This window comes from Rhodococcus koreensis, assembly GCF_017068375.1.
GTDB lineage: Bacteria > Actinomycetota > Actinomycetes > Mycobacteriales > Mycobacteriaceae > Rhodococcus_F > Rhodococcus_F koreensis.
Genome location: NZ_CP070609.1, coordinates 563,888 through 794,573, shown reverse-complemented (window position 1 = coordinate 794,573; position 230,686 = coordinate 563,888). Strand labels below are relative to the sequence as shown.

The following is a 230,686-nucleotide window of genomic DNA, read 5'->3' as shown; positions in this document are numbered from 1 at the left end:
GTCATGGGCCTGGTCGGTGCCCTCGCCGCGGAGCCGTGGACTGTCGTTGCGGCCCGCCTCGGCCAGGGCGTCGGGGCGGGAGTGGTCAGTTCCCAGGTCCTCGGCATCATCTCCGACCGCTACTCCGGGCCTCGTCGAGTCAAGGCACTCGCGGCATACGGAACGGCCGGGGGGCTCGCCGGTTTCATCGGTCCGATCGTCGGTGGTGTGCTCCTCGGGGTCGGGGGTCCCGATTGGGGGTGGCGGCTGTTGCTTGTGCTGAACGTGCCGTTCGCGGTCGTCACCGTTGCGCTCGGCGCGCTGTTCCTGCGTCGTGACAGCCGCTCCCGGTCGGGGGCGACAGTCGATGTCGTCGGTCTCGGGCTGATCGCGGCTGCGACGACGCTTCTGCTGTTGCCGATGGTGTCGCACTTCGGGGCGACGCGAGCGGTGCTGTCGGTGTCGGGTTCGATCCTGGCTCTGGGGTGTTTCCGCTGGTGGGAACGGCGCTACGCGAGTCGCGGCGGCACGCCGGTGCTGTTGCCTGCATTGATGCGGGCACGTGGCTACACACTGGGTACGGCGGTCGCGTTGTTCTGGTTCGGCGCCCTCCTGGCGATGAACGCCGTGATGAGCCTCTATCTGATCGAGGGACTCGGCATCGCACCGCTGCACGCGGCCCTGGTGATGTCGGGAAGTTCGGTGATGATGGCGGTGACCTCGGCAGTCGGCTGGCGGGTGGTCGCCCGGTTCGGTCGCGCCGCGGTGGTGGGTGCCATCGTCGCGGAACTGTTCGTGGTCGCCGGATACGTGCTCGCGGTCACTGTGCTGCCGCGGACGTCGGTGCTCGCGGTGGTCGCCGCGCTGGCGGTTCTGTCCGGGGTCGCGAGCGGATTCGTCGACGCCCCCAACCGTGCGATGACGCTCGAGCATGCGCCGGCCGGTGTGAGCGGCGTGGCCGTGGGATTCCTGCAGCTGTCGCAGCGGTTGTCGGCGACCGTCAGCCTCGCCGCGGTGCCCGGCCTGTATCTCGGAGTCCTGTCCGCGGACGCCGGGAACTACGGCCGTGCGATGGCGGCGGGGCTTGCAGTGTGCGCCGGAATGCTGTTGTTGTCGTTGGCATGTGCCGTCCGGGACGGCCGCAGGAGACGAGAATGACGGTTCCGTGGCCCGGCCGTCGGCGCTGCAGCATCGGCCGCTTCGGATCGGTGCGAGACAAACTCTTGTAGGTCGGCGGGGCGGCTTGGAGACTGAGGACAGCTTCTGCGTGATTCAGCCCGCCGCACAACGACAATGGAGCACAGAATCGTGTCAGCACAATCCGCACGCCGGCAGATCCGGCTCGGCCTCCTCACCAACCCGCCCGGTAACGGTGCCCGCGGGCAGATCCGTCCCGGTGACGTTCGGCATCCCGGCCGCGTCCTCGACCATTACATCCATCTCGCCCGGACTGCGGAAGCCGCGAAGTTCGACGTCCTGTTCGCTGCCGACGGACTGACCTCCGACACCGAGCTCGGCACGAAACCGGAACCGCTGACACTCTTCTCGGCGGTCGCTGCCGTGACGGACCACATCGGGCTGGTCCCGACGGTGTCGACGACGTTCACCGCGCCGTTCAACCTTGCGCGACAGTTGCAGTCGCTGGACCACCTCTCCGGTGGCCGCGTGGGGTGGAACGCGGTGACGTCGGCTGCGGGGGAGCGCAACTTCGGCGACGCACCGCTGCCCCAACACGAGGCACGGTACCGGCAAGGACTCGAACATGTGTCCGTTGTCCAGGCGCTGTGGAACTCGTGGGTCGACGACCAGTCTGCTGTCCCGATCGACCACCGCGGCGAGTTCTACACCGTCGAAGGGCCCCTTCCGCTGCCGCCGTCCGCACAGCACCAACCGGTGCTGTTCCAGGCCGGATCGTCCGACGACGGCAAGGCGTTCGCTGCCGCGTTCGCGGAGGGCGTCTACACCGCGCAGCAAACACTGCGCGGAGCGCAGCACTTCTCTCGCGACCTGAAGGCCCGGACCGCGGCAGCGGGCCGCGACCCGGCGAACATCCTCGTCCTACCCGGGATCAGTACAACGATCGGCGGCACCGAGGACGAGGCCACGCGGATCGACGACGACCTGTTCGAGCAGCACTACAGTGATGCCTCCCGCACCGCGCTCGAGGGTCAACTGGCCGGCGTCGACCTGTCCGGCCTCGCGCTCGACGACACGATTCCGCCGTCGTGGCTGCCACCGGTCGCATCGGTACAAGGCAGGCAGAGTCGGTACGGTGTGTTCCGCGAACTGGCGGTGGACGAACGCTGGACGGTTCGGCAGTTGATCACACTGCAGCAACGGTCCGCAGGTCACGGTCGCGCTGTCGGCTCACCCGAACAGGTCGCGAACAGGCTCGAGCAGTGGTTCGTCGAGGGCGGTGCCGACGGGTTCATCGTCATGCCCGGGCAGGGTCCGGGCGGTGTCGAGGCGTTCACCGAGCATGTCGTCCCGATCCTGCAGAAGCGCGGACTGTTCCGCACCGAATACGAATCCGCCACGCTTCGAGGGAATCTCGGCCTCCCCGCGATTCCGGACCGCGTCCTCGCTGCGTGATCCGTCGTACACTCCCGCCCACGAAGGAAGTTCGAACATGACGAGCCTCACATCCTCTCCTCCGTCCTCGTTGTCCCGCTTGATCACTCGCCCGCTCGAAGCGGGTGGGTTCGGACCGCCGCCGGACTCGCTGCAACCCGACGCGATCCGCCTGGTGGGAGGGGTCCCCGCCGACGAGGCGCTCCCGGTGAACGAACTGGCGGCCGCGTTCGCCGTCGCCCTCGCGACACCCCCGACCGGAGCTCGGGCGCTGCAATACTCGGTCGCTCCAGGCATCGCCAGCCTCCGCGAGGGGATCGCGGGGCGGGAGAGCGACGAGTCCGGTCTCGTCGATCCGGACCGGGTGGTCGTCACCAACGGTGCCCTGCACGGACTGAGCCTGGTCTTTGCCGCACTACTCGACCCCGGCGACCTGGTGGCCGTCGAGAGCCCTACTTTTCCCGTTGCGCTGCGGGTGCTCGACCACTACGGTGCCCAGGTCCTGCCGGTACTCAACACCGGCGGCCGACTGGATCTCGACGTCTTCGAGGGCCATCTGCAGGCGGGGCGGATCCCGAAGCTGTTCTACGTGATCCCCGACTTCCACAATCCGACCGGCACGACCCTCGCAGCCGAGGACCGGCTGCGGCTGGTCGCCCTCGCCGAGCGCTACGGATTCGTCGTCCTCTCCGACAATCCCTACCGCGAACTCCGTTTCCGGGGCACGGCCGTCCCGGACTTCCCGCTCGACAGCGACCGTGTGGTGCGAATCAATACCTTCTCCAAGACCCTCGGACCAGGGCTCCGACTGGGATGGGCTGTCGCCCCGTCCTGGCTCCAGGCCGGACTGTTGCGGTTACGCGCGAACCTCGATCAGCATCCATCGTTGGTGACCCAGTCCGCCGTGGCGCATCTGCTCGGTCGGCCAGGACTGTTCGACGGCATCGTCGCGAACGCCCGCACCCTCTACCGGGAGCGAGCGGATCTGCTGGCCGACGTTCTCACCACCGAGGCGGGTGACCTGGTGTCGATTCCGCAGGCCGAGGGCGGAATCTTCGCTTGGGCGACGGTGACCGACCCCGGCATCGATCTCGCGGAGGTCCGTGCCGCCGCGAACGCGCTGGGCGTCGACTTCTCCTCGGGCCGCTACTTCGATCCCGCCGCGAGCGGACTGTACGCACGGAGCCTGCGCTTGGGCTTCACGAACCAGAGTGAAGACAACCTCCGGCTCGGGGCGCAGCGCATCGCCAAGGCCGTCCGTGAGATCCACTCCGCGCCGCTCGCCTGATCCACATCTCTCACGTCGAAAGGAACCGCGATGACCACTGCCGGACGTCGGGCCCTGATCCTGAACGCGGGAATCAACAGCACCGGCTACAGCGCGAAGTCGTGCCCGCCGGAGCGAGGGCGGACACCGCCTGGTGCGGGCGGGCGCCCGGCTCGATCACTATCCCCAGCGGACCCTGCGCGAGCGATTCGATCTGCCGTTGGGGGGAGTACACCCCAGCTCACGTGAAGGGGGTTCTCCTATCCGAACACCTTCTCGAAGCAGTTCGAGAAGGGCAAGGCCTCATACGGGGAGAAGATCGGAATCCTCGAGTAGCCACTCTTCTCGTACAGCCTGACCGCGTCGGGCTGCCGGTCACCGGTCTGGAGAATCAAGCGGGGTCGCCTCGCCTCTCGTGCCGCATCCTCGACCGCGCTCAGCAGCGCGGTCGACACACCGGTACCACGGTGCTCTTTGACGACGAACATCCGCTTCACTTCGAGGTCGTCGCCGTTCCAGCGCAGGGCCGCGTGGCCGACAGCACGTGGCTCCGCAGCCTCGATGTCGCTGACGTACACCAGGATAGTGACGTGCACCGATTCCGGATCCACGGCATTGGTGGTAGCACGAACAGCATCCGACACTCGGTCGGAATATCGAGGACCGACTTCTGCCGCCATAGCCGCCCGCAACGTCACCGCGTCGGGATCGGACCACTGGGCTGTGCGGACGACGAACTCGGTGCGCGTGGCGCTTTCGGTCATGACAGTATCTCCATACACGTAGATTCGACGAACCACAGTGCCATGGTGCCGACGCGTCGGTCGATGGTTGAAATCAGTGCAACCTCAATGCCATCCGACGATTGAAACTCTTCCATTTGGAGCGCGATTGGGCTAATGGCCCGATGTCGCATCGTTGCGCCGACGGTTCTCCAACGCGGATGGCGTGTCCCGTCAGGTGAATTTCAATCACCGAGAGCGTAAAGCTTCGCACGGTCCCCGTCGTGAGCTATAGGAACCGTTGAGCATGTTGTGACGGTGCGCTTTTCGGTCTCACGTGCCGTGATACATTCGTGTCGACGGTCATGAGTACCAGCATCGAGCCCTGGCTTGCTGGTCGGCAACCCTCCCGCGCGGCGGGGTGCTCCAGGTGACGACCCGGCGGAATCGACAACTGATTCCGCAAGCGCGCAAGGAGTCCGTGGACCCTGGGTCTCCGGTGCGCGTCCGCACTCCTTCGAAAGGACTTTCGTCGTGGTTCGAGCGCCCCAACCGCTACACCTGGCAGTCGAGATAGATGGCGCGGGAGGTCATCCCGCCGCGTGGCGTGTGTGGGGGCGCCCGCCTGCGGATGTGCTCTCTCCCCGGGTCCTCAGGTCGGTCGTGGACACCGTAGAGGCCGCCGGTTTCGCGCTGGTCACCATCGACGACCGAGTGGTGCCGGGGGAGGGCGCGTACCCGGTGGGACGGTTGGATGCTGGGACGCGTGCGTCGTTCGTGGCGACGACGACGGCCAGTTACGGGGTGGCGCCGACGGTGCAAGCCCTCACCACCGAACCGTTCCATCTCGCGACGCAGCTGGCCAGCCTCGATCACGGCAGTCGGGGTCGCGCGGCATGGGTGGTCGGCTCGGACAACTCCGCGGACGTCAATGGTGCAGTCGGATTCGAGCCACGTGCCCCCGAGGCCGTACAGCGCGAGGTCCGAGACGTCATCGAGCTCGCCCGGCAGCTGTGGGATTCGTGGGAGGACGATGCCGTGATCCGCGATGCCGCGACGGGTCGCTACCTCGATCCCGACAAGGTGCATCACGTCGGGTTCGAGGGCGAGTTCTTCAGCGTCGTCGGACCGCTCATCACACCCCGCTCACCGCAGGGTCAGATAGTCGTCGTGGGAGCTGCGGAACTGGGGGTGACGGATCTACTCGACGTTGTGCTGCTGTCCGGTCGGGATGTGACCGAAATCGGGACGTCGGCGACAGGACAGCAGGCCGTGACCCTCGCCGATGTCGAGGTGATTCTCGATACGAAGACCGAGTCCGCGCAGTCCCGCCTTGCCCGCCTCGATGGGTATTCGCCGTGGCCGGACCGAGGACGCCTTCGATTCGCGGGTTCGGCACGGGACTTCGTCGACCTGGTGCGGTCCCTGGCGGACAAGGTGGACGGTGTCCGGATCCATCCCGCCGTCGTCACCACCGATCTCGCCGTTCTGGTTGACGAGGTCCTTCCCGTATTGCAGGAGTTGTCACTGCACCGGATTCCGAAACCGGGCTCGACGTTGCGGGAGACGCTCGGATTACCTCGGCCGCTCAGCCGCTTCACATCGACCACCAACTAGCCACGACCAGGCAGGAGTTTGCCATGTCCACTCCGGACACCGGAGCGCCGTATGATGCCGACGCGCAGGTCCACCTCGGTGTTTTCTACCCGGGAATCGGCCCGCAGACGGTGTGGGAAGATGCCAAGGCCCCCGATCAGGTATCCCCGGAAACCTTCCTGCGGGTTGCTCAAACCCTGGAACGGGGCTTGTTCGATGCGTTCTTCCTCGGCGACGGCCAGCGTGTGCGGGAGAACCGCGGTGCGGCACTGGCCACCGACATTGCAGGCCGTCCCGACGCCATCACTCAACTGTCGGCGCTTGCTGGGGTGACCAGCCGGATCGGACTCGTCGCCACGCAGAACACCACGTACAGTCTGCCGGTCGACCTTGTGCGGCGGCTGGGAAGCTTGGATGTCCTGTCCGACGGAAGGGCGGGATGGAACATCGTCACCACCGACAACGCGTGGACCGGCGAGAACTTTCGGCGTGGTGGATGGCTGCCGCACGAACACCGCTACGAGCGGGCCACCGAACTCGTCGAGTTGGCCAAGGAATATTGGGCCGCGTGGTCGCTCGCTGATGTCGCCACGGACGCCCGCCAGGACAGTTGGCTGCCCGCCGACCGATCTGCGGTCATCGCGCGGCACAGTGACCTTCTGCAGGCCACTGCGATCTCCACCGTTCCGTCGAGCAAACAGGGGCGGCCGGTGTTGTTCCAGGCCGGCGATTCCGTCGGCGGCCGTGAGCTGGCGGCCCGTCATGCCGACGTCGTGTTCTCGGCGAACAACGAGTTCGACGCGGCCGTTGCCTACGCACGCGACCTCCGGGCGCGACTGTCCGCCCACGGCCGGTCCACGGATTCGCTCCGAATCCTTCCCGGTGTCACCGTGATCATCGGAGACACGCCCGAGGACGCCGACGAGAAGGCTCGGTGGCTCCGCGAGAACGCCTACAACCCGCACCGGGCTATTGCATTTCTCGAACACTATTGGGGGCAGGATCTTTCGGCATACGATCCCGACGGCCCGTTGCCGGACATCGACCCGGTCGACGGAGAACTCGATCCGTCGCGCGGGACGTTGGCGATCGCGGACCGCACCGGCAAGCTCGATCAGATCACCCAGTGGCGTGCACTGGCCGCAGAGAAGGGGCTGTCCATCCGGCAGCTTGTCCTCGAAGTGGCCCCGAACTCGCGGTACCTGGCCGGGACCGCCGGCCAGATCGCGGATCGCTGGGCGTACTGGGTGCGACATCGCGTCGTGGACGGATTCAACGTCAACCCGTACCACCTGCAGGATTCGATCGACGACCTGGTCGACAGACTCGTACCGGAATTGCAGGAACGCGGGGTTTATCGAACCGAGTACACGACCGAGACTCTGCGCGACCACCTGCGCTTGCCTTCCGTGTAAGGCGGTATCGAGGGTGGCCCGAGCGTGTCAGGGCGAGCGATGGGCAATTCACCGCTGGACCCCGCGGCCACCCGTCGTCCGGGTTCGGATGCCCATGGCGGGCATTCCTCGTTACCGGGGTGGAACCCCCGACCAGCGGCCTGTTCTAGTGCGGCTGCGCCGCCTGTGCGTGGGTGTGAAATCCCTGGATACCAAACTCAGCCACGGATGCGGAGCGCCTCGGTGCCCGGCACGGAGTCGACGAGCCGGCGTGTGTAGTCGTCCGCGGGGTCGTCGAGAATCTGTGCCGTCGGACCGGATTCGACGACGGTCCCGTGACGCATCACCGTCACCGTGTCCGCGATCAGCCGCACGACTCCGAGGTCGTGCGTGATGAACAGATAGGTCAGCGAGTACGCGGCCTGCAGGTCCACGAGCAGTTGCAGGATCTCCGCCTGTACCGACACGTCGAGCGCGGACACCGCCTCGTCCAAAATGACGATCTCGGGGTTCAGGGACAGGGCGCGAGCGATCGCGACGCGCTGCGCCTGCCCGCCGGAGAGCTCCCCGGCCCGGCGGGAGGCGTACTTGCGGTCCAGTCGCACGCCGTCGAGCAGTTCCTCGGCGATCGCGTGCCGCTGCCTGCGGTCGATGTCCTTGCGGTGCACGCGCAGCGGCGCGGTGATCAGGTCGGCGGCCGAGAGCCGGGGATTCAGCGAGGAATACGGGTTCTGGTACACGAACTGCAGGCGCTTGCTCAGCTGCTGGCGGCTCCAGGTTTCGCTCTGCCCGAGGAGGGTGACCTCGCCCTCGTCGGGAGTGCGCAGGCCCGCGACGATCCGGGCGATCGTGGACTTGCCGGCACCGGACTCGCCGACGAGTGAGTGCGTGGTTCCGGTCGCGACGCGGAACGAGACGTCGTCGGCCGCGACCACCGGTTCAGTGCTGCTGTGCGCGGCGTGGAACGTCTTCGACACACCCTTCACCTCGATCGCGTACTTGGCGGAGGTGCGTTCAGCGGACGAGTGCGGAGTGAGCGTGCCGACCCGAATCGGTCGCGGCTCCAGGGTTCCGACGTGCAGACCGGGAGCGGCGTCGAGGAGCCGCCGCGTGTACGCATCTCTCGCGTGGTGCAGGAGGGTGTCGCTGCGGCCCTCCTCGACGACGACGCCGCTGCGCATCACCACAACGCGGTCGGCGCGTTCGAGCGCGACCCCGAGGTCGTGGGTGACGAGCAGGATGCCGATGCCCAGTTCGGTGCGGAGCCGGTCGAGGTGGTCGAGGATCTGCTTCTGCACCGTCACGTCCAGCGCGCTGGTCGGTTCGTCGGCGATGAGGAGCTCCGGCTCGCCGGACAGGGCGATCGCGATGAGCACCCGTTGCTTCATGCCGCCGGACAGTTCGTGCGGGTACTTCGCGTAGATGCGGGACGGATCCGGAAGGCCCGCCAGTTCCAGGAACTTCAGTGTCTGTGACTTCAGGTTGTGCCGCTGCGCCGAGGTCGTGAACGGAAGGAGGTGGCTCTTTCCGAGTCGGTTGCGCAGCGCGTCCTCCAGTTGCTTGCCGATCGGTTTGACAGGGTTGAGCGAAACGCCGGGATCCTGCGGGACGAAGCCGACATAGCTGCCCCGCAAGCGGGCAAACTTGTTCTGGCTCCACCCGGCGACGTCTTTGTCGCCGAGCAGGATTCGACCGCTCACCCGGCTGGTGCGTGGCAACAGGCCGATCGATGACCGGATGAGGGTGGACTTGCCGGAACCGGATTCGCCGACGATGGCGACCAGTTCACCGGCCTGCACGTCGAGGCTGATCCCGGAGACTGCCTTGGTCGCGCTCCGGCCGCGGCCGGAGTACCAGATCTCGACGTTCTCGAAAGACAACAGTGTCATCGGATGCCTCCGTCGCGTTGCAGTTCACGGCTGATGCGGTTGCTCGACAAGACCACCGCGAGGATGACGAAACCGGGGAGCAGAGCGATCCAGGGAGCGACTGCGAGGAGGTCACGGCCCTCGGAGACCAGCAGGCCCCATTCCGGTTCCGGTGGCGGAGCACCGAACCCGAGGAAGCCGAGCGCCGCAATCGCCAGGATCGAGGCACCGAACTGCAGCGGAACGAGGGAGACGACCGAACTGAGCGAGTTCGGCAGCACGTGGTGGGTGAGGATGGTGAGTCGCGGAGTGCCGATGCTCGCGGCGGCCTCGATGTAGTCGGCCTGGACGACACGCAGCACCTCGGCGCGCATCACCCGGGCGAAGTTGGCGACTGCGGAGACGCCGACGGCGATCGCCACGTTGATGGTGCCGTATCCGAGGGCGGAGACCACGACCATGGTGAGTAGCAGGCCGGGAACCGAGAGGAGGACGTCGACGACACGCATGATGACCAGTTCGACCGCGCCGCCCACGAATCCGGCGATCGCGCCGAGGGCGGTGCCGATGACGAAGGCGATGGCGACGGCGAGGAGTGTCGCACTGAGCGTGATCACCGCGCCGTGCACGGTCCGTGAGTAGATGTCACGGCCCAGACGGTCGGTGCCGAAAAGGTGTTCGGCGCTGGGGCCGACCAGGATCGCGGTGGAGTCCGGGAGGTACGGGTCCTTCGAGGTGAACAGTCCGGGCACAAAGCACCAGGCGACGGCCAGGGTGACGACCAGCACCGCCAGAACGAGACCCGGGCGGGACACGAGCGAGGGAAGCGCCCCGAACCGTCGGCGTGGCGGTGCGTCCGGTGAGTCGACCGGTGGCGGGAGGAGGAGGGGTGGTGTCGCGTCGAGTTCCGGGACGGCGGCCGGGACCGGGTCGGCCACCGGTGGCTCGGCCACGAGCGTGCGGTCGCTGTCGATCGTCATACGGACATTCCTTCGCGGGCGGCTTTGAGTCGAGGGTCGATCAGGGGATAGGCGACGTCGACGATGAAGTTGACAGTGACGAACGCGAGGGCGACGAACATGACGACGCCCTGGACGACGGGAACGTCTTGCGCGCGGACCGCCTGCTCGGTGAGTCGTCCGATCCCGTTGCGGGAGAAAATCGTCTCGGTGATGACGGCACCGGCGAGCAGTTCGCCGACGATGATGCCGCCCTGGGTGAGGGCGGGCAGGCTGGCGTTGCGCAGGACGTCGCCGTTGATCACCGTCGCCTTGCGCAGGCCCTTGCTGAACGACGTCAGCACATAGGGCGAGCTGTATTCGGTGGTGAAATTGCGCAACAGCAGTTGGGCGATGGGGCCGGCGACGGGGATCGCCAGCGCGAAGGCGGGGAGCACGAGCCCGTGCAGGCCGTCGCGGCTGATCGGAGGGAACCAGCCGAGCTGGAACGAGAAGACCCGGATGATGATGAGGCCCAGCAGGAAGCTCGGGAACGACACCAGCAGCGGCGGCAACCCGGCGATGAAGTTCCGCAGCCACGGGGACTCGATGTAGGTGGCGACCCAGGCGACCGCCAGCGCGATGAGCGCCGCGATTACCAGCGCGGCCACGGCCAGCACGACGGTCTTCGGGAGGGCCTCGGCGATCGCCGTCACCACCGGTTTGCCGTTCTGGACGGAAGACCCGAAGTCGAGATGCAGTGCGGCCCAGAGTCGGGCGAGGTACTGGACGAATACGGGGCGGTCGAAGCCGTACTGCTGCTCGATCTGCGCGTAGGCCTCGGGCGAGATGTCGTTGCGCTCTTCGGGGTTGAAGAGCAGTTCGACCGGGCTGGCGGGCAGCGTGTACAGCAGGATGAAGGAGGCGGTGAACGCGCCCCACACCACCACCAGGCTTCGTCCCAGTTTCAGGAGGACGTAGCGTGCCATGGAAATCCTTTGCGAGTGTGTGTCTACACGGCGTCCCGGGCCGGTCCGTAGGGGACCGACCCGGGACGGGTTGATCAGCTCTGGTCGATCCAGGTGCGGAGGAAGTGCAGCCGGCTGGTGGCGTCGAGGTCGATATCGTGGACGCCCTTCGACGCGGCCACCTGTGACGGCTCGAACACCGGGTCGTACAGAACGTACTCGTCGAGGACGAGTTCCTGCGCCTGTTCGGTCAGTGCGGCCCGCTGCGTCGGGTCCAGCGTGGACTCGAGTGCTTCGAGCGTGTCGGCGATCTTCTGCCGGTCGGGGAAGTCCGCGGGGATGCGAGCGGAGTTGCCCCGGTCAGGGTTGAAGTTGACGTTCAGGATCGCGGGATCGTTGCGGCTACGGTTGGTGTTGATCAGGTGGTATTCCTTGTTGACCTGGTCGGTCGGGATGTTGCTTGCGTCGAACTGGAAGTCGAGGTCGACGCCGATCTCCTTGAGCGACGCCTGGATCGATTCGTACGTGTATCGGCTGTTCGGGACCAGATAGTGCCCGGTCGCCTTGAGCGTCAGCTTCTTTCCGTCCTTCTCCCGGATGCCGTCGGCCCCGACCTTCCAGCCGGCCTCGTCGAGCAGCCGCTTGGACTCCTCGAGGTCGAACTTCAACACGTCGTCGGTGTAGTCGGTCGATCCTTGGACGTGTGCGGCGAGTACGGACTTCGCCTGCCCCTCGGACGGAGCGAGAACGGTGTCCTTGAACCCGGCGCGGTTGGTGGCCCGCACGATCGCGCGGCGGACGTTGATGTCGTTGGTGGGCTCGAGGCTGGTGTTGATGTTCCAGCCGAGATTGAGTCCGGCGATCGTCCGCGAGGTGATATCGAAGCCCTGCGCCTCGAGGACCGTCTCGTCGGTGGGGAGGATGTCGAACGCAGCCTGTACCTCTCCGGACTGCAGTGCGCCCGTGCGCACGCTCGCTTCGGGGATCGTCACGAACTCGACCTTGTCGAGGTAGGCCGGACCCTCGTGGTTGAGGCCGGGAGCGCCCCAGTTGTAGTCGGCGCGCTTGGTGAGCACCGTGCGCTCCTTGGGCGCGTACTCGGTCACGACGAAGGGGCCGGTGCCGACGATGTTCGTCGGGTCGAGCCGCTGCTCGGCGTTCGACGAGAGGGTCTTCTGGCCGATGATGCCGGGCTGGTTGTTGCCGGAGTACGAGATGAACTGGAGGAAGCTGGCCGACGGGGACTTGAAGACGATCTTGACGACGTTGTCGCTGACGACCTCGCTGCCCTGGTAGGACTTCAGGTGGGTGGCGCCGTTGGGCTTGATGCCGAGCGCCGGATCTCCGAAGACGTACTGGTCGAAGTTCTTCTTCACGATGTCGGCGTTGAACGGGGTGCCGTCGCTGAAGGTGACGCCCTCACGCAGCGTGAACGTGAATTCGGTGTTGGTGTCGTTGACCTCCCAGGCGGTGGCCAGCCAGGGACCGATCTCGCCGGTCTCCGGATCCTGCCAGGTCAGTTTGTCGAAGACACTGTTGCCGTAGTTGCTGGCCGCGAAGGACGTGTTCAGGTGTGGGTCGAGCGACTCGGGGGAGCTGAGAAGCGCGATCCGCAGGGTGCCGCCGCTCTGCGGATCGCCGCTTCCGGTGCCGCCCGCAGCGTCGACGGTGCTGCTGCATCCGGTCAGAGCGAGGACACCGGTCAGTGCGAGAACGCCGAACACGCCTCGGAATCGTCGGCGGCGCTCGCGCACCGGCCGTGGGGCGTGAACTGTTGTTTCCATGGGCAGGAATATATGGTCAAAGTGACTGGCGGGCACGATATTAAAGCGCAGTGAATCTAACGGCAATCGCGTGCGGCGACTCCTCTGCGTGCCGTGCCACGCCACAGGTTCTCAGTGGTGTGCCGCTGCCGCGATGTGTGCGAGCTGGGCTGCCCGCGAGTGTTCGTTCTGGCTCTGGATCTGAAGGAACTGCGCGGAACGGGCGTGCAGCGCAGCGGTATCGGTGTCGAGAATCCCCGATCCCGCCCGTGAGACGGTCAGTGCCCGGGCGATCTCGTGTAGCGAACGGAGTACCTCGACCTTCAGCGTGAGCCGGTCCTCGAAATACTGCGGGCCTTTCGGATCCGATGCCGCCCGATCGGTCAGGGAGTAGGCCAGTGCCCGATAGCGGGCGAACTGCGGTGCCCATGCCTGCGCTACTGCGACGGCCGCATCAGTGCCGGAGGCGTCCAATTCGTCGAGGATCGCGCGCGCCACCCCGAACACCTGCGGCCTGACGTCGCTGACGATGTTCTGATCACGGTGATTCCATTCGGATCTCGGGGTGCGTTTGACGATGTTCGACTCGGCGACGAAGGCTCCCTCGAAAGTGACTCGCCACGTGCGGCTTCCGTTGGCGGCGACGAGACCCAGCGGCTCGGCGCGCAACCGCTCGTCGTCGGCCGGGATCAGCGCGAGCAGCTGGGTCTCGGTCGTGGGGTCGATCGCGGCGACGGACAGCAGGGTGTTGAGCCCCCAGCCGCTCACCCAGGACACCGTGCCGGTGATCGTCCATCCGCCGTCGACCGGGGTGGCGCGGACATATCGGGTGGGGTAGTGCCGGGCGTCGCTGACCGCGGTCCCGGTGAGGATCTCCCCGCGTAGCACCCGCTCACCGAGTTCGCCGATCGGCTCGCCACTGTCGGCCAGATCGGTGAAGTGGACGATCAACCCCGTGTGCTGTGCCCAGGCGAGCCACGTGTTGAAGTCGCCGTAGGCGAGGTGCTCGTGGACCCGGCGTTCGGCGGCCTTGTCCAACTCGGCGCCACCGAACCGGGCCGGGGCCAGATGGTTGAGCAGCCCGAGGCGCCGCAGTTCCTCGACGGTGTCGGCGGTGAGGCCCTCGCGGTCGGTCTGCAGAGCCCGGGGTGCGAGCGTGTTATACGCGAAGTCCCGAACCTGCGCCACCAGTGGGAGCTCGTCGGCGGCGTCGACCCGGTCGGCGCTGCTCGCGTCGATAGACACGTCCAGGGTGGAGGTCATCGGGCGATGCCCGACTCGAAATCGTGGAGCAGCAACGCGATCTCGAATCCGCGGCGCTGGAGCCAGTGTGAGACGACCGCGGCGCGGGCACCGGTGAGGTCGTCGATCAAGACCACGCGCGCGCCGCGCACGGCGATGGTGCGGTAGGAGACCCCGAGCAGCTGTCCCCCCTCGGACGTGATCGATCCGGGTACGTGCCCCTGCTCGAACTCCTCCGGCGTGCGCACGTCGAGAAGGTACGTGGTGCGGTCCGGGTCGGCCGCCCACGCCTGCGCGGTCTCGACGTCGATGCGGGGGAACGTGTCGTTGGCGGTGATGGTCTCCACACGCTGTGCGGCTGCCTCCCGCGCGGCGTTGTCGACCGGTGCATAGACGGCGGTCGCGCCGGTTTCCAGCTCGAGGTTCTCCTCCTTCCACGCCCGGGTGCCGTCGTGCAGGTAGGAAACCTTGTTCGGGACACCGGAGTCGATGAGCGTCTGGGCGCCGATGATCGCGCGTGGCAGGCCCGCGCAGGAGACAACGACGTGGGTATCGGGGGAGGGCACGACGTTCGCGAACCGCAGCAGCAACTCCGCGCCGGGCACGCCGACCGCGCCGGGGACGTGGCCGGCGGTGAACTCGGGCAGGGTGCGGGTATCGATGACGACGACGTCGGCGCCCTGGTCCTCGAGGGTCTTGAGTTCGGCGGCGGACACCGAGGGGGTGTCGCGTTCGTCGCGGATTCCCAGAGAGAAGTCCTTGCCGGGGACGTCGAAGGTCGGCAGGTCCTCGGTGCCGTTCCGGGTCCACTCGGGGATGCCGCCGGCGAGGACGTGCACCTCGCTGCGCCCGGCCTCGGCGAGGCGCTCGGCGAGGCGCTGCGCCACGCCGTCACCGCCGTCGACGAGGACGGTCCGTACGACCGCGCGGGGCACGTACCGGTCGATCTCGGCCTCGAGGCGGTCTGCGGGAATGTTGGTGGCGAACAGCGGCGACGCGTAGCCGACCTCGTCACTCGGTCGGATGTCGAGGACGGCGAGTTCCGCATCGTCGGCCAGCCACAGCCGGAGGGTGTCGACGTCGATGGTCTTCTCGACGGTGGAGGCCTTGTCGATCGATGAAGTGCTCACGGAGTGTTGCCCACCTTCGCTGGTTAGCGGTTGGAATGATTCGCGGCGCGGCGGCCGATGGCCACACCGTAGCCCGGGTATCGGGCGCCGACGGTCATGAGAGCGATGCCCGAACCGTGCGCCCGCCCGTGACCCGCACCGATGCGCCGAGTTCGGAAATGAAATCACGCTGGTTCCAGTGTTGTCATCGGCTGGACGCGTAACGCGAAGGACCGGCGAGAAACACACTGTCCCATCAGTGTTCGGTATTTCAACCACTGCGATCGTATTCGTTGACGGGACCGGCGGTGAGTCGGTCAGATGGGAGGGACGCTGTGCCCCACGCTCGCCGACCCTGCGGCGAACCACCGGCGGCCCCCGGGGCGGCGCCCACTCGCGCCCAGCTGAAAGTGCTGCGGCGGAGTCGCATTGATGCTGCACCTATCAACATCCATCGAACGGAGGATTCGACATGAGCACCGGAACCGACACGCCGGCACGGCGACCACAGCGGAGGTTGACGCTCGCGGCGTCCATCGTCGGTGCCGGTGCGTCCAGGAAGGCGTGGAACTGGCCCGGCACCACGTGGAATCGTTTCGCGGACTGGGAGCACTATCGGCGGTCCGCCGAGATCGCGCGATCGGGAACCCTCGACGCCGTGTTCGTCTCGGATCATCCGGCGCTGCAACGCACCGCCGACAACGGGCCGAGCCACCTGTTCGACCCGATCGTGCTGTTCTCGGCTATCGCGGGTGCGATCCCGGACATCGGCTTCGTGCTGACGGCGTCGACGAGCTACAACTCGCCGTACAACCTCGCCCGCCGACTCGCCAGTCTCGACTCCATCGCGGGTGGACGGGTGATCTTCAACGCCGTCGCCAACTTCAACCCCGACATCGCCGCGAACTTCTCGGCGGACGAACTGCTCGACCGGGAGGACCGCTACCGCAAGGCCGACGAGTTCCTCCGGGTCGTCAAGGAACTGTGGCTGTCCTGGGACACCCCGGAGGGACCGGAGCCCACGGGTCCGCTGTGGGACGAGACGACGGCGCGAACGATCGACCATCACGGCGAGTTCTTCGACGTGCGTGGCCCCCTCAACGTCCCGGTCGGTCCGCAGGGACACCCGGTGATCTCGCAGGCAGGCGCCTCCGCGCAGGGTATCGACTTCGCAGGCAAGCACGCCGAGATCGTGTACGCGGCGCTGCTGGGGAAGCAGGCGGCACTCGACTACGCGGCCACACTCGACGCTGCCGCCCGCAGGCACGGCAGACCCGCCGACAGCATCCGGCTCTTTCCCGGCGTCAACGTGTACCTCGGCGACACCCGAGAGGAAGCGCTGCGTCGGCACGAGGTTTTCAGCGGCGCCGGCAGCGAGGACGATCTGATCGCCCGCTTCCTCGAGCAGCAACGCGTACTGAACCCGGCGTTTCCCCGGTCCGTCGACGTCGACCGACCGCTGAAGGCAGAATGGTTCGAGCCGCAAGAGGACCAGACCCGCCCTGTCGGCTTCAGCAGGGCGGTCCAGGATCTGGTGCGCACCGAGGAACCCACCACCCGGCAGATCATCCGACTGGTCGGTGGCGCAGGGGGCCATCGACTCGTCATCGGGACCCCCAAGGAGGTCGCCGACGCGCTGATCGACTGGTGGGCGGCCGGGGCCGTCTCCGGCTACAACGCCCACTTCCCCCTGCTGCACGACGATCTGGAGCGCTTCGTGCAGCAGGTGGCCCCGATCCTCCAGGCCGAGAGCGTGTTCCCGACCGAGTACGACTCGCCGACCATCCGTGGCCGCTTCGGCCTTCCCGACCCGCGCACCGCCCATTCCACCCAGGAGAACCGATGACCACCGATCTTGCCGTCGAACCCGTGAGTGCGAGTGCCCGCCCCACCGACGAGGAACTGCTCGCCAAATACCGCCCGGTGTTCGCGCGGATCGCCGAGGGGGCGCTCGAGCGGGAAACGAGTGGCCGCCTCGCCCTCGAGGAGGCCGGGTGGCTCCGTGAGGTGGGGTTCCCCGCGGTGCGGGTGCCGCGGGAGTTCGGCGGCGACGGTGCCAGCCTGCGACAGCTCTACCTGCTCGTCATCGAGCTCGCGGCCGCGGAATCGAATCTGCCGCACGCCCTTCGGGTGCACTCGCGGTTCGTGGAGGACCGCTGGCGCGAGCGTCACACCCCGCGTGGGCAGGAGTGGCTGCGCCGCATCGGTGACGGCATCGTGTTCGGCACCGCGGTCAGCGAACGGGATGGCACGTTCCAGAAGCCCGCGACGACGCTGCGCGAGGTGGACGGCCGCCTGGTGGTGAACGGCACCAAGTACTACAGCACCGGCGCCCTCTACGGGGACTACCTCACCGTCGCGGTGCTCGATGAGGCAGGCGACCGGCACACCGCCGTCGTCAAGGCCGACGCCCCGGGCGTCGAGCGCATCGACGACTGGGCCGGGTTCGGGCAGCGGGCCAGCGCCAGCGGCACCACCGTCTTCACCGACGCCGAGGTGGAGGGACTCGGTTTCCTGTTCCCGCCACCGGGCGGCACCGCCGGGCACCTCGCGCACTTCCAGCGGACGCACCTGGCGACGATCGCCGGCATCGTCCGCCGGGCGACGGACGAGATCGCCGACTTCGTACGCCGCAGGCACCGCACCTACCCGCAGGCGAAAGCACCTGTTGCCGCAAAGGATCCGCTGATCCAGCAAGTCGTGGGCCGTGCCGACGCCGCCGCCTACGCGATCCGCGCCACCGTCCTCGATGCCGCCGCGTCACTCGATGCCGCCGCCGAAGCCCGGTACGCGCTGACCATCACCCCGGAAGCGGAACGCACCCCGAAGGGGGAGGAGGAGGCCGTGGCGCTGGAATTGAAGGCGGAGCTGGACGCGTACCGGGCGCAGTCCATCGTGCTCGAGCTCGGGTTGAAGACGACGACGGAGATCTTCGAGGTGGGCGGTGCGTCCGCGCTGGACTGCAAGTATCAGTTCGACCGGCACTGGCGCAACGTGCGAACCCTCGCCTCTCACAACCCCCTGATCTACCGCGAGCAGCAGCTCGGCGACTATGTCCTCAACGGCACCCCGCCGGCATTCCTGTCGCCCGAGGGTGCGTCGGTGATCGGCACGCCGCCCGCGAGCTGATCTCGGGTTTCGGACCACCACGACGGTGCGGGTTGGGTTGGGCGCACTATGGCAGTGCGGGTTCGGGACTGCCCCGACCCAGCCTGCGTTGACACCCTGCGTCCCCAGGCTGAACAGGAATCCGAGGCTTGCCGCAACGGCGATGACGAACTCGCTCGTGTCGATCGATCCGATTACTTTCCGTGGTTCCAGGCGGCCGCTGGCGAGAATCGCCGGGGTGCCGACGGGACCCCAGCCGCCGCCTCCGGTCGCGTCCACGAATCCCGCGACGAGTCCGAGTGGGGCGAGGAAACGTTTGCGGAGCGGTTTCCCGAGTCGGTCGTGGGGGATGCCCTGGAACGTGAATCGGATGAGGATGTACAACCCCAAGGCGAGCAGGATCAATGCCATCACCGGTGCCGCTGCTTCGGTCGACAGATTCGACAATACCGTCGCGCCGATGAATGCGCCGATCGCTCCGGGAAGGGCGGTCCTTCGTACCACCTTCCAGTCGACGTTGCCGAATCGCCAGTGGGACAGACCTGAGATCAGTGTGGTTCCGATTTCGGCGAGGTGAACGGTGGCCGAGGCGGTCGCCGGATTGATGCCGATGGCGAGTAGCAGGGTGGTCGTGGTGACGCCATAGGCCATTCCGATGAGCCGAGTTGGAATTTGCCTGATCGAATTACTTGTAGTTCTTCGATTTGAGGGATCTGGCACGAAAGTGCCAGTGATTCTGCAGGATCCGCGGAGAGCGTGTGTCGCTCGGGGGTTCCACCCGGCCCCGGAATGATTGCGAAAGTGTCTGTGCCGAACAGCCATACACTCTCCTACGCCTGCGTGGCTGCGGAGATCCGGTCGTGCGGCACCGGCAGGCCGAGGTTGTCGCGTAACGTTGTTCCCGTGTACTCGGTGCGCAGCACGCCCCGGTCCTGTAGCAGCGGCGCCACGTGATCGACGAACTCGTCGAGGCCGGAAGGCACGAGGTGGGAGCCGATGATGAATCCGTCGGAGCCGTCGTTCTGCACGAACGCATCGATCTTCTCTGCGACCTGTGCGGCGGTGCCGACGATCGGGCCACGTTCGAACTGGTCGATGACGGTCTCCCGCAAGGTGAGCTTGTTCTCCTCGGACACCGCTCGCAGTCTTGCGACGGTCTCGAACCGGTCCTGGTACGTGAATGCGCGGCCCTGGATGATCGGTGGCGCGTCGGGATCCGGTTCGATGCCCGGGACGGGTCCGTCGGGGTCGAACGCGGAGAGATCGCGGTTCCAGATCTGCTCGAGCAGGATCAGCGCGGTCTGGCCGGTGACCTGCTGGTTGCGGACCTCATGGTACTTCTCCCACGCCTCGGCCTCGGTGTCGCCGAGGACGAAGCTTGCCGAGGGGAGGATCTTGATGTCGTCGGCGTTCCGCCCGAACGAGACCGCACGGGCTTTGATGTCGCGGTAGAACTCAGCGGCCTCGGGCAGCTTCCCGTAGGGCGAGAAGATCGCGTCGGCGTTGCCTGCCGCAAAATCGCGCCCCTGCGGCGACACGCCGGCCTGCAGCAGGACCGGTCGGCCCTGGGGGCTGCGCGGCACTGTGAACCGGCCGCGGATGTCGAATTGACTGCCGTGATAGTCGAAGGTTCCGGCGCCCGGACGGCGCAGGAAGCGGCCGTCTTCCTTGTCGGCCACGACGTCGTCACCGCGCCACGAATCCCACAGCTGCCGCACCACTTCGAGGGTCTCCTCGGCGCGCTCGTAGCGCTGCGAGTGGTCCAGGAACCCACCGCGTCGGAAGTTCTGACCCGTGAATGCGTCGAACGACGTCACCACGTTCCACGCCGCTCGACCACCCGACAGCTGGTCGAGCGACGCGAATTGCCGCGCGAGTTCATACGGCTCGTTGAACGTGGCGTTGATGGTTCCTGCCAGTCCGAGGTGATCGGTGACGGCGGCGAGGGACGCGAGCACTGTGAACGTGTCGGGGCGGCCGATGATGTCCTGGTCGAAGATCTGCCCGGCGCGCTCGCGCAGGGCGAGACCCTCGGCGAGGAAGAAGAAGTCGAACTTGCCGCGCTCGGCGGTCCGTGCGGTGTGTTCGAACGAATCGAACTCGATCTGGCTGCCCGCCCGGGGATCCCACCATGCGGTGTGGTGGTTGACGCCGCCGAGGTAAGCGCCGAGGATGGCCTGCTTCTTGGGTGTGCTCATCGGAACATGTCCTTGTCTGAAGGGTCGCGGGGTCTCAGGCGGCCGGGGTTCCCGTGGCGTACCGGTTGGGAACGTCGGTGGGTAGGCCGAGTAACCCGCGCAGGGAGGTGTCCGGATACGCGGTGCGGAACAGGCCGCGTTGCTGCAGGATCGGCACCAGCCGGGACGACACGGCGTCCAGATCGTCGACCGCGACACCCGGCCGCAACCGGAAGCCGTCGAATCCCAGCTGCTGCCATGCCGCGAGCCGGTCCGCGAGCTCGTCCGCGGAGCCGGTGAACACGGCGGCGTCCGAGGCGAACTCGATCCCGGCGAGACCGTCCAGGCGATGCAGCCGGGCTGCCCCGGATTCGCGGTCGTTGTCGAGGAACACCACCAGGTCGGCATAGACCCGGAGCGGCTCACCGGTGCGCCCGACCCGTTCGGACGCCGCGGCGACATCGGCGAGAACTGACTGCGCGTGGACGTCGTCGGCCGGGGTGACGAACACGAGGTCGGCACCGCGTGCCGCCAGTTCGTACGGCAGTGCCTGGTGGGCGAGTGCGGTGACCACCGGCTGCCCCTGCGGCGGTCGCGGTGTGATGGAGGGGCCGCGGACGCTGAAGTAGCGACCCTCGAAGTCGATGTAGTGCAGCTTGTCACGGTCGATGAACCGGCGGGTTTCGACGTCGCGGATCTCTGCGCCGTCCTCCCAGCTGTCCCACAGCCGGCGGACGACCTCGACGAAGTCGCCGGCCTCGTCGAACAGGTCGACCAACACCTGCGGCAGCGTGCCCTCCGCGATGGCCGCCCAGTCCTGCTCGGTGAGTTCCGGGACGGTGCGGCGGCCGAAGTGCGCGGCCTCATCGGCGTGCCCGGACACCGTGACCTGCCATCCCGCGCGACCGCGGGAGGTGTAGTCCAGGGTCGCGATGCCTTTCGACACGTGGAACGGCTCGGTGTGCGTCGTGGTGATCGTCGGGATCAGGCCGAGGTGCCGCGTGAGCGGGGCGATCCTCGCCGCGACGAGGTGCGCGTCGATGCGCGCCCGGACCCGGTCCACGGAGTCGGCCGCGTCGGGTGGGTGGCGATTCACCGGTGCCGCCAGACTGTCCTCGATGGTGACGAAGTCCAGCAGGCCGCGCTGCGCGACGGCAGCGAGGTCGGTCCAATAGGCGCCGGTGAACAACGCGTCCGGGTGCGAGTTCGGCTCGCGCCACGCGGCGGGATGCCAGCCCGCACCGTCGAGGGCGGCGGCGAGATGCAACGGGGTATTCGAGGTCATCGACGAAGTCTCCAGTCTCGGGAAGAGCAGTGACGGTGAAACGGCTCGGTCGCACCACGAACCAAGGGGTCTCTCGGTCGCTCCGGATGGTCGCGTGCGAGCCTACGGTTCGTCGTCTGTTCGAGCGCCCCTTTACTTCAGCTCGATCGAAACCTCGGCAGCCGAAGGTGCAGTTGCGCTGCATGTTTCCGATCGGGACGAATTAATGTCCGATCGCATCGAACTGTCCCACGTCAGGCCCTGTTTCTCGTCGTGGAGGACGGAGGCGGTGACCGAGCGACGGTGACAACCGGGGCTATTCTCTCGATGTCCGGATGCCGGCCACCGTCACTCGTCGCGTGCCAGGCATCCCTCTGGGACCGAAGTAGGGAAGGGGCGACATGACAGCGGCGAACACGGCCGTTAGTGCGGCCGAATCCGTGACCGCCGCAGACCGCCACCCATTTGTCGCTCGGGTGCGGGAGTACGCCGAACGAGTACTGCGCCCCGAAGCCCTGTCGACCGACCGTGACGGAGTCACCGGAGAAGTTATCGCCGAACTCGCTGCGCTGGGGCTCCTGAACCATCAAGCGCCGCGGGAATACGGTGGCCTCGACATCGACCGCAACACCGATCGCCGCCTGCACGAGATCATCGCCGGCGCGTGCTTCAACACGTGGCTCGTCTGGGCTCAGCACGCGCCGATGGCCGAGCGAATCGTGGAATCCAGGAAACCGGGCGAACCGGTGTCGGAGCTCGCCGAGCGAATTCTGCGTGGCGAACTCGTGCTCGGTGCCGGAGTCAGCGACGTCCGGAGGTTTCCCGACCATTACATCGCGGCGGAAAGGGCGAGCGGCGGCTGGATCTTCACCGGCGCCATCTCCTGGGTCAGCGGGTGGGGGCTCAACAACGCCCTGACTGTCGCCGCGGTGGAAAGGCAGACGGAGACCGTGGTCACCGCGCTCGTGCCGGTGAGCGACCGCACGCACAGCGTCGGCCCGCTCCGACTCGGCGCCGTCGCCGGCAGCAAGACCGCGCGGGTCGAGCTCGACGACGTGTTCGTACCCGACGAGCACGTGCTCTCCGCCCAATCGCTGGAGACCACGCGGTTCAATGACATCGGCACGGCGAGCGACGCACGCGGTCACCACTTCGGGCTTGCAGAAACAGTCCTCCGAGAGTTGGAGCAGTCCGGACACCCGCTCGCCCAGGACGTGGCGGCGACGTGGCGGCCACGCATCGCGCGGATTCGGAGCACCGCGTACGAGCTGTCCGATGAGGCCATTGCCGCGGGAGGCGGTCCGCATCGGATCGGCGAACGCCTCGCGACCAAGGTCGCCAGCGGCGAGGCGTTGTCCACGATCACCCGAGCTCTGCTCATAGCGCGGGCCGGTCGGGGACTGAGTGGCGACGACACGGCGCAGCTCCATGCACGGTCGGCGCTCTTCGTCCTGGTCCAAGGACAAACCACCGACGTTCGCCGAGCCCAGCTCGCCGAACTCGCCCGCTGATCACCACCACCGAACAGGAATCACCATCCCATGAGTCTCGAATTCCTCTGGTATATCCCGAATCAGGTGACGCCGGGACACCGCGGCGAGCCCGTCACGGTCGACCACAACAGCCTCGACACCCTCACGGCCCAGGCGGAGGCCCTGGAGGAACACGGCTGGAAGGGCGCATTGATCGGCACCGGTTGGGGTCGCCCGGACACCCTCACCGTCGCCACGGCCCTCGCTGCCCGGACGTCGACGTTCGAGCCACTCGTCGCGGTTCGGCCCGGGTATTGGACCCCGGCTCACTTCGCCTCCGCTGCAGCGAGTCTCGACCACCTGTCCGGTGGCCGGGTCCGGGTCAACATCGTGTCCGGGAAGGACAACCTGGGAGCGTACGGCGAACGCGAGAGCGACCAGGCCGCCCGCTACACCCGCACCAAGGAGTTCCTGCAGCTCGTCCGGAAGCTGTGGACGGAGGAGAACGTCACCTACCATGGCGAGCACTTCCAGGTCACCGACTCCACGGTGCTGCCCCGGATCGCGCCGCGCGGAGACCGGCTCCACCCGAAGCTCTACTTCGGTGGGGCCTCCGACGCCGCTGAGCGGGTAGCGGCCGCCGAAGCCGATGTCCAACTCTTCTGGGGCGAACCCCTCGAAGGGGTGCGGGAACGGATCGAGCGCCTGCGGGCGCTGAGTGAGGAACTCGGCCGAGAGCACGCACCGCTCGAGTTCGGTCTGCGGATCACCACCCTCGTCCGGGACACGACCGAGCAGGCCTGGGCCGAAGCGGAAGCGAAGGTAGCGGAGATGGCGAAGAACCAGGGTGCACCGGCCCAGAACCCGCACCGCCAGACCGCCGTGGGACAGCAGCGACTCCTCGACCTCGCTACTCGCGGCGAGGTGCTCGACGACAATCTGTACACCGCACCCGGCAAGTTCGGTGGCGGCGGCGCAGGCACCACCTGGCTGGTCGGTTCCCCGGAGGACGTCGCGAAGTCGTTGCGCAAGTATCAGGACCTCGGCATCACCCATTTCGTGCTGTCGGACACCCCGTATCTGCGGGAGATCGAACGTCAGGGCACTCAGCTGCTGCCGCTACTGGGGGAGTGAGCGCGGAAGCGCTAGCCAGAGGGGGGAACGAGCCTGGCGTTCACTGTCGCCCGCCCGAGCCGATGCCGCGGTTGTCGCAGCATCGGCCCGGGCGGGCTTTTCAGTTGTCGTCTGCCGAAATCTGCTCGGTCAGAGCTCGAGCCCCGTGCCGTGCACGCCGTGTTCCTCTATGAGCGCCAGTTCGTCGTCGGTGAGCGCCGGGAAGTTCAGGGCGGCGATGTTGTGGTCGAGTTGCTCGGTCGAACTCGCCCCGATCAGCGCCGACGTGACCTCCGGCCTGCGCAGTACCCACTGCAACGCGAGCTGGGCGAGTGACTGCCCGCGGGCCTCGGCGATCTTGTTGAGTTCGGCGGTGCGCTGCCGGTACGTCTCGTCGATCACATCCGGCGTCAGGAATGAACTGTTCTGCGCCCGTGCGTGTTCGGGAATCGTCTCCAGGTACTTGTCGGTCAGGAGGCCCTGCGCCAGCGGCGAGTACACGATGAGCCCGAATCCGTCCTGGTGGGCGGTGTCCAGCAGGCCGTTCTGTTCGGGGCGCCGGTCGTAGATCGAGTAACGCGCCTGGTGGATGAGCAGCGGGACACCGGCCTGGCGGAGCAGTTCGGCGGCCTCGTGGGTGCGATCGGGGAGGTAGTTGGAGATGCCGACGTAGAGCGCCTTGCCCTGCTCCACCGCGCTGACCAGTGCACCGACCGATTCTTCCAGCGGCGTGCTGAGGTCGGGGCTGTGGTGGTAGAAGATGTCGACGTAGTCGGTGCCGAGGTCGCGCAGACTGTGGTCGAGCGAGGTGAGGATCGACTTGCGCGAGCCGCCCTTGAGATAGGGGCTCGGACCGATCGGATTGCCTGCCTTGGTCGACAGGATGAGTTCGTCCCGGTAGGGCGCGAGGTCCTTCGCGAGAACCCTGCCGAAGTTCTGCTGGGCCGCGCGGTGCGGTGGGCCGTAGCGGTCGGCGTTGTCGAAGTGGGTGATCCCCAGGTCGAATGCGTGGAGGATGATCTCCCGCTGGGTCGCAAAGGCGTAGTCGCTACCGAACTTCTGCCACAGGCCGAACGAGAAGGCAGGCAGATCGAGGCCGGAGTTTCCGGAGCGACGGTAGGGGACCTTCTCGTAGCGGTCCTCGGCGGCGGCGTAGGTGAGGTCGAAGGGGCTGGCGGTCATCGGTGTCGACTCTTCCGTTCTGATCGGTTGTTGTTGTGGGTCGGTGGTCAGAAAAGGCCGGTGGTGGGTGGTTCCTCGCCGGTCAGGTGGTAAGCCCCCGCGATCGCCTGCTTCCACTGCCGCGGGTTGTGATTGGCGGCCGTGCGCGCGTTGCGCCAGTGCCGGTCGAATCCGAGGTCTCGATTGGTGATGGAGCCACCGCCCACGTCGAAGAGCAGTTCCGCAGCCTCGAGCGCGGACTCGATTGCGATCGCGCTCGCGTGCGCGACGTGAACCGCGGCAGCAGCACCGGCGGTGCGTGCGGCGGGCCCGGTGAGTCCCCGGACATCTTCCAGTGTCTCGGCTGCCAACAGCACGACGGCCCGCGCCGCCTGGGCGCGGCCTGCGATCTGCCCGATTGTCTGCCGCACATAGGGATCCTCGACGCTGGTGTCCGCGGAGCTGTGCTTGATCGGCCGGGCCTTCTCCCGCACGTACCCGACCGCGTCGTCGAGGGCTCGCGCGGCCACCCCGGCCTGTATCGCCGCGAGATAGAACTGCGCGAAACTGCCGGTCCACGGGTTGTCCGGCTGGGCCCGATCGGGGAAGGTCACTTCGTCGTCGGACACGCGCACGTTCGTCAGACGGGTCGTACCACTGGCCGTGAGCCGCTGGCCGACGGCGTCGAAGTCGTCGAGCCGCTCGACCCCCGGGCGGTCGACGGGAACCGTGAAGCGAACCACCGTGCCGTCCTCGGCCAGAGCTTGTGACGAGAACCAGGATGCGTACAGCCCACCGGTCGAGTAGTACTTCTCGCCGTCGACCACCCAGCCACCACCCTCACGCCTGGCCGTGGCGTTCACCTGTCCGCTTGCGCCTCCGGTTCGCTCATTGCTCGTTCCGGCGAACAGATCCCGGTTGCGCAGCCGCGTCAGAATCACGTCGCGGTGCGGCAGATCGGGCCGACTCGATATCTGCTCGGCGACGAGGAAACTGCTGCGCAATGCCTGCGCCACACTGGAGTCGGCGCGCGCCACTTCGATGACGACGTCGGCCACATCACGCAGCGAACCACCAGCACCACCGTCCTCCCGGGCGACGCCGACCAGCACGATCCCCGCGTCGGCGAGTGCACGGACCTCGCCGAAAGCGTAGTCGCGCGCCTTCTCCCGCGCCCCGGCGGTATCGCCCAGACGGCGCAGGACGGGGCGGACTGCAGCGCGGATACCCGCCACGGTGAGTCCGGAGACCGATGTCGCTTCGATCGACTCGTGTTCCGGGTACACAGCGGTCATGACAACGCCTCCACGGTGTCGCGCAGGCCGAGGGATGCCCGCAGCGTCGGTCCTGTCGAGGCGGACAGCAGCGGCACGAGCGTGCGTACCGCGGCCAGGACGCCGTCGACCCCTCCGGTGGGTACCAGCTCCACAGCGTCCAACTTGTCGCGGTCGATCCAAGCGGCGAGCTCGTCGGCCAGTGTGCGTGCACTGGCGCCGGCGGACAGCGTCACACCGACGCGCCCGATGAGAGCGACGTCCTCGCGCTTTCGGCCGGCCTGCTCGAGGCCGGCAGTCAGAGCGAGGTCTGCGCCCGCCGACTGCCCCCGATCGACGACCACGGCGTCGGCGGACCGTGCCACTGCCGCCCAGCCGAGCACGTCCAGGTCGGCGGCGACGACGACCGGGCGTCCCTCCAGGGACGATGGGCCGTCCAGTGGCCCCGCGACTCGGTAGAAGCGGCCTTCGTGGTCGATCGCCCGGATCAATGCGTCGTCGACGACCAGTGCGCGTTCCTGGTCCCCGATCAGCGCGTCCCGGGGGAAGGATTCCCACAGGCGCGTGAGGATCTGGGCGTATTCGGACCAGCGCTCCACTGGAGCGGCGGCGACCGGGTCCGGCACGGTGGCCGCACTCACCTCGTCGCCTGCGCCGGGGCGCAGGACCACACCGACCCGGCCGGCGGTGGCGCGGTCGAACGACAGGACGCGCCGAGCCACGTTGTACGGCGCGTTGTGGGTCGTCGGCACCTCCACGAGGTAGCCGATGTCGCCGAACCGGCCGGCGAGATACGCACCGGCCACGCTCGGGTCGATCGCTCGACGGCCACCGGCAGTGTCCAACAGGCGCAGCGCGGCGACGCCGGCCTCCCGCGCCGCCTCGGTGACCGTGACCGCCGCGGCCGGCGAGACGGGGTCGAAGCGGTCGGGCTCGGCACCAGCGCGTGCGTCGCCGACGGCGAGGTCGATCAGGATCGGGGTACTCATGTGTTGCCTCTTCTGGTTTCTGAGACTGTTCAGGGAGCGGCTTGGAGAGGTCCGCGGTCCCACACCCCGGCCGGTAGGTCGGGGACGTCGAGACCGAGGTGGTCACGCAGGGTCGTTCCGTCGTACTCCGTGCGGAAGAGGCCGCGCCGCTGCAGCTCGGGGATGAGGTGGTCGGCGAAATCGTCGAAGCCGGAGGGCAATACGTCGGGCATCACGTTGAACCCGTCTGCGGCGCCGTAGTGGAACCATCGCTCGATGTCGTCGGCGACCTGCTCGGGGGTGCCGACCACGATTCGGTGCCCACCACCCCCCGACAGCTTCTTCAGTAGCTGTCGCAGGGTCGGGTTTTCCCGGTCGATGATGTCCTTCACGACCCGGTAAAAGGTCTGTGACCCGCCGGCCTCGTCCGGTTCGGCGAGCAGCTCCGCAGGAATCGGTTCGTCGTCGGCAAGCCCGTCCAGCGAGAAGCCGAGTTGTCCCGCGAGCCGGCCGCGCGCGTAGGCGTCGGGGAGCAGGTCGTCCAGCAGCTCGCGCCGCTCGATCGCCTCGGCCTCGGTACTGCCGAGAACAGTCGACAGTCCAGGCAGGATCACGATCTCGTTCGGGTTCCTGCCGAAACGCCGGGCACCGTCGCGTAACTCTGTGCGGAAAGCCTTCGCCTTCCGAATGTCCTGTTCGGCGGAGAAGACGACCTCGCCGACGCGCGATGCCAGCTGCTTGCCGTCGCTGGAGCCTCCCGCCTGGACGACGACCGGGCGACCCTGGGGTGAGGGGAATTCGGTTCTGGCGGCCCATGCGGCGACGACCTGTTCCACGAATTCTGCTGCCCGCCGGTAGCGGAGGCCGTGGTCCGGCTCACCGGTGCGTCCGAAGTTGCGCGCGGCGATCGGCCCCGCCGTCGTGACGACGTTCCAGCCGAACCGGCCACCACTGAGGTGATCGAGGTCGCCGAGTCGTCGGGCGAGCTCGACAGGATCGTTGTAGGACGATGACAGCGTCGCAATCAGCCCGATCCGCTCGGTCTGTGCAGCAACCCGCGCCAGTACCGTGGTCGGCTCGAGGTTGTTGCCTGTCCGGTGCGTGATACTCGGGTCGAGCGAAGGTCCGTCAGCAAGAAATACTGCGTCGAGCTTGGCGGCCTCCGCCTTCTTCGCGATCGAGGTGTAGTGGTCGATCGTGTAACTGGCCAGGCCGTCCGTCGCTGGGAATCGCCACGATCCACCGAACACCCCGGCGTTGAGGATATTGACGTTGATGTGAAGCCGGCCGCTCACTCGGTGGTCCTTTCATCGATGACGGGTGTGGATCGATCGGATCACTGTCGTCGAATGGCCATGGAATGGGAATGGTTCGAATCGTGCAGATTCACTGGAAAGAGTCTTAAGCCCGCACCGCGCCGGTCGCATGGTCCTCGATTCCGCGGTCGACCAGAAGTGGCTGTGGAACGACGTGCTGTGGCAGCGGAACGTCTACCAGCGGTGGTCGGACCGGACTTGTGGCACTCGCCTACGCTTCGTGTCCACTGACACCAGTACAGACCTGAACTGAAGGGAAGCTCACAGCGGCGAGGTCGCGAACGAAAAGGGGCCGCGGGCCGCCCCCGGTGCAAGGCCCTGCGCGCGACGATTCTGTTCGTACACCGATCGTCGAGTCGTCGGAAAGCGGGGTCGATTCCCCCAGGTAAAGGGCCTAGGATTGGGACCTGTCGGGCGGCTGTCCGGCGCTTACGCTCGGGCAGGAGTGGCCGATGACGAATGCAAAACCGCAGCCGATGGCATTGGGTGATGATGCCGCGCGCACTCTGGCGAATGCGACCAAGTCCATTCCGCAGATGGAGTCGATCACCCCACGGTGGTTGGTGCACTGCCTGAGCTGGATCCCGGTGGAAGCCGGTATCTACCGGTTGAACCGGGTGGTGCATCCGGAGTCGGTCGATATCAAGTGTGACAACTTCGACGAGTCCCCGCTGCCGGAGACGTTCGTCGATTACGAGAAGGAACCGCGGGAGTATCGGCTCAAGGCCGTGCACACCATTTTGGACGTGCACACCAGGGTGTCCGACCTCTACTCGAGCCCGCACGACCAGATCGCGCAGCAGCTGCGGCTCACCATCGAGGCGATCAAAGAGCACCAAGAGGGCGAGCTGATCAACAGCCCGGACTACGGGTTGATCGCGAATACGGCGAAGAAGCAGAAACTCTCCACGGTCGGTGGGCCCCCGACGCCGGACGATCTGGACAACATGATCGCCAGGGCGTGGAAGGAGCCGGCCTTCTTCCTGACCCATCCCGAGGGGATTGCAGCGTTCGGCCGGGAATGCACGCGCCGCGGTGTACCGCCGCCGACCGTGAGCATGTTCGGTTCCCAATTCGTGACATGGCGGGGCATCCCGATCATCCCTTCGGACAAGGTCAAGGTCGAGGGCGGGAAGACGAAGTTCCTGCTGATCCGAACCGGCGAGTCCCGCCAGGGCGTGGTCGGTCTGTACCAGCCGGGCCTGGCCGGCGAGCAGGGGATGGGCCTGTCGGTGAAATTCATGGGAATCGACCGCAGCGCAATCGCGTCATATCTCGTCTCGCTGTACTGCTCGCTCGCGATCCTGACCGACGACGCTATCGCCTTGCTCGAGGACGCGGAGGTGGACAAGTTCCATGACTACGCCCCCTCATACCGGAAGTGAGCCGGACGACCAGCCAGGTTTCGGCGGATGGGAACTGCCCGACGAAGCGACGTTGAACAGGCTGGCCGGCGAATATTTCTCGCGCCTACCGGGGTCGGGTGCCGCCGCGTCACCGGCAGCTGCCGCGACAGACGGCGCGAGTCAGCCGGGCCAGGTGCCGGGCGCGTCGCTGGATACGGTCACCGTTCCCCAGGGCTTCGAGAGCCAGGTCCCCGTCGCGCCGGCGTCACCGACCGGCCCGCCGGGCGGATCATCCGCGAATAGCGCCGCAACGTCGTATGGCGCCACCCCAGCCGAGATCGCGGCGCCGTGGATAGACGAGGGTGTCTCACCGTCCGAACTGACCACCGAACTCCCAGGTGTGTCCACGGACGCCCCTGCATCGTCGTCGTTCTACTTCCTCGACCCACCGAACGGTTATCGGCCCGGGTCGGGCGGTGTCGACACGAGTCGCGGGTACACGATCCCCGTCTCGGCACAAGAGATTCCCGCGGTGTCCGATCGGGCGCGCGCGTCGATGTCCGCCCCATCGTCCTCCGACGTGGGAGCACCGAGCTTCTACTTTCTCGACCGAGGCACGGCAGGGGCCGACACTGCGCCGCAGATCGGACGGGCCGGGCCGCACGGACCCGCCGTGGCGGATGCGCATCCCGGATTCGACGTCAACGCGGTTCGACGTGATTTCCCGATCCTGGGCGAACGAGTAAATGGATATCCGTTGGTGTGGTTCGACAACGCCGCCACGACGCAGAAACCGCAGGTGGTGATCGACCGGATCAGCTATTTCTACGAACACGAGAATTCGAATATTCATCGCGCCGCACACGAATTGGCTGCGCGTTCGACCGATGCCTACGAGCAGGCACGGCAGACGGTGGCACGGTTCATCGGTGCCTCGTCGGCGGAGGAGATCGTCTTCGTCCGCGGCGCCACCGAGGCGATCAACCTGGTGGCGCAGACGTGGGGACGTAAGAACATTCGCGAGGGCGACGAGATCGTGATCGCGCATCTCGAGCATCACGCGAATATCGTCCCGTGGCAGATGCTGGCGTCGGAGACGGGCGCGGTGATCCGGGTGATCCCGGTGGACGACTCGGGGCAGTTGATGATGGGGGAGTACACCAGGCTGCTGTCGGACCGTACGAAGCTCGTGGCCGTGGCCCAGGTGTCGAATGCGCTGGGCACGATCACCCCGGTGCGCCAGATCACGGAAGAAGCGCACCGTGCGGGTGCGATCGTCTTGGTCGACGGCGCGCAGTCGGTGCCGCACACCAGGGTCGACATGCAGTCGTTGGACCCGGATTTCTTCGTCTTTTCCGGGCACAAGATCTTCGGCCCCACGGGGATCGGCGCGTTGTACGGCAAGTCCGACGTACTGGCGGATACCCCGCCGTGGCACGGCGGGGGGAACATGATCACCGACGTGACCCTCGAGCGGTCCACCTATCAGCTGCCACCAGGGAGGTTCGAGGCCGGTACCGGAAGTATCGCCGACGGAGTGGGGTTGGGTGCTGCCATCGAGTACGTGGAGCGGATCGGGATCGAGAACGTCAACCGTTACGAGCATGTCCTGCTCGAATACGCCACCGCAGAACTGAAGAACGTTCCGGGGTTGCGGCTGATCGGTACCGCGGCGGAAAAGGCGAGCGTGATCTCGTTCGTGCTCGCCGGGTACGAGCCGCTCGAGGTGGGTAAGGCGCTCAACTCGAAGGGCATCGCGGTGCGCGCGGGACATCACTGCGCGCAACCGATCATGCGGAGATTCGGTGTCGAGGGCACGGTGCGGCCGTCGTTGTCGTTCTACAACACCTGCGAGGAGGTGGACCGGATGGTCGCCGTCCTCCACCAACTGGCCGCCGATGCCGGTCGCCGCTCCTGACGGGCAACCCGGCCCCAGGTTCGCTGCCTGGATCACGACTTCGGTGCTTGTCGCGGTGCTGGTCGCGACCGCGTTTTCGACCGTGGTTGCCGGTGTCATCCTGCGCCATGCAGACTCGCGTTAGTCGGTCCAGGTCTGCGGTTGACCCAGATGTGGATACCGCAACTCGCCGAGTCAGCGAACGTACTGCTCGAATTGGGCCGTACGGACGATCGGGGCGAGGCCACGAACCTGGAGGTACTGGGCGCGATCTCGTTGAGAACGGCGCGCCAGTGCGAGTCGGGCAGCGGAGTGGACACCGCGGTCTCGAGCTCCCCGGCCCCGCGCTCCTCGTCTACCGCGCCGAGCCACACGATGTCGGGCAAACCCCAGCCCATCCCCGCACCGCCGATAAGTTCGCCCGCCGCCAACTGCCTTGGTGTGGTCGTGGCTTGATAGTCGGGGCGGAGCAGCCCGCACCGGCGGCCGGCCGAGCCTTCGGCTACACAGTCTCAGGGCACGCCCGCAGGGATGAGGGCGACATTCAGATGCAGTGAATCATGAGCTGATCAACTTATTGCACTGGGAAAGGATGATTCACAATTCCCATCTACAAGATTATTGCTCCATCGTTAATAAATTCTTCATATTCCGTCACCTCTTGCCCGGTCAAGCAAGTCCATATCCATTGAACCACTTAGTTTTACGCGGTCTCATGCTGCTTCGGGTCATGGGAGCTTGGCTCATGGTGAATCTATCCGTAGGAAAAGCCTGTGCCCGAGCTTTATCTTCTAAATCGAATTATTCCTCGGGAGTGACCGGCCAACCGGGAACCGACGACCACATCCACCGCGAGAGAGAGGAAATGCCGTGAGTGGCAGAACCACGCACCGGGAGGCGCGAGCATGAGCGTCTTCGGCAACATGCGCCTGACGAAGAAGTTGTCCACCTGGTCGGCGCTGTTGGTTGCAGCGCCGCTGGTGCTGGCCGGGTGCGGCAGTGGTAGCGATGACGACGGGGCGGTGACGTTCCGCTTCGCCAACTCGCCCACCGCCCTGTCGCTGGTCAGGATCGCTGACGAATTGGGGTATTGGGACAACGCCGGGGTCCGTCCGGAGTACGTCGGGCCTGCCACGGCTGTGCCCGCGGTGCAGTTGCTCGATCAGGGCGCGATCGACATCGCGACGGGCATGTTCAACAACGACATCGACGGGAAGGTGAAGGGCTTCAAGTTCACGGCCATCGCCTCGAGCATGCTCGACCTGCCCGACATGCCTCACATGGCCTACTTCACCAAGGCGGGCTCGGACATCACCAAGGAGAACCTGAAGGCCATCGAGGGCAAGACGATTGGTCTTTCCGGGTCCAACAGTTGCACAGACCTGGTGATCAAGCGATACCTGCAGAACAACGGTGTGGATCTGAACAAGGTCAACTTCCTCGAGCTCAAGAACGAGCTCATTGCACCAGCGATCGAAAGAGGCGAGGTCGACCTCGGGGTCTTCCACCCGCCGCTGGTCGGTGTGCTGCAGAGCCAGCCGGACAAGTTCACCCAGGCCTTCACGTCTTTCGAAGACTGGGGCCCGCTGGGTGGCCAGGCACCGTATGTCGCGAGCAACGCGTGGCTGCAGAAGTACCCGGACGCGGCGCGTGCGTTCGTGGGCGTGATCGCGAAGACGGCCAACTGGGCCAACGCCCACCCGAAGGAGTCCGCGGAGATCGCCGGCAAGACCACGGGATATCCGGTGGAGCAGACCACCAACTGGCACTACGCACCCAACGCTCTGCTCGACAAGGCGAGCCTGCAGCTGTGGTGGGATCTCGTGGAAGAGGTGGGTGAGCCGCTGCCGGGCTCGGAGAATCTGAAGCCCGAAGATGTTGCGACCAACGCCTTCAACCCCTACGCGAAGTCCGCAGACCTTCTGGAATCCCAGGAAGACAACACTGAGATCGTGACCGACGAGCAGAACGACGGGATCTTCAAGACGCACCTTGTCGACATCGAGGGCCTCGAAAAGTGATCCGGCGCCATCCGCACCCGACAGGAAGTCACACGACATGACTCAACAAGTGCTAGCTGAACGATTCGAGCAGGACGCGGGGCCGATCGCGCCCCCTGCCCAAGGTACGGACTGGAAGATAGAGGCGAAGCGCGTCGCCAAGATCTATCCGAAACCGGGATCGACGTCGACCAAGGACGCCACCGCAGTCCTCGACGGATTCGACCTGCAGATCAAGAGCGGCGAGTTTCTCTCCCTCCTCGGGCCGAGTGGTTGCGGTAAGTCGACGTTTCTGAACATTCTCGCGGGCTTGGAGACTCACAACGGCGGAGCTGTTCTCGTCGACGGTAAACGAGTCGAAGGCGTCAACAAGAACGTCGGCGTCGTCTTCCAGGGTTACGCTCTGTTCCCCTGGCTGACGGCGCAGAAGAACGTCGAGGTCGGCCTCAAGATCCGCGGCGTCCCCAAGGCGGAACGCAGGGCGAGGGCAGCGAAGGTGCTGAAGACGGTGGGCCTGGAAGCCGCCGCCAACCGGCTTCCTCACCAGCTCTCCGGTGGTATGCGTCAGCGGGTCGCGATCGCGCGCGTTCTCGCTTACGAACCCGACATCCTGGTGTTCGACGAGCCGTTCGCCGCCCTGGATGCGCAGACGCGTGAGTTCCTGCAGGGCGAGTTGCTGCGTATCTGGGAATCCGGTGACACGAAGAAGACGATCCTCTTCGTCACCCACTCGATCGACGAGGCCATCTTCCTGTCGGATCGGATCGCGGTCATGACCCGGGCACCCGGCAAGGTGAAGACGTTGTTCGACGTCGAGCTTCCGCGGCCCCGGGACAGCGACTCCCGCAACTCGGAGGAGTTCGCGCACATCCGGTCGCGCGTCGCACGCGTCCTCGGGGAGGAGGTGCACATTGGCAACGACGATCACTGAGCCGGCACGCGGCGAGGAACACCTGCTGGACGAGGATCTCACTCCGCCCAAGGCGCCCAACCCGTGGCTCGTGAAATACGACCGATTGATCTACGGAATCATCGGGCTGTCAGCCTTTTTGGTGCTCTGGTGGTGGATCGTTGATTCCGAGTACGTCAGTGCACTATATCTGTCGAAGCCACAGGATGTGGCCACGGCGTTCGTCGACGGACTTACGGACGGCACGTTGCGCTCCGAGATCTGGCCGAGTGTCGAGCGTGCGTTGACCGGATTCGCCATTGCGCTCGTGGCGGGCATCACCCTCGGCATCGTCGTCGGATCGTTCCCGATCTTCCAGAAGCTCGCTGAACCACTCCTGCTGTTCTTCCGGAATCTTTCGCTGCTCGCGCTTTTGCCGGTCTTCGTCGTGTTCCTCGGAATCGGCGAGGAGTCCAAGGTGGCCATTGTCGTGTGGGCCTGCTTCTGGCCGATCTTCATCAACGCGGTCGGAGCGGTCGGGGGTGTGGAGCGCATCCTGCTGAATGCGGCCCGGACACTCGGAGCCGGGCGGGTGTACATTTTCAGCCGCGTGGTTCTTCCGGCGGCGATCCCGGCGATCTTCCCGGGGATCCGTCTGGCTGCTGCGAACGCGTTCACGGCTCTCGTCGCCGCCGAGCTCGTCGGTGGTGCGCAGGGTTTGGGTATCTATATCAACAACGCCGCGTTGCGTTATCAGACCCCGCAAATGTATGCCGGCATCCTGACCCTCGGTCTCATCGGAATCCTCGTCAACGGCGTGCTCACCGGTGCCGAATGGCGACTGACCGCATGGCAGCGAGGACTGACGAACAAGTGACGAACACGCGAGTCCGTACCGACGTCCGCAACGGTCGGTAGATCGTCGTCAGCTTTCCGTGCACCCAGGAACCCGGCGCCCGAGTTCCTGGGTGCCGGTCGTTCCGTGTCGAAAACCTCTGAGAGTGGAGTGAGTGGTCAGATGCAACGCGCAAGTCACCACAGCCGTGTCAACGCAACTGTGGTTCTCAACCGGCGCAGCGTCCTCGCGACCGTCGCCTTCACGCTCGCGGCCGTTACAGGGTTGGTTGGTTGCGGGTCGGACACACAGGTCGATTACGAGACCGCCGGGGGTTCCGGGGACTCGCTCGTCGTCTACGTCGGCGCCGGTGACGACCGCGAGATCTTGGAGTACGCGGTCGAGAATCTCCTGCCGGCCTCGGCGAAAATCGAACTCGTCGACGCGTCGGAAGATTCCAACGGGAAGGTGGCCGCCGGGGACGGCGACCTTTCCTTCTATCAGCACATCCCCGCGTTCGAAGCCGATCTCGGCACGCATTCGTACGACAATCTGAGCATTGTGTCGAAGGTGAATGTCGTTCCATACGGCCTGTACTCGTCGAAATGGAAGGACGTGAAAGACACCGAGAGCTGGGTGAACGTGGGCCTGGTGGCGGACGAGGTGACCGGGCAGAGTCTTCCCCATGGCTCGCAGGTCGTGCTCCCCGCGACTTCGACCGGTTTCGCGCGTGGACTCTATCTGCTGCAGAGCGCGGGGCTGGTGAAGCTGGATCGCCCGTTCGGGGGTACCTCGGCGGTGGATCTCACGATTACCCAGGCGAACGTGCTGGACTCGCTCCGGCACCTGACACTCCTGGGACTCGGCTACGACGACTACCTCCAGTCGCTGTACGAAAATTACGACGCAGTGGTCCTCAATCCGGATGACGCGGCATCCATCGGTCTGACGCCGGCGGAAGACGCGCTCGCGATCGAACCGGGCCCGGGGAATCCCTATGCGCATGTGCTCGTCGCGCCGTCGAGGTTGGCGGGTGACCAGCGAGTGCTCGAACTGGCACGTGCGCTGGAAAGCCCAGAACTGGCCCAGTTCCTGGAAGCGAAATTCCGGGGCGCGAACATTCCGGTGGCCGCGGCGGAGAGCGAGTGACGCACGGTCGGGGGCCGGTCGACAGTGCCGGATTCTCTAGAGGGCCTCGTAATCGAAGGACGCCAGCTTGGGTCCGTGGGTGCCCTCGAACCGAACCGTGACCTTCCACTCCCCGGCGGTCGGCACGATCACCCCGTCACTGATCCAGGTGAGTCCGTCGCCGTCGGGTCCGGTTCTGGTGAGTTCGACCGGCATCCGTGCGACATTGGCGACGGCCGAGGAGAGTTCGACGTCCACGTCGGGCAGCGCTGCGCCCGCGGCGAACCCAGCATCCGGGGTCCGGAACCGGACGGTCAATGTTTGGGGGCCGCGGCGGACGGAGTCGATCTCGACGTCCAGGATCTCCGACGCACCGAAGTTCAGCTCGGTGTGCACACTCGTGGTGTAGCTGTACTTGGCGGGTGTGAGAGACGACAGCAACGACGTCGCAGCGAGGACCGCGACCGCGAGAGCGGCCTCGACGATCACGGTGCGCGAGCGCCGCGGGTTCTCACCGCGGTCACCGGCCGGGTCGGTCGTTCCGTGGCGGTACCGACGGTATGTCAGGTAGCCGGCGACCACGACGAGCCCGACCAGTACGACCTTGACGGTCAGCGCCAGTCCGTACGAGGTGCGAAACAGCGCCTCGATGGGACGGACCTGCAGGATCGCGAGGGTCAGACCTGTGGCGGACACGAGCACCACATGGCCTGCGGCCACCCGATGCCATCGTTCGAGCTGCGCGGCACCGTCGACTACCAGAGCCAGGATGCACACTCCGCCGAGCCACACAGCGGCGGCGTATACGTGCGCAGCGGTGCCGATGAACGCCAGCGGCCATCTTTCGGTGGACCCCCCGTGACCGCCGAGCGTGATCGCGACAACCGCCGACGCGGCCTGGAGGTACCCGAGTACGTCGGCGGTCCGGTTAGTCCCGGGCGGATACGCGAAGCAGGCGAGGTTCAGCACCACCGCCACGACGATCGCGACACCCAGCTGAGCACCCAGGACGGTTGCGACAGCCGACGCCGACGCGTCGACCAGCCCGCCCGACTGCCCCGCAACCTGCACGATGAATCGACCGAGCAGCCCGACGGTCAATATCGCCGTTCCCACCCGGTAGACCGTGCGAAAACGGCGGTCGCCCAGGGCGGTGGGCCAGACCCAGCGGCCGGCGATCATGAGGCCCGAGGACAGGACGACACCGAGGTACACCGCCGACTTGCTCGGGTAGCGGAGGTACTGCTCGGCTCCGGTTGTTGTCACACCGGCGTCGAGGGCGTGTCCGAACTGGGTGACCGAGCCCACCGTGAATCTGCTCGACAGCGACACCACGTGGGTGTCTGCGGAGATCACCCGTGCCGTAGCGAGATACGCCCCGTCGGGAATCTTTCCGTCGACCACGAACACGATCCGGCGGCCACCTTCCTCGACCCGGTCGGTCGCGACCGAGTGGCGGGCACCGGTGCTGTCGATCAGCTGCGCCGACCCCTCGACCAGCGTGACCGGCTCACTCAACTCGAAGGCCAGTACCTCCGGCGACACGTCGACGTGCGATCCGTCGCCCGGAGTGGTCGAGACGATGGTGGCGTGGGCCGACGCGGGTGGCGCCAACCATGCTGCCGTCGCAAAGAGCGTGAGTAGCCAGGAGAACGCAACAGCTCGCGTCATCGTGACCGCGAATCGGCGGTTGTCGTTCTGCACGAGCACCGGCGGGCTAGGTTCGGACATGACCCCGACGCACGAGAGCGATCACCGCGATTGTCGCCCCCAGCGAGAGCACCAGGGCGACCACAGCGATCGTGCGCCACAGCCACGCTGTCGAATCGCTGTCGGACGCGGCCACATGGGACGAACCGTCGGCCGGTGCCGAATCTGGTGTGCCGCTGTGCCCGTCGCCGTGCGCGCCACCGGAGGCGAGCGTGACGACGGGAGCCGGGTGTTCGGGTTCGATGCCTGCGTTGACGGCAACCTCGTTCCAGGACACCACCGATCCGTCGCTGTAGATCTGCTCAGTGGGTAGCGGAACCGAGTCGACGTCCTCGGGCCACGGCCCCGCCGACAGGGTGAACACCCCGAATTCCGCTGCCTTCAATCCGTTCGCGGGATCCGTCGCCTGCCATCTGACTCGTGACACCCGTTCCCCGTCGCCCGACTGCTCACGTTCGACCGTCGCCGTCCATCCCGGAATCGGCAGCGTCCGAGCCGAGGTCAAGTCGACGCCCTCGGGGACCGTGAGGGACAGACCGATTGTCGACGCGTCGTCCGACTCGGTGGGAACGATGAGGCGCACCAGGCCGTATCCGCCCTTCGACAGCTGCTCCGCGCTGTCGACGTGGACATGCGCCGCGGCAGGTGCGGCGAAGCCGAGCAGTGCCACGCCTCCGAGCGCCGTCACGGCTGCGACGCGGCGCGCAATCGCACTCCACCGGCGACCGACGTTGACATTTTCATTGTTCGACATACTGAATCGACTCCATTGACCGCGCGAGTTGGTTGCATATGACTGGTGTGTTTCGGGTGGGGACTGCCGGCGAGACGCCGGACCGTCCGCGCGAACAGACACCGGAAACCGCTGAATACCAACGATGCTAATGCTCCTCGCAGATGCGGCGGAGGGTTCGGATCGGCGTGATGGTTACTCGGGTTCGTGCCCACGGCAGGGACTGCGGAGGGCGGATTCGGCGACTGGTCGGCGCGTGCGATAGCTCTGAATCCGTTGGGAGCGAAGAAGTGTCGCGCCTACATCTCGACTGCACACCCGGAGTCGAACACGAGAGTCGAATCCGGGCGGCGGCCCGGAGCGCCTGTGTGGGACAACTCAGCGCGGGGCAGGGTGTGCCATGCTGAGAACGAAGTCTGACGAAGTCACGGGGGTGACATGACTGTTCACATTTTGGTGCGGTCCTCAGGGAAGCGTGGATGGATGCTGCGGTGTGATCTGTGTGAGCACCGCTTCGACGCCGCCGTCGCCGGTCGTCGGGAGGCGGTCGCCTTCGCACGCACCAACGGGTGGATCGTCGGTGAGGCGACGTGGTGCCCGATGTGCGCGGCCACCCACACGATCCGCCGGACCGCCTGAACCTCAGTCCCGTCGCCCTTTGCCCCGAACGCAGTGGACGGTGTCGCCCGATGCCGCTGCCGAAAGTCCCCACAGAAGGAGTTCACATGACGCAGGCCGCAACTCGACTCGCTGTGATCCCGCAGTCCGGATACACCGGCGCCGAGGTTCGCGGCGTCGATCTGACCCGCGAGCTGACCGGCGACGAAATCCAGGCGATCCGCGACGCACTGCTGAAGTGGAAGGTCGTGTTCTTCCGAGAACAGTTCCTCGACCACGACCAGCACCTACGTTTCGCGTCGTACTTCGGGAAGCCGACTCCGGCACACCCACTCGTCGACTCGATTCCCGACCCGAACCATCCGACGATCTATCCGATCTTCCGCGATCGCTTCACATCGCGGGTCGCGTCCAGCGGTGGTTACGACAAGGTGCGATGGCACGCGGACGTCACCGCTGCGGTCAACCCACCCTTCGCGTCGATTCTGCGCGCGGAGGTGCTGCCCCCGTACGGCGGCGACACCCAGTGGTCCAACGGCGTCGCCGCGTATGACGGTCTGTCGGCGCCGATCCAGCGACTCGCCGACGAACTGCGTGCGGTGCACCGATTCGCGCCCGACGCCGGTTCGACGCCCACCGAGGACTACCTCCGCCGTGTCGAGCGGCGCCCGCTGGTCAGCGAACACCCGGTGGTGCGGGTGCACCCCGAGACGGGGGAGAAGGCCCTCTACGTCAACCCGGGCTTCACTCAGCAGATCGCCGGTGTGTCGGCCCACGAGAGTCGTCGCCTTCTCGGCCTGTTCTACGAAGAGCTGGCTCGCCCCGAGTACACGGTGCGGTTCAAGTGGGAGCCGGGGTCGATCGCGTTCTGGGACAACCGTTCGTCGGTCCATCTCGCGCCGAACGACCTCGTCACCGACGACGACCGTCGACTGTTCCGCATCACCCTCGAAGGTGACGTGCCCGCCGGACCGGACGGCCGCAAGTCCGAGGCACTCGAGGGTGACCCCTTCGAGGCACAGTAATTCGGCCGCGGAATCACGCCTCGAGGTGTTCGGCTCGAGCTGTTTTCAACTGTTTCGAAAACGGTTGATTTCTGCGTCGATCGGTGTCGCCGCAGTTGGCGGACACGCCGATCCCCTTTCCTGCGGATCGGTCTGCGATCGGCGAGACTGGGTACTCGGTCGTCGTCGGTATCCGGGCGGTATCGTCGCCGTCCGGCACGGGCGGAGTACTGGAGTCGATGTGCCCCCGAAACACGGTGGCCGCAAGGGGGAATCTCGTGAACATGTGGAACTACCTGCAGGGAAGGGGAGAGTTCCTCGGGTTCCTGACGTATCAGCACGCATCGCTCGCGTTCCAAACTGTGCTGGTCGGCACCATCGTCGCCGTGCTCATCGCCATCGCGGTGCACCGCCTGCCGCTCTTCTCGGCCTTGACACTCACCACCAGCAGGGTCGCGTTGACGATCCCGTCCCTCGCATTGCTCGCCCTGCTGATCGTGCCGTTCGGGCTGGGAGTCGTGCCGTCGTTCATCATGCTGGCGTTCTTCGCGGCAATGCCTGTCATCGGCAACGCGATCGTCGGCCTGCGCTCGGTTCCCGATTCGGTCATCGAATCCGCACGCGGGATCGGGCTCTCCCGTCGACGCATCCTGTTCTCGGTGTCGTTGCCCATGGCCTGGCCGGTCATCCTCACCGGGATTCGGGTGTCGACTCAGATGGTCGTCGGTGTCGCCGCGATCGTCGCGTACGTCCTCGGGCCGGGACTCGGCTCGCTGATCTTCAACGGCCTGTCCCGATTGGGAGGGACGAACTCCGTGGAGATGGCACTGACCGGAACCGTGCTCATCGTCGTCATCGCCCTGGTGTTCGACGGCCTGCTCGTCCTCCTCGGGCGGCTCACCATCGCGAAGGGATTGTCATGACCGACGAGAAGACCGGGAGCGCCGCCGATACGGTGGCCGGCGAGCGCACGGTCACCGGTGCCTCCATTCGGCTCGACGGAGTGGTGAAGCAGTATCGTGGCCAGACGAAGCCGGCCGTGCAGAAACTCGATCTCGATATCGAGGCCGGTCACATCGTCGCATTCGTCGGTCCGTCCGGGTGCGGCAAGACGACCACACTGAAAATGATCAATCGCCTCATCGAACCGACCGAGGGACGCATCTTCATCGGCGACCGCGACGTCACCGGCGAGGATCCGGACAAGCTCAGGCAGTCGATCGGCTATGTCATCCAGTCGGGTGGCCTGTTCCCACACTGGTCCGTGGCCAAGAACATCGGCGCCATTCCGCGGGTGCTGGGGTGGAATGCGCAACGCATCGCCGAACGCACCGAGTATCTGCTCGATCTCGTCGGACTCGATGCCGCCACCTTCGAGGACCGGCTCCCCAAGGACATGTCGGGCGGGCAGCAGCAGCGGGTCGGGGTGGCACGTGCACTCGCCGCGGACCCGCCGGTTCTCCTGATGGACGAGCCGTTCGGGGCGGTCGATCCTATCACTCGAGTTCGCTTGCAGGACAAACTGATCGCAATCCAGCACGAACTCGGGAAGACGATCGTGATCGTGACACACGATTTCGAGGAGGCCACGAAACTCGGAGACAAGGTCCTGATCCTCTCCGAGGGCGGCCACATCGAGCAGTACGCGACGCCCGAGGAGATTCTGGCGAAGCCGGCCACCCCCTTCGTCGAGGAGTTCGTCGGGTCGGGTGCGACGCTTGCCCACCTGACTCTGTCGCGGGTGAAGGATGTCGAGCACGATCCGGTGGTGACCGCGAGAATCGGCGAGCCGTCTGACGAGGTCATCGGTCGTGCTCGAGCACAGGGCGTGACGTGGATCGTCGTCGTCGACGGCGACGGCCGGGCCCAAGCGTGGCCGTCGCTCGACGAAGTGGCCACCAAGGATCGGGTGTCCGACTACGTCGACCCGCGTCTCCCGGTGGTGGCGCCGTCGTCCACGCTCAACGATGCGCTCGACTCCATGCTGGCCGCGAGCCAGGGCGGCGTCCTCGTCACCGACAGCAGAGGTGCGGTGACCGGGGCACTCACCATCGCGACGGTGATGGCGGTCATCCGCGGACAGCTGTCCGACGCGCGGGCCGGCGACGGGCACGTCACGTACACCGCGCACACCGAGGGCACGACCCCGTGAACCGGCTTCGTCGCTTGCCGATGGATGTGTGGTTCGAACCCCTTCTCATCGTCGTCTTCGGTACCGGGTACATCCTGTGGTATCGGTCCACCACGCTGACGCCGACCGAGGAGGCGTCACTGGGCTGGAGCAACCTCCGGACGACGATCCTCGACCACATCACGTTGACCCTGACCGCCACGGTCATCGTCGTCCTGATCGCCATTCCCCTGGGAATCGTGCTCACCCGCGAGAAGGCCAGACCGGTCAAGCCGGTAGTGGTCAATTTCGCGAACGTCGGCCAAGCGGCGCCCGCCGTGGGTCTGATCGTTCTGCTCACCATGTGGCTGGGCACCGGATTCCGCACCGCAGTGGTCGGGCTCGTGGTCTACGCGATCCTGCCCATCCTGCAGAACACGATCGTCGGTATCGACCAGGTCGATCGACGAACCATCGAGGCCGCGCGAGGCATCGGCTTCTCGGGTCTGCGCACGCTGGTGCAGGTGGAGTTGCCGCTCGCCGTTCCCGTGATCCTGAACGGCGTCCGGACCGCACTCGTGATCCTCGTCGGCACGGCAACCCTCAGCACATTCATCGGCGCCACAAGCCTGGGCACGCTCATCACGACGGGAGTCACACTGTTCCTGCCGAAACTGCTCATCTCCGGGGCCATCCTGGTCGGACTACTGGCGTTGATCATCGATTGGCTCGGACGGTTGGTCGAGCTCGTCGCAACCCCGCGAGGAGTGGCATGAACCGGCTGCGTCTTCGACTTGCTGCGACCGCGATCGCGGTCACGCTGTCCGCGAGCGTGGCCTCCGGTTGTGGACTGGTCAGCTCTTCGGGCACGTTCCACGACGCGACCCTGCCCGGCGGCGATCGCCCACTGGCGGATTCCTCCCTCGTCGTGACGTCCAAGAGCTTCACCGAGGGGGTGCTTCTCGGGAAGATCACCGCGACCTACCTGGCGGCGGCGGGCGCCAAGGTCACCGACCTCACGGGCGCGCCGGGATCCGCGTCCTCACGGCAAGCACAACTCAACGGTGACGCCGACATCCTGTGGGAGTACACCGGCACGGGGTGGGTGAACTACCACGGTGAGACGGAGACGATCTCGGACCCCGGGGAACTGTGGCAGCGCGTACACGACGTCGAGCAGCGCGACCACGACCTCGAATGGCTGCCGCCGGCCAACTTCAACGACACGTACGCCTTCGCCGCATCGGCACCGACCGCCGAACGGCTGGGCGTCACATCGCTCTCGGACGTCGCGCGTTTGCCGGAATCCGAACGGACATTCTGCGTCGACGACGAATTCTTCAGTCGTGCGGACGGGTTCGTTCCGATGCTCGAAACCTACGGCATCCCCCTCAACGCGCCCGGCGGTGTTCCGTCGAGCAACGTCACCCGGATGGATGCCGGTGTGGTGTACACGTCCACGGCGCAGAGCGCACCCTGCAACTTCGGAATGGTCTACACCACCGACGGTCGCGTGAAGAACCTGAACCTCGCAGTCCTCGACGACGACCGCAAGTTCTTCCTGCCCTACAGCGGCACCGCGGTGGTCCGGGACGAGATCATCAATCGATATCCGGCGATCGCCGACCTGCTGGGTGTGGTCTCCGAGCGGCTGACCGACGACTTGATGCAGGAACTGAACGGCCGAGTCGACATCGACGGCGAGGATCCCGCAGATGTCGCGTACGACTGGCTGAAGAGCGAGTCGCTCGTAGAGTAATCAGGGTGCCCACACCACACACCTAGGGTGTGTTCTCGCGCACGGCGTTCCAAGGGACTGTAGTGGCACCGGCTTGTCCGGCGCCCCTGTACAGACGGACCGAGCGTCCCGCCGTGAGCCCAGCGGCGCAAACACCCTGATTGGTGATTTGATGGAACACGCCGCACCAGCGACCTACCGTGAGCACCGAACGGATCCCTTCCCGCTGTCTGCGGCACAACACGGGCTGTGGTTCGCGCAGCAACTCGCCCCGGATGTGCCGATCTGCATCGCGCAGTACGTCGACATTCGTGGGCCGCTGGACGTCGAATTGTTCCGTGAGGTCGCGCTCGTGGCCGGCCACGAATACGAGTCGGTCTTCCTGCGTCTGATCGACGTCGACGGGGAACCACACCAGGTGATCGATCCGCCTGCCGACGCGGCCATGGGCGTCGTCGACTTCCGCGGCGCATCCGACCCGATGGCGGCGGCAGAGGAGTGGATGCACGACAACTACACGGCACGAGTGGATTTCGAACACGACCACCTGTGCGAGTCGTCGCTGCTGTGCGTGGGTGACGAGCGGCACCTGTGGTACAGCCGGATCCATCACGTCGCCCTCGACGGATATGCGGCGATGACGCTGGTCAACCGTGTCGCCGCCCTGTACACCGCGGCGGTCGAAGACCGTTCCCCCGAACCGAGCCGTGCCGCGGCCCTGCACACCCTGCACCGCCTCGAAGAGGACTACCGGGCATCCCACCGGTTCTCGTCCGACCGCGACTACTGGGCCGAACGACTCCACAGGCGCACGAACGGGGCCTCCCTGACCGATGTCGAGGCTCCCCCCGCCGCCCACAGCCTGACCGTGCGCACGGCGTTGTCGCCCGATACCGTCGCCCGGCTCGAGGACACCGGCGGCCGGCCGGGCGCGACGGCGGCCGCCGCGCTGATCGCCGCCTTCGCCTGCCATCTCTCGCGGCGGACGGGACGGGAGGACGTTCTCGTCGACATTCCGCTGTCTGCCCGCACCACCGCCGTTCTGCGACGGTCCAGCGGCATGCTCGCCAACGTCGCGCCCCTGCTGGTGCAGGTCCGATCCGGGGACGCGGTCGGCGACCTCGTGGCCCGGGTGCAGCACGAACTGATGGGGGCGATGCGGCACCAGCGCGGCAACGTCGAGGACATCCTGCGCGACCTGGGTGTGTCCGCCGAAGCCCGCAGGATCTCGGGACCGATGATCAACGTGATGCTGTTCGATCAGGACCTCACATTCGGGTCGCTGACCGGAGACTTCCGGATCCTCACCACCGGTCCCGTCCCGGACCTGTCCGTCAACGTGTATCGCAGCGGCACCCCGGCATCGACGATCGTCGAGTTCGAGGCCAACCCGTACCGCTACCGCGACGACGAACTGCGGTCGCATCACGCCGCCGTCGTCGGGTTGATCGACGAACTGCTCGCCGCGGACCCCGGCACTCCACTCGCCGCGATCGGCGCGCACGAGTTGGATCGGTTGACGCCGGTGGTGGGTGGGGGGTCGGCCCCGGAGGTGTCGTTGCCGGGGTTGTTGGCGGCGGCGGTGGGGGTGGATCCGGATGCGGTGGCGGTGGTGTGTGGGGGGCGGCGGTTGACGTATCGGGAGGTGGATGCGGCGTCGAATCGGTTGGCGCGGGTTTTGCTCGGGGTGGGGGTGGGTGCCGAGTCGGTGGTGGCGGTGGCGGTGGCGCGGTCGGTGGAGTCGGTGGTGTCGGTGTGGGCGGTGGCGAAGACGGGTGCGGCGTTTTTGCCGGTGGATCCGCAGTATCCGGTGGGTCGGATCGAGCACATGGTTGCTGATTCGGGTGTGGTTGTGGGGGTGACGGTGTCGGCTTCGGTGGATCGGTTGCCGGGTGCGGTGCGGTGGGTGGTGCTCGATGATGCCGAGACGGTGGAGCGGTTGTCGTCGGTGTCGGCGGGGGCGGTGTCGGATGCGGATCGGGGTGCTCCGGTGCGGGTGGGTCAGGCGGCGTATGTGATCTATACGTCGGGGTCGACGGGTCTGCCGAAGGGGGTGGTGGTGACGCATCGGGGGTTGGCGAATGTGGTGGCGTCGCAGCGTTCGGGTTTTGGATCGGTCACCGGTGCGCGGGTGTTGCAGTGTGCGTCGCCGAGTTTCGATGCGTCGGTGTTCGAGTTGGTGTGGGCGGTGGGGATGGGTGGCCGGTTGGTGGTGGTGCCGCCGACGGTGTATGGCGGGGAGGAGTTGGCGCGGATCCTGGATTGTGAGGGGGTGACGCATGCGGTGTTGACGCCGACGGCGTTGTCGTCGTTGGATCCGTCCGGTCTGGATGTGTTGGGTACGTTGGTGGTTGCCGGTGAGGCGTGCCCGCCGGAACTTGTATCGAGGTGGGCGCCGGGTCGGGAGATGTTCAATGCGTACGGGCCGACGGAGGCCACGATCATGTCGAATGCGAGCGAGCCGTTGGTGATGGGGGAGTCGGTGACGATTGGTGGTCCGGTTGGTGGGTTCGGTGAAGTGGTGTTGGATGCGCGGTTGCGGCCGGTGCCGTTCGGGGCGGCGGGGGAGTTGTATTTGTCGGGTCCGGCGTTGGCGCGGGGGTATCGGAATCGGTTGGGGTTGACGGCGGCGCGGTTTGTTGCGGATCCGTTCGGTGGTCCGGGGCAGCGGATGTATCGGACGGGGGATGTGGTGCGGTGGCGGGAGGGTCCGGGTGGGCCGGTGCTCGAGTATGTGGGTCGCTCGGATTTTCAGGTGAAGATTCGTGGTTTCCGCGTCGAACTCGGCGAAATCGATGCGGTGCTGACGCAGCATCCCCGTATTGCGTTCGCGGTGACCCTCGGTCGCACCGCCCCGTCCGGGGACACCGTCCTGGTGTCGTACGTTCTACCGTCCGGTGACGGCGAACCCGACGTCGCCGAGGTCACCGACCATGTGCGCGGCAGTGTGCCCGCGCACATGGTGCCCGCGACGATCGTGATCCTCGACGAGTTGCCCCTCACCCCGGTGGGCAAGCTGGACCGGCAGGCATTGCCCACACCGGATTTCGCGGTGGTACGCACCGTCTTCCGTGCGTCGGACAGCGGAACCGAGCGGACCGTGGCAGATGTCTTCGCCGAGGTACTCGGACTCGACCGGGCCGGGCTCGACGACAACTTCTTCGACCTGGGCGGCAATTCGCTGAGCGCGACCCGCGTCGTCGCCCGCATCAACTCCGCACTGGGTACCGGCCTGGGGGTCCGCGAGCTGTTCGAGGCACCCACGGTGGTGGGCTTCGCCGCCCGCGCCGATGAAGCAGATCGCCGCGTCGCGGCGCGTACCGCACTCACCGGGGGCGTACGCCCCGATCGCCTGCCGCTGTCGCTGGCGCAGCAGCGGATGTGGATCGTCAACCAGGTCGACACGGCTTCGCCCGCCTACAACATTCCGATCGCGCTGCGCCTGTCCGGCGAACTCGACATCGAGGCCATGCGCGCCGCTTTCGAGGACGTCGTCGACCGGCACGAACCACTCCGCACCGTCTACCCCGGCTCCGCGGACGGCCCGCACCAGGTGGTGCTGCCCGTGGACCAGGTGACCCTCGACCTCACTCCGGTCACCGTCGCTGACGAAGCGGCGCTGCGCACCGAGCTGGTGTCACTGGCGTCGGCCGAATTCAACGTGCGCAGCGAGGTCCCGATGCGCATCGCACTTCTGCGGATCGGTCCGGACGAACACGTGTTGGCCCTGGTTCTGCACCATATCGCGGCGGACGGATCATCGATGGCGCCGCTGGCCCGCGACGTGATGGTCGCGTACACCGCACGTTCACACGGACGTCCGCCCGCGTGGGCGCCGATGCCGGTGCAGTATGCCGACTTCGCGCTGTGGCAGCGCCGCACCCTCGGCAGCGACACCGACCCGGACTCGCCCATCTCGGCGCAGCTGGACTACTGGCGCCGGACCCTCGACGGGATGCCCGAGCTGCTCGAACTGCCGCTCGACCGCCGGCGACCCCTGCAGCGGTCCTCGCACGGCGCCACCGTGCCGTTCGCGATCGGCGCGGACCTGCACAGGAAGCTGTCCGAACTTGCTCGGAGTCATGATTCGACACTGTTCATGGTCGCGCACGCCGCTCTCGCCGTCCTGCTCGGTCGGCTGAGCGGTGCGATGGATCTCGCAGTGGGCACGCCCCTCGCCGGCCGCGGCGACGCGGCACTGGACGAGATGGTCGGCATGTTCGTCAACACCGTGGTGCTACGGACCGACGTCGCACCCGACCGCTCCTTCACCGACCTGATGGCGCACGTCCGCGACACCGATCTCGGCGCGTTCGGGCAGGCAGAGGTGCCGTTCGACCGGGTCGTGCAGGCGGTCGACCCAGTGCGGTCCACGGCGCACGCCCCACTGTTCCAGGTGCTGCTCGAATTCCAGAACACCGAGGAGAGCCGACTCGAACTGCCCGGTCTGACCGTCGAGGTCGTCGACTCCGGCGTCGAGGTCGCCAAATGCGACCTGTTCCTGACCCTGAGTGAGAAAGTCGACGAAACCGGCGCGCCCGCAGGGATGTCCGCCGCATTCGGCTTCGCCACCGACGTCCTGGACGCAGGCACCGTCCGCGGCTTCGCGGATCAGTTCGTCCGGATCCTCGACGCTGTCACCGCATCGCCGGATCGCCCGATCGGCGACATCGACGTCCTCGGCGCGCACGAGTTGGATCGGTTGACGCCGGTGGTGGGTGGGGGGTCGGCCCCGGAGGTGTCGTTGCCGGGGTTGTTGGCGGCGGCGGTGGGGGTGGATCCGGATGCGGTGGCGGTGGTGTGTGGGGGGCGGCGGTTGACGTATCGGGAGGTGGATGCGGCGTCGAATCGGTTGGCGCGGGTTTTGCTCGGGGTGGGGGTGGGTGCCGAGTCGGTGGTGGCGGTGGCGGTGGCGCGGTCGGTGGAGTCGGTGGTGTCGGTGTGGGCGGTGGCGAAGACGGGTGCGGCGTTTTTGCCGGTGGATCCGCAGTATCCGGTGGGTCGGATCGAGCACATGGTTGCTGATTCGGGTGTGGTTGTGGGGGTGACGGTGTCGGCTTCGGTGGATCGGTTGCCGGGTGCGGTGCGGTGGGTGGTGCTCGATGATGCCGAGACGGTGGAGCGGTTGTCGTCGGTGTCGGCGGGGGCGGTGTCGGATGCGGATCGGGGTGCTCCGGTGCGGGTGGGTCAGGCGGCGTATGTGATCTATACGTCGGGGTCGACGGGTCTGCCGAAGGGGGTGGTGGTGACGCATCGGGGGTTGGCGAATGTGGTGGCGTCGCAGCGTTCGGGTTTTGGATCGGTCACCGGTGCGCGGGTGTTGCAGTGTGCGTCGCCGAGTTTCGATGCGTCGGTGTTCGAGTTGGTGTGGGCGGTGGGGATGGGTGGCCGGTTGGTGGTGGTGCCGCCGACGGTGTATGGCGGGGAGGAGTTGGCGCGGATCCTGGATTGTGAGGGGGTGACGCATGCGGTGTTGACGCCGACGGCGTTGTCGTCGTTGGATCCGTCCGGTCTGGATGTGTTGGGTACGTTGGTGGTTGCCGGTGAGGCGTGCCCGCCGGAACTTGTATCGAGGTGGGCGCCGGGTCGGGAGATGTTCAATGCGTACGGGCCGACGGAGGCCACGATCATGTCGAATGCGAGCGAGCCGTTGGTGATGGGGGAGTCGGTGACGATTGGTGGTCCGGTTGGTGGGTTCGGTGAAGTGGTGTTGGATGCGCGGTTGCGGCCGGTGCCGTTCGGGGCGGCGGGGGAGTTGTATTTGTCGGGTCCGGCGTTGGCGCGGGGGTATCGGAATCGGTTGGGGTTGACGGCGGCGCGGTTTGTTGCGGATCCGTTCGGTGGTCCGGGGCAGCGGATGTATCGGACGGGGGATGTGGTGCGGTGGCGGGAGGGTCCGGGTGGGCCGGTGCTCGAGTATGTGGGTCGCTCGGATTTTCAGGTGAAGATTCGTGGTTTCCGCGTCGAACTCGGCGAAATCGAATCAGCCCTCCTCGGATACCCCGGTATCGACCACGCCGTCGTGCACACCAGCGGCGACCGATTGGCCGGCTACGTCGTCCCCGTCGCGGGATCGGAACTCGACACGTCCGCGGTCCTGGCACACGCCCGCGCGCGCCTGGCCCCGCACATGGTCCCTGCGACCGTGACGGTGCTCGACGCCGTGCCGGTGACCGCGAACGGGAAACTCGACCGTGCGGCTCTGCCGGAACCGGACTTCACCGCGGGGCGCGCCGAGTACCGGGCGCCGCGCAACGCGACCGAGGAGGTGGTGGCCGCCGCGTTCGCCGAGGGGCTCGGACTGGACCGTGTCGGCCTCGACGACAACTACTTCACGCTCGGTGGCACGTCGCTCACCGCGACGAGCGTGATCGCCCGGATCGCCGAGTCTTCCGCGCGGGCCGTGCCGGTGCAGTGGATCTTCACCCATGCGACGCCGGAATCCCTGGCACACATGATCGTCACGGCGCCGGAGGATCCCGGATCGGAGGATGAGGCCGACCGGTCACTGGACGTGCTGCTGCCGCTGCGTACCACCGGAACCGGCAGCCCGGTGTTCTGCATCCATCCGGCGATCGGGTTGGCCTGGTGCTTCACCGGACTGGTGCAGTACCTCGGCGACCGTCCCGTGTACGGGCTGCAGTCCCCGGCGCTGACCGACCCGGACCTGCATGTCGGCTCCCTGGAGGAACTCGCGGCCCGGTATGTCGCCCGGATCCGCGCGGTGCAGCCGCACGGCCCGTACCACCTGGTGGGCTATTCGGTCGGCGGCCAGATCGCCCATGAGATGGGGGTGCAGCTCACGGGCGCCGGCGACGAGGTGGTCACCCTCGCGATGCTCGACACCCATCTGGCCGGGGGCCTCGATCGCACGGCCGAGAAGCCCACCATGGCAGCGCTTCTCGCGGAGTTCGGCGCGGTGGTCCCGGATGACGGAGATGATGCGACGACCGCCGATCGTGCCGTGGAGGTGCTGCGGCGCACTGGCGGACCGTTCGCGGCCGTGACCGCGGGCGACCTCGAGGCCGTGCACCGGGTGTTCACGCAGACGGTCGACCTCGCGCTCGCGCACCGCCCGTCGACACCGCGCGGCGTCGATCTGCTGTACTTCGGAGCGGCAGATTCCTTCGATGCCCCCACGGGAGTCTCCGCGTGGCGGCCGCACATCAGCGGCGAGATCCTCGTGCACAACGTTCCCGTGTCGCACCAGCAGATGACGAGTCCGGAAGCCCTCGCCGGCATCGGACCCGTCCTCGCACACCACGTGATGATCGCCGACAAGGCGACGCGCGTCGTCGTGTCATAGCGGCTGGAAAAGGGGGCGTCGGCGGTTGTGCCGACGCCCCGCGATCGTTGGGACCGTGCGAAGTCGCATACTGTGCGGGTGATCTTGGAACATGCACTGCTGTCCGTGACCCCAGACAGGGTCGCCGAGTTCGAATCTGCATTCGGGCAGGCCGAGTCGATTATCTCGTCGATGCCCGGATTCCGCCGGCTGCAGTTGTCACGCGGTCACGAGCGCCCGAATGTCTACCTGCTGCTGGTCGAGTGGGATGAACTCGAAGACCACACCGAAGGATTTCGTCAGTCGAGTGGATACCAGCAGTGGAAGGACCTGCTGCACCACTTCTACGATCCCTTCCCGGTCGTGGAGCACTACACGCCTCTCGATGTGTCTGCCCTCTAGGGCGACGTCGCGCACCAGGCCGAGGGCAGCACAGCGTCCGCTACAGCTACGGGGAGACTGCGGTGCCCGCACGCCGGGCGGGCGAGCGGTCGTCGGCGAACATGGCCTCGATCCTCGACTTGATCTCCGCGGTGCTCATGGAGCCGCCGTGGCGGGGCGTCCGCGACACGGTGGGAGTTGCCGGGGTGATCGAGACTGTCGCCATGCGTCCTGCTTTCGTCGGGTACCGATATGTGTGCCTCAGGGTCACGTCTGTGATCTGGTTCACATCGTGGCCGACTATGTTGTACACCACATACCCGGTCGTGTGCCACTCGGCCCGGTGGCCATGTGTCCGGGGTATCGAAGCCGTGTCGTTCGGCGAATGGACAGGAAGTCCGGCCCCGGTACAGTCGCCCGAATGGATGAGGAGGCGGCCCCGAACCGTCGAGAGCTCCGGCTGGTGCAATCCCCGATCCGTCTATCGCGCGAACAGGACGAAGAACTCCTCGCCCGGTCGGTGATCGATGCGCTCGCCGGTGGCCGGTCGTGGGAGCAAATCGGCACTCGGCTGGGTGTGGCCGCTCCGACCGCACACAGCGGCCCGGTCACCGACCGGGACTGGCAGGAGGCGGTCGTCGATCACGAGAATGCGCGACAGCTATCGGACAGCGTGTGGCGTCCTTTCGCCGGAGACCGGACCATGTCCGTCCACGGAATTCCGCGGCACCGTGAAGGTGGCGGCGACGCACAGAATCGCGATCGCGAAGCAGGCGATCGTGTACCAGATGTTTCCGATGGGATCGCCGTTGCTCGTGACGCCGTCGACGGCGGCGAGGTAGTCCGGTAACGCAGTCCCCCACAGCAGGCCCATCACGCCGAGGTACACCACGCTGTAGACACGAACGAAGTTGTTCGAGTAGGCGGGAACGTCAGACGTCCGCCCGCGCAGCCGCGACCACTGTCGCAACAGGACCGGGATCGCGACGAGCGTGACGACGACGAGTTCCGCCGCGTAGAGGAATCCCCGGACCGTGGTGCTCTCCATCCCGAGGATGGTCGCGGGGATCGGGAGGATGAACGTGCCGGCCGACGCCAGGAGGCCGATTACGATTGTCCGCCAGACCAGTTCGAGTCCGGTGAAGGTTCGGCCCCGGTCGGTGTGGCGACCCACGAAGAATTGGACGCACAGTGCCAGCGATATCGGCCACAGTGCCGCGAACACCACGACGCTCGGCAGTGGGACCGCATCGAACATGGGCTGGTTGACCGGGTTGGTGGTCGACCATTCCCACCACCTCAGCTGCGGTCCGAGCTGGTCGAAGATCTCGTAGAACGCGTGGTGCACGAAGCCCACGCAGACCGCGCCGACGAGCACGCCGTATTTGCGGAAGACGCCGAGCATCCGGACGAGCTCGAAGGCCAGCGTGGCCATCAGCGGATAGATCGCGATGATGTACAGGGGTAGCCGGCCCCACAGGAAGTCCACCGTGAACACGTTGTGCGCGAACATCGTGTCCACGTGTTCCTCGATCCCGAACGCCGCCGGAAAGTACAGCGGCGGTTCGATGACGAACAGATACGCGGTGGCGCCGAACCAGAGCGCCAGGGTGGTCGGATCGCCGCTGCGGCGCCAGCGCAGGATCGCAAACACGAGTGCGAGCACCGACCCGAGCACGATCGTGAACTCGAGAACCGGCAGTGTCCAGTTCTCCAGGGCCAACGGATTGCGGAGCTCGACGAGTCCACCGGCCTCGGCGCACGAGAAGCCGAGCGCCGTCGACAGCTGGTCGAAGGTGGGTGAGCAGAGATCGATCATCAGTTGACCACCGCCGCCGCGGACTCGGTCCGACGTTCACCCGACTCGGCGGTGTACCAGCGGGTGCAGTCGTAGCCGGCGTCGTATCGGGTGAACCACTCGTCGGCGAGCGCGGGCAGCTTCTCGTGGGTCGGGTTGTGCTTCGGCATCTGACTCCGGACGACGCCGGCCAGGGCGGTGAGTTGTTCCCCGCGGGGGAGGTCGTCGAACGCGCGCGGCATGATCCCTTTGCTCAGGTAGGGCGCGAACGCGGTGAGCAGCTTCTGCTTGGTGCGGTGCGTCGCGAACATCGACATCGAATCGACCTTCCGCTCCCTCAGTGGGACGTGCTGGTTGAACCCGGCGCAGGCGATTCGGACGACCTTCATCACATGCGTGAAGATCGAGGGCGCCATCCTCATCCGGTACAGCTCATCTCCGACAAGGGAATTGAAGATCACCAGCGCTGAGCTACGGTGTTCGACCTCCTCGACGAAGTGCCAGATGAACAGGGACGCAACCCGGTCGTCGCCCGGCCGGAAGAGGGTCGCGTCGTTGTCGAGCATCAGCTTGAACACCGGTGTGAACGTCGCCTCCAGGTCCGCGGTGTAGGCGAGTCGGTAGTTCAGACTCGTCGCCTCGGTGAGGAGGTCGTACTCGCCGATCACCGCGTCGAGCGTGTTCTGGAGTCCCGGATACCGCCTGATCAGGGCCTTGACGTGCTGACGGTGCGCGGTCGAGTGGTGGCCCTCCTGGCGCATGAACGCCACGGCCTCCTCCGCGACCTCGGGAGTCATCAACGGTTTGGCCTGCATGATCGCCTTGACGATCATTTTCTCGAAACCAATGGCCAGGAAGGAGATCGCGTTCGACATGCTCGACCAGGCGGGGTTGTCGGGGTTCCAGAGGAACGGGACGTCCTGTTCGTCGAACGCGAAATCCATCTTTCTGGGATGCAGGTCGGACATGTGCAATTCCTCGTCTCGTGCGGCATGAGTGGACTGAAGTCTGTGGGCAGGTGGAGACCCAAGCCTCAACAACATACACAGACCATAGTCTCTGTATGATTACTTTCGACAGATTCGGGGAGAACTGCGGTGGCCGGAAGCGGGACGCGCTCGCGGTAACCTCTGAGTCCAGGTCGGGCACTGTGCCGTCGTCCCGTGCAGTCCGTTCGGGCCGACGACGCAGTGCGAGAGGTAGGGGCACGGGCAATGGCAGGCAGGCGTGGGTGGGGTGGCAGCCCACCCGGAAGTGACGAGGAAGCGTCCCGGCGAATCGTCATCGCCGCAGTCGAGCTCATCAGCCGGAACGGCACGGCGATCAGCATCGCGGATGTTGCGGAATCCCTCGGTGTCATCCGTCAGACGGTGTACCGGTACTTTCCCAGCACCGACTCGCTTCTACGAGCTGCAGCCATCGCCGCGGTCGACGGATTCCTCGACCGCCTGACGGAACACGTCGCCGGCATCGAGGATCCCGCGGAGGCTGTGGTCGAGGCCGTGATCTACACGCTCAACGAAGCGCCCCGCGTTCCGCAGCTCGGCCTCATGCTGTCCGGTTCCCATTCACATACCGAGGGAATCACGTCCGAGGAAGCCCTCGCCTTCGGAATGACGATGATCCGGCGCTTCGACGTCGACTGGGAGCGGCACGGCTACGGGGAGCACGCCCTGCGTGAGCTCGTCGAGTATCAGTTGCGGACGATGCAGTCGTTCTTCATCTCGCCGGGAAACCCGCCGCGTAGCCAGGACGAACTGCGTGCGTATCTGCGCCGATGGGTCGGATCTGCGGTCGCCGTCACGGGGAGTCCGGCGTCCACTGGATGAAGTCCGTGGGCTATGCCGGACGAGCGGCGCAATCGGGGTTGCATTCCTGGTTCGACGTTCCTGGTTCGACGTTCCTGGTTCGACGAGGTGCAGACGCGAATAGACTTGCCGAGGTGACCCGCGAGGATCCCGATCGGCTCTCCGCCGACGATGCCCATATTCTGGGGCTTGAATCGGCGGTGATATCCGGCCATACCCTGAAGCTGGTGATTCTCGAGCCCGCCTCCGGCCCGCTGGACCTCGATGCCCTGCGAACAGCGGTGGCCGAGCGCCTTTCGAGCCAGCCGCGCGCGACGCAGCGGATCGACACCTCGGGTTCGGAGCCGCGCTGGACCGCGGCGACCGCCTTCGACATCAGCGACCACATCCGGCGCCGGGAAGATGCTGCGTGTGCGTCGCGGGCCGATCTGTGGCGGGCCGTCAGCACGCTGATGTCCGAGCACCTCGACCGCGAGCGTCCACTGTGGACGCTCGATCTGATCGGACCCCTCGGCGACGGGCGCGAGGCGATCGCCGTCCGGATCCATCACGCGATGGCCGACGGGATTGCTGCGGTGCGCTTCCTGGACGACGTTCTCTGGGATCGACACGCCGAACCGGGCCCGCGCGAGTCGCGACCGGGTGTACGCACCGATTCGACGCAGCGTTCGAAGGTCGACGAGGTGCTGCGGATGCCGGCGGCCATGCACCGTGAGCTCGGCCACCGCGGCTCACGCTCGCCTTTCGACCGTCCGATCAGTGCCGCCCGCGAGCTCGCGTTCACCGTCGCCCCGCTCTCGGAGCTGAAAACCATAGGGGCCTCGCGTCCCACTCGTGCCACCGTCAACGACGTGCTCCTGGGGATCGTCGCCGGCGGCCTGCGGAGCTGGCTCTCCGCCGGAGCGGGGGCGCTGCCGCGCCTTCGCGCTCAGGTTCCGGTCAGCCTTCACCACCGAGATGAGGGAGCGGAGGTCGGAAACCGCGATTCCTTCTTGAACATCGATCTGCCGCTCGCCGAGCCGGATCCGCTCACCCGACTCGACCGGATCAGCGCCGAGACCAGGAAGCGCAAGCACCTCGACGACGCCGACGAACTCTATGATCTCTTCCACGCTCTCGGACGCGTGAAGCGCGTCGGGGAGGCTGTACAGCGACTGGCCGGGAGTGCGCGGGAGTTCAGCCTCGCGATCTCGAACGTCCCGGGCCCGCCGGTGCCGGTGAGCGTTTCCGGGCGCCGGGTGGAGCGACTCTTCTCGTCCTCGGAGCCGGCCGTTCACCACGCGCTGCGGATCTCGGCGATTTCCTGCGCCGGGATCGTCGGAATCGGGCTCTGCACCGACCCCGAGGCGCTGCCCGATGTTGCCCGGCTGGCGGTGGCGATGGAAGATTCGTACGCCGAATTGCGTGACGCCGCATCGACGCCTTGACGTGTGCCTGGATGGGTACACGGACACCACGGCATCGAGTTCCGCATCACTCCGGCGTGCTCGCGACTGCCGACTACATGATCCGGCACGGTGACGGCTCGCCCGAAAACCTCCAACGCGGGCAACGAATGATCCAAGCTCACCCCGCAGATTCGCCGCGCGTCGGCGGAACACCGGCCGTGGTGTCCGCGTCGGTCGGAATGGGGGCCGCCGGAGACGGGGTCGCAGCGTCACCCAGCGACGCTCCGTTGGTGGGCGCAGTCGTCGAGTTCGTGTCGGTGTGGCGGTGCGTCGCCTTCTTCGCCAGTTCACCGACCTTGTGCTGCACTTGCGGCGCCTTGTCCCTGACGGTCTCCGTCGCTTCGCTCACCTTTTCCTGCACGGTGGGGTTGTGCCAGAGTTCGATTGACTGATGCCTCATCTTCTCGTAGGTTTGCCGGCCGGATCGGGTGCCCAGGACGAAGCCCACGGCCGCGCCCGCTGCGAAGGTCAACACTTTCTGCATGACATCTCCTGACTGTTGTGTGGCTCGAGCGGGTCAGTCGGACCGTCGTCCGAATGCCCTCTACACAGCGTGCCCGCAACTGAAGAACCCAAACGCACATGCCCGCACTGTGGATCGGCCCGCGGACGCGGTGGTGAACGCCATCAACATGACGGCGCCTCAAACGAGAGCGTCGAGTGGTCGGTATTCATCATGGCGTGGCTATCAGCACTTCCCCTTCGAGGCCGTCGGGGTCCCGGAAGAAGACGCTCCGTGCAGTACCGAAGTTGTTGATGGCTCCATCGCTGGCGGCCGCGTCGATCAGCCGCTGCCGGATCACCTCGAAGGCTTCCGGTGAGGCCGCCTGCAGACCGACGTGGTCGATGCGACCCCGCCCCCACATCGGTGTCTGACGCTCGGCTTCGGTGTTGCCGTCGATCACGAAGATGTTCAACTCGGTATGCGGGCCGATCCGGATGACGGTCATCGTTTCTCCTCCGTCGCGGCCGTGCGGCCGCGTCGGTCCGACGTCGGCGTCGAATACGTCGGCATAGAACCTGCCCAGGCGGGCGGCGTCCTTGGATATGCAGGCAATATGGTTGACCCCATCGAGCAACATGATGTCCTCCGCTCTACATTCGGCGCTGGAGATCTCATGGGTCAACCGTCGCATATTGTGCTGCGCGAATCAGGGTGATCGCCGGGGCATGAACCGGACAGTCGCGGGTACTCCGTGTGGACGCTGCGCGCGCAGCAAGCGATGGCGGCGCGCCAGCCAGGTCTTCCGGCCTGAATTCCCCCTTGTTCGGGCCGGAGGGCCGCCTCGAAAGATGCTGAGCACCAGTATTGTTCAGGAACAATGCCAACGATAGCGGCACCGCCCCCATGCTTCGGGGGCGCGTACGCCCTCACCCTCACGTACCCGAAGGTCGCGCGCGCAGGACTGGACGTGCCGCGGGACCTCACGGTCCGGAAACCAGGCAGCTCCTCGGAGCCGGTGGTGATCGTCGTCGAATCCGACTACGTCGACATATTCGAGACGCAGGGATGGACACCGGAGCCGTCCGCGGAAACCAGCGATGCCTCGCGGACTTACATGACCGTCGATCCACCGCGCGGGGACACCCTCACCCTGGGTTTCGACACCTACATTCAGCCGTCGAGTCAGCTCGGCCACTCGGGATCGGTGTCGGTGTCGGAGAAGGGAGTCGATGTGGGTTCGCCATCTTCCTGTCGGCACAGTCGACTCGGGCTGACGAGAACGCGGTGACGCGTCAGAGCACCGAGTAACCGGCTGGCAGGGGAAGGCGGCCGGTCAAGGCCAGCAGCGCAGCGGGTGCTGTTCCCTGTGCTGCGGCCAGGCCACCGATCACGGCGAACGTCTCGGCTACCGCATCGTGGGGGACATCGGCGCTGACGCCGAGGGCGGCTGCCAAGTCGCATGTGTGCACTGTCAGCTCGAGGGTTCGGGTCGGGAGGTAGCCCTGCAAGGTCATCGTCCCGAAGGGTGTGCGCACCAGGGCGGTGGCCGGCGTGGCCCGGACCTGCTCGGGTACCCGGGCAACCAGAGCGCTCAGCGTAGCCATCGGGTCCTCTCCGAGGGCGGCGCCGGCGGCGCGTCCCCGCTGTGCCACTGCTGCGGTGTCAGCCAGGGCACCGGCGATGGCCAGGTAGTACGCAACGGCATCAACCAGGTCTACCGGGCCGGAGTCGTCGCCGGCGACGTCGAGGTAGGTCTCCACCGTCGTCAGCGACCTGCTGGTGTGCCCCAGCAGGTCGCGCACGGACCACTCACCAAGACCGGGGGAGTCATAGTGACCTGTCGCGGACGCGCTGACTTCGAGGAACCGTCGGGCGGCACTGTCGAAGGCTCGAGCAGCTGGACCGTCCATCAGCTCAGTATTGCAGCCGCCAGTGTTCACCGCCCGCACTCGGCGCCATCCCAGTCTGCCGGCGTCGACAGCGGGAATCGGGCCGTCATGAGGCGCGCGCGGATCGGTCCTGTGGCCGGTACCTCTAGCTCGGTCTCAGCCGCGACCAGTGAACGACACCGCACATGGCGGGGCTCACGTCGGTGTCAAGCCGTATCGGGCGATTACGTCGGGCAACCAGTCGGGTTCGCCGAATTGCAGTCCGTAACGCTCGGCAATTTCGGCGATCTGGGTGACATCCGGCGCGCCGGCGGCGATCAGTTCAGAAATTTCCAGGAAGCAATGTTCGAAGCCGGCCGGACTGATGATCTCGATCATGCGCGCCGGGGCGCCGCCGGCGTTCCACATGGCGTGCATTTCGCCGCGGGGTTTTGTGATGTATCCGCCGGATTCGAGAACGGCCTCCCGGTCGCCGGAGCGGAACCCGATTACACCCTGAGTAACTATCGAGAATTCGTCCTCCCGCGTATGTAGATGCGGCGGCACCAGCGCACCGACTGGGAACGGGTGCTAGACGACAGACGGCACCCCACCGGTGTCACGGCCCCAGAGTTTGAATTCGACCCCAATCGGGCCCAGGTCACCGGTCTGTCCGGTTCCTGGCGGCACGACGACCAGCGGTGGGGGATCGGTTACGCTCACGCTTCTCGCCTACTCACCGACGTTGACAAATCGGGTCACAAGTTCTCTGATCAACTTTCCGCCGACGGCGCAGAAATTGTCAACGGTCTCGGGGCATAGCCGATTGATGATCGTGGCTCCACGATCGATTCGCGAGTGACGAAGAAGTCCGACGGTGCCATGGCGTCAAGACCGAGACTGATTTGAGGGACCTTTACCGTCGCGCGAGGTCGCTCGCCCAACGCACGATGGGCAGATGGCCCGCCGCCAAAGCGGATCCATCACCGGCCACAGACAGACCCTTGCTTGTCGACGAAGAGCGTCAAAGTGGCGACTATGGAGTTGTGCGGAATTGTGGCCAACGCAAACGCCGCCGACCGGAACCGAACGAGTGAGAGATCCGGAGTGGCTCAATGGCTCAGCCCGCGAGTGCCCTGCCTCCTCGCGGACCCGCGACCGGGCCCACAGGCCGCATCATCGCGACCGCCGCGGTTGCCGTTACCTCGGCCTTCGCCGGGGGCGCCCTGCTCACACAGACCGTGATTGTTCCGCACTGGCGGGAAATGGATCCGGCCGCATTCCTGTCGGAATTCGCGAGCTCCGGGCCCGCCACCGGAGCGACGGTCTTCCCGTTCGAGGTCGCCTCGGTCCTGCTGCTGAGCATGACGACGTACTCGACCGTCACGAATCGCCGACCAGGCCGCCTTGCGTGGGCTCTGGCGACGACGTGCATGGTCGGGACCTTCGTACTTCTCCCGATCTACTTCCTGGGTGCGAACCTGGCCATGCTCGACCCCGCCTTCCCACCCCGGGCCGTGCACGCCGAACTGACCTCCTGGTATCGCTGGAACTGGATACGCACGGGACTGGGCCTTGCCTCGGCCGTCCTCTCCTGCATTGCACTCACTGCCAGCCGACGTGAGAACGCCACCACATCGAGGTGATGCTGGGGACAGCAACTACATCTTCCGGCGAGAAGCCGTGACCGAAGGTGCCTTCGGGTAGCGCTGGGAGCCCACGCTGTGCGTGTTCGGCGATCGTCTTGTCGCTCGAGGATCCCCGGCGAAAGGCTCACGGTGGGCAGGCCCATCCCGAAAGTGGATCCCGTACCGGACGTCTTCCCGTTGGTGAGTTCAGTTCAGTTCAGTCGCTCGGTGAGGTGTACCTCGACGTCGTCACCGTCGTTCTTGCCGATCGCCTTGCGGATGGCAGCAGCTACGGGCAGCTTGTGGGTGCCATCTCCCAGTGCCATGAACGCTCCGGTGAACGGGTGCGCGTCGATGGTCCCAGCGACCTTGACCAGACCACGGGTACCGAATATCCGTGCTGAGTCGGGTAGCTGCACGCACGTCCACGTGTCCCCGGGACGGACCTTGCTCAGCCGGGCGGTGAAGGTGATGTCCAGGGGTCGGGGATCTGCCATGCTCTTTCTCCTTCGCGGCCCATACGATGGTCGTTCATCGATCAACCCAGAAGCGTCCATCCCGCCAGTGGCGCATAGTGCGCACAAGGCTACTGCCGAATAAACAATCACTGCGAGTAGCCGCTCGAGAAGTCCTGCCCGTCTACGCTCACAGCGTGCCGTAGGAGGTGAATGATATGAAACAGCTTCATTCATCTGGCTGCAGACAGCTGGAACTTCTGGTCCCCGTTTCCACCCGCAGTAACATCCTGGCTGGTCGATGTATTGGACCAGCTTCGGAGGGCTGGAATCACTCTTGGAGGTTTACGTTCGCTCGATGGCAAGAGCGCTGACGAGGACAACGGAATTCGAGACGTCATGATGAGCATCGACGACCCCGAGCAGGAGGAATACTTCGTCAGTCGGCTGTGGGATGCCGGGGTTTTCCTCATAGGCCGCAACACCTACGAGATCATTGCCGGCTACTGGCCCACCTCCGATCACCCGTCCGCCGGGGCCATGAACGAGATCCCCAAGGTCATGTTCTCTCGTACCTTGAAATCAGCCGTACGACTGGGACCCGGATCGTCAGCGGTGACGCGGCCGAGGAGATCGCCAAGCTCGAGGCCGAACCCGGCAAGGACCTCGTCGCCGCCGGCGGCACCGAGTTCGTGAACTCCCTGATCAAGCTCGGGGTGGTGGACGAGTACCGGCTGTGAGTGTTGCCCGCTGCCACGAGCAAGGGGGCGCCGCTGTTCCCAGAGTTGAATAAGCCCGTGACCCTGCGTTTGGTGAAAAGCACGGCCTTCCCGTCCGGGATCCTCGAACTGGTGTATGCGTCAACCGACAAGTAGTACCGGCCCCTCCTTGCAATCGCTTGCGGCACAGGCACTGCCTTCGGCGCACTCCGGCGGGCGGACGTCACCGGGCGGGACACGGTTGCCGTGTTCGGTCTCGGATCCATCGGCCAATCCGCGATCCAGTTCGCCGCCGCCCTCGCCCTGGTCGGCCTCGGCGGAAACATCGAACTCGACGTGTCGCCCGACATCGTGATCAAGCAGATCTCGATCATCGGCTCCTACACGTTCTCCAACGTCGGGATGGGCGAATGCGCGCGCTTCGTCGCGCAGCACGGCATCGACGTCGACGCGCTGTTCACCGATCGCTGGAAGATCGAGGACGCCGAAACCGCGTACACGGAGTTCGACCTGCAGGTGCGCGGCAAGGCCGTCATCGAGTTCTGACACGGCGGGGTCTGATGCTGCGGTGTTTTGTCACGGCGGGTGCCCCGCATCCGAGTGGGGGGCTCGGATGCGGGGCGTCTGTGGTGGGATGGAGTTGTGTTGCGGCGCTGAGTCTGTCAGGCCGCAGCCGGGCCGGCCCGCCGGTTGTGCGAGGGCAGTGGTTTCCGGAAGGGGTCGACGCCGGGTGGTGGAATGAACCACGGGTGCCGGTCGTCGCCGATCTGCACCTCCCACCCGTCGTGGTGGATGAGCCGGTGGTGGAAACCACAGAGCAGGACGAGGTTGTCCATGTCGGTGAGGCCACCGTTGACCCAGTGGACCGCATGGTGCGCCTCGCACCACGATGCCGGCGCTCCGCACCCGGGGAATGCGCACCCACCGTCGCGCACTGCCAACGCCCGACGCTGCTTTCTGGTGGCCGTCCTGCTGGTCAACCCGACATCCAGGGGTGCACCGTGATCGTCGAGGATCACCGTGCTCACCTGCGCATCACACGACAGATGCCGGGCGGCGGTGATCGTCAGCGGTCCCATCCAGGCCGCCCACGCCACCCCCGTTTCCGCCAGCACCGCCGCCCAGTCCTCCGCAGAGGTGGGCCGGTCGCCAAAGGTTATGTCGGCTGGGCCGGTGCCTGAAGCCTGCGCGCCCGAGTCGCTGCGGTCGGTGCCGCGGGCGTCGGCGAGGTCTCGCGCCCGCACCTGCACGCTGATGTGGGGGCGTTCGCCGGCTTCGGTGCCGTTCAATCCTGCTGCGAGATAGCGACGCAGCAGTTCGGTGAACGCGTCGGCACGCCGCCTTCCCGGGGTGCGTTCGTCTCTGGCCCCGTCCATGGCCGGCCGGGGTGCGGCCAGCTTCGACATCGCGGTCAGCAGCATCTCGCCGGTCACCGCATCCAGATCGCCTTTGACCGATACCCGTCCGTTCAGGGTTTTCGATGCGTGCAGTTCGTTGCGGTCGAGGTCTTCGCTCGCGGGGTGCTCGTCGCTTTCGAAGATTCGCTCCACCTTCGCGATACCTTCTCGGATCAGGTCGGTGCGGGCCTGTGGTCCGTCCGCTGCAGTCAGCAACGCGTCCAGTACAGGATTCAGCGCGCTCAGCGGCATTCCTTTCGGCGGTCGTTCGCAGAACCGCAGAATCAGCCCCGTATGATCCGCGGAGATCTTGCAGCCGTAGAACTTTCCGGCGATCGCAGGCCGCGACCGCAGCCCCCGTGCCAGGTTCACGATCCGTCCCGCCGCCCCCGGTTCGAGCATCGTGTGCGCCGCCAGCCACGCCTTCGCGTTGGGATGGCCCAGCACGTCGACTCGGCAGCGCGAATCCACTGCGTCCATCAGTCTCACCCGAATCGCCTCGAGGCGGGTGATCTCCGCGGACACCGCCAGCACCGTCTCGAGCAACTGCGTCTCGGTCAACCGCAGCGTGTCGACGTCGGCCGGATCACCGTCCGGCAACGCCCCCTGAGTTCTCTCCCCGTCCCCCATGCATCGAGACTAGATCGAACACCAGTTCGAGTCAAGGGAATTACCTCAATTCGTCTGTGCCGATGCATGTTCAGCACGGTGCACCCCTTGCGCTACAGGGACGCGCAACGGAGTGTCCAGACAATTGGACACTTCCATCCCCGCTTCCCGGTCTACGTTCAGCAAGCGAAGAGGCAGTCCCCGCGCGATCGGGTGCCACTCACCGAACGAGGAACCATGGACGTTGCATTGACGGCTCGGGACCCCGGGAGGCCGGACGAATACCGTCGGCCCGGGGGCGGCTGCGAGTACGAATACGTACGACCGTCGAAAACGGGAGGGTGCCGGTCTCCGGTGAGCGGCGTCCTGCCCTGCTTCAGGTACCGGGCGAAGGGCAACCGGGGACGCCGGTGTGCCCGTCCGTATTGGCGTACAGCGTTTTCTCCCTGGGCCGAGGGCGTCGAACAGGTCCAGAGCCTGTTGATGCGCGGTTTGACCACGGCTAAGCCCTCCGCCGTGGCGTGCCGGGCTCGGGCCACCGGTTGGGGATACGTCATTGCGGTCCCGCCGGGGTGACCGACCAGCATCAGCGGTGCCGGTGCGGATGCGGGTCTCGGCGTCCACAGGATGCCGGAGATTTCACACAGAGTGAATTCGCGTTCAAGGATGTCGTCGAGGCGCTGTTCGGAAGTGAAGTGCATGGTGTGCCTTCGTGAGTACTCGTAAAGCGGCGCTCGCGGACGACCTATCGTCCGACCACGCTCCCGCGGGCGGCGACTCCCCGTGTGGCGGTGCGGGAGTTGTTCATTGGGAGCATCTTTCGTGTATTCCTGCTAATCTTGCTGGGGTACGTGCCTCAATCAGTTGGCATCGTCCATCATTTTTACCTCGAGGGAGAAGTTGTGGCGCACGGTCGTTACAAGGTTCGGGAGATCGCCCAGCAGGCGGGCCTCAGCGAGGCGACCGTCGACCGCGTGCTTCACAACCGCCCGGGGGTGCGTGAGGGAACCCGCGCAGAAGTCGCGCAAGCGATCGCTGACCTGGACAAACAGCGTTCCCAGCTGCGGTTGGCCGGGCGAAAGTACCTCTTCGACGTCGTCATGCAGGCGCCGCCCCGATTCTCCGGGGCATTCCGCGAGGCGGTGGAGGCGGAACTGCCGTCCCTCGCCCCTGCCGTGGTCCGGACCCGGTTTCACTTCCGGGAGACCGGCTCGGTGCCTGCCATGGTCGAGACACTCGACAAGCTCGTCACACGGCCTTCACAAGGTGTCATCGTCAAGGCGCCCGACACCACCGAGGTCTCCGACGCTATCGACCGGCTCACCGAGGCGGGGATCCCCGTCGTCACCTACGCCACCGACGTGCCGAACAGCAGTCGGGTCGGCTATGTCGGAATCGAGAACCGGGCGGCGGGGGAGACAGCCGCCTACCTGCTCGAGCAATGGCTGTGCGACAGCACGTCCAGTGTCCTCGTCACCTTGAGTAGCAACGCATTTCGCGGCGAAGAGGAGCGCGAGATGGGCTTCCGCGGTGCGCTGCGCCGCTCGGGCGGTGTCGGGGGGAGCGGCTCTCAGCGCACACTGATCGACATCTCCGAGAGCGAGGGCCTCGACACGACGGTTGAGCGTCTCGTCCTCGACGCGCTCGAACGCAACCCGGACATCGAGGCGGTCTACTCGATCGGTGGCGGCAACATGGCGACCGTGCGCGCCTTCGAGAAGCTCGGCCGCCGCTACCGCGTTTTCATCGCCCACGACCTCGATCGGGACAACAAGCAGTTGCTCCGCGACAAGAAGATCTCGGCCGTCCTCGATCACGACCTGCGGTCGGACGCGAACCTGGCCTGCCGCATGCTGATTCAGGGACGTGGCGGGCTGTCGGGCGTGACCACGGTGATGTCGCCGATCCGGATCATCACTCCCTACAACATGCCCTGACGGTGATTCAGGAGTATCCGCGCACGACTGCACCGCCCCGACAATTCGGGGCGGTGCAGTGCCGATGCGGACCGGGGACGGGGTGTCCTAGCGCCGGAGTTCGTGGGTGAGTGCTTCGAGTTCGTCGCCGCCGGCCATCTGCTGGGTGAGTTCTTCGAGGCTGATCTCGTCGAAGGTGCAGTCCAGTTTCTGCCGGCCCCGGTTGAGGAGCACGAAGTGGTCACCGACCATGTAGGCGTGGTGCGGGTTGTGGGTGATGAACACGACCCCGAAGCCCTGTTCCTTGGCGGCGGAGATGTAGCGCAGCACCATCCCGGACTGCTTGACACCGAGGGCGGCGGTGGGCTCGTCGAGGATCAGGACGCGGGCGCCGAAGAAGATCGCCCGGGCGATCGCCACGCACTGGCGCTGACCGCCGGAGAGCGAGCCGATGGGGGCGTCGACGTCGGGCAGCTCGATGCCCATCTTCGACAACTCGGACATCGTGGTGGCGCGCATACCGTTCGCGTCGAGGGTCTTGAGCGGTCCCTTCCGCAGTTCCTGGCCGAGGAAGAAGTTGCGCCACACCGGCATCAGCGATACCACCGCCAAATCCTGGTACACGGTGGCGATGCCCTTGGACAGGGCCTCCTTCGGGGAGCCGAACGTGAGGGCTTCACCGTCGACGAGCAGCTCACCCTCGCTCTGCTGGTGCAGCCCGGCCATGATCTTGATCAGGGTGGACTTGCCGGCCCCGTTGTCGCCGAGCACACCGGTGACCTCCCCGGCCTTCACGCGCAGGTTGATGTCCTGCAGGGCGATGATGTTGCCGTACTGCTTGCCGACGTGTTTCAGTTCGATCAGCGGGATCTTGTCGCCACCACCGGGTTCGGTATCGACGGGCATCTGTTCGATGGTACTCATGCGGGTCACCTCTTGGCGGCGTAGTTGCGGAAGGCGTTGTTGGCGATGACCGCGAACAGCAGCATCGCGCCGAGGAAGAACTTGAACCAGTCCGGGTTCCAGCCGGCGTAGACGATGCCCTGGTTCGTCATACCGAAGATGAACGCGCCGATCGCGGCGCCGATCGCGGTGCCGTAGCCACCGGTGAGCAGGCAGCCACCGATCACCGCGGCGATGATGTAGAGGAACTCGTTGCCGATGCCCTGCCCGGATTGGACGGTGTTGAACGAGAACAGCAGGTGCATGCCGACGAACCAGGCGGCGAACCCGACGGTCATGAACAACCCGATCTTGACCCTGGTGACCGGGACGCCGATGGCGCGGGCGGAGTCCTGGTTGCCGCCGACGGCGAAGATCCAGTTCCCGATCCGGGTCTTGAACAGCACCCAGGTGGCGATCGCGGTGAACAGCAGCCACCAGAGCACGGTGATGCGGACGGACACCCCGCCGACGACGAACGAGGACGCGAACACCTTCTTCGCCGAGTCGAAACCGGCCATGTCCGAGACGCTGGGGGTGGCGACCTGCCCGGTGACGAGTTTGGTGACGGCCAGGTTGATGCCGGTGAGCATCAGAAACGAGCTCAGGGTGATCAGGAAGCTGGGGATCTTCGTCTTCATCACCAGGTAGCCGTTGAAGAACCCGACCGCGAGCGAGACCACCAGGGCGAGGGCGGCGCCGGCCCACAGGTTCAGGTGCAGGTTGTAGGTGATCATCGACGCCGCCAGCGAGCTGGTGGTGACCGCGACGCCGGCGGAGAGGTCGAACTCCCCGCCGATCATCAGCAGCGCGACCGCGCAGGCCATGATCCCGATCGTGGAGGAGGCGTAGAGCACCGTGGCCAGCGCCTCGGGGCTGCGGAACGGGGGTGCGACGACCATGAAGAAGACGAAGATCGCGATCGCACCGAACAGGGACCCGATCTCGGGGCGGACCAGCAGCCGTTGCAGGCGTTTTTGTTCCTTCACCCGTTCGTCGTGGACGACCTTGTGACTGGCAAGGTCCAGATCTTGCTGTGTGGACATGACTTTCCTTCCGTTACGCCGACGGTGCCCGGCAGTCGCGATGCTGTGCCGGGCACCGTGCTCAGCGGGTTCCGGCCTTGGCGTACTCGGCGATCGAGTCGATGTTGGACTGGTCGATGAAGGAGGGGCCGGTCAGTGTCGGCATTCCACCTCCGATGGTGTTGCGGTTGTTCAGGTACAGCCACAGCGAGTCCACCGCGAGGTAGCCTGCAGGAACGGCTGCTGGTCGATGGCCCATTTGACGTCCCCGGCCTTGATGGCGTCGACGAGGGCGGCGTTGGTGTCGAAGGTGACGATCGTCGCGCCGCTGCCGGCGTTGGCCTTGGACTGGATGGCGGTCAGGGCGATCGGTGCGCCGAGCGCGACGACGTGATCGATGGAGGGATCCTGCTGCAGTTTCGCGGTGATCGTCGCCTCGACCGAGGGCAGGTCCTTGCTGTTGACGTTGAGGATCTCGGTTTGTCCCTTGAATCCTTCGATCACACCCGCGCACCGGGTCTCGAGTGCGATCTGGCCTTGCTCCTGGATGATGCACAGCGCCTTCTTGGCGCCGTCGGCGGTCAGGCGCTGCCCGGCCGAGATGCCGGCGAGCTTCTCGTCCTGACCGAAGTACTGGGCCACGCCCTGGGCCTTGTACTGGTCCATTCCCCCGTTGAAGACGACGAGGGGGATGTCCGCGTCTGTGGCGGCGCGCACGGCCGGCGACATCGCGTCCGGCTTGGCGAGGGTGACGGCGATGGCGTCGACTCGGCTGTCGATGGCGCTCTGGACGAGGTTGGCCTGGTTCGGTGCCTCGGGATCCGAGGAATACCGCAGTTCGATATTGTCCTTGGCCGCCGCGGTTTCCGCGCCCTTGCGGATGAGGTCCCAGAAGGTGTCACCAGGAACCTCGTGCGTGATCATCGCAATGGTCGCGCGGGGGGTGTCCGCGGTGCCCGAGGCCATGCCACTACCCGTTGCCTCGGGTTTGCCGCCGGTGCTCGAGCATCCTGCGAGTAACACGGCTGTGGCGATGCCCAATGCCAGGGTGGTCACCCGGCGTGTGCGCTTGCCTGTGAACGGGACGGGCCGGCCGTCGTGTGTATCCATGTGGTTGGCCTTTCGGAAGCCGCAACCATGCAGGCATGGAAAAGCAGCGAGGGAGGGGAGACAGGGAGAGTGTGGGTGGAGAACCCCACCGGACCGGACGCGGGAAGTCGGTTCTCGAGGCCCGGTGGGGAGAAGGTGACCTACCGCAGGGGCAGGCCTGCGGCGCGGTACGTGGAGTCGATGAGCTCCATGGTGGTGACCGCGTCGTCGGCGTCGATCGGGAACGCGGTCCCGTCGGCAAGGTGTCGAGCGAAGGTGTCGAGCTGGTAGGTGTACGTCGAGCGGGTTCCGAGGCGTTCGACGACGGCACCGCTGTCGGTAATGACGGTGATGCGGTCATCGCCGGACTGCAGCGGGTAATCGTGGGCGAAGGCCTCGCCCCGGTCCCCGACCAAGCGCAGGGTCATCTCGAACCGGTCCCAGGTCATCGAGTTGATGCTGGAACCCGTTGCGCCGCTGGGGAACACCAGGTCGATGTCGCAGGATTCGTCGACCCCGGGGTCGCGTTCGATCGCTCGTGCCGCGACGACGGTGGGTTCGCCGCCGGCGAACCGGCCGAGCTGCCGGTGCACGTGCAGGCTGTAGCAGCCGAGATCCATGACCGTCCCGCCGGCGAGGTCGAGGCTCCACCGCGGATCGTCCGGCTTGGGTTCGGGCATCCGCATGACCACCTCGACCCGCTGCAGCGTCCCGAGGGTGCCGTCCTCGAGCAGGCCGAACATCCGCTGAATGATCGGGTGGAACAGGTAGTGAAACCCTTCCATGATCGGCACTCCCCGTTCCCGCGCCGCGCGCCGCACCAGTTTGGCTTCGACTGCGTTGCGCGCGAACGGCTTCTCGGTCAGCACCGCCTTGCCGGCTTCGATCGCCTTCAGGTTCCACTCGGCGTGGAAGGCGTTGGCGAGCGGGTTGTAGACCACGTCGACCTCGGGGTCGGCGATCAGATCCGCGTACGAGTCGACGACCCGTTCGACACCGTAGGTCTGCGCGAACGCCTCGGCCCGGTCGCGGTCGCGGGCGGCGACCGCGACCAGCCGGTGACCCAGGATCTGGGCCGGCCTCACGATCGCCGATTCCGCGATCCGCGAGGCGCCGAGCACCCCGATCCGCAGGGATGTCACAGCGACAGGCTTCGCAGGAACGCGGCGCTGGTCTTCACGTCCGCCACCGGGCCCTCGCCCTCGGGTTCGCCGGCGAGGATGGTGTCCTGTTCGAGGGTGAACCAGCCGTCGAAGCCGGAGTCCACGAGGTGCCGGACCACACCTTCGATGTCGACGTCGCCGGTGCCGAGCGGGGTGTACATGCCCTGCGCGACGGCGTCGGTGTAGCTGAGCTCACCGGCCTGCACGCGGGCGGCGAATTCGGCGTCGACGTCCTTGAGGTGGGTGTGGGTGATCCGATCTGCGGCGGCCCGGGCCAGCTCGAGCGGGTCGGTGCCACCGATCAGCAAGTGGCCGGTGTCGAGGCACAGGGGGATCGAGGAGCCGTCGAGCACCCGCTGTACCTCGAGGTTCCTCTCGACCATCGTTCCGACGTGCGGATGCAGGACGGCGCGGATGCCCTGGTCCGATGCGACGCGGTGCAGCCGGTCGAGGTTGCCCAGCAGCGTCTTCCAGCCGGCGTCGTCGAGGTCGGGGCGTGAATCGTAACCGTCGGTGTCGGTGATTGCGGCCAGCACCAGGACCTCGGCACCGGCCGCCGTAAACGCGGCGAGGGTGCCGGTGATGTCCGGGACCGGGTCGTGATCGGGGTCGTGCAGCAGCACCGGCGTGAACCCGCCGACCGCCTTCAGGTCATAGGAGGCGAGAGTGTCGGCCAGTTGCCGGGGGTCGGACGGCAGGAAGCCCTCGGGTCCGATTTCCGCGGCCTCGAGACCGGCGTCGCGCATCTCCGACAGCACCCGTTCGGCGCCGAGCTGGTGTCCCCAGTCGGGAACTTCACAGACACCCCAGGAAATAGGTGCTCCTGCAATACGAATCATCGTCGAACCTCACTCATCTGGACGGGTCGGTGGTGGGAGAGGGACAGCGTGGCCGCCTCGGCGATCCACGCCACCTCGAGGGCGTCGGCGGCGGTGCACGGCGACGGTGCGGTGCCGGCGATTACCTCGAGGAACGCGCCGAGTTCGGCGCGGTAGGCGGCGGTGAAGCGGTCCATGAAGAACCGGTGCGGTGGGCCGTCCGGGAACGTGACGCCGGGTTCGAGATTGCGGACGGGGGCGCTTGCGTCCCAACCGGCGACGACGCTGTCCTGGGAGCCGTGGACCTCGAGGCGGCAGTCGTAGCCGCGGGGGTTGTAGCGGGTGTTCGACACCACGCCGAGGGTGCCGTTCTCGAACGTCAGGGTGGTGGTGGCGGTGTCGACGTCGCCGCAGTCGGCGAAGATGGAATCGCCCTGATTGGATCCGGCAGCGTAGACCTCGGTCACCTCCTGCCCGACGACCCAGCGGACGATGTCGAAGTCGTGGACGCTGCAGTCGCGGAAGATGCCGCCGGAGGCGGCCACGTACTCCGCCGGCGGCGGCGCCGGGTCGAGGGTCGTCGAGCGCACCGTGTGCAGCCAGCCGAGTTCCCCTCGCACGACGGCGTTGCGGGCGGCGACGAACGCGGGATCGAACCGGCGGTTGTACCCGATCTGCACCGGCACCGTCGACGTCTTCAGCCGCTCGACGACCTGGTAGCTCTCGTCGGCGGTGAACGCGACCGGCTTCTCGCAGAACACCGGAATCCCGGCATCGACGGCGGCCAGGATCAGCGGCGCATGCGCCGGGGTGGCGGCCGCGATCACGACCCCGTCCACGCCCGAGGCGAAGACCGCAGCTGCGTCCTCGACCGCGCGCGCCCCGAACTTGGCGGCCACGGTTGCGGTGACGTCCGGACGCTCGTCGGTGACGACGAGGCCGTCCACCCCCGGCAATTGGGCGAGGGTGTCGGTGTGGAATGCGCCGATCCGGCCGAGGCCGATCACGCCGAGTGTCGATCCCATCAGTCCTGCCCTCCGATGACGGTCTGGTCCCAGTCGATGACCGAGCCGGTGACGACGCCACTGCGATCCGAGAGCAGGAACACCACCATGTCGGCGATCTCGTCGACCTGCCCGAGCTTGCCCATCGGCACCTTCGCCGCGGCCTCGGCGGCCCAGTTGTCGTCGGCGCCGTGGAAGCGTTGCTGGGTCGCGGTCTCGCCCTCGGTCTCGGTCCAGCCGATGTTGAGACCGTTGATCCGGATCCGGTCGAAGCGGTGCGCGTAGGCGGCGTTGCGGGTCAGCCCCGCCAGCCCGGCCTTCGCCGCCACGTACGGAGCCAGGTAGGACTGCCCGCCGTGCTGCGCGATGGAGATGATGTTGACGATCGTTCCCGGCGCCTTCCGCGCCACCATGTCCGCGACGGCGGCCTGCATGGTGAAGAACGGGGCCCGCAGATTGACGGCCATGTGCTGGTCGAACAACTCCGGCGTGGTGTCGACGAGGGTGCCGCGGGTGGTCAGGCCGGCCGCGTTGCACAGTGCGTCGATGCGGCCGAATTCCTCGATGGTCCGGGTCACCGAGTTCGTCGCCTCGGCCGGGTCGACGAGGTCCGCTTGCACGAACCGGACCTGCGCGCCCTCGGAGTCGAGTTCGGCGGCCAGGGTCTTGCCGGCCTCGGCCCGGCGGCCGGTGAAGACCACTCGGGCGCCTTCGCGGGCCGCGGCTCGCACGACGCCTGCGCCGACACCTTGCGTCCCGCCGCTGATCAGAACGACTTTCCCGTTCAACAGGGTGGCCACTGGATTCCTTTCGTTCTGTCCCCATCGGCGTCTGTGCCGGTGGGTCGGTGATGCACACGGCCAGTCCGAGCAGCGACTGCACAATCCACTGTCTGTGCGCCCTTGCCAGTCTTGCTGTGACGCACGCCTCAATCAATACGGTATTCCCATCATTTTCACCTCACCGCCGCAGACCGGATGGCGATGGGAGAGCCGATGAGATCAGCTGTCGTCCCCATTCGCGGCCGCCAGGTCGGCGACCTCGAAGCACCGCAGGGCGCCGTCGCGTGCCCGGGAGAGTGCCTCGGCGACGGGCAGTTTCCGGAACTCCTGCGACATGTGCTCGATACCCCACGGTCCGTCGAAGCCGACGCGGCGGACCGCATCGATGAACTTCGGGACGGCGAATTGGCCCTCGCCACAGGGAACCCGGTTGTCGAAGGTGTCCTCGAGATCGGTTCCCCGCACGGCAGTCCAACCGTCGTCGAGTTCGACGCCGAACACGAAGCGCGACGGAATGATCTCCGTCAACGTGTGGTAGTCCGTCCCACCCCGGAAGGCGTGCCAGATGTCCAGGATGAGCCCGCCGTTGGGGTTGCCGACGTCCTGGACGAACCGCGCAGCCTGTTCGGTGGTCTTGACGTGGTGCGAGAACGGGGTGTTCTCGAACGCGATCTTCACACCCGCGGCGGCGCCGTCCGTAGCGAGCGCGTCGAACTGCTCGCAGAGCAGGTCGAAGGAGACGGCGATCCCGTCGTCGTCCGCGCCGACCTTGATGTTGTCGACTCCGAGGACGGGGGCGGCCTCGAACAGGTCCCGGCGGACATCGTCCGACGCTGCGCGGGCCTCCCCGGTGGTCCACCAGTTCGTGATCCACTCGAGTTGGACATGGGTGATGCCGTTGTCGGCGAGCATTTTCGCGACGGCGCCCAGGCCGATCGTCTCGCGCGCGGCGACCAGGTCGGGGCGGGTCAATCCGAATCCGGTGTAGCCGGTTCGGGCGACCGCTTCGATCCGGTCCCGGATTGGGACCGGACTGCGGTCCGAACCTCGTGCAGGCATCACGTCACCGGCTGAAGTCCAGCATGCGGCCAATAGTTCCGGACGTGGTGAGTGGGTCATGCCTCGTCGTACCCTTCGGTGGTCGTCTCGATCGTAGAACGCGGATGGCGAGGAAGTCGTAGAGCGACGGTCATGAATTCTTCACCGGGGTGACGGCGCCCACATTGTTCATCGATACGATCAGCGCTTCCGCCACCTCGATGGCGCGCAGACCGTCGCGGGCGGACGCCAATGGGCTGCGGGTCCCCTCGGTGAGGGCGTCGACCCATGCCTGCAACTGCCGCCGGTAGCTGTCGGCGAACAGCGGCCGCCAGTCCTCCGGGTACGTGGCCGTCGAACGCAGCGACGCGTCGACCGTCAGGGCGTGACTCGGCGCCAGGCTCACTGCTCCGGTTTCGCCGACCACCTCGCAGCGCACGTCGTAACCGTATCGTGCGTTGACGAACACATCGACCACGGTCAGCACATCGTCGGCGGTACGCAGCATCAGAATCTGCGGGTCGCGCCGGGAGGTGTCCATGGAGGTGGACTTCGGTGCGTGCCAGCTGACCTCGACGATCTCGGACCGGAGAAGCCAACGGGTGATGTCGATTTCGTGAATTGCGGAGTTGGTGACGGTGTCGGTCGAATTTCCACCCGGATATGCGGTCACGTTGCGGTGGGATGCTCGGATCAGCAACGGGGTGCCGACGGATCCGGACCGGATCGCCGTTGCCAATTCCTCGTACGGCGCATGGAATCGGCGCATGAAACCCACGGAGATCAGCGGATTCGCCAGTGCCAGGTGCTCTTCCCGGGTGACCAGGCTGGCGCATTCGTCGACACTCGGGGCCAGCGGCTTCTCGCACAGCACCGGCTTGCGGTGATCGAGGCACAGACTCACCTGCTCGGCGTGGGCGGAGTCGTGGGACGCGATGATCACCGCGTCGACGTCCGGGGCGGCGATCAGCTCTGCCGCGGTCGCGACGGTGCGGGCGCCGACCTCTTCCGCGATCGTGGCGGCGCGGGAGGCGTCGAAGTCGGTGATCACGGTGACCGTTGCCCCGGAGACCACCGCGTGCAGTGTCCGGACGTGATCGGCGCCCATCACCCCGACGCCGATCACACCCACCCGGACGGTCATGACGCCACCGCGGCCGGGTCGCGGCCGTCGAGAACCGCGATGGCGCCCTCGACCGCGGCACGGATCGTCAGGGCCATCGCCCGATCCGTGAACCCCATCAGGTGCGGGCTGAGAGTTGTGTTGGCGTGGTCGAACACCGGGTGGTGTTCGGGCGGTTCGCGATCGAAGACGTCGAGGCCGAGTCCCGCGAGGTGCCCGGACTGCAACGCCGCGTGCGCGGCGTCGAGGTCGATCAGCGCGCCGCGGCTGCAGTTGACCAGGATCGATCCCGGCCGCATGACTGCCAGCCTCGTCTCGTTGATCAGGTGATGGTTCTCCGCGGTCAGCGGCGTGTGCAGGGTGACGAAGTCACTCGCGGTGAGCACCTCGTCGACATCGGCACACCGGTACGCCTCGGGGATCTCGGCGAACGGATCGTAGGCCCGCACGGTCAGGTCGAACGCTTCGGCGATCTGGGCAACCTTGCGGCCGATCCGCCCGAACCCGACGATGCCCAACGTTGCTCCCTCGAGGTCCCCGACGGTCACGTTTCCGCGTTCGGCCCAGCGGCCGCGCCGCACCACGCCGGTCAGCGTCGGCAGGCGCTTGACCAACGAGAGCAGGTGCGCGAAGACACCCTCGGCGACCGAGACGGTGTTGGTGCCCGGGGTGATGACCACCGGGATCCCGCGCCGCCGCGCCTCGGCGACGTCGACGAGGTCGGTGCCGACTCCCGTGCGGGCGAGGACCTTCAGCGACGGCATCCGGTCGAGCATCGCTGCGTCGACGGTGAACGCCGCCCGCACGATCGCCGCCTCGGCGACCGCCAGTTGTTCCTCGGTGGGGTCGAGAACCAGTTGGTGATGGGCGGCCAGATACGGGTCGACGAGCTCCCGGTCGAGCGGGCCCAGGCCGACGAACAGTTGCGTGGAGATCGTTGTTGACATCAGCGTCCTTGCAGGTGTCGAAAGCGGTGGTCAGGCGGTGCGGGAGGCGGTGGTGCCCGCGACGACGTCGAGCTTCTGCCACTGCCCGGTGGCGGCGGAGGTCTCGGCGGCGGTGACGATCGCCGCCGCCGACGCGGCGTCGTGCACGTTCGAGTTCTCCTGCGGCCCACCGGTGACGGCGAGCAGGAACTTCTTGGCCTCGATCGTCTTGAGGTCGTCGAAGCCGAGGGCGTTGCCCGGGCCGGGCTGGAAGCGGGAGTAGTCGCCGTGCTTCGGGCTGGCGTTGACGGTGAGGTAGCCCTGTTCGGCGTTGGTGCGGCCCAGGCACACCTTCAGTTCGTTCATCCGCTCGAAGTCCCACTTCAGCGAGCCCTCGGTGCCGTAGACCTCGATCTGGTAGCCGCACTCGGGTCCGACGATCACCCGGGACGCCTCGATTGTGCCCACCGCACCCGACCCGGGGCCTTCGGAGCCGAACCGCACCAGCGCGGCGGCGTAGTCCTCGTTCTCCACCGGACCCATCTCACCGTTCTCGATGACCGCGAAATGGGTGCCCGATCCCATCGCCAGCTTCGGGCGTTCGGTGTAGACGGTGCTGGTGAGCGCGTTGATCTCGGCGATCGGCCCGACCACGTACTGGCACAGGTCGCTCGCGTGGCTGAACAGGTCCGCCAGCACACCGGAGCCGGCGAGTTCGCGGTCGAATCGCCAGGACAGGGCGCCGTTGGGTTCGTTGGCGTATCCGGAGAAGAACGAGGCCCGCACGTTGGTGATCCGGCCGAGGCTGCCCTCGGTGATCAGCTTCCGGGCGTGCTCGACGGCGGGGGCGTGTCGGTAGTTGTACCCGATCGAGGTGATTACCCCGGCGTCGGTGGCCGCGGCCTCGATCGCCGCGGTCTCGGTGTAGCTGCGTCCCACGGGCTTTTCGATCCAGAAGTGCTTGCCCGCCTTCGCCGCGGCGATGCCGATCTCGGCGTGCAGGAAATTCGGTGCGCAGATGGAGACGACGTCGACGTCCGGGTGCGCGAGCACCTCGCGATAGTCGGTGGTGCCCTCGGCGAAACCGAGGACATTCTTGGCGAAGTCGACACGGCTCGCGGCGGTATCGGCGGCGATCACCAGCTTCGGGGTGACCCCGAGTTCGGGGTAGACGATCGGGACGTCGCGGTACGCGCGGGCGTGCAGTTGTCCCATCCAGCCGACGCTGATCAGTCCGACTCCGACGGTGCGGGTTGTGCTCACGATGACTTCCTTTACTGGTCTTGTTCGGGGCGGGCGGTAGCGAACGCCTCGGACAGCGCCGCGGCGAGCAGGGTGGAATCGGAGCCGATGGCCACGAATCGGAAGCCGAGTTCGACGTAGCCGGCTGCCAGGGCGGCGTTGGCGGCGAGGATGCCCGCGGTCTTGCCGTGCTGGTGGGCGGCCTCGAGCACCCGCCCGAGGGCCGCGGTGAAGACCGGGCTGTCGAACTGCAGCGGCACCCCGAGTGCGAACGACAGGTCCAGTGGGCCGACGAACAGTACGTCGACCCCGTCCTGGGCGGCGATCTCGTCGACCGCGTCGAGGGCGGCGAGAGTTTCGATCTGGATCACCCCGAGCGTCGCCTGCTCCTCGGCGAGCAGGACGGAGCGGTCCATGCCCCACCGGCAGGAGCGGTTGTAGGTGGCGACCCCGCGGTCGCCGCGAGGCGGGTACGCCAGGTGGGTGATCGCGTCGACTACCTGATCGGGCTTGTCCAGGCGCGGCACCATCACACCGGCGGCACCCTGATCGAGGACCCGCCCGATCCGGATACGTTCCCCGGATTCGACCCGCACCACCGTCGGAACCCCGTAGGCGCCGGCGGCGAGAATCGAATCCCGCAGCGCGTCTTCCGATCCGGCACCGTGTTCGAGGTCGAGCAGGATCCAATCGGCACCGGCCGCGGCACACACCTCGGCCGCGGTCGAGGAGGCCATGCCGACGAACGTGCCGACGGTGGTCTCACCCTGTGCCAGACGCTGACGCAGGGTTCCGGCGTCGAGAGGGCTGTTGTTGCTCATCCGAACCACCTCTGCCGTCCCACGGCGTTGTCGTAATCGGCGCGCAGGCTCTGCACCCATTCCTGGTTCGAGACTTCGGCGGGGGCCACGTCCCACCAGACGTCCCCGCCAGGCAGGTCCACGTGCGGCACCGTCGGAACCACGATGACCACCGGCCCGGACACCTCGCGGGTCTGCTCCAGTGCGGTACGGACCTCGGCTGTGGTGGTGGCGCGGATCGCGATGGCGCCGAGGCCTTCGGCGATCTTCCGCAGGTCGACCTTCAGGTAGTCGCCTTCGAGGCGCGCCTTGTCCCCGCTGTCGGTGATGATGTCGCCGTCGGTGCGGTAGCGGAACTCGTTGCCGAATTCCCTTCCGTTGCGGTTCATCTGCAGGCGGTGGATGACCTGGTAGCCGTGATTCTCGGAGACGACGATGGTGACGTCGAGGCCCTCCTGGGCGGCGGTGACCAGTTCGGTCGGGGCCATCAGGTAGGTGCCGTCGCCGATGAAGGTGACGATCCGCTGGCCGTGGTTGCCCTCGGCGAGGCGCACGCCCATTGCGGCCGGGATCTCGTAACCCATGCAGGAGAACCCGAATTCGAAATGCGCGCGCCGGTCGCCGGTGGCGTCCCAGACCTTCTGCAGGTCGCCGGGCGGGCCGCCGGCGGCGGCGATGATGGTGTCGCCGCCGCGGGCATGCTCCTGCAGCAGCCCGATCAGTTGCGGCTGGGTGAGCACCGCACCGGTGACCGGCGCGTCCGGGTGCTCGGCGGGGTCGAATGCGGTGTCCGGGTCGAGGGCGGCGGCCCGGATCGGGGCCCAGTCCGCCTTCGCCGTCCGCACCGTCTCCTGCCACGCGGTGCTGGTGGTGTGTGCGGCAAGCGCGGCGGTCAGCGCGGCGAGGCCGAGACGGGCGTCGGCCAGGATCCCGGTGGCACCCTGCTTGCGGGTGTCGGCGTCGACCACGTTCAGTGATGCGAAGCGGACGTTCTCGTTCTCGAAGATCGACTGCGAGCCGGTGACGAAGTCGGTCAGCCGGGTGCCGACACTGATCACCAGGTCGGCCTGCTTGACCAGCTTGTTCGAGGCGAAGTTGCCCTCGAGGCCGACGCCGCCGACCTGCCACCACTCGTCGCGACTGACCGCGCCCTTGCCGCCGAACGACTCGACCACCGGAATCCCGACCTGCTCGGCGAGTTCCTCGAGTGCCGCGGTGGCATCCGAATAGTGCACGCCGCCACCGGCGATAATCACCGGACGCTCTGCCTCCCGAATCTGGGCGGCGACGTCGTCGACCTCCGCGGGGTCGGGCAGCGGGCGGCGGATCTTCCAGTCACGCGGTTCGAAGAACTCGACGGGGAAGTCGAACGCGTGGGACTGGATGTCCTGCGGCAGCGACAGCACCACGGCACCGGTGTCGGTGGGGCTGGTCAGTACTCGCATCGCCTGCGGGAGCGCGGTCAGCAGTTGCTCCGGGCGGTTGATGCGGTCGAAGAACTTCGCCACCGGACGGAACGTGTCGTTGACGGTGGTGTCGGATTCGCTGGCGTGCTCGAGTTGCTGGAGCACCGGTCCCTGGTGCCGGGTGGCGTAGGTGTCACCGGGTAGCAGCAGCAACGGGAGCCGGTTGATGGTGGCCAAACCGGCGGCGGTGACCAGATTCAGCGCACCCGGTCCGATGGACGCGGTCACCGCGAGGGTGGCGCGGCGGCGGCTGGCCTTGGCGTACGCGGTGGCGATGTGAGCGAGGTACTGCTCGTGCCGACCCTGAATGAACGGCAGTTCGTCGGACAGTTCGTCGAGGGCCTGTCCGAGGCCCGCGACGTTGCCGTGCCCGAAGATGCCCAGTGCGGCCGGGATGAGGCGGCGACGGTCGCCGTCGGCAACCGAGTACTGCGCCGCGAGATACTTCACTACCGCCTGGGCCGTGGTCAGCCGCACGGTCTTGTGTGTGCTCAGTGATGTCATGTCGTCGTTTTCTGTGAGTGCCACGAAAGTGCCTGAGGGGGAGGCGGGTTACCAGGGGCGGCCGTGGAGGACGATGGTCTTCTCCTCGGTCATTTCCTCGACCGCCGAGCGGACGCCTTCCTTGCCGATGCCGCTGCCCTTCAGGCCGCCGTACGGCATGAGGTCGGCGCGCCAGAGCGGGGTCCAGTTGATGTGGATGTTGCCGGCGTCGATCTGCCGCATCGCCCGCGTGGTCGCCGAGACGTCCGAGGTGAACAGTCCTGCGCCGAGGCCGTAGTCGTTGTCGTTGGCGAGGTCGATCGCCGACTCGATGTCGGCGGCGGACGAGACCGCGACCGCGGGGCCGAACAGTTCGTCGCGGCTGAACGGGGAAGAGGGGTCGACGCCGGCGACGACGGTCGGGGTGACGACGGCGCCGTCCCGGTCACCGCCGGTGAGGACCTTCGCACCGGCCAGCGCTGCGTCGGCGATCGCCGAATGTACGCGTGTGGCTTCGGCTTCGGAAATCAGCGAGCCCAGCCTGGTGTCGGTGTTCGCGGGGTCGCCGACGACGATGCTCTCGACCTTCGGGACCAGGGCGTCGAGGAAGTCCGCCTCGACGGACTGATCCACGATGACCCGCTGCACGCTGATGCAGACCTGTCCGGCGTTGATGTAGCCGCCGGCCGCGACCGCCGAGGCGGCAAGTTCGATGTCGGCGTCCGGGAGAACGATCACCGGGCAGGAGGCACCCAACTCCAGCGACAGCTTCTTGACTCCCGCAAGCGAACTGATGCGGGTGCCGATTCCGGTCGAGCCGGTGAACGACACCTTGCGAACCCGTGGGTCGGTGACCAGGACGTCACCGAGCGCGGAGCCCGGGCCGGTCAGAACTGACAGGGACTCGGGGGCGAGGCCGGCGTCGACGAAGCACTCGGCGAGTTTCAGTGCGGTCAGTGGGGTGGTGCGGGCAGGCTTGAGTACAACCGCATTACCGGCGGCCAGCGCCGGAGCGATCTTGTGCAACACCAACAGTGCCGGGTAGTTGAACGGTGTGATCGCCACGACGATCCCGCAGGGCTGGCGCAGCGTGAACCCGACCTTCTCGAGCCCGGTTCCGGGGTTGGCGTCCAGCGGCAGCGTCGAGCCGTAGAGCTGGCTGCCCTCGAACGCTGCCAACCGGATGATGCTGCCGGACCGGTCGGCCTCTCCGCGCGCCTCGCTGATCGGCTTCCCGGTCTCGGCGCTGATGGTCTGCGCGATGTCCTCCGCCCGTTCGTCGGCCAGATCGGCCGCACGCATCAAGGTCGCCACCCGCTCATGAGCGGGAGTGGCTCGCTGGATTCGGGCACCGGCCTCTGCCCGGTCCAGGGCGAAGGCGGCATCGGCGGCGGTGGCCACCGGAACCGAATCGATCACGCGGCCGTCGAACGGTGATCGGATGAGGTCGGTGGTGCGGTCAGTGGCGCCACGCCACTCACCAGCGAGCAACATGTCCATGTCGGCTCCATATCGGGACTCGTTCGCCGCCCACCGTGAGGACGGCAGGGCGACTGAGGATGACTTGAAAAGGGTTGGTGCCGAGTCGAATACCTGCCTCGCTCGGACACGTCTGTACCCGAATCGAAAGAGGATTCGGGCCGGGACGCCCGGCGCGGCGCTCGCGCGGCGGGCTGCGTGGCATCGCCGTCACCGGAGGCCGCAGCGGCGGTGAACTAGGCGTAGGCGGGGCTTGTCTCGTCGGACCTACGGATCCGCGAGCGCTTGTGCCACTTCGGTGGGGAATTGCTGATGCTCATGCAGCCAGTCTTGCTGTGACTGGCACCTCAATCAAGATTGATAACCCATCAAATTCACCTCATACGGAGGGTTGACGACCAGGAGGTCGAGTCGGTCGCCGACCAGGCTCAGGACGAGCGGCGTGTCAGGACGAGCGGATCACCGTCGGTGATTGCAATCGTGTGTTCGCTGTGGGCGGTCCGCGAGCCGTCGGCCGATCGGATGGTCCACCCGTCGGGGTCGTAGACGATCTTGTCGGTTCCGCGGGCGAACCAGGGCTCGAGTGCGAGGGTCAATCCGGGTCGCAGCACCAGGCCCCGTCCGGCCCGCCCCTGGTTGGACACGTGCGGGTCCTCGTGCATCGTTCGACCGAGTCCGTGCCCGCCGAATTCGGTGTTGACCGGGTAGCCGTAGTCGGCGGCGACCGCACCGATTGCCGCGGAAATGTCGCCGAGGCGCCCGCCCGGACGTGCGGCGTCGATACCGGCGGCGAGGGCGCGCTCGGTGGCCTCGATCAGTCGCTGGTCGTCCGCTCGGGGTGTGCCGACGATCAGGCTGCGCGCCGAGTCGGCCACCCACCCGTCGATCGATACCGCGATGTCCATGCTCAGCAAGTCCCCGTCGCGCAGGGTGTAGTCGTGCGGTAGCCCGTGGAGCACCGCATCGTTGACGGACAGGCAGATGACGTTGTGGAACGGACCGCGGCCGAATGACGGCGCATAGTCCCAGTAGCAGGACAGCGCTCCGCGCTCCTCGATCAGGTGCCGGGCGCGGTGTTCGAGGTCGAGCAGATTCGCCCCGACCAGGGCGCGCGATTGCAGGTCGTCGAGCAGTTCGGCGATGAACGCGCCGGTGGTGCGCATTGCCTCGATCTCCTGTGACGTCTTCAGTTCCAACACGCGCTCACACTCCACTTTCTCGCAGACAACCCGGTATAGAAATACCAGGCTAGTGGATGGCTCGGTATTTTCATACCGAGCGTGGCGTATCCTTGTCGCATGGTGCGATCCCCTTTGACGCCGCAGCAGCGCGCCGCCGGCAAGCGACTCGGCGCTTACCTCCGGCAGGCGCGCGGCGACCGCAAGCCCGCCGAAGTGGCGCATGCCGCGTCGATCTCACCCGAGACCCTGCGCAAGATCGAGACGGGACGTCTGGCAACTCCGGCCTTCACGACAGTCGCCGCACTCGCGGCTGTGCTGGCGGTCCCGCTGGAGGACCTCGCCCAGATCTGCCTTCCCGAACTGAACCTTCAGCAGACCGGGTAGTAAGCGAGGCGCCGCCGGAGTAGAGGATGCGGTCGACGCCGAGGGTTTCGACGCAGTACTGCAGCTGCGCCTGGCTGAACATCCCCTATGGGGTGATGTAGACGTTGCCGCGAACATGCACGAATAGTGCTCACCGGTCGGCGGCTCGGTGATCAGCTTCCCCACGGGGTCCGTTACCTGTCGAAGGCTCGCTGGTCGTCTCCCATTAGCCACCTATCCTCCCGGGGACGCCTCGCAGGCGCGAAAATGGGATCGGGTCGCCTGCCGACGCCGACTTTCCCTTGAGCCTGAGCTCGTTCATTAGCCTGGCGCCGGGGCCCCGACCTGGAAGGGTCACGCATTGTTGCTCCGAGCACGCCGGTCAGAATTTCGGTTCCCTTGACCGAGGCCCCCAGGCGGCCCGCCGTTGTGTATGCGTGTGGGATGCGGAAGGAGGACAACAGAAGTGAATTCATTGCCGGAACAGATTCCCGATGCTGAGCACGAACTGGTGGTCGAGTGTGTGTGCGCCATCGACGTGGCCAAGGCCTCGGGCAAGGTGTGCACCCGGACACCGGATCCGAAGCGACCAGGCCGGCGCGGCAGCACGGTGTGGGACGTCTCGGCCACGACTGCCGCGATTACGGATCTCGGCGAGCAGCTGGTGGCGGCGGGGATCGAGAGGATCACCGTTGAATCGACCTCGGACTACTGGCGGATCTGGTTCTATCTGCTCGAATCGGCCGGGTTGACGGTGCAGCTGGTCAACGCCCGCGATGTGAAGAACGTGCCGGGACGCCCGAAAACGGACAAGCTCGACGCCGTGTGGCTCGCCAAACTCACCGAGAAAGGTCTACTGCGGCCGAGTTTCGTCCCGCCGCAACCGATCCGGCAGTTGCGCGACTACACCCGGCTGCGGATCGATCTGACCCGTGATCGCACCCGCTATTGGCAACGACTCGAGAAACTGCTGGAGGACGCGCTGATCAAGGTGTCGTCGGTGGCTTCCAGTCTGGGTACCCTGTCGGTGCGCGACATGCTGGAGGCGCTGATCGCGGGCGAGCGTGACCCGCGGCGGCTCGCCGGTCTGGCCCGCGGCGCGATGAAAGCCAAGCACAACGCCCTCGTCGAGGCCCTCACCGGCCGGTTCGACGATCATCACGCCGAGCTGGCCCGGATGCTGCTCGACCAGATCGACACCCTCAACGCACAGATCGCGAGGCTCACCACCCGCATCGACGACCTGCTGGTCACCAGCATCGACGAGCCCGGTGACACGGTGCCGGCCGACGGCCACGACGCGGCGCGCGGCGGGTCTGGACTCACTGTGATCGAGCGGCTCGACGAAATTCCCGGCGTCGGGCGTGGCGCCGCGCAGATCATTCTCGCCGAAGTCGGACCGGACATGACAGTGTTTCCCACGGCCGCGCACCTGGTGTCGTGGGCGAAACTGTGCCCGCGCACCATCCAGTCCGGGCCGATCCAGCGCGGCGGTCGAACCGGCAAGGGCAATCCCTATCTCAAGGGAGTGCTCGGCGAGGCCGCCGCCGCAGCCGCCAAAACAAACACCTTCCTCGGCGAACGCTACCGGCGAATCGTCAAACGTCGCGGCAAGCTCAAAGCCCTCGTCGCCGTCGCCCGCTCCATCCTCGTCGTGGTCTGGCATCTGCTCATCGACACAAACGTCCGGTTCCACGACCTCGGCGCCGACTATCACACCCGCCACATCAACACCGAACGCAAGCTTCGCAGCCACCTCGCCCAGCTCGCCGCCCTCGGCTACCGGGTCACCGTCACGCCCGCTGCCTAACCCAAACACATACCTTCACAAACTGATCCGGCTCCGCAAGCTACGCCGGATGCTATCGCCTGCCACCCACCTTCGGCATTTTCCGGTCAGAATTTCGGTTCCCTTGACCGAGGCCCCCAGGCGGCCCGCCGTTGTGTATGCGTGTGGGATGCGGAAGGAGGACAACAGAAGTGAATTCATTGCCGGAACAGATTCCCGATGCTGAGCACGAACTGGTGGTCGAGTGTGTGTGCGCCATCGACGTGGCCAAGGCCTCGGGCAAGGTGTGCACCCGGACACCGGATCCGAAGCGACCAGGCCGGCGCGGCAGCACGGTGTGGGACGTCTCGGCCACGACTGCCGCGATTACGGATCTCGGCGAGCAGCTGGTGGCGGCGGGGATCGAGAGGATCACCGTTGAATCGACCTCGGACTACTGGCGGATCTGGTTCTATCTGCTCGAATCGGCCGGGTTGACGGTGCAGCTGGTCAACGCCCGCGATGTGAAGAACGTGCCGGGACGCCCGAAAACGGACAAGCTCGACGCCGTGTGGCTCGCCAAACTCACCGAGAAAGGTCTACTGCGGCCGAGTTTCGTCCCGCCGCAACCGATCCGGCAGTTGCGCGACTACACCCGGCTGCGGATCGATCTGACCCGTGATCGCACCCGCTATTGGCAACGACTCGAGAAACTGCTGGAGGACGCGCTGATCAAGGTGTCGTCGGTGGCTTCCAGTCTGGGTACCCTGTCGGTGCGCGACATGCTGGAGGCGCTGATCGCGGGCGAGCGTGACCCGCGGCGGCTCGCCGGTCTGGCCCGCGGCGCGATGAAAGCCAAGCACAACGCCCTCGTCGAGGCCCTCACCGGCCGGTTCGACGATCATCACGCCGAGCTGGCCCGGATGCTGCTCGACCAGATCGACACCCTCAACGCACAGATCGCGAGGCTCACCACCCGCATCGACGACCTGCTGGTCACCAGCATCGACGAGCCCGGTGACACGGTGCCGGCCGACGGCCACGACGCGGCGCGCGGCGGGTCTGGACTCACTGTGATCGAGCGGCTCGACGAAATTCCCGGCGTCGGGCGTGGCGCCGCGCAGATCATTCTCGCCGAAGTCGGACCGGACATGACAGTGTTTCCCACGGCCGCGCACCTGGTGTCGTGGGCGAAACTGTGCCCGCGCACCATCCAGTCCGGGCCGATCCAGCGCGGCGGTCGAACCGGCAAGGGCAATCCCTATCTCAAGGGAGTGCTCGGCGAGGCCGCCGCCGCAGCCGCCAAAACAAACACCTTCCTCGGCGAACGCTACCGGCGAATCGTCAAACGTCGCGGCAAGCTCAAAGCCCTCGTCGCCGTCGCCCGCTCCATCCTCGTCGTGGTCTGGCATCTGCTCATCGACACAAACGTCCGGTTCCACGACCTCGGCGCCGACTATCACACCCGCCACATCAACACCGAACGCAAGCTTCGCAGCCACCTCGCCCAGCTCGCCGCCCTCGGCTACCGGGTCACCGTCACGCCCGCTGCCTAACCCAAACACATACCTTCACAAACTGATCCGGCTCCGCAAGCTACGCCGGATGCTATCGCCTGCCACCCACCTTCGGCATTTTCCGGTCAGAGAGTGAGACGGCGCAGTGTGCCGCCCGGGGATCGGGAAGTCGCGCGGCGGGTGCGTCGGGTGTGGCGGGCGCGTTCGGTTTCGGAGAGGCCACCCCAGATGCCATAGGTTTCGGTGGTGGTGAGGGCGTGGGTGCGGCAGTCGGTGAGTACGGGGCAGCTCTGGCAGAGTTGTTTGGCGGCGTGCTCGCGCCGGGCGCGGACGCTACGGCGTTCACCGTCGGGGGAGAAGAACATGTCGGTGTCGGTGCCGCGGCAGGAGGCGCGGTGCTGCCAGTTCCGGTCGATGGGGTGGTGCGGATGATCAGGCACAGCAGATGGGTCGCTTTCGGAATTGAACGGTGACACGCTCAGTGGATCGCGCGGCGAGGTGCGACTGGCGGCCTGTCCGCCGATGAACAGCTGCGTTGCGATTCCATCAGGAAGCCCTGTGGCACCGACGTTCTCGTGTACTGCAGTCATCAGAGTGCGCTCCCGCATGCTGTGTCATGGCCTGCATAAAGCATCCCTCCGGCGGGGGTCTCCGGTCTTGCAGTAAAACGCACACTTCGTGCTGAAACGCGCACGGAGATGGCCTCGGCGCGGTCCCGTGGGTGGCGACGTCAGCGCCTGACGTGTCGTGTGGTGGTACCGCCATGCCGAAGCCACCATGGGCGCCGGAGGGGCGCCTGCCTGCGGCCGGTGACCGTGCCGTGTGGGTTCGTACCCGGGTGCCGGGTGGGTGTTGTGCCCGGGGTCGGTCTTGTGAGCGCGAGTCAGGTGGCTTTGCTTTCGGCGGGTCCGACCGCGTCGAGCACGGTGGCACGCGTCGAAGCGTCGGGGGTGAGGGCCGCCTGGACCGTTCCGGTGTTGAGTAGTTGCCGCCATCTGGCCTCGTCGAATGGTGAGGGGCGGGTATCGGAGAGGAACTTCTCGACGGTGTGGACAAAGCGCAGGGGGTCGTCCCGGAAGGGGAAGTGCCCGGCGTCTGGGAAGATGTCCAGGCGGGAGCCGGGCATTGCCGTGTGCGCGGTGTGGGCGTGGCTGACGGGGATGACGGTGTCCCGGTCTCCCCAGATGAGTTGAACGGGGAGACTGGCCGTGAGGTAGCAGCGGTCGAGCATGGTCACCGTCTGTCCGCGCCAGTCGACCACCGCACGCAGGGTGCGTAGGTAGGCCTCGTATGCGGTGGGGTCGGGCAGTTCGGTCAAGATACGCACCAGATCCGGGGTGTCGTGCAGCGCGGCACCGGGGTGCAGGGGGGTGCCGTGCAGCCGGGTCAACACCGTTCCCACCCATCGCACCGCGGGCACCGCTCCCGGCAGGCGCAGCAATTTCAGTGCCTCGTTGAGGATCGGTGTCGCTGCGAGGCGCAGGAGTGGGTGAACGTCCTTGGTGATGCCGCCGGCGGAGACCAGGATGAGCCGATCCACCATGTGTGGGAATTGGTAGGCGAATTGCATCGCGATGCCGCCGCCGAGTGAGTGTCCGATGACGGTGGCGTGGTCGATTCCCAGGGTGGAGAGTAGGTCGCGTATGCCGTTGGCGTAGGCGGCGACGGAGTAGTCGGCGCGGGGTTTGTCGGAGCGGCCGTGGCCGAGTAGGTCGGGTGCGATGACGGTGTAGTTCTCGGCGAGGTGCGGGATGATCTCGGTCCATGTCGTCGAGTTGTCGCCGATGCCGTGCAGCAGTAGCAGTGCGGGGCCGTTGCCGGTCATGCGGAAGGCGCGTCGGTATCCGTGGATGGTGCGGAACGTCAGTTGCGGCTCGGTGTTGGGTACCGGCCGGAGTCTGCGCATCCGGCTGGGGTTCATCGGACCCTCCTCGCTTGTTGCGTTCTACGTTGATTCTTCGCTGCGCATCGTCGATACCCGTGGCGACACGCCCCACCCGGGGGTGTTGACATCAGGTGGTTGTTGCCTGTCTCCCGTGCCCCGGAGTGGGCGCGGACAACGTTCGCTGGTTATTCGCGGTGGAGGCCGCGGCGTTACACGCGGGCGATCACCGAGCGCCGATCACCAGGCGCCGGGGCCCTGGGCCGTGCCGCTCGATGTCGCTTCCGATGTGGGGAGCCCGACTGAACCTGCTGCCAGGCGACCTGGCCGGCGCCGATCAGAGCGCTCTGAGTGCGCTCGGGCAGTGTCGGTGCCATCGCCAGCAGGCGGTCACCTGATTGCGGGCCAAGTGCACATCACGCGAACGCACACTCGACCGATTAATTGCATTTCAACCACTGACCAGACTGTCCGCGAGGTCCTGAGACAGATGTGTTGACGGAGTCCTGAGACAACATGCGAGTCCAGGTCCTCCTCAACCACGCACGGGCGCGGAATGCCTGACAACTTGCCCGCACGTTCAGCGGCGTTTCCTTCCCGGTTACCTGCAGGGCAGTTGTCCGTACAACTAGTAGCGTGTCGCTGCTAAGTGTTGGGATATAGGTGGCGGAGTTTGATGCGGGCGTCGTCGGTGGTGAAGTGCCACTGGACCTGGCGTTGATCGGCGTTGGTCTGTCGTTGCCAGGCGGCGAGTTCGGCGCCCAGGGTCTCGAGGTCCTCGATGCGCCGGTCCAGGCACTGGCGGGTCAGCACCGAGAGTTCGATCTCGGCGATGTTGAGCCACGAGCCGTGCTTGGGGGTGTGGTGGATCTCGAGTCGCTGCGCGAGCGCGAACGCCTCGGCCGGCTCGAAGGCCTCGTAGAGCGATCCGATGCCGTGGGTATTGAGGTTGTCCATCACCAGCACCACCGTCTCCGCGTCCGGGTAGTCCACGCACAGAAGCTCTTTGACCTGCCGGGCCCAGTCGATCTTGGTGCGCCGGGGCTGGGCATCGACACGCCGCCAGCCGGCCAGGGGCTCGACCCAGCAGAAGATCGAGCAGGTCCCGTGCCGCACGTACTCGGAGTCCTCCTTCAGATCGCGTCCCGGGCCTGCAGGGATCGGGTCACGCACGTGAGCGAGGAGCTGGTAGGGCTTCTCGTCCATGCACACCACCGGGCGAGAGGGGTTGTGGGGGCGGGCGTAGACCGACAGGACATCTTCCATCCGGGCTGCGAACTCCGCGTTCGCCTTTGGTGGGATGGTCCAGCACTTCTTCAGGTGAGGACGAAGTTTCGTTTTTTTAAAATCCGGCCGATGGTCGAGTGGTCCAGGTCTGGGATGTCCTCGACCAGGGCGACGTGCTTCTCCAGCAGTCGCAGCGACCACCGGGCATGACCCTCGGGCGGCTTCGAGCAGGCCAACGCAATCAACCTGGCCTCGATCTCGCCGGTGATCTGCGAGGGCACCGGTGGCAGGTCACGCTGCTTGCGCCCGATCGTGGCCTCCACGTCCTGACCGGTTTCAGCGAACCGCTTGGCCACCAGCCGCACCGTCTCACCCGAGACCCCCAACCGTGCCGCGATCACCTTCTTCTCATCGACCGCCCCGACCGAGGTGTCCAGCGCCAGCAACACCCGGGCCCGTCGGATCATCGAGGCCGGATGCACCCCGGTGGTGGTCAACCGTTCCAAGAACTCACGATCAGCCGAGCTCAACGTCACCGGACGCTTCTTCTGCGAAGGCATTGACAACAGTCCTGACCGGCAGAGGGGAAGGGGAAGTCTGCCGCCTCCAACTTAAACGAAACAAGGCAGAACTAAGCAGCGACACGCTACTAGGCACGTGACAGTGGTCGCCATGACGGAGCATCGGTACCGCACCATCGCGGACCAACTGGAGTGCGAGATCGAGCGCCTGAACGTCGGCTCGGCCGTCACCCTGGTGGTCGACCCGGTCGACGGCTCGGCCAACGCCGCCGCCGGTGTGCCGCTGGCCTGCTTCAGCGCGGCCGTCGTCGTGGACGGTGAGTTCACCGAGGCCATGACCAGCTGGCTGCACACGGACGAGCGCTGGTGGGCGTCACGCACTGGTTCGCCCTACCTCACCAGCGGCTGCCGGTCCGTCGCGGACGCCGCCGTGTCGATGCTGCGCCCGCACCCGCGCAACTGGGACGCGTGGACCCGCGTCGCGCAGAAGGCGACCCGCATCCGGATCCTCAGCTGCAGCACCCTCGACGCCGTCCTGGTGGCCACGGGAGCCGTAGATGCGTTCGTCGACGCCGGAAGCGACACCCACCGTCTCATGGACATCGCCGCGGCCGTTGTCCTCGTTGGCGCGTCCGGTGGCGTCGTCCTTGATGCCTTCGGCCGGCCCGTCGAGTTCGACACCGACCTCACCCGCCGCTGGAGCGGGATCGTCGCGGCCACCCCCGAACTCGGCGAGGAGCTCCGAACCCTCATCGCAGAGGCGTAGCAGCCCGTGCATCCTGGGTAGCCGGAGCCTGATCCCGGCAAGCCCACAGCCTGAGCACGGACCGTCCTGCAGAGGGATCGCTCGACAGGGCCGCGGCTACCCTCAGGAGTGGAGCACTACGTTTCAACGAAGCTGTTTTCGGATCCGCTCGAGCAGCCATGACTCGACGCCACTGAGCGCCGTCCCGGCCATTGTCGTGGGGTGCCCGTGCCCGTGGGGACCCGGTTGGCCGGCCAGAGCCGAGCGCCCTGACGATGCGCGACGACTTCAGCGCCCCACCGAGGCGATCGGCCCCCTTCCGGGTCTGACCAACCGCCCACCACGGTAGTCCCGGAAGGTGTCGGTGCGGTGGCGGGCATGTGGCCGGCGAGTGTTCGCGTGTGCCTCTTGTCCGCGCCGGCTTGGTAGGTGGTCGGGTGCCGCGCAAGCCGGGGGATGAGCGCCCTCGAAACCGCGGAAAGGTCACCCGCCGCGAAGGAGCCGACGGGGTCGCGGAAGCGCTGCATACAGCCCGTACCGCGGCCGGAGTCTTCGAACCGGGCGAGCTGCCCATCGACAGCTACGACGACCTCAACGTCTCGGAGACAGTGGCTGCAGTCAAGGAAGTGACCGAGCCGGCCGACGTGCGCGCCATCGTGGCGGACGACCTGACCTCCCGGGAATGACCGTCCCGCCGAAACCGCTGGCCCATGGTGTCGAACGAGCAGTGATCGTTCGCTGCCTCACTCGCCGTCGGACACACCATCGCGATCGACGGCGATACACCAATCCGATCACCGTTCTGTGGATCGTCCGGATTCGGACCCACTCGGTGAATGACGGGGGCCGTTCATAGGGTCAGGACCCGCTGGTCGTCCGGGCCCGCATGAGTGCCTCTTGATGTTCGCGGACGTCTTCGCCGTGGGCGGGTGACGCGGCCCAGCTTCCGTCGGGGTGGAGCACCCAGCACCGGGTCCTCGGGTCGAGCGCCGAATCGAAGAGGCCGCCTAATTGCGTGGTGAGCCGCGGATCTTTCACCTGGACTCCGGCCTCCACCCTGCGGTCGAGGTTGCGGTGCATCATGTCGGCGCTGGCGATCCAGTATTCGTCCGCCCCGCGGAAGTGCAGGACCCGCGAGTGTTCGAGGAAACGGCCGAGGATCGACCGGACGTGGATGTTCTCGCTCAGTCCGGGCACCCCCGGTTTCAGCGCGCAGATTCCGCGGACGACGATCTGCACGGGCACACCGGCCTGCGACGCACGGTAGAGCGCGTCGATCACCTGTTCGTCCACTAACGCGTTCGCCTTCAAGCGAATACCCGCGTCCTCGCCGCGAAGTGCGCGCGCCACTTCGCCGTCGATCCGCTCGATGATGCCCCGCCGTATGCCGTAGGGCGCGACGAGGAGGTTGCGATACTGGGTTTTCCGTGAGTAGCCGGTGAGGGAGTTGAACAGGTCGGTGAGGTCGGCGCCGATCTCCGGTGCCGCGGTGAGCAGACCGATGTCTTCGTACAGCCGGGCGGTCTTGGGGTGGTAGTTGCCGGTGCCGATGTGGCAGTAACGCCGGATGGTGGACCCCTCGCGGCGGACGACGAGGCACGTCTTGCAGTGGGTCTTGAGCCCGACCAGTCCGTACGCCACGTGTACGCCGGCTTTTTCGAGTTTGCGGGCCCATTTGATGTTCGCCTGCTCGTCGAATCTCGCCTTGATCTCGACCAGTGCGACAACCTGTTTGCCGGCCTCGGCGGCGGTGATCAGGGCGTCGACGATGGGGGAGTCGCCGGAAGTGCGGTAGAGCGTCTGCTTGATGGCCAGAACCTGGGGGTCGGCGGCGGCCTGTTCGATGAAGCGTTGCACGCTGGTGGAGAACGAGTCGTACGGGTGGTGGACCAGGACGTCGCCGTCGCGGAGGGTGGAGAAGACGCTCTTGGGTGTTTCCCGCTCGCCGAATGCCGGATGCGTTGCCGGCACGAACGGCGCGTCCTTGAGGGCGGGCCGGTCGACGGCGTACACCTGCCACAGGCACGACAGATCCAGCAGTCCGGGCACCTGGATGACGTCGCCGGGGTCGACGTCGAGTTCGCGCAGCAGGAGGTCGAGCATGTGTTCGGTCATGTCGTCGGCGACCTCGAGTCGGACCGGGGATCCGAAGCGTCGGCGGGCCAATTCCCGCTCGAGGGCCTGCAGAAGATCTTCGTCGCGGTCTTCCTCGACCTCGAAATCGGCGTTGCGGGTAATGCGGAACGCGTGGTGCTCGACGATCTCCATGCCGGGGAACAACGCGTCGAGGTGCGCAGAGATCAATTCCTCCATCGGGAGGAACGCGTCGATGGACGAGGGTGTCTCGTCGCGGCGGACGCGGACGAACCGGCCCACGTTGTCCGGAACCTTGACACGCGCAAAGTGTTCGCCACCGGTGAGCGCGTCCTTCACCGTCACCGCGAGGTTGAGGCTCAGGCCACTGATGTAGGGGAACGGGTGTGCGTGGTCGACGGCGAGCGGTGTGAGGACCGGGAACACCTGGTCCTGGAAGTGCACAGTCAGCCGGGCATGGTCGTCGTCGTCGAGATCGGACCAGCGGACGATCGAGATCCCCTCGGCGGCCAGCGCCGGCCGCACGGAGTCGAGGAACACCCGAGCGTGTTTGTCCGAGATCTCCTGGGTGAGCTTGGCGATCAGTGCGAGCTGCTCACGAGGGGTGAGGCCGTCGGCGGACCGCACCGAGAGACCGGTTTCGTCGCGGCGCTTGAGACCGGCGACCCGGACCATGAAGAACTCGTCCAGGTTGGAGGCGAAGATGGCGAGGAACTTGGCGCGCTCGAGCAGCGGCAGCGACGTGTCCTCGGCGAGTGCGAGCACCCGTGAATTGAAATCGAGCCAACTGAGTTCACGGTTCAAGTAGCGATTTTCGGGGAGCCCGTCGGCGAGCGCACTCGGCACTGCGCTGGTCGCGGCTGGCGGCGCCCCGGGAATGGTCGGCGGTGGCGCGAGGACGCGACCGTCGCGTCCACCGGTCTCCACATTGATGTCGGTGTTCTGATCGGGTGCGTCGCCGTTGCTCACTCCTCGATCATCCACCCTCCGCCCACATCCGTCCTGTAGAAGAATCGTCATACCAAACCGTCGATCCGGGGGTGAGACCGTATGTCGCCGAGTGCCCGCGAGCGGAAAAGGTGCCCTGTCGGCTGCCCGGTCCGTTGGCAAGGCGCCTGGATCAATTCGACGGCGATCACGAGATGCTTGCCGGGTTGTTCGACGGTAATCAACTCGCGGAGCAGGTCGAGGAACAGTTCGAGAACACTGACCGTCGTCACCGAGGTGGTCCTGATCCCGAACATCGCGTTCGTCACCGAACCTCTGCGGGGCCACGATCTGGGGGTGTGGGGATCCCGGCCGAGTCGGCGCCGTGGGCGCCGGGCAGGTTTTCCCGGCCTTGTTGCCGGCGACCGGCAGGATCGCCTTCAGTTCGGGGTCGACCGCGAACAACACCTGCAGCTCCGAGCGGCCACTCGACCCCGGACTGAGTTCCTTCATGTTCATGTGACCTGATGCCTTCACCGTATCGACCAGAGGCCGGCAGAGCTGCGGTCCGCGAGTAACTCGAGTGCGGCAATCACCTGCTCGTACGACGACTGATCCAGTGCTAACAGCCACTCCTCACATTCGAGTGGTGTCGTGCGCGGTGGATCATGATCGGGCACGGGCTGTGGTGCAGGAGATGGTGGCTCACCGATCCGAGGATTGCGCCGGCGAGACGACCGTGGCCGTGGCTGCCGACGACAATCAGTTGCGCGTCGGTGGCCCGATCGAGGATCAACCGGGCCGGAGTCGTCGGCTCGACCACCTCGGTGACAGCGACGCCGGGGTACCGCTCCCTTACCTCGGCGAGGTGTGTGGCCAGCACATCATGTTCGGATTCCTCGAGGGCATCCCGGTCCACCAGGAATGGGATGGTCACGTTCCCGGCCGCGTGCCGGGGCGACCACGCATGGACGGCGACCACGGGTGCCCCGAACAGGTGCGCGAACTCGAAGGCAGCGAACACGGCGGCGGCGCTGGAATCACTGTCATCGATGCCGACGACGACCGGCCGCCGATCCGGGAACATCTCGGACTGTTGGCGGCACACCGTGATCGGGCAGGTGCCATGCCTGGCGAGTGCGATGGCGGTCGATCCCGCCGTCAGTGCCCCCACACCCGGTGGGCTGCCGGCACCGAGCACGATCATCCCCGCGGTCGCACCTGCTGCCGCCAGCGCCGGAGCGGTCGGGCCGGGCACCAGGTCGGAGTGCACGTCGAGTTCGGGGAATCGGAGGCGCACTTCGGTGGACGCTTCATCGAGAACCTTTTCACCGGCCTTGCGGTGTTGAGCGATGGCGGGCCCCTGCCCCATGACCGCGACATCGGTCATCAGGTAGAGGGCCTCCGGGAGGGTGTGCACGACCCGCAGCGGTGTCCCGGTGCGGGAGGCGAGTGCCGCTGCCCATGCAGCAGCTCTACGGGCGGCCGGTGATCCGTCGACACCGACCACCACCCCTCGACTTGCCGGTGTGTTCATGTCGAGTCCTTTGGTAGGAACACGATTGGTAGGAACACACGATGCCGACCCCGCCGACCCACGTCGCCGAGCGGCTCCGAGCTGTCCGTGTACACGAACGTCGTTACCCAGCGCAGGAGCTCGCCTGGGGTGGTTGACTCCTGCCGTACGTGGGTCGGTCAGGTCGCGGGTGCGATGGGGTTGCCCTGCCAGCGGGTGGACGGTGGGACGGTGTCGCCGCGCATTACCAGTGAGGCGGGGCCGACGGTGGCGCCGTCGCCGAGGGAGGCGGCGGGAAGGGCGACGCAGTGCGGTCCGAGGGTGGCGCCCGCGCCGAGGGTGACGGTGTCCAGGCTCATGATGCGGTCGTGGAACAGGTGGGTCTGCACGACGCTGCCCCGGTTGACGGTGGCGCCGTCGCCGAGGTGCACCAGATCGGCCTCGGGGAGCCAATAGGTTTCGCACCACACGCCGCGTCCGAGGTGGGAGCCCATGGCCCGCAGCCAGGTGTTCAGTGCGGCGGTGCCGGTGGCTGCCCGTGCGAACCAGGGTGCGGCGACCGTCTCGACGAAGGCGTCGCAGACTTCGTTGCGCCACACGAACGAGCTCCACAGCGGATGCTCGATCGCCTCGATGCGTCCGACGAGGACCCACTTCGCGGCCACCGACACCGCGGCGGCTACCGCACCGGCGAGGATGAGGACGACACTGCCGAGCGCGGCCGCGGCGAGGTAGCCGAAGGTACCGGCCAACGCCTCGAGCCCGAACAGCACGCCGAGCCCGATTCCGAAGCTGATCACGACCGGGATCAACCGGCATGTCTCGACGGCGGCGCGGGCGATCTTGAGCCGCAGCGGCGGCGCGAAGGTGCGGGCGGCGTCCGTCTCGTTCGCGGCCCGCCGCAGTCGCACCGGCGGGCTGCCCAGCCAGGACGAGCCGGGCTTCGACTTGTTCGGCGCGGCGGACAGCACCGCGACCAGACCGTTCTTCGGTACCCGGCGTCCGGGCCCGGTCATGCCGGAGTTGCCGAGGAAGGCGCGTTTGCCGACCTTGGCCCGCTCGATCCGCAGCCACCCGCCGCCGAGTTCGTAGGCGGCGATCATGGTGTCGTCCGCGAGGAATGCGCCGTCGGCGACGGTGGTGAACTTCGGCACGAGCAGGACGGTGGAGGCCTCGACGTTCTTCCCGATCTTCGCGCCCAGCAGGCGCAGCCAGCCGGGGGTCAGCATGCTCGCATAGAGCGGGAACAGGAAGGTGCGGGCGGCGTCCATCAGACGCTCGGTGGCCCAGACCTGCCACCCGATGCGGCTGCGCACCGGGTGATATCCCTCGCGCAGGCCGATGCCGAGCAACCGGACGGCGAGGACGGTCAGGGCGGCGAACACGATGAGTGCGAGCAGGGTGGCGGCGGGAAGCATTGGCAGCGCCGCGGCGGCGGCGGCACCGACGGTTTCGGCGCCGCGGATCCACCAGCCGAGCAACGCCAACCCGCAGCCCAGTGCGATCAGCGGCATCGCGGACAGCGCCAGCGAGGTGAGTCCGTAGACCGGCACCCATCGGGTCGCGGGCTCGGGACGCTGCGCCGGCCACCGGTGGCGGGCCTTGCCGACCTTGGCGGCGGGTGATCCGGCCCAGCGCTGACCGGCCTTGACCTTGCCGAGCACCGCGGACCCGGGGGCGATCTCGGCGTCGCGCCCGATCGTGGCCCCGGGAAACAGTGTCGACCGGGCGCCGACCGTCGCGCGTTCGCCGATACTGATCGACCCGACGCGCAGGACGTCGCCGTCGAGCCAATAACCGGACAGGTCGGTCTCCGGTTCGACGGAACAGCCGTCACCGAGTTCGAGCATCCCGGTGACCGGGGGCAGGGTGTGCAGGTCGATGCCGCGGCCGATCTTCGCGCCCAGCGCGCGGGCGTAGTAGATCATCCACGGTGCACCGGACAGGTTCGCGGCGCCGCTGGCCTCGACAAGGCGTTCGGCCAGCCACAGTCGCAGATGCACCGAGCCGCCACGGGGGTAGGTGCCCGGTGTGAGCGTCCGCAGCAGGATGCGGGCTCCGAGCACGGAAATGGTCATTCGGCCGAGCGGGGTGATGAACAGCAGGAACATCGCCGCCACCGCCGGCCAGGGCAGCGTCGGTGCCCAGGGGAGGTCGACGAACCGTGCCGCGATGTTGTTCGCGAGCGCCAACCAGGTGACCCACTGCAGTCCGGTCAGGGTGCTCAGTGGCACGGACAGTGCGAGCTGCGCCCACTGGGCGCGGCGCGATGTGGGGGTGACTGTGCGCGCTTCGACCACTGACGCAGGGGCCAGGTCGTCGAGGAACTCGGCCAGCGATCCCAGCCGCGGGTGGTCGTACAGCTGGGCGACGGTGACCTCGGGGAACCGTTCCCGCAGGGCACTGACCAGTTGGGCGGCGCTGAGCGAGCCCCCGCCGATCGCGAAGAAGTCGTCGTCGGGCCCACCCACCCGCGCGCCGAGAATCCGGGCCCACAACTCGGCGACCCAGGCCGCGGTGCCCTCCAGCTCCGCCGCGGCGGCCTCGTGCGGGCCGGTACCCGGCAGCGGCCAGGGCAGTGCATTCCGATCCACCTTGCCGGAGGTGCGGGTGGGCAGCTCGTCGAGCACGGCCAGGCGGGGCACCAGTGCGGCCGGAAGCTGTCCGGCCAGCAGGGCCCTGGCCTCGTCAACATCGAAGTCCTTCGGTGCGGCGAGGTATCCGACGAGCAGCGCGCTGCCCGAGGCGGTGGTGCGGACTGCGGCAGCGGCCCCGGCGACCCCGGGCAACGACTGCAGCGCCGCGTCCACCTCGCCGAGCTCGATGCGCCTGCCACCGATCTTGACCTGGTCGTCGGCGCGGCCCTGGAACAGCAGCCCGGCGCGGTCCAGCCGCACCAGGTCGCCGCTGCGGTACGCGCGGTCCCAGCCCAGGGTCGGCATCGGCGCGTACTTCTCCGCGTCCTTGGCGGGGTCGAGGTAGCGAGCCAGCCCGACCCCGCCGATCACCAGCTCACCGACCTCACCCTCGGCGACCGGGTGGCCGTCGGCGTCGACGACGGCCAGGTCCCAGCCGTCGAGGGGCAGTCCGATCCGGACCGGTCCGGTCCCGGTCAACGGCGCGGCGCAGGCAACGACGGTGGCCTCGGTGGGACCGTAGGTGTTCCACACCTCCCGGCCCGGCACCGCCAGGCGCGCGGCCAGTTCGGGTGGGCAGGCCTCGCCGCCGAAGATCAACAGCCGCACCGATTCCAGCGCCTCCGCGGGCCACAACGCCGCCAGCGTGGGCACGGTGGAGACCACGCTGATCTCGCGGGAGATCAGCCACGGACCGAGATCCATGCCGCTGCGCACCAGCGACCGCGGCGCCGGGACCAGGCAGGCCCCGTGCCGCCACGCCAGCCACATCTCCTCACAGGAGGCATCGAAGGCCACCGAGAGACCGGCGAGGACCCGGTCGCCGGGGCCGAGCGGGGCGCCCTGCAGGAACAGGCGGGCCTCCGCGTCGACGAAGGCGGCGGCGTTGCGGTGTGAGACGGCGACCCCCTTCGGGGTGCCGGTGGAGCCGGAGGTGAAGATGATCCAGGCGTCGTCATCCGGCGTCGGGACACACACCTCGGCCGGCACCGACGCCAAGGCCTGGGCGCCTTCCGCGGTGACGATCGTCTTGACCCGCGCCTGACCGAACACCAACTCGGCCCGCTCGTCCGGGTCGTCGGCGTCCACTGGGACGTACGCGGCGCCCGCGGCCAGCGTGGACAGGATCGCCAGATACAGCTCCCGCGAACCCGAGGGCATCCGGATGCCCACCCGGTCGCCGGCCCGCACCCCGCGGCCCGCCAGCCGGCGCGCACCCTCGCGTACCTGCACGATCAACTCCGCATACGTCACGGTGGCATCGCCGTCGTCGATCGCGGGCGCGTCCGGGTACCGACGGGCGGTCGCCTCGAGGATGTCGAGCAGGGTGCGGGGCGGGGCCGCGAGATCACCGCGGGTGAATTCGGCGGGAAGGAGCCGTTCTCTGAGTGAGACGGACATGGAGAACCGTTGTTCCTCTCTGGGGTGGGCACGCCGGGGTCTGAGGTGGGCAGGCCGGGGCCAGGAACCCGAGATCGATGAGCGACAGTGGCGCGGGCGACGGAGGTCGCGTCGGCGTCAGGCGTCAGGCGCCGATGTCGGCGAGTTCCTTCGGATGGCCCAGGGCGCGCAGCGCGAGCCGATGCAGGGTCCGGCGTTCCTTCACCGTGAGATCGGCGAACACTGTGTCGGTGGCGCCGTCGACCAATTCTTCGGTCCGCGCCACCGTCTGCTCGCCGTCCTCGGTCAGCGAGAGCAGCTGCTTTCGCCGGTCCTTGGCGTGTTTTCTTCGCACCACGAAGCCTCGTTTCTCCAGGCCGTCGACCAGGCGCACCATGTCGCTGCGGTCGACGGCGAGAACGTCGCACACCTGACGTTGGGTGAGTTCACCCTCCTGCTTCAGGCACGCAAGGATCCAATGCATTCGAAGGGATAACCCCTCATCGGCCAGCGCAGAATCGAGCTGCACACGCCCCACCCGATGGAGGTCGGCAACGACGAATGCTGCGCTGCGCAGCAACGCGTCGGGAGGGGTGGTCGATTTGGGCACGCCGACCACCGTAGCACTTTGCGGGGGATGCAGATGATGGGTGACACCCGCAATCGTCGGCGTGTCGCCGCAGGTAACGGTCTTGACCAGCGGTGATATCGAAGATTATTGGTCGACTCACACCCACGCGCTCGGCGTGGTGGGACAGTGGAGTCATGGGGTTCGCCGACCACCGAGGAGGGCTCCGATGAGCACCACACAGGCCCCCGCCGTCGAGGAACGACGCAGTCGCAAGTCCAGCGAACCCGGAGACTTCCTCCGCCGGTACCTGCAGCGGGAGATCCACAATCTCGGCGTCGCCGACAGCGCCGTCCGGCGTGACGAGCCGGAGGCGATCCACGACATGCGCAAGGCGGCGCGACGCGCCCGCAGCGCCTTACAGGCATACGCCCCCGGGCTCGGACTCACCGAGGCAGCGCAGCCGCTCGTCCTGGACCTGCGATGGCTCGGCCGACGACTGAGTGAGGCGCGCGATGTCGAGGTTCAGTGGCAGCGAATCATCACCCGGATCACCGAGTCGGCGGCCCTACCCGGACAGGAATCCGTGTACGCCCGCGTGAACGAGTACTTCGCCGAACAGGCCCAGGTGGCTCGGAACTCGGCGCTCGGTGCACTCGATTCGGACCGCTATCGTGCGCTCCTCGATTCGCTGAACGGAATCGTCGACGAACTCGCCGCGAGATCCCGACCAGGCCCGTCGACGCACGCACCGGCCACAGGCGCAGCGACCGGGAACGCGACGGCGGCGGACCTCGTGCGGACGCTGAAACAACTGGCCACCAAGGTGTCCAAACGGGTCGACAAGGTGAGTGACAGCGGCTCGCGCACCGAGCGTGACGAGCGGATCCACCGCGCCCGCAAGGGCGCGAAGCGGATGCGCTACGCGATGGAGGTGATCCGCCCCCTCGCCCCGAAGAGGACGAAACGTGCACTGGGCCACTTCAACGACTTCCAGGACGTCCTCGGCGAATTTCAGGATTCGGCGGTGGCGCGGGAGCGGCTCCTCGGTATCCTCACCGCCCGCGATCACACCGCACAGTCGAGTTTCGGGCTCGGCATCCTCTATCAACAGGAACTGCGGATCGGCGACGAGCAGGCCGAACGCCTGGACGGTCAGTGGCGGGCGGCACGCAAGGCGGCACGCCCCCTCTGGCGATGACCGGCCGAGCAGGACGATGTGCTCCTTGGGGATTCGTCGACTGGCGCATTGACCGGAACGCGGTGAGTTCTGATATGCCGACTCGGGTGACGGGACTGTCGAACCGCGGTGTGGCGCCATCGGCTGCCACCCATTCGCAGGCGCCGGACCGTTTCGCTGTTGCGCCTGGGTCAGGATTGACGCTCGTGTGCGAGGTCGATGAGGCGATGTGCGAGCGTCGGGGCGAGCTGGAAGGTTCGGATGAGGTGAGCGGCGTCGTACCCGGATCTCGCCTCGGACCACGCCGCCCAGAGCTGCGGGATCTTATCGTCGGGTTGATCACGCAGCTCCGCGGGCAGTCGTTCTCGCAGGTCGTCGTACAAATCCTCCGCTGATGGTGGCGTCGGTGTGCGATGCGGCGGCAGTGGCGTCCACCGCCTGTGACCGGTCATGAGACCAGTCTTCTCTCCACCGGAAGGCGGGCGGGTCGGCTGGTCCCGACATCAGCCACGCCCAGTCCCCGACCAGCACGGCGGCGAGCCCGAGCAACCCGGCCAGCAGGATCCGGGTGCCGGTCTCGTGCGAGCCCCACAGGCCGGCCACCTGCATCGGCCAGGTGCGCCACGGGCGTGGCGCCCGGAGGGTGACCGGGACCTCGTCGAGCACCGCACCGACGCCGCGGATGCCCCGCGGCCGCTGGCCGACCAGGGTGACCGCCAACCGGCCGGGTCAATGCACGAACCGGCTAGTGACGGGGCGGCCAGATCCGCGGGTGAGGTGACATCGCACTGGGGCAGGAACCGCGCCAGTTGGTCCCCGATGGTGCGGTCGAATACGGAGTTCGTCGTCGGGCCCGACAAGGTGGCGCGCCTCGTGCCCGCGCTGCGCCAGCGACGAACACACCCGCCGAGCCACCGTGGTGTCCCCGAGCACGACGAAGGAATCTGCCGCCATGTGTTGCCCAAAAAGACGAAGCGACTGTTTTCGTGCGGGATTGTCGTCCGCGCGCGCCACCGATCTTGCGAGCAAGCGCATTTGACTCGGGCATCCTTCCGCGATCCGGCGGCTTTTGAATTCCCTCACGGGCGGGTTGGGTTCGGACGTCACGGGTGGGCGGTCGCCACCCACTGCTCGAATCGTGTCCGCAGGTCCGGTGCGGGGGTGGGGAGACCGGCGCCGGCGAACGCGCGGCGCACTGCCAGCTCGTACACCGCGGCCGGATCGTCGACCCAGACGAGGTGGTGATTGACCTCCAGGGTCGCGGCGCCGTGGAACGCCGTCCAGACGACGGCGAGCTCGTCGGCGGGTAGCTCGGCGGCGTCGAGGTCGGCCAGGGCGTCGACGATCGGTGCGAACACCGCGGTCTGTGCGGCGATGGTCGGGCCGCCGGGCGGGGCCTGGTAACCGGGCAGTTGGTCGGAGAAGATCAGGTTGAATTCGCTGCGATGTGTCAGGGCCCAGTTCCGGTATGCCAGGGTCCCGATCATCGCCCGGTCCGCCGGCGGTGCGTCGTCGAAGGCGGTGACCGCTTTCATGGTGGCCGCGGCCAGGTTTCGGTAGCTCCCGAGGAGCAGCAGGGTGAACACCTCGTCGAGGCTGCCGAAGTAGGTGTAGAGCGAGGCAGGTCCGAGTCCGACGGCGCGGGCGATCGCCCGCATGGATACCGCTCCGGGCCCACCCTGGGTGAGCTGGCGCCGCGCCTCGGCCTCGATCTCGGTCAGCAGTTCGCGGCGTTGCCGTTCCCGTCGGGTCTCCGGCTTCCCACTGGACATCGGTCCACACTACCCAGAATTCCGCCATCTTCCGAACATCGTTCGGGAACAGTACACTCGTCATGTCGAACACTGTTCGGAATTCGGTCGATAGTCGATAAGTGCTGTTGGCTCTGCCGTGCCGGTGATCGCAGAAGCCGGCCCTACTGCCCGCCCCCTCGAAGGAGTCACCAAAAAATGGCCACCACATCACACGTTGTGCTCGGTGCCGGTCCGGTCGGACGCGCCGTCATCTCCTCACTCACCGCGCGCGGGATCACCCCCACCGTGGTGACCCGCACCGGACAGGCGGTCCCCGGGGCGATCAGCCTGCGGGCCGACCTCGGCGACCCGAGCGCGGCCGCCGCCGCGACCGCCGGAGCCGAGGTGCTGTTCCAGTGCGCCCAACCCGCCTATCACCGCTGGCCGCAGGAGTTCCGGGCCTTGCAGAGTCGGGTGGTCGACGCCGCCGCCGAGGCCGGGGCGCTGCTGGTAGCGGCCGAGAACGTCTACGGCTACGGCCCAGTTTCTGGGCCGCTCACCGAGGTGCTCCCCCTGGCCGCGACCACTCGCAAGGGCCGGGTGCGGGCACAGATGTGGCGCGACCTCGCCGACGCACACCAGGCCGGGCGATTGCGCGTCGTGGCCGGGCGGGCATCGGACTTCTTCGGGCCCGGCGTCACTGCGTCCGCGGTCGGCGACCGCTTCTTCGGACCGCTCTGCCGCGGCGAGCGGGTGGACGTGGTGGGCGATCCCGACCGCCTCCACGCCTATACCTATGTCCCCGACTTCGGTGAGGCGCTGGTCCGGTTGAGCGAGACACCGGCGACCTGGGGGCACGCCTGGCACGTCCCGAACGCCACCACCGTCACCACCCGCGAGTTCGCCACCATCGCCGCGGGCCTCGCCGCCGCGGCACCGTTGCGGCTGCGCCCGGTCCGGGCCTGGCAATTGCGTCTGGTCGGGTCAATGGTGCCGGCGGTTCGCGAGATCGCCGAGATGCTCTACGAGTTCGACGAGGACCACGTCGTCGACCACACCGCGTACACCAGTGTGCTCGGTGACCACGCCACCCCGTTGGAGGACGCGGTGGCGGCCACCGTCGCGGAATACACCGCGCCCCGCCGCCACGACGAGCACGCCAACCGCCTCCTTCGTCGGCGCGCATGATGGGGCGCAGTCGTTCGGTCATTCTCCGGTGTCCACCTGGGCGGTTGGAGGACGGCGGCCCAGCCGTTGGCGACGTCTTCGACGTAGCGGTGGCCGAGACCTGCAGGAACGTGACGACGGGAATCCATTGCCCGCCACATGCTTGGGCGAGTGGCGGGTTCCGTGTGGCTGCCGGCGGCGCCGGATCCCAGCCGACTGCTGGCCGACCGGGTCCAGTGGCATGGCCGCGGTGGTCGGAGCCCGAATCGGCCGGTCAGGTTCGAGGGTTCGGCCCGACATAGCGGGGACCGCGGTCAGGGTGCACGATCCACAGACCACCCTTCGCGGTCTTCCCGGTCGGCAGAAAGCGCGCGGCACTGTGGGCGGTCGCGGCCGCAGCCAGTTGGTCGAACACCTCCCCGTGCGTGCACCAGAGAGTCCCGTCGTCGCACCGGCCGAGCGCGGAGAGCAGCGCACCGACCGGGGCGTCCCTGACCAGACGCGAATCGTCGACGATCGGCAGTCCACGCGCCACCGCCAGGGGTTGCAGGGTTTGCCGACAGCGCACGGTGGGACTCGAGAACAACGCGGACAGTGCGACATCGGCGAGGGCATCGACGAGATGAGCGGACTGCTGGTGGCCGAGGGGGCTGAGCGGGCGGACCACGTCCGGGCCCTGCCACGCCTTCTTGGCGACGGCGTCCGCGTGACGCACCAGCACGAACATGGTTGCCCTCCCGGGGACATCGGCGCGGCGTTGTGCCACCGCCGGACAGGATAGTGCCGACGGTCGTCGGGCAGCGAGCAGACGCCGACCGTCGAGATGCCTGGTTCAGGGTCGGCGCGCCCGGGCCGGTCGACCCTGCCGCGTCCGCGCCACCACCGTGGCTCCGGCGCTCACGCGGGAGAGGCGGGCGCGACACCCGCCTGCACTCCGCAACCGGGTCCTGACACCCTCTGGGTGGAGGCGATGTCTCTGCACCGGCACCTGGCGCACAAGGAGGACATCCTCGACGGCGTCTTCGCCGCCGACGATGGGGTCCGACTGGTAGGCGGCCACGCGGCGGCGAGAATCTCGGCGCGCGGAGTGCACGCACGTCATCGTTGGGCCACCGCTCTGTTGGAGTCGCGGGCCAATCCCCGCCCGGGACGTTGCGCCACCACGACGCGGTGTTGGTAGTCAGCAGCCCGCGGGTTTCTCCTGGAGCTCGCCTCGATGGCGGAGACGATCCTGGGCCGACTCCGGCCGGACGAGTACCCCCACCTCACCGAGTTCGTCGCGCAGCACGCCATACAACCCGGGTACGACTTCGGCGACGAGTACGAGTACCTGGCGACTTGGTCCTCGACGAACTCGAGCGGGCATGCGCATCCCCCGGACCCGGACCGCGATCCGCCGAGCGGTGGTAGCCACACCGCCGCCGACATCGTCGTCTGTCCAGGCGAGTCCACGCGGCTGCTGGCCCCAGATGAACTGACCGATCATCGATCCTTTGCCGGACGTTTGGATCTAGACCTAGACAGGGAAGGAGTCAGCGAACGGCGGCCCATTCGTCGGCCGGGGCCACCAACGACCTTCGCTGTCAGCCCGGGCTCCTGCTGCCAGCGCGTAGCTGTGGAGCTGCTGCATCGGCCATTCCGTCACGTCGAGGAGGGCCACGAGTTGGTGCGTGGAGATTCCCTCGTTCGCTGCGACCGTGCGGGCGATGCGTGCTCTTGTGACGGCACTGCTCAACGTCGTGTCATAGTGACCGCCCGGTGCGCAGTTCTGGGTGATTCTGCATTCTTCAGGGCTGCTCATCGTCTCGGTTCCGCTTCCTGCAACGTCCCAACGTGGGACTGATGGTGTCTCAAACCGCTTTTCGTAAGGCAATCGCTCGGCAAGCTCGAGTCGGCAGCTCCGACGCGGAGCACGCCTGGGGATTCACACTCTAGGAATCCGGCGTTCGCTCACCGTTCGCGTCGTCGTCCCGCCGGCGAACGGTCCCGCCCGATCCGAGTGATCGAGGTCTGCGCACTTGAGCGCCTCTGGGTACGCCGACCAATCGCCGATGAGCGCACCGGCCGGACAGTCAAGCTCAACATCGGTGGATCTGTCTACGACCCCACCGATCCGATCGGACGGCTGTTGTTCACGACGCTGCCGTGATCGCGGAGTTCGAGCCGACCCGGCCAGGGCTCGCACCCGAGAAGGGATGGCCGTCGCGAAAGCCAAAGGTCGGCTCCGCGGCAAGAAACCCAAGCTCAGCCCGCACCAGGAACCCCACCTCGTCGAGCTGCACCGCGCTGGCCGGCACACCACCACCGAACTAGCCGAACTGTTCAACGTCGCCCGATCCACCGTCTACCGCGCCATCCGACGCGCGGGAGTCGAGCCGTCCGCGACAGATTGACTCCGAGCTGTGGCCGGTGTTCACACGATGCCTACTAGCTTCGTCACGCTCTCCCAACGGGTTTCGACCTGATTGCCTCAACTCGGCTCAATCGTTGTTTTTACGCTGGAAACTACGGTCGGGCCCACCGGGTGATCACAGCTCGAGCACCCAAATTCGGCTCACTGGTCGACCCGGGTTCGCGCTGGCCGTGTGGATCGACAGAAATGACGATGGACGTGGCGGGATCCGCTAGCCTCGCAGACCGTTGCCCGACCCGAAAGGCAGCAAGGCTGTCTTCGACGCGCACTAGTACTACAGTCGCGTTTATTTTGATCTTGTCGGTGTGTCGGCTCAAGTTCCGAGAGTCGCAGGATGCATGGTCCGTGTGTGGGCGATGATGTGTGCGTGGCGCAGGTGCGGGTGTGGGCAGAGGGGCTCGCGGAGATCGATGCCTTGATCGGGCATCGTTTCGCCAGGTCCGAGCCCCGCAAGCATGCGGTGGAATATGTGCAGGGGTTGCTCTCGGGTGAGGAGCGGAAGAATTCGTGGACCCTGTCCGAGCGCGCGGGTGATCGGTTGCCGGACGGGATGCAGCGACTGCTCTCGACGGCGGACTGGGATCCCGACGCGGTCCGCGACGATGTCCGCGATTACGCGGTCGGGCACCTCGCGGATCCGTCCGGTGTGTTGATTCTCGACGAGACCGGGTTCTTGAAGAAGGGCACCCGCTCGGCCGGCGTGGCCCGGCAGTACTCGGGGACCGCGGGCCGGGTCGAGAATTGCCAGATCGGGGTGTTCTTGACCTATGCCACTGCGGCGGGTCGAACGCTGATCGACCGAGAGCTGTACCTGCCCAAAGCCTGGACCGACGACCGTGACCGGTGCGTGCAGGCCGGGATCCCCGCCGAGCGCGAGTTCGCGACCAAACCCGAGCTGGCGATCGCGATGCTCGAACGCGCCGTCGCCGCCGGCGTGCCGGCACGATGGGTCACCGGAGATGCCGTATATGGGCAGGTGCACCGGCTCCGTGCCCGTTGCGAGGAACTCGGATTGTCCTACGTGCTGGCTACTTCGGTGAACCAACGCGTCATCACCGTCGACGGCGCCGAGCTCCGGGTCGACGAGGCGATCGCGGCGGTGCCTGCCCAGGCGTGGCGGACCCGCTCGGCCGGTGACGGCGCGAAAGGTGAGCGACTCTACGACTGGGCGCGCACACCGGTGCGCGGGGTGAACTGGCCGACGGCGGTGTACTGGCTCCTGGCCCGTCGCAGTCGCACCGATCCGGAGGACCTGGCGTACTACCTGTGCCACTGCCCGGCGCGCACTACCTTGACCGAATTGGTCACCGTCGCCGGAACACGTTGGGCGATAGAGGAAACCTTCCAGACCGCGAAGGGCCAGACGGGCCTCGACCACTACCAGGTTCGGCAGTACGCGGGCTGGTACCGGCACATCACCCTCTCGATGCTCGCGCACACCTTCCTCACCGTCACTCGGTCAAAAAGGGGGCCCGAGAACCCGGCGACGACAGCGAGTTGATCGCACTGAGCGTCCCGGAGATCCGACGGCTGCTCTGCCTTCTGATCTGGACGTATCTACCCGACCCCCGCCACGTCCTCGCACGCTCCCACTGGCGCCGCCGCCATCAACACCGGGCCCGACAATGCCACTACCGAGCCCGAGGACACCTGTCCTAAACGCGACTGTAGTACTACCGGGGCTGCGCCCCAGCCCGACGAGTCGTGTGGTGGCGGCTGCGCTCCGGGGGCCCCGGCCGGTCGGGGTGATGACCCTGGTCGACGACGTCGATCGGGTGTATGAACCGTCGTAGCGGTTGGTTGGCCTGCCGGCCGCCCGATCGTCCGGAGCTCATCATGACCATACCGCGCAGCGTCGCCGACGTGCTCACCACGCACACGCTCTTCGACGTCGAGTGCATCGACCGGATGTACCTCAACGTCTACGTTCCCGGCCTGCAGTACGCTCCCGGCCTGGTCGCCTACGTGCATCGGCAGCTGGGATTGCCGGTCGCCTCCACCGCACCGCTGGCCAGGATCACCGACCGCTTCGCTGCGGCGGTGCACCGCTTCGCCGACACCGGGCACATCCCGTGGGTGGACTTCGCGAAGGGCCAGCGCAAGGACGACGTGATGCACGAGTACCTCGAGCAGTTCACCGCACCCGAGGGGGTGGTGTTCATTGGCCGGGCGCAGGAGAGGACACCACTGTTCCGCACGGAGAAACGACGCGACGCCGACGGCAAGAGTTATCCGTGGATCGTCAAGTCCACCGGCGTGGTCAACCATTACTACTTCTACTGCGTCGACGCCGACTTCGGCCCGTTCTTCCTCAAGTTCTGCTCGTACTTCCCCTACAACGCCAAACTCTGTATCAACGGCCACCACTGGGCCCAGCGTCAGGCCGCGAGGGCCGGGCTCGGGTTCACCGCGCTCGACAACGCCTTCGCCGCCGTCGATGACCCCGACGCGTTGCAGGCGATCTGCGATCGGCTGACCGGTCCACGGATCGACGCCCTCCTCCGGAAATGGCTGGCGATTCTGCCGGATCCGTTCACCGACGCCGATCGGGACGCCGGCTACCGCTACGACCTGTCGGTGTTGCAGGCGGAGTTCTCCCTGACCCAGATGCTCGACGCCCCGGTTTCCGGTCGGGTCTTCTTCGAACAGGTCATCCGCGACAATCTCGATCTCGGCCGCCCCGACCAGGTCACGTTGGTCTTCGACCGGCGGTTGATGCGCCGCGGCCCCCGTGCCACCCCCGGGCGATTCCGCACCCGGGTGATCACCGAGGGCGTCACCCCCAGCCTGCACGTCGATTACAAACACACCACCATCAAGCAGTACCACAAGGAGGGACGCGCCCTGCGCACCGAAACCACCATCAACGACACCCGCGATTTCCACCTCGGGAAACGACTGACACATCTGCCCGCCCTGCGGGAGATCGGCTTCCACGCCAACCGCCGCCTACTGCGCGTCCAACGACTCAGCCACGACCCGATCATCGGCGCCGACGCCCTCGCCGCCATCACCGCCCCCGTCATCACCACCACCGGCACCCGTGTCCCGGGACTACGGTTCGCCGATCAGCGCAGCCACGCCCTGCTCTCCGCACTGCTGGTCTTCCGGCTGCACCCGAACGGCTTCACCAACAAGGACCTGCGCACCCTCACCGGCGAGCTGCGTGGACTCGACCCGGACGAAGTGTCCGCCGGGCAGATGACCTACGACCTGCGCCGGCTGAAAACCCGCAGCCTCATCGTCCGGATCGAGGGCACCCACCGGTATCAGGTCACCGACCTCGGACTCGACACCGCGAAGTTCCTCACCTGTATCCACGATCGGGTCCTGCGCACCGGCCTGGCCGAACTCGCCGCTCCGACAACCACTCCCGGCCGCCTGCGATCAGCTGCCACCGCCTACCGCACCGCCGTCGATACCCTCACCGCCACAGCGCAACTCGCAGCCTGAAATATCAAGCAGTCGAACGTGACCCACACACCACAAACTTGACCCCAAAACCCGGCTACGCCGCTTCTAGCTACCTAGGGCATGTCTCCCAATAGTTTGAGCCATTCGACGATGCCGGCGAGGAGGAATCCAGCCCGGTAAGTCAGGGCAAGCTTGTCATACCGGGTTGCCACCGCTCGCCACTGTTTTGCCTTGTTGAAGGCCCTTTCCACCACGTTGCGGCCCTTGTACGACTCGGCATCGAAGTTTGGTGGACGCCCGCCCGCGCTGCCCTTGTTCTTGCGGTTGGCCACCTGATCGGACTTCTCGGGAATGACCGCCTTGACGCCCTTGCTGCGTAGCAGTTCTCGATTGGCCTTGGATGTGTACGCCTTGTCGGCACGGACCTCGTCCGGGCGCGTACCGGGTGCGCCGCCACCGATGCGCGGCACGCAGATGCCCTCCAGGAGCGGGCCGAACATCGGGCTGTCGCCGGCCTGGCCAGGACCCACCAGCACCGACAAGGGACGTCCGTCGCCATCGCACGCCAGGTGAACTTTGCAGGTCAACCCGCCGCGGGACCGGCCGATGCCGTGATCGACCGGTTCGTCAAGCAGATTCGTGTAATTCGGTAGTTCCCCCTGTGTCACGCGCGGCGTTGGCACCGTGCTGGTGCACCCGCACCACGGTGGAATCCACCGACACCGCCCAATCCAGGTCGCCACCGGCATCGGCCATCGCGGCCAGGGCTATGAGCACCCGATCCCACGTTCCATCCCCGGCGTAGCGTCGGTGCCGTTTCCATACTGTCTTCCAGGGGCCGAAATGCGCAGGTAGATCCCGCCACGGGAGCCTGGTACGCAGCCGGTAGAGCATCCCCTCCACCACGAGTCGGCTGTTCTGGAACTTCCGCCCCCGCAGCCCATCCGAACTGGGCAACAGCAGCACAAGCAACTCCCACTGCTTGTCCGTCAACACCTCAAACCGATTAACAACGTCTGCCACAGCGAAGAGTCTGCAGCACAACACCCCAAATCATTGGGAGACACGCCCTAGCGGTGATCGGTCGTGGACCTGTACCACGCCCGATCACACCTGCACGCCATGGATTCTCAGCTCGCCGATACCCTCTGCGACGAGCACCTCGACTGGCTGCAAGCCCGGCTCGCCGTCCTTCCCTGAGTTACCGAGGCCTGCGGAACCGAGGAATTGCGCCAGCCGAGCGGGCCGACCGGGCACGGAACTGGCTGACGCCGGGGTGCTGATCAGGACCGCCATCACGGCGGGCAACCAGCGTTCGACATCTATGTGTTGGGACGGTGCTTGTAGAAGGTCAGAACGACAGTCTTTTCTTCTGGCATCACCATGGCGGTCCGGGCTACTGCGTCACCCTCGAACGAGACGTGGTGATTAATTAAATTGGTGATGACATGCCAGTCGGACTCAACTCCTTCAGGCTCCTCCATGAGGATGGGCAGCGGGTTCCGAAGTAGCCGTCCAAAATATTCGGAATCGCTCTTTGCCTCACCCTGGTAGAGGCTCCACTCCTCGTCCCGAATGTCGGATGACAAATCATCGAACTTCACCCATACGCTCTTCGTATCGGCCATTTTGATCCTCTCCCACAGCACTAGGAATTCTTGACACTGTTCCAAGATGAGGTACCGCAGCCTGAGTTTGTCGCAGAGTTCGTCGCGCCATGCGCTCGCTTCACCTGTATTGGCCCCACCGCCTGCGTCATGGGACGCGCAGACCGTTACCTGTCCCGCCACGCAGCATCCATCGCTGAAAGCATATTGATCTACATCGAAGATCGGATGAGACCGACTGAAGATATCGGTCATTAACCGAGACGCCAATCGGTGAGACACCGAACGTGAGAGGTACATAGCGTGGATCGAGACGGGCGTCAGCTGTCGGTGGTAAGAAGGTCGGCGAGGTTGTCCAGACTCGCCCGCATCATGCGGGAGTACGCCTTCGTGACGAGTGGGTCCGCCAGCTTGCCGAAGACTCCACCGAGACCGCTTTCGGTGTCGACCCGATAGGTGAACAGGGTGCCGCCGTCGACCTCCTCGATCCGCGTCGTCGCGGTGACACCGATCTTGTCCCCTTCCACCGACTTGGACGTGGCCACCTTCCCGGGCTGGTACTCGACGAATTCGGTCTCCCAGTCGATCCGCTTACCGAGGACTCGGTTCACCCCGCGCCACCGGGTGCCCACCCCGAGCTCCCCGTCGGTGACCTGCTCGCATTCGACTATCGACGCCTCCCACGACGGCCAGTTCGCCGCATCGGTGAGAAAGTCCCATACTTCCGACGCAGGGCGGGCAATGACGACGGACTGTTCGGTAACCGGCATGGTGATCATCCCTTTTGGTGGTGACTGGATCGGGCCGTGACCGGCCCTCTTCACGCTCCCAATCGGTGCATGGTCAGAAGAATAGAGACCGGCCCGTTTAATGGTCCTCTCGTGCCAGCGTCGCTGTCACTGATGGTTAGCACGACAAAGCGCTGGCAGACGGTGTAGACGAAAGGTGCCTCGCAAGTACCGGCCAGTACTGAGGCACCACGACGCCTAGTGAGGCAACTACAGCCATCGCCTGAAAGCTTGCTCGCACTTGAGACATCCGGTCCTTCCACGTCGAGATGATCGACCCCGCGCATCCCCAGATACCGGCATCTGCAATGCAAGCAATACCAGTATTGATTGCATTCGAATCGATTCGCCCGGTCCGGCTCTTTCCGAAGGGCACCCTTGTGGGATCTCATAAGGCCAGCTCCCGTAACGGTCGTTACTGGGATACCTAACTGGTGAGACGCCGGAAGGGGATCGGTCAAAGACGCTAGGTGACCAACCAATAGGTTGCAGGGGCGTCCTCCGATCGACAACTATTCGACGCCGAGCATCACCTCGGTGGACTTCACGAGCACGGTCGCCGCCACTCCAGCCTGAAGGCCCAGTTCCTCGACAGCTTCCTTTGTGAGCGACGCGGTGACGATCTGGTCGCCCCCGTCGAGTCGCACCTTCACCGTGGCCATCACGCTGCCGATGGTGACTTCGGTGATCGTTCCGGCGAGTTGGTTTCGGGTGGACAGACGCATCGCGAGCTCCCTCTCTTGACGCGTAGCCCCGACGATAGCCGCGGTCATCGGTCGACGAACCGGCCTTCGCAGGCCGCTCGCACCCGACCACGACCGCTGTGCAGATCGACGGACCCACGACCCTTGTGCGGATGGGTGACAGTGACCGCGGGTGAAAAGTGTGCGTACCCTACGGGCGTCGTGTTCGTGTACATCCTGGGACATGTTTGGTGACACTCGCTGGTTCCCACGAATCCAACTGTGAGGCAACCCGTTACATCGACCATGCCGCCCGCGGCGGTTGCGTCGGGCGTGCGAGCCGAAAGGCTGTGGGCGCGAGATCCTCGACGCGCACGCCCGCCTCGGGACCCTGATCACTCAGTACACCTACACCGACGGTGACAAGAAGCTGATCCTGGACCTGCTGGTCGCGTTGGATCTCGACCGATCCGACACCGCCGCCTACGCGGTGCTGCGCGAGGTGAACGCCGACATCACCGCCGTGATCGAGGCCGAGGACCGGATCGCCCTCAAACGCTTCACCGAGGCCGCGATCGTCGACCCGGAACGCAATCCCGTGTTTCCGCACGTGATGGTGATCGACGGCAACGACGACCGCGGTATCGACGTCGGGGTGCTGTCGAAGGCGGAGTACCCGCTGCAGGGGATCCGCACGCACGTCGACGACCTTGCACCGACCGGGCGCCGGATCTTCAGCCGCGCCTGCCCTGAGTACACCTTCGCCTTCCCCGAGGGCAGCGCCCTGGCAGGATTGTCGTTGACGGTGCTGGTCAACCACTTCAAGAGCAAGGGATACGGGCGGCCCGCAGACAACAACGCCCTGCGCCAACTGCAGGCCGAGCGGATCGCCGAGATCTATCGACAACTCCGCTCCGACGAGGTGGAGTTCGTCGCCGTCGCCGGCGACGTCAACGACACCCCCGACAGCGAACCCCTCGCGCCGCTGCTCGCCGACACCGACCTGCGAGATGGGGTCGAGGTCGCCGGCTTCGACGACGGCGGCCGACCCGGCACCTACGCCAACGGCACCGCCGGAAACAAGATCGACTACGTGCTGCTCTCACCCGCGCTGTTCGACCGGGCGACCGGTGGGGCGATCTTCCGTAAGGGCGTGTGGGGTGGAAAACACGGCACCCTCTTCGAGCACTTTCCGACCATGACCTCCCCGGTCCACGCGGCCTCCGATCATGCGGCGATCTACGTCGACATCAAGACCGGCTGATTGCGCTCAGTTTCCTAGCCGTGGCCCGTGTGGAGGGGGTCCAGTCGCTCGGCATGGTGGCGCCGTCGAAGCTGCCGTTTTTTGAAACTGCCGCCGGCGCACACATCAGGATGTTGGCAGACCGTGCGCCTGAGGGGGTGCGGACCCCGGTGTGGTCAGTCGAGTGCGGAGACGTTGCGGAGGATCACCGTCGGGAACCGAAACGCGATCGCCTCGACGAGTCGGCGCACCTGGTATAGCTCACGGCGTAGGGCTGCGGCCTCGGTGTACAGCCCGCCGCGCAGGGCTGCGGTCTCGGCGGATAGCCGCTCCGCGCGAAGTTCGTGGGTTCGTTGGATGCGTTGCATCAACGCCTCGGCCCTGTCGACGCACTGTGCGAGGGCCTCGATCTCCGGTTCGAGTTGGCCGAGGAACCCGCGTGCCTGCGAACGCTTTTGGTCGTTCGCCGTCGGTTCGGGGGTCATGGTCCGATGGTGGCGGCGAGCGGCGCGGGCGCCCTGTGTTCGACGAGCAGCGCGACAGACTCGTCAATCCGGGTGTCCGCGAAGTGGGTGACCGCTTCCCGGACGGCGGATGCGATCGGCGTACCGGGGGATGGGGCGCGGACACCACTGTTCCCCACCCCCGAGCGGGGAGATGGGGAACGGTGGTGCCGCGGATGAGGGGACGCGGCGGGCTGGGGTGTGGTTAGGAGCACCGGAGGTACCGCGCCGTCCGGGCCCAGACAAGCCCGACGATGCCGGGGACGTCGGTGGGCGGCGACATGGCGGTGCTCCTGCCTCGTGGTGGATGGTCGGTTCCCGGCCACGGTCATCGTCGCCGGGAATACTTGCGTGGTGTCCGGTGTCAGCGTCGAACACCGAGATGGACGCGGGATGTCCACACGGTGCATTCTCCGTGAAATGGCGCTCCGTGGCACGCCCAGCAGGTCGGTTCCGCGGTCGACAGCCTGCCGGGGCCAGCTCCGTGACATCGACGATGCCCGGGCCTTCGAGCAGGACCACCTCGGCGCCGAGTTCCTCGGCCTTGCGTTGCAGGTCGAATTTTGCGACGGTGCCACCACCGGAGTGCGGGTTCATGATCAGCACCGGATGCCGCGCCGGTGGAGCGGGCACCTCACGGACGGCGGTGTCCGAGGTTCGTCTGCGCAGGGCGGTGCGGGCGCAGGGCACCGCGAGCGGCGGGCTCCGGTCGCGGTGTCGGGGCGGCGGATCGGTTGTCGCTCATCGTCATGTCCCCGGGTGCGCGGTGATCCGGCCGGCGTCGATCGCCTTCCGTAACGCGGCGTGATCGCGTTCGTTCTGGTCGGCGTAGGTCTCGGCGAATGCGGCCAGCGCCTTGTCGAAATCATCGTCCGAACCGAGGTACCCGGCGATCGCGAACCGGTCACCGGCGCGGGCGTGCGCATACGCGAGGACCCGAGCACACAACCGTCCGTAGAGGGCCATGGTGTCGGGATTCATGGTCTCGATGACGGCCGACCCCTTGCCGTCGCGGAGTTGGCGGATGTAGTAGTCCCGCACCGCGCCGTCGGCGTCGGGTCCGTGCTGCCAGCCGAGAAGGATGTCGCTCGCGGCTTGCATCAGCCGTTGCCCGGTCACGACGCGTTCGCCGTGATTCGTGAATGCCGGGCCGTCGACGTACTTTTCGAGGACCGACGGTTGTGCCTCCTTGGCCTGCAAGAACAGGGGGTCGCCGCCGGGGCCGCGGAGCAGGACGATCCAGGCCCGGGTGCCGACGCTGCCCACCCCGACGACCTTCCGTGCCGTTTGGACGTACTCGAATCGATCGAACAGGCCACGCCGGGCGGTTTGCAAGGTGTCGCGGTAGTCGCGCATTCGCCGGATCAGCTCCTGGTCGAGTTGTTCGGCTTCGGTGCCGGTGAAGATCTCCTCGATCGGCACGATCAGCGGGGGCGTGCTCACTATGCGCGGCTGCCCGTCCACCAGGGTGGTGAGTTTGGACAGTGCCTGCAGGCTGTCGCGGCCGCGGGATTTGTCGATCGTCTTGCGAACGCGTTTGCGGGTCGAGGAGTCCAGAACGTCGCGGAGCTCGTCTAACTGCGCGGCGGCGTCGATATGGGAATACCAGACCGCGAGCTCGCCACGCTCGGCCTGGTAGGTCATGGTTTCGCGGTATTCGGCCGCGCAGGCACGGGTAATCCGTTTGCGCTGTTTCCGGCTGAACCCGTTGCCGCGCCCGGCGACGGCGAGACTCGCGACGAGTCGTTTGACGTCCCATTCGAACGGGCCGGGATAGGTTTCGTCGAAATCGTTGACATCGAACGCGAGTGTGCGCTCGGGTGTGGCGAAGAGTCCGAAGTTGCTCAGATGGGCGTCCCCGCACAATTGGGTGTGCAGGCCGGTGGCCGAGGCGTGGGAGAAGTCGTCGGCCATCACCAGCGCCGCGCCGCGGTAGAACGCGAACGGTGACTCGGCCATCCGCCCGTACCGGATGGGGACGAGGTCGGGGACCCGGGTGGCCCCCTGGGACTCGAGCAGGCCGACCGGGTCGCGGTCGCGGTGCGGAGCGTGTTCGGCGATGGCGTCGAAAGGGATTCGGCGCCGAACCGTTTCGCCGTGTTCGATCCGTGCCGTCCGGGTCGGATGGTCGCCCGCACCGGCGGGTGATGGATCGGGGAATGGGTCTCGTTCTGTCATGGCGTGGTCCCTCGGGTGGTGTTCGTCCGCGGATCAGGGGTGGTCGGGATGACCACGGCCTACATCGAACCGGCCCCACCATCTTGCGCGACCGGCGCGCCCGCTGCTGGAAATCGGTGGCCTCGGACCTCGCCCTGCACGAGCTGCAAGCGATGAAGAACCTGCATCCGTTGCAGCGAGGCCACGATCTTCACCTGCAGCACCACCTCTGTGAGTGCCTCGGCGTCCAACATCCCCCTACTACTGGAGGACCGAAGGCTTCGACTACTGCGCGGATGTTTGCATTACTGGGGTCGCACCCGAGGTGAACCACCTCGACACCGCCGACGGGTTCAGGTGCGCCCGCTTGCTCACCGTCGCCAGATCCCACTCGTTGGCTTCCATTCGTGCTTGCACGTCAGAGCTTCAATCGGCGCACACGTCGTTGCACTGGAGACCGCTGACAGCAGATTCCTTCAATCGCCGGACCGGCAAGAGTGCCCGTCTGTGCTGGTTGGGGGCGCACACTGCCTCCGGTATGAATCGAGAAGCAGTGTCTTGGATTCGAAGGAAATGAGACGGCTGTCCTGATGCATTGCTCGTCGCGGTTGCTGCTCTGTACCGGCGTTTCGGTCGATTCGCGCACGTGTGCGAGGCGCACCGCGACGAGGATCGTCGAGGTCTTCGATCCGCTCGTTGACCCCGCCTGTGGGCACGGCGGAGGATTTTCTACATGACGCACGATGAAGAGTTGCTGCACATCGACCAAGTCATAGACCGCCTCGATTCGCGCTTCCCGGACCTGCCCCGGGAGAGCATCGAACAGGTGGTGCGTTCGGCGCACGAGCACTTCGCGACCGGGAAGGTGCGGGACTTCGTTCCGCTTCTGGTCGAGCGGCTCGCCCGAGAGAAACTTCAGGGGCTCGTCCCCGTCGTACCCGTCGAGCCCGAGGCGGCGCCGAAGGCCGGTTCCGAGGTGATGAGTTCCGAGGTGATCGCGCGCCGCAGGTCGTGGGCGGGCTGGCTGCGAGGCTGGTACCCGGACACCCGAATGCCGATCGCCGCGGCGGCCACGGAGTAGGCGTTCCCGGCTCGGCTCGGATCGGACCTGATAGTCCGATCCGGATCACCGGTCCTCGAGGTCGTGTCCGTCGCTGAAGTCGAGCCGCCCCTCGTCCAACGCGACGGCCCACCGCCGAACGGGCGCCCAGTCCCGGCCCAGGTGCGCATTGGCGGCGACCTCGTCGCCGTAGTCCTCGACGATCGTGCCGGGCAGCCGGGCGATCTGGTTGCCGCCGGCACCGCCGCGGAACCACACCTTCGAGCCGACCGTGAATCGGCCTGGTGCGCTGCTGTTCGGATGGTCGGACGCGGCTGTCATCCTTGCATGGAGGAGGCTCGCCGGTTGCTTAGCCGCAACCACGTTCGCGGGGCAGCGGGTGGCGGATTGTCCGACTTGGGCTCCTGTCGGGGGACGAACCCGGCTCCGGACAAGGGCGTGGCTCTGCCATGAGGCAGGGCGCACTGCGGGCTGCCCCTGACAAGGGGGTTCTGGTCCGTTACAAAAGGAACAAGAGGCGGGCTCAGGGGTCCGGGAGTGTCGCGCGGACGATCAGAGGTGTACAGGGAGCACCAGGTGGCGATCGAAGCACGCGGCCCCGAGTTCATCGCGGGTGCCGAATCGACGACGTCCAATGAACAGACGTCGATCAGTGAAGGACTGTTTTCCTCGGGAGCGGGTATTCCCAGGCAGCGTGCCGCCGGGCCCGAGTGTCTCGGACAGCCGGGTAATCCAGAGCGAGAGGGAATCCGGGACGATGCGGGAACAATTCGACGAACAGCTCGAGGAGATCAGAAGTGACCTCGTTGAGCTGTGTGCCCTGACGGAGGTTGCGATCGATTGTGCCACGCGCGCCCTGCTCGATACCGACCGCGACGCGGCCGACCGGGCCGCAGAGGTGTGTGCAGACATCGACACCCGGGGCCGGGAGCTCGATTATCGCGCGCTCACCCTGATTGCCCGTCAGCAACCGGTGGCGCAGGATCTGCGGGCGTTGATCAGCGGGATACACAACATCGCAGACCTGCGGCGGATGGGCAGCCTGGCCGCGCACATCGCCGAGGTGGCGCGGCTGCACCACCCCGTACCGGTCGTTCCCTTCGAGCTGCGGGGCATCATCTCGGACATGGGCGTCGCGGCGACGGCGCAGGCCGCGGCAGCCCGGGAGGTCGTGCGGACCCGAGACGAGGCGACGGCGTTGGACTTGATCTGGGCGGACGAGCGAACCGACGAGCTGCTCCGCAAGCTGTTCGCCGCGACCAAGGGCGACGACTGGCTGTACGGGGCCGCGTCCGCGGTGAACATGACGCTGCTCGGTCGGTTCTATGAACGGTTCTGCGATCACACCGTCGAGATCAGTCGCCGCGTCATCTTCGTGATCACCGGAGAACTTCCCGACGAATGACTAGTCGGGCTGGTGGGTCCTCGGGTCGGGCTCGTGCCTGGTTTCGCCGGTGGCCGGGTCGGCCTGGCCCATCCGCTCGAGGTGGGCCTTGATCCATTCGGTGGTGTTGAATCGCGCGGGGTACTCGACCGGTATGTCGGTCATGGTTTGTCTTCTGTCGTCGATGGGTGTGGGCATCGGAGCGCGGCGGCGGGGACCATTGAACCGCCGCCGATCGCTGTGGTCGAGGTGGGCGGGCGCGGGTGATCAATACCGCACCGGCGGTGAGGAATCCGGTGGTGGTCACCGCGATCAGGATCATCACCGGTGCGGTCAGGGCGCCGATCCCGAACACCAGCGCGGCCCCGGACACCGCACCCAACGCCAGGCAGAGCACCCCCGCCGACACGGTCACGAGCCCGGCCACGCTCACCCGCCCGATCCGGTAGCGCGCACGCACCGCGGCCGTGCGGGTCGCGGATGTGGTGGGCCGGTGGGGTGGTCGGTGCCGCGCGCGGCCCGTCACGGGACGCGGGGATCGTTCTCGGCGCCAGGGCGGGGAAGCGGCCGCCCACCGGTGACGTCCTCGACACGCCGGTGAGGTCGGTCGTGGACGGGTGAGGTTCCCCCCGGAAAGTGGACACCGACTTGGCGGGACACCGGTCCCGCTGGAAGGATGTCCGTATGCCCCCTCGCAAGCGTCGGTCGTTCACGACCGAGTACAAGGTCGAGGCTGCCCACCGGGTGATCGACTCCGGTCGCACCATCGCAGAGGTCGCCCGAGAACTCGGCCTCAACGAGAGTCTGTTGGGTGAATGGGTCAAACTCGAGCGGCGCAGAATCGCCGCCGCAGAGTCCCACGGAGAGAAGCCTTTGGACGCGGCCGAACACGCCGAGCTACTCCGATTGCGAAGGCAGGTAAGCGAACTCGAGAAGGACAACGCTTTCCTGGTAAAAGCTTCGGCGTACTTTGCCGCGATGCAGAAGAACCGACCCGGTTCGATCTGATGGCCAAGTACGCCGGCCCCGACAACATCGAAGAGACCGCCGGCACCGCCGCGCCGGAAGGTGAACGGTTTTCGATCCTGCGGATGGCGAGACTGCTGGAGGTGTCCACATCGGGCTACTACCAGTACGTCAAGCGCAGAGTCGCCACGGTGTTGACGCCGAGGCAACAGCGTCGCGCCGACCTCGAAGTCAAGATCGTCGAGATCCACCGGGAATCGAAGGGTACCTACGGGTCGCCGCGGGTCACGGCCGAGTTGCGGGCGCGTGGTGAGGTGGTGAACGCCAAGACTGTGGCCAAGATCATGGCCTCGCTCGGTGTGGAGGGCATCAGCCCGCGCACGTTCAAGGTCACGACGACGGTGGTCGATCCGCAGGCGTCGTTCCCGCCGGATCTGATCGAGCGGCACTTCGATCGGGGCCGGCTCGATGCGGTCTGGTTTACCGACATCACCTACCTCACGTGCGGTGAGGGGGACATGTTCTTGTGTGCGATCCGGGACGGTCATTCACGGAAGGTGTTGGGATACAGCATTGCTAATCACATCAGCGCCGAGATGGTCACCACCGCCATCGATCGAGCCGTGGCCACGCGCGGTGGGCGGTGTCGCGAGACGATCCTGCATTCGGACCGGGGTGGGGAATACACTGCCCACCTGACCGCGGCGTCGTGTGTGCAGCACGGGTTGCGTCGGTCGATGGGTGCGACCGGGATTTGTTGGGACAACAGTCCATCCGAATCGTTTTGGTCGATCTTCAAGCATGAAGAATACTATCGGCACGTCTATGCAACGAAGGCTGATCTCGTTGCTGGCGTTGACAACTGGATTGTCTTCTACAACACTGTTCGACGGAACTCTACGGTGGGGATGCACAGTCCCGACAGCTACGAGAAGTTGCTTCAGGTGGGAGTCGCCTGAGGCACGCAACCCCCTTGTCCACCGTTCGGGGGGAACCTCAGGGTGCCTGTCCGGGCGAGGGTTCGGGATGGGCTCAGCGAGTGGGTGTCGGGGCGAGGGAGTCGTCATCAGCGGGTGACCATCCGGTTGATGTGCTGGGTGCGTCACCATCGTATGCGGCGTGGAGCAACCACCGCGTTTCCGGGAAGTGAGGTCGTCGTGACTTCTCGGGGCGGACGACCTGACCGCCATCGATACTGCGATGGTCGAGCAGCGTTGCGTCGTGGGCGGTGTCTTCGTCCTCGGCGGCTGGGTTGCTCCCGGAATGGGGGCACTTCAGTCCCGGTAGGTCGGGGCGGGTGGATCGCGGGGCGGGCCGAGGGCGGTCAGCCAACGTCGGTAGAGGGTCGTCCACGTCCCGTCGGTGCGCATCCGCTCGAGGGTGCCGTTGACCCGGTGCACCAGATCGGTGTTGGTCTTGTTGATGCCGACGCCGTACGGCTCGAATTCCAGTGCGGGACCGCCGATCTCGAAGGTCGAGTCCTGGGCGGCGAGGCCCTCGAGAATGGTGTCGTCGCTGCTGGCGGCGTCGGCCTGACGCTGTGGGAGGACGACCAGGCAGTCAGCCCGGAACCGTACCGGCGAATGACCCCCGCCTGGGTGTTCATGGTCTGTTCAATCCCCGTTTCCGCTCGGGACACGCAGCCGCCGAGATCGAGAGCGCAGGCTTTGGGGTATGAACACTGCGGAGGAAGTGCGCCAGCTGTCGCAGGTCGCGGTACGGTTGCTGAACAAGTTCCCGGCCGCATCGCGGGAGGCGGTCGGGACCGCGGTGGGCGAGGCGGTCGCCCAGTTTTCGGGATGCCCGATTCGGGATTTCGTTCCGTTGCTCGTCGAGCGTGCGGCGACGGTGAAGCTCGGCTCGTTGCTCGCGGCATGACTTTTTGACGTGATGGCGGAGGACCCGCGACGCATCAGCTCTCGACTGACCACCCGGAAACCGGTTACCGGTCACTGCCACCGGCCCTGCGGGGCCGTGCGAGGAACCCGCCACCCTGCCTGGCCCGGATGGCGGGTTCCGTTGTTCACCCGTGCCCGCGCTCGACAGCGAAGACTTCTCGCTGCGGGAACGGCGGTGCGGGGGCCGCGAACGTCGGCGAAGACACCGCCCTCGTTGACGTCGTGACGGTGGGTCCGTCGCGGCCGCAGCCAGGCTCGGCTTTCGCTTTCCACGGGCTTCCGGACGCGGGGGCGCCGTCGAGCACCTCGGTTGCGGTGCTCGACGGCGCGGCCGTGGGGTTCAGGTGTTCTTCGCCGTCCGTGGGGTGGCATTGCGGGCTTCGATGGCCTTGACGGTGTTGTCGAACGGCTTTCCCAGGACTCGGGTGCCGAAGACGCCGAGCAGGGCCCCGAGCGCTCGTCCTTTGAGGTTCTTGCCGTCGCGGACCACGACGGCGTCGACGTCGGTGGTCCCATCGGGCATCGGGGTGAGGGTGTAGGTGTGGCCGGACTTTCCGCCCCACAGGTTGGAGTCGGTGGTCGTCATGACGATGCGGTGGGGGTCGGTCCAGTCGTAGTGCAGGCGTTCCCAGGCCCCACCGGAGCCCTCGGTGACATCGGCGTGGTCGGTGCCGAGTTCGTGCACCTGCAGGTAGTCGTCGGCGCTGTTACCGAATAACGCCTGGCGGCCGGGCCCGAAGTCGGTGAGCGCGTCGAGGAATTGTTCCGGGGTGGCGGTGGTGGTCTGGTGGAGGTGGATCGTGGACATGGCGTTCTCCTTGGAATTTGTGCAGGTGAGGGGTAGACCGGTGGACGGGGTCAAGGGCAGTTAGGCGGGCAGCTCCGCTCCGGCCTGTTCGGCGACCATGTAGGCGGCGTACCAGTCGGGCCAGTTCGGATCCTCTGCCCCGGTGCGCTTCTCGTGTTCGCCGTGAGCGATCGCCGCGCGAATCAACGCGCGGGTCAGGTCGGCGGTACTACTGAATGTGGTGGCGGTGGTGTCGGTCGTGCTCATGATGGTCTTCTTGCCGTGTTCTGAAAACGGGTGACGTACGGATGCGAGGCCGTCAGACCCGTGTGGGGGAGCAGCTGGTCGCCGCTGGCACCCCGCGACAGGGCGTCTGCGTTACAGCTGGGTGCTGCTGCTGGCCGCGCCGTCGAGGAGGATCTGGTCGAGGATGGTGGTGTCGGCGCGCCGGTCCTGCCGCTGGTCCCGCTGGCGGTCGTGCTGACGTTGCTGCTGCATGTCGTTGTCGCGGTCGAGAGGGTTGTCGTGGGTGACGGCGGCGGCGACGGGCTGCGCGGGGGCCGGTGCGGTGGTGGTGGCGTTCGCGGCGGCGATGGGGACGAGGCCGACTGCGATGGTCGCGGCGGCGACGGTAGCCAGGCGCTTCCAGGAGGAGGTGCTGGTGGCGGAACGGGTGATCGGGTGAAGCTGTGTGGTGCTCATGCTGATCGGTGGTCCTAGTTCGGATGCCGCGGGCCCAGCGTCTGCGGCTATTCGAACGGTGTCCGGAAGGGCCGGGAACGTTACGCCGACCACCCCCAGATCTAATGTGATGCGCGTCACTGACGCGGCGGCTGCGTGCCACCGTCGGAGCTATTGAGGCGGATCGGGGTCGATGTACCGCAGCGAGGTGTGGGCATTGAGCAGCCAGGCCCCGCCCTTTGCGGTGTCGCCGATGGGAAATGGACGGGTGCCGTCGGTGCGGGTGCATGCGGCGAGCGCGGTGAGGGTCTCGCCGTGGGTGCACCACAGGGTGCCGGTGAGGTCGATGCTTTCGAGGGCGGCGCGCAGAACTTCGGCCGCGGCGTCAGGGGCGAGCAGCGGGTGCTCGTGGATGGGAAGGCCGTGGGCGGCAGCCAGGGGCGCGAGGGTGTCAAGGCAGCGGGTGGTCGGGCTGCAATACAGGACGCGCAGCTCGACTCCGGTGAGGGTGTCGACGAGCCCCCTCGGCCTGTTCCTGGCTGAGGTCGTTGGGCGTCGGGCCCACTCCAGCTCTGCTTCGCTATCGCGTGGGCGTGCCGAAGCAGGACGAACATTGCAGGGCCTTCCCTCACGAGTGGGTGTGCGCGGGCCAGCTCAGGCGCCGGGATGAGACGGATCGTGACGATTCGCAATGCCGGGATGTGGGGTGCGACGGGGCGCCCGGTGTGACGGACTCCGGCGATGTTCACCGACCGGTTGCGGCCAGGTCGCCCCGGCGGCATACGGTGGACATGCTGTGGCTGCCGCGCTGCTCGGGGGTGGTGCCGTCGCAGTTCACTTGTCGGCCTGGGGAGTTGCCGTGGAAGTGCTGGCTGTTGTCGTCGTCCTCGTCGCCGTCGTCCTGATCGTTCCCGCGGTCTATCTGTTGCTGTGCGCGGTGATCCTGGCCGAGCAGCGCCGCCTCCACGGTCAGCAAAGTGATCGACTTACCGCGAAGACCCTGGCCGATGCGCGAGACGTGACTCCCACTCGGCCAACGCTCCGGAGGCGTCCGCGTGCCGTTCCGGGGATCCCAGAGGTGGGCGGGCCCCGATGGCGAGATCCACCAGAGCATGGGCGACAGTCAGCACACTGAGATGATGACGGTGCGCGACCCGGAGCAGTTCGTCGAATGCCTCGGTCGGGCTGCAACGGCGTAATGCGATCAGGATGCCTTCCGCCACCGACAGCGTCTCCCGCCCATCCCTCGCATGCTGGACACCCACCCCGGCATGCCCCGTGCTCGGGTGAGGTTCGGGCACCGACGTCATGGGCATCACCTCCCCGAGGTGGCGGCACTTCCCGACGAACGATCGAGCTGGTCAATCGAAGTTGGCGTACCCGAGCACGGTGGCATCACACCTCACCGGAAAGGTCCGCCTGCGCAGTGTCGGAAGCATCCCGCCGTGCCTCGGCGGTTACCTCTCGATCAGGGTGGCAAGCTTGGCGGTCGCGGTGCGCTCGATGAGCAACGGAACGAAATCCCGGATGCGACCGCCCTTGAAGTGCGCGACGGCTTCTTCCACAGCGGTTTCCACCACCTCCGGCGAGGCGGTCGGGAACTTCGTGAGCAGCCGTGTGGTGACCTGCGAGACCTGGCGTGCCTCTTCCGCGGAATTCATACTACGAATTGTTCTTGCCCACGACCTCCCAGGTCAATCCAGCACCGGGGGTCTGTGATCAACATATCTCCGGGCGAGAGTGTCGTCCGCTGCCCGGCGGTAGTCGTTCCACGTTCATCATTCCGAAAATCGGGTACTGCCTGGGCATGGACAGCGCAGAGGGTCGGGACGACGCCGCATGGAACCGCCGGGTCCGCGACGAAACCGAAACCCAGCGACTCGACCGCAACTGGAGCAACCTGCTGCAGGAGTTGCGGGTGGTGCAGACGAGTGTGCAACTCCTGACCGGCTTCCTGCTGACGCTGCCGTTCCAGCAGCGTTTCGAGGAGCTGTCGACGCCCAGGAGGTGATCTACCTCGCCACCGTCGCCCTGTCGGTCACCACGACGATGACGCTGGTCGCGCCGGTCGGCATCCACCGACTGCAATTCCGGCAGCATGCCCTCCCGACCCTCGTCGCGACCGGACAGCGACTGGCGATCGGCGGCATCGCCGTCCTGGGCCTCGCCCTCGTCGGCGTGGTCCTGCTGATCTTCAGCTTCGTGGTCGACATGACCACCGGGATCATCGCGGCCGCGGTGGCAATGCTGATGTTCTTCGGGTTCTGGATCCTGCCGTCGCTGCCGCACCGCCGGTCCACCGGCGATCGGCAACCACACGAATCGGTGTGAGAGCAGACTGGACTCATGGTGTCGACGCAGCGTGAGCGGGAAGACAAGTACGACGTGAACCCGGATTTCACGCTGCCCGATCTGGGAGGGCTGGTCCCGACCGGTGGACGACTCGACACCGGTTCGGTGAACCTGACCAGTGTCTACTACGACACCGCCGAGCGCGACCTGCTCCGCCAGCACCTCACCCTGCGCCGCCGCACCGGGGACACCGGCGCCGGATGGCAGCTGAAGGTCCAGGCCGACAAGGCCCGCACCGAGCTGTCCCTGCCGCCCGGCGAGGGGGACACGGTTCCCGACGAGCTGGCCACCCTGGTCCGCGGCATCGGGCTGGGCAAACCCCTGCACCAGGTGGCGGCGCTGTCCACCGTCCGGCGCACCCACCGGCTGTACGACCGGGACGAGCACCTGCTCGCGGAGGTGGCCGACGACCTCGTGCACGCCACTGTCGCCGGGGACGTCGCCGTAATCAGCGAATGGCGGGAAGTGGAAGTCGAACTCGGCGAGCACGGCACGCCTTCCCCGGCGGACAAGGTGCTGACCAAGGTCGGCAAACGCCTCACCAAGGCCGGTGCCTGGCCGTCACCGCACGCGTCGAAGCTCGGCCGTGCGCTCTCCGGCACCCATCCACCCGCCGCCGGCGCAGGTGGCGCGGCGGAACGGGCACTGACCGAGTACCTCGACGCCCAGGTCCAGGCGATCGTGGCCGGTGACGTGTGGCTGCGCCGTGGGCTGGACCCGATCCATTCCACCCGGGTGGGCATCCGGCGGTTCCGCAGCACCCTGCGGGTGTTCGGCAAATTCTTCGACACCGAGGCGCGCACCACGCTCGATGCCGAATTGTCCTGGTACGCGGGTGTGCTCGGTGAGGTGCGGGACCGGCAGGTGCAGCGGGCGCGGTTCGCGGAGAAGGTCGCCGAGTTGCCGAGCGAGCTGGTGATGGGACCGGTCGCCGCCCGCATCGAGGGCGATCTGCTCGCCGAGCAACACCGTCACCTCGCACACGCGATGGAGGTCCTCGACGGCGACCGCTACCGGGACCTGATGGCCACCTTGGCGCGGTGGCGCTCCGCCCCGCCGTTCACCGCGCCGGCCGATTCCCGGTCCGTCCGGAAGGCGACCCGCAAGGCCGGGCGCAAGGCGAACAAGCTACTGACCGCCGCGGTCGCCGACACCGACGACGCGGCGCTGCACCGGGCGCGCAAGGCCGCCAAGCGGGCCCGCTACGCCGCCGAGCTGGCGAGACCGGTCCTCGGGAAGAAGAAGTCCAAGAAGAAGGCCGGCAAGTACAAAGAGATCCAGCAGGTGCTGGGCGAGCACCAGGATTCCGTCGTGGCCACCGAGACACTCCGCACCCTGGGTGCACGCGCCGGAACCACGCCGGGCGAGAACGGGTTCGCGTTCGGACTGCTGTACGGACTCGAACTGCAGGCGGCCCAGCGGGCGCGGGCGGATGCCGCGCGTCTTACCAGCTAATCCGCTCGCGCGGTGACTCTCCAGGCCGTACACATCGGCGTCGGAGCGGCAGTTCGGTGGTCGGGGTGACCTCGCCGGGCCGGTAGCCGTGCATGTGGGCCACGGCGTCGGACCATTCCCACCGCTGTCCAACCAGGAAGAACTGGAGGTTTCCCACCCGCTGCGGTTCGCCGCCACCGAACACCTGCTCTGAATCCACGCCCACTTCCAGCGCATCGATAGCCGGAGAGTTGCGTGGGCCGGATGGCCGGACCCGGCACCCTTGGCTGCGCGGCGAAGGGGCGAATCCCTTTGGTCGCAGGGCCGACCGGATGGGCAGTCGTGGCATTCGACTGTGTGCTGGTGGCGCCCATTCTGAGGTCGAGAGGCACACACAGGGTGGGCACCCCGACGTTCTGGCGGTGGCGGGAGTTTTGTCAAGAAGCTGCGACCTCAGTAATGTTCTGGCAAAGTGCCGGAACCTCCGGCCTACGAATACCCGCCGGGAAGGCGGTCAGAGATATGAGATTCCGAGAGCTCGTTGCCAGTGGTGTCGGGGTCCTCCGGTTGGCTGTCGATGCCGGCATCGCTCTCACATCGATGCTGGTCGCCGTTCCGGTCGCGTTTGTGGTCGGCGAAGCCGTGACGATCGGGCGGAAGATGCGAGGCCAGCGACCGCCCGCCGTGCCACCGGACTCGACGACTCACGATCTCGGGACGGTCGTCACATCCCGGTGACGAACTGGAAGGCGGCTGTTTATGCTCCGGGAGCGGCAGCTGAATAGAAGGTGGGAGCGCATGACCGAGATGAGCGAGAAGACACCGGAACTCGGAGATGCGTTGCGCGTCGGTGCCCGGGTCCTGGTCCGCAGGCCGTCGGAGACGGCGGCGACCGGTGCGGTCGTCGAGGACTACGCCGACCTGATTCATTCGCAGGACCGGGGCCACGACTGGGCGCCGGTGCACCGGTGGGCGGTCGCCCTCGACGACGTGCGACTGGTGTTCGTCGACACCGATGACCTGACCGTCGATCCGTCACCGGAATCTCCGGGCGTGAAATAAGGCATGGCGGCCGAACAGTAGTACAGGTGACCGGCCGGCCCGACGCCGGTGCCGCCGGTCCCGGGTTTGCGGCAAGGCCTGTGGTGCACCGCCGGTCACCTCGCGGGGAGATGCGACCACTGTCTCGGCCAGCGCGCGGCGCGTCTGGCCCTCATCGATGGCATAGGGCGCGGGGCGGTCCCGCCGGGGATCTAGACCCCGACAACTGGGCCGCGGTGGCAGCATGAGATCTGGTAGCGCTGGAAGTGGGTCGCGCCGATTCGAATCTTCGCCGACAAGGGGCGAGGCCGACGCGATGCACACGCAAGCCGTGTGAGATCTGGATCCGATCGAAGGAGCGCCAGGAAGATGACAACCATGCAGTCTGTCGTCGCCGACACGTTAGGCGAACCGTCCGAGGTCCTGCACCTGCAGACCCGCCCGATTCCTGAGCCCGGTCCCGGCGAGGTCCGGATCCGGGTGACAGCGGTCCCAGTCCATGCCAGCGACCTGCACACCATCCGCGGCAGATACGGATTCACCCCGCAGTTCCCCGCCGTGCCCGGAATCGAATCCGTCGGCGTGATCGACGAACTCGGCAGCGGCACAGACGGTCTGACCGTCGGGCAACGCGTCATCACGATCGGAGTCACGGGCACCTGGCAGGAGTATGTCGTTGCCGATGCCGAGAGCGTGTTGGCTGTTCCCGCCGGCATGAGCGATTCCACGGCCGCCCAGATCCTCGCCAATCCGCTCACCGCCGTGATCTTGACCGGTGACGAACTCGATGTTCGACCGGGTGAATGGCTCCTGCAGACCGCAGCCGGTTCCACCGTGGGCCAGTCGGTCATCCAACTCGGAGCGCACGTCGGCTTCAAGACCCTCAACGTGGTCCGCCGTCGATCCGCTGTCGCGGACATCCTCGCGCTGGGGGGCACCGCGGTGATCTGCACCGAGGATGAGGACCTGCGCGACCGGGTGACCGACATCGCCGGCCACGACGGCGTGTCCAAGGCGATCGACTGCGTCGGCGGTCAGGTCGGTGCGGACGTCTCGCGTGCGCTGGTACCGCACGGTGAGCTGATCGTCTTCGGGGCGCTGTCCACGCACCGGCAAACCGATCCCGACAAACTCACCATCCCCATCTTCGCGCGGTCACTGATCTACGAAACCAAGACCGTTCGGGGGTTCTGGCTGCTGCGCTGGTTCACCGAGACCCCGAAGGATCGGATGGCCGCAACGATCGCCCGGACACTTCAGCTCGTCGACAGCGGCGCGTTGCGCGTGCCCGAGGGTCAGCCGATCCCCGTCGGAAAGTTCAGTGAAGCCGTCTATTTGGCCGAAGCTCCCGCACACGGGGGCAAACCGCTGCTGGTATTCGAACACTAGGAGTCACTGGTGCGGACGAGGATGCGCCCAGCAGTGATCGGCCCGACCCTCGCGGATGTTCTGCCGAGTCGAACCGCACTCATCGAGAACTGTCTTGGACAACATCCAGCGCGGGCAAGGACTCCGCGCCATCCGGTGCACCGCACGCTGGCGGCGGCACCGCCCGGATCAGCGTGTCGACACTCGCCGGCCATCCTCCCGCCGCCGTGACGCCATGTTGTGCCGATACCGTGGGTACGGCGATCAGCCCGGCACGGTGATCGCCCGGTTGTTCCCGTGGATCACACCACCGGCCCAGCGAGGCCGTGCGAGGAGCCCGCCACCTGCCTCCGCGAGTGGCGGGCTCCGTTTCAGCGGCCGCCCCGAACACGGACTCGATCGCACCCGGTCATCCGTCGTTCCCGAGATGGGGAACTCGGTCAGTGCGGGGAGTCGGAGCAACGCTGCTGAGCTCCCGGTCGCGGTCCACGATTCACACAGCTGCCTTGGCGGTCTTCCCGTCGGCGGAAGGCGGGAGGATCCCTCCTCGCCGAACACAAGCGCGACGATCACCTGTGAGCGCGCCGTGCCCGTCGTGTCCACACCGGCCGGAGCTGCCTAGACCATGTGGTGCTCAATCGGGGCCGCCGCGGGCACGGTGGCGGGTGTTGTTGCCCCAGCCGCGATGGCCGCGTCGAGTGATCTGCTGGCGGCGCGTTCGACCAGCAGGGGGACGAAGTCCCGGATCCGGCATCCGTCGAACCGGTGATAAGCGGTGTTTGAGGTTCCCCCCGGAAAGTGGACACCGACTTGGCGGGACACCGGTCCCGCTGGAAGGATGTCCGTATGCCCCCTCGCAAGCGTCGGTCGTTCACGACCGAGTACAAGGTCGAGGCTGCCCACCGGGTGATCGACTCCGGTCGCACCATCGCAGAGGTCGCCCGAGAACTCGGCCTCAACGAGAGTCTGTTGGGTGAATGGGTCAAACTCGAGCGGCGCAGAATCGCCGCCGCAGAGTCCCACGGAGAGAAGCCTTTGGACGCGGCCGAACACGCCGAGCTACTCCGATTGCGAAGGCAGGTAAGCGAACTCGAGAAGGACAACGCTTTCCTGGTAAAAGCTTCGGCGTACTTTGCCGCGATGCAGAAGAACCGACCCGGTTCGATCTGATGGCCAAGTACGCCGGCCCCGACAACATCGAAGAGACCGCCGGCACCGCCGCGCCGGAAGGTGAACGGTTTTCGATCCTGCGGATGGCGAGACTGCTGGAGGTGTCCACATCGGGCTACTACCAGTACGTCAAGCGCAGAGTCGCCACGGTGTTGACGCCGAGGCAACAGCGTCGCGCCGACCTCGAAGTCAAGATCGTCGAGATCCACCGGGAATCGAAGGGTACCTACGGGTCGCCGCGGGTCACGGCCGAGTTGCGGGCGCGTGGTGAGGTGGTGAACGCCAAGACTGTGGCCAAGATCATGGCCTCGCTCGGTGTGGAGGGCATCAGCCCGCGCACGTTCAAGGTCACGACGACGGTGGTCGATCCGCAGGCGTCGTTCCCGCCGGATCTGATCGAGCGGCACTTCGATCGGGGCCGGCTCGATGCGGTCTGGTTTACCGACATCACCTACCTCACGTGCGGTGAGGGGGACATGTTCTTGTGTGCGATCCGGGACGGTCATTCACGGAAGGTGTTGGGATACAGCATTGCTAATCACATCAGCGCCGAGATGGTCACCACCGCCATCGATCGAGCCGTGGCCACGCGCGGTGGGCGGTGTCGCGAGACGATCCTGCATTCGGACCGGGGTGGGGAATACACTGCCCACCTGACCGCGGCGTCGTGTGTGCAGCACGGGTTGCGTCGGTCGATGGGTGCGACCGGGATTTGTTGGGACAACAGTCCATCCGAATCGTTTTGGTCGATCTTCAAGCATGAAGAATACTATCGGCACGTCTATGCAACGAAGGCTGATCTCGTTGCTGGCGTTGACAACTGGATTGTCTTCTACAACACTGTTCGACGGAACTCTACGGTGGGGATGCACAGTCCCGACAGCTACGAGAAGTTGCTTCAGGTGGGAGTCGCCTGAGGCACGCAACCCCCTTGTCCACCGTTCGGGGGGAACCTCAGTTGACCTTCTCGTCGACTAGCTGCGGGTCGAGGAACTGATACCGCCGGACCAGTTGTGCGCGCACCGCGTCGAGATGCTGCCTTTCGGTGACGTCCATGACGAAAACTGTCCTCCTGCGCTCTCCCCGTCGGGCTGTTTCTCACGGGTCCATCTGGTGGAACGGGCTGGCCGTCGGCGCCGAGCCCGTGGGTTGTCGGGTTGACGTGTCGGTCGGTGGGCTGCGGCGATGTGTCGCTGGATCGCAGCGTCGCCGTCTCGGTTGATCCCGGATTTTCGGACCGTCTGGGTGCGCGCCTCTGGCCGGAGGAGGGCACCCTGTGTGAGCAACTTTCCGAGGCTCACCACCCGGTCGCCCGGCTCACGGCACGCTATCCGGAGCTCCGGGGTGTCGATCGGAACTCGCCCGGACTCATCCGGACCTCACCTGCGGCGGGGTGTTGGGGTGTGTTCGGCCGGGGACAGTGCCACGGTGGTCACGCTTGCGGGGAGGCCGATCCGTGGCCATTCGGCGGTCAGGGCCACCCTCGGTGCCGGTGGCGAGACCGGGAGCCAGTACATCGGCTGGGTCCGGTACCGGCATGTCCCCGCGGTGGACTCCTGCCGATCCGGGTGGTGCAGGTACGGGTCGGCGACCGCGAGGTAGTCCGTCCCGGCCCACACATCCAGATACGACCACTGCGCCGATGGGTCCGCGGGGTCGGTGAGTGGCCGGGTTTCGTGCTGGGCCCGTTCGGCTGGGTGGCCCGTCGTGGTCAGGGTCAGGTGCACCGCGAGACCGGAGGGATATGCGATGATCCGCGACAGGTTCAGGGTCAGGTGGGTGTCCGCGGACAGTTGCAGGCGACCGTGCACCTGGACACCGCCGCAGGGCGGGGGTGCGGTCGCGGGCCAGCGGAGTCTGCGCACCACCCCGATGGTGCACCTCCACCACGGTCGCCGCAAACACCCCTGGTAAGACCCGGTTTACGCGGGGTAGCACTGTCGTTCACCGTGCTCGGTGATTCGGCGGTGACCCGCGGTTCATCTATATACTTTGTGCTGTCAAAAGAATTCGACGGGGAGTTGGTATCCGATGAAGGAGACCGGCGAGGAAACCTCGAATGAGGACGGTGCGGGCGCGTCGAACGGTCATCTGTCCTCGGACGATCTTGCCGGCGTGGTGGAGGCGCTCACCGGAGAACGTTTGACTGTGCGACGGGCGCCAGGCAGTCCGGGCGGGTCGACCACGCGCACCGGACTGCCGCTGAGCCGGATGCGAGTACGAGAGGAGCTGGGCGAAATCGATTCCACAGCATTGCGTTTCGTCGTCGACGAGTCGCGTCCTTTCTGGTTGACGAGGGGTGGGCTCACCCTCGATCGGGACGAGGTAGCAGCGCTGCCCGGTCGACGGACGGAGGTGGCGGCACTGCAACTGATGGCGCTGTCGCTGCGGGGGAGTGCCCACCCTGCCGACCTGGAGTGCATGGGCCAGTGTGGCACTGTTCGGAGCGACAGCACCGACCGTGTTCCACTGGCGGATCGTCTCGCGTACGAATATCTCTGCGTCGGTCAAGCTCGCGGTGCTGCGGTGGCCAGCTGCCCTGCCGGAAGTCATGACGCCGAACCCCCAACGACGCGCAGACCACATTGGTCGGTGCTCAAGCGGTTCAGAGTCTGGATGAGTGCCTCACGAGCAGGTGTTTCTTCATCCGATCCGATCGCGGCCTCCGCGACGGCTCGAACGGGAAGTCGCCGGCAAAGTTCCGCGACCGCTTCTTCGACTTCGGCATCAACGCTGCGGCCAGTAGCCCACGCGCAGGCGAGCACTGCAATGTCGCGCAGCTGGTAGGCGTCTCTGGCGAAAAGCGCGTAAGGCAGGAGGTCATCGAAGACCGCTGACAGGGTGTCGATCGGGGATTCCTCGGCCGCCTGAAGCGGGAGGAGATCGGCGAGTGCACGCGCGTCGGTAAGGACCATCCGTGCGGTCCATACCTCCGGGTCCGGCTGCGCCAGTGTAAGTGTCGTGCCGTCGGTGCAGTCGATGACTGTCGCGTTCCAGGCGCCGGTGTCGTGACGAAGGGTGCCGTTGCCGCGAACGTCGTCCAACACTGCGAATGGCAGGAGGCTTCCGGTCACGAGCGCACGTTCGCTTGCCTGGACGATGCACTCCTGGAGCGTGAGCTGGTGCCGTGACGGCAGAACGACGATCCCGTTGCATGCGCAGTCTACCGCGGCGATGCGTCGTCCGCCGCGGTAGGCGGTGAGTTCGGTGAGGTCGGTCTCCTGCTGTTCAGCCAGGATTACAGTCAGCTCGGGGACCTGTGTGGCAAGGGCCTCCACCGCTCGCGCGGAGCTGCCGTCGGCTTCCACGGTGTAGCGGACTTCGAGGCCGGTCTCGGTCGTTGTCAGCGTTGGTCCCGTGACCCTTGGTGGTTCTGCCTCGACCTGCGGGGCAGTGCCGGACGGGGTCAGGCATGTTCGCTGTTTCGGGGCGGTCACTGTGTCGATGGGAAGCGGCGGCGTGCAGGGTGTGCGTCCCAACTCTTCGGACTCGAGGGCCACGACCAGCTCGGACACTGAGGACCGTGGGCCGGTGATGACGATCTGGCTCCGCGTGGTGGATTTCATGGTGCTCCAGGTGGCGGGGGTTCTTCAGGCCCCGCTGGGCGGGGCCGACGATGGCGTGGTCGCGGCGACTCGGTGATTGTCGATGACCAGGCGTTTGCAGCGTGAGGCGCTGCGCTTGTCTGCAGCGGCTCACGCTGGGTTGTCTCTGCGGTGCCTACCTGTCGGTTGCGGTGGGGGTGTGCGTAGCGGCGCCGGCAAGGACACGACCGAGCCAATCGCTGCGGGTCTGCCGGGCGATCTGGGAGAGCGCGGCGTGCGGGAAGAGTGCGTCGAAGCCGTGGAATCCGCCGGCCCAGACGTGCAGATCGGCTTGGCCGCCGGCGGCCAAGATTCGTGTGGCGTAGGTGACGGCCTCGTCTCGGAAGACCTCAGCCGAGCCCGCGTCGATGTAGGTGGTCGGGAGGTCGGAGAGGTCGTCTGCGATAGCCGGCGAGACGCAACTCGGGACAGGCCCGTCGCCGATATCCGCGAGCACTGAGTGCCAGGCGAAAGCGTTCGCGTCGCGCGACCAGATGACAGGTCCGTCGAACTGGTGGCTCGAGGCGGTGTTGTTTCGATGGTCGAGCATCGGGCCGATCAGAACCTGGGCGGCGATGGCGGGACCCTTGCGTTCGCGGGTGAGCAGGGCAGTGCCGGCGGCAAGTCCGCCCCCGGCGCTGGTACCGGCGATCACGAGCTTGCTCAGGTCGATACCGAGATCGGTGGCGTAATCTGCGGTCCAGATCAGGCCCGTGTAGCAGTCCTCGACGAGCGTCGTGCCGGAGAACTCGGGTGCCAGGCGGTAGTCGACGGAGACGACGACCGCGCCGAACCTGGTGAGCCAATCGAGCGGAATGTCGATCTGGGAGTAGCGGTCGCCCATGATCATTCCGCCGCCGTGGAGCCAGTAGACGCAGGGTGCGTTGCCGTCGGTGAGATCGATGCCGATAGGTCTGAGGATGGTGACCGGGATCTGGGTGCCGTCGAAGCTCGCGATCGAGATTTCCTGACGGTCGACGGGGAGATGACTGGCGATGGCGGTTTCGGCGGGAAGGGTCGCGTAGGGGCGGATCATTTCGAGGGTCTGCTTGTCCAGCGGCGGTGTTTCCGGCATGGAGAAGAGAAGATCCTGGAGTTCGGGGTCGAGGGGAGGGTGGGGGAAGGTCAAGTCTGGTTCCTGGGGTGCGGTTGACCCGCGTTGGTGCTGTTGAGTTCGGAAGGCGCGGAGAATTTTTGGTAGTCGGCCTTGCCTCGGACGGGGATGAGGTCGCCGTAGGTCGGCTCGCCGGCCAGGATGTCGGCGAACTGTGCGACGATTCCCTGAGCTGCCTCTCCGGCGAAGATCCGGTGGTGGTCCTCCTCGGTCGTCCAGCCCTCCTGGACCGTGACGACGTCAGGGTTGGCGGCCGAGCGGCTCACCAGATACAGAACGCACCATTCCGTGGCGGCCGGGTTGCCCTCGTCGAGGCCCGTGAGCAGGAGCTCGACCAGTTGGTCTCCCATGCCCGGCTTTGCGGTCATCGTGCAGGTAAATCCGTAGTTTGCGTTCATGACTCAATCAAGCCAGCGCATCGAGAAAATTCGTAGACCGATGCTCTCCACCTCTTGCCCATTGCTACGACAGTTGTGTCGGGCGCCTCGTTTCGCCCACGCCGCAGAGGAATAGGCAAGCATTGGAGCGCAACGGTCTACAGCGACGGAGTTCGGTCTCCTTGAATGGAAATCAACCGAGCACACTCGGCAATCGAAGAGGTGGTTTACATGCAGATCGCACTCGTCACCGGTTCCAGCGCCGGCATCGGCCAGGCCACGGCCCGACAACTTGCCAAGCAAGGCCTCGGTGTCATCACGACCTACCGGTCCCACAAGAGCGAGGGCGAGGAGACCGTCGCGAAGATCGCCGCCGAGGGTGGCTCCGCGGTCGCGCTCCCGCTGGACCTCGCCGCCATATCCAGCATCGACGAATTCGTCGCCCATGTGAAGGTCGAGGTGGCGTCCCGCTGGGATGCTTCCGAGGTGAACTACCTGGTCAACAATGCGGGCGTGGGTGGTCCCGCGATGTTCGCCGACATCACCGAGGAAACTTTCGACCACTTCCACAACGTGTTGTTCAAAGGCCCGTATTTCCTGACGCAGAAACTTCTTCCAGTGCTCGCTGATGGCGGAGCGATCGTCAACACCGGCAGCACCGCGGCGCTCCCCAACCGAGTGAACCAGGGCTACTCCGCCTACGCCGCGCAGAAGGGCGCGATACACACCGTTACCGCATTCTGGGCAAAAGAGCTCGCTGAGCGCGGAATCCGCGTCAACAGCGTCGCGCCGGGAACTACGAGGACACGAATTGCCGACGACGCCTTCACGAAGATGCCCGAAATGCTTCCGGCCATCAGCCACGCGTTCGCTCTGGGCCGGGTCGGTGAGCCCGAGGATATCGCAAAGGTCATCGCGTTCCTGCTGAGTGATGCAGCTGCGTGGATCACCGGGCAGGTGCTCGAGGTGTCCGGCGGCGAGCGGCTCTAAAGCCTCTTCCGGACCCGAAAGCCCATGAGGAACCACCGCCAGGCGCGGTTGACTCCAGAACGCCAACTGCCCTGGCGCCGACTTCGAACGTCATATGATCGGTTCAGCAGGGATTTCGAGAACAGGAACATCACGTGAGTATCGAAGAGATCCGCAGACTGATCACCGCTCACGCGCACAAAGAAAACCTAGGGCTGCCCGGCGTCCGGATCAACAGAATCACCGACCCCACAAAACCAACTCCGTCGATCGCCGAGCCAATTCTCGCGTTCTCGATGCAGGGTGCGAAGCGAATCGCGCTCGCCGACAGAGTGTATGACCAGGTACCGGGGACCTTCATGACCGTTGCGGTCGATCTCCCGATAACGGGCGACTACGTTCGAGCTTCCCGTGCCGAGCCCTACCTCGGTTTTGCACTCGAACTTCGTTCGTCGTCGATCGCCGAACTACTTGTGGAGGCGGCCTCGGGCCTCCCCGGGATACTGAAGCCCCCGCCCCCCGGCATCTCGATCAATCCGGCGACCTCGGAAATGCTCGACGCGGTCGCTCGACTGCTGGCTCTGATAGAACGGCCGGTCGACGCACCAGTCCTCGCACCACTTCTCGAGCGCGAGATCCTGTGGCGTGTCTTGTCCGGCCCTGCCGGACCAACGGTGCGCCAGATCGGCCTCAGGGACAGCAGCCTGACCTATATCGGTCGTGCTATCCGGCACCTGCGTTCCAACGCATTCGAACCGATCCAGGTCGAGGAATTGGCGCAGCTGAGCGGGATGGGCATCTCGTCGTTCCACAAGCAGTTCCGCGCGGTTACCGCGATGAGCCCAATTCAGTACCAGAAGCGAATTCGCCTCCAAGAAGCACGACTTCAACTGTTCAAACGTCCGCACGACATTGCGGCAGTAGCACATTCCGTTGGTTACAGCAGTGCTTCTCAGTTCAGCCGGGAGTACCGTCGTGAGTTCGGTGTTGCGCCGAGTGTCGACGCACTGAGAATGCGTCAGGAAGGTGAGGCTACAGCCTGACCTGGCACGCGACTGGTCCCTCAGCGGCCGGCGTCAAAAATCGACGGGAGGATGGCAACGATCACCGCGGTAATCAGCACTGCACACGACCAGCGGAGTCGCCGTGGTCGGATCGATCCCGATCTGCGCCGCCACCCGGTCTCGAATGTCGCTCGTGGGTTATCCGCCACCTTCTATCAGGTCCGCGGCCGCGACCAGTTCGGCGGCGATCCTGCGGGCCTCTCCTGGTGTCAGGCGTGGCCGGAACTCGGGGTGGTCACCGACCTCCCAGGTCATTGAGACGCCGGGTCGACGGTCTGCCTCTCGGACGGGCGTGACGAAGCAGAACGACGATTCGATGCCGTCTTCGTCCAATGTGAGGTAATCCAGTGCTGCGGTCAGTTCGATGCAGTCGCTGCTGTCACCCATGCAGGTGTGGTCCGTGCGCCCGCGGGCGTCCTCGTTGGTGCACCAGGGTGCGCATTCGGTTCCGGTCGTCTGGTTGGTGTTCATGCTTTCGATCCTCCTCCCGTGACCGTTCGCCTGTCGCGGGTATCGCCGCAGGTGTGGTGGTCGACCATGATGACCCCGGCCTGCCGGTAGCTGTGGATGACGGCGCGGTTGAGTTCGACCAGCGCCCGGTCCTTCCACGGGGTGCGGTCGGAGCTGGTGTCGATGTTAAGCCTGGCGGCGATGTTAAGCCTGGCGGCGATGTCCGGGAGCATGTTGTAGCGGTTCTCGCCGGAGAAGTTGCGGGCCCCGACCTCGGTGCTGACGTACCAGCCGCTGAGCGGGGAGCACGGGTAGATCACCCCGCCGATGTTCGAGGTCCATGTTCGACACGGCGGGGACGGCATGCCATTTGAGGCCGAGGTCGCCGAACCAGTCGTAGTCGGGGTGGGTGATGTCGACCTCAGCCGGAGGTCGGCGGGCACGTCGAACCGGTGCAGGGGCTCGTCGGGGGTGGAGATCAGCAGCGGGAGAACTTCGAAGGCCGTGCCGGCGCCGTGCCAGCTCATCCGTGTCACGGTCTCGGTGATCTCGAGGTGGGCGGGATCGCCGATGATCCGGCCGTCGCGTTGCCGGTAGCCGGCGTAGCGGATCAACTACGGGCTGAGAATGCGGTACTCCCGCCCATCGGGGCGCGGCGGCGGGCCGATCGTGATCACCGACTGCAGTGCGCTGCCGTTGCGGCAGTGTGTCGATCGGATGTAAGCAGTCCGTGAAGGACCTTTCGCGGACTCGTCCCGTCGCTCGGTCCATCGGTCAGGAGTCGATAAGGGATCGGTAAGGGTGGGGGCGGATTCTTGGATTTGTCATTCCGCCCCGTTTTGAGGAGTTTCCGCCATGTTTACCCCCCGCATCCGCCGGTTTGCCCGTTCGTCGATGTTGCTGTCGGTTATCGGCTTGTCTGTGTTGGGTGGTGTCGGCGCAGCGAACGCGGCGTCGGCCGACGCGCCGCGCCACACCGACGACGTCTACATCTGCTGGTATGACGACGGTTATTCGACCACATATTGGATCTGCTGATACGGCGTGCCCTGCATTACGTCCGTCCCGGTCCGTTGTTGGACCGGGACGGACGTTGTGGTGTGTGGGGGAAGGGTTTCGCCGTGCCCGATCGGCCGCGGTGGACGGCACTGCGGGAGGTCGTTCACTCACGCCGTGGTGGCCTCCTCGACGTCGCTGATGGTGCGCAACGGCTCGATGCGGAACGGGGAGTCGTCGGCGATGCCCTCGGCCTTGTAGGATCCGGCGGTCGTCGCGGCGAGGACGTTGTCGAAGGCGTCGGCCAACGTCCCGATCGACGGCAGCAGTGCCTGCAGGAACAGGGTCTCCTGGGAAGCGCAGGGCCGTATGTTGCGACCCCGATGTGATGAATAATGCTTCCGCGCAATGGGTTACCGTGCATCGCCCGCGCGGCGCAGGTGTGATTCTCCGCTCGCCGCGCGGAGGCGCTCTCTTTGGGCGTCGACACCTCCCCATCGGCGATCGTGCCGGCGAACGCATCGAGGACGAACGCGGTGTGCGCGAAGCCGGGCATCATCGGCACGTACGTGAAGTGGGCGACGTGGAGGGCGTCGGGCTGATCGATGCGGAAGTTCCGGTCGATCAGTTCCGGCGGCCGCGGCGCCGATGGCTCCGCCGCGGTGGTGCGGACCCTCTTCGATGGGGTGGCACCGCGCTACGCATGAGTCGCTCGACGGTGTGGCGGGCCATCTCGATGCCCTGATGGTGCAGGTGGTCCAGCATCTTTGGGCGAGTCGCAGAGAGACTTCGGCCTGCGTCGACTGCGCTTGCTACGCTCGACGTAGAACGAGGCTGGCGACGCGGTGATGGACGCGTCCCACAATGCACGCCTCGACAACGGACGGCTGCGCCAGGCGTTCGTGCATCCGCGCTCGGTGAGCACCGGGCGGATGGGTGCGACCGAAGAGCTGATCGCGATGTTCGGCGATGAACCGGCGGATCACGTGTGTGGCGGGTAGCGTCCCGATCGAATAAAGGCGTTGCAGTCTTTAGTATTTCCATGGTCTTCGAGCTCGGCGTTCTTCCTCCGCAATGCCTGCAGTTCGGCGTCGGCCTCGGATGCCGACGCAGCAGGCATGCCGCCATCGGACGCTTCGGCCTTGCGGACCCACACCCGCGGCGTCTCCGTTTTCGGGGATATTCGTACGGTTCGCCTCGTGCTCGTCAGGTGTACCCGTCACGGTGCTCGAGGGCCAGGTGCACGGTCTTCTCCCGTACCTCGGCGCGGTAGACATTCGGCACAAGGATGACCTTCCCGAGAAGGAAGGTGTGCATCGAACTCGAGACGATTCATTGTGCCGAGTTCGGGGGTCTGCGTGTCGGTTCCGTTCTCGGCGCTCAAGAATTCGGTAAGGGTTCGATCAGGCCGGTCTTCCAGACTTTCTCTTGTCAGTTTCCCCCGACGAAGACAAAAGGAACGCCTGTTATGTTCATTCGTATCACCACCGCCGCCCGCACCCTGACCCTTGCCGCCGTGATCGGGGTGAGTGCCCTCGGCGCCGTCTCGATCGCCAACGCCGATACCGCCACTTCGCTCTCCGGCCAGGACGCGGTGTTCCTCGAGGGCATGGCCGATGAAGGGATCACGTTCACCACCGACGACGCCGGGGTCGGGCTGGCCCATCACATTTGCGGCGAATTCGCTGATGGCGCCACCTTCGAGGAGGTCGCTGCGGAGGGTCTGCAGCATTCGTCCCTGTCCGCGTACGACGTGGGTTACGTCATCGGTGGTTCGGTGTCGGTGTACTGCCCTCTGTACACCGACCAGCTGCCCGTCTGAGCCCGGTCCTCGTGCCCCCGTGCCGCCAGCGGTGCGGGGGACGGATGGGTCTGTCCGCGATTTCGGTGGCGCGACGATCCGCCTCGGCACCCGTATAACTCGGATACCGAGTTATACTTGGTGGTGCGTTCGAGCGGTCTGCGGGTCGTCCGACGCACCGCTGTTGCTCGCGTGGCGGGCATGCCGACAGTCTTTGGTGCGTGCCATGGATCGGTTCACCAGGCGAGGTGGGGGCTCGTGTGGTAGCTGGTCCGTAAGGGCGGCGGTGACATCCACAGTGACCTCACGAGGACGAACTACTCGTGCACACCGGAAATGAGTGAGGCGGTCTTCCGTGATGGGCAGGGTGGGTGCGTGGGGATGAGCGAGCACGATCTGGTGCCGGGTGCGATGTTCGCCGGATTCACGATCGAGCGGGTGCTCGGTACCGGGGGGATGGGCACGGTCTATCTGGCGCGGCACGGGAGTCTGCCCCGGGGGGTCGCGGTGAAAGTTCTCGACGGGACCGCCGACGACTACATGCGGGCGCGGTTCGTGCGCGAGGCCGAACACACCGCGCGACTCGAGCACCCGAATATCGTGACCGTATATGACCGGGGCTGCGAGGGTGACCGGCTCTGGATCGCCATGCAGTACGTGGCGGGAACGGACGCGGCGACGCTGCTGCGCCGCGGCCCGCTGCCACCGGATCTGGCCGTCCACATCGTCGCCGAAATCGGGCAGGCCCTCGACTTCGCACACGAGCACGGCATCCTGCATCGCGACGTCAAGCCGGCCAACGTGCTGCTCGCCGGGCGACCGGCCGCTGGTGCCGGGGTGTGGCGGGTGTTGCTGACGGACTTCGGGATCGCGAAGAACTTGGACGAGACCCGGCGTCTGACCAGGACGGGCATGCTGGTGGCCACCCTGGTGTATGCGGCGCCCGAGGCTTTGGTGGCGGGCGTCGAACCCGACCACCGCGCCGACGTGTATTCCCTCGGGTGCATGCTGTTCCAGTTGTTGACCGGTCGGCTCCCGTACTCGGGGTCGGCCGCTGCGGTGGTCGATGCGCATCTCAACCAGCCGATCCCGCGGCCGACCGTGCTGCGACCCTCTCTTCCCGACGCGATGGATCCGGTGATCCGGCAGGCGCTGGCGAAGGACCGCGACACCCGGTTCGACAGTTGCGGCGCCTTGGCGCAGGCGGCGCGCCGCGCCCTGTCGTCCCCCCGGCCGGCGCCCGGACCACGGGAGACCCGGACCCCGCAGATGCCCCCGGTACCGGACCGGATCCGCGCCCCGAGCCCTCCTCGTCAGGTCCGGGCGGCGACCCCGCTGCGCCGGGTGCGAATCGACACCCCGCCGCTGAACCGCGGTGTCGAGGGCGCAGGCCGGCCGGGCGGCACCCGCGCAGGTGGGCAGCCCGGACCGGTGCGCTGGTGGCGACGGACGACGACGATCGTGGTCGGTGTGCTTGCCGCGATGGTGGTCGTGGGCGCGGGGGTGGGTGCGGTCGCCGCCTATCTCGCATCGCCGCACCCACCGGCCGCCCGCACCCAGACCACGCTCGCCTTCGCCGGCCTGGCAAGCCCGCAGGGGGTCGCGGTCGATGCGAACGGGACCGTGTTCGTCGCCGATTCCAAGAACAACCGCGTTCTCGAACTGGCCAGCGGCGTGACCACCCAAACGGTGCTGCCCTTCAGCGGGCTCGACGACCCGCTGGCGGTTGCGGTGGACGCCCGCGGGAACGTCTACGTCGCGGACACGGGCAACAACCGGGTCCTCGAACTGGTCGCCGGCTCCGCTACTCCCACCACGCTGCCATTCAGCGGACTCGATGAGCCCCTTGGTGTTTCGGTTAGCGACGGCGGAGACGTCTATGTCGCGGACGGGGGCAACAACCGGGTCCTGAAACTGGTGGCCGGGTCCTCGACACCCACCGTGCTGCCGTTCACCGGACTCAGCCGGCCCACCGATGTCACCGTGAGCGATACGGGCGATGTCGTCGTCCCCGACTCGCGGAACCATCGGGTCCTCGAACTCACTGCCGGGGCGTCCACCCCCGCCACCCTGCCGTTCAATGACGGTCACGCACCGAACGCGGTGGCGGTCTCCGACGCCGGCGATGTGCTGCTGACCACCCTGGACTCCAACGACGTGTTCGAACTGGAGTCCGGTTCGTCGGCCCCGACCACCCTTCCGTTCACGGGCCTCGATCGACCCGCCGGAATCGCAGCCGGCGACGATGGTCACCTCTACCTCTCCGACCTCGGGAACAATCGGGTGCTCGAACTGGCATAGGTTCTGGCGACCGAGATAGCCCCGCGGCCTGCGGAGAGCCACTCGGATCGACTGTCGCGCAGGAAGACTCCGATCCGTGCTCCATCCGGGGTGCGATCTCGTGAGAGCGGGAGCCTCTGCCACCGCTCACCGGCCGCCTCGGCGCGCCCGTCAGGCCGGGGTCTGGTCGTTCAGCGCTCGTCGGGAGGTCTGCGGTTTCGCGTCCGCCCGGACCCGGTTGTTGATGGCGGCGCTGGCCTCGGTGATGAACTGATCGATCAGGCGCTGATCGGCGGGGGGCATCGGGTGGTACACCTCGCCGAGCATCTCGCCGAGTTCCCCGTAGATGCGACTGAATTCGTCGCGGCCGTGGTCGCTGAGCGAGATCAGCCGCTTGCGCCGGTCGGTGGGATGCGGCACCCGCCGGGCGTATCCGGCCTGCTCGATCCGGTCGACGAGCTCGGTCGCGGAGGCACTGGTGATGGTCAGTTCGGCGGCGAGTTCGCTCGCAGTCAGAGGGCCGTTGACGTAGAGATGGCCCAGTGCCACGGTCTCGGTCACACCGATGCGGAGGTGCCCGCGCGCCGCGTGACCGCGATACCGCTCCACCGCCAGGACCAGATCGCGGACGGCCAGCGCCAAGCGAATATCGCGTTCCATGCCTGTCAGAGTACCCGGGATCGACCAGGGCTCCGTGCCTTCAGGACTCCTTGTGTCTCGGCTACCGAGCTATTAGAGTCGGGGTGGTAGCGCAACGACTTTGTCGGCCTCGCGCGCGAGGCGATCTAGCGATGGAGGGGAATCTGGGCGGGAGCTTCCTCTAGAGCGCCGTGGTCCTGCCCGCCGCAACACCCGTCCTGCGCCGATCGCGTGCGCGGCCCGCCCGAGGGGACAGACGCCACTGCTCGACCTGCACTCCCCGTTCCCCTTGCCGATCACGATGGTCGCCGGCGGAAGGCTGCCTGCGACCATCGCGCCGAAGGGAGTGCAACGATGAGCGGCACCGCGCAGGGATCACGGATCGGCACCCAGTTCGGGCATTACCATCTCAAGCGGCTTCTCGGCAAAGGCGGCATGGGCGAGGTCTACGAGGCGTACGACCTCGACAAGGACCGCACCGTGGCGCTCAAACTCCTCCCCGACGCCTTGGCCGACGACCCGGTCTTCCGCGAACGTCTGCGCCGCGAATCGCACGCCGCCGCCCGCCTGCAGGAACCGCACGTCGTGCCGATCCACGACTACGGCGAAGTCAACGGCGTGCTGTACATCGACATGCGCCTGGTGCAGGGCGCCGACCTGCGCTCACTGTTGACCCGCTACGGGCCGCTGGCCCCGCCGCGGGCGGTCGCCATCATCAGCCAGATCGCCGCCGCCCTCGACGCCGCCCATGCCGACAAGCTCGTGCACCGCGATGTGAAACCCGAGAACGTCCTCGTCACCCGGCAGGACTTCGCCTACCTCGTCGACTTCGGCATCGCGAACTCGGCCACCGACGAGAAGCTGACCACGCTGGGAACCGCCGTCGGCACCTACGACTACATGGCCCCCGAACGCTTCGAGGGCGACGGCAGCGAGGTCACCTACCGCGCCGACATCTATTCGCTGGCCTGCGTTCTACACGAATGCCTCACCGGTGCAAGGCCTTACCCGGCGGACAGCATCCGGGTGAAGATCAGCTCACACCTGTTCGAGCCACCACCGCGGCCCAGTGTGGCGCGCCCCGGCGTGCCGGCGGGCTTCGATGCCGTCATCGCCCGCGGCATGGCGAAGAGCCCGCAGGATCGCTACGCCACCGCCGGCGATCTCGCACTCGCCGCCCACGACGCCCTCAGCGCCGGCGATCAGGACGAGGCCGCCACCCTCATCGAGAAAACCCAGGGCGACGCCGCCGAGCCCGGCCCGCCGGATGCCGCGGGACGGACCGGCACACCCCCACCGGCGCACACGCCGCCGCCCGCCGCCGCACCACCGACCTACATCGACACCCCGCCGCCTCCGCCGTACGGCACCCGCACGCCGCCGCCTCCGCCGTACGGCACCCGCACTCCGCCGCCTCCGCCCTACGGCCCCGTGCCACCGCAAGAACACGGTGCCCCGAATGCCAACGCAGACACCTGGATCGACTCACACTCACCGACCGCGGGACACGGTGGGGCCGGCGCGCCCCCCGGGTGGGACAGCACACAGGTCGCCCCACCCCCGCCCCCGGGGTGGGGCGGCCCCCAGCAGAGCCAGCCGCCGCGCCCGGGTCCGTCCAAGCGGATGTGGATTGTCTTCGCCGGCGCCGCGCTCGTCGTGGTCGCGGCCGCGGCCGGTGTGGCGATGTGGCTCGCGAAACCGGCACCCACGCCGCCCGCACCGGCTCCCGCGCAGGTGTCCGCACCCCCGACGTCCCCGGAACCGTCCGGCCAATTCACCGCCGCCGATCAGCAGCTGATGCAGGTCATGCCCACCGGATACGGCGAATTCAACTGCCAATCGGAACAGTCGACCCCAGGTGAACTCTCCTCCCTCTCCTGCCAGCCGAACCAAGCCACCGGTGCGCCCTCCGCCCGCTTCTTCCTGTTCACCGATCTCGCGGCACTGCAGAGCCATTACGACGATGTCCTCAATGAGACGGACGTCATTTCCTGCCCGGACGGTGGCGGCGGTCCCGGCCCGTACAGTTCGCACGGTGAACCCCAGACCGTCGGCCAGGTGGCGTGTTTCATGTCCGCCGACACTCCGCCGGTGCCCGCCATCGCCTGGACGAACGAAGCCGATCTGGCGGTCGGAAAGGTGTTCGCGGATGACCCGAACGGCATGACACCCATGTACGAGTGGTGGACGAAGCAGGGGGCGTTCGAGTAGGACGGGAGCAACCGGCGGCCGCCGCGCCGTGTCGCGGGCACCGCGGGTGCTCGACCGACCGGGGTAGTCGACGCGAGCCGTCGCTGCCGACCCTCCCGCCCGGGGCGGATCGGATCGCCGTCGAGCCGGTATGGGTTGCCGCTCGGTGGGTTTCACCGGCGACTCGCAGGCCCGTCCGCACCTGTCCGCTCGGCAGGAGCAAATCCGGTGCGGTGCACGGGAGAAGGCGGGGGTTACGCCGTCATTGCCGCTGGGGGTGTCGGCGCGTTCATCGGTCGACGCGACGGCGGGAATCGACGCGGCCGAGCAGCAGAGCGAGTACCACGATCATGATGACGGCGAGGACGCCGCAGATCGCGAGGTCGGTCAGCCAGATTTCGGGAGTGTGCCGCCACAGCGGATCGTCGGCTCCGGGAGATCCCGGCATCGCCGCCAGGTCCACGGTGGAGGCGGCCATCGCATAGGTCCAGCGCGACGGGGAGAGCCAGGACAGCTGTTCGAGGGGCACACGCCCGTGTAGCGGGAACAGACCGCCGCAGAGGATGAGTTGGGCCATGACGACGAGCACCAACAAGGGCATACCCCGGTCGGCGTTGTCGATCATCGCCGAGATGAGCAACCCGATGATCATCGAGGTGACGGTCACCGCGATCACTGCGATCGCGATCTCGGCTTCACCGGATCCCAGCAGGGCGGCGCCGTCCGGCCCCGGCCGCCCGACCCATCCCAGGATCCCGAGAACCAGTCCCTGCAGACCGGTGATCACGGTGAGCACCGCGAGCTTGGAGGCGAGATAGGCGTTGCGGGACAGACCGATTGCGTGTTCCCGTCGGTAGATGGCCCTTTCCTTGACGATCTCGCGGACCGCTGCTGCGCAGCCCATCAGGGCGCCGCCGATGATCAGCAGGACCAGTAACTGGCCGGGCTCGTTCGAGTGCTGGACCGCTGCCTGGGTGAGCGAGAGCCCGGCGGTGCCGGGAACAGCATGGGTGAACAGACTGAGCAGCAGTGGCAGTGCCAGCAGGAAGGCCGTGTACTGGCGGTCGGCGGCGATGACGGCCAGGTAGCGGCGGCACAGGATCGCGAACTGGGTGAGCGCGGATTGTTGGGCGTTCGGGTTCTCGGGCGGCGACCGGTGTCCGGGCGGTGCAGGCGTGGCATCGGTCGGGCGCGGGCCGATGTACACCGGGTACAGAGGCGACTGCCGGAAGCGGGCGGCCCAATCGGTGACGGTGTCGTGCTCGAGCAGCGTGAACAGATCGGGGAAGTCCTCGCAGTGAAAGTAGGTGAGCGCTTGCCCAGGGGGCCCGAAGTATGCGAGCCGGCCCCCGGGGGCGAGGACGAGAAGCCGATCGCACAGGTCGAGTTGGGACACATTGTGCGTCACGACCACCACCGATCGGCCCTCGTCGGCCAAGCCGCGCAGCGTCTGCATCACCGACTTGTCGTATCCAGGATCGAGCCCGGAGGTCGGTTCGTCGAGGAACAACAGCGAGGGTTTGGTCAGTAACTCCAACGCGACGCTGGTGCGCTTGCGTTGTCCCCCCGAGAGGCTGGTGATGCGCTGGTCCGCCTGGCCGGTCAGCCCGAGTTCGGCGAGCACCTCGTCGATACGCTGCTGCCGGGCCTCGGCGGACACGTCCTGCGGAAACCGCAGCCGCGCAGCGTAGTTCAGTGCACGGCGCACCGTGAGCTGGGTGTGCAGAATGTCATCCTGCGGGACGAAACCGATACGGTGTCGCAGTTCCGCGTAGTTCGCGTACAGATCGCGCCCACCGTATTGCACGGCCCCACTCGTGGCCGGCCGGAACCCGGTCAGGGCATTGAGCAGGGTGGATTTTCCGGCACCGGTCGGTCCCACCACCGCGAGAAGGCTGCGTTGATCCAGGGTGAACCCCACACCCGTGAGCAGGACACGTCCGTTTGCGGTGACCGACTCCAGGTCGGTGGCCTCGAAGGACACGTCACCGGTGTCGACGTATTCCTCGAGTCTGTTGCCGTTCAGCCGCAGCAGTTGATGACCGACGCCGATCACGTCCGGCTCACCGATACGCGCCTGGGACACCCGGATTCCATTGACGTAGGTTCCGTTGGCGCTGCCGAGGTCGACGATGTCCCAGCTCCCGCCCGAATATCGCAGTTCCGCGTGATGGCGGGAGACCAGCAGGTCGTCGAGGATCACGTCGTTGTCGTCGGTGCGGCCGATCCTGATCCGAGGCTGCTCGATCGCATGAACAGCGGTGGGGGGCCGCGGCGATCGATCGCCCTCCGATGGTGTCGGCGCAGGTTCCGGGGGTGGTGCCGACGGTACGGGACGAAGGTGCAGGACCACACCGTGGGACGGGTTCCCGAGTACGACCGTCGTGGGTCCGTGCACCGGCACCTGATCGACCCGCTGTCCGTCCAGGAAGATGCCGTTTCGGCTTTGATTGCTCAAGGTCCAGCCGTGCGGTGTCGTGGTCAGGACCGCATGCGAGCGTGAGATGCGCGGATTGGCCAACTGTGCATCGGCGGTCTCGGACCGGCCGATGGTGAAGGTGTGGCCCGGCGCTGCCCGCCACCGGTGCCCGTCGGCCGCAACTTCCAGTGCTGGGGGCCCGTTGGGTGGGGAGTCGTCGGGGTTCATAGCGGCAGTGCCGGGAGCATATGTGTGTCGGTGCGATGATCTCGTACGCGAGCGTCGAAGTCCGGCGCCCAGCGACCGGTGCTTGCGTACCGCCCGCGAGTCGTAACGCAGGATCTCGGCATCCGGGCGCCAACCACTATCATCTCGAGGCCAACCGCCGTGATGACGTTCGCATGCCGAGTTACTTTCCTGCGTATCACCATGCCAACCGAGTCGTTGACGTTTCTCCCAGATCCTTCCTGCGATGTCGAACGCGGGTATCGCGCCGAGGGTCCGAGGTGGGCGTGGGCCGATTGGGAACCCTCGACACGAACAGTCATCGTGAAGCAGTCATCTCACTCGGCTGCCTAACAACAAGATTGCCGTAACATATGGCAATCTCATGATACGGAATGGTGCGCGATCGTGGTAGTCGCGTGCCGGTCATGCCGGCAGACATGGAGAACGCCGGCGTCGATGACGATGTCGGCGTTCTCTGGAAGCCTCACTGAAAGGGTGCCGCCGGCGGACACCGCACAGTCGGGATCGGAATGTCCGAATGAGTGCGCACAGCCGGCGTACCGAACTCCGGTGGGATCAGCGCGGCGTCGCCGCCATGCCGGAATCGCGAGCTGTTGCCTGCTTGGGGTGGCGGTGCCGGACCGGCAGGCACCGAGCGCAGCATCTACAGGGTGGTGATCATCTCGTAGTCACTGGTGCTCCAGGAGGCGAGGAACACGTCGAGGCTGATCGTCTCGGCGCGACCGGTGTCGATGCCGCTGTCGTTGAGGTAGACCAACCCCGCGGCGAGGTCGATGCCGGTGACGACGACGGCGTGATCGGCGGTGGTGCGGTCACCGCGTTCGCCCCAAATGATTTCCGCGTTCACCCCGACGATGACCTTCCGGCCAATCACGAGATCTGCGACGAGTTCATCGACGCCGGCCGTCGCGTTTTCGGCGTGGCTGAGGACGGCGGCGATGTCATAGTTCGCCAGCAACACGGGAATGTCCTCGGAAGCCGTCCCGCCGGTGCTGGCATCGGCGTCCGCGGGTCCGCTTGCCGCGTCGCCCGTGTAGATCGGGCCCGGTGTGACGGTGCTGGGGGTGTTGCGTGCGACCTCGACGATCTCGGCCTCGGAGGGACTGCGGCCGGTGACTTCTCCGACGACGTCGGCGACCGCCATCTCCGCGCAGTCGTCACCGTGCTGACGTTGCCAGTATGTGGCGGCTCCTACCGGATCGCCGACCACCACCGAGGCTGACATGGTCGAGACCGCGGCGGGGCTCACCGCGTTCGCGGTGCCGACGAGGCCGAGAGCTGCCACCCCGATAACAGCGGCGGTGATGCAGGTACTGGCGGCGGTGGCGATCTTGCGGGTGAACACGACGGTGGACCTTCTCTCATTGTCTTGCTGGGGACGTGAGGAAGTGTGTGGTCCGCCGCTTATCCGATCCTGGTCAAATCCCTATCCCCGCATCCGTCGAGCACATCCCCCGGCGAGCGACGCCGACGCCCCGTGCTGCCGGGCCTGGTAGATCCCATGTCCGGGACGGCATAATTGATGCCGACGCAACAACCTCGCGCGGGCGCCCGGAGCGAAAAGGCTCGGTGATTGGTGTGGCAGAGAATGTCGAGGCAATAAGTCCCCGGCTCGGTCTCCACGTCCTGGGCTCAGTGGAGTTGACCATCGATGGAGCGCCGCAGTCCCTGGGTGGCACCAAACCGCGCGCTGTGCTCGCGATGCTGCTCATCCGGCGCGGTCGTGTGGTCGCGGCCGACGCCCTCGCCGCGGCGGCGTGGAATGACGATCCGCCCCCGGACTACCGGGCCAGTTTGCACGTGATCGTGTCCAAACTGCGAAAGGCCCTCGGTGGCGCCGACGTGGACCCCAAGACCGTATTGGCGACCGTAGCACCGGGATACCGACTGTCGGTGGCGGACGACGACTTCGACCTGGCCCGGTTTCGGGCATTGTCGTCGACCGGTGGCCGGCTCGCCGAGGCCGGACAATTCGAGGAGGCGAGCGCCGCACTGTCTCACGCCCTGGACGAGTGGAAAGGGCCGGTCCTCGACGATCTACGCGGGCACAGCTTTGCCGATGCGTTCGCCGCCACTCTCGAAGAGGAACTGCTGGCGACCGCATCGGCGCGAACCCAGTCCGAAATTGCATGTGGCCGAGCCGAATCAGTAATCTCTACTCTGATCGATCTGACGAATGAGCATCCCCTTCGAGAGCCACTGTGGGCCCAGCTGATCACCGCCCTCTACCTGGCCGGCCGGCAATCCGACGCCTTGGACGCATGCCGGCGGCTACGCACAACCCTCGCCGACGAACTGGGCATCGACCCATCCGGACCACTACAAGACCTCGAAAAACGAATCCTGAATCAGGAACCGTTGACCGTGACGACCGGCGCCATGACGTTGACCTTGATCGAGCAGCAACAGCGAGTGGCCACCGGACAGCTCCGCGACCGCGCCGGCACGGCGATCCCGGTTCCCCCCGGTGGTCTGCGGATCGGGCGAAAGAACACCAACGATCTCGTGCTCAGCCACCGCAACGTCAGCCGGTACCACGCGATCGTCGTGGCTACCGGGCCGCAATACGAAATCCGGGACCTGCAGTCGTCAAACGGCACGCTGATCAACGGCGAGCGCATCATCGACTCCGCCATTCTCGGCCATGGCGACGTCATCCGCATCGGCAGCACCGAATGGTCGTTCGAGGTGATTGGGCCGTAGGGCCAACTGCGCCAACGACTGTGGCGATGACTCTGTCGCCGCTACGTGGCGTCGACTACGCAGCTGGTAGGGGACCACCAGCTCTGGTGCTCCGGTGGTGGTTGCCGAGGCGACCGACGCTCGTCCGGTTGTGCCGGCTGACTTCGACGCAACCGGTTAGATTGTCGTAGCGCTTCTCGTACGGAAAAAGTCCTTACTCGATGTTTGCAAGATCAGTGTCACGACGACCACGGCAAGCCCTGAGCACACGACTCCGAGAACTCGTCCGTAATCACTCGTGCTCACCCCGACATTGACGAGAGAGAGCCCCACTGTGACTGATGAAGTCCACAGGAGGGATTTGTTGGCGCGACCCCTCGAGACGCCGACTCCACCCCATATGAACAACCCGGCAAACACAAGGCCGACGGGGGAAAGACATAGGGCTGCTGTGACTGCACCGGTCCTGGGATAGTAGTGACTGCTCGTATAGAGCGACACCAAGCTGGCGATAGTGGTCAGCGCGGTCATGACAAGGGCGAGGACCGCTGCCGCGGTGACCGTCCCGGGGCGCTGGGCGATGCCGTAGCCGGCAGACGGAGCAGTGCCATACGCCGAGCCCGGAGCGTTGTAGGACGGGGTGAAATTCGCTGGCGTTCCGTAGGGTTGCCGCGGAGACCAGTGAGCCGGTGACGTGCCGTCGACCGAAGTGCCGTACCGCGGCGGCGGTTGAGTTCCGTAGGCCGGGGGTGGCTGCGGTGTCGAGGCACGCAGCGGTTCGATGGGCAGGCAGACCGTTTTCACGAGCGTGTCGGCGATCGTCTGCCGCTTGGCGGTGAACAACGGCAGCAGATAACCGATGTAGAAGATCGCGTCCAGGATGTGGGCGACCTGACGCACGAGCGACATCCTGAAGCCGATCGGCCGGCCCGTTCGTTCACTGACCACCTTGAACTTCAGCACCGACTTACCGATGCTCGAACCGGTCCGGCCTTGGCGATAGCCCCAGTTCCAGAACCAATACGCGAGCACCACCAGAGTGATGATCGACGAAACGATGCCTTCGAAGACCGACGAGCTGCACGACGTGGCATCGGTGCTCTCGCCGGTAGGGCAGGACGTGCCATCCGCCATGCCGATGATCACTCCGCCGCCGACACCGAAGCCAACGGCGAGGATCATGTACAGAAGTTGGTCGATCACGAAGGCGCCGACACGCCTGATCCATGAGGTATAGGCCTCCGCCGGCAGGACGCCCACGTGATGAGCTGGGAGCGGATACCCCGCGCCGCCGGACGAAGGTGGTTGAGAAGCCCTCGGCGGCCGGGGTGGTGAATAGCCGCCGGGCGGAACTGGTGGTTGTTCGGTCATGGGCCGAGCCTTCCGGAGATGACGCTAGTTCGATGGTAAGACGGTGACTGAGCTGTCCGGCGGTGTGCCATTACTGATGGTGGGAAACCTGCGTGCCTTGATCGGCACCTGCTCGTAGAGTGCGCCAACATAATTGCCCTCACGTCGACAAGCGAGATCCCTGATTTCCCGGGTTCTGAAGCGGTAAAACAGATTCCGAAGTAGGGGAGCCTGCTTGCCAACGTTTGCCCTCACCCACCACGTTTCCGACTGCGGGCGAGATCGGCGTGCGAGGCATCGAAGCAATTCCATTCACTCCATTTCCACCACTCATGTGGAGCATCGATCCGCAGCGGTCGATGCGATGGCCGAATCAGGCCCCGCAACGTGTGCGCATTCAGGATGCCGCTCAGGGCTTAAGCAGCTCTGAACCCCTTCTTATCGGCCCGTATGGTGCGGATCTGCTGGGGGTGGGCCAGCCGACGGTGCGACGGTTGATCGACGTGGGACTTGTCGGCGGAGAAAGTCGGCACTCGGCATCGGCTGTTGTTGCGCGATGTGCTCGAGTATCAGCAGCAGCGCCGTGCCCGCCAGTGCAAGGCACTTGCCCAGACTTTGTCCGGATATGTGATGGCGTCGGGAGGTGGGTATGGATCCTGTGGATCCACTGAACGCACCCGCGGATCTCCTGAGTTGCACCGGGTTGGCCGATTTTCGGGGTGGTTCCGGCGTTTGCACTGGTGACAACGGTGCCATCCGGGAAACTGGCACACTGATATGTACGCCGGTTTGTCAAGTGCGCAGGGCGAGGCGGCGTCCAGGACCGTCGTCGTGGGCGCCGCCCACTGTGGCCCGGTCGATCTGGGGTGGGTGGCGAGCGTGTCGGTTTCGACGCGTGGTCAACTCTGATGTGCGCGGATTGGCTACCGCAGGACGGTTATTCGGCTGGAGTGGGTCGCTCGTCTAAACCGAGCGTGATCCCAACGTGGAGTTGGGGATTGCTCATAGTGTGCTCACGGATCACTCCCAGGCGCTGCCGTCGCCACACCTTGTGATTCGTCCCGGACGTTGGTGGGGGTTCCCCCGTTCGCCGGTCCTTGCCTGCAGGTCGTCGACGACCAAGGAGGCAAGGTGGAGTCCCCGCAGCCGCAGCGAGGAGAACCGACCTTGCCCCCGACCGGAGCAGGCTCGGGATCCCGGCCTTCTGCAGGAGCTCGGCGTCGGTCCACCGCACCTCACGGCGCAGCTGCGGGTCATCGGGATGATCGCGACGGCGCCGGTGTGGCGGGGCGGTGTCAGAGCCTGGCGAGTACCGGCCCAGTCGCGCTTGGCAGGTATTGCCATGGTCTCGTAGACGCTGGTCGTCACGTCGGGTCTCTCCGTTACCGCTTCGATGACCTACGTCTGCGTGCTGGATGGCCTCGGAAATGTTGGTGCTGTAGGTCTACCGTTTCCGGGTCTTTGCGATGTTCTCGTCGGTGGCGGCGACGTCGGCGCGGTTGACGTCGGCGTACATTCCGTGCGCGGAGAGGTCTTTTCCCTTGAATGCGCTGTGCCGGGCAATCTGCCCGCCGAGGATGCCTGCGCCTACTACGGTGACCCGATTCGGGTCGGAGATCACTTCTCCATTGGTGTTCGGTGGTGCACATTCTTGATGTGCGGTGGGTGCGGTCTCACCTCGTCGGTGACGGTGTGCTGTGGAGGGGGTCGAGGACTCGGTGGAGGAAGGTGAGCTGGTCGGCCAGTGCCTGCTGTTGCCAGGGTCCCTGGTAGATGTCGAAGTGATCGACGGGGTACTCGCGCAGTTGCGCGAGCGGGCCGGCCTTGGCGGCGGTCCGGCGGGCGGCGTCGGGCGGCGCGATGCGGTCGTGTGTGCCGATCTGCACCAGGATCGGGCAGGAGAGATGACGAGCGGAAGTGGTGGGCCGGTTCACCCCGACCTCCAGTGCGGTGCGTGCGCACACTTCGTTGCGCCAGGTCGCGCCGGCCATCGAGGTGTAGGCCTCCACGGCGCCGGGCGTGCTGAGGATCGCCGCCGACCCGGGCTGCCCGACCACCGGAACGTGGTGCGGCGCGCGTTTGGTCAGCGCACGGGCGAGGTCCCGCAGCCCGTGTCCGGTGGCGCGAACCAGCTGGCCGGGGCCGGCGTAGCGGGCGATCTGGACCAGGGCGGCGAGCCCGTCGGTGGCCGGTGTCAGGGAAACGACCGCCGCGATGCGCCGATCCTCCGCGGCGACCGCGATGACGTGACCTCCGGAGTACGACGTCCCCCACAGTGCGATTCGGTCCGGGTCGACGCCTGGCAGGCGGCGGGCCGCCTCGATCGCGGCGCGGTAGTCCTGTCGCTGACGGCGGAACGACACATGTTGGCGGGGTGTGCCGTCCGAGTCACCGAAGCCGCGGTAGTCGAAGACGAACGCATCGATGCCTGCCTGAGCGAATGCCTCGGCGTAGCCCAGCAGGCCGGTGTCCCGGGTGCCGCCGAAGCCGTGTGCCATGACCACGCACGGCCGGCCGGGTTCTCGGTCTGGCGCGTCGGTGGTGGCCGGAACGTGCCAGGCCGCACAGGTGACGCCGTGGCTGGTGAAGGTGATCTCGTTGTTCATCGTGCTCGCTCCGGTCACGAGGCCAGCAGAGCCGGCGGGTGGGCGGTGAATCGCAGGTCGGGGTCCTCGATCGGCCCCTCACGCAGCCGCTCGACGTCCTTGTCGTAGGCCGTCGCGGCTGTCCACGGGCCGCTGGTGCCGGCACGGGGGAACGCGGCGACCGCACGCTGGACGTATCCGGAGGTGAGGTCGAGCAACGGGACCCGTTCCATGTCCGGATCGGTGAGGACCGGTTCGACGATGGTGTAGCCGCGCTCGTCCATGTGATCGAGCAGTCGGCAGAAGTGCTCGCTGATGAGGTCGACCTTGAGCGTCCAGGAGATGTTCGTGTAGCCGAGTGCGAACACGAAGTTCGGTAGGCCGCTGAGCATCATCGACTTGTAGACGGTGGTGTCGGGCGGATTCACCGGCTCTCCGTCGACTCTGATCCGGATCGCACCGAACGCGAGCATGTTCAAACCGGTGGCGGTGACGACGATGTCGGCCTCGAGTTCCTGGCCGGACTCGAGCCGGATTCCGGTTTCGGTGAATCGTTCGATCCGATCCGTCACTACCGAGGCCTGGCTTGTCGAGATCGCCTTGAACAGGTCGCCGTTGGGCACCATGCAGAGGCGCTGATCCCAGGGGTTGTAGCGGGGGGTGAAGTGAGTGTCGACGTCGAAGTTCTTGGGCAGCTGGCGGCGGACCCCGGCGATCAACAGCTTCCGCATGAGCTTCGGGGAGCGCCGGCAGGCCGTGAAGATCCCGCGGTGCATCATGATGTTCTTGCGCCGGATGATCGGGTACGCCCGCTTCGGGCCGATCAGCTTGTTGAGCGTGTTCGCGATCGCGTCCTCGGCCGGCAGCGAGAGCACGTAGCTCGGCGACCGCTGCAACATCGTGATGTGCCCTGCGGTGCCGGCCATCGCGGGGATCAGCGTGGCCGCGGTCGCGCCGCTGCCGATGACCACCACCTTCTTGCCGGAGTAGTCGAGGTCTTCGGGCCAGTGCTGGGGATGAACCACCTGGCCGGTGAAGTCCTCGATGCCGTCGAATTCGGGCGTGAAGCCGGCCTCGTGGTCGTAGTAGCCGGTACCGGAGAACAGGAACCGCGCGGTGATCTGCACGGTCTCGTCGCTGCCGGAACGGTGCGCGGTCACAGTCCAGCGCCCCGCCGACGAGGAGAACTCCGCCGCCGACACCCGGTATCCGAAGCGGATGTGCTCGTCGATGTGGTTCTCGGTGACGGTCTCCTGCAGGTAGTCCAGGATGATGTGCGCGTCGGCGATCGCCTTCTTGTGCGTCCACGGCTTGAACCCGAAGCCGAAGGTCGGCATGTCCGAATCCGAGCGGATCCCCGGGTAGCGGAACTGGGTCCACGTCCCGCCGATCGCGTCCTTACCGTCGAGGATCGCGAACGTCGTGTCCGGCCGGCGGGTCTTGAGGTGGTAGGCCGCGCCGATTCCGGAGATGCCGGCGCCGATGATCAACACATCGAATTCCATGGTCTCCACGTCGGGGATGGTCGTGATCGTCACTGGTGTCTCCTGGACGCTGTCGAGTGGGGGTGTGATGTGATTCACAGTAAATCCGCACCGACACCCGGCGACATGTCCGTACGCCTATACCTTGCCCCCGACTATGTGCGGTAGCACACTCTGTTCATGACCAGCGCAACGACCCCCGCGGTGATCGTCAGGCTCATGGGTGACGTCGCCGACTCGATGCTCGCCGAACTCGATCGGTTCGTCGAAGACATGGACGCCGAGGTGGTCAAGCTGGCCCCAGCGCTGGGCGCCGATGCCGCGATCGCGGCGGAGATGTCGGCAAGCAACCGCGCGAACGTCGCGCGCCTACTGACGACACTCTCACGCCGCGACGGCCGCGCGGCACCGATCGACGTCCCACCGGAGGCGCTGGATGTGGTCCGCACCATCGTGCGCCGCGGCATCGACCTCGACGTGATCTTCCACGCCTACCGGCGAGGGCAGAACCTGGTGTGGCAGAGCTTCATCGCCCATGCCGCTCGGGTCGTCGCGCCGGGCCCGCAGCTCGTCGAGTTGTTGGAGGCGTTTTCGCAGCACCTGTTCGAGAACGTCGACCACGTGATCGGCCGCGTCATTGCCGACGCGCAGCGTGAGCGCGAGGAGGTGCTCGGTGGTGCGCTCGCACGCCGCACCGAGACCGTTCGTCTGATCCTCGACGGTGCCCCGATCGACAGCCGCCGAGCCAGCGAACGCCTGGGGTACGAACTGGCCCGCCGCCATACCGCACTCGTGTTGTGGACCCAACCGCCCGGCGAGGTGCAGGGCGCGCTGGAGTCCGCCGCCACCAGCCTCGCCCGCGCCGCCGGTGCGCGCCCTCCGCTGACCCTCCCCGCCGGAACCTCGACGCTGTGGGCCTGGCTCGGTACCGACTCCGACCCCGCGCTCGACGCATTGCGCGACGCGCTCACCCGAGCGCAACCCAACGTCCGCGTCGCGGTCGGCCCCACCCAGCCCGGCATCACCGGGTTCCGCCGCTCACACGATGCGGCGCTGACCATCCAGCGGCTGCTCAGCGGGCACCCGAGCGGCGCGCGCCTGGCGCTCTACCGCGACCTCGAAGTCACGGCGCTGGCAGCGCAAAACCAAGACCGCGCAGCCGATTTCGTCGCCACGACGCTGGGTCCGCTCGCCGTGGACACGCCCAGCGCGGCGCGGCTCCGCGAGACCCTGCGGGTGTTCCTCGACGAAGCCGAGAACGCACCCCGCGCCGCCGTCCGCCTGCACACCCACCGCAATACCGTCCTGCAACGCGTCGCGCGTGCAACCGAACTCCTCGGTCACCATCCCGGCGAACGCCGGCTGGCGCTCGAACTCGCGCTCGAACTCGCCCACCACATCGGGCCCCGGGTCCTGACCCGGACCTGACGAACATTCAGGTACCCCGTGATCGCCGCAACCGACCCGCGACCTTCCCCACCGAGTACTCGAGCGCGCCGCGGATCCCCTGGGTCGGCGTGCGGCACGCTCACAGACGTCCAGCGTGGCACCCCCCCGAGGCGACCCGTCACTGCCCTCCGCGCACCGGGGCGGAGGGGAGTCCGCTCCGAAATGCGGCGACCCGCATCCCTGTGAGGTGGGCGCCTCGGTTGTGATGGTGCTGTGACCCGATGTGATGACATGTCCCCGGTTTGTGATGTGGGTGTCGGGGGAGTGCCGGCGCCGGGGCGCGCGGGGTGTCGACGGCCGCGCGGATGTCCGTTTCGACCGGTGTTGAGTCTTTTCTGAAATATGTTGATATACAACATATTTAGATAATCAATTGCAGGGCAAGATTCTGCGAGAATTATGCACAGGATCTAGCTGGCCCTCGACGACCACCAACTGCGCGCCGTCCTCGCCCACGAACGCGCACACCTGAACGGCGGGCACCGTCTGCTGCTCGGCCCGGTGCGGGCCCGCGCCGCAGCGATGCATCCGATTCTGCGGGACGGCGGGCTGGTAGATGACGCGGACGTCGCAGAAACGCCCGGCAAGCTCGTCCGCCCCGCCGCCATCTACACCGGACCCGCACCTCGCACCCCCCGAGTCCGTCGAGGGCTGGGACAGATCGCCCACACCAGCTGACCGGCGAAACTGTTTTGCTAGTGCGAAGTCCGCCAGTCGAACCGGAGCATGGCTGTCGCGGCCGGACTCGACGTTCTTGGACAGTTCCCAATTTCACCGCGTGGAAAGGCTTGGACGCGGACTGCAACTCCGTGTCTGCTCAGTCGCGGTAGATCGCTGGGGGTGGGCCCGAGACCGGTCCGAGCGGGGTGGCCAGCCACCGGTCGTAGATGCGCATCCAGGTGCCGTCGGCGCGGATGCGGTCGAGTGTGCCATTGACGAACCGCACCAGGTCGCTCCGGTCCTTGTTGACCCCTATTCCGGCGTGTTCGGTCTCGAGCGGTGGTCCGACGATCTGCAGTTCCGGGTCCTGGGCGGTGAATCCGGCCAGAAGTGAGTCGGAGGTGCTGGCGGCGTCGGCCTGTGCCTTCTGCAGGGTGACCAGGCAGTCGTCCCAGTCGGGGACTGCGACGATCGTGGCCTGCGGCGCGACCCGTTGGACGGTGGCCAATGAGGTGGTGGCGATGAAGCTGCAGACCCGTTTCCCGGCGAGGTCCGCCGGTCCGGTGATGTCGGAGCCCTTGGGGACCAGCAGGCGCTGGTAGGTGCGCAGGTACTCGGTGGAGAAGCCGACCCGTTGTGCGCGATCGCAGGTGATGGAGGTGGAGTGGACGACGACGTCCACGTCGTTGTTCTCGAGTGCGGTGAACCGGCCTGCGGAGGTGAGCAGCCGGAATTCGAGCTTCTCCGGATCGCCGAAGATGTCGCGGGTGATCTCGCGGGCGATGTCGACGTCGAAGCCCTGCAAGGTGCCGGTGTCCGGGTCCCGGAAGCTGAGCAGATTGGTGTTCTGATCGATACCGACGATCAACCGACCGCGAGCGGCAATCTCGGCGAGCGAGCCGCCGGGTGGCATCTGTCCGGGTGCCGGCGGTGGGCCGGGACGCAGGCTGGCGAGGGCACCGCACGATTCGGGTGATGGTGGTTCCGGAGGCGCGGTGCCCAGGGGCGCGATGATCTGTGCGCCACCCGACATCGGTCGGGTGTACAGACCAGTGGCGGTCGGGGTGAGCGGATCCGGTGCGGCGCACGCGGTGAGGACGGCGCCGGCGGTGGCGATGATCGCGACACCGACGAGGATCCCGAGCCGCGTTCGCGGTCCCGCGCTCTGTGTCGGTAGCGTCATCCGGGTCATCAGTGGTACTCGTTCAGTCTCGGCCAGATACCCCCGCCGACGGCGAATCCGCCGAGAACTCCGATTACGATGCTACCGATGGCCAGCTTCGACATCGACCGATACGTGTCCGTCACGGCGTCGACCTCGTCGTCGCGGAGCCGGTCGATTGCGCTGCGCAGGGACTGGTCGAGGGCGGCGAACCGTGCCGTCGATGCGGCAGGATCGGATCCGACGGCGATCGCCGCGGCGGCCGGGTAGTCACCGCGATCGAGGGCATTGTCGATCTCCTGATGCGCGGCACGCCACCCGTCGAGTGCGGTCACGGCGCCGTCGATCGGTTCCGCGGCGGCACGTCCGTGTGAGTCGGCCAGCTGCCGGGCGAGTTCCTCCGAGAGCGCCTCCGTACGCCGGGCATAGTCGATCTCGTACCGGGTGTCCGATCCGCGCTGCACTATGGCGAGGGTTTCGTCGGCGCGGGCCTGCTGCGCCAGAATGCGAGCGTGGACGACGGCATCGAGAGGTTGGGTCCCTTCAACTCTCGCGCGGTCGCTCGCCATCGACGACACCACACTTGCCGCGACCAACCAGATCAGCAGAACGGCCATCAGTGCGGTGGCGGCGGCGAGGCCGGGGTTGACCCGACGTTTGTTCTTCCGCCGCAGGTACAGCTGGGCGAGGATGAGGGCGACGAGCATGGCAACGGTCACGGTGAGGGCGGTCGTGGGCAGTTGCGCAATGTGGGTTTGGGTATCGGCGACCGCCTGGGATTGGTGGACGTAGAGGCGTTCGGCCATCGGGAGGATGGTGTCCTGCATGAGCGTGGAGGCATCGGACAGGTACGCCACCGCGACCGGGTTGCCGGCCCGGTCGTTGGCTTGCGCAGTCGCCACCAGGTTGGAGTACTCGGCGAGGTTGCGCACGATGTCCGACAGCAGTGCCAGCGATTCGGCGTCCTGTGACGAGACGCCGTTGGCTGCGGTGACCAACGCGCTCGATGCCTCGCCGATCGCCTGGGTGTACTGCTGCCGGACGGCGGTCGTTTCGGTGCCGCTGGAGAGGAAGGACGTGGTGGCGTCGGCGTCGGCGATCGACAACGCGCTGTAGACGTTCTGGGCGGCATTCATCAGCGGTTCGGTGTGGGTGCGGAGGGTCTCGACGCGCTGCTGCCGGGCTGCAACCGCGGCCGAGGTGATCACAGCAGCGGTGAGGACCGCCGCGACGAGCAGGATCCCCAGCACGGACAGCCGTCCCGGCGTGGAGACGAGAAAGTCCATCCACGGACGGCGGCGGGCCTCGGGCTCGACGACCAGACCCTCATCGAGGGTAGGGGCTTCGGTAGCAACACGGTCACCACGGTGGAACATCCGGCCTCCTGCCCCACAAACCTGCTGGTCGGTCCCAGTCGGGATTGCCCGGCGGCCGTCCAGAGCAGCGACAGAATCGGCTGTGCGTCGCCGCCGAGTACAGCATGCTTCCCAGGGGCTGACCGAGGGAAAGACACCGGGTGCACCAGAAGATCAACGAACATCTCGAGACAACTCGTCAAATCCTGCTGTTCGCGTGAAATTCGGTTGCCTGGATCCACTTCCTTCCGAAGGGTCATCGCTGTCGGCATCGCGACCGGGCGGCATCTGTGTGTAAGGCCGGTGCGGCGCGCGACGGGTGGTTGTCGCTACCGCGACGCGGAGACCAGCATGGGCTCGCGCAGGTCGAAGTAGTCGACCTCGCCCATCAGCCGGCCTTCCTCCTCGAACAGCGAACGCAGATCGTCGGGGACGGTGATCTTCTCGTGTGCGCGGGCCTCGGGCTCGGTGGTGAAGTACACCGCCTCGACGTATCCGCCGTCGCTGGCGGCGGCGAACGTACCGCCGAGGATTTCCGGCCGCACCCCGGGTAGCTTGTCGCCGGCCTGGGCCATCAGCTCAGACAGCCGGTGCGCGTCGGTGGTGTGGCCCTCCATGATCTGCACGAACCCGGCATCGTCGGAGCCGCCACCGAGCCACTCCATCGCGTCCGGGCAGTCCATGAAGGTGACCGGGCCGTCGAAACACCGCTCGGTCTCGGCCCACCAGGTGCCCTGCTCGGGACGTTCGCTGTTGCGGCGGGCCGCCTCCTCGGAGTCGAACCGAACCAGGGCGATGTACGTGCCGTCGCCGCGGGTGCCGGAGGTGGAGCCGAGGTAGCCGGTGGCCCCCGGTTGCAGTTCCTCGTTCCATCGATCCATGCATTCGCGCAGCCGCGGCTGATCGGCAACTTTTCCCTGGATGACTTGGATGAACATCAGTAACCTCCTCCCGCGGGGACACAGGTCCCCTCGGTGAGTGCAACGGTGGCCGACTTGTCGCGGTCCACCGCCGGCGGGCGTCGACGGCCCGCGGCCGCAGCCACTGCGTACCCAATTTTTCTCCGCCAGACCGTGTGGGGCAAGGGCACGCACCGGCAGCTCGCTCGACCCGGTGGAGGTCGAACGGGTGTCCGCCTTCCTCGGTCGGAACGGGCGCGTGCAGAGCGAGTGGTGATCGGACGGCGGGCCATTCGTTCCGCCGTGCGGCCTTCTGATCGACGTCTCAGACGTGCGTTCGGTGCGCAGGTTTCGAGTGATCGCGCACCGGCACTGCCTGGTTACTCGGATGCCTCGATCGGCCCGGGCGCCCACACACAAGATGCGCCCCGTCACGCGGTCCTCGCGTGCACATCGGCGCTCCCCGAACTCGCCGAATTCCCCGATGACCTCGTTCGGATGTAGCGTGTACGCCGTAGGCATGGCTGCGGCGGGCACGGTGCTTGTCCACCATCGTCTCCTCGACGTCGACGAACACGACATCGGTGTCCATCGCCTCTTCAATGGCGATCAGTTCGAGCCGTGGTGTTGGGACCCCGAATCACGATCACGAATCACGAGTCCTGAGACCACGCCGTGCGTGTGGTGCGCGAGTGCCCGGTGCGTGACCCGGATCGCTGGCTGCTTTCTGTCGGGACGTCAGGCGACGGACGGTCGCGGTGGCGGACTGGTCGGCGCCGAATCCGACAGTCCTGGTTCATCGCTCACGTCCACCGACGGGTTGTCGGTGTGCGACGACCGTCGGCGCAGTATTCGGTGGGGGTGGTGTCGGATATCGGTGGTCGCGCCCAACCGGAGGCGCGGTCAACGAAATGTCGACGGGTGCATCAGACTGGGCGAAAGACGGCGGTTTGTGTCAGCCGCACTACTTACCGATATGCACCGCACAATCCGCCGGTCGCTCGTTGACTGCCATTCACGGTTAGTCTGTCCGGTGATGGATACGTCCGAGGAGGCCGCCTGTGCGTCGGCGGCCGTGACTGCGGAAGGCTGGCTGAGTTGGCCATGAACGTTATCAGCGGCGCCGCGCGCGCCGCCAGAAATGCAGTCGGGGTTCTTCGGGATGCAGGAGAGGGCGCCTGGTCCTGGACGAACAGCAAGCTGCGGCAACAGATGAAAGCATCGGAGGGTGCCAAGGCCGGACTCGAGGGGGAACCCCAGATCAGCACCACCCCCGAGTCGGAGCAGGCGTCGCCCGTGAAGGAGGCTGCTGCCGAAAAGCCGACCCCGTCTGAGGTGGCGCCGGTGAAGAAGACTGCGGCCGCGAAGGCGCCCGCGAGGAAGGCCGTGGTGGCCAAGGCGCCCGCGAAGGAGGCTGTGGCCGCCAAGGCAACTGCCAAATCGGTGCCGTCCGGGGTGCCGCCGGTGAAGAAGGCTGCTGGTGCCGCGAAGGCGCCCGCGAGGAAGGCCGTGGTGGCCAAGGCGCCCGCGAGGAAGGCTGTGGCCGCCAAGGCAACTGCCAAATCGGTGCCGTCCGGGGTGCCGCCGGTGAAGAAGGCTGCTGGTGCCGCGAAGACACCCGCGAGGAAGGCCGTGGTGGCCAAGGCGCCCGCGAGGAAGGCCGTGGCCGCCAAGGCAACTGCCAAATCGGTGCCGTCCGGGGTGCCGCCGGTGAAGAAGGCTGCTGCGGCGAAGACGCCCGTGAAGAAGGCTGCTGCGGCGAAGACGCCCGTGAAGAAGGCTGTTGCGGCGAAGACGCCCGTGAAGAAGGCTGTTGCGGCGAAGACGCCCGTGAAGAAGGCTGCTGCGGCGAAGACGCCCGTGAAGAAGGCTGCTGCGGCGAAGACGCCCGTGAAGAAGGCTGCTGCCGCCAAGGCGCCCGCGAAGAAGGCCGCTGCCGCCAAGGCAACCGCCAAACCGACCGGGTCCGCCCTGAGAGGTGCCAAGGCAACTGGGGTTCCTCCCGAATAGTGAAGATCGCTTCCAGCGAGGTCTTCGGTCCCACTCGGTGTTCATTATTCGGGGAACCTGCCACCCCAATCGAATCCATGCACCACTCTGACGGGACGGCCGATCACGTGAGGCGGGTAGGCCACAGGCCGCGTCCTCGACCGAATCCCTGCACATCCCCAGCCGGGCGGAGACCGAACCGGGGGAGCCGGGCCGACCGGTTCAGCAGTCCGTCGCGGGTCGGCCCGTCGAGATCGCCGGCGATGCGTTCGTGGATTGCCCGGGCCTGTGCCACGTCGGGCCCGCTGCGGGCGGCCATAGTGCGGGAGCCACCCTCGCGCAGGTGCGGCGCGAGGGCGGCTCGGTACCACCCACCTTATGGTCCCGGGATCGGGATCGGGGTCGGGGTGTTTCAGCGGGTCGTCTCCTTCTCGGCGGGGGCAGCGTTGGCCTCGTCGATCCGGTCGGCGGCGTCGTCGGCCGGTTCGGTGCGCTCGTCAACGCCCGGGCGGGTGCGCAGCCGTTGGACGGTCCCCGCGCCCCGCTCGGCGAGGTCGGCGTACAGGTCGACGGCACCCTTGCGGTACTCGTCGTAATTCTTGCGCAGCTCCTCGACGGTGAACGCCTCCCGCACCTGCGCCCATCCGGGCAGTTCCGAGGGCAAACCGGCGAGGCGCTGCCGGAAGGCCTCGATCCGCTCCTGCACATCGGTGGGCAGTGACCCGACACGCTCCCGGGCGTCTTCGAACCACCCGGATACCTCGGTGCCGGTGTGCTCGGCGCGCTGGCGCACCTCGGCGACGGCATCGGCAACGGCCTGGACGGCCGCATCGCCGGCACCGACCGTGGCGTACAGGGGCCTCGTTACGTTGTCGATGACCTTGGACTCGCTTGGGGACTCACTCATCTTCGCTCTCCTGCTGTGGGGCTGGACATCAGGTGTCACCTCGGCACCTTGGGCGGCGAGCCCTCTTCGGTCGATCGGTGACATGACAGGACGATCTGCCAAAATTCGGCCCGCCGAAAATGGACTGTAGTCGACCCGGACGTGGTGTCAGGCGTACCGGAGACGGCGGATAACCCCGGGTCCGGGTGTGGGTCACGACGGCATCGCGACCGTGGAGTCCGCCGGCGGGTTCGAGGTTGTGGCGCGGGTCGGGCACGAGGAGCCGATCACCCCTTCCGGGACGGATCGCGGGCCGATGGCCCGACCGACCGCATTGGCCGATTACACCGCGGTTCCCGGAACCGGGCTCGCCCTCACCCCCGAGGTCGAATCGAGGTTCGCCGCCCATCTGCGCAGGCTTTCAACTGTTGCCGATATGTCTAACACTAATTAATAGGTTCTGACATTGTCTGCCTGTGTGAATTGGTGAGGCCGCGGATACTTGGGATGTCGGTGGTTGCGGTGTGCAATAGGGCGGCATGGGGTCGGTGGCCTTCTGGGCGTGTGGGTTCGTGTCACCGAATCTTTGACCGCGCGGACCTCGCTCCTTTCTGGGCAGGCCCGGAGGGGAGTGTGCGGGAGCGACGCCGGAGATGGGGTGGAGGTAGCGTATTGCCGGGTGTGGGGCTCGACAGGGCAACGGGACGTCGATGGCCGATCGGGAAAAGATGGTGCGGGGCAGCGCTACTGGTGAGGCTGAGGAGTTGCGGGTGTAGGCATGGATCGCGGCTCGTGTCCGTGGGGGCGGCGGGCGGGGTTGGGCCGGTGCCGGTCTCCGCTACCAGGCGGCGGGTTCAGTGCAGCCGCAGGCGTTGCTCGACTCGGTCGGCGGCGGCCCGCAGGTAGGGGTCGCGTTGCGGTTGCGCGCGGGCGGCGGCGGAGTCGGGGCCGTGCCGGTCGTGCTTCTCGCGCAGTCGCTGGTCCAGGCTCACCGCCTCGCCGTGTGGTCCGGTCGTCTGATCGGCGACGGTCAGCGCGTCCGAGACTGCGTCCTCGACGAAGCCGAACCGGCTCAGTTGCTCGCCCAGGCCGATGACGGCGGCGACGAACCGGGCGCCGGAGTGATGAGCGACCAGGTCGCACACTCGGGCCGGCCACCCCTGGGCTTGCAGGTAGCGGGCGCCGTCGAGCGGGTGAAACCCGGTCTCGCCCAGCTCGGTGGCGTAGCCGATGTCGTGCAGCCATGCGGCGGCCACCAGTGTGTCCCGGTCGGCGGCGGGGACCGTGGGTGCGAGCGCCAGCGCGTGGGCGGCGACAGACGCGCTGTGGTCGACGCGCACGCGGTCGCGGGCCAGGATGCGCAGTGTCAGCGCCTGGGCGCGGGGCGCCAGCGGTGACGATGTCGCATCTTCGGCCATGACCACACCTCCCGCATGGCGCTGATCGGCACCCGGGCGAACCACCGCACAGGCGGTCCTGGTGTCGGGCTCACACGATATCTCGCGCCGACAGCCTCCGGACGGGGTTCGCCGCTTCTCCTCGGCGGGGGCGGACCTGCAGTCGAGGCGCCGGTGCGAGTGCATCGCCGGGCGCCTCCGACGGACGGTGGCGTGGCGGGGGCCTGCAGCCGGGAGATCCCTGTGGAGAAGAACAGCGAACCGCGAATTCCGTTCACGTTGGATCCGGTGTGCGGCGCGCGTACGTCGGAATAGGATTGATCCGCAAGCTGGGTGATCGCAAGCGGGGTGATTTCGGTGCCTCGCGTCACTTCCCGCAGCGGCGAGCGCGAGTGGGCAGTTCCGGCGATCCGTCCGAGACCCCGTCTCGCTCGCTGACGGGAGGCGGCCCTAGGCGGTCACCGTCGAGGGCCCGCCGCAGAAGGCCACAGTCGAAAGGCCCACCGATGAAGGCAATGATCTACCACGGTCCCGGCCGGAAGGCGTGGGAGGACGTCCCCGACGCCACCATTGAGAAGCCAACGGACGTGGTGGTCAAGATCGAGACCACCACCATCTGCGGCACCGACCTGCACATCCTCGGGGGCGACGTGCCCGCGGTGCAGGACGGGCGCATCCTCGGCCACGAGGGCGTCGGGACGATCACCGAGGTCGGCTCGGCGGTCACCTCGTTACAGGTCGGCGACCGGGTCATCATCTCCTGCATTTCCGCGTGCGGGCACTGCGATATGTGCAAGCAGCGGGTGTTCTCACACTGCCTGGCCGACGAGGGTGCGTCCGGCATCGGCTGGATCCTCGGGCACCTGATCAACGGCACGCAGGCCGAGTACGTCCGAGTGCCGTTCGCTGACACGTCGGTGTATCGGCTGCCCGACGGGGTGACACCGCAGGAGGGTGCGATGCTGTCCGACATCCTGCCGACCGGTCACGAGATCGGCGTGCAGTACGGGCATGTCAAGGTCGGCGACGTCGTGGTGGTCGTCGGCGCGGGGCCGGTGGGGCTGGCCGCGATCATGACCTCGCGTCTGTACGGCCCGTCGAAGGTGATCGCCGTCGACCTCGACGCGAACCGGGTGGAACAGGCGAAGCGATTCGGCGCCACACACGGGGTGCTGTCCAGCGACGACGACTGGAAGGACCAGGTGATGGCGTTGACTGATGGGCTCGGCGTCGACGTCGCCATCGAGGCGGTGGGGGTTCCGGCGACCTTCCAGATGTGTCTGGACGTCGTCCGACCCGCCGGGCACGTCGCCAACGTCGGGGTGCACGGCGCCGGCGTGCCGCTGCCGCTCGACACGCTGTGGATCTCGAACATCACCATCGCGATGGGCCTGGTGAACACCGACACCACCGCGACGCTGCTGAAGATGGTCGCCGAACATACCCTGCCCGCCGACCTGTTCGTGAGCCATACCTTCGACCTCGGCGACATCGAGAAGGCCTACGACGTGTTCGGCCGGGCCGCCGAGACGCAGGCGCTCAAGGTTGTGCTCAACGCCTGACGTCGCGTCGGCGGCCACACGGCAGGCGGCCGACCTGCGGCGTCCGGCTACGAGGATGCGCTGATGCAGCGCTTCCGAGTTGGACGAGTTGGACGAGTTGGACGTCGAATCAGGTCGGGCACACGAACCGCGCCCCGGCCCCCCGGCCGAAGGTCGTATGGCACCGCACCTCTGTGTGTCCGACAGCAGATAGGGGCGGATACGTCGCGAAGAGCCGAGACAGCGACGATGATTCTTGGTGAGCCGGATCGCCGTGCCGGAACGCGACGGCCCCGTTCCTCTCATGCCATGACAGGAGGCGAAGGCAATGGGAAACAATGAGCCAAGTGTCAGGGAACTTGCTGTCAACGAATGTTGGGCACTGCTTCGTACCGAGAGTGTTGGCCGTCTCGCCGTGTGGGTGGACGACCACCCGGATATCTTTCCCCTCAATTATGCGGTCGATCGTGGAACCATCGTGTTCAGGTCCGGGAGAGGAACCAAAGTGTCCGCTGCGCTGTCGGATGCGCCGGTTGCGCTGGAAGTCGACGGCTACGAGGCGCCGGCGCACGAAGCGTGGAGCGTGGTGATCAAGGGACGTGCCGAGGGGATCCGTGAAATCGATGAGTTGATGGACACGGTGGATCTGCCGCTCTTTCCGTGGCAGGCGGGGGCGAAGAACCTGTTCGTCAGACTCGTTCCCACACTGGTGACTGGCCGCCGGTTTCCGGTCGTCGACCCGACAATCTGGCATACGCCCTTCTCGAATGTGCGACGTTCGCCTCCGGAGTAGCTGTGTGGACTGCACGCTACCGGTCGACCTGGAGGTGAAACTCACTGTTTCTCTGTGCGATGGCAACGGAACCTGTTGACACGCAGATGGAGCCGAGCTCGTTCGCCAAATCCGCTCGATTGCCGTCCGCACGCACTGGCGTGGGTGATCGGGTGGCGGCGAGGGAGCCCGATCAGCTGGACCCGGGCTGTTCCGCATGGGGAGTTGAAGGATCAGGGTTTGAGGCGTGTAGTGGAAGTTGCGCCGTGTCCCGGCGGCGCACCCGACAACAGCCACGCTGAAGAGACCACGATTCGAGCACGACAACTTGGTCGGTTTCGCCCTTTTCGAAGACGGCCCCGCCTGGTTGAGGACATGGACCGCTACCACGATCTCTTCGGCGCGACGGAAGGTACGACCGTGCTGAAACAAGCGAAGAAGAATGACCTGTCGCGTCTGCTGGCGAAGATCGTCGTCGTCGGAGTACTTGCCGCGTTTCCGATGGCCGCGGTGGCAGCACCCGCTGCGGCCGCCGCAGTGTCGGGGGTTGTGCAGGTCGATCGGAACGGGCAGCACCCCCGAGGCGGGGACGATGACCAGGACGATCAGCAGGACGAGAACGAACTCAATCCGTTCGGTGGTCTATTGGGCGAGTCCAACCCGTTCGGCGACATGTTCGGCGACATGTTCGGCGGATCGAATCCTTTCGGTGGTCTGCTCGGCGAGTCCAACCCGTTCGGCGACATGTTCGGCAGCAGCTGAGTCGGCTGTCCGGTTACGTTCGGTGACAGGAGGGTTCGCCGGGTATGACCCTGCCCCGACCTGCCTCGAAGGAGGTCGGATACCCGCAGCGAGGGCGACAGACCAGCGGTCAGGGCCGATCTCCTCTATCGCCGTCGCGACGTCTCGTCGATCATGGCCATGAGGTACCGAGCCGGAGTTCGCACTCAGGGCTCAAACGACGGAGACCACACGTGTCAGACTTCGACGAGCGCGAGTTCGAGCAGGTCGCGAAAGCCACAGTGGAACAAACGCTGCAACGCGTGATGGATCGTTTACAGCGCGAATGCAAGGGCAAGTCGGTCGAGGAGACGAGACGTCGCGTGGCGCAGGCGTGGGAGGACGCGACGGATGCGGCGATCACCGATCCCGAGTTGACGACGTATGCCCAGAAGCTGGCCGCCGGCTCCCGGGTCATCATCAGGCTCACGTAGCGGGTCGGGGAGTACCGATGACACTACTTATCCTGGTCAGGCGGGTGTCGTGCGCATCCCCGCAGCCTCGTCAAGGTACTCCTCCGCTTGTGCCTTGCTGCGGCCCACCGGGTGGGCGACGGAGACACCCCGCCCCGGTCCAGCGGTTGGTGTACACAACGGGGACATGAGGTAACCGCGTGCAGCGGCCACATCCGATGGGAGCAACGGTGTTCGAGAGGTTCACCGACCAAGCGCGGCGCACCGTCGTCTTGGCCTCGGAAACGGCCCGGGCCCACCACCACGACTATCTCGGAACCGAGCACATCCTGCTGGGCCTCATCCGCGAAGATGACGGGGCAGCGGCGCGAGCGCTGGAATCGTTCGACGTGTCGGAGGCCGTCATCGACAGCCGGCTCACCACCGGTTACGGCGAGCCAGCCCGATCCGAGCACATCCCGTTCAACCGGCACGCCAGACGGATCCTCGAACAGAGCCTGCGCGAGCCTTCTCTACTCGGCCATGAGCGCATCGGCACCGAACAGATCCTCCTCGCGCTCGTCGACGACCGCGAATCGACCGGCGCACGGTTGCTCGGCGAGGTTCTACCGGTGGACTTCGACCAACTGCGTCAGCACATCCTCCGAGAAGGCACGAGTAAGGGATATCCGCAGAGCTGGGGTTGGAGCCGACACACGTCACCAACCTCAGGCTGACCGACACCGGACATGCACTGTGCGTCGCCGCGGCCGGCCAACCCTTCGACGCCTGGACGCGAGACCGGATCCTCGACGCGGCCCAGGGCGGCGTTACGATCGGAGCATGGGACCGGGCGCCGGGGTGTGAGCGCTGGTACGGGCCGTCTACCGGCTCGTTCGTTTCCCGTTCCACCTGGCCGACGATGTGGTGCTGCCGGTGATCTTCGACGAGGACGCGCCGGTGCGGCGAGCGTACGGAAAGTTGCTCCTCGACTGCGACGGTTCGAATGTCCACGCAGCCGTTGACCAGGAGGGCCGGGTCTCTGAACTTCACGGTGGATATCCGGGCACGGGTCAGCGAGATTTCTCTTCGTATGTCCCGGTCCGCCACGCCGTCGAGGTCATCGGTGCTGTCCCTGCTCGGCAGGTGTTGACGGGGCCCTGCCCTGGCGCCGCCCGTGCTCGCGCTCGCCGGGATCGCCCTCGGTGTCGTCACCCTCGGCGTTCCACTCCTGCACGCCTGTGCCGCCCGCTGAACCGTGAAGGGTCGGGATCGACCGGATCTGGCAGGCATGAGAATTCGCTCACGCGGTCGGGGTGGCGCTGATCGACCGCGAAAGTCGACGCGTGGGTTCGCTGACATGTCCGGTGACGGGGTCCTGCCGTCACGACGTCGCCGATTTCCGAAGGACCGTCCTAGGTCTGGGTGATCTGGTTTGCTGGAGTGAGGAGGCGCGGGCGGGTCCGGCGTCGTTTCCGGGGTGTTCCGGCGCGGATCGGGTGAGACTCATGGAGCGGTTGACCGCACAGGACGTGATGACCCTGTGGCCGGACGAGGCCGGATGGCCGCAGGACATCGGCCTGGTGGCCCTGCTCGACGGTGGCGACCTCGTCGACACGGACGGCCGATTCCCGATCGAGGAGGTACAGGCGTCGATCGAGGCGCGGCTGGCGCTGGTGCCGCGCCTGCGGCAGATCGTGTTCGTGCCTCGGTGGGGTCTGGGACGGCCACTGTGGGTGGATGCGGCCGCCTTCGATATCCGCGACCACGTGCATGCCGTCCCGCCTGCCGATCACGCTGACGAGGCGCGGCTTCTCGCGGTGGTCGAGGAGTTGCGTCGGCGTCCGCTCGTCCGGTCCCGACCGCTGTGGGAGATGTGGTTCGTACCCGAGCCGGCGGGACGCCGGACCGCGATCTATCTCCGGGTCCACCACGTGATTGCCGACGGCCCGGCCGGGGTGGCCATGCTCGGTGCCCTGTTCGACGCTGCACCCCACGGCGCGGTACCTGCTGTGGAGCCGTGGATCCCGGCACCGGTGCCGACGGTGACGGAGCTTGTCGTCGACAACCTTCGTCGCCGCCGGGCCGCGATCGTTCGGATGCTGACGGCGTGTCCGCGTCCGGTGATGATCGTGAGCCGTGTTCGGGGTACGTGGTCATCGGCGCGGAAGATGGTCGCCGAGGGGCGGGCGCCGCGGAGCAGTCTGAATCGGCGAATCGGTCCTGCTCGTGAATTCGCGGTCGTCGATGTCGAACTCGGGACGATGCACGATATTTCTCATCGGTACGGCGCGAAGATCAATGATGTTCTGCTCACCGCCTTCGCCGGTGGCCTGCGCGAGCTGCTGCGCGGTCGGGGGGAGCCGGACGACCTGGAGTTGCGTGCGGTGGTGCCGGTGTCGCTGCATAGGGAACTGCCGGGGCCGGCGCGCGGCAATGTGCTCGGGCAGATGATCGTGCCGCTCCCACTCGGAATCGACGATCCCGTCCGCAGACTGGCGGCGATAGCCGCCGACACCGCCACCCGCAAGCGGGCTGTCCGTCCTCGCCTCGGAGCGGTGGTCGGCGGCCCGATCGTCCGGTGGAGTGCGCTGACGATGCTGCCTCGTCAACGGATGATGAACACCTACGTCGCCGACGTGCCCGGCCCACCCGCCCCGCTCTTCTTTCTCGGGGCTGGCGTAAGCAAGATGATCCCGGTGGTGGCCCTGATGGGCAACATCGCGGTGGGTGTCGGTGCTCTCTCGTACGCGGGGCAGGTCACGATCACCGTCGTCGGTGACAGTGCCGTATGCCCCGAGGTCGATGTGATCGCCCACGGAGTGGCCAGGACGCTGCAGGCACTCGAGGCGTCGCTGTACCGGAACTGAATCACCGGCGAGACCATGCCGTGCGAACATCGCAAATGGGGTGGGGTTGTCGGCGCGCCGGTGCGGGTGTTCCGAATTCGGTCGATCCGACGACGGCATCCGCTGGTGCACGTCAACCGCCGTCTATTTCGGTTCGGACCCGGGCCTTCGCACCCCCTATTCAGGGGGACTGCGCACCACGGCACGGCAGAGAGCAATGGGCGCCTCGGGGGAGTGTCGGCCGAGCCAGGGAACCGTGAACCGGCGTGCTCGAATGCGCTCGGTGCACGCGTCGAGCAGCAAGCGTGCGCGTTGCCCGATGCTCGAGCGCCTCGCGTGAGAGGTGCCGGCCGCGCTCGGGCCCACGCCTTCCCTGTTCGTGTGGGGCATGATGGACTTCGCGTTCGGCCCGAACGCACGCTTGCTTCCCTGGACGCGGGCAATCCTTCCCGATCACGTGGTTGTCGAGTGGCCGGGGCCGATCACTGCACCGCGGACCGAGAACAACGGACGGGATGACGACGTGGGCTACGACTGGATCTCGTTCACCACCGATTACGGGCTCTCCGACGGTTTCGTCGCGGCGTGCCACGGCGTGATCGCCCGCTTCGCGCCGGGTGTGCGCATGATCGATGTGACCCATGCGGTGCCGCCGCAGCGCCTCCAGTGGGGTGCGGCGGTGCTGGCACAGACGGTGCCGTACCTACCGCCTTCCGTGCATCTGGCGGTAGTCGATCCGGGCGTGGGCACCGATCGCCGCCCGATCGTGGTCGTCACCGACGCCGGGGTGTTGGTGGGCCCGGACAACGGATTGCTGCTACCGGCGGCCGAGGCGCTGGGCGGGGTCCGCTCCGCGTACCTGCTTGCCGCACCCGACTATCGGTTGAGCACGGTGTCCGCGACGTTCCACGGTCGAGACATCTTCGCGCCGGCCGCCGCCCACCTGGCCGTCGGTGTGGCGCCGGAGCGGTTCGGGCCCCCGATCGACCCGGACTCGCTCGCGCGCCTGAGGGCACCCGAAATTTGCGCCGTACCGGGCGAACTCAGCAGCGAGGTGCTGACCGTCGACCGATTCGGCAACATCCAGCTCGCAGCGACGGCAACGGATCTGGCTGCCGCGGGCCTACGGCGCGGTGATCACGTGACGATCCGGGCCGAGGGAGCCGTGGTGCCCGCCACCGTCGCCCACACATTCGCCGACGTGCGGTCGGGTGAGTTGCTCGTGGTGATTGACTCGGCGGATCACGTGGCGGTGGCCGTGAACTGCGGCTCGGCGGTCGAGCGGCTCGGCGAGGCGGATCGGCTCTCCGTCGCTCGCCGACGGTGAACCGGCAGATCGTCGAGTCCTGCAGCCCGGCGAACCCCTTGCTCGCGCATCTCGCTGATGCGCAGGGATGCGAGGTTGGTGAGGATCTGAGCGCCGGGTGGAGACGGGGTCGTCGAGCAGGGCCCAGGAGGAAGGTGGTCGGTGCCGATCCTCTTCTTCGTGCCCGAGCAGGCGGTTTGGCGCTGGCTGCCCTCGAGGACTTTCTGCGTTGTCGCCGGTGAATGGGATGTGCCCGGCGGCCGGGGCGGGGCCCGTCGGTGCGCTGAGGCCCTCGAGGTTGCTGTCGGTGCGGGGGCGGTGGCACCCGATGAGGGCAGCGTTGTCGCTCCGGGGCGGTTGGCGTCGAGGATCTGGGGCGGGCAGGTGTTCGGTGTCGACGTCGGTTCTGGTGGTGGGTGCCGGCGGCGAGGGGTGACCACGTGACGGGCTTGATCGGAGAATCTCTCGAACACCATGACGCGCTTACCTCCCAGGGCGTCGCCGCGAGCGACGCGAACGGCCGCTCCGACCGCACCCGGCCGTCACGTGATGCAATGCCCCGGCAACCGGTGGACGGCTAGCGACCGTTCGCTGCGAGTGTCAGGTACCCGTCGATATGCTGCATGCATCCTTACTCCTCATAGCGAAGAGACGGTGACCGAGTTGTCTGATGCGCAACGCGACCAACCCGGACAAGCTGCACGCCGTGGTGGTCGGCCCATCCTCGACGTCGGCGCGCAGTAACCGTGGACGCGCACATCGTGGTGCCCACCATCGACGGGCAGTCGTTCGCGTCGTTGCGCCGCCGGGCCACGCCGCGGGCGGAGCGGTACGCGCTCGGCAAACGCCTGCGCAAGCAGGCACCGCGGTCGGCGCTCGGCGAGTGGCGCGCACCGGACGATCGCCCCGATGTGGTGGATCAGATCGGGGTGTCGCACCGGGGTCGGGTGGAATCGCTCATACCGGTCAGGGTGGGGCGGATGGCGGCTTCGCCGTATGGTTTTCTGCGCGGCACCGCGATCGTGATGGCCCAGGACCTCGCCGGGCTGCCGGCGACCGGAATCCGGCCGGTGATCTGCGGGGACGCGCATCTGGGCAACTTCGGGTTCTACGCCTCACCGGAGCGCGACCTGGTGCTGGATCTGAACGACTTCGACGAGGCGCATCCCGGCGGCTGGGAATGGGACCTGCGCCGATTGACTGCGAGCATCTGGGTGGCGGGCCGGCAGAACTCGGCGACCGAGGGGCAGTGCGAGAGTGCAGTGCAGTCCTGCGTCGCCACCTATCGCGAGCATGTGCGCTGGCTCGCGGAACAACCATTGCTGGCGCGCTCGTTCGAGCGACTCGACCTCGACCGGCTGCACGCGACGGCGTCGGACGAGTCTCTGCGCCACGAGATCACCCGCGCCGCGGAGCGGGCTCGGCGCCGTGTCAGCGACCGGGCGCTGCCCCGATTCACCGAGCAGGACGAAACCGGCCGGCGCATCGTGGAGGAGCCGCCGCTGATCACCCGGGTGTCCGAGGCGGAGGCCGAGCATCTCGCCGCCGGGCTCGACGAATACCTCACCACGCTGCCCAGCCATTGGGCACGACTGCTCAGTGGCTACACCGTCGTCGACGTCGCGCACAAAGTGGTCGGCGTGGGCAGCGTCGGACTGCGTGCCTACGTCGTGCTGTGCGAAGGGAGCAGTGCCGACGACGTGCTGTTCCTGCAGCTCAAGCAGGCGCGTCGATCCGTCGTGGCGCGCTTCGTACACGGCGAGTCTGCCTGGCATGACCACCAGGGTCGGCGCGTGGTCGAGTATCAGCAGGCCCTGCAGACCGTCAGCGATCCGTTGCTTGGCTGGACCACGGTGGAGGGCCGGCAGTACTACGTGCGGCAGTTCCGGAACATGAAGGGCGCGGTCCCGATCGACAACCTCAGCGCGGCAGCGCTGACCGACTACGCCGGCATCTGCGGGCGCCTGCTCGCGAAGGGCCACGCGCGGACCAGTGGTGCGTCGATGATCGGCGGTTACGTCGGAAAGTCGGACACGCTCGACGTCGCACTGAGCCGGTTCGCGCACGCCTACGCGGATCAAACTGAACGCGACCACGCCACTTTGGTCGATGCGGTGAAGCGGGGGAAGGTGCCGTGTGAGCCGCCGACGTGAATCGGTGTGTATCTGTCGTCCGGCTTCGCGGCGACCACACGTCACTGCTTCTTCGCGTACCTGACCGTCGCCGCTACCTGCTAGGGCAAGGAGGCCCGCGGGAACCAACGGCAACCCGCGTGGTCCGCGCCCGCCAGAAACCCGATGAACATCGTGCCCATCGGGTCGGTCGGGTCGTACACCTTGCCATCAATGTTGAGGGCTACGTTGCGCTCGACGAGAGGAACGTCTGATTGCGTTTGGTGTGCCCCCTCGAGGCGACAGGCTTCGGGTCCGAGCTCGAACTCGAAGTCAGCGGATGCCTCCTGGTGCGACGGCACGATGTAGGACCGTCACAGCGGCCTTATGCCGGGCAGGGCGGCGACTCCTCCGATGGCTCTGCCGTCGAATGTCGGTGCCGCAGGCTAGCGTCGAGTGGGTATCCGACAGCTGAGGAGCAGCGATGAGCGCGGTCACGACGAATCAACCACTCGGTACCCCGACGTGGATCGACCTGGGCATCCCGGATCTCGACCGGGCGATGGCCTTCTACGGGTCGGTCTTCGGCTGGGAGTTCGACGTCGGTCCCGAAGAGTACGGGCGGTACACGATGTGTCTGCTCGGCGGCAAGAAGGTCGCCGCGCTGATGCCGAATCCCGACGAGAACGCCACCGAGTTCTGGTGGAACGTCTACCTGGCGACGGACGATCTCGATGCGACGGTTGCTCGGTCCGCAGCCGCGGGTGGCACGTTACTGATGGAGCCGATGGACATCGCCGACCAGGGTCGGATGTCGATGGTGCGGGATCCGGCCGGTGCGCAGTTCGGCCTGTGGCAGGGGCGGGCGCACGTCGGCTGCGAGCTCGTGAACGAGCCGAACACGTTGTTGCGCAACGACTTGGTGACCCCGAATCCCGGTCCGGCGCGGGAGTTCTACGCGGCGGTGTTCGACTTCACGCTGGACGGGAACGCCGACCTGCCCGGCATGGACTTCACCTTTCTGCGTAGGCCGGACGGGCACGAGATCGGTGGCATCGTGGGCGATGCGGCCGCCTCGGAGTCTTCCTGGGGCACGCTCTTCCAGGTGGCCGATACCGACGCGGCCGTCGCCGCGGCCCGGGCCCGCGGGGGTACCGCGGACGACCCGACGGACATGGTGTACGGGCGGACCGCGGATGTCACCGATCCGTTCGGGGCGAAGTTCACGGTGGGTTCTCCGCTGCCGGGTGGGCAGGGGTAGAGGAGTCTCGGGGAGGAAGTAGCTATCCGGATTTCAGGACGTCCGCGACGAGAGATGTCCGCAATCCGCCCCGGCTGAGCGGTGGTGACGCTGAGTTGTCACCGGGTTGCTGTCGGTCGATAGATCACGGTCGGTCGTGATCGTCGGTGCCCACGTCTTGTTCGTCCGGGTCTGCGACCGTGAGGACGGCGTCGACGATGTGCGGGTTGCGTTCGAGTGATCGGTCGATGAGTGGGTTGACGATGCCCCGAAGCGCCGAGATCGGCTGCCACCGCCGAGGAACCATGATGCGCGCCAATCGGTCCTCAATTCCGGTGACCACCCGGTCGGCGACGACTTCTGATCCGATTGCGGAGCGAGGAACTTGGGATAGAGCTGTTCGCGCATCGCGGTGATCAGATCGTTGTCATCGAACGCGGCGCGGGCGATGGGCACGGCATCGCCGAGGAAACCATCCCGCCGACATCGACTCGACGATGGCGACAACCGCGCTCTGGGCGGCACGGAACGGATTCCTCGCCCTCCAGTGCGCGCGGATCGACTCCGAGCCGACGACACACAGATCCACGCACTCGTAGACGCCATGACCGGGATAGTCCTCAACGGGCTCACCCCAACCCGCCCGTCGAATGGGGTGAAGGCTTGTTCCAGGGCCGGGGGCGCGGCAGGATCGGAAGGGAGGACCGAAAGCCATGAACAGCGAGACCCCCGACTGGCGCAGCAACGGGGTACGAGTTATCCCGCCCGATTCGCTCGACCCCAACACACCACAGACTCCGGGCATGCACCGGGCCGCTGCCATCACCCACGACCGAGCCGGCGCCGACAAGATCTGGGCGGGCACGGTCACGATCCGTCCCGGCGCCCGCACCGGCGCCCACCACCACGGTGAGCTGGAGAGCGTGATCTACGTCGTCCGCGGTCGGGCCGCAATGCGGTGGGGCGAGCGCTTGGAGTACACCGCGGAGGTCGGGCCCGGCGGGTTCATCTTCGTGCCGCCCTACGTGCCGCACCAGGAGATCAACGCCCTCGACGACGAGCCGTTGGAGTGTGTGGTGGCGCGCAGCGGCCAGGAACCGGTGGTGGTAAACCTGAACATCGAGGGCGTGCCCGACCCCGAGCATGTGCCCTGGATCGACCCCGTCCACCCGGCGCCGGGTAACTCCGTCACGTAAGCCCCTCGGTAAGTTCTGGGTCCGCATCGGTCGTTCGGTCGGTTCGACTAGGCGGACAATCGCCTGGTGCGACGCCCGCCGCACCTGCGCGTCCTCGTGAAGATCGCCGGATCCTGCCCGGGTGAACGCGTCGATCTGGCCGGGGCAAGGTCCTGCTTGCTCGTCGACACCGGACGTTATCCCAACTCCATATCCGAGAAGCGCGTGGACAACGCTCGCGCAGCCGTGCTGTACCTCGGCGGTGTGGTGCGATCGCTGCCGCGATGACTGCGACCGTGTTGCGGACCTCGGGGCTGCCGCAGGTCGTGGTGCCACCGTCGGCGCGGTCTGTCTCGCCGTGGCGACGTTTGTCGCGGCTACGCCCGCGGAGTTCCTTCTTCGCAGCGGCGGCCAAGGTTGCCGAGATCCGCCGCCAGCAGTCGAGTGCGGATGTGGAGGCCGACCTGACGAAACTTCCGCCATCCACCAGGACCGACCCCGTCCGCAAATTCTGCCGCACGACCGGTGAAAGTGTTCCAAAACCTGGACGAGCAGCGGTAATGGGAAGCCGACATCACAGAAACTTGAAGCTCACTCGACGTCGGATTCGTTTCACATCACTCCCGCGAAAGCAGCGTGATGGTGGACTTCGGAGAGGTGTCCACATAATCGAGGTGGAGGGCGACACCGAAGCCGTCGAAAAGTTGATGACGGCTGGCCGGCACCAGTTCCGCTACATCGCAAAACGACTGCTCGACGACCACGCGGAGAAGGCCGAACGCGCCGCCCAGCCCTACCTCGACAAGGGATACACGATCCTCGCGGAAGAACCCTGATCCGGAACAGATGTCCTGTTCGCCGACCTGGTCGCCGCCGACGGCAGCGGAATCACCGCCGCCCGCACCGAGATCGACCTCGCCCAGTGGGCGGTGTGGCTGAGCAAGGACGGACGTTACTTCGGCAGAAAGGTGTTTTTCCTATTTCTGGTCTGGGCAGAGCAGGGTCGGAGTGGTGGCCCACACGGTTCTCGTTTCGGCCCGATCTCCACGCCGCTGCGCAGCTCAGAATTCCTCAGCGTCGTGCGGACCGAGGCAGGCAACCGACGGCTTGTCCGGATCGATGGCACTCGCGATGTCGTGTACGTCATCGATGGTGACCGCGTCCAGTTCGGCGATGAGGGCGTCCGGATCAAGATCGCCATGATGGACGATCGCCTGGTGTGCCGTGTGCAGCGCCACTGTGTAGGTGTCCTCGAACGCCAGCACCCGACGCCCGGCAGCGACCGCGCGTGCTCGTGCGACTTCCTCATCGGTTGGTCCCTGGGCACACAGTTCGGCGACGATCTCGCGCATTCGCGTGTACGCCTCGACACAATTCGCGGACGCGAGGCCGGCGGCGAGGTTCAGCACCCCAACGTCGGCACACTCGCGGATGCCCGCAGAAATCGAGTAGCACAGCCCCCGCTGTTCGCGGATCTCGTCGTTGAATCTGGAGCTCGGTGAGCCGCCGAGAATGATCGCGCAGATCCTCGCCGCGGCCCGTGCCTTGGCATCAGTGACGTCGTAGTCGAGGCGGTAACTCATTCGCAAATGCGACTGATTGGTGTCGCGTCGCTCGACCAGCGTTCGCGGCAGAAAGTCGGGTGCCGATTCGTATGGCTCCGGCTCTTCGAGCGTGGGGAACCGCTCGAACAGGTCGGATATTTCGCCATCGTCGGAAACGTGGTCGATATTGCCAATGATGAATGCGCCGCCGCGACACCCAGCCCAGCGGCGTTGCCGGAACGATAGAAGCGCCGCACGCGTGAAGGTGGGCAGGTGTTCTACTCGGCCGAGGACGGGACGGCCGAGCGGGTGGTCGCCGAAAGTTGCGAGAGCGCTCATTCGACTCGCAACGTAGGCAGGCTGGTCGAGGTAGCGGGCGATCTCCTGGGCGACCACACCGCGCTCCATGTCGAGATGGTTTTCGTCGAGCCGAGGTCGAGCGACGAAGTCGGTCACCAGGTCGATGGCCTGCGGTGCCGCCTCCGCGCGAACTGTGATGTGAAACGCGACCAGGTCGTGGGAAGTCGCTGCGTTCGTCCGAGCGCCCAACTGCTCCGCGGTGCGGTTGATGGTGCGGTGATCTTCGTATTTCTCGCCGCCCTTGAACACCACGTGCTCGAGGAAATGTGCCATTCCATTCTCATCCCGCCGCTCGGCGCGTGCGCCCGCGTCGAAGGCGATCAGGATGGTGGTTGCCCGCGTGCCATCGACGCGAATCCGATGCAGGGGTAGGCCGTTGTCGAGAGTCTCGGAGACAATTCGAGCCATCCGTAGCAGTCTAGGCACTCGGGATCGACCCCGCCGGGGCATTGGTCACCTTCGGGGATGCTGCCACCACACGGCCCCAGCAGAAAGGTCCACCCATGGCCGTGGCAGCACTCATCGTGATCGGGGCGCTACTGATCTGGGTCTTCGGATCCATTACCGAAGAGCCGGATGATCGGGAAACCATCAAGTCCGGTTCGGCCGACCCATCTGCCTGGCTCACCGGCTACTGACGTATGACCATCCGCTGCGAGCGCTATGGCGAACACTTCGCCGGATTCTTCAACTCGCCGCCGCACTCACCTGCTACAAGAAGCTCTACACATGAGACACACTCTCAGGGGATCGTGTATTGGATCGGCGTAGTAGTGTGGCGGTGCCCTGATTCCACTGTCGGGAGTGAGAACCCACCGCATTCATCCTCGGCGTCGTTTGGCGCGGGCGGCGAATTCGTCGAGGACACGGACGACGTCCTTGGCTTGCCAGATCCGGTTGCGTCGTCCGTCGGTGATTTGGGTGAGTATTCCGGCGTCGACCAGGCGGTCGATCGCGATTTGCGCGTTGGCGCCGGTGACCCCCAGCGTGGAGGTGACGAGTTTGCTCTCGACGACCGGTTGGCGAAGGAGGAGGTCGGCGAGGCGGTGTACCGCCGCGTCTCGTCGCGCCGTCACCCGGGTGCGCCAGTCGGCTCGAACCGTTTCCAGGTCTCGGACGAGGGTGCGGCCGTTGGCGATGGCGGCGAATGATGCTTCCGCGATCGACCGCATGATCGGCTCGAGGTTGCCCGACCGGTAGTCGTCGAGGGCTTGGAAATAGGTGGCGGTGTCGTGCAGGAGGCCCGCGGACACCGGTACGGCGACGCTGCGGGTGAGCTGTCCGCCGCGCAGCATCGCCTGGATCAGGGCGCGACCGACGCGCCCGTTGCCGTCAGGGAACGGGTGAATGGTTTCGAACTGTGCGTGTGCGACCGCTATCTGGGCGACCACGGGTACGTCGACGCGGTTGGCGAAGGCGGTCAGGTCGTCGATCAGTTCGGGAACGCGGTCGTGGTGTGGGGGGACGAATTGCGCGGTGTGTGGGCCGAGGCTTCCGCCGCCGATCCAGACCTGCTGTTGCCGCCATCGGCCGGCGATGTTCGGGTCGCCGTGTTCGAGCAGTGCCCGGTGCATCTGCAGGATCGCGTCGGCGTCGATGCGGTCGGACAACTCCAATGCGGCCTGCATGGCCCGGACGTTTCCGACGATCAGGCGGGCGTTGCGGGAGGCGTACTCGCCGAGTTCCGCCAGCGCGATCTGGCGTGCCCCGCTGGTGAGGTTCTCGATCTCTGAGCTCGATGCACTCTCGGTGCGCAGCAGAATGGATGCGAACGGGGCGGTGATGTGGCCGACCTCGGCGTCGAAGCGGGTGAGTTCGGTCGCCGTTTCCTCCGTCAGTGCCTGCAGTTCGCCGTTCAGTGAGATGGTCCGGTTCGCGATGAATGGCGGTACCGCCGCGCGGTAGGGTCCGGAGGTGAGGCGACGTTCGCGTCGAGATCCGTAGTTGCCGGTGGTGCTGACCCAGGGATGCTCCTCGTGGGCGACGGGCGGCCACCGCTGTCCGTCATCAACCGATGTCATACCCGGACCATACTATTGGTTAGTAATTTATCCAATGGTATGGGCGGTGTACTCGGTGAGAAACGGATCATGATGAACAGAGGGGATCCGTGCGCCGGTGATTCGGGACTTCGTTCCTGATTCGACGATCCGGTGGTCGATCTGCGAGATGGACCGACATCGCGGGTGGACCATTGGCCCGGTGGCCAGTGGTCCACTCCCTGGACCGGAAGCACCCCGGATCGACGCCGACTCGACCAGGACGGTCGCATCCTCCGCCGCGAAAACTCATCGCGTGCGCGGTAGCCGGTGGGGGGCGCGCTGATCCGCCTCGGGCGAGGGTTGCGGAGGCGGTGATGACCGACGGAGCGGGCCGGCTGAATCAAGCAGAGGGGGTGTGCCCGGTGGGGGAGCCGTCACTGGCGTGTGGCCGCTGCTGCATTCCCGTGCTGATCAGCGTCGATCGATCCGGTGACCGTGGTTGCGGGTACACTACCTCGCTCAGTGTCGCGCCGGGGCTGTGTGCGCGCGTGCTGGGTTCACAATGCCCATTGGGTTCGTCCGGCGGTCATGGATCTGAGTTCGGTTGTGCGAGTGGTGTCGTCGAGGGCGGCACGGGATTCGGCGACCGCCCACGCATAGATGCCTTTGGCGGCGTTGGGGCTTGCCCAGATGAAGAAGTCACCGCAACAGAGAATTCCGCGGTCCGGTATCCATGCGATGGCGGCGTCGTCGGTCTCGCCGCGGGCATGGTGCAGTTCCATCCGCAGCTCACCGATGTTCACGGTGGTGCGGTCGGAAAGGTGCAGTCGGGGTGTCGGTACTCGGCGGGCCATTGCAGGGTGGGAGCTTGGAACTGGCGTTGGTTGATCACCGCGTTGTAGCCGCGGGTCTGCTGGTAGCGGTTGAGGTCTCCGGTGTCGTAGAGGACGATTCCGTCGCTGGTGGGAAAGGCGTAGACGTTGCCGAATGCGGGCCACATGTAGACGCCGTCACCGACGAGATGTAGCCCGTCCTTGCGTAGGTCGCCGCGGTGGTAGGCGGCGGTATCGGCTTCGCTCCACGCCTTGTCGGCGTAGTCGATGATGTTGGTCACGAGGCTTCTCCTCGTTGTCGAGACGACCAGCGATGTGGTGGTCGTCTGTCCCATTGTTCGTCGACGGGGTGTCGGCGGCAATCGTTCTAATGCACAGCAATTCGACCGAAGGCTGTGACCGTGTCATAGTTCGGTGGGTCCGGGAACCCGTGTCCACCACGGCGGTGTCGGCTCCGGCTCCGGCCCGGTTTTCGGCGTGCGGCACGGCGCATCTGGCGATGTTCAGGGCGTGGGCTGCGACGGCGATGGTGAGCAGCTCGGTGGTGACGCGGACGTCGAGTCCGGTGAGCTCGTGTACCCGTGTGAGTCGGTTGTCGACGGTGTTCGGGTGCACGAACAACGCGTGTGCGGTGCTTCGCCGATCGAGGTTGTGTGCCAGATACGCCCGCAGGGTGTCGATCAATTCTGGACGGTGCTGCATGGCTCGGCAGCGGTGGAGTAGAACCGGGAGGGACGAGCTGGGGGGTTGCCCCCTGATCTGCGGGGCCGGTGAATCTTCGCCCGGTATCACGCCGATGTGCAGGAGCGCGATGACCGGACGCGCGGGTACCTGACCGTGGTCGTCGAATGGCGGCTGCTCTCCGCGCAGCAGGGCGTCGATGATGCGAGCGTGGTCGTTGCCCTGTGTGGCGAGCAGGTCCATCGTGTGGAGTTCGTACGCCGCGATCACTTCACGCAGGATGCAGTCATAGGTGTGGCGGATGCGGGTAAGGGCAAGGCGGAGACCCGGGGTGGCCGGCACCGATGGTGGTGTGCAGTTCCTCGGCGAGGACGTCGAATCCGATTTGCCAGCAGCGCATGTACTCGCGCAGCGGCAGTCCTTCGGCGACTCGCTCGGTGCCGCGCTCGATGACTTCTCGGAGCGATCCGGGGATATCGAGCGAGTCTTCGAGTGCCGATCGTAGACACACGGTCAGCAGCGTGTGGATGGTGTGCACGCTCTCGCGGTGCAGATATTCAGGTATGCCGGTTTCGGCGTATCGTGCGGTTCCCTCGATGTAGCGATCGATCGCAGCGCGCGCCATGCCGGGGACTCTGGTCCTCAGGTCGGTGATGGGTCGTGCGAGGGTGCTGGTCGTTGCGGCGGTCATGTCCGGTCCTTGCCCTTCGGTGTGATGTCGCGCAGCGCGGTCACGACTTTTCGTGCAGTCCGTGGTGGTCGGGGGCGGCGGCCGGATACCCTTCACAGCGGCTCTCCCGAGCTGCCGGGTCAGGCGTGCTGATTCGCGTTTCCCTATATTCTCGTTAACTTCGTAGTTCGGTCCGCCAGTGTGGTGGACTGCCCGAACTGGTCGACCGCCAGTTGTAAGCATGGGTAGATGATCGTTGCGTTTCGTGATGCCGGGGTGTGGGGGCCCCGTCCGTAATGCGAGGTCAAACCGAACAGCTGCTAACATGCTGGTGGAGGGTGCGGACGTGTCCGGCGGCGGTGGAAGTGGTTACCGATGGATGGGATACCGGTTGCCCGTTGGTCGAGCGCGGAGCCCGGAGACCTGAAGGAGAGGAGCGGATCATGACCGAGACTGTCGTGCAGCGCCGCCCGCGCAATCGCAAGCAGCTCATCATTGCCGCTGCGGCGAGACAGTTCGAGCGGCGTGGTTTCCATGATGCCGCGATCGCGGACATCGCTGCTGACGTCGGAATCACCGGCCCGGCACTGTATCGGCACTTCCGGGGCAAGCAGGATCTGCTCGCCGCTGCGGTCGAGTTCGAGATCGAGCAGCTCGAGGCGACCTACGGGGGACCGCGCCACGCACTCGGGGAGATGCTCGAGGACGCTGTCGCGACGGCGCTGCGCCAGGGCCGTGCAAGCGCGCTGTGGGAACGAAACCAGGCCTACCTGGATCCGCCGGGGCGGGACACACTGCGCGAGCGCTACGAGCGGGCTCTCCGTCCGCTGCATGAGGCGATCGCGGCCGCCCGCCCGGATCTCGAGGAGCCGGCGGTGGCGATGCTGGCGGGTGGCGCGCATGCGGTAGTGAGCAGCAATCCGATGTTCAGCAGGCGCAAACTCGACCACACACGAGCACGCATGTTGATGGTGGAGGCCGCGGCGGCGGTGTGCCGGATCGAGGAGCTGCCCGCGGTCGAACGAGCGATGTCCGCGCGGGATGAGCCGCGCGGTCGCATCATGCCGGCCGCGCGCAGGGAAGCGATCCTCGCGGCCGCGGTGACACTGTTCGCCGAACGGGGCTATCAGGCCGTGGGAATGGACGATATCGGTACCGCGGCGGGAATTACCGGGCCGACTCTCTATCACCATTTCCCCGGGAAGTCCGCGATCCTGGTCACGGTGATCACCCGCTGCCTCGACGCGCTGTACTTCGATGTGTCCGGGGCGCTGTCGGGCACGGACGACTCCGCCGCCGCGCTCGATTCTGCGCTGGCGTCCTTTGTCCGCATCAACGTCGAGCACGGTGACGCGCTCAGCGCGTTGCTGACCGAGGTCGTCAACGTACCGGAGGACGAGCGCGCCCCCATCCGACGCCTGCAGCACGACTACGCCAGTGAATGGGTGGCGCTGCTGACCCGGGTCCGTCCCGACCTCACCGGCCCCGAGGCCGAAGCTCTGTCCCGCACCGCCCAGTCCGTCATCAACCGGATGCGCAGGCAACTGCCCGGGCCACCGGAGGATGTCCGAATCCAATTGTCCAGTCTGGGCGCAGCGGTCCTCGGGTTGCCCGGTCCGTCGGGCACCGAGCAACACCGGTAGGCGGCCCGCCTGATGCGGGCCCGGGCCGCCTACCGGTACGGAGAGCATCGCCGGATCAGGTGCGCTGCCCGGCCGCCGCCGTCGGGGTGTACAGGGCGTCGATCTGGGCGGCGTACTTCTGGTGGACAAGTTTGCGGCGCACCTTGGTGGTCGCGGTGAGTTCCTCCCCATTGGCCTCCCAGAACGTCGGGAGCACGGTGTAGGCGCGCACCTGCTCGACCCGGGAGAGGCGGGCATTGCCGCGCGCGACCCCGTCGGCTATCGCGGCGAGGATCCGGGGGTCGTCGGCAAGTGCTACCGGGCGTCGGTCCTCGATTGCGTGGGTCTCGGCGAAGACGCCGGCCTGGTCCGGATCGAGGATGAGCAGCGCGACGATGTGAGGCCTACCGTCGCCGACCGCGACGACGGATCCGAGCAGCGGGCACTCGAGCTTGATCGCATTCTCGATGTTCGCCGGGGCCAAATTCTTCCCCGAGGAGTTGATGATCATGTCCTTCTTGCGGTCGACGATGGTGACATAGCCGTCGGCGTCGATGGTGGCGACATCTCCGGTGTGCAACCACCCCTCGGCGTCGAGGGCCTCGCCCGTCTTGACCGGATCGTTGCGGTATCCCCGCATCACACCGACGCTGCGCAACAGCAGTTCACCGTCGGGAGCGAGTGCGACCTCGACACCGGGCCGCGGTTGACCGACCGTGCCGATCCGGATTCGATTCGGGTGGTTAGCGATACCGGACGCGGCGCTCTCGGTCAGGCCGTAGACCTCGCACACCGGGACACCGAGCGCGAGGAAGAATTCGAGCGCCTCCGGGGAGATCGGGGCGCCACCGGAGGTGGCGAACCCGAGATGATCGATTCCGAACCGACGGCGTAGCGGCCCGAGCACGGCTCGGTCGGCGACCTCGTGGTCAGCGGCGAGCCGCGCGGGCACGGGTTGCCCGGCGAGTTCGCGCCGAACCTTGTCGAGGCTGACCGACAGCGCCGAGGCGGCTTGGTCACGGACGGGTTGGTCCGATTCGGCGACGGCGGCGTCGATCATCGCCTTGAGCCGATACCAGATCATCGGAACGCCCATGAACGTCGTCGGGTGCACGTCCTGGAAGACCTGCAGAACGGTTCTGCCGTCGCGGACGTCGGTCACGGTGGCACCGCTGGCCATGGGCACGTAGTGGGCGGCGAAGCGGTTGGCGAGGTTGGCGTCGGGAAGGTAGGACAGGACGCGTTCGGTGACGTCGCTGCCGAGGACCTCTTGCTGGTGCGCGACCTTCGCCGCGACGGCGAACAGGACGTTCGCGTGCGTGAGTTCGACGCCCTTCGGCGCTCCGGTGGTGCCGGAGGTGAAGATCAGCGCCAGCAGGTCCTCGCGGCGGACCGCTCGCCAGCGGGCTTCGAAGTCGAAGTCCGAGTCTCCCTGGGCGATGAGGCCGTCCAAGGAGGTCGTGTCGGGGCCGGTGCCGTCGACACACACGATGTGCCCGATCGGATGGACGGCGCCGGCCTGCCGGATCTTGTCGATGAACTGTGCTTCGGTGACGACGATCTGGTTGTGGGCGCTGGCGAAGAGCTGCGCGATCTGTTCCGGGGTGAAGGTGTTGTAGATGGAGAACGCCGTCGCACCCAGGTGCATCACGGCGGTGTCGACGAGGTGGAACTCGGGCCGGTTGGTGAGCATGATCGCCACCGTGTCCCCGCGCCGGACTCCCAGCTTTGCCAGGCCGGCGGCGATCTGCCGCACCTGCTCACCGTAGGCCCGCCAGCTGACGGTCCGGTCGCCCTCGGCGGTGCGGAGAGCGACCTGGTCGGCGCAGGTGGTGACCGTGGCCTGAAAGACTGCGCACAGGCTCTGCGCTTCTTCGACCTGATCCAACGACATCATGGGGGTGTTACCTCTTTCGTCACAGCGGGGCACGGATCAGGCCGGGGTCCGGGCCGCGGCCTTGAGGGTCTCCCGCTCGGCGAGGAAGGCCTCGACGGCGCGGGCGTGGTCGCCAGAGGCGAAGCACTCCTTCTCGGTGGCCAGCGCGGTGTCGAGGACGAGGTTCGCGGTGTCCCGGAGAATGATGTTCAGCGCCGCCTTGGTGCCTTGGACGGCACGCACGGGGCTCTCGGCCAGCCGGTGCGCGAGGGCGTGAGCCTGATCGAGCAGCGCACTCGGCTCGATGACCCGGTTGACCAGCCCGATCCGTTCGGCTTCGACCGCACCGACCTTGTCGCCGGTGAGCAGGTATTCCTTGGCCCGGGCCATGCCGGTCAGCCACGGCCAGGCCACCACACCGCCGTCGCCGGCGACCACGCCGACAGTCACGTGCGGGTCGGCGATGACGGCGTCGGTGGAGGCGTACACCACGTCGCACAGCAGGGCGAGGGTCGCCCCGAGTCCGATGGCGGGGCCGTTCACGGCGGCGATGATCGGCTGGGGGAGTTCGAGCAGTTCGATGATGATGGAGCGGGCGTCCTGGAAGAAGGCGTCGAGTTCGGGGCCGGCGCTCATCCGCGGGCCCTTGAGGTTCCCGCCGGCCGAGAACGCTCGCCCGTTGCCGGTCAGGACCACTGCCCGCACCTGCCGGTCGCGACGGATCTGTCCCCACAGGGCGATGAGCTCGGTGTGCAGGTCGTGGTTGATGGCGTTGTAGTCGTCCGGTCGGTCGAGGCGGACCGTGAGGACGCCGTCCCGCTGGTCGATCTCCAGATGGGTGTAGTCGTAGGGCGCGGTGGTGCCCATGGTGGTGTTCCTTTCGAGTCGATTCATCGCTGATCGGCGACCAGAGGCCGCCACAGGGGCAGGATCTGCCCGGACATGTACGCGGAGGCGGGCGAGACGAGGAAGCGGACCGCTTCGGCGACGTCGTCCGGGGACCCGATCCGCGCGAGGATCTCGTCCCCGGAGTCGGCGCGCTCACGCAGCCGGTGCTGGGCGCGACCGGTGGCGATGAGTCCGGGTGCCACACAATTGACCCGGATGCCTTCCGGGGCAAGGTCGTTGGCGAGGTAGCGGGTGTAGTGCATCACTGCTGCCTTGGTGATGCCGTAGTGGGCGTAGGTGCCGGTGGATTTGGCTTCGACCCCGGTGATCGACCCCATGGTGACGATCGAGGGATCGGTGGCGCGCCGTAGCGCGGGCAGCGCAGCGCCGACGGTGGTGATGGTCCCGTGCAGGTTTCGGCGCAGGACGTTGTCGAGGTCGTCGAGGTCGATCGCGGAGGCCCGGTTGCCGTCGAAGGCCCCGGATCCGCCGCCTGCGTTGCAGACCAGCGCGCCGAGCGCCGACCATTCGTCGAGGATGCGCGTCCCGAGTTCGTTCATCGCGTCGACGTCGGTGGTGCTGGCTTCGGCGGCGATGACCGGCGCGCCGTGACTTTCGAGTTCGTCGATGACGCTGGTGGTTTCGTCGTCGGCTGCGAACTCGCGGTACCCGTCGAAGTCGGTGTCGACGACCGCGACGGCGTATCCGTCCTTAGCGAGGTTCACGGCGATCCGGCGGCCGATGCCGCGTGCTGCTCCGGTGACCAGGGCGGTCCGTGCCGCGGTCACGACAGCAGCTCCAGGATGGTGGCGTTGGCCATGCCGCCGCCCTCGCACATCGACTGCAGTCCGTAGCGGATGCCCTGTTCGCGCATGTGGTGGACCAGTGTGGTCATGATCCGGGCGCCGGATCCGCCGACGGGGTGTCCGATGGCCATCGCTCCGCCGTTCGGGTTCATCTGGGTGTAGTCCGCGCCGGTCTCGCGCAGCCAGGCGAGCGTGACCGAGGCGAAGGCCTCGTTGATCTCGAACACTCCGATGTCGTCGAGCGTCAGCCCACTCTTCTTCAATACCTTGGCGGTGGCGGGGATGGGACCTTTGAGCATGGTCACGGGGTCGGTGCCGGCGACCACCGCGGTGTGGATGCGGGCAATCGGCGTCCAACCCTGCGCGCGGGCGAACTCGCTGGTGGTGATCAGCAATGCGCCGGCGCCGTCGGAGATCTGTGAGGCGTTGCCCGCGGTGATGGTGCCACCCTCACCGAAGGCAGGCGCGAGTCCGCCGAGGGTTTCGAGGGTGGAGCCGCGCCGCACGCCCTCGTCGGTGTCGAAGGTGTGTTCGGCGCCGTTGTCGCCGGTCACCGTGATGGGCGCGATCTGGTCCTTGAAGCGTCCTTCGTCGATCGCCCGGGCGGCGCGGGCGTGCGAGTCGAGGGCGTGCTGGTCCATCTCGGTGCGGGTGATTCCGTACTCGGCGGCGATCCTTTGCGCACCCACACCCTGATGGAATCGTCTGTCGTCGTAGCGCTTCCACACGTCGGGGCCGAAGGGCTGGCCGAACTGGCCGTCGGCGAGAGTGGCGCTTGCCGGCACGGCGCTCATGATCTCGACGCCACCGGCCACGGCGACGTCGTACTGGCCGGCGACGACCCCGGCCGCGGCCTGGTGTACCGCCTGTTGGGAGGATCCGCACTGGCGGTCGATGGTCAGGCCGGGAACCGATTCGGGCCAACCGGCGGCGAGGACGGCGGCGCGGCCGATGCAGCCGCTCTGCATACCGACGCCGATGGCGCAGCCCCAGACGACATCGTCGACGACGGCGGGGTCCAGATGGTTGCGTTCGGCGAGTGCGGTGAGGACGTGGGCGGACAGGGTGGCGGAGTGATGCTTCGCCAGTGATCCGTTCCTTTTGCCGACGGCGGTGCGTACCGCGTCGACGATGACGGCATCACGCATGATGGTCTCCGAGGGAGTGAGGGGCCCGGTGGGCCGGTGAGGGTTTCGGGACGGTGGTCGGCACGCAGATCAGCGGGAGCCGGCGTCGACGGTAAGGCATTGGCCGGAGACGTAATTCGTCTCCTGCAGGCAGAGCGCGTAGACAGCGCCGGCGGCCTCGGCGGGTGTGCCCGGCCTGCCGAGGGGGTTGGTGCGCTTGACCGCGCTCATGATGTCCTGACTGACCCCGACCTTGATCTTGCGGCCTTCGATTTCGACGTAGGTGTCGTCGCCGGCGACGGCCTCGGTCATGCGGGTGAGGATGAACCCGAAGGCGACGGCGTTGACGTTGACCTTGTAGCGGCCCCACTCCTTGGCGAGGGTCTTGGTGAGCCCGATGACCCCAGCCTTGGCGGCAGCGTAGTTGGCCTGCCCGGGGTTTCCGTAGACACCGGAGACGGAGGAGACGTTGACGACCTTGCGGTGGCGATCGGTCGGGTTCGCCTTGATGTAGGGCTGGGCGGCGCGCAGAATCCGGAACGGCGCCTGCAGGTGTACGTCGAGGACGTTCTGCCACTGGTCGTCGGTCATCTTCTGGATGACGTTGTCCATGATGTAGCCGGCGTTGTTGACGATGATGTCGAGCCCACCGAAGGTGTCGGTGGCGGTTGCGACGAAGCGGTCGGCGAAGTCGTGGTCGGTGACCGAACCGATGCAGGCCACCGCCTTTCCGCCGGCGGACACGATGTCGGCGACGGTCTCGTCGGCGGGTTCCTTGTCGACGTCGTTGACGACGACGCTGGCGCCTTCGGCGGCCAGTTTGAGTGCGACTTCGCGGCCGATGCCGCGCCCGGAGCCGGAGATGAGTGCGACGTTGCCGTCCAGGGTTTTCATGATGGGGAGTCCTTGCGTTGGTCGAATCAGTGGGTGGTGACGACGGCGGTGCCCGAGAGGGTGACCGTTCCGTCGGGAAGGGCGACACTGAGATCGAGGTGGGCGAGGCCGTCCTCGACCTTGGCGACGGTGCCCGTGCAGGTCGGTGTGGTGTTCACCGGTGTGATCGCGGTGAATCGAACCTCGAAGCTGCGGAGGCGGTCTTGCGGGAACGTCGCGGTCAGCAACCGGCCCAGGTAGGCCATCGACAGCATTCCGTGGGCGAAGACGTCCTCGATTCCGACGGCGTGGCAGGCGTCGATGTCGATGTGGACCGGGTTGTGGTCCCCGGAGGCGCCGGCGTACAGGGCGAGGGTCGTGCGGGTGATCGTGGGGCAGTCGAGGGAGAAGGTGTCTCCCGCGGTCAGGTATGCGGTGTTCATGCGGCCGCCTTCGGGTCGCGGACGACGATGGTGCTCGTCAGCGTTGCGATGGGGGTGCCGTCACGGCTGACGTGGGTGTCGCGGACGATGAAGTCGAGGGCACCGCCCTTCTTGTCGTAGACGTCGGTCACCTCGGTCCAGAAGGTCAGGGTGTCACCGGCGTACGCCTGGGCGTGGTAGTGGAATCGCTGTCCTCCGTGCAGGATTGCGCGCATGTCGACTCCGAGGTCGGCGAGGAATCGGTGCCGGTCGGGGTTGTCCATCTCGAGGCAGAACAGGAACGTCGCCGGGATCAGGAGATCGCGGTAACCCGCCAACCGGGCGGCGTCGAGGTCGGTGTACGCCGGATCGGGTTGTCCGGTCGCCTGCGCGAAGGAGCGCAACCGGCCGCGTTCGGCTGTGGTCTGGAACTCGGGGGTACGGGTGCCGACGATCGTCGGGTCGATGGGCATGGTTCAGGACAACCTTTCGAACAGCGTGATCACACCTGCGGTGCCGAGGCCGAGGTTGTGCTGGAGGCCCAGGGTGGCGTTCTCGACCTGTCGATCGCCCGCCTCGCCGCGCAGTTGCCAGGTGATCTCGGCGGTCTGGGCGAGACCGGTGGCCCCCAGCGGATGTCCCTTGGACAGCAGACCGCCGGAGGGGTTGGTGACCACCCTGCCGCCGTAGGTGTTCTCGCCCTCGAGGATGAACTTCTCGGCCCCGCCCTCGTCGCACAGGCCGAGCGCCTCGTAGGAGAGCACCTCGTTGACGGTGAAGCAGTCGTGCAGTTCGACGACCGCGATGTCGCGGGGGTCGACACCTGCCTGCTGGTACACATCCCGGGCGGCCCTCCGGGTCACATCCGTGCCGACCAGCGACATCGCGCTCTTCTTCGCGAAGAGGTCGTCGGCGTCGGACTGTAGGGTCTGCGCCGCGATGGCAACCCTCGGGGTCAGTCCGTTCGCTCGGGCGAACTCGTCCGAGCAGATCACTGCTGCGGCGGCGCCGCAGGTGGGCGGGCAGCATTGCAGCCGGGTCAGCAGTCCCGCGATCCGGGGGGAGTCGAGCACGTCGGTCAAGGTGACCGGATCCCGGAACACCGCATACGGGTTGTTCGCGGCGTGGCTGCGGGCTTTGACCGCCACCGCGGCGAAGGTGTCCGCACTGCCACCGTACTTCTGCAAGTACTCGAGGCCGGCCGCGGCAAAGTATTGCGGAGTCATGGGAACGTCGGGATCGATGTCGTAGATCTCGCCCAGTGCCGCGACGAAGTCGCTCAGCGGGGCGGGCCGATCGGTCCACTTCGCGCTCAGGGCGCCGGGTGGCATCTGCTCGAAGCCGACGGCGAGTGCGCAGTCGACGGCACCGGATTCGACCGCTTGGCGGGCCAGCCACAACGCCGAAGATCCGGAGGCGCAGTTGTTGTTGACGTTCAGCACCGGGATCCCGGTCTTGCCGATCTGGTACACGACTCGCTGACCACTGGTCGAATCGCCATAAACATATCCGGCGTAGACCTGCTGCACCCGGTCATAGGTCAGCCCAGCGTCCTTAAGGGCGGACGTGATCGCCCTCGGACCTTGGAAGTCGTAGGAGTCTCCGGCGCTCGGTTTGCTGAACGGCGCCATGCCGACACCGGCAACCAACACTCTGCGATTCATTTCGATCTCCCTTTCACTCTAACGATGATTCACTTTCGGTGATCGGACGCGGGCCTGTCAAGGGCGTTCGTGAAATTCGCCGCCGACCTGCGTCAACGCTCGGCCGCAGGCGTCGCCGCATCAGTATGTAATTCAGTGTTAGATCCGATCGCAGCGTCGGACGAGCGGCGGGAGCCTCTCGTTCGTGGCCGGTAAGAGGCGAAATATGCGGCTCGGATTCCTGCTTCAGGCCTTGACATAGAACGCAGTAAGTGAAGTATGGTTCGAGTATTAACCGATTGGCGAGTGAGCTCGCTCGTGACAGGAGAGTTCCAATGCTCGACACCACCGAAGCCACGGCATTTCCGATGCACCGCGATGTCGCCCGGTGCCCCTTCGACCCGCCGGCGACGCTCGCGGAGTGGCGCCGTGAAGGGGCCCTCAGACGGGTGCGGATCTGGGACGGCAGCGAGCCCTGGCTCGTGACCCGGCACGAAGACATCCGCGCCGTGCTCAGTCACTCCGCGATCAGCGCCGACACCGACAATCCGGGCTACCCCCACTCCTCGGCCGCCATCAGGGCCCGCCGGGCGCGCGCGAAGACGTTCTTCCAGATGGACGGTCCCGCGCACGACGATCCCCGACGAGTACTGGCCCGCGACTTCACCGCGAAGCGGATGCAGGCGTTGCGCGAGCACATCCAGGAGATCGTGGACGCGCTCATCACCGAGCTGCTCGCCGGGCCTAAGCCGGTCGACCTGGTGGAGGCCTTCGCGCTCCCGGTGCCGTCGCTGATGATCTGCGAGCTGCTCGGGGTGCCGTACGCCGACCACGACGTGTTTCAGCGACTGAGCAAGGTGTTCGTCGCCAAGGCATCGACGCCGGAGCAGACCACCGCGGCAGCGGAGGAACTGATCGAGTTCATCGCCGGGCTGGTCGACGCCAAGAGCGTGAATCCGGGTGACGACGTGCTCAGCCGCCTCGCCGTGGAGCAGCTCGTCCCGGGCTTGATGACCCGCGAAGAGGTGGCACGGATGGGTCTGCTGCTACTGACCGCCGGCCACGAGACCTCCGCGAACATGATCGCGCTCGGCACGGCCGCGCTGCTCGGCAGGCCGGACCAGGTGGAGTTGCTCCGCACGAGCGGCGACCCGGCACTACTGGCCGGCGCGGTCGAAGAGTTGCTCCGGTACCTGACCATCGTGCACAGCGGTCTGCGCCGGGTCGCCAGCGAGGACATGGAGATCGCCGGGACTCTCATCCGACGCGGCGACGGTGTCGTCCTGTCCCTCGATTCCGGCAACCGCGATGCCCTCGCGTTTCACGACGAAGGCGTGTCCGGACCGGACGCCCTCGACATCACCCGTCAGGCCCGTCACCACCTTGCGTTCGGCTTCGGTGTCCACCAGTGCCTGGGGCAGCAGCTGGCGCGCGTCGAACTGCAGGTCGTGTTCGGCACGCTGTTCCGCCGAATTCCCACACTGGCGCTCGCCGAGCCACTCGAGAATGTCGCCTTCAAAGACGACATGTCGATCTACGGGGTGCATCGACTGTTGGTGACCTGGTGACACGAAAGGACCACAATGATGGAAATCCACATTGACGAAGACAAGTGCGTCGGTGGCGGGCAGTGCGTGCTCGCGGCCCCCGACGTGTTCGACCAGCGCGACGAGGACGGTGTCGCGGTTCTGCTGGTCGACAACGCGCCCGCCGAGTTGCACGACCAGATCCGGGAGGCCGCCCGGCTGTGCCCGGCGGTCGCCATCGAACTCGGTGAGCGAGCAGAGACGTGACGATGCCCACGACGTCGGTGCAGCCGGGTGGCACTCGGCCTGCCGGGCCGGGGGACACCCGAAACGGTGCCGGCTTGATCGAGTTCCTCAGCCTCGAGCGCTCGGACCCCGATCGCTTCCAGGGATGGTGTCATGGCGGTTCACCGATGCGAGCGATGGGAGGACAGATCGCGGCCCAGGCCCTCGCTGCGGCCGGGCATACCGTCGACCCGGACCGCACGGTGCATTCGCTGCACGGATACTTCCTTCGAGGCGGGGACACCGACCGGCCCGTCGACTACACCGTCGAACGCATGCGCGACGGGCGCAGCTACTCGGCCCGTAGGGTGACCGCAATCCAACAGGGACAACCGATCTTTACCCTGACCGCATCTTTCAAGCGCCCGGAGGCAGGGGCCGAACGACAGACGCGGATGCCGCAGGTGCTGCCGCCCGACGATCTGGCCGACGCCTTCGAATACTGGTCCGAGATCAAACCCGCGGCTTACCGGATTGCCAAGTACGCGCAGGTGACCGCGATGCGCATCGCCCCGCTGTCGCCTGGTGGTGCGACGTGGGCGCAGGACGGTGGCCAGCTACGTCAGGCGGTGTGGTTCCGGACGAAAGAATCGATGCCCGACGACCCCCTGCTGCACGCGTGCGCACTCACCTACTGCTCCGATATCACGCTGCCCCAGACGGCGGTCCTGGACATCGAGCTGCTTTACCCGATCCGGGCCGAGCCCTCGAAGATGATGTTGTCCTCCCTCGACCACGCGATGTGGTTCCACCGCCCTTTCCGTGCGGACGAGTGGCTGCTGTTCGCTCAGCGCAGCACGTCGACAGTGGACGGGAGGGGTTTCAACCTCGGTGAATTCTGGACCCGGGACGGCGCGTTGGTCGCTTCCGTCACCCAGGAGGCGGCGATCCGTCCGCGTTCCCGACGGGCCGAACCGGGCACCACCTAGACCATCCCACGGGAAGACCGACCGGTCGTGTCGGTCGTTCCCCCGCAGAAAGAGAGTAAAAACCATGGGACAGTTGCACAATCGCGTGGCCGTCGTCACCGGTGCCGGCGGCGGCCTGGGACGCGAGCACGCGTTGCTACTCGCCGCCGAAGGCGCCACGGTCGTCGTGAACGATCTGCATGGCGCACAGGCCGTGGTTGACGAGATCCGTTCCGCCGGAGGGGAAGCCGTCGCGGTCGAGGGCTCCGTTGCTGATATGACCACCGGAGAGCAGCTCGTGGCAGCAGCGGTCGAGTCCTTCGGCGACCTCCACGTCATCGTGAACAACGCCGGGGTCGTGCGTGACGCCATGCTGTGGAACATGACCGAGGACCAGTTCGACCTCGTGGTCGACGTCCACCTCAAGGGTGCGTTCGGGCTCACCCGGGCGGCGGGACGGTTCTGGCGTGAACAGAGTCGGTCGGGTGCGTCGGCCGACCGCTCGATCGTCAACACGACATCCGCCGCCGGCCTGCACGGCAATGTCGGCCAATGGAACTACGCCGCCGCGAAGGCAGGCCTGGCGATCCAGGCCGTTCTCGCGGCAGAAGAACTGGGCCGATTCGGGGTCCGCGCCAACGCGATCTCGCCGGCGGCGCGCACGCCGATGGTCACGACCGCACCAATTCTGGCCGCGGCGGTCGCCGCACCGGAAGACGAAGACGCGTTCGACCGGTTCCACCCGAGGAATGTGTCGTCACTGGTGGGCTACCTGGCCACCGCCGACTGCCCCTTCACAGGGCAGGTCTTCTCCGTCACCGGAGGCCATGTCGGTCTCTACGCCGGCTACTCGCTCGCGCACTCCGTCGACACCGACCGCCCCTGGTCGGTCGACGAGCTGGCCGAACTGATGGGCGCCGCGTCGTTCCCGAAGTCGGCCGAGGCCATCCGCCCCCGACTGATCCAACTCGAGGGTGCGGGCCAGTGACCGCGGACCCCTTATCGCACAACCACCATCCGATCCGACGGTTCCGCCGGACGGCGCAGCGGGAGTTGTCATGTATCTGACCCACGCCTTACACCGCGCACTCGAGCAGTGGCCCGATGAGGTCATGACCGTCGACGGCGACTGTTCCCGCACCACCCGAGAGGTCGCCGACAGTGTGGCTCGACTGGCCGGGGCACTCCAGCGGATCGGCGTCGGCACCGGCAACAGGGTCGGCATCGTGGCGCTGAACTCCGCCCACCACCACGAAGTATTCTTCGCCAGCTGGTGGGCCGGCGCAGTGGCGAACCCCATCAACACCCGATGGTCCGCCGCTGAGATCGCCTACGCGCTGACCGACTCCGGCACCGAGGTACTGTTCGTCGACGACGCGTTCGCACACTTCGGCCCCGAGCTGCGTGAGCGAGCCCCCGGCCTACGCACCCTGATCTACTGCGGCGCCGGGCCGACCCCCGAGGGCATGCTCGCCTACGAGGAACTGGTCGCCGGCGCGGCACCGGTTCCCCACATCCATCGAGGCGGCGACGAGCTGGCGATGTTGCTCTACACCGGCGGCACCACCGGCAAACCCAAGGGCGTGATGGTCACCCACCGCTCCTTCATGACCTCCTTGCTGAGCTACCACCTCGCCGGGTCGTCGGTGAAACGTGGCGGAGCCACGCTGTGCACGGCACCGCTCTTCCACATCGGAGCCCTTCTCAGTTGGTACGGCCAGACCCTGCTCGGCGGCACCCTGGTGTTCTTGCCCACCTTCACGCCGGAGGCCGTACTGGGCGCAATCGACGAACACCGCGTCACCGGGTGTGCGCTCGTTCCCGCCATGATCCAAAGGCTCTGCGAGCACCCCGACTTCGACTCCTACGACGTCAGCAGCCTCGAATTCATCGGGTACGGCGCATCGGGCACCCCGCAAAGCCTGCTCGACCTGGCAATGAAACACTTCCCCTCGATCAACTTCGTCCACGTCTACGGGATGACCGAGACCGGCGTGCTGACCGTCCTCGGCGGCGACGAGCACAGGACCGGAGGCGCCCGACTACGCTCGGTCGGCCGGGCCACGCCCACCGTCGAGATCGCCGTCGTCGACCCGGACGGTCACCGCCTCCCTCCCGGCCAGATCGGCGAGGTCGTGACCAGAGGCGACCACGTCATGGCCGGGTACTGGCGCAAGCCGGAAGCCACCGCGACCGCACTCCGGGACGGCTGGATGCACACCGGCGACGGGGGATACCTCGACGAGGCCGGTTACCTCTACATCGTCGACCGCCTCAAGGACATGATCATCACCGGTGGTGAGAACGTGTACTCCGCGGAGGTGGAGAATGCCCTGGCCGCCCACCCGGCGGTGGCGTCCTGTGCGGTGATCGGCGTCCCCGACCCGGATTGGGGCGAGCGGGTGCACGCCGTGATCGTGCCGCGGCCGGGCCACACGGTCACTGCCGAAGAACTGCGCGCTCACACCAAGACCCTCATCGCGGGCTACAAGGCGCCGCGCACGGTCGACTTCGTCGGCGCCATGCCGGTCTCGGGCACCGGAAAAATCCTCAAACGTGAACTCCGCGCGGCATACACCGACCGCGACACCACCCTTCCAACGACTTCCCGAAACGAGCAGCCGACATGAAACGCACCGTCTACGACACCGACCACGACGAATTCCGCACGATGATCCGCGATTTCATCGCCAAGGAGGTCGTTCCCCACTATCCGGACTGGGAAGCAGCCGGCCACCCGCCCCGCGATCTGTTCAGCAAACTCGGTGACATCGGCGTCACCGGTTTCGGCATCCCCGAGGAATACGGGGGCCCGGGCGAGGTCAGCTTCAAGTATCAGGCGATCCTCTCCGAGGAAAGCGCCCGCGCCGTCATCATGCTCGGCCACTACGGGCTCAGCACCGGGATGGTCCTGCCCTACCTACTCACCCTGGCCACCGAGGAGCAGAAGAAGCGGTGGCTGCCCGGGATCGCATCGGGCGATACGGTCCTGTGCATCGCAATGACCGAACCGGGCACCGGCTCGGATCTGGCAGGCATCCGGACCTCCGCACGGCTGTCCGAGGACGGCACTCACTATGTGCTCAATGGTGCGAAGACCTTCATCTCCGGTGCCCGCAACTCCGAGCTGTGCGTCGTGGTCGCCCGCACCTCACTCCCGACTGAGGACGACCGCCGCACCGGCCTGAGCCTGCTGGTCGTGCCCACCGACAGCACGGGCTTCGAATTCGGCCGCAATCTCGACAAGATCGGCCTCAAGGCGAGCGACACCAATGAATTGTCCTTCACCGACATCGTTGTGCCGGTGGAAAATCTGCTCGGCGAGGAGGGCAAGGCGTTCGCCTACATGGGCCAGAATCTGCCTCGTGAGCGCCTGTTGGTCGGCGTCGACGCCACCGGACGGGCCGCAGCCGCGATCGAACACGCCAAGGAGTACGTCAAGGAACGAGTCGTCTTCGGCCGGCCGGTGGCGGCATTCCAGAACACGAAGTTCGTGCTGGCGGAGTGCGCCACAGAGGTCGAGGCCTCGCAGGCACTGGTGGATCGGGGTATCGAGTTGGAGGCAGTCGGGGAACTGACCCCGGCGGACGCGGCGCGGATCAAGCTGTTCGCGACCGAGACCGCCGGCCGGGTGATCGACAAGTGCCTGCAACTGCACGGCGGTTACGGCTACATGCGCGAATACCCCATCGCCCGGCTGTACACCGATATCCGCGTCAACCGCATTTACGGCGGATCCAGCGAGGTGATGAAGACCATCATCGCCAAAGACCTCAGCCTGTAGACGAGAGCGCTGAACGTCGTGAGCGAACCCAACCGAAGGAACATTCGATGACACTCCGAGATGTCGTCGTCGTCGGCGCATCGGCGGCGGGATTGACCGCCGCCGAAACACTGCGCCGGGACGGCTTCGAGGGGCGGTTGACGGTGATCGGCGACGAGCCGCACGCCCCGTACGACCGACCGCCCCTGTCCAAACAGGTCCTGCGCGGCGAGTGGAAACGTGAGCGCGTCGCTCTGCGCGCCCAGGAGTCGCTCGACGCCCTCGACGTGGATTGGTTGCTGGGTATCAGAGCGGAGCGCCTGGATCTGGGTGCGCGCACCGTCGAATTGGGCGACGGCACACGAGTACCGTTCGACGGACTGGTCGTCGCAACCGGGGTGCGGCCCCGGCGACTTCCGTTCGGACACGACCTCGACGGCGTGCACGTGCTGCGCGGTCTCGACGACGCGTGGGACCTCAGGGAGGCACTGCAGGAGCGCCCGCCCGTCGTGGTCGTCGGCGCCGGCTTCCTGGGCGCCGAGGCCGCGGCGGTTGCCCGAGAATTAGGGTGTGCTGTAACGATTGTCGATCCGCTGGACGCGCCGATGGTGCGCCAACTGGGTGCCGGTATGGCGGCCCGGGTCGCCCGGCTGCACATCGACCGCGGAGTGGACCTGCGGTGCGGCACCGGAGTCGTCGGCTTCACGGAAGAGCACGGCCGGGTTGCCGGCGTGCGTCTCGACGACGGCACGGTGACTCCCGCCCGGGTTGTCGTGGTCGCGATCGGCTCGGTACCTGCGGTCGACTGGCTGCGCGACAGCGGTCTGCCGGTCGGTGACGGGCTGCTGTGCGACGAGTGCTGCGAGGCCGCGCCCGGCATCGTCGGCGCAGGCGACGTCGCCTCGTGGATCCATCCTCGGTTCGGCCGGATTCGCGTCGAACACCGCATGAACGCGACAGAGCAGGGGATGGCGGCTGCCCGGACGCTGCTCGGCCACCGCATCCCGTTCGCACCGATCCCGTACTTCTGGACAGACCAGTACGACAACAGGATCCAGGTCTACGGGCGCATCTCGGGTGACCTCGGGTTCACGGTCGTCGACGGTGATCCGGAGGAAGGGCCGTTCGCCGCCGTGCAGTTCGACGCGGACGGGCGCACCCGCGCCGTGGCCGCCTGGAACATGCCGCGGATCGCGCGCACGTGGCGAGCGCGGCTCGTCGCCGATGCACCGCCTCCGCAGCGCACACCGACGACGGCCGGTGTCGGCCCGGTTCCATCACCCATCACAGACGTTCCAGCAGTGAGGACACAACCATGACCGACACGGTCGTATACCGAGAAGAAAACGGTGTCGCGACGATCGCGATGAACCGCCCCGAGCGCCGCAACTCCTTCACGATCGAGATGGCCGACGGGCTGCTCGCCGCCCTCGAACGGGCGGAGAACGACCGTGGCATCCGGGCGGTCGTCATCACCAGCACCGGCGACCACTTCTCTGTCGGACGCGACAACGCCGACACCGACCCGCCGCCATACCCGGCGGGTGACCACCTGCGGGGCCGTACGTCGCTCATGCGCTACACGCGTCTGGTGACCTGCATGCACGACATGAACACACCGACCATCGCGGAGATCCGCGGTGGCTGCGCCGGCGCCGGGATGTCCTTCGCGCTCAACTGCGACTTCCGGTACGCCTCGACGACGGCCGTGATGAGCACCGCGTTCGTCAAGGTCGCCTTCGGCGGCGACCTCGGCGGTGTGTGGCACCTGACCCGGCTCGTCGGGCCGCTCCGGGCGAAAGAGTTGCTTCTGCTCTCCCCGAGACTGCGCGGCACCGAATTGCTCGACTGGGGACTGGTCAACGACGTGCTACCACCCGAGGAACTCTCGGCGAGGGTGATGGCCACCGCTACCGAGATCGCGTCCCACTCGCCCACAGCCGTCGCGGCGGCGCGGCGCAACCTGCAGGCGGCCACGAGCCTGTCCCTGGGGGACTACCTGCCCCTCGAAGCAGAGCAGTTCGCCACGTGCGCGGCCTCCCCGGACGCCGAGGAGGCGCGTGTCGCCTTCGTGGAAAAGCGCGCGCCCCGATTCGTGATCGCCTGACTCCCGTGCGGAGGCGACGCCCAATTCCGAACGAGAGCTCCCACCATGACTCCCACCGCCCCTAGAAAAGCCACGGCCCACCGCGGGCCACTGTCCGGCATCCGTGTCGTCGAACTCGGAGGCATCGGTCCCGGCCCCTTCGCCGGCATGCTGCTCGGCGACCTCGGTGCCGAGGTAATCCGCATCGACCGACCACAGGACGCGGGGAAGCCCAACCCCCACCCGATCCTGCACCGCAATCGGCGCTCGGTCACGATCGACCTCAAGCACGGGCAGGGCACCGACGTCGTACTAGCGCTGATCGACACCGCGGACGCCGTGATCGAAGGCTTCCGCCCGGGAGTCGCCGAGCGTCTGGGTATCGGACCGTATGCCCTGCTGGCGCGCAACCCGGCGTTGGCCTACGGCCGGATGACGGGCTGGGGTCAGGATGGTCCTTTGGCCGCCGAGCCGGGGCACGACATCAACTTCATCGCCCTCAGCGGGGCCCTGCACGCCATCGGGCCGGCCGACGAGCCGGTCGTGCCGCTCAACCTAATCGGTGACATGGGCGGCGGTGGCATGCTGTTGGCCTTTGGCCTGCTCGCCGGGATCCTCAGCGCGCGCAGCACAGGACGGGGCCAGGTGGTCGACGCCGCGATGACCGACGGCTCGGCCACGCTGCTGGCGATGATCCACGGTTTCCTCAACGCGGGAGGCTGGGAAGACGAACGAGAACGCAACTCGATCGACGGCGGCAGTCCCTGCTACGGGGTCTATCGCTGCGCCGACGACCGGCACGTCGCCCTCGGCATCGGGGACGAGCGGTCGTACGGGGCCCTGCTCCAGGTTCTGCGACTCGAGGACGACCCGGACTTCGCCGACCGACGCGACAGCACCGCGTGGCGAGCCATGCGCAAGACTCTCGGCGAGGTCTTCGGCAGTCGCGATCGCGATGCCTGGGAGCGCGTGTTCGCCGGCAGGGGAGCCTGTGTGACTCCCGTCCTGTCCCTGACCGAAGCCCCTCGGCATCCACACAACCACGCGCGCGGCACATTCAGGACTGGCCCCGACGGGGCAATCGAACCCGCTCCCGCGCCGCGGTTCTCCGGCACCCCGGCCGCCGAGCCGTCCCGCGCGTCGGTCATCGGCTCCGACACCGAAAACGTACTCGCCGAAGTCGGTTACGTTCCCGGCCGCATCGCCGGACTGCGGGCGCAAGGCGTGATTGCGTAGCAATACCGGCGATCAGCCCCACAACGGAGGGCCCCCGGCGGCGCCGGGGGCCCTTAACGCCCGGCGGCCCACGTGGCTGGCTCTGCGCGCGTCCGAGAACGCCATTAGTGAAGTGGTGTTCGAAAGATAATCCTCAATTTAACTGTAAGAACACGATTAAGTTAATTGTTAGTCGGGTATAGCTCTTGCTTCGGTCGGTGTGGCGTGCTTCACTCTTGAGAGGCGAAGCCCCGTGTGAGCGTCACCGCGCCGGGCAGGAATCGTGTGGGTTCGCCTCCCACCCCTCCGATAAACTCTTCATTCGAGGAAGGTCGCTCATGACTGTTGACCAGTCTTCACCGGCAGCAAAGCCGGAAGCCGCGGCGCGCGGCCCGGTGACCAGGCGTCAGGCCTGGACGATCGTCGTGCTGCTGTTCACATTCCTGCTGCTGAACTACGCTGACAAGGCGATCGTCGGCCTCGCCGGTGTCGAGATGATGCGGGATCTCCGCATCGACGCCAGCCAGTTCGGCCTCATGCAGAGCGCATTCTTCTGGCTCTTCGCCGTCGGCGCCATCCTCGGTGGGTACTTCGTCGGCAAGGTACCGGCTCGCTGGTTGCTCGGCGGCGTCGCTCTTCTATGGACCCTCAGTCTGGTCCCGATGATCTGGAGCACCAGCTTCACGGTCCTGATCATCACCCGGATTTTGCTGGGATTTGCCGAAGGGCCCAGCGCTGCCATGGCTTTCAGCGTCACCCACACCTGGTTCGCCCCGGAGAAGCGGGCCCTGCCTACCTCCATCGTCGGCGCCGGCGTCGCAGTTGGCCCGGTCGTCGCCGCGCCGGTAATCACCGCACTGATCACCAGCTTCGACTGGCATGCAGCCTTCGCGGTCGCGGCGGTGGCGGGTGCGCTGTTCGTCGTGGCCTGGCTGCTCCTCGGCCGCGAGGGCCCGGAGGTGGCCGGGCACCAGCAGTCGTCGATCGCCCTGCTGCCCGAGCACGTGCCGTTCCGGCGGCTGCTGTTCTCCGGCACCGTCATCGGGGTCACGGTGCTGTTCTTCGCCACCTTCTGCACAGCGGCAACGAAGATCAGCTGGCTGCCGCTGGCGCTGCGACAGGGCGCCGGCTACGACGCGAAGACTGCCGGCTGGCTGGTCTCGCTGACGTACCTGCTCAGCGCGGTGCTGATGATCGCCTTCGGCGCGGTCTCCCGGGCGATGACCAAGCGGGGCATGAGTGTGCGCGCCGCGCGAGGTCTGCTGCCCTGTGCACTGGTCACGGTGGGCGGCCTCAGCACCTCGGTGTGGATGGTTCCCGAACGCGGTCCGCTGCAGATCGCTCTGCTGGTAGTCGGAGCCGCCCTCGTCGTGGGGGCACAGGGGGTGGCGTGGACGCTGATCTCCGACGTCGTCCCCGCGACACAGCGCGGCACCGTGATCGGCATCATCGTCGCCTGCTACAGCATGGGTGGCGTTCTCGCGCCGCTGATGCTGGGTGGCTTCGTGACGGGCTCGGCGACTCCGCTCGCGGGCTATCAGTCAGGCTTCGCCCTGCTCGGGGGAATCCTGATCGTCGCGGGAGTGATCGGCGCGCTTCTGATCAAGCCGGAACGTGACGTCGCCGCGATGTCCGCGGCGGCTGGCAGGTAGAGCGCGCGCTCAGCTGCGCCCCGTGGTGGATTTCGATCGCATCGGATCCACCACGGGGAACGCTTGTCGACACCTCGGGGACTGAATCCACCGAAAGTCTGAGCATGAAGCTGCTGCTCGAACAAGCAGTGCACATTCCCTTGCGGACCGCCGATATCGGGCTCGCAGGCCATATCAGCAACGTGGCCGGTGTGCGAATCATCGACCTATGCCGACGTCTTATCTGGGGTAATGAGCGTGAATCTGCGTGTTTATGCAGGTAGATCTTTTGCGTACGCGTCTGCAAGAGGAGCGTCAGGGCGTCACCCTGGTGTTTGGAGGGCGCGTTGGGCGCCGAGGCGGCGACGTAGTTCGAGGTTCTCGCCGTGCGCGGCCTCGAGCGCCTGTTGGAGCGCGCCTATCTCGTCACGGTGACGCCGTTTGAGTTCGGTGAGCTGGGCGGTGAGGGTGCGGACGACGCTGCTCGGAGTTCCGTCTCCGGTCGGGGCCGCTGCTGCCGGTGGCGGTGTGTTCTGCTGTTGAGTCCGAAGTTGTTGGACGCGTTGGCGGATCGGGGTGCAGCGGTAGAGGAAGTCCAGGGAGACACCCGCGGTCCGGGCGAGGCCGCGGAAGGTGATCGGCTCGTTGCGGCGGATGATCTCGTGCAGTCCCTGCTCGGCTCGGGCCTGAGCGGCGGCGCTCTTGCGGGCGGCGGCCTGGCGGAGGTTGTCCGGGTTGCCACGCATCAGTGGTTGTCCTCTTTTCCGGTGATGGCCTCGGTGCGGGCCTCGACGCCGGCGCCGCGGATCGCCCCGGCGGTGCCGTCGGCGAGCCGGGTGTGCCCGAGGGTGAGGATGATTCGGCCGAGGGCATCGCGTTCCTGGTGGCGTCCGGCGAGCCAGATGTTGTCCTCGCCCATCTGGTGTCCGGTGCGGGCCTCGAACGTCGCGCGGCGTTCGGTAATGAGTTGTGTGGTTCGGGCGAGTTGGGTTTGCAGCTCGGGCAGGAAGGTGGCGTCGGTGGCGAACTTGTCGCAGGTCAGGCAGGCGTTGCCCTTGCCGCAGACCTGACGGGGCGGCAGCAGGCAGTACCCGTTGGGCAGGATCCGGTCGGTGCGTCGGTCCAGCTCGAGCATGTCGTAGAGGTCGCGGGGATCGACCTCGAGCTCACGCCCGTCGGCGGTGATCTTTCGGAAGCGCAGGAACTCGGCCTCGGCGGTGGACTGCAACGTCTGCGCATACGTCATGCTCATAGTCGGCGTGAGGTGCCCGAGATAGCGCTGCAGCACGTGCAACGGGACGCCGGTGTTCAGCAACCGGGTGGCGACGGTGTGGCGGAATCGGTGGGTGCGGTTGAAATCGACCAGGGCTCCGGTGCTGTCGCGCACGTCCAGCCGGACGGCCAGATCGGTCAGCAGATTCCGCAGGACGGTGCCGGAGTAGGGCCGGTCGCCGTTGCGGTTCATCAGCGTGGCCAGGAACAGGTACTTCGGGGTCCTGCCGGGTGCGCCGTGTTCGGCGAGGAACCGCTGCGCCCACTGTTGCTGCTCGCGGATGATCGCGACGACCTCGGCGTGCACCGGGATGGTGTCCGGCCCGCCGTCGATCTTCGTCTGCTGGTAGCGGAGCTTGGCGACCAGCCCCAGCTCGTCACCGTCTGCGGCGGGGTCGCCCGGCGAGGCGGGGGCCGTCGGCGACAACGGCAGCAGCGGGTCGCGGTCGACCAGGCAGATCTCGCTGACGCGCCGGCCCAACAACGCCACCAGCATGGTGATCCGCATGGCCTGCTCGTCCCCGAACCCGCCGTCGGCGACCGCGGCGCCGAGCAGGTCCAGCCCGGCCATGATCCGCGTCATGGCGTCGTCGTCGATGACCTGACCGTCGAGCCGGGGCCGCGGCTTGCCGGGCAGCTCACCCCGCCGGTAGACGCCGGCGTGCTCGGGTCCGAGTCGCCGCCAGCCCGGTTCGGCCAGCGCCGCGGCGGCCGCGTCCTTGTTGTCGGTCATGAATAGGTAGAACTGCTCCACATCGCTGGCCAGACGCTGCATCGACGCCGGCGACAACCGCTGGCCGGTGCGGCGTCCACGGGTGACCGGCCTGGCGCGGAGATGACCGAGGAACTCCAGCATGAGGGCCCGCATCCCGGCGGCGTCATCGACCAGCCACGGCCCCTCGACCCCGCGGCCGCCCAGGAACGCGTCGAACTCGCCCACCGCCACGATCCGGCGGTGCACCGTCGACCAGCTCAACGATCCCGTCTCCAGCCCGACCTTGCAGTGCCACTGCAGCCCGCGCCGCAGCCAGCGGGCGCCGATCCGGTCGAACCGCACCGAGTACCGGCCCATCGGCTCGTGCTCGCGCAGCGGGATCCGGTTGTCCTCGACCGGGTTCCATCGGTCCCGCTGCCACCACGGGCCGGTATCGGAGGCGGTGACGAGTAGCCGCATCATCCGCGTCAGCAGGCAGCGGATGTTGTTCATCGTGGTGGCCGCCGGCAGCCGTCCGCGGCGGCGGTGCACCGCATGCTGGATCTGCCCGCACCAGTCCCGCACGGGCAGTCCGAGCAGGGAGGCGGGCGCCTGCCCGGCACGATCGGCGATCACCTCACCGAGCCGGCGCACCAGCATGCTCAAGCCCGGTGTCGGGATCTTCCCGCCCAGCTCGATGATCCGGAACACACACCACGCCACCTCCCGGCGCATCGGCTCCGGCAGCTGCGACAGGTCCACCCCGGCCTGCCAGGTCCCGTCGTGGCAGAACGCTCCCGCGTATTCCGGTGGGACACTTGACTCGGCGAAGCACGACAGCCGCATCGGTTCCGGCACCGCCGCCCACAAGTCCTCCAGCGCCTGCGGGTCGCAGCGGACGCGGGCCGCTTCCACCCAGTCGATCGTGGCCTCGTCGCGCCCGGCCGGTCACGAGCCGGACCCGATCCGCTCGTCGCGGTGCGCGCCGACTCGCCAGCCACCGGTGAACGCCTTCCAGTCGGCGGCCGCCCGCATCTCGGCGTCCTCGCTCACGTGCGCGTAGGTGTTGAGCGTGGTCTGCACGTCGACATGTCCCAATCGTCGACTCACCACGTGCACCGGTACCCCCGACAGCAACAGCGCCGTGGCGTGGCTGTGCCGCATCCAGTGCGGCGACCAGGCGTGCGGCACCTGCCCGGACAGCTCGCGGCGCAGCCGGTCCACCAGGTCGTAGACGGACTCCGGTCGCCACGGCGCGAACCGCGGCTCCCGGTCGAGGTTGACGAACACGCAAGTGCCGTCGAAGTCGTCGGTGGCCAGATCGGCGCCGACCTCACACAACCGCCAGAGGTACTCGCCGTAGACGCGGTCCAGTTCGTCGGAGACATACACCCGCCGGTAGCCGCTCTTGGCCCGCACCCCGTGCGGGTGGTCTCGGGCGACGACCTCGACGTACGGGGTGTCACCGCACCCGGTGTGCCAATCGCGATGCTGCAAACCGAGCGCCTCACCCAGCCGAACACCGGTCTCCGCCAACAACATCCAGAGCAGTCGGTTGCGCACCGACCCACGCCACTCCCGCGTGTCGGGATCCCAACTCGCGCATGCCTCACAGATCCGCTCGATCTGCTCGGGCGTCAAGATCGGTGGCGCCCCCCGGCCCGGGCGGCGCACCCGGATCACCGCCTGGCGACGACCCTTGCGCCGCGCGACGTGCTCGAGCAGCGGCTTGTACCGGCCGCCGCCGCGATGGGTGATCCGATGCAGGTCCCGGCCGACGTCCACGCCGTTGAGCACGTGATAGTCGTAGCAGGACAGCACCGCACCCAGCCGCGCGGAGATCGTCGACTCGGCGAATCGGGCACCACGGTGCTCGATCGACACCACCCCCGGCTCGTCCCCGGTGCGCAACCACGTCAGGAACGCCCCGAAGTTCTCCAACGTCACCGCATCCCAGACCAGCCCGAACAGCTCCAGAAACTGCCACCACAACGCCAACGCCCGCGCATAGGACTTCACCGTGTTCGGCGACACCTGCTGGGCCCGAAGATATTCCAGGTACTCCTCCGCCGGGACCACCGGGCGATGATCGGAGCCGAGCACCGTCCAGGTGTGGCCCCCGCCCTCGGGCAGGACCAGCCGCTGCACCCGACAACCCGCCCCGACCGTTCCTGTGATCGTCGTCACACCCCGTAGCGTATCCACCCCGGATAGAACGTCCGCGACAGACACGCCGACCCTCGCACAGAACTCTCACCATTCATCGCGGACGGTGGTCACCTAACCCCAGATAGGACGTCGGCATAGGTCGACGACACCGGGTTCTTGAAGAAGGGCACCCGCTCGGCCGGCGTGCAGCGCCAGTACTCGGGCACCGCTGGGTGGGTGGACAATGTCAGATCGGGGTGTTCCTCGCCTACGCGAGTTCCGCTGGGCACGCGTTGATCGACCGGGAGCTGTACCTGCCCGAATCATGGACCTCTGCGGGTCTGGCTCGTCGAACGCGATATTTCCTACGTGCTGGCCACTCGCGTGGGCGACGACGTCTTTATCCCGGCGGGCACACCGGCCGGGCAGACGAGACGATCGCCGCGGTCCCGCCGAAGAGTGGCGCCGTATCTCTGCCGGCGACGGCGCGCACGGCCCGCGGGAGTATTCCTGGGTGCGGATCCCGATCCGGATCGCTTGGGCACCCGGGCGGGGGCACTGGCTGCTCGCCCGCCGATCCCTGTCGGATCCGACCGAGATCGCGGACTACATCTGCGCCGGACCCCGCCGCACCACGCTCACCGAACTCGCCGCCGCCGGCTCCCGGTGGCGGGTCGAGGAATGCTTCCAGTAGGCCCGCAGCGAGGCCGGCCTGGACCAGTATCAGGTGCGCACCTACCGTGCCTGGTACGCCCACACCACCTTGTCGATGCTCGCCCTCGCTGGCTGGCCGGGACGAAACCGAAGCAGTAGACGGGGAATCGGGATCGACGATCAGGGCATGATCGGCTACACGGTACCTTCAGATCCGGCGACTGCTCGTGCATCTGATCCTGTGGCACGTGCACCCCGACGAGCACGTCTGGTCCTGGTCACACTGGCGGAGACGCCGACAGCACCAGGCCCGCATCTGCCATTACCGAACACGCGGACACGATCAGAAGCGATATCGTCCGAGACTGACCGCGATGGGTAGGACGCGGACACTTCCCGAATCAACGTACGGTGCATAGGATTAACGATCGGCAGGAAGTATTTCGGGATTGGGTGATATCGCAGAGCACCGCGATGTGTAGGGGTGTCATGACGGATGCGCGGGTGCTGAAGGCGCACAATCGGTGAATGGCTTTTCGGTTCGTACAGGAGACGGTCCGTTTTCTCGCGGTCTCCGATCCCGGCAGGCTGCGGCTCCGTGCCGCAACCGCCACGACGATCACCGTCGTGCTCGCGATGGTGGTGCTGCTACCGGGTTCCAACGTGATCGGCCAGCCACTCACCGTCGCGCTGCTCGGGACGGTCGTCGCGATGCAGTCCTCGGCGGCGGTCAAGGACAGGGATCAGCACAGCAGGGTGATCACGACACTGCTGCTCGTGTTTCCTGCAATCGCAGCGGTGTCGATGTCCGCGGTGCTGTCACAGTTCGGGAAGGTCGCCGATGTGGGCTTCATCGCGGTGCTCTTCGCGGCCGTCTGGGTGCGGCGCTACGGCCCCCGAGGGACGGCGCTCGGAATGGTTGCGTTCATCTGCTACTTCTTCGCGCTCTTCCTTCGGGCCGAGCCTGGGCAGATTCCCATCCTCGCCGTGTCCGTCGTCGCCGGCGTCGGTATCTCGCTCCTCGTCCGTACAGTGATCCTGCCGGATCGGCCCGGGCTCGAACTCAAACGGTTGGTTCGGGCGCTGCGGGCCGCGTCGATCGACGTGCTGGAGGTGGCGTCGAACAGGGGTGATCGGAATCTCGATCTACTCCGCAAGAAACTCGACCGGCTCGGAAGCACCGCGCTGATGATCGACGACTGGCTCGACCGCAACGATGCAGCCCAGCTCCTGAGTGTCACAAACGATGATCTGTCCGTTCGCATCTTCGACGCGCAAATCGCTACCGAACAACTCGTCAGCGCGCTGTGGGCGCTCGACCCGAACAAGTCGTGGCCGAACTCGCTGGGGCAGGCGACCACGGCACTGGGATCGTGCCTGCAGAACAATCCGTCGGACAACCAACTCCGCGCTGCCCGACGCCTCGCCACCGCGGCCGCAAACAAGTCCGATCCATCGACTCCGGAGGGTATCGCGACCGCCGTCGCGATGCGAGCAGTGCAGGCACACATCGCGATCCATCACATCACCAACAATGCCCTGCGAACAGAATCCGAGCCGAGGAAGAAACCGGACGAGGCCGAAGAGGCGGACACCGGATGGAATCCGAGCACCAAAGCCGCGATCCAGGTAGCCGTCGCGACCAGCGCTGCAACGATTCTCGGTGAGCTGATCTCGCCCGACCGCTGGTACTGGGCGGTCCTGACGGCCTTCCTCGTTTTCACCGGAGCGTCTACCCGCGGTGAGATTCTCTCGCGCGCAGGCCACCGCGTCGTCGGCACCATCGCGGGAGTTCTTGCAGGAGTATTGCTGTCCGCGTTGGTCGGAAACAACCAGCCATTGCAGCTGCTCCTGCTCGTTGTCTGCGTATTCTTCGCGTTCTACCTCGTCACGGTTGCCTACGCATTGCTCTCCTTCTTCGTTACCGTCATGCTTGCGATGCTGTACGGACTGCTCGGCACATTCAGCATCGAGGTACTAGAACTGCGCATCTACGAAACGGCGGCCGGGGGAATCGTCGGAATAGCGGCGGCGTGCTTCATCTTCTCCACCGGAACGAGATCGACGCTGATCTCGAAGATCGACGACTACCTCGATCAGATGACTGCCATCATCGACACCGGTATCGGAGCCGTCGTCCAACCAGGCCACGAGACTGACCTCGTCGCCGACATCCGGAAGCTGGACAACGCGCTGAAGGACCTTGTCACGGCGGGCAAACCCTTGGAAATGGGACCGACGACGCGGACCCGTCGGGGAGCAAAACGGCTGTTGCGGATCATGACGGCCAGCAATCGGTCGTCTCATGCACTCGCCCGAGCAGGGGTCAGCGCCTCTCGCGGCGAACCGGACAGCGGACCGTCGCAGGCGACCGCGAAGGCATTGCGCCAAGCAGCCGACGTCACCAAGGCAACCATCGCCGACGTCAAACGCGCACTCGCCGGCGAGCACGTAGAGCCTCCAGAGAAACTCACCGAAACCTCGGCACCCGACGTCATGCTGCGGTCGACTACCACACCCGGGCCGGTTCGCAGTGCCGTCCGCTCGCTCAGCACCCTCAACCGCACGATGGGGGAGGCATTGACGCGTGTCTGATGGCGTCGTACACACTCCCGGGCGCTCAGCTCAGTTGTCGGATGCGGGGAGGGTGTCGGCGCATGTTCGAAGAGGGCGGGCCATCCGCGGCGTAGCCAGGTGAGAGGGCCGCGGTCGAGGTGGCTGCCTTTGATGAGGTGGGAGAGTTGCTGCTGATGATCGGGGACACCCAGTTCATGGAGTTTGGCGTAGACGGGGTTCACGGTCAGCCGATGTCGGGTGACATGTGCCCACGCCGAACTTGTGGTCCAGTTCCAGATCGGCCCGTAGGCGATCGCCCCGTCGGCGCGAACGATGATTCCGTCATCGCGGCCGCCGCGAGTGTAGGGGCAGGCGGATTCGTCGGCCCGCTCACCTATTGTTCGTCGAGCCCGAGCAGATTGTGAGCGCGTCGGGCGGGCTCGGTGGTCAACACCTTGTGCAAATCGACGGGCGTGCCGACAGGGGCGGAGTGATCCCAGTGGACGGAGTTGGCGAGGACCTGCAGTAGAGGTGGATCGGTGGGATACCTCGCCTGCGTCGGGGGCCGTATGCCGGCCGCGCGATGACGAAATGCGAAGCTCCGACTGAGGTGGTTTCAGAGGCTGGCAGTCAGATCGATGATGAGCTTGCCCGGTTGGCCGTTGGGGAACGAGTCCACGAAGGCGGCCGGCAGCTCCTCGAATCCGGGCAATACCGATTGCACGGCCTCCAACTGTCCGGAACTGATGAGTTCGCCAAGCGTGGCTTCAACCTCTGCTGCGCGGTCCATGTAGTCGAGCACGACGAATCCTTGGGTGAGGACACGCTTGGTGAGAAGCTGTCCGAAGTTGTTTGGGCCGGAGGGGCGTTCGGTCAAGTTGTAGCCGTCGATCAGGCCACACAAGGCGATGTGTGCGTGGTTGTTCAGCCGGGTGATCGATGCCTCGAACATCGGGCCCCCCGAGTTTTCGAAGAGGCGGTCGATGCCGTCCGGTGTTGCCGCCTCGAGCTGGTCCTTCCAATCAGGGGCCTTGCGGTCGACGACGGCGTCGGCGCCCAGTCGGGCCACCATCGAGCACTTCTCGGCGCCTCCTGCGATGCCGACAACCTGTGCGCCCGCCTGCTTCGCGAGTTGGACGGCCACGCTTCCGACTGCGCCAGAGGCGCCGGAGATCAAGACGGTGTGCCCTGGTTCCGGCCGCAAGATGTCGCACACTCCGGCCCACGCGGTCAGGCCCGTCATCCCGAGGACGCCAAGGTAGTGCTCCAAGGGGACGTCCTCGCGTGATGCGATTCGGTCCCAGTCAGAGCCGGGCGAGCTGACGATCTGGTGCCGTTGCCAGCCGACGAAGCCACGAACGATGTCGCCCGCGGTGAAATTGCTGTTGCGTGAGGCGGTCACGCGGGCCAGTCCGAAAGCGCGAACTGGCTCTCCGATTGCGACTGGCGGAAGATAACTCGGTCGGTCGTCGAGCCAGCCCCTGATGGCCGGATCGATCGAGATGAAGAGGGTCTCGAGTGCGACGTCGCCAGCCTTGAGTTCGGACAGGACGACGTCCTCCACTCGGAAGTCCTCCAAGCTCACGTGCCCGTGGGGGCGCTGCGCCAGGACGATCTGTTGTGATGAATTCACGGTGTGCTACTCCTTCGTCACCAACGACGGTAGAAGTCATGACGAGGCGAAACTTGGCCCTATGCGCACGGGATTCGACGAGCGCGCACAGCGCGCATCTCAATGCCGAATACGGTGCGCCTGATAAAAGCTGATGCGCGCAAACAGCCAAGACGTGATGTCCATCACTTCATAGGGTCGGTGGAAATGGGCTTCGTGCCGAGGAGTCCTCCTGGTAGATCCGGAGTCAACGCAATGAATGACACACGCGCCGACCGCCCTCTCGAGATTGCGGTCACGATCGATGACTTCATCCTGTGGGACGGCGTTCCCATGCCGGACGACACGACTCCCACCGACATCACGCGGTCTGTGGCGAAAACGCTGAACGACTACGGACTCAAGGGCACCTACGGCTTCTCTCACACATACCGGCTCGAGAACGAGCCAGAGCAAATCGAGGCCTTCGAGGCGTGGGCCGAAGCGGGCCATCACCTGGGTAACCACACTCACCAGCACGCTCCATTGCGCTGGATGCCCGACGCGGCATTCCGACGCGATTTTGAGACGGCCGAGAAGTACATCGGTCATCTGATCGACGCCGCACCGTCGAAGTACTTCCGGTACCCCATGGACATGTCATCAGGATCCGAACGACGTCGAGGGGAAGTCGAGAACTACCTCGCAGATCTCGGCTACCGCACTGCGCCGATCACCAGTTGGTTCAGTGATTTCGCGTTCATCATGCCTTACTTCCGCGCGATGACCCTAGGCGACAAGGACGTGCAGAAGCAGGTACGCGACCTGCACGTGTCGACCGCGGTTGACATGCTCTACAAGCACGCGGACACCGCGCACACCCTGTTCGGTGCCGACGCGCCCCTCATCTGGCTTGTACACGGCACCACGATCTCTCGTGACACCCTCGCTCCGATCCTGGAGGCATTCCTCGAGCGTGGCGTGGAGTTTGTAACCCTCGATGAGGCGATGAAGCATCCGGTGAACTTCGGGAAGCCGCCGTGTAATGAGAGCTTCACCAACCAACTACAGAGATTCGCGCTTGCTGCGGGCTTGCCGAAACCTGAACTCGACTTCGAGCGGCTTGCCGAGATCCTGAACCTCGCGCCCATTCCCGGCCTCGACACGATGGCGACTTACGAAGAGCGCATGTTCAAGCCGTTGGCAAAGCGGGTGGGAGCTGAATACGACTGGGATTGGTCCTGAGTCGGCAATCCACATTCACAACGTCACACCGTCATCATCTGAAAGCAGGATCATGCTCAACCTGGCCACCATGCTTGCCGACACTGCTCGACGCACTCCCAGCAGAACCGCTGTCATCGAAGGTGACCGAACCCTCACCTTCGGTGAAATCGATGCGGCTGCGAACAGTGTTGCCCAATATCTTCTCTCCCTGGGGTTGCGCTCAGGCGACCGCGTTGCCCTGACGATCGCGAATGTTGTCGAGTTTCCGATTGTCTACTTCGGCATCCTCAAGGCCGGTGGAGCCGTCGTGCCGCTCAACACGATGCTCAAGCGGGAGGAGGTTGCCTACCACCTCCGTGACTCGGGCGCGACGGCATACTTCTGTACCGTGCCGGGGCTCGACGACGAGGCGTGGCGGGGATTCCAGGACGTCGAATCCTGCGAGCAACTGGTCACCCTTGGCCCCGCTTTGCTCGATGAGCCAGGCGTGGGAACAACCTTGGCTGAGGCATTGGCCGAACACCCCGCGGAAGACGTCCTGCAGGTGACCGAGGCAACGGACACAGCGGTGGTCCTGTACACGAGCGGGACGACCGGCAAGCCGAAGGGGGCGGAGCTCTCCCACGCCAACATGGTCCTCAACGCCATCGGGCATAACCAACTGCTCGACGCCCGCGCCGACGACGTACACCTGGTCACTCTTCCGCTCTTCCACTCCTTCGCACAGACCGTACAGCTGAACGCCGGCTTCGCAATGGGGGCCACCCTGGTCCTGCTGCCACGATTCGACGCAGCCGAGGCCCTGGCGTTGATCACGCAGCACCGGGTGACAGTCTTCGCCGGTGTCCCGACGATGTACTGGGCTCTGCTCAATAGGGCCGCTGACGGAATAGACGTTGACCTCGCCGGTCTCCTGCGAATCGCGCTGTCCGGCGCAGCTGCCATGCCCGTCGATGTGCTGGAGCGGTTCCGGGATGTCTTCGGTGTCGGGATCCGGGAAGGCTACGGACTCTCCGAAACCAGTCCCACCGTCACGTTCAACCCGCTCGACCAACCAAACCGGTCGGGATCGATCGGCAAACCGATCTGGGGGGTAGAGGTGAAGCTCATCGACGATCACTGGAACGAGGTCCCCGCCGGGGAGCCAGGAGAACTCGCCGTACGTGGATACAACGTGATGAAGGGATACCTGGGGCGGCCCGAGGCGACAAAGGAAGTGATCCGCGAGGGCTGGTTCCGCACGGGCGATATCGCAACGCGAGACGAGGACGGCTACTACTTCATCGTCGATCGCGCCAAGGACTTGATCGTGCGGGGAGGCTTCAACGTCTACCCGCGCGAGCTCGAGGAGGTGCTCACCGGCCATCCAGAGGTCAGCCTCGTGGCCGTCGTCGGAATCCCGGATGAGCGAATCGGTGAGGAAGTGAAAGCCTTCGTCATCCGCGAGCCCGGATCGGAGTTGAAGGAGGAAGACCTGATCGGCTGGTCACGGGAACGGTTGGCGGCTTACAAGTACCCGCGCCTGGTGGAGTTCAGGGACACCTTGCCGATGAACGCGACAGGAAAGCTCCTCAAGCGGGCTCTGCGATGATCACGCCGTTGGCGTGGGCGCCGGCGCACGCTAGCGTCGACGGTGGCGCGAGTCACAGTTTCGGCATACCGGTGTGAGAAGGTGTTGTGACCTTGTATTCCGTCGATACGTTGCGCAGCAACGAGCACGACCAGCGCGAGCGCGGTGATTGGTGGCGCGATCAGGTCTCGTCGATCCACTGTCCGATGGCCTTCTCCCTTGCGGACAGCTACCAGGGAACCCTTCAGCATCAATATTCGGACACGTACCAGCTAGTTCGTTGGTGGGGCGAAGCGGAGGTCCTCTCCCGCACGGCAGCCGACATCCGCAGACATCCACATGGCGCCTACGAACTGCTCCTACCGGTCCGGGGTGAAGTGATCCTCGAGCAGGATCGTCGTGAAGCCACGATCACACCGGCGGTCATGGCTCTCACGTCGCTGGACACCGCGACTGTTCTGCGCCATGGTGACGGCTTCTCCTCCGTTGCATTCGTGATTCCCCGTGACCGGATCGAGGCGCGGGTGCCCACATTGCCGCACGCCGGCACCGTCCTCGATGCGACATCCGGACTGGGGCGCGTCGTTGTCGACGTGGTCAGTAGTCTGCGCAGGGAGCGGCACGAGCTCACCGGTAGTCAATTCGACGCGATCGCCGACCGAATCGTGGATCTCGTGGCGCTCGCCTACAACGCAGACACGGCCGCCCCCTCCGTCGATGTTCAGGAAGGGTTGGTCACCGCGATCCGACGCTTTGTTCGAGAGAATGCGCACGACCCGAACCTCACAGGTGCCGTGGTCGCGACGCGTCTCGGCTGGTCGCTCCGGCACGTTCAGGCCCAGTTGCAGCGGATTGGGACAACGCCGTCGGACCTCATCCGAGAGGAGCGTCTGGCGTTGGCCCGGTTGCGTCTTCAGGACCGTGGCTGGAGCCACCAGAGCGTGACTCAGGTGGCGTACTCGTCAGGATTCGGCGACCTCAGCACCTTCAGTAATGCGTACCGGCGGGCCTTCGGTGAGCGCCCGTCCGACACACGTTCTGCGGCAGCCGAAAACGACTGAATCAGCAGACCCGCGGGCCCGCTCGACGTCCAGGCTTGCCCGCGGCTCCGCTCATGTCTACTGCGCGCGACGCAAGCGAAGTGCGCTGACCTCCAAGAGATAACGTCAATGCGGTCCTAGCGTAGATAATATGAATAGTGCAACCACCTCCGAAGTGCGACCGGCACCCGACACCCTCTTCTCTGTCGCCGGGAGGACCGCCGTCGTAACCGGTGGCTCACGAGGGATCGGCGCCATGATCGCCCGCGGCCTGGTACAGGGCGGTGCCCACGTTGTCATCACCAGCCGAAAGGAAGAACAGTGCCGCGCGACGGCCGAAGCCATCAATGCCGGGGCAGACGCTGCGGGAACGACAGGACGCTGCACCCCCGTCGCCAGTGACCTGTCGTCGGCCGAAGGGGTGACCGGTCTGGTCGACTGGCTGGGCGAGCACCTGACAAGCATCGACATCCTGGTGAACAATGCCGGGGCCACCTGGGGTGCGCCACTTGAAGAGTTTCCCCTCATCGGTTGGACGAAGGTGCTCAACACCAACCTTGTCGCTCCGTTCTACCTCATCACGGGAACGCTTCCGCTTCTGCGCAATGCGGCACGCCCCGACCGGCCCGCTCATGTCATCAACATCGGCAGCGTGGATGCCTTGACTACACCTAGCTGGGAGAACTACTCCTACAGTGCGAGCAAAGCCGGTCTGCACATGGTCACCCGCCATTTAGCCAAGCAACTGGCATCCGACAGTATTACCGTCAACGCGATCGCCCCCGGGCCTGTCTTGACGGACATGCTCGGACACGTCGCGGCGGATCCAGAGGTCGAGGCAGAGCTCGTCGGGCGCGTCCCACTGGGCCGCTACGGACAAACCGACGACCTGATCGGCACGGTCCGGTTCTTGGCCTCCCGTGCCGGCTCTTATCTGACCGGCACCATCATTCCGCTCGACGGCGGGATCTCCGGCTGCGCCGGCTGAACCTTCGCCTCCATCTTCTTCCACGTACAGCAATCACCGATTGAAGGAACAACCATGCCTGAAGTTGTCATCGTCGCCACCGCACGTTCGCCGATCGGTAGAGCGATCGAGGACTCATTGAAGGACATTCGGCCCGATGACCTCCCCGTCCAGATGGTCACGGCCGCGTTGGCGAAAGTACCTGCACTCCATCCAAGCGACATCGACGACCTCATGCTCGGTGTCGGCGAACAGCGACTGAACGTCAGCGGTGGGCCATCGCCATGGGCCACCCGTTCGGCATGACCGGTGCGCGGACCACCAGCACCCTCATCAACTTACTGCAGACGCACGACAAGCAGTTCGGCCTCGAAACCATGTGCGTAGGCGGAGGACAGGGCATGGCACTGATCCTCGAATGCTCACCTGACCCGAAGTCACATCGATCCAATCCTCGAGAGGTACCCCCAATCTCGTGAACACATCACCCCATCCCGAACACCGCCGCACCGCAATCGTCACCGGTGCTGCACGGGGAATCGGCGCCGCCGTCGCGCAGCGGCTCGCAGCAGACGGCCACGCTGTCGCCGTCCTCGACCTCGAGGAGGCCGCCGCCCAGTACGTGGTCGACACGATCACCCAGGCCGGAGGAACCGCACTTGCTGTCGGCGCAGACGTCTCCAACGGAACTGGTGTCGAGAAGGCAGTGGATAAGATCACAACGGAACTCGGAGCGCCGGTCGTTCTGGTCAACAACGCCGGCGTCACCCGCGACAATCTTCTGTTCAAAATGTCGGCCACCGACTGGGATACCGTCATGAACGTCCACTTGCGTGGCTCGTTCCTGATGACGAGAGAGGTTCAGGGACACATGACTCAGGCCGGTTTTGGGCGAATCATCAACCTCTCGAGCGTGTCGGCGCTCGGAAACCGCGGTCAAGCAAACTACGCCGCAGCCAAAGCCGGGCTGCAAGGTTTCACCAAAACTCTAGCCCTCGAACTCGGCAAATTCGGCGTCACCGCCAACGCCGTTGCTCCCGGTTTCATCGAGACCGAGATGACAGCCGCGACGGCAGCACGAATGGGAATGAAGTTCGACGATCTCAAGAAGAGGGCGGCCGCCGACATCCCCGTCGCCCGAGTCGGGGTCCCCGACGACATCGCACACGCGATCTCATTCCTAGCGAGTGAGGGAGCCGGATTCGTCTCCGGGCAGGTTCTCTACATCGCCGGAGGGCCCAAGGTATGAAGACACTCAACGGAATCGACGAACTACACGCGGTGGCGAACATCCGGATCGGCTACTCGTCATGGCACACCCTCACCCAGGAGAAAATCGACGCGTTCGCTGACGCGACAGGTGACCACCAGTGGATTCACGTCGATCCCTCACGGGCTGCTGACGGACCGTTCGGCGCCACCATCGCCCACGGACATCTGCTGACCTCGATGATCCCGATGCTTGTATGGGAGGTCTACGCCGTCGACGGCGTCCGAATGGGAATCAACTACGGGTCGAACAAGGTTCGATTCCCAGCACCCGTCCCCGTCGGCTCGCGGATTCGGGCCGCGGTTGACATAGTAAACGTTGAAACCGTCCCCTCGGGCGTCCAGGTTGTCACGGCCGTCACGATCGAACGCGAGAATGCCGACAAGCCGGTTTGTATTGCAGAGATTGTCAGCATCTACGTTCCGAATTAACCTCGCAGACTTGCGAAATCCCCACCGGAGAGATTGCACGCTGACAAATGATCGACGGGGGGCCACACCCGCATGGGGTGACATCTGACCTGTGAAAATCAGTCTTCACGCTGAAAGGATGCTGCAATGCCGAAGCCGTTCCCCGAGGGTTCCACCGCCCGCAAGCGCGAAGCTCCGCTGAATCAGATCGCCGCGACCACCGTGGTGCTGCCGTCGCTCGGTGAGAACGTCACCGAGGCGACCATCACCCGCTGGCTCACATCGCGAGGTGACCGCATCGAAGAGGGGGAACCGGTGCTCGAGGTGTCCACCGACAAGGTCGACACCGAGGTCCCGTCGCCGACGGCCGGGATTCTCGTCGACATCCTCGCTTCAGAGGACACTGTCGTCGAGGTCGGTGGCCCGCTGGCGATGATCGGAGCGAACGCCGCGGGGGTGACTCTGCCGGAACCTGCGCCCATCGTCGAACCGGTCACGGTGTCCGGCGCGGACCGCGTCGAGAAGCTGCCGCGGATCCGTCGCACCATCGCCCGGAGAATGGTCGAATCCCTCCACACCTCGGCGCAATTGACGACAGTCGTCGAGATCGATGTCACCGGGATCGCCCGCGTGCGGGACCGGGAGGAGGCGGTGCTCCACGCACGCACAGGTATGAAGCTGTCGTTCCCGCCGTTCTTCGTGGCCGACGCGGTCGAAGCGCTCGGCGACCATCCGGTGATCAACCTCACCACGGTGCGGCAACGGCTGGAAACGGGCTTTGGCCTGCAGCTCTGCATCAAGCACAGGTTGTACGAACCAAACCTGACGATCTCCGCTTGTCTCAATCGATCTGGGCCAACGCGCGAGCGAGACGGACCAGTTGTTGCCGCTGCTGTCACTCGTCCTTCGGCGAGACGAAACCGAGATGGCGGCGCAGCGGTGCGGCCGCGGTCCCGGCGCCGACGACGAGGGTGAGCGCGGCGATGGCGCCGAACCCGGCGGTGAGTGTGGCGACCGCGGCGACGCCTCCGACGAGTAGAGGTCCTCCTGCGTCGCCGAGTTCGCGTCCGAGTTCGGCGGCACCCATGGTCTGTCCCATCCTCTCGTCGGGAGTCGAGCCGGCCAGCGCCGCAAAAGCCAGCGGGGTGATCAGTCCCGTGCCGGTGCCGATGACCACTGCGGAGAGCAGCACACCGAGCAAACCGGGGATCATGGCGCACCCGAGTCCGGTGGCGGTGATCAGCAGGCCCAGCGCGGTTCCGGTGCCGGCCGAGATGCGACCTGCGTCCAGTGCCCGCCCGGCTCGCGGCTGCACGAGGGCGGCGCAGGCGGCGAGGACGGACACGGCAGCGCCGGTCGCCACCGAGCCGAGCCCGGCGGCGGCGCCGCTGACGGGCAGGAATCCCACTCCCACGGACAGCGCCGAGGTTGCGAACGCGAGTGCGAGGGTGGGCCGGAGAAACGTCCGATCCGTCAGACGGCGTGCCAGGTCCAGGACGGTCTGCCGGTCGCGCGGCAGGGGCGGCAGGGCGGGCACCACGCGCGCCGCCCATGCCGCGATGGTGAGCGCGAGGGCGGTCATCACCGCGAACAGCAGTGTGAGGCCGCTGAGCCACACCAGCACGCCGCCCAGCAGTGGGCCGAGCGTGTAGCCGAGGCTCTTGTAGAAGCCGTATGTTCCGAACGCGGTGCCGTGCCCGGCTTTCGGGGTCATCCGTGCGAGCAGCGCACTTGCGGCCGGGGAAAACGCGGACGCGGCGGCGCCCTGCCCGAGCCGGGCCGACCACAGCCAGTCCGAGTCGCCGACCACGACGAACAGGGCGGAGGCCGCGGCGAATCCGAGGAGGCCACCGAGAAAGACCGGTCGGGCACCGATCCGGTCGGCGAGGGTCCCGAACACGGGTTTGAGCACTACCTCGGCGCCGTCGTACAGCGCCAGCAGCAGACCGAGATACAGGAGGGAGCCGGCCGGGTCCTCGAGGTCGAAGGCGAGGTTCGCCGCGACGGCATGCGCTCCGAAGGCCGTGGTGAAACCGGCCGCGTACAGCGGCCACATCCGCCACCGCGCGGCTGGTGACGCGGCGCCGGTCATGGCCGTTCGCTGTCGGCGGCGGGTTCCGTCAGCCAGCGCGCTCCGGTTCCCTCACTCGTCACCAGGAAAATGTAGCAGCGGCTACATCGGACGAAGTCCTGAGCGTTACGTCACTCGGTCGCCGATCGTTCAGTGGAGGGCGGTCCCGCGACGAAGTCGGCCAGCGACAGTGAGGCTGTTCGGTCGTGTCGGTTGCGAATGAAGATGGTTTGGTCGGTCAGGTTGGTCACGGTGGTGCACAGGGTGGCGAGGGGGTCGTCGCCCGCGGCGGTGCGGTGGACGCCGGTGGGAACGGGGGATCCGGCCAGGACTCGGTCGAACCAGTCGACGCCGGGTTCGAGGGCCGGGGTGATGTTTTCGAGGACCCTGCCCCGAGCAAGACTCTCGTCGCGCTGCCCGAGATTGGCGGTGGCGGCTCCAGCCGGCGCCCGGTCCGGTGGGTCGGGCATGAACCGGATGTGGTTGGTGTGCCATTCGAATGCTCTGTCGTGTGAGAGTTCACGGACGGCGTGACGCCCCGCGGCGGTTTCGACGACTGCGGCGCGACCGGTGTGGGTATCGCCGATCGTGTAGGCGAAGCCGCCGGCGCTGGGGTGGGTGCGCAGAAAGTCGACGGCGTCGGTGAAGGTGGTGCACTGCTGCAGTCGGCGGGCGACGAAATGGCGGCCGGGGGCGGCGATCGGAGTGGTGACCTGGATGTGGTTGATGCCCCACACCAGTCCGGCGGCGTTGGCGGCGAGTGTGTTGGAAGGCAGGAACCCGGGGTACCACTGCACGGTGACCGGTAGGTCACCGTCGATGTGGAGGGTCAGGAGCATGAAGTGTCCGTCGAGGGCGGGGGCGCCGTCCTCGTTGTGCGCGATGAAAGACGATGTGCCGCGCCAGGCGAGGTCCGTGCAGCCGGTGCCGTCGTCGACGCCGAGGTCGCCGCGCAGATTGGCCAGCAGCAAATCCTCGTAGGGCAGCGTGGCGCCGGCCGCGAGCGCACGCAGCTCGGCGGCGAGGTGCGGGTACGCCTGTTCGGTGGCTGCCGCCACATCGGCCAGGATGCGTCGTCCGCGACCACTGCGGGTGAAGACTTGCAGGCCTTCGCGTTCGGGCAACTGTTTCTGCACGGCGGTGATCGAGGCGCGGGCGTACTCACCCAGCAGGGTGAACGCGGCGATGCGTTCGCCCGTCACCACCACCCATCGCAGTCCGGCGACCGTGGTCTCGTCGATACGGGCGTTCATCGTCCGCTGAACTGCGGGGCTCGCCGTTCGAGCATGGCCCCGACAGCCTCGTGGTGGTCTTCGGTGTGATGCGCAACAGCCTGCATGGCCGCCGACAGCTCGAGGATGCTCTCGAGGCTCTGGTGCTGCCCTTCGCGCAGCAACCGCTTGGTCATCCGCAGCACGTGCGGCGGGTTCGCCGACACCCGGGACGCGAGTTCGTGGGCGGCGGTCAGAAGGTGCTCGGGCTCGGTGACCGCGGAGATCATGCCCCACTCGAGTGCGGTCTGCGCGTCGATCGCCTCACCCGTGAAGGCCATCTCACTTGCCCGGGCCATGCCGATGGCACGGGGCAGCAGCCAGGCGCCTCCGTCGCCGGGAATGATGCCGACCTTGACGAAGCTTTCGGCGAACTGCGCGGTGGTCGAGGCGATCCGCAGGTCGCACATCATTGCCAGGTCGCAGCCGGCGCCGATGGCTGCCCCGTTCACGGCGGCGATCGTCGGGATCTCACAGTGGTACAGCGCTTTCGGGAGGCGCTGGATGCCGTGCCGGTAGCCCTGCCGCAGTTCTGCGGGGGACCCGCCGAACATGCCTTCCTTGTCGCGCATGTGTTTGACGTTGCCGCCGGAGGAGAACGCGGAGCCGGCGCCGGTGAGGATCGCCACCCGCACGCTGGGGTCGCGGTTGACCGCGGTGACGGCCTCCTCGAGCGCGTCGATGGTGTCGGCCTCGGAGATGGGATTCCGGGCCTCGGGGTTGTTGAGGGTCCAGACGACGGTGTCGCCGGTGCGGTCGGTCAGCAGGGGGTCGCTCATGCGTGTTCTCCAGAAAGATTGTCGGACAAGACGATACGCACGTCCACGGGGACGATCCCGGTGTTCGAGGCGATGACGGGGTTGAGATCGAGCTCGCCGATCTCGGGGTGTGCTGCAACGATGTCACCGACGTGGACGAGGAACCTGGCCAGCGCAGTCCGGTCGATCACCGGAAGGTGGCGGTAGCCGTCGAGCATGCGGGAGGCGATGGTCTCGTCGATCATCTCGTGGGCTTCGATCTCGGTGAACGGCGCCGCGCGGAAGGTGACGTCCTCGAGGGCTTCGACCATCACACCACCGCTGCCGAATGCCACCACCGGGCCGAAGATCGGGTCGTGGGTGGCGCCGACGAGGAGTTCGACGCCCTGATCGGCCATAGGGGTGACGACGATGCCGTCGATCACTGCGCCGCGCACGTTCTCGGTGACCGCGTCGATGATCGCCTGTGCATTCTCCGCGGCGGTGGCGCCGACCACGTTCAGTTTCACGCCACCGACGTCGGACTTGTGGATCACCTGCGGCGAGACGATCTTCAGTGCACACGGCCGCCCGTATCCGACGACCGCGGTGACGACCTCGTCGACGGTGCGGGCGAAGGTCCATCCGCCGATGTCGACCCCGGCGTCCTCGACGAAGGCGCGGGCGGTCGGCTCGTCCAGAATTCCCGTTCCCACCGCAGCACGCGGTGCGGGGGCGGGCAAGGTGAGGGGCGAACGTTGCGACGCCGTGGCCAGTCGTCGTCCGCGCCGGTCCAGGGCGGCGACCACCCGGACGGCGTGGTCGATGGAACTGATCACCGGGACCCCACCGGCGCGCAGGCGGTCGTGGTTGGAGACAGTGTCCCCGGCGTAACAACTCTGCACCAGCAGGGGAACCCGGTGGGCGGTGGTCAGCTCGAGGAGCCTGTCGGCGGTGGCGTCCTCGGCGTCTGTCAGGCTGGCGTCGAACCGCAGGTGATAACCGCCGTACAGTCCCACGATCAGCACCAATCCGACCGCCGGATCCCGCATCAGGGCGTCCACCGCGTCGGCGAACACCGTGGGATCGGCGTCGGTGGCCCCGGCCACGTCGACGGGGTTGACCACCGACGCCGGCCCGCCGAGCAGATCACGCAGGACCCGCTGGGTCTGGTCACCGATCTGCGCGAGTTCGATTCCGCGCGCGGTCAGTGCGTCGGCGGCCAGGGTGGCGTGGCCGCCGCCGTCGGACAGGATTGCAACCTTGCGGCCGGACGCGATCGGTGCGGTGGTGGCCATTGCTCCTGCCACGACGGCCAGTTCGTCCGAGCGGTCTACCAATTCCGCACCGGCCTGGCGCAGCACCGCGGTGGCGACAGCGTCCGAACCGGCGATCGACCCGGTGTGAGAGAGCGCGGTGCGCTGCCCGACCTCGGAGCGGCCGCCGCGCAGTACCACCACCGGCTTCTCCCGCACCGCGCTCGCCGCGGCGACCAGGAACGCCCGGCCGTCCGCGAAACCCTCCGAGTGGATGGCGACGGCACCGGTGCCGGTGTCGCGGGCGAGTTCGGTGACACATTCGTCGTAGCGGACGTCGGCCTGGTTGCCGAGGCCGACGTAGGCGTGGAAGCCGGGACCCTTCAGAGCGCGGTTGTCGTTGACCAGGGACAGCAGCATGTTTCCGCTCTGGGTGACCACGCTGATCGGGCCCTTGGGCACGTCCTGCAGGCCCACCAGGTTCGCGCCGGTGGAGACGTTGAGCATCCCGGAGGTGTTCGGACCGATCACCCGCACACCGGTCTCGGCGATCGCTCGCGCGAGGTCGGCGTCGAGGTCGGCCCCGGAGTCTCCGGTTTCCTTGAATCCGTTGGCCAGCACCACCACTCCGGCGATGCCGATCGCCGCGCACTCGCGCACGGCGTCGGGTACGGCGGCGCCGGGCAGGGCGATGAGGGCGACGTCGACGCCGTAGGGCAGTCCGTCGATCGAGGGGACGACCTCGAGTCCGAGGATCTCGGTTGCATTCGGGTTGACCGGGTACACCGGGTGCTCGTACCCGGCCTGCTGCAGCGCGCGCACGGCCTGGAAGCCGCGCTTGGTCGGGCTGGTCGAGGCGCCGACGATCGCGATGGAGCGAGGATCGAAGAGGCGCTGGAGCGCCGTGCGGGTTCCGGCCCGCGGGGCGGGAGCGACCGCGGCGGGGGAGGGCTGAGCCATCGTTGTCATCGCTACTTTCCCTCGAAGATCGGGGCGCGGCGCTCGGCGAATGCGGCCACACCTTCGGCCCAGTCCTGTGTGCTCATCAGCGCCAGCAACTCCTGCGGCTCGGTCTCGAGGACGATGTCGAGGGGGTCGTTACGCCGCAGCGCTGCCTTCATCCGGGCGAGCGAGAGCGGGGCCTTCCCGGCGAGGGTGTCGGCGAGCGCGTGCGCCGCGTCCAGTAGCCCGTCCGCGATGACGGCCGAGTGCGCCAGTCCCCACTCCAGCGCCTGGGCGCCGGTGAAGCGTTCGCCGAGGATCAGCATGTCAGTGGCCCGCCGCAGTCCGACGAGGCGGGGGAGTCGGTTGGTGACACCCCCGCCGACGAAGGTGCCGATGCCGACCTCGGGAAAGCCCATCCGGGCGTCCTCGGCGACGACGAGGAAGTCGGCGCTGACCGCCATTTCCGCGCCGGCACCGAGTGCGTATCCGTTGACCGCGGCAACGACCGGGGTGTCCATCGTCTGAATCTGCTCGCAGACTCTCTGACCGAGGTCGAGGTAGCGGGCCTGCTCTTCCCGGCTGCGGGTGCCGGACTTGTGGGCCTTCAAATCGGCGCCGACACAGAACGCGCGGCCTGCGCCGGTGATCACGACCGCGCGCAGGTCCGGATCGGAATCCGCCGCGACCAGTTCGTCGATCAGCGTCTGGTACAGCTCCTCGCTCACCGCGTTGAGGCGGTCGGGGCGGTTCAGGGCCAGGGTCGCGGTCGAACCCGAACGGGTTGCCAGGACGGTCGTCATCGTCTCACGTCACTTTCTCGTCGATCTGGTTGTAATGCGTTGTCCCGCTGACGGTGTGGCCGCAGGGGTGCTGCCGGTCGCGGTGCTTCCGGGAAGGGTTCCTGTCATCCATACAACCGCATCGCCGCGGCTGATGCAAGTAGAATTGCACGTTAATGTGAAATTGCAATTCGACAGCATGACAAGCCGGTTGCGATCCCGTCTCCCGTTGTGGCGCCTGGTGATTCGAGTCGTGGCGCGGGCTCTCGCCTTCGCGACGAACTTCATTTCGAGTGTCATCCGCGACCTGACCTTTCGGCGTTCGGGCTGGTGGGGGCACATTTCTGCGAACGCGACCTAAAATTGCATCTAGTAGGCAAAGTGCAAATTGACTTGCATAACGTGGCGGTGACGTGTTTCATGGCTGACACACAGTTACCTGGGTCACATCCGCGTTACACGGAAGAAGGCATCGTGCCAACCTCGATTTCCAGCTCGGAAACTCTCGAGCACTCCATCAACACTCGTCAGCTGACGATGATCGGCATCGGCGGCGTCATCGGTGCCGGTCTGTTCGTCGGCAGCGGCAAGGCGATCTCCTCCGCAGGCCCGGGCATAGTCCTGGTCTATCTGTTCACCGGGCTCCTCATCATCCTGGTGATGCGGATGCTCGCCGAACTGGCCACCGCGAGTCCCGAGACCGGTTCGTTCTCGACCTACGCCTCCCGCGAACTCGGTTCGTGGGCCGGGCTTTCCGTCGGGTGGCTCTACGCGTATCACTGGTGCGTGACAGTCGCCTTCGAGGCGATCGCCGGCGCCGCGATCGCGAACCAACTGATCCCCGCCGTGCCCACCTGGCTGTACGCACTGATCTTCATGACGGCGCTGACCGGGGTGAATCTGGCGGCGGTCACCTCCTTTGCGCGATTCGAATTCTGGTTCGCGATGATCAAGGTGACGGCGATCGTGCTGTTCATCGGTGTCGGCGTCGCCGCAATCCTCGGCGTCCTGCCGCACTTCGATTCTCCCGGCACCTCGAATCTGCTCGGGCACGGTGGATTGTTCCCGAACGGTCTTACCCCGCTGCTGATCGCCACCCTGACGGTGTTCTTCTCGTACTTCGGCACCGAACTGGTCACCATCGCCGCAGGTGAGGCGAAGGATCCGGTCAAGGCGGTCCGCAAGAGCATGCGCAGCGTCGCCTGGCGAATCCTGATCTTCTACGTCGGCTCCATCCTCGTCGTCGTCACCCTGCTGCCGTGGGACACCGCCGAGGTCACCAAGAGCCCGTACACCGCCGTGCTGAACCTCCTCGGCCTGCCCGGCGCGCACACCATCATGAACCTCGTCGTCCTCACGGCGGTGCTGTCCTGCCTGAACTCGGGCGTCTACTCCTCCTCCCGGATGCTCTTCTCGCTGGCCCGCCGCGGGGAAGGACCCCGGGTGCTCGCCCGGACCGGCAAGTCCGGAGTTCCCGTGAAGGCGGTGCTCGCGGCCTCCAGTGCCGGATTTTTCGCGGTCA

The 230,686-nt window shown here is 66.6% G+C and carries 203 protein-coding genes, 15 pseudogenes and 1 riboswitch (2 of these 219 cut by a window edge); of the genes and pseudogenes, 100 read left to right on the top strand and 118 right to left on the bottom strand.

Features of this window, described 5'->3' with window-relative positions:
- The 3 genes from JWS14_RS03580 to JWS14_RS03570 form a co-directional block, all read left to right on the top strand.
- Window positions 1-1,137, top strand: partial view of an MFS transporter gene (locus JWS14_RS03580; protein WP_420855133.1) — the 3' portion only. 177 nt of this gene lie to the left of the window's left edge; the window shows 1,137 of its 1,314 coding nt (coding positions 178-1,314); its start codon lies off the left edge, out of view; the stop codon is at window positions 1,135-1,137.
- A gap of 150 nt (window positions 1,138-1,287) precedes the next feature.
- Entirely contained in the window at window positions 1,288-2,571 is a 1,284-nt protein-coding gene (locus tag JWS14_RS03575) for an NtaA/DmoA family FMN-dependent monooxygenase (protein WP_206012514.1), read from the top strand.
- A gap of 37 nt (window positions 2,572-2,608) precedes the next feature.
- Window positions 2,609-3,838 carry an aminotransferase-like domain-containing protein gene (locus JWS14_RS03570; protein WP_206012513.1) on the top strand — a complete coding sequence of 410 codons (1,230 nt, stop codon included), beginning with the start codon at window positions 2,609-2,611 and terminating at the stop codon, window positions 3,836-3,838.
- A gap of 239 nt (window positions 3,839-4,077) precedes the next feature.
- Here the strand turns inward: JWS14_RS03570 and JWS14_RS03565 are convergent, their stop codons facing one another.
- Window positions 4,078-4,581, bottom strand: coding sequence for a GNAT family N-acetyltransferase (locus tag JWS14_RS03565; protein WP_206012512.1), 504 nt, complete (start codon window positions 4,579-4,581; stop codon window positions 4,078-4,080).
- A gap of 319 nt (window positions 4,582-4,900) precedes the next feature.
- Window positions 4,901-5,014: riboswitch (SAM riboswitch) on the top strand.
- 59 nt (window positions 5,015-5,073) lie between these two features.
- Here JWS14_RS03565 and JWS14_RS03560 point away from each other — a divergent pair.
- Together JWS14_RS03560 and JWS14_RS03555 are read left to right on the top strand one after the other, a co-directional pair.
- Window positions 5,074-6,156: an LLM class flavin-dependent oxidoreductase gene (locus JWS14_RS03560; protein ID WP_241031257.1), complete on the top strand. Its 1,083-nt coding sequence runs from the start codon at window positions 5,074-5,076 to the stop codon at window positions 6,154-6,156.
- A 23-nt stretch (window positions 6,157-6,179) separates the two neighbouring features.
- The gene (locus tag JWS14_RS03555) at window positions 6,180-7,550 is read left to right on the top strand and encodes an NtaA/DmoA family FMN-dependent monooxygenase (protein WP_206012511.1); all 1,371 of its coding nucleotides are present in this window, start codon (window positions 6,180-6,182) and stop codon (window positions 7,548-7,550) included.
- 197 nt (window positions 7,551-7,747) lie between these two features.
- On the opposite strand, the gene JWS14_RS03550 is transcribed toward JWS14_RS03555, so the two are convergent.
- From JWS14_RS03550 to JWS14_RS03525, 6 genes are all read right to left on the bottom strand, one after another.
- The gene (locus tag JWS14_RS03550) at window positions 7,748-9,418 is read right to left on the bottom strand and encodes an ABC transporter ATP-binding protein (RefSeq protein ID WP_206012510.1); all 1,671 of its coding nucleotides are present in this window, start codon (window positions 9,416-9,418) and stop codon (window positions 7,748-7,750) included.
- Window positions 9,415-10,377, bottom strand: a complete 963-nt coding sequence (locus JWS14_RS03545) for an ABC transporter permease (RefSeq protein ID WP_206012509.1) — start codon at window positions 10,375-10,377, stop codon at window positions 9,415-9,417. The genes JWS14_RS03550 and JWS14_RS03545 overlap by 4 nt, the downstream gene beginning before the upstream one ends.
- Window positions 10,374-11,324 carry an ABC transporter permease gene (locus tag JWS14_RS03540; protein WP_095863850.1) on the bottom strand — a complete coding sequence of 317 codons (951 nt, stop codon included), beginning with the start codon at window positions 11,322-11,324 and terminating at the stop codon, window positions 10,374-10,376. Before JWS14_RS03540 ends, JWS14_RS03545 begins: the two co-directional genes overlap by 4 nt.
- A 74-nt stretch (window positions 11,325-11,398) precedes the next feature.
- Entirely contained in the window at window positions 11,399-13,087 is a 1,689-nt protein-coding gene (locus tag JWS14_RS03535) for an ABC transporter substrate-binding protein (RefSeq protein ID WP_095863851.1), read from the bottom strand.
- Window positions 13,088-13,198: 111 nt separating this feature from the next.
- Window positions 13,199-14,329 (bottom strand): acyl-CoA dehydrogenase family protein, encoded by a 1,131-nt coding sequence (locus JWS14_RS03530; RefSeq protein WP_072941279.1) that lies wholly within the window; start codon window positions 14,327-14,329, stop codon window positions 13,199-13,201.
- A complete protein-coding gene (locus tag JWS14_RS03525) occupies window positions 14,326-15,438 on the bottom strand; it encodes a rhodanese-like domain-containing protein (protein ID WP_206012508.1) in 1,113 nt (370 codons plus the stop codon). The genes JWS14_RS03530 and JWS14_RS03525 overlap by 4 nt, the downstream gene beginning before the upstream one ends.
- A gap of 451 nt (window positions 15,439-15,889) precedes the next feature.
- Between JWS14_RS03525 and JWS14_RS03520 the strand changes: the two genes are divergently transcribed.
- Together JWS14_RS03520 and JWS14_RS03515 are read left to right on the top strand one after the other, a co-directional pair.
- Window positions 15,890-17,263 carry an NtaA/DmoA family FMN-dependent monooxygenase gene (locus tag JWS14_RS03520; RefSeq protein WP_206012507.1) on the top strand — a complete coding sequence of 458 codons (1,374 nt, stop codon included), beginning with the start codon at window positions 15,890-15,892 and terminating at the stop codon, window positions 17,261-17,263.
- Window positions 17,260-18,546 (top strand): acyl-CoA dehydrogenase family protein, encoded by a 1,287-nt coding sequence (locus tag JWS14_RS03515; RefSeq protein ID WP_206012506.1) that lies wholly within the window; start codon window positions 17,260-17,262, stop codon window positions 18,544-18,546. The genes JWS14_RS03520 and JWS14_RS03515 overlap by 4 nt, the downstream gene beginning before the upstream one ends.
- Window positions 18,547-18,612: 66 nt before the next feature.
- Here the strand turns inward: JWS14_RS03515 and JWS14_RS03510 are convergent.
- The 3 genes and pseudogenes from JWS14_RS03510 to JWS14_RS03500 all read right to left on the bottom strand — a co-directional run.
- Window positions 18,613-19,176: pseudogene (locus JWS14_RS03510) on the bottom strand (sulfite exporter TauE/SafE family protein); the annotation flags it as partial.
- Window positions 19,177-19,355: 179 nt separating this feature from the next.
- Window positions 19,356-20,723, bottom strand: a complete 1,368-nt coding sequence (locus tag JWS14_RS03505; protein ID WP_206012505.1) for an NtaA/DmoA family FMN-dependent monooxygenase — start codon at window positions 20,721-20,723, stop codon at window positions 19,356-19,358.
- Window positions 20,724-20,757: 34 nt separating this feature from the next.
- Window positions 20,758-21,987: an LLM class flavin-dependent oxidoreductase gene (locus JWS14_RS03500; protein ID WP_206012504.1), complete on the bottom strand. Its 1,230-nt coding sequence runs from the start codon at window positions 21,985-21,987 to the stop codon at window positions 20,758-20,760.
- 380 nt (window positions 21,988-22,367) lie between these two features.
- Between JWS14_RS03500 and JWS14_RS03495 the strand changes: the two genes are divergently transcribed.
- Window positions 22,368-23,477, top strand: a complete 1,110-nt coding sequence (locus JWS14_RS03495) for an acyl-CoA dehydrogenase family protein (RefSeq protein WP_206012503.1) — start codon at window positions 22,368-22,370, stop codon at window positions 23,475-23,477.
- Between the two features lie 30 nt (window positions 23,478-23,507).
- Window positions 23,508-24,572, top strand: coding sequence for an LLM class flavin-dependent oxidoreductase (locus tag JWS14_RS03490; protein WP_095863858.1), 1,065 nt, complete (start codon window positions 23,508-23,510; stop codon window positions 24,570-24,572).
- 129 nt (window positions 24,573-24,701) lie between these two features.
- Here JWS14_RS03490 and JWS14_RS03485 read toward each other — a convergent pair whose 3' ends face one another.
- The 4 genes from JWS14_RS03485 to JWS14_RS03470 are packed head-to-tail and all read right to left on the bottom strand — an operon-like array spanning window position 24,702 to window position 29,249.
- Window positions 24,702-25,733, bottom strand: coding sequence for an aldo/keto reductase (locus JWS14_RS03485; RefSeq protein ID WP_072941267.1), 1,032 nt, complete (start codon window positions 25,731-25,733; stop codon window positions 24,702-24,704).
- Window positions 25,734-25,780: 47 nt separating this feature from the next.
- Window positions 25,781-27,007, bottom strand: a complete 1,227-nt coding sequence (locus JWS14_RS03480) for an acyl-CoA dehydrogenase family protein (protein ID WP_206012502.1) — start codon at window positions 27,005-27,007, stop codon at window positions 25,781-25,783.
- The gene (locus JWS14_RS03475; RefSeq protein WP_206012501.1) at window positions 27,004-27,975 is read right to left on the bottom strand and encodes an LLM class oxidoreductase; all 972 of its coding nucleotides are present in this window, start codon (window positions 27,973-27,975) and stop codon (window positions 27,004-27,006) included. Before JWS14_RS03475 ends, JWS14_RS03480 begins: the two co-directional genes overlap by 4 nt.
- Window positions 27,976-28,004: 29 nt before the next feature.
- A complete protein-coding gene (locus JWS14_RS03470) occupies window positions 28,005-29,249 on the bottom strand; it encodes an LLM class flavin-dependent oxidoreductase (protein WP_206012500.1) in 1,245 nt (414 codons plus the stop codon).
- A 473-nt stretch (window positions 29,250-29,722) separates the two neighbouring features.
- Between JWS14_RS03470 and JWS14_RS03465 the strand changes: the two genes are divergently transcribed.
- From JWS14_RS03465 to JWS14_RS03440, 6 genes are all read left to right on the top strand, one after another.
- Window positions 29,723-30,655: a family 2A encapsulin nanocompartment shell protein gene (locus JWS14_RS03465; protein WP_072941258.1), complete on the top strand. Its 933-nt coding sequence runs from the start codon at window positions 29,723-29,725 to the stop codon at window positions 30,653-30,655.
- Window positions 30,627-32,534: a family 2A encapsulin nanocompartment cargo protein cysteine desulfurase gene (locus tag JWS14_RS03460; protein ID WP_206012499.1), complete on the top strand. Its 1,908-nt coding sequence runs from the start codon at window positions 30,627-30,629 to the stop codon at window positions 32,532-32,534. The genes JWS14_RS03465 and JWS14_RS03460 overlap by 29 nt, the downstream gene beginning before the upstream one ends.
- An 884-nt stretch (window positions 32,535-33,418) precedes the next feature.
- A complete protein-coding gene (locus tag JWS14_RS03455; protein WP_241031256.1) occupies window positions 33,419-34,534 on the top strand; it encodes an ABC transporter substrate-binding protein in 1,116 nt (371 codons plus the stop codon).
- A 37-nt stretch (window positions 34,535-34,571) separates the two neighbouring features.
- Entirely contained in the window at window positions 34,572-35,444 is an 873-nt protein-coding gene (locus tag JWS14_RS03450) for an ABC transporter ATP-binding protein (protein WP_206012498.1), read from the top strand.
- Window positions 35,425-36,279 (top strand): ABC transporter permease, encoded by an 855-nt coding sequence (locus JWS14_RS03445; protein ID WP_241031255.1) that lies wholly within the window; start codon window positions 35,425-35,427, stop codon window positions 36,277-36,279. Before JWS14_RS03450 ends, JWS14_RS03445 begins: the two co-directional genes overlap by 20 nt.
- Before the next feature lie 141 nt (window positions 36,280-36,420).
- Window positions 36,421-37,386, top strand: coding sequence for a MetQ/NlpA family ABC transporter substrate-binding protein (locus JWS14_RS03440; protein ID WP_206012497.1), 966 nt, complete (start codon window positions 36,421-36,423; stop codon window positions 37,384-37,386).
- A gap of 36 nt (window positions 37,387-37,422) precedes the next feature.
- Here JWS14_RS03440 and JWS14_RS03435 read toward each other — a convergent pair whose 3' ends face one another.
- The gene (locus JWS14_RS03435; protein ID WP_206012496.1) at window positions 37,423-39,096 is read right to left on the bottom strand and encodes a copper resistance CopC/CopD family protein; all 1,674 of its coding nucleotides are present in this window, start codon (window positions 39,094-39,096) and stop codon (window positions 37,423-37,425) included.
- Window positions 39,083-39,829, bottom strand: a complete 747-nt coding sequence (locus JWS14_RS03430) for a YcnI family copper-binding membrane protein (RefSeq protein WP_072941249.1) — start codon at window positions 39,827-39,829, stop codon at window positions 39,083-39,085. Before JWS14_RS03430 ends, JWS14_RS03435 begins: the two co-directional genes overlap by 14 nt.
- A gap of 417 nt (window positions 39,830-40,246) precedes the next feature.
- Between JWS14_RS03430 and JWS14_RS03425 the strand changes: the two genes are divergently transcribed.
- The 10 genes and pseudogenes from JWS14_RS03425 to JWS14_RS03390 all read left to right on the top strand — a co-directional run bounded on the left by JWS14_RS03425 (window position 40,247) and on the right by JWS14_RS03390 (window position 52,965).
- Complete coding sequence (locus JWS14_RS03425) at window positions 40,247-40,447, top strand: hypothetical protein (RefSeq protein ID WP_143051471.1); 201 nt, start codon at window positions 40,247-40,249, stop codon at window positions 40,445-40,447.
- 86 nt (window positions 40,448-40,533) lie between these two features.
- Window positions 40,534-41,451, top strand: coding sequence for a TauD/TfdA dioxygenase family protein (locus tag JWS14_RS03420; RefSeq protein WP_206012495.1), 918 nt, complete (start codon window positions 40,534-40,536; stop codon window positions 41,449-41,451).
- Between the two features lie 263 nt (window positions 41,452-41,714).
- Window positions 41,715-42,353 carry an ABC transporter permease gene (locus JWS14_RS03415; protein WP_095864030.1) on the top strand — a complete coding sequence of 213 codons (639 nt, stop codon included), beginning with the start codon at window positions 41,715-41,717 and terminating at the stop codon, window positions 42,351-42,353.
- Window positions 42,350-43,582, top strand: a complete 1,233-nt coding sequence (locus JWS14_RS03410; RefSeq protein ID WP_095863867.1) for an ABC transporter ATP-binding protein — start codon at window positions 42,350-42,352, stop codon at window positions 43,580-43,582. The genes JWS14_RS03415 and JWS14_RS03410 overlap by 4 nt, the downstream gene beginning before the upstream one ends.
- A complete protein-coding gene (locus JWS14_RS03405) occupies window positions 43,579-44,316 on the top strand; it encodes an ABC transporter permease (RefSeq protein ID WP_179377686.1) in 738 nt (245 codons plus the stop codon). The genes JWS14_RS03410 and JWS14_RS03405 overlap by 4 nt, the downstream gene beginning before the upstream one ends.
- Complete coding sequence (locus tag JWS14_RS03400) at window positions 44,313-45,299, top strand: glycine betaine ABC transporter substrate-binding protein (RefSeq protein WP_206012494.1); 987 nt, start codon at window positions 44,313-44,315, stop codon at window positions 45,297-45,299. The genes JWS14_RS03405 and JWS14_RS03400 overlap by 4 nt, the downstream gene beginning before the upstream one ends.
- Window positions 45,300-45,450: 151 nt before the next feature.
- A pseudogene (locus JWS14_RS52210) lies at window positions 45,451-46,491 on the top strand (condensation domain-containing protein); the annotation flags it as partial.
- 330 nt (window positions 46,492-46,821) lie between these two features.
- Window positions 46,822-51,690, top strand: a pseudogene (locus tag JWS14_RS03395) (amino acid adenylation domain-containing protein); the annotation flags it as partial.
- A gap of 42 nt (window positions 51,691-51,732) precedes the next feature.
- Window positions 51,733-52,584 (top strand): thioesterase domain-containing protein, encoded by an 852-nt coding sequence (locus tag JWS14_RS52205; protein ID WP_476748564.1) that lies wholly within the window; start codon window positions 51,733-51,735, stop codon window positions 52,582-52,584.
- 78 nt (window positions 52,585-52,662) lie between these two features.
- Window positions 52,663-52,965 carry an antibiotic biosynthesis monooxygenase family protein gene (locus JWS14_RS03390; RefSeq protein ID WP_072951103.1) on the top strand — a complete coding sequence of 101 codons (303 nt, stop codon included), beginning with the start codon at window positions 52,663-52,665 and terminating at the stop codon, window positions 52,963-52,965.
- Between the two features lie 46 nt (window positions 52,966-53,011).
- On the opposite strand, the gene JWS14_RS03385 is transcribed toward JWS14_RS03390, so the two are convergent.
- From JWS14_RS03385 to JWS14_RS03375, 3 genes are all read right to left on the bottom strand, one after another.
- Entirely contained in the window at window positions 53,012-53,170 is a 159-nt protein-coding gene (locus tag JWS14_RS03385) for a hypothetical protein (RefSeq protein WP_167372224.1), read from the bottom strand.
- Between the two features lie 435 nt (window positions 53,171-53,605).
- Entirely contained in the window at window positions 53,606-54,763 is a 1,158-nt protein-coding gene (locus JWS14_RS03380; RefSeq protein ID WP_095863869.1) for a hypothetical protein, read from the bottom strand.
- On the bottom strand, window positions 54,763-55,710 hold the full coding sequence (locus JWS14_RS03375; protein ID WP_206012492.1) for a metal-dependent hydrolase: 948 nt from the start codon (window positions 55,708-55,710) through the stop codon (window positions 54,763-54,765). The genes JWS14_RS03380 and JWS14_RS03375 overlap by 1 nt, the downstream gene beginning before the upstream one ends.
- 246 nt (window positions 55,711-55,956) lie before the next feature.
- Between JWS14_RS03375 and JWS14_RS03370 the strand changes: the two genes are divergently transcribed.
- Together JWS14_RS03370 and JWS14_RS03365 are read left to right on the top strand one after the other, a co-directional pair.
- Entirely contained in the window at window positions 55,957-56,571 is a 615-nt protein-coding gene (locus JWS14_RS03370; RefSeq protein WP_072951106.1) for a TetR/AcrR family transcriptional regulator, read from the top strand.
- Window positions 56,572-56,684: 113 nt separating this feature from the next.
- On the top strand, window positions 56,685-57,977 hold the full coding sequence (locus JWS14_RS03365; RefSeq protein WP_072951107.1) for a wax ester/triacylglycerol synthase domain-containing protein: 1,293 nt from the start codon (window positions 56,685-56,687) through the stop codon (window positions 57,975-57,977).
- Window positions 57,978-58,116: 139 nt separating this feature from the next.
- Here the strand turns inward: JWS14_RS03365 and JWS14_RS03360 are convergent, their stop codons facing one another.
- A complete protein-coding gene (locus JWS14_RS03360; protein ID WP_206012491.1) occupies window positions 58,117-58,482 on the bottom strand; it encodes a YtxH domain-containing protein in 366 nt (121 codons plus the stop codon).
- Between the two features lie 190 nt (window positions 58,483-58,672).
- Window positions 58,673-59,080 carry a VOC family protein gene (locus JWS14_RS03355; RefSeq protein WP_206015905.1) on the bottom strand — a complete coding sequence of 136 codons (408 nt, stop codon included), beginning with the start codon at window positions 59,078-59,080 and terminating at the stop codon, window positions 58,673-58,675.
- 240 nt (window positions 59,081-59,320) lie between these two features.
- Here JWS14_RS03355 and JWS14_RS03350 point away from each other — a divergent pair, with 240 nt between their 5' ends.
- Window positions 59,321-59,731, top strand: coding sequence for a hypothetical protein (locus JWS14_RS03350; RefSeq protein ID WP_206016310.1), 411 nt, complete (start codon window positions 59,321-59,323; stop codon window positions 59,729-59,731).
- Between the two features lie 4 nt (window positions 59,732-59,735).
- On the opposite strand, the gene JWS14_RS03345 is transcribed toward JWS14_RS03350, so the two are convergent.
- Both JWS14_RS03345 and JWS14_RS51130 read right to left on the bottom strand, forming a co-directional pair.
- Entirely contained in the window at window positions 59,736-60,353 is a 618-nt protein-coding gene (locus tag JWS14_RS03345; RefSeq protein WP_072951125.1) for a maleylpyruvate isomerase N-terminal domain-containing protein, read from the bottom strand.
- A gap of 174 nt (window positions 60,354-60,527) precedes the next feature.
- Window positions 60,528-61,034, bottom strand: a pseudogene (locus JWS14_RS51130) (cupin domain-containing protein).
- A gap of 392 nt (window positions 61,035-61,426) precedes the next feature.
- On the opposite strand from JWS14_RS51130, the gene JWS14_RS03335 reads away from it, so the two are divergent.
- Window positions 61,427-61,957 (top strand): DUF1772 domain-containing protein, encoded by a 531-nt coding sequence (locus JWS14_RS03335; protein ID WP_206012490.1) that lies wholly within the window; start codon window positions 61,427-61,429, stop codon window positions 61,955-61,957.
- Between the two features lie 194 nt (window positions 61,958-62,151).
- Here JWS14_RS03335 and JWS14_RS03330 read toward each other — a convergent pair whose 3' ends face one another.
- Complete coding sequence (locus tag JWS14_RS03330) at window positions 62,152-62,436, bottom strand: DUF1905 domain-containing protein (RefSeq protein ID WP_095863875.1); 285 nt, start codon at window positions 62,434-62,436, stop codon at window positions 62,152-62,154.
- A gap of 357 nt (window positions 62,437-62,793) precedes the next feature.
- Here JWS14_RS03330 and JWS14_RS03325 point away from each other — a divergent pair, with 357 nt between their 5' ends.
- Both JWS14_RS03325 and JWS14_RS03320 read left to right on the top strand, forming a co-directional pair.
- Window positions 62,794-63,090, top strand: a complete 297-nt coding sequence (locus JWS14_RS03325; RefSeq protein ID WP_206012489.1) for a dihydrofolate reductase family protein — start codon at window positions 62,794-62,796, stop codon at window positions 63,088-63,090.
- A gap of 269 nt (window positions 63,091-63,359) precedes the next feature.
- Window positions 63,360-63,659 (top strand): MDR/zinc-dependent alcohol dehydrogenase-like family protein, encoded by a 300-nt coding sequence (locus tag JWS14_RS03320; RefSeq protein WP_072951124.1) that lies wholly within the window; start codon window positions 63,360-63,362, stop codon window positions 63,657-63,659.
- A 116-nt stretch (window positions 63,660-63,775) separates the two neighbouring features.
- Here the strand turns inward: JWS14_RS03320 and JWS14_RS03315 are convergent, their stop codons facing one another.
- Window positions 63,776-65,140, bottom strand: a complete 1,365-nt coding sequence (locus tag JWS14_RS03315) for an HNH endonuclease signature motif containing protein (RefSeq protein WP_206012488.1) — start codon at window positions 65,138-65,140, stop codon at window positions 63,776-63,778.
- Between the two features lie 881 nt (window positions 65,141-66,021).
- Between JWS14_RS03315 and JWS14_RS03310 the strand changes: the two genes are divergently transcribed.
- Entirely contained in the window at window positions 66,022-67,056 is a 1,035-nt protein-coding gene (locus JWS14_RS03310) for a LacI family DNA-binding transcriptional regulator (protein ID WP_206012487.1), read from the top strand.
- Between the two features lie 87 nt (window positions 67,057-67,143).
- On the opposite strand, the gene JWS14_RS03305 is transcribed toward JWS14_RS03310, so the two are convergent.
- From JWS14_RS03305 to map, 15 genes and pseudogenes are all read right to left on the bottom strand, one after another.
- Window positions 67,144-67,959 (bottom strand): ATP-binding cassette domain-containing protein, encoded by an 816-nt coding sequence (locus JWS14_RS03305; protein ID WP_072951781.1) that lies wholly within the window; start codon window positions 67,957-67,959, stop codon window positions 67,144-67,146.
- A 5-nt stretch (window positions 67,960-67,964) separates the two neighbouring features.
- On the bottom strand, window positions 67,965-69,023 hold the full coding sequence (locus tag JWS14_RS03300; RefSeq protein WP_206012486.1) for an ABC transporter permease: 1,059 nt from the start codon (window positions 69,021-69,023) through the stop codon (window positions 67,965-67,967).
- Between the two features lie 61 nt (window positions 69,024-69,084).
- Window positions 69,085-70,112, bottom strand: a pseudogene (locus tag JWS14_RS03295) (substrate-binding domain-containing protein).
- Between the two features lie 140 nt (window positions 70,113-70,252).
- Window positions 70,253-71,233, bottom strand: a complete 981-nt coding sequence (locus JWS14_RS03290) for a Gfo/Idh/MocA family protein (protein WP_206012485.1) — start codon at window positions 71,231-71,233, stop codon at window positions 70,253-70,255.
- The gene (locus JWS14_RS03285; protein ID WP_206012484.1) at window positions 71,230-72,093 is read right to left on the bottom strand and encodes a sugar phosphate isomerase/epimerase family protein; all 864 of its coding nucleotides are present in this window, start codon (window positions 72,091-72,093) and stop codon (window positions 71,230-71,232) included. Before JWS14_RS03285 ends, JWS14_RS03290 begins: the two co-directional genes overlap by 4 nt.
- On the bottom strand, window positions 72,090-73,097 hold the full coding sequence (locus tag JWS14_RS03280) for a Gfo/Idh/MocA family protein (RefSeq protein WP_095863881.1): 1,008 nt from the start codon (window positions 73,095-73,097) through the stop codon (window positions 72,090-72,092). Before JWS14_RS03280 ends, JWS14_RS03285 begins: the two co-directional genes overlap by 4 nt.
- Window positions 73,097-73,876 (bottom strand): SDR family oxidoreductase, encoded by a 780-nt coding sequence (locus JWS14_RS03275; protein WP_072951176.1) that lies wholly within the window; start codon window positions 73,874-73,876, stop codon window positions 73,097-73,099. The genes JWS14_RS03280 and JWS14_RS03275 overlap by 1 nt, the downstream gene beginning before the upstream one ends.
- Window positions 73,877-74,077: 201 nt before the next feature.
- On the bottom strand, window positions 74,078-74,917 hold the full coding sequence (locus JWS14_RS03270; protein ID WP_241031252.1) for a sugar phosphate isomerase/epimerase family protein: 840 nt from the start codon (window positions 74,915-74,917) through the stop codon (window positions 74,078-74,080).
- Between the two features lie 130 nt (window positions 74,918-75,047).
- Window positions 75,048-76,040 (bottom strand): Gfo/Idh/MocA family protein, encoded by a 993-nt coding sequence (locus tag JWS14_RS03265; RefSeq protein WP_206012482.1) that lies wholly within the window; start codon window positions 76,038-76,040, stop codon window positions 75,048-75,050.
- A complete protein-coding gene (locus JWS14_RS03260) occupies window positions 76,037-76,966 on the bottom strand; it encodes an NAD(P)-dependent oxidoreductase (protein ID WP_072951169.1) in 930 nt (309 codons plus the stop codon). The genes JWS14_RS03265 and JWS14_RS03260 overlap by 4 nt, the downstream gene beginning before the upstream one ends.
- Before the next feature lie 30 nt (window positions 76,967-76,996).
- Entirely contained in the window at window positions 76,997-78,208 is a 1,212-nt protein-coding gene (locus tag JWS14_RS03255; RefSeq protein ID WP_241031251.1) for a Gfo/Idh/MocA family protein, read from the bottom strand.
- An 11-nt stretch (window positions 78,209-78,219) separates the two neighbouring features.
- Window positions 78,220-79,008: an HpcH/HpaI aldolase family protein gene (locus JWS14_RS03250; protein ID WP_095863885.1), complete on the bottom strand. Its 789-nt coding sequence runs from the start codon at window positions 79,006-79,008 to the stop codon at window positions 78,220-78,222.
- Window positions 79,005-80,981, bottom strand: coding sequence for a 3D-(3,5/4)-trihydroxycyclohexane-1,2-dione acylhydrolase (decyclizing) (gene iolD, locus JWS14_RS03245; RefSeq protein WP_241031250.1), 1,977 nt, complete (start codon window positions 80,979-80,981; stop codon window positions 79,005-79,007). The genes JWS14_RS03250 and iolD overlap by 4 nt, the downstream gene beginning before the upstream one ends.
- A gap of 24 nt (window positions 80,982-81,005) precedes the next feature.
- Window positions 81,006-82,436: an aldehyde dehydrogenase family protein gene (locus JWS14_RS03240; RefSeq protein WP_206012481.1), complete on the bottom strand. Its 1,431-nt coding sequence runs from the start codon at window positions 82,434-82,436 to the stop codon at window positions 81,006-81,008.
- Between the two features lie 407 nt (window positions 82,437-82,843).
- Window positions 82,844-83,614: a type I methionyl aminopeptidase gene (gene map / locus JWS14_RS03235; protein ID WP_206012480.1), complete on the bottom strand. Its 771-nt coding sequence runs from the start codon at window positions 83,612-83,614 to the stop codon at window positions 82,844-82,846.
- A 99-nt stretch (window positions 83,615-83,713) separates the two neighbouring features.
- Here map and JWS14_RS03230 point away from each other — a divergent pair, with 99 nt between their 5' ends.
- From JWS14_RS03230 to JWS14_RS03220, 3 genes are all read left to right on the top strand, one after another.
- Entirely contained in the window at window positions 83,714-83,980 is a 267-nt protein-coding gene (locus tag JWS14_RS03230) for a helix-turn-helix domain-containing protein (RefSeq protein ID WP_012687703.1), read from the top strand.
- Window positions 83,981-84,434: 454 nt separating this feature from the next.
- Window positions 84,435-85,769, top strand: a complete 1,335-nt coding sequence (locus tag JWS14_RS03225; protein WP_420855132.1) for an IS110 family RNA-guided transposase — start codon at window positions 84,435-84,437, stop codon at window positions 85,767-85,769.
- 179 nt (window positions 85,770-85,948) lie between these two features.
- Window positions 85,949-87,283, top strand: coding sequence for an IS110 family RNA-guided transposase (locus JWS14_RS03220; RefSeq protein ID WP_420855132.1), 1,335 nt, complete (start codon window positions 85,949-85,951; stop codon window positions 87,281-87,283).
- An 86-nt stretch (window positions 87,284-87,369) separates the two neighbouring features.
- Here JWS14_RS03220 and JWS14_RS03215 read toward each other — a convergent pair whose 3' ends face one another.
- From JWS14_RS03215 to JWS14_RS03200, 4 genes are all read right to left on the bottom strand, one after another.
- Window positions 87,370-87,684 (bottom strand): WhiB family transcriptional regulator, encoded by a 315-nt coding sequence (locus JWS14_RS03215; RefSeq protein WP_072951436.1) that lies wholly within the window; start codon window positions 87,682-87,684, stop codon window positions 87,370-87,372.
- A gap of 443 nt (window positions 87,685-88,127) precedes the next feature.
- Window positions 88,128-89,165: an alpha/beta fold hydrolase gene (locus tag JWS14_RS03210; protein ID WP_095863889.1), complete on the bottom strand. Its 1,038-nt coding sequence runs from the start codon at window positions 89,163-89,165 to the stop codon at window positions 88,128-88,130.
- Window positions 89,166-89,771: 606 nt separating this feature from the next.
- Window positions 89,772-90,554: an IS630 family transposase gene (locus JWS14_RS03205; protein WP_206012265.1), complete on the bottom strand. Its 783-nt coding sequence runs from the start codon at window positions 90,552-90,554 to the stop codon at window positions 89,772-89,774.
- Window positions 90,443-90,913: a helix-turn-helix domain-containing protein gene (locus JWS14_RS03200; protein ID WP_241031199.1), complete on the bottom strand. Its 471-nt coding sequence runs from the start codon at window positions 90,911-90,913 to the stop codon at window positions 90,443-90,445. The genes JWS14_RS03205 and JWS14_RS03200 overlap by 112 nt, the downstream gene beginning before the upstream one ends.
- Window positions 90,914-91,025: 112 nt before the next feature.
- Between JWS14_RS03200 and JWS14_RS03195 the strand changes: the two genes are divergently transcribed.
- Window positions 91,026-91,640, top strand: coding sequence for an inositol monophosphatase family protein (locus JWS14_RS03195; protein WP_241031249.1), 615 nt, complete (start codon window positions 91,026-91,028; stop codon window positions 91,638-91,640).
- Between the two features lie 438 nt (window positions 91,641-92,078).
- A pseudogene (locus JWS14_RS03190) lies at window positions 92,079-92,281 on the top strand (ferritin-like domain-containing protein); the annotation flags it as partial.
- A gap of 196 nt (window positions 92,282-92,477) precedes the next feature.
- On the opposite strand, the gene JWS14_RS03185 reads toward JWS14_RS03190, so the two are convergent.
- From JWS14_RS03185 to JWS14_RS03165, 5 genes are all read right to left on the bottom strand, one after another.
- Window positions 92,478-94,682, bottom strand: a complete 2,205-nt coding sequence (locus tag JWS14_RS03185) for an RNA degradosome polyphosphate kinase (protein ID WP_095863890.1) — start codon at window positions 94,680-94,682, stop codon at window positions 92,478-92,480.
- A 47-nt stretch (window positions 94,683-94,729) separates the two neighbouring features.
- Window positions 94,730-94,969 carry a hypothetical protein gene (locus JWS14_RS03180; protein WP_179377689.1) on the bottom strand — a complete coding sequence of 80 codons (240 nt, stop codon included), beginning with the start codon at window positions 94,967-94,969 and terminating at the stop codon, window positions 94,730-94,732.
- 293 nt (window positions 94,970-95,262) lie between these two features.
- On the bottom strand, window positions 95,263-96,177 hold the full coding sequence (locus tag JWS14_RS03175) for a universal stress protein (RefSeq protein ID WP_095863891.1): 915 nt from the start codon (window positions 96,175-96,177) through the stop codon (window positions 95,263-95,265).
- Window positions 96,178-96,335: 158 nt separating this feature from the next.
- Window positions 96,336-100,193, bottom strand: a complete 3,858-nt coding sequence (locus JWS14_RS03170) for a Pls/PosA family non-ribosomal peptide synthetase (protein ID WP_206012478.1) — start codon at window positions 100,191-100,193, stop codon at window positions 96,336-96,338.
- Window positions 100,194-100,317: 124 nt separating this feature from the next.
- Entirely contained in the window at window positions 100,318-100,782 is a 465-nt protein-coding gene (locus JWS14_RS03165; protein WP_206012477.1) for a MarR family winged helix-turn-helix transcriptional regulator, read from the bottom strand.
- A 187-nt stretch (window positions 100,783-100,969) separates the two neighbouring features.
- Here JWS14_RS03165 and JWS14_RS03160 point away from each other — a divergent pair, with 187 nt between their 5' ends.
- The gene (locus JWS14_RS03160) at window positions 100,970-101,941 is read left to right on the top strand and encodes a CHAD domain-containing protein (protein ID WP_206012476.1); all 972 of its coding nucleotides are present in this window, start codon (window positions 100,970-100,972) and stop codon (window positions 101,939-101,941) included.
- 318 nt (window positions 101,942-102,259) lie between these two features.
- Here JWS14_RS03160 and JWS14_RS03155 read toward each other — a convergent pair whose 3' ends face one another.
- Both JWS14_RS03155 and JWS14_RS03150 read right to left on the bottom strand, forming a co-directional pair.
- On the bottom strand, window positions 102,260-102,640 hold the full coding sequence (locus tag JWS14_RS03155) for a hypothetical protein (RefSeq protein ID WP_206012475.1): 381 nt from the start codon (window positions 102,638-102,640) through the stop codon (window positions 102,260-102,262).
- Between the two features lie 383 nt (window positions 102,641-103,023).
- On the bottom strand, window positions 103,024-103,692 hold the full coding sequence (locus JWS14_RS03150) for a TetR/AcrR family transcriptional regulator (RefSeq protein WP_095863896.1): 669 nt from the start codon (window positions 103,690-103,692) through the stop codon (window positions 103,024-103,026).
- A gap of 177 nt (window positions 103,693-103,869) precedes the next feature.
- On the opposite strand from JWS14_RS03150, the gene JWS14_RS03145 reads away from it, so the two are divergent.
- Window positions 103,870-104,841 carry an NAD-dependent epimerase/dehydratase family protein gene (locus JWS14_RS03145; RefSeq protein WP_206012474.1) on the top strand — a complete coding sequence of 324 codons (972 nt, stop codon included), beginning with the start codon at window positions 103,870-103,872 and terminating at the stop codon, window positions 104,839-104,841.
- Window positions 104,842-104,909: 68 nt separating this feature from the next.
- On the opposite strand, the pseudogene JWS14_RS51695 reads toward JWS14_RS03145, so the two are convergent.
- The 3 genes and pseudogenes from JWS14_RS51695 to JWS14_RS03135 form a co-directional block, all read right to left on the bottom strand.
- Window positions 104,910-104,969: pseudogene (locus JWS14_RS51695) on the bottom strand (hypothetical protein); the annotation flags it as partial.
- Window positions 104,970-105,094: 125 nt separating this feature from the next.
- Entirely contained in the window at window positions 105,095-105,547 is a 453-nt protein-coding gene (locus JWS14_RS03140; RefSeq protein ID WP_095863898.1) for a SixA phosphatase family protein, read from the bottom strand.
- 453 nt (window positions 105,548-106,000) lie between these two features.
- Window positions 106,001-106,306, bottom strand: a complete 306-nt coding sequence (locus tag JWS14_RS03135; RefSeq protein WP_095863900.1) for a hypothetical protein — start codon at window positions 106,304-106,306, stop codon at window positions 106,001-106,003.
- Between the two features lie 558 nt (window positions 106,307-106,864).
- On the opposite strand from JWS14_RS03135, the pseudogene JWS14_RS51690 reads away from it, so the two are divergent.
- The 3 genes and pseudogenes from JWS14_RS51690 to JWS14_RS03120 all read left to right on the top strand — a co-directional run.
- Window positions 106,865-107,213, top strand: a pseudogene (locus JWS14_RS51690) (helix-turn-helix domain-containing protein); the annotation flags it as partial.
- Between the two features lie 354 nt (window positions 107,214-107,567).
- Window positions 107,568-108,734, top strand: a complete 1,167-nt coding sequence (locus JWS14_RS03125) for an IS701 family transposase (RefSeq protein WP_420855107.1) — start codon at window positions 107,568-107,570, stop codon at window positions 108,732-108,734.
- Window positions 108,735-109,069: 335 nt separating this feature from the next.
- A complete protein-coding gene (locus JWS14_RS03120) occupies window positions 109,070-110,686 on the top strand; it encodes a hypothetical protein (RefSeq protein ID WP_206012473.1) in 1,617 nt (538 codons plus the stop codon).
- A gap of 74 nt (window positions 110,687-110,760) precedes the next feature.
- Here the strand turns inward: JWS14_RS03120 and JWS14_RS03115 are convergent.
- From JWS14_RS03115 to JWS14_RS03100, 4 genes are all read right to left on the bottom strand, one after another.
- Window positions 110,761-111,670, bottom strand: a protein-coding gene (locus tag JWS14_RS03115; RefSeq protein ID WP_241031247.1) for an IS5 family transposase whose coding sequence is annotated in 2 segments (ribosomal slippage) — window positions 110,761-111,318 and window positions 111,320-111,670 — 909 coding nt in all. Because the reading frame shifts where the segments join, the coding sequence is not laid out codon by codon here.
- A gap of 299 nt (window positions 111,671-111,969) precedes the next feature.
- Window positions 111,970-112,509, bottom strand: a complete 540-nt coding sequence (locus JWS14_RS03110; RefSeq protein WP_206012472.1) for a hypothetical protein — start codon at window positions 112,507-112,509, stop codon at window positions 111,970-111,972.
- A 65-nt stretch (window positions 112,510-112,574) separates the two neighbouring features.
- Entirely contained in the window at window positions 112,575-113,033 is a 459-nt protein-coding gene (locus JWS14_RS03105; RefSeq protein ID WP_095863904.1) for an SRPBCC family protein, read from the bottom strand.
- 521 nt (window positions 113,034-113,554) lie between these two features.
- Window positions 113,555-113,767: a TOBE domain-containing protein gene (locus JWS14_RS03100; RefSeq protein ID WP_095863905.1), complete on the bottom strand. Its 213-nt coding sequence runs from the start codon at window positions 113,765-113,767 to the stop codon at window positions 113,555-113,557.
- Window positions 113,768-114,047: 280 nt separating this feature from the next.
- Here JWS14_RS03100 and JWS14_RS03095 point away from each other — a divergent pair, with 280 nt between their 5' ends.
- The gene (locus JWS14_RS03095) at window positions 114,048-114,989 is read left to right on the top strand and encodes an endonuclease/exonuclease/phosphatase family protein (protein ID WP_206012471.1); all 942 of its coding nucleotides are present in this window, start codon (window positions 114,048-114,050) and stop codon (window positions 114,987-114,989) included.
- A gap of 155 nt (window positions 114,990-115,144) precedes the next feature.
- Here JWS14_RS03095 and JWS14_RS03090 read toward each other — a convergent pair whose 3' ends face one another.
- From JWS14_RS03090 to JWS14_RS03080, 4 genes and pseudogenes are all read right to left on the bottom strand, one after another.
- Window positions 115,145-115,453 (bottom strand): hypothetical protein, encoded by a 309-nt coding sequence (locus JWS14_RS03090; protein ID WP_206012470.1) that lies wholly within the window; start codon window positions 115,451-115,453, stop codon window positions 115,145-115,147.
- Between the two features lie 452 nt (window positions 115,454-115,905).
- Window positions 115,906-116,167, bottom strand: a pseudogene (locus JWS14_RS49935) (diacylglycerol kinase); the annotation flags it as partial.
- Between the two features lie 51 nt (window positions 116,168-116,218).
- Window positions 116,219-117,649 carry a DUF2252 domain-containing protein gene (locus JWS14_RS03085; RefSeq protein ID WP_206012469.1) on the bottom strand — a complete coding sequence of 477 codons (1,431 nt, stop codon included), beginning with the start codon at window positions 117,647-117,649 and terminating at the stop codon, window positions 116,219-116,221.
- Window positions 117,650-117,708: 59 nt separating this feature from the next.
- Window positions 117,709-117,882 carry a hypothetical protein gene (locus JWS14_RS03080; RefSeq protein WP_206012468.1) on the bottom strand — a complete coding sequence of 58 codons (174 nt, stop codon included), beginning with the start codon at window positions 117,880-117,882 and terminating at the stop codon, window positions 117,709-117,711.
- Between the two features lie 479 nt (window positions 117,883-118,361).
- Here JWS14_RS03080 and JWS14_RS03075 point away from each other — a divergent pair, with 479 nt between their 5' ends.
- Window positions 118,362-118,709: a three-helix bundle dimerization domain-containing protein gene (locus JWS14_RS03075; RefSeq protein ID WP_095863910.1), complete on the top strand. Its 348-nt coding sequence runs from the start codon at window positions 118,362-118,364 to the stop codon at window positions 118,707-118,709.
- A gap of 45 nt (window positions 118,710-118,754) precedes the next feature.
- Here the strand turns inward: JWS14_RS03075 and JWS14_RS03070 are convergent, their stop codons facing one another.
- Window positions 118,755-119,009: a hypothetical protein gene (locus JWS14_RS03070; RefSeq protein WP_206012467.1), complete on the bottom strand. Its 255-nt coding sequence runs from the start codon at window positions 119,007-119,009 to the stop codon at window positions 118,755-118,757.
- 436 nt (window positions 119,010-119,445) lie between these two features.
- Here JWS14_RS03070 and phoU point away from each other — a divergent pair, with 436 nt between their 5' ends.
- Complete coding sequence (gene phoU / locus JWS14_RS03065; RefSeq protein ID WP_206012466.1) at window positions 119,446-120,093, top strand: phosphate signaling complex protein PhoU; 648 nt, start codon at window positions 119,446-119,448, stop codon at window positions 120,091-120,093.
- Here phoU and JWS14_RS03060 read toward each other — a convergent pair whose 3' ends face one another.
- Complete coding sequence (locus tag JWS14_RS03060; protein WP_206012465.1) at window positions 120,094-120,237, bottom strand: hypothetical protein; 144 nt, start codon at window positions 120,235-120,237, stop codon at window positions 120,094-120,096.
- Between the two features lie 98 nt (window positions 120,238-120,335).
- On the opposite strand from JWS14_RS03060, the gene JWS14_RS49930 reads away from it, so the two are divergent.
- The 3 genes from JWS14_RS49930 to JWS14_RS03045 all read left to right on the top strand — a co-directional run bounded on the left by JWS14_RS49930 (window position 120,336) and on the right by JWS14_RS03045 (window position 121,997).
- On the top strand, window positions 120,336-120,521 hold the full coding sequence (locus JWS14_RS49930; protein ID WP_241031246.1) for a hypothetical protein: 186 nt from the start codon (window positions 120,336-120,338) through the stop codon (window positions 120,519-120,521).
- Between the two features lie 235 nt (window positions 120,522-120,756).
- Window positions 120,757-121,080 carry a transposase gene (locus JWS14_RS03050; protein ID WP_072951788.1) on the top strand — a complete coding sequence of 108 codons (324 nt, stop codon included), beginning with the start codon at window positions 120,757-120,759 and terminating at the stop codon, window positions 121,078-121,080.
- Entirely contained in the window at window positions 121,080-121,997 is a 918-nt protein-coding gene (locus JWS14_RS03045; RefSeq protein ID WP_206012458.1) for an IS3 family transposase, read from the top strand. Before JWS14_RS03050 ends, JWS14_RS03045 begins: the two co-directional genes overlap by 1 nt.
- A 315-nt stretch (window positions 121,998-122,312) precedes the next feature.
- On the opposite strand, the pseudogene JWS14_RS03040 reads toward JWS14_RS03045, so the two are convergent.
- Window positions 122,313-122,600, bottom strand: a pseudogene (locus JWS14_RS03040) (transporter substrate-binding domain-containing protein); the annotation flags it as partial.
- Between the two features lie 112 nt (window positions 122,601-122,712).
- Between JWS14_RS03040 and JWS14_RS03035 the strand changes: the two are divergent.
- The gene (locus JWS14_RS03035; protein WP_095863913.1) at window positions 122,713-122,916 is read left to right on the top strand and encodes a three-helix bundle dimerization domain-containing protein; all 204 of its coding nucleotides are present in this window, start codon (window positions 122,713-122,715) and stop codon (window positions 122,914-122,916) included.
- Window positions 122,917-123,276: 360 nt separating this feature from the next.
- Here JWS14_RS03035 and JWS14_RS03030 read toward each other — a convergent pair whose 3' ends face one another.
- The 7 genes from JWS14_RS03030 to JWS14_RS03000 form a co-directional block, all read right to left on the bottom strand.
- Entirely contained in the window at window positions 123,277-123,744 is a 468-nt protein-coding gene (locus tag JWS14_RS03030; protein WP_206012464.1) for an SRPBCC family protein, read from the bottom strand.
- A gap of 60 nt (window positions 123,745-123,804) precedes the next feature.
- On the bottom strand, window positions 123,805-123,990 hold the full coding sequence (locus tag JWS14_RS03025; RefSeq protein WP_095863915.1) for a glyoxalase: 186 nt from the start codon (window positions 123,988-123,990) through the stop codon (window positions 123,805-123,807).
- 111 nt (window positions 123,991-124,101) lie between these two features.
- A complete protein-coding gene (locus JWS14_RS03020; protein ID WP_206012463.1) occupies window positions 124,102-124,425 on the bottom strand; it encodes a hypothetical protein in 324 nt (107 codons plus the stop codon).
- 150 nt (window positions 124,426-124,575) lie between these two features.
- The gene (locus JWS14_RS03015) at window positions 124,576-124,887 is read right to left on the bottom strand and encodes a hypothetical protein (RefSeq protein WP_241031645.1); all 312 of its coding nucleotides are present in this window, start codon (window positions 124,885-124,887) and stop codon (window positions 124,576-124,578) included.
- 262 nt (window positions 124,888-125,149) lie between these two features.
- Window positions 125,150-125,380, bottom strand: coding sequence for a hypothetical protein (locus tag JWS14_RS03010; RefSeq protein ID WP_206012462.1), 231 nt, complete (start codon window positions 125,378-125,380; stop codon window positions 125,150-125,152).
- Between the two features lie 10 nt (window positions 125,381-125,390).
- Complete coding sequence (locus tag JWS14_RS03005; RefSeq protein ID WP_179377692.1) at window positions 125,391-125,714, bottom strand: ANTAR domain-containing protein; 324 nt, start codon at window positions 125,712-125,714, stop codon at window positions 125,391-125,393.
- A gap of 147 nt (window positions 125,715-125,861) precedes the next feature.
- The gene (locus JWS14_RS03000) at window positions 125,862-126,065 is read right to left on the bottom strand and encodes a three-helix bundle dimerization domain-containing protein (protein WP_095863918.1); all 204 of its coding nucleotides are present in this window, start codon (window positions 126,063-126,065) and stop codon (window positions 125,862-125,864) included.
- Between the two features lie 146 nt (window positions 126,066-126,211).
- Between JWS14_RS03000 and JWS14_RS02995 the strand changes: the two are divergent.
- Together JWS14_RS02995 and JWS14_RS02990 are read left to right on the top strand one after the other, a co-directional pair.
- Window positions 126,212-126,735: pseudogene (locus JWS14_RS02995) on the top strand (DUF6328 family protein).
- A 15-nt stretch (window positions 126,736-126,750) separates the two neighbouring features.
- Window positions 126,751-128,211 (top strand): CYTH and CHAD domain-containing protein, encoded by a 1,461-nt coding sequence (locus JWS14_RS02990; RefSeq protein WP_206012461.1) that lies wholly within the window; start codon window positions 126,751-126,753, stop codon window positions 128,209-128,211.
- Window positions 128,212-128,218: 7 nt separating this feature from the next.
- On the opposite strand, the pseudogene JWS14_RS49925 reads toward JWS14_RS02990, so the two are convergent.
- Window positions 128,219-128,410: pseudogene (locus JWS14_RS49925) on the bottom strand (transcription antitermination regulator); the annotation flags it as partial.
- Between the two features lie 578 nt (window positions 128,411-128,988).
- Between JWS14_RS49925 and JWS14_RS02985 the strand changes: the two are divergent.
- Together JWS14_RS02985 and JWS14_RS02980 are read left to right on the top strand one after the other, a co-directional pair.
- Window positions 128,989-129,252 (top strand): hypothetical protein, encoded by a 264-nt coding sequence (locus tag JWS14_RS02985; RefSeq protein WP_206012460.1) that lies wholly within the window; start codon window positions 128,989-128,991, stop codon window positions 129,250-129,252.
- A 348-nt stretch (window positions 129,253-129,600) separates the two neighbouring features.
- Window positions 129,601-130,620 (top strand): zinc-dependent alcohol dehydrogenase family protein, encoded by a 1,020-nt coding sequence (locus tag JWS14_RS02980; RefSeq protein WP_206012459.1) that lies wholly within the window; start codon window positions 129,601-129,603, stop codon window positions 130,618-130,620.
- 597 nt (window positions 130,621-131,217) lie between these two features.
- Here the strand turns inward: JWS14_RS02980 and JWS14_RS51685 are convergent.
- Window positions 131,218-131,421 carry a three-helix bundle dimerization domain-containing protein gene (locus tag JWS14_RS51685; RefSeq protein ID WP_420855106.1) on the bottom strand — a complete coding sequence of 68 codons (204 nt, stop codon included), beginning with the start codon at window positions 131,419-131,421 and terminating at the stop codon, window positions 131,218-131,220.
- 24 nt (window positions 131,422-131,445) lie between these two features.
- Between JWS14_RS51685 and JWS14_RS02975 the strand changes: the two genes are divergently transcribed.
- Window positions 131,446-131,769, top strand: coding sequence for a transposase (locus tag JWS14_RS02975; protein WP_072951788.1), 324 nt, complete (start codon window positions 131,446-131,448; stop codon window positions 131,767-131,769).
- On the top strand, window positions 131,769-132,686 hold the full coding sequence (locus JWS14_RS02970) for an IS3 family transposase (RefSeq protein WP_206012458.1): 918 nt from the start codon (window positions 131,769-131,771) through the stop codon (window positions 132,684-132,686). The genes JWS14_RS02975 and JWS14_RS02970 overlap by 1 nt, the downstream gene beginning before the upstream one ends.
- 462 nt (window positions 132,687-133,148) lie before the next feature.
- Here JWS14_RS02970 and JWS14_RS02965 read toward each other — a convergent pair whose 3' ends face one another.
- The 4 genes from JWS14_RS02965 to JWS14_RS02950 form a co-directional block, all read right to left on the bottom strand.
- Complete coding sequence (locus JWS14_RS02965) at window positions 133,149-133,634, bottom strand: serine/threonine protein kinase (protein WP_206012457.1); 486 nt, start codon at window positions 133,632-133,634, stop codon at window positions 133,149-133,151.
- A 684-nt stretch (window positions 133,635-134,318) separates the two neighbouring features.
- On the bottom strand, window positions 134,319-135,284 hold the full coding sequence (locus tag JWS14_RS02960) for a hypothetical protein (RefSeq protein WP_206012456.1): 966 nt from the start codon (window positions 135,282-135,284) through the stop codon (window positions 134,319-134,321).
- A gap of 205 nt (window positions 135,285-135,489) precedes the next feature.
- The gene (locus tag JWS14_RS02955) at window positions 135,490-136,482 is read right to left on the bottom strand and encodes an alpha/beta hydrolase (RefSeq protein ID WP_206012455.1); all 993 of its coding nucleotides are present in this window, start codon (window positions 136,480-136,482) and stop codon (window positions 135,490-135,492) included.
- On the bottom strand, window positions 136,479-136,865 hold the full coding sequence (locus JWS14_RS02950) for a putative quinol monooxygenase (protein ID WP_206012454.1): 387 nt from the start codon (window positions 136,863-136,865) through the stop codon (window positions 136,479-136,481). Before JWS14_RS02950 ends, JWS14_RS02955 begins: the two co-directional genes overlap by 4 nt.
- Window positions 136,866-137,075: 210 nt before the next feature.
- Between JWS14_RS02950 and JWS14_RS02945 the strand changes: the two genes are divergently transcribed.
- Together JWS14_RS02945 and JWS14_RS02940 are read left to right on the top strand one after the other, a co-directional pair.
- The gene (locus JWS14_RS02945; RefSeq protein WP_206012453.1) at window positions 137,076-137,834 is read left to right on the top strand and encodes an SDR family NAD(P)-dependent oxidoreductase; all 759 of its coding nucleotides are present in this window, start codon (window positions 137,076-137,078) and stop codon (window positions 137,832-137,834) included.
- A gap of 134 nt (window positions 137,835-137,968) precedes the next feature.
- A complete protein-coding gene (locus JWS14_RS02940) occupies window positions 137,969-138,856 on the top strand; it encodes an AraC family transcriptional regulator (RefSeq protein ID WP_206012452.1) in 888 nt (295 codons plus the stop codon).
- A 159-nt stretch (window positions 138,857-139,015) separates the two neighbouring features.
- On the opposite strand, the gene JWS14_RS02935 is transcribed toward JWS14_RS02940, so the two are convergent.
- Complete coding sequence (locus JWS14_RS02935; protein WP_095863926.1) at window positions 139,016-139,348, bottom strand: DUF6907 domain-containing protein; 333 nt, start codon at window positions 139,346-139,348, stop codon at window positions 139,016-139,018.
- Window positions 139,349-139,398: 50 nt separating this feature from the next.
- A pseudogene (locus tag JWS14_RS02930) lies at window positions 139,399-140,025 on the bottom strand (nitric oxide synthase oxygenase); the annotation flags it as partial.
- Between the two features lie 157 nt (window positions 140,026-140,182).
- Between JWS14_RS02930 and JWS14_RS02925 the strand changes: the two are divergent.
- Complete coding sequence (locus JWS14_RS02925; RefSeq protein WP_095863927.1) at window positions 140,183-140,365, top strand: hypothetical protein; 183 nt, start codon at window positions 140,183-140,185, stop codon at window positions 140,363-140,365.
- A 128-nt stretch (window positions 140,366-140,493) separates the two neighbouring features.
- Here the strand turns inward: JWS14_RS02925 and JWS14_RS02920 are convergent, their stop codons facing one another.
- Window positions 140,494-140,631, bottom strand: a complete 138-nt coding sequence (locus tag JWS14_RS02920) for a hypothetical protein (protein WP_179377694.1) — start codon at window positions 140,629-140,631, stop codon at window positions 140,494-140,496.
- Between the two features lie 1,160 nt (window positions 140,632-141,791).
- Between JWS14_RS02920 and JWS14_RS02915 the strand changes: the two genes are divergently transcribed.
- Together JWS14_RS02915 and JWS14_RS02910 are read left to right on the top strand one after the other, a co-directional pair.
- Window positions 141,792-142,145 (top strand): DUF732 domain-containing protein, encoded by a 354-nt coding sequence (locus JWS14_RS02915; RefSeq protein ID WP_179377696.1) that lies wholly within the window; start codon window positions 141,792-141,794, stop codon window positions 142,143-142,145.
- Between the two features lie 360 nt (window positions 142,146-142,505).
- Window positions 142,506-144,425 (top strand): serine/threonine-protein kinase PknD, encoded by a 1,920-nt coding sequence (locus tag JWS14_RS02910; RefSeq protein ID WP_192582075.1) that lies wholly within the window; start codon window positions 142,506-142,508, stop codon window positions 144,423-144,425.
- 150 nt (window positions 144,426-144,575) lie between these two features.
- Here the strand turns inward: JWS14_RS02910 and JWS14_RS02905 are convergent, their stop codons facing one another.
- Window positions 144,576-145,064: a MarR family winged helix-turn-helix transcriptional regulator gene (locus JWS14_RS02905; RefSeq protein WP_095863929.1), complete on the bottom strand. Its 489-nt coding sequence runs from the start codon at window positions 145,062-145,064 to the stop codon at window positions 144,576-144,578.
- 333 nt (window positions 145,065-145,397) lie between these two features.
- On the opposite strand from JWS14_RS02905, the gene JWS14_RS02900 reads away from it, so the two are divergent.
- Window positions 145,398-147,254, top strand: coding sequence for a serine/threonine-protein kinase (locus JWS14_RS02900; RefSeq protein WP_206012451.1), 1,857 nt, complete (start codon window positions 145,398-145,400; stop codon window positions 147,252-147,254).
- A gap of 268 nt (window positions 147,255-147,522) precedes the next feature.
- On the opposite strand, the gene JWS14_RS02895 is transcribed toward JWS14_RS02900, so the two are convergent.
- Window positions 147,523-149,880 (bottom strand): FHA domain-containing protein, encoded by a 2,358-nt coding sequence (locus JWS14_RS02895; protein WP_206012450.1) that lies wholly within the window; start codon window positions 149,878-149,880, stop codon window positions 147,523-147,525.
- A 664-nt stretch (window positions 149,881-150,544) separates the two neighbouring features.
- A complete protein-coding gene (locus JWS14_RS02890) occupies window positions 150,545-151,246 on the bottom strand; it encodes a C39 family peptidase (protein WP_206012449.1) in 702 nt (233 codons plus the stop codon).
- Between the two features lie 224 nt (window positions 151,247-151,470).
- Here JWS14_RS02890 and JWS14_RS02885 point away from each other — a divergent pair, with 224 nt between their 5' ends.
- A complete protein-coding gene (locus JWS14_RS02885) occupies window positions 151,471-152,604 on the top strand; it encodes a BTAD domain-containing putative transcriptional regulator (RefSeq protein WP_095863933.1) in 1,134 nt (377 codons plus the stop codon).
- A 156-nt stretch (window positions 152,605-152,760) separates the two neighbouring features.
- On the opposite strand, the gene JWS14_RS02880 is transcribed toward JWS14_RS02885, so the two are convergent.
- From JWS14_RS02880 to JWS14_RS02865, 4 genes are all read right to left on the bottom strand, one after another.
- Window positions 152,761-153,954, bottom strand: coding sequence for an RDD family protein (locus tag JWS14_RS02880; protein ID WP_206012448.1), 1,194 nt, complete (start codon window positions 153,952-153,954; stop codon window positions 152,761-152,763).
- A gap of 1,423 nt (window positions 153,955-155,377) precedes the next feature.
- A complete protein-coding gene (locus tag JWS14_RS49910) occupies window positions 155,378-155,554 on the bottom strand; it encodes a hypothetical protein (RefSeq protein ID WP_241031245.1) in 177 nt (58 codons plus the stop codon).
- 52 nt (window positions 155,555-155,606) lie between these two features.
- The gene (locus tag JWS14_RS02870; RefSeq protein ID WP_206015902.1) at window positions 155,607-156,539 is read right to left on the bottom strand and encodes an alpha/beta hydrolase; all 933 of its coding nucleotides are present in this window, start codon (window positions 156,537-156,539) and stop codon (window positions 155,607-155,609) included.
- Window positions 156,540-156,553: 14 nt separating this feature from the next.
- On the bottom strand, window positions 156,554-158,023 hold the full coding sequence (locus JWS14_RS02865; RefSeq protein ID WP_206015901.1) for a flavin-containing monooxygenase: 1,470 nt from the start codon (window positions 158,021-158,023) through the stop codon (window positions 156,554-156,556).
- A gap of 159 nt (window positions 158,024-158,182) precedes the next feature.
- Between JWS14_RS02865 and JWS14_RS02860 the strand changes: the two genes are divergently transcribed.
- Window positions 158,183-159,430 (top strand): PucR family transcriptional regulator, encoded by a 1,248-nt coding sequence (locus tag JWS14_RS02860; protein ID WP_179377697.1) that lies wholly within the window; start codon window positions 158,183-158,185, stop codon window positions 159,428-159,430.
- Window positions 159,431-159,865: 435 nt separating this feature from the next.
- On the top strand, window positions 159,866-160,129 hold the full coding sequence (locus tag JWS14_RS51440; RefSeq protein WP_338051534.1) for a M48 family metalloprotease: 264 nt from the start codon (window positions 159,866-159,868) through the stop codon (window positions 160,127-160,129).
- Between the two features lie 139 nt (window positions 160,130-160,268).
- On the opposite strand, the gene JWS14_RS02855 is transcribed toward JWS14_RS51440, so the two are convergent.
- The 3 genes from JWS14_RS02855 to JWS14_RS02845 all read right to left on the bottom strand — a co-directional run bounded on the left by JWS14_RS02855 (window position 160,269) and on the right by JWS14_RS02845 (window position 163,566).
- Window positions 160,269-161,303, bottom strand: coding sequence for a glutamate ABC transporter substrate-binding protein (locus JWS14_RS02855; RefSeq protein WP_072951431.1), 1,035 nt, complete (start codon window positions 161,301-161,303; stop codon window positions 160,269-160,271).
- Window positions 161,303-162,649 (bottom strand): hypothetical protein, encoded by a 1,347-nt coding sequence (locus JWS14_RS02850; protein ID WP_095863937.1) that lies wholly within the window; start codon window positions 162,647-162,649, stop codon window positions 161,303-161,305. The genes JWS14_RS02855 and JWS14_RS02850 overlap by 1 nt, the downstream gene beginning before the upstream one ends.
- Window positions 162,650-162,957: 308 nt before the next feature.
- Window positions 162,958-163,566, bottom strand: a complete 609-nt coding sequence (locus JWS14_RS02845) for a hypothetical protein (protein WP_206012447.1) — start codon at window positions 163,564-163,566, stop codon at window positions 162,958-162,960.
- Window positions 163,567-164,631: 1,065 nt separating this feature from the next.
- Between JWS14_RS02845 and JWS14_RS02840 the strand changes: the two genes are divergently transcribed.
- On the top strand, window positions 164,632-165,537 hold the full coding sequence (locus tag JWS14_RS02840; protein ID WP_206012446.1) for a nucleoid-structuring protein H-NS: 906 nt from the start codon (window positions 164,632-164,634) through the stop codon (window positions 165,535-165,537).
- 103 nt (window positions 165,538-165,640) lie between these two features.
- Here JWS14_RS02840 and JWS14_RS02835 read toward each other — a convergent pair whose 3' ends face one another.
- The 3 genes from JWS14_RS02835 to JWS14_RS02825 all read right to left on the bottom strand — a co-directional run bounded on the left by JWS14_RS02835 (window position 165,641) and on the right by JWS14_RS02825 (window position 167,820).
- On the bottom strand, window positions 165,641-165,835 hold the full coding sequence (locus tag JWS14_RS02835) for a hypothetical protein (RefSeq protein ID WP_206012445.1): 195 nt from the start codon (window positions 165,833-165,835) through the stop codon (window positions 165,641-165,643).
- A gap of 93 nt (window positions 165,836-165,928) precedes the next feature.
- Window positions 165,929-166,423, bottom strand: a complete 495-nt coding sequence (locus JWS14_RS02830) for a hypothetical protein (protein WP_206012444.1) — start codon at window positions 166,421-166,423, stop codon at window positions 165,929-165,931.
- 833 nt (window positions 166,424-167,256) lie between these two features.
- Complete coding sequence (locus tag JWS14_RS02825) at window positions 167,257-167,820, bottom strand: HD domain-containing protein (RefSeq protein WP_072943180.1); 564 nt, start codon at window positions 167,818-167,820, stop codon at window positions 167,257-167,259.
- 485 nt (window positions 167,821-168,305) lie between these two features.
- On the opposite strand from JWS14_RS02825, the gene JWS14_RS02820 reads away from it, so the two are divergent.
- From JWS14_RS02820 to JWS14_RS02780, 9 genes are all read left to right on the top strand, one after another.
- Window positions 168,306-169,361, top strand: a complete 1,056-nt coding sequence (locus tag JWS14_RS02820) for a zinc-binding dehydrogenase (RefSeq protein WP_206012443.1) — start codon at window positions 168,306-168,308, stop codon at window positions 169,359-169,361.
- Window positions 169,362-169,668: 307 nt separating this feature from the next.
- The gene (locus tag JWS14_RS02815; protein ID WP_095863944.1) at window positions 169,669-170,133 is read left to right on the top strand and encodes a pyridoxamine 5'-phosphate oxidase family protein; all 465 of its coding nucleotides are present in this window, start codon (window positions 169,669-169,671) and stop codon (window positions 170,131-170,133) included.
- 231 nt (window positions 170,134-170,364) lie between these two features.
- Window positions 170,365-170,874, top strand: a complete 510-nt coding sequence (locus tag JWS14_RS02810; RefSeq protein ID WP_206012442.1) for a hypothetical protein — start codon at window positions 170,365-170,367, stop codon at window positions 170,872-170,874.
- Between the two features lie 212 nt (window positions 170,875-171,086).
- Entirely contained in the window at window positions 171,087-171,326 is a 240-nt protein-coding gene (locus JWS14_RS02805) for a hypothetical protein (protein WP_206012441.1), read from the top strand.
- 179 nt (window positions 171,327-171,505) lie between these two features.
- The gene (locus JWS14_RS02800; RefSeq protein WP_241031244.1) at window positions 171,506-172,021 is read left to right on the top strand and encodes a Clp protease N-terminal domain-containing protein; all 516 of its coding nucleotides are present in this window, start codon (window positions 171,506-171,508) and stop codon (window positions 172,019-172,021) included.
- 771 nt (window positions 172,022-172,792) lie between these two features.
- Window positions 172,793-174,154, top strand: coding sequence for a wax ester/triacylglycerol synthase family O-acyltransferase (locus JWS14_RS02795; protein WP_206012440.1), 1,362 nt, complete (start codon window positions 172,793-172,795; stop codon window positions 174,152-174,154).
- 367 nt (window positions 174,155-174,521) lie between these two features.
- Complete coding sequence (locus JWS14_RS02790; RefSeq protein WP_241031243.1) at window positions 174,522-175,460, top strand: SAM hydrolase/SAM-dependent halogenase family protein; 939 nt, start codon at window positions 174,522-174,524, stop codon at window positions 175,458-175,460.
- Between the two features lie 725 nt (window positions 175,461-176,185).
- Window positions 176,186-177,592, top strand: coding sequence for a DUF2252 domain-containing protein (locus tag JWS14_RS02785; RefSeq protein ID WP_072943193.1), 1,407 nt, complete (start codon window positions 176,186-176,188; stop codon window positions 177,590-177,592).
- 442 nt (window positions 177,593-178,034) lie between these two features.
- Window positions 178,035-178,811 carry a VOC family protein gene (locus tag JWS14_RS02780; protein ID WP_206012439.1) on the top strand — a complete coding sequence of 259 codons (777 nt, stop codon included), beginning with the start codon at window positions 178,035-178,037 and terminating at the stop codon, window positions 178,809-178,811.
- A 124-nt stretch (window positions 178,812-178,935) separates the two neighbouring features.
- On the opposite strand, the gene JWS14_RS49905 is transcribed toward JWS14_RS02780, so the two are convergent.
- Entirely contained in the window at window positions 178,936-179,097 is a 162-nt protein-coding gene (locus tag JWS14_RS49905; protein ID WP_241031242.1) for a hypothetical protein, read from the bottom strand.
- A gap of 406 nt (window positions 179,098-179,503) precedes the next feature.
- Between JWS14_RS49905 and JWS14_RS02770 the strand changes: the two genes are divergently transcribed.
- The 3 genes from JWS14_RS02770 to JWS14_RS02760 all read left to right on the top strand — a co-directional run bounded on the left by JWS14_RS02770 (window position 179,504) and on the right by JWS14_RS02760 (window position 180,801).
- Window positions 179,504-179,986 carry a cupin domain-containing protein gene (locus JWS14_RS02770; RefSeq protein WP_072943200.1) on the top strand — a complete coding sequence of 161 codons (483 nt, stop codon included), beginning with the start codon at window positions 179,504-179,506 and terminating at the stop codon, window positions 179,984-179,986.
- Between the two features lie 66 nt (window positions 179,987-180,052).
- Window positions 180,053-180,253 carry a hypothetical protein gene (locus JWS14_RS02765; protein ID WP_072943202.1) on the top strand — a complete coding sequence of 67 codons (201 nt, stop codon included), beginning with the start codon at window positions 180,053-180,055 and terminating at the stop codon, window positions 180,251-180,253.
- Between the two features lie 386 nt (window positions 180,254-180,639).
- Window positions 180,640-180,801: a hypothetical protein gene (locus JWS14_RS02760; RefSeq protein WP_206012438.1), complete on the top strand. Its 162-nt coding sequence runs from the start codon at window positions 180,640-180,642 to the stop codon at window positions 180,799-180,801.
- A 225-nt stretch (window positions 180,802-181,026) separates the two neighbouring features.
- Here the strand turns inward: JWS14_RS02760 and JWS14_RS02755 are convergent, their stop codons facing one another.
- Window positions 181,027-182,277 carry a M16 family metallopeptidase gene (locus JWS14_RS02755; protein WP_072943204.1) on the bottom strand — a complete coding sequence of 417 codons (1,251 nt, stop codon included), beginning with the start codon at window positions 182,275-182,277 and terminating at the stop codon, window positions 181,027-181,029.
- A 95-nt stretch (window positions 182,278-182,372) separates the two neighbouring features.
- On the opposite strand from JWS14_RS02755, the gene JWS14_RS51125 reads away from it, so the two are divergent.
- Window positions 182,373-182,507: a hypothetical protein gene (locus JWS14_RS51125; protein WP_259375755.1), complete on the top strand. Its 135-nt coding sequence runs from the start codon at window positions 182,373-182,375 to the stop codon at window positions 182,505-182,507.
- Window positions 182,508-182,690: 183 nt separating this feature from the next.
- Here JWS14_RS51125 and JWS14_RS02750 read toward each other — a convergent pair whose 3' ends face one another.
- From JWS14_RS02750 to JWS14_RS49890, 5 genes are all read right to left on the bottom strand, one after another.
- On the bottom strand, window positions 182,691-183,890 hold the full coding sequence (locus tag JWS14_RS02750; RefSeq protein ID WP_206012437.1) for a Fic family protein: 1,200 nt from the start codon (window positions 183,888-183,890) through the stop codon (window positions 182,691-182,693).
- 518 nt (window positions 183,891-184,408) lie between these two features.
- Window positions 184,409-184,654 (bottom strand): hypothetical protein, encoded by a 246-nt coding sequence (locus JWS14_RS49900; protein ID WP_241031241.1) that lies wholly within the window; start codon window positions 184,652-184,654, stop codon window positions 184,409-184,411.
- Window positions 184,651-184,965, bottom strand: a complete 315-nt coding sequence (locus JWS14_RS02745) for a hypothetical protein (protein WP_241031240.1) — start codon at window positions 184,963-184,965, stop codon at window positions 184,651-184,653. Before JWS14_RS02745 ends, JWS14_RS49900 begins: the two co-directional genes overlap by 4 nt.
- Window positions 184,862-185,386 carry a PucR family transcriptional regulator gene (locus tag JWS14_RS49895; protein WP_241031644.1) on the bottom strand — a complete coding sequence of 175 codons (525 nt, stop codon included), beginning with the start codon at window positions 185,384-185,386 and terminating at the stop codon, window positions 184,862-184,864. The genes JWS14_RS02745 and JWS14_RS49895 overlap by 104 nt, the downstream gene beginning before the upstream one ends.
- A gap of 265 nt (window positions 185,387-185,651) precedes the next feature.
- Window positions 185,652-186,056, bottom strand: a complete 405-nt coding sequence (locus tag JWS14_RS49890) for a hypothetical protein (RefSeq protein WP_072943209.1) — start codon at window positions 186,054-186,056, stop codon at window positions 185,652-185,654.
- Window positions 186,057-186,478: 422 nt separating this feature from the next.
- Between JWS14_RS49890 and JWS14_RS02735 the strand changes: the two genes are divergently transcribed.
- Window positions 186,479-187,678: a TetR/AcrR family transcriptional regulator gene (locus tag JWS14_RS02735; RefSeq protein ID WP_095863952.1), complete on the top strand. Its 1,200-nt coding sequence runs from the start codon at window positions 186,479-186,481 to the stop codon at window positions 187,676-187,678.
- 55 nt (window positions 187,679-187,733) lie between these two features.
- Here the strand turns inward: JWS14_RS02735 and JWS14_RS02730 are convergent, their stop codons facing one another.
- The 8 genes from JWS14_RS02730 to JWS14_RS02695 all read right to left on the bottom strand — a co-directional run bounded on the left by JWS14_RS02730 (window position 187,734) and on the right by JWS14_RS02695 (window position 195,313).
- Window positions 187,734-189,554: an AMP-dependent synthetase/ligase gene (locus JWS14_RS02730; protein WP_072943213.1), complete on the bottom strand. Its 1,821-nt coding sequence runs from the start codon at window positions 189,552-189,554 to the stop codon at window positions 187,734-187,736.
- 36 nt (window positions 189,555-189,590) lie between these two features.
- On the bottom strand, window positions 189,591-190,400 hold the full coding sequence (locus JWS14_RS02725; protein WP_206012436.1) for an enoyl-CoA hydratase/isomerase family protein: 810 nt from the start codon (window positions 190,398-190,400) through the stop codon (window positions 189,591-189,593).
- 23 nt (window positions 190,401-190,423) lie between these two features.
- Window positions 190,424-191,209 carry an SDR family NAD(P)-dependent oxidoreductase gene (locus JWS14_RS02720; protein WP_072943216.1) on the bottom strand — a complete coding sequence of 262 codons (786 nt, stop codon included), beginning with the start codon at window positions 191,207-191,209 and terminating at the stop codon, window positions 190,424-190,426.
- Window positions 191,206-192,375: a thiolase family protein gene (locus JWS14_RS02715; RefSeq protein ID WP_206012435.1), complete on the bottom strand. Its 1,170-nt coding sequence runs from the start codon at window positions 192,373-192,375 to the stop codon at window positions 191,206-191,208. Before JWS14_RS02715 ends, JWS14_RS02720 begins: the two co-directional genes overlap by 4 nt.
- A 69-nt stretch (window positions 192,376-192,444) precedes the next feature.
- Window positions 192,445-193,248, bottom strand: a complete 804-nt coding sequence (locus JWS14_RS02710) for an SDR family NAD(P)-dependent oxidoreductase (protein ID WP_206012434.1) — start codon at window positions 193,246-193,248, stop codon at window positions 192,445-192,447.
- A 26-nt stretch (window positions 193,249-193,274) separates the two neighbouring features.
- On the bottom strand, window positions 193,275-193,670 hold the full coding sequence (locus tag JWS14_RS02705) for a MaoC/PaaZ C-terminal domain-containing protein (RefSeq protein ID WP_206012433.1): 396 nt from the start codon (window positions 193,668-193,670) through the stop codon (window positions 193,275-193,277).
- On the bottom strand, window positions 193,667-194,122 hold the full coding sequence (locus tag JWS14_RS02700; RefSeq protein WP_072943227.1) for a MaoC family dehydratase N-terminal domain-containing protein: 456 nt from the start codon (window positions 194,120-194,122) through the stop codon (window positions 193,667-193,669). Before JWS14_RS02700 ends, JWS14_RS02705 begins: the two co-directional genes overlap by 4 nt.
- A 3-nt stretch (window positions 194,123-194,125) precedes the next feature.
- Window positions 194,126-195,313 carry a lipid-transfer protein gene (locus JWS14_RS02695; protein WP_206012432.1) on the bottom strand — a complete coding sequence of 396 codons (1,188 nt, stop codon included), beginning with the start codon at window positions 195,311-195,313 and terminating at the stop codon, window positions 194,126-194,128.
- Between the two features lie 314 nt (window positions 195,314-195,627).
- On the opposite strand from JWS14_RS02695, the gene JWS14_RS02690 reads away from it, so the two are divergent.
- The 10 genes from JWS14_RS02690 (at window position 195,628) to JWS14_RS02645 (ending at window position 206,727) form a co-directional block, all read left to right on the top strand.
- A complete protein-coding gene (locus JWS14_RS02690) occupies window positions 195,628-196,860 on the top strand; it encodes a cytochrome P450 (protein WP_072943231.1) in 1,233 nt (410 codons plus the stop codon).
- Window positions 196,861-196,878: 18 nt separating this feature from the next.
- Window positions 196,879-197,085, top strand: coding sequence for a ferredoxin (locus tag JWS14_RS02685; RefSeq protein ID WP_206012431.1), 207 nt, complete (start codon window positions 196,879-196,881; stop codon window positions 197,083-197,085).
- A gap of 155 nt (window positions 197,086-197,240) precedes the next feature.
- Complete coding sequence (locus JWS14_RS02680) at window positions 197,241-198,032, top strand: acyl-CoA thioesterase (RefSeq protein WP_241031239.1); 792 nt, start codon at window positions 197,241-197,243, stop codon at window positions 198,030-198,032.
- A gap of 64 nt (window positions 198,033-198,096) precedes the next feature.
- Window positions 198,097-198,999, top strand: coding sequence for an SDR family NAD(P)-dependent oxidoreductase (locus JWS14_RS02675; protein ID WP_072943233.1), 903 nt, complete (start codon window positions 198,097-198,099; stop codon window positions 198,997-198,999).
- Between the two features lie 70 nt (window positions 199,000-199,069).
- The gene (locus JWS14_RS02670; protein ID WP_206012430.1) at window positions 199,070-200,641 is read left to right on the top strand and encodes an acyl-CoA synthetase; all 1,572 of its coding nucleotides are present in this window, start codon (window positions 199,070-199,072) and stop codon (window positions 200,639-200,641) included.
- Window positions 200,638-201,795: an acyl-CoA dehydrogenase family protein gene (locus JWS14_RS02665; protein ID WP_072943235.1), complete on the top strand. Its 1,158-nt coding sequence runs from the start codon at window positions 200,638-200,640 to the stop codon at window positions 201,793-201,795. The genes JWS14_RS02670 and JWS14_RS02665 overlap by 4 nt, the downstream gene beginning before the upstream one ends.
- A gap of 47 nt (window positions 201,796-201,842) precedes the next feature.
- Window positions 201,843-203,093: an NAD(P)/FAD-dependent oxidoreductase gene (locus JWS14_RS02660; protein ID WP_095863960.1), complete on the top strand. Its 1,251-nt coding sequence runs from the start codon at window positions 201,843-201,845 to the stop codon at window positions 203,091-203,093.
- Window positions 203,090-203,881, top strand: a complete 792-nt coding sequence (locus tag JWS14_RS02655; RefSeq protein WP_072943237.1) for an enoyl-CoA hydratase/isomerase family protein — start codon at window positions 203,090-203,092, stop codon at window positions 203,879-203,881. Before JWS14_RS02660 ends, JWS14_RS02655 begins: the two co-directional genes overlap by 4 nt.
- A 45-nt stretch (window positions 203,882-203,926) precedes the next feature.
- Window positions 203,927-205,096: a CaiB/BaiF CoA transferase family protein gene (locus JWS14_RS02650; protein ID WP_206012429.1), complete on the top strand. Its 1,170-nt coding sequence runs from the start codon at window positions 203,927-203,929 to the stop codon at window positions 205,094-205,096.
- A 317-nt stretch (window positions 205,097-205,413) separates the two neighbouring features.
- Window positions 205,414-206,727 (top strand): MFS transporter, encoded by a 1,314-nt coding sequence (locus tag JWS14_RS02645; RefSeq protein ID WP_083395864.1) that lies wholly within the window; start codon window positions 205,414-205,416, stop codon window positions 206,725-206,727.
- A gap of 302 nt (window positions 206,728-207,029) precedes the next feature.
- On the opposite strand, the gene JWS14_RS02640 is transcribed toward JWS14_RS02645, so the two are convergent.
- From JWS14_RS02640 to JWS14_RS02630, 3 genes are read right to left on the bottom strand one after another with little or no spacing between them, the layout of a single operon-like run.
- Entirely contained in the window at window positions 207,030-207,452 is a 423-nt protein-coding gene (locus JWS14_RS02640) for a DUF6262 family protein (RefSeq protein ID WP_206012428.1), read from the bottom strand.
- Window positions 207,452-209,587 (bottom strand): tyrosine-type recombinase/integrase, encoded by a 2,136-nt coding sequence (locus tag JWS14_RS02635; protein ID WP_206012427.1) that lies wholly within the window; start codon window positions 209,585-209,587, stop codon window positions 207,452-207,454. The genes JWS14_RS02640 and JWS14_RS02635 overlap by 1 nt, the downstream gene beginning before the upstream one ends.
- 33 nt (window positions 209,588-209,620) lie before the next feature.
- Window positions 209,621-210,859, bottom strand: a complete 1,239-nt coding sequence (locus JWS14_RS02630; RefSeq protein WP_241031238.1) for a tyrosine-type recombinase/integrase — start codon at window positions 210,857-210,859, stop codon at window positions 209,621-209,623.
- 120 nt (window positions 210,860-210,979) lie between these two features.
- Here JWS14_RS02630 and JWS14_RS51680 point away from each other — a divergent pair.
- A pseudogene (locus tag JWS14_RS51680) lies at window positions 210,980-211,665 on the top strand (IS701 family transposase); the annotation flags it as partial.
- A 337-nt stretch (window positions 211,666-212,002) separates the two neighbouring features.
- Window positions 212,003-214,069: an FUSC family protein gene (locus tag JWS14_RS02620; protein WP_095863962.1), complete on the top strand. Its 2,067-nt coding sequence runs from the start codon at window positions 212,003-212,005 to the stop codon at window positions 214,067-214,069.
- 577 nt (window positions 214,070-214,646) lie between these two features.
- Here JWS14_RS02620 and JWS14_RS02615 read toward each other — a convergent pair.
- A complete protein-coding gene (locus JWS14_RS02615; protein ID WP_072943244.1) occupies window positions 214,647-215,663 on the bottom strand; it encodes an NADP-dependent oxidoreductase in 1,017 nt (338 codons plus the stop codon).
- 234 nt (window positions 215,664-215,897) lie between these two features.
- On the opposite strand from JWS14_RS02615, the gene JWS14_RS02610 reads away from it, so the two are divergent.
- The 8 genes and pseudogenes from JWS14_RS02610 to JWS14_RS02570 all read left to right on the top strand — a co-directional run bounded on the left by JWS14_RS02610 (window position 215,898) and on the right by JWS14_RS02570 (window position 223,080).
- Window positions 215,898-216,866 carry a polysaccharide deacetylase family protein gene (locus JWS14_RS02610; RefSeq protein ID WP_206012426.1) on the top strand — a complete coding sequence of 323 codons (969 nt, stop codon included), beginning with the start codon at window positions 215,898-215,900 and terminating at the stop codon, window positions 216,864-216,866.
- 52 nt (window positions 216,867-216,918) lie between these two features.
- Complete coding sequence (locus JWS14_RS02605) at window positions 216,919-218,439, top strand: long-chain-fatty-acid--CoA ligase (RefSeq protein WP_206012425.1); 1,521 nt, start codon at window positions 216,919-216,921, stop codon at window positions 218,437-218,439.
- 86 nt (window positions 218,440-218,525) lie between these two features.
- The gene (locus tag JWS14_RS02600; RefSeq protein WP_241031237.1) at window positions 218,526-219,479 is read left to right on the top strand and encodes a helix-turn-helix transcriptional regulator; all 954 of its coding nucleotides are present in this window, start codon (window positions 218,526-218,528) and stop codon (window positions 219,477-219,479) included.
- A gap of 130 nt (window positions 219,480-219,609) precedes the next feature.
- Entirely contained in the window at window positions 219,610-220,446 is an 837-nt protein-coding gene (locus JWS14_RS02595; protein ID WP_072943250.1) for an SDR family oxidoreductase, read from the top strand.
- A gap of 54 nt (window positions 220,447-220,500) precedes the next feature.
- Window positions 220,501-220,904: pseudogene (locus tag JWS14_RS51675) on the top strand (thiolase family protein).
- Complete coding sequence (fabG, locus tag JWS14_RS02580; protein ID WP_206012424.1) at window positions 220,901-221,674, top strand: 3-oxoacyl-ACP reductase FabG; 774 nt, start codon at window positions 220,901-220,903, stop codon at window positions 221,672-221,674. The pseudogene JWS14_RS51675 and the gene fabG overlap by 4 nt, the downstream one beginning before the upstream one ends.
- Window positions 221,671-222,126: a MaoC family dehydratase gene (locus JWS14_RS02575; RefSeq protein ID WP_206012423.1), complete on the top strand. Its 456-nt coding sequence runs from the start codon at window positions 221,671-221,673 to the stop codon at window positions 222,124-222,126. Before fabG ends, JWS14_RS02575 begins: the two co-directional genes overlap by 4 nt.
- A gap of 126 nt (window positions 222,127-222,252) precedes the next feature.
- A complete protein-coding gene (locus JWS14_RS02570) occupies window positions 222,253-223,080 on the top strand; it encodes a biotin/lipoyl-containing protein (protein WP_206012422.1) in 828 nt (275 codons plus the stop codon).
- On the opposite strand, the gene JWS14_RS02565 is transcribed toward JWS14_RS02570, so the two are convergent.
- The 5 genes from JWS14_RS02565 to JWS14_RS02545 all read right to left on the bottom strand — a co-directional run bounded on the left by JWS14_RS02565 (window position 223,001) and on the right by JWS14_RS02545 (window position 229,185).
- Complete coding sequence (locus tag JWS14_RS02565; RefSeq protein WP_241031235.1) at window positions 223,001-224,197, bottom strand: MFS transporter; 1,197 nt, start codon at window positions 224,195-224,197, stop codon at window positions 223,001-223,003. The genes JWS14_RS02570 and JWS14_RS02565 overlap by 80 nt on opposite strands.
- 110 nt (window positions 224,198-224,307) lie before the next feature.
- A complete protein-coding gene (locus JWS14_RS02560) occupies window positions 224,308-225,429 on the bottom strand; it encodes a C45 family autoproteolytic acyltransferase/hydrolase (protein ID WP_206012421.1) in 1,122 nt (373 codons plus the stop codon).
- A complete protein-coding gene (locus tag JWS14_RS02555; protein WP_095863968.1) occupies window positions 225,426-226,226 on the bottom strand; it encodes a crotonase/enoyl-CoA hydratase family protein in 801 nt (266 codons plus the stop codon). Before JWS14_RS02555 ends, JWS14_RS02560 begins: the two co-directional genes overlap by 4 nt.
- A complete protein-coding gene (locus JWS14_RS02550; protein ID WP_206012420.1) occupies window positions 226,223-228,409 on the bottom strand; it encodes an acetate--CoA ligase family protein in 2,187 nt (728 codons plus the stop codon). The genes JWS14_RS02555 and JWS14_RS02550 overlap by 4 nt, the downstream gene beginning before the upstream one ends.
- A gap of 2 nt (window positions 228,410-228,411) precedes the next feature.
- Complete coding sequence (locus JWS14_RS02545; protein ID WP_206012419.1) at window positions 228,412-229,185, bottom strand: enoyl-CoA hydratase/isomerase family protein; 774 nt, start codon at window positions 229,183-229,185, stop codon at window positions 228,412-228,414.
- Between the two features lie 453 nt (window positions 229,186-229,638).
- Here JWS14_RS02545 and JWS14_RS02540 point away from each other — a divergent pair, with 453 nt between their 5' ends.
- Window positions 229,639-230,686, top strand: partial view of an amino acid permease gene (locus JWS14_RS02540; protein ID WP_241031234.1) — the 5' portion only. Its footprint extends 368 nt past the window's final position; only the first 1,048 of its 1,416 coding nucleotides appear in the window; its start codon is at window positions 229,639-229,641; its stop codon lies off the right edge, out of view.

Coding starts and splice junctions, on each gene's coding strand:
- JWS14_RS02705 (WP_206012433.1), bottom strand. CDS start 193,670: ATGAACACCGCATACCTGACCGCGGGAGACACCTTCTCCCTCGACTGC.
- JWS14_RS02755 (WP_072943204.1), bottom strand. CDS start 182,277: ATGGCTCGAATTGTCTCCGAGACTCTCGACAACGGCCTACCCCTGCAT.
- JWS14_RS02545 (WP_206012419.1), bottom strand. CDS start 229,185: ATGACGACCGTCCTGGCAACCCGTTCGGGTTCGACCGCGACCCTGGCC.
- JWS14_RS03005 (WP_179377692.1), bottom strand. CDS start 125,714: ATGACGTCGGTGCCCGAACCTCACCCGAGCACGGGGCATGCCGGGGTG.
- JWS14_RS03490 (WP_095863858.1), top strand. CDS start 23,508: ATGAGTCTCGAATTCCTCTGGTATATCCCGAATCAGGTGACGCCGGGA.
- JWS14_RS02950 (WP_206012454.1), bottom strand. CDS start 136,865: ATGAACGCAAACTACGGATTTACCTGCACGATGACCGCAAAGCCGGGC.
- JWS14_RS02725 (WP_206012436.1), bottom strand. CDS start 190,400: ATGGGCACCACCGCGCCCTACGACTACACCCATCTGGAGATCGACCAG.
- JWS14_RS03420 (WP_206012495.1), top strand. CDS start 40,534: ATGACGCAGGCCGCAACTCGACTCGCTGTGATCCCGCAGTCCGGATAC.
- JWS14_RS03505 (WP_206012505.1), bottom strand. CDS start 20,723: ATGAGCACACCCAAGAAGCAGGCCATCCTCGGCGCTTACCTCGGCGGC.
- JWS14_RS03350 (WP_206016310.1), top strand. CDS start 59,321: ATGCCAACGATAGCGGCACCGCCCCCATGCTTCGGGGGCGCGTACGCC.
- JWS14_RS03145 (WP_206012474.1), top strand. CDS start 103,870: ATGGCCACCACATCACACGTTGTGCTCGGTGCCGGTCCGGTCGGACGC.
- JWS14_RS03030 (WP_206012464.1), bottom strand. CDS start 123,744: ATGTCCACGATCCACCTCCACCAGACCACCACCGCCACCCCGGAACAA.
- JWS14_RS03535 (WP_095863851.1), bottom strand. CDS start 13,087: ATGGAAACAACAGTTCACGCCCCACGGCCGGTGCGCGAGCGCCGCCGA.
- JWS14_RS02915 (WP_179377696.1), top strand. CDS start 141,792: ATGTTCATTCGTATCACCACCGCCGCCCGCACCCTGACCCTTGCCGCC.
- JWS14_RS02855 (WP_072951431.1), bottom strand. CDS start 161,303: ATGACCCGGATGACGCTACCGACACAGAGCGCGGGACCGCGAACGCGG.
- JWS14_RS03485 (WP_072941267.1), bottom strand. CDS start 25,733: ATGACCGCCAGCCCCTTCGACCTCACCTACGCCGCCGCCGAGGACCGC.
- JWS14_RS03000 (WP_095863918.1), bottom strand. CDS start 126,065: ATGAATTCCGCGGAAGAGGCACGCCAGGTCTCGCAGGTCACCACACGG.
- JWS14_RS02895 (WP_206012450.1), bottom strand. CDS start 149,880: ATGAACCCCGACGACTCCCCACCCAACGGGCCCCCAGCACTGGAAGTT.
- JWS14_RS03530 (WP_072941279.1), bottom strand. CDS start 14,329: ATGACCTCCACCCTGGACGTGTCTATCGACGCGAGCAGCGCCGACCGG.
- JWS14_RS02830 (WP_206012444.1), bottom strand. CDS start 166,423: ATGAGTGAGTCCCCAAGCGAGTCCAAGGTCATCGACAACGTAACGAGG.
- JWS14_RS02570 (WP_206012422.1), top strand. CDS start 222,253: ATGCCGAAGCCGTTCCCCGAGGGTTCCACCGCCCGCAAGCGCGAAGCT.
- JWS14_RS03410 (WP_095863867.1), top strand. CDS start 42,350: ATGACCGACGAGAAGACCGGGAGCGCCGCCGATACGGTGGCCGGCGAG.
- JWS14_RS03020 (WP_206012463.1), bottom strand. CDS start 124,425: ATGAGCACCACACAGCTTCACCCGATCACCCGTTCCGCCACCAGCACC.
- JWS14_RS03565 (WP_206012512.1), bottom strand. CDS start 4,581: ATGACCGAAAGCGCCACGCGCACCGAGTTCGTCGTCCGCACAGCCCAG.
- JWS14_RS03075 (WP_095863910.1), top strand. CDS start 118,362: ATGACGCACGATGAAGAGTTGCTGCACATCGACCAAGTCATAGACCGC.
- JWS14_RS02820 (WP_206012443.1), top strand. CDS start 168,306: ATGAAGGCAATGATCTACCACGGTCCCGGCCGGAAGGCGTGGGAGGAC.
- JWS14_RS02685 (WP_206012431.1), top strand. CDS start 196,879: ATGGAAATCCACATTGACGAAGACAAGTGCGTCGGTGGCGGGCAGTGC.
- JWS14_RS03335 (WP_206012490.1), top strand. CDS start 61,427: ATGGCTCAGCCCGCGAGTGCCCTGCCTCCTCGCGGACCCGCGACCGGG.
- phoU (WP_206012466.1), top strand. CDS start 119,446: ATGCGGGAACAATTCGACGAACAGCTCGAGGAGATCAGAAGTGACCTC.
- JWS14_RS02660 (WP_095863960.1), top strand. CDS start 201,843: ATGACACTCCGAGATGTCGTCGTCGTCGGCGCATCGGCGGCGGGATTG.
- JWS14_RS03250 (WP_095863885.1), bottom strand. CDS start 79,008: ATGAGCAACAACAGCCCTCTCGACGCCGGAACCCTGCGTCAGCGTCTG.
- JWS14_RS03515 (WP_206012506.1), top strand. CDS start 17,260: ATGACCACCGATCTTGCCGTCGAACCCGTGAGTGCGAGTGCCCGCCCC.
- JWS14_RS03265 (WP_206012482.1), bottom strand. CDS start 76,040: ATGACCGTCCGGGTGGGTGTGATCGGCGTCGGGGTGATGGGCGCCGAT.
- JWS14_RS02815 (WP_095863944.1), top strand. CDS start 169,669: ATGGGAAACAATGAGCCAAGTGTCAGGGAACTTGCTGTCAACGAATGT.
- JWS14_RS02710 (WP_206012434.1), bottom strand. CDS start 193,248: ATGAAAACCCTGGACGGCAACGTCGCACTCATCTCCGGCTCCGGGCGC.
- JWS14_RS03370 (WP_072951106.1), top strand. CDS start 55,957: ATGGCAGGCAGGCGTGGGTGGGGTGGCAGCCCACCCGGAAGTGACGAG.
- JWS14_RS03360 (WP_206012491.1), bottom strand. CDS start 58,482: ATGCAGAAAGTGTTGACCTTCGCAGCGGGCGCGGCCGTGGGCTTCGTC.
- JWS14_RS03090 (WP_206012470.1), bottom strand. CDS start 115,453: ATGACCCCCGAACCGACGGCGAACGACCAAAAGCGTTCGCAGGCACGC.
- JWS14_RS02900 (WP_206012451.1), top strand. CDS start 145,398: ATGAGCGGCACCGCGCAGGGATCACGGATCGGCACCCAGTTCGGGCAT.
- JWS14_RS02835 (WP_206012445.1), bottom strand. CDS start 165,835: ATGGCCGCCCGCAGCGGGCCCGACGTGGCACAGGCCCGGGCAATCCAC.
- JWS14_RS02990 (WP_206012461.1), top strand. CDS start 126,751: ATGGTGTCGACGCAGCGTGAGCGGGAAGACAAGTACGACGTGAACCCG.
- JWS14_RS03570 (WP_206012513.1), top strand. CDS start 2,609: ATGACGAGCCTCACATCCTCTCCTCCGTCCTCGTTGTCCCGCTTGATC.
- JWS14_RS03435 (WP_206012496.1), bottom strand. CDS start 39,096: ATGTCCGAACCTAGCCCGCCGGTGCTCGTGCAGAACGACAACCGCCGA.
- JWS14_RS03135 (WP_095863900.1), bottom strand. CDS start 106,306: ATGATCGGTCAGTTCATCTGGGGCCAGCAGCCGCGTGGACTCGCCTGG.
- JWS14_RS02640 (WP_206012428.1), bottom strand. CDS start 207,452: ATGCGTGGCAACCCGGACAACCTCCGCCAGGCCGCCGCCCGCAAGAGC.
- JWS14_RS51125 (WP_259375755.1), top strand. CDS start 182,373: ATGGCCGTGGCAGCACTCATCGTGATCGGGGCGCTACTGATCTGGGTC.
- JWS14_RS02700 (WP_072943227.1), bottom strand. CDS start 194,122: ATGCCCATCGACCCGACGATCGTCGGCACCCGTACCCCCGAGTTCCAG.
- JWS14_RS02550 (WP_206012420.1), bottom strand. CDS start 228,409: ATGACAACGATGGCTCAGCCCTCCCCCGCCGCGGTCGCTCCCGCCCCG.
- JWS14_RS03465 (WP_072941258.1), top strand. CDS start 29,723: ATGACGAATGCAAAACCGCAGCCGATGGCATTGGGTGATGATGCCGCG.
- JWS14_RS02645 (WP_083395864.1), top strand. CDS start 205,414: ATGACTGTTGACCAGTCTTCACCGGCAGCAAAGCCGGAAGCCGCGGCG.
- JWS14_RS02845 (WP_206012447.1), bottom strand. CDS start 163,566: ATGTTCATCCAAGTCATCCAGGGAAAAGTTGCCGATCAGCCGCGGCTG.
- JWS14_RS03100 (WP_095863905.1), bottom strand. CDS start 113,767: ATGCGTCTGTCCACCCGAAACCAACTCGCCGGAACGATCACCGAAGTC.
- JWS14_RS03550 (WP_206012510.1), bottom strand. CDS start 9,418: ATGACACTGTTGTCTTTCGAGAACGTCGAGATCTGGTACTCCGGCCGC.
- JWS14_RS03375 (WP_206012492.1), bottom strand. CDS start 55,710: ATGTCCGACCTGCATCCCAGAAAGATGGATTTCGCGTTCGACGAACAG.
- JWS14_RS03520 (WP_206012507.1), top strand. CDS start 15,890: ATGAGCACCGGAACCGACACGCCGGCACGGCGACCACAGCGGAGGTTG.
- JWS14_RS02825 (WP_072943180.1), bottom strand. CDS start 167,820: ATGGCCGAAGATGCGACATCGTCACCGCTGGCGCCCCGCGCCCAGGCG.
- JWS14_RS02945 (WP_206012453.1), top strand. CDS start 137,076: ATGCAGATCGCACTCGTCACCGGTTCCAGCGCCGGCATCGGCCAGGCC.
- JWS14_RS02870 (WP_206015902.1), bottom strand. CDS start 156,539: ATGAACAACGAGATCACCTTCACCAGCCACGGCGTCACCTGTGCGGCC.
- JWS14_RS02860 (WP_179377697.1), top strand. CDS start 158,183: ATGACCAGCGCAACGACCCCCGCGGTGATCGTCAGGCTCATGGGTGAC.
- JWS14_RS03325 (WP_206012489.1), top strand. CDS start 62,794: ATGATGAGCATCGACGACCCCGAGCAGGAGGAATACTTCGTCAGTCGG.
- JWS14_RS02935 (WP_095863926.1), bottom strand. CDS start 139,348: ATGAACACCAACCAGACGACCGGAACCGAATGCGCACCCTGGTGCACC.
- JWS14_RS03345 (WP_072951125.1), bottom strand. CDS start 60,353: ATGGACGGTCCAGCTGCTCGAGCCTTCGACAGTGCCGCCCGACGGTTC.
- JWS14_RS03140 (WP_095863898.1), bottom strand. CDS start 105,547: ATGTTCGTGCTGGTGCGTCACGCGGACGCCGTCGCCAAGAAGGCGTGG.
- JWS14_RS03195 (WP_241031249.1), top strand. CDS start 91,026: ATGACGGAGCATCGGTACCGCACCATCGCGGACCAACTGGAGTGCGAG.
- JWS14_RS02675 (WP_072943233.1), top strand. CDS start 198,097: ATGGGACAGTTGCACAATCGCGTGGCCGTCGTCACCGGTGCCGGCGGC.
- JWS14_RS02680 (WP_241031239.1), top strand. CDS start 197,241: ATGGGAGGACAGATCGCGGCCCAGGCCCTCGCTGCGGCCGGGCATACC.
- JWS14_RS03285 (WP_206012484.1), bottom strand. CDS start 72,093: ATGATTCGTATTGCAGGAGCACCTATTTCCTGGGGTGTCTGTGAAGTT.
- JWS14_RS03160 (WP_206012476.1), top strand. CDS start 100,970: ATGAGCACCACACAGGCCCCCGCCGTCGAGGAACGACGCAGTCGCAAG.
- JWS14_RS03430 (WP_072941249.1), bottom strand. CDS start 39,829: ATGTCGAACAATGAAAATGTCAACGTCGGTCGCCGGTGGAGTGCGATT.
- JWS14_RS02605 (WP_206012425.1), top strand. CDS start 216,919: ATGCTCAACCTGGCCACCATGCTTGCCGACACTGCTCGACGCACTCCC.
- JWS14_RS02730 (WP_072943213.1), bottom strand. CDS start 189,554: ATGATGTCGTTGGATCAGGTCGAAGAAGCGCAGAGCCTGTGCGCAGTC.
- JWS14_RS03270 (WP_241031252.1), bottom strand. CDS start 74,917: ATGCCTGCACGAGGTTCGGACCGCAGTCCGGTCCCAATCCGGGACCGG.
- JWS14_RS02575 (WP_206012423.1), top strand. CDS start 221,671: ATGAAGACACTCAACGGAATCGACGAACTACACGCGGTGGCGAACATC.
- JWS14_RS02750 (WP_206012437.1), bottom strand. CDS start 183,890: ATGACATCGGTTGATGACGGACAGCGGTGGCCGCCCGTCGCCCACGAG.
- JWS14_RS03060 (WP_206012465.1), bottom strand. CDS start 120,237: ATGACCGACATACCGGTCGAGTACCCCGCGCGATTCAACACCACCGAA.
- JWS14_RS03070 (WP_206012467.1), bottom strand. CDS start 119,009: ATGACAGCCGCGTCCGACCATCCGAACAGCAGCGCACCAGGCCGATTC.
- JWS14_RS03385 (WP_167372224.1), bottom strand. CDS start 53,170: ATGGCGACAGTCTCGATCACCCCGGCAACTCCCACCGTGTCGCGGACG.
- JWS14_RS03300 (WP_206012486.1), bottom strand. CDS start 69,023: ATGTCCACACAGCAAGATCTGGACCTTGCCAGTCACAAGGTCGTCCAC.
- JWS14_RS02865 (WP_206015901.1), bottom strand. CDS start 158,023: ATGGAATTCGATGTGTTGATCATCGGCGCCGGCATCTCCGGAATCGGC.
- JWS14_RS03085 (WP_206012469.1), bottom strand. CDS start 117,649: ATGACAGAACGAGACCCATTCCCCGATCCATCACCCGCCGGTGCGGGC.
- JWS14_RS02555 (WP_095863968.1), bottom strand. CDS start 226,226: ATGAGCGACCCCCTGCTGACCGACCGCACCGGCGACACCGTCGTCTGG.
- JWS14_RS03025 (WP_095863915.1), bottom strand. CDS start 123,990: ATGAGCACGACCGACACCACCGCCACCACATTCAGTAGTACCGCCGAC.
- JWS14_RS03540 (WP_095863850.1), bottom strand. CDS start 11,324: ATGGCACGCTACGTCCTCCTGAAACTGGGACGAAGCCTGGTGGTGGTG.
- JWS14_RS03080 (WP_206012468.1), bottom strand. CDS start 117,882: ATGTTGGACGCCGAGGCACTCACAGAGGTGGTGCTGCAGGTGAAGATC.
- JWS14_RS03440 (WP_206012497.1), top strand. CDS start 36,421: ATGCAACGCGCAAGTCACCACAGCCGTGTCAACGCAACTGTGGTTCTC.
- JWS14_RS02770 (WP_072943200.1), top strand. CDS start 179,504: ATGAACAGCGAGACCCCCGACTGGCGCAGCAACGGGGTACGAGTTATC.
- JWS14_RS02780 (WP_206012439.1), top strand. CDS start 178,035: ATGAGCGCGGTCACGACGAATCAACCACTCGGTACCCCGACGTGGATC.
- JWS14_RS02790 (WP_241031243.1), top strand. CDS start 174,522: ATGATGGACTTCGCGTTCGGCCCGAACGCACGCTTGCTTCCCTGGACG.
- JWS14_RS49890 (WP_072943209.1), bottom strand. CDS start 186,056: ATGACCGCCGCAACGACCAGCACCCTCGCACGACCCATCACCGACCTG.
- JWS14_RS03110 (WP_206012472.1), bottom strand. CDS start 112,509: ATGACCGATATCTTCAGTCGGTCTCATCCGATCTTCGATGTAGATCAA.
- JWS14_RS03500 (WP_206012504.1), bottom strand. CDS start 21,987: ATGACCTCGAATACCCCGTTGCATCTCGCCGCCGCCCTCGACGGTGCG.
- JWS14_RS02690 (WP_072943231.1), top strand. CDS start 195,628: ATGCTCGACACCACCGAAGCCACGGCATTTCCGATGCACCGCGATGTC.
- JWS14_RS02610 (WP_206012426.1), top strand. CDS start 215,898: ATGAATGACACACGCGCCGACCGCCCTCTCGAGATTGCGGTCACGATC.
- JWS14_RS03035 (WP_095863913.1), top strand. CDS start 122,713: ATGAACACTGCGGAGGAAGTGCGCCAGCTGTCGCAGGTCGCGGTACGG.
- JWS14_RS02715 (WP_206012435.1), bottom strand. CDS start 192,375: ATGCGTGATGCCGTCATCGTCGACGCGGTACGCACCGCCGTCGGCAAA.
- JWS14_RS02560 (WP_206012421.1), bottom strand. CDS start 225,429: ATGAACGCCCGTATCGACGAGACCACGGTCGCCGGACTGCGATGGGTG.
- JWS14_RS03330 (WP_095863875.1), bottom strand. CDS start 62,436: ATGGCAGATCCCCGACCCCTGGACATCACCTTCACCGCCCGGCTGAGC.
- JWS14_RS03545 (WP_206012509.1), bottom strand. CDS start 10,377: ATGACGATCGACAGCGACCGCACGCTCGTGGCCGAGCCACCGGTGGCC.
- JWS14_RS02905 (WP_095863929.1), bottom strand. CDS start 145,064: ATGGAACGCGATATTCGCTTGGCGCTGGCCGTCCGCGATCTGGTCCTG.
- JWS14_RS03260 (WP_072951169.1), bottom strand. CDS start 76,966: ATGTCAACAACGATCTCCACGCAACTGTTCGTCGGCCTGGGCCCGCTC.
- JWS14_RS03230 (WP_012687703.1), top strand. CDS start 83,714: ATGGTGCGATCCCCTTTGACGCCGCAGCAGCGCGCCGCCGGCAAGCGA.
- JWS14_RS02695 (WP_206012432.1), bottom strand. CDS start 195,313: ATGAATCGCAGAGTGTTGGTTGCCGGTGTCGGCATGGCGCCGTTCAGC.
- JWS14_RS03400 (WP_206012494.1), top strand. CDS start 44,313: ATGAACCGGCTGCGTCTTCGACTTGCTGCGACCGCGATCGCGGTCACG.
- JWS14_RS02670 (WP_206012430.1), top strand. CDS start 199,070: ATGTATCTGACCCACGCCTTACACCGCGCACTCGAGCAGTGGCCCGAT.
- JWS14_RS02620 (WP_095863962.1), top strand. CDS start 212,003: ATGGCTTTTCGGTTCGTACAGGAGACGGTCCGTTTTCTCGCGGTCTCC.
- JWS14_RS03555 (WP_206012511.1), top strand. CDS start 6,180: ATGTCCACTCCGGACACCGGAGCGCCGTATGATGCCGACGCGCAGGTC.
- JWS14_RS02665 (WP_072943235.1), top strand. CDS start 200,638: ATGAAACGCACCGTCTACGACACCGACCACGACGAATTCCGCACGATG.
- JWS14_RS02975 (WP_072951788.1), top strand. CDS start 131,446: ATGCCCCCTCGCAAGCGTCGGTCGTTCACGACCGAGTACAAGGTCGAG.
- JWS14_RS03125 (WP_420855107.1), top strand. CDS start 107,568: ATGCATGGTCCGTGTGTGGGCGATGATGTGTGCGTGGCGCAGGTGCGG.
- JWS14_RS03280 (WP_095863881.1), bottom strand. CDS start 73,097: ATGGGATCGACACTCGGCGTGATCGGCCTCGGCCGGATCGGCGCATTC.
- JWS14_RS02655 (WP_072943237.1), top strand. CDS start 203,090: ATGACCGACACGGTCGTATACCGAGAAGAAAACGGTGTCGCGACGATC.
- JWS14_RS03045 (WP_206012458.1), top strand. CDS start 121,080: ATGGCCAAGTACGCCGGCCCCGACAACATCGAAGAGACCGCCGGCACC.
- JWS14_RS03355 (WP_206015905.1), bottom strand. CDS start 59,080: ATGTTGCTCGATGGGGTCAACCATATTGCCTGCATATCCAAGGACGCC.
- JWS14_RS02970 (WP_206012458.1), top strand. CDS start 131,769: ATGGCCAAGTACGCCGGCCCCGACAACATCGAAGAGACCGCCGGCACC.
- JWS14_RS02795 (WP_206012440.1), top strand. CDS start 172,793: ATGGAGCGGTTGACCGCACAGGACGTGATGACCCTGTGGCCGGACGAG.
- JWS14_RS02880 (WP_206012448.1), bottom strand. CDS start 153,954: ATGACCGAACAACCACCAGTTCCGCCCGGCGGCTATTCACCACCCCGG.
- JWS14_RS03450 (WP_206012498.1), top strand. CDS start 34,572: ATGACTCAACAAGTGCTAGCTGAACGATTCGAGCAGGACGCGGGGCCG.
- JWS14_RS03120 (WP_206012473.1), top strand. CDS start 109,070: ATGACCATACCGCGCAGCGTCGCCGACGTGCTCACCACGCACACGCTC.
- JWS14_RS03150 (WP_095863896.1), bottom strand. CDS start 103,692: ATGTCCAGTGGGAAGCCGGAGACCCGACGGGAACGGCAACGCCGCGAA.
- JWS14_RS03305 (WP_072951781.1), bottom strand. CDS start 67,959: ATGAGTACCATCGAACAGATGCCCGTCGATACCGAACCCGGTGGTGGC.
- JWS14_RS02850 (WP_095863937.1), bottom strand. CDS start 162,649: ATGTTCCACCGTGGTGACCGTGTTGCTACCGAAGCCCCTACCCTCGAT.
- JWS14_RS03460 (WP_206012499.1), top strand. CDS start 30,627: ATGACTACGCCCCCTCATACCGGAAGTGAGCCGGACGACCAGCCAGGT.
- JWS14_RS49905 (WP_241031242.1), bottom strand. CDS start 179,097: ATGGTTCCTCGGCGGTGGCAGCCGATCTCGGCGCTTCGGGGCATCGTC.
- JWS14_RS02985 (WP_206012460.1), top strand. CDS start 128,989: ATGACCGAGATGAGCGAGAAGACACCGGAACTCGGAGATGCGTTGCGC.
- JWS14_RS03105 (WP_095863904.1), bottom strand. CDS start 113,033: ATGATCACCATGCCGGTTACCGAACAGTCCGTCGTCATTGCCCGCCCT.
- JWS14_RS52205 (WP_476748564.1), top strand. CDS start 51,733: ATGATCGTCACGGCGCCGGAGGATCCCGGATCGGAGGATGAGGCCGAC.
- JWS14_RS03170 (WP_206012478.1), bottom strand. CDS start 100,193: ATGTCCGTCTCACTCAGAGAACGGCTCCTTCCCGCCGAATTCACCCGC.
- JWS14_RS49895 (WP_241031644.1), bottom strand. CDS start 185,386: ATGCAGCACCGTCCAGAATTGATCGACACCCTGCGGGCGTATCTGGCA.
- JWS14_RS03415 (WP_095864030.1), top strand. CDS start 41,715: ATGTGGAACTACCTGCAGGGAAGGGGAGAGTTCCTCGGGTTCCTGACG.
- JWS14_RS03200 (WP_241031199.1), bottom strand. CDS start 90,913: ATGCCTTCGCAGAAGAAGCGTCCGGTGACGTTGAGCTCGGCTGATCGT.
- JWS14_RS03050 (WP_072951788.1), top strand. CDS start 120,757: ATGCCCCCTCGCAAGCGTCGGTCGTTCACGACCGAGTACAAGGTCGAG.
- JWS14_RS02595 (WP_072943250.1), top strand. CDS start 219,610: ATGAATAGTGCAACCACCTCCGAAGTGCGACCGGCACCCGACACCCTC.
- JWS14_RS02840 (WP_206012446.1), top strand. CDS start 164,632: ATGAACGTTATCAGCGGCGCCGCGCGCGCCGCCAGAAATGCAGTCGGG.
- JWS14_RS02735 (WP_095863952.1), top strand. CDS start 186,479: ATGACCGAGACTGTCGTGCAGCGCCGCCCGCGCAATCGCAAGCAGCTC.
- JWS14_RS03475 (WP_206012501.1), bottom strand. CDS start 27,975: ATGAGTACCCCGATCCTGATCGACCTCGCCGTCGGCGACGCACGCGCT.
- JWS14_RS03240 (WP_206012481.1), bottom strand. CDS start 82,436: ATGGACATGTTGCTCGCTGGTGAGTGGCGTGGCGCCACTGACCGCACC.
- JWS14_RS03455 (WP_241031256.1), top strand. CDS start 33,419: ATGAGCGTCTTCGGCAACATGCGCCTGACGAAGAAGTTGTCCACCTGG.
- JWS14_RS03175 (WP_095863891.1), bottom strand. CDS start 96,177: ATGAACACACCGGCAAGTCGAGGGGTGGTGGTCGGTGTCGACGGATCA.
- JWS14_RS03210 (WP_095863889.1), bottom strand. CDS start 89,165: ATGAACCCCAGCCGGATGCGCAGACTCCGGCCGGTACCCAACACCGAG.
- JWS14_RS03380 (WP_095863869.1), bottom strand. CDS start 54,763: ATGATCGATCTCTGCTCACCCACCTTCGACCAGCTGTCGACGGCGCTC.
- JWS14_RS03425 (WP_143051471.1), top strand. CDS start 40,247: ATGACTGTTCACATTTTGGTGCGGTCCTCAGGGAAGCGTGGATGGATG.
- JWS14_RS02980 (WP_206012459.1), top strand. CDS start 129,601: ATGACAACCATGCAGTCTGTCGTCGCCGACACGTTAGGCGAACCGTCC.
- JWS14_RS03495 (WP_206012503.1), top strand. CDS start 22,368: ATGACAGCGGCGAACACGGCCGTTAGTGCGGCCGAATCCGTGACCGCC.
- JWS14_RS03480 (WP_206012502.1), bottom strand. CDS start 27,007: ATGACCGCTGTGTACCCGGAACACGAGTCGATCGAAGCGACATCGGTC.
- JWS14_RS03315 (WP_206012488.1), bottom strand. CDS start 65,140: ATGGGGGACGGGGAGAGAACTCAGGGGGCGTTGCCGGACGGTGATCCG.
- JWS14_RS02650 (WP_206012429.1), top strand. CDS start 203,927: ATGACTCCCACCGCCCCTAGAAAAGCCACGGCCCACCGCGGGCCACTG.
- JWS14_RS02925 (WP_095863927.1), top strand. CDS start 140,183: ATGTTTACCCCCCGCATCCGCCGGTTTGCCCGTTCGTCGATGTTGCTG.
- JWS14_RS02565 (WP_241031235.1), bottom strand. CDS start 224,197: ATGACCGGCGCCGCGTCACCAGCCGCGCGGTGGCGGATGTGGCCGCTG.
- JWS14_RS02910 (WP_192582075.1), top strand. CDS start 142,506: ATGAGCGAGCACGATCTGGTGCCGGGTGCGATGTTCGCCGGATTCACG.